The following is a 230,686-nucleotide window of genomic DNA, read 5'->3' as shown; positions in this document are numbered from 1 at the left end:
TTAATAGGGCGATTGTGCACCGTTGGAAACAGGATAACTTCGTTCAGTCCAGGCATCGGTTCAACAAGAACGCCCGCTGTAGCATATTCAATAAGCAGTTCAGATCCCATTTTATCAAGCAAAATGCGTTTTTCTTCGGCATCTTCTTCGAGCCATACACGCTGATCTTCGCTCATATTCTGACAGTAGTGTTCATCCCATAGTCGCAATAATGGGACATAACTGTTCCGAATGCGCGTAGATTCTTCTATTGTAAGAGCCGGCAGAAGAGGAGACACACGTGCATACAAGTCTTCTGCTGTCATTCCGGCAAGCATGTCCAGAAAATCACGATTCTCCGATGTATCATTTTGATATGCTGCCCATGCAAACAAAACATCAAAATCATCAAAAGGCCAAGTGGCGGCAGGTGCGAGCGCAGCTCGTACATTGGAACTTAGTTTGCCTTCCACTTCCAGAATCCATTCAGGACCAATATCCAGATGCTGAATCCATTTTTTCGTGACATAAACCAGAAAGCTGTTAAGCATTTCATATATCGGTGAAACATCAATTTTCACATGATAAGCCATAATGTTGCAGAATCCTCCCGTCACATCTAAATGTACGCAGCGACTTAAGTACGATTAGTGCGTGTTCAAAAAGTCTGGTTTTCAGTACCAAGAAGATGGAATGAAGCTAGAAATGGAGTAGCGGAGCGTAGGAAAACTACGTGAGCAACGGACATTTCGGCTGAATTCCATATTCGATGCTGATGATGCCACTAGGCATGATTCGTAATCAAAAGTGAACTTTTTGAACAACCTCTATTATGGCTTGTTTTGCAGGGCGTTGTCCACTATAATGTTCAAGTCCGGGGCAAAGCCCCGATCTTTGAATAGCAGTTTAAAACCATATGTATAACATACAAAAGTCGTCAGCGATGGCGATTTTTCTTTGTGTGCTCGCAGGAGGAATGAATTCGTGTCATCGATTACTCGTCCCAAACTATCACACTCGACAGCCAACTATCTTATTTTAATTACGGTTATTGTGGTGGCGGGCATAAGCCAGGGGCTTTTGCTTCCTGTGCTTTCGATTTTTTTGGAGCAAAAAGGGGTTTCACCAGGTTTAAACGGATTAAACGCCGCCGCATTGTACATTGGCTCTTTTGCCATGACTCTTGTTGCGGAGCGACTATTGGGAGCACTCGGGTTCAAAAAGCTAATTGTGGGTAGCCTGATATTGGTCATGGTCCCTTTAATACTATTTCCGTATTTACCGGATATTAAAATATGGTTTATTTTGCGTCTGGTTGTTGGAATAGGAGACAGCGCACTTCATTATGCGGCCCAACTCTGGGTACTTCTTGTTACTGCACCTGAAAAGCGTGGACGCTACATATCGTTATATGGCATGTCCTACGGGCTGGGATTCAGTATTGGACCGCTGGGAATTAAGCTACTTGGCTTCGGCGATGCTGTCCCTTTCTGGGTCTTGTTCATCTGTATTGCAGCAGTGCTTATACTGGTATTAATGAAGCTTCCGGATACGAAACCGGAAAAAGCAGAGCTTGGCCAACTGCCGGAACGTCGCTTCCGTCGAAGTCTGGCATGGGCCTGGTATGCACTGTTACCAGCACTTTTATACGGATATATGGAAGCAGGTATGAATAGTAACTTCCCCGTGTATGGGCTGCGTATTGGATTCGATACCAATCAGATTTCGTCGTTGCTTCCTTTTATCGGGATTGGAGGTTTGTTCCTTCAATTGCCTCTCGGAATGTTGAGTGACCGATATGGGCGTAAGAAGATATTAATGTTTGCAGGCATCAGCGGGGGAATCATCTTCATGCTGGTGCCAGTCGCAGGTACGCATTTCTGGTGGACGCTTGTATTGTTAACCATCGCAGGTGGCCTGGTTGGTTCCTTTTTCTCACTAGGCCTGGCCTATGCCGCAGACATTTTGCCTAAAGTGTTGCTGCCTGCAGCCAACGTAGTGGCATCCTTTCATTTCACGATTGGAAGTATTATTGGACCGAATCTGGGTGGTCAGATGATCAACTGGATTTCACCCGGAAGCATGTTCACCTTGCTCGGAATCATGTACCTTCTTTTTGGCGTGGCAGGTATATTATTTCGTCGTAAACCTGAGTTCGAATCTGTGTTAAAATAGAAGCTGGTGTTCGCATGGAAATTGATGTCCATTTCCGAGTACACTAGTGGTAGGGAAAAACATGGACAAGAGGAGACATCGCGATGATCAGAGTAGAGAACTTGAGTAAATCCGTTGGCGTGGACCGCGTTCCCGTGCTGCGGGATATTCGATTTGATATGCAACAAGGTGAGATGATAGCTGTAGTTGGCTCAAGCGGTAGCGGTAAAAGCATGTTGCTTAAATGTTTGGCCATGATGGAAAAATGGGATTCCGGCCGGTTTACAGTGGATGGTGCCGAGATTTTGAAAGAAGGCTGGTCCGGAAAACGGAAAATCAAACGGGAATGGGCATACTTGGAACAGAATCCAGAACTATTTCCCAGACGTACGGCTCTTAAAAATGTACTAATCGGACGATCGGGTCAGACTCCCGTATGGAGAATGGTAACCGGTATGGTACGTTCCGATGATTATATGGGTGCGATGGATTATCTCGAAGGATTGGGATTACTTGATAAAGCACATCAAATAGCAGAGAAGCTCAGTGGTGGCGAGAAGCAGCGTGTTGCCATTGCAAGAGCACTTGCTCATGGTGCCAAAGTGGTTTTGGCCGACGAACCTGTGATTGGTCTTGACCCTCACACAGCAGATTCGGTGCTGGAAACGCTGCGCAAATTATGTGAAGAAGAACGTGCAACAGTCATTGCAGTACTGCCTATTGAACTTGCTGAGAAACATGCCACACGGATCTGGGGATTGGCAGAAGGCAAGATTGCTTTTGATATTCGTGGACGAAGACTGACACAGCAAGAAAAAAACCAGATTTAAACTATTGAAAAGAGTGATGAGATTGTTTAATTCACGGTGGGGACGCTTCATTGCAGCAGGAACTATGGCGATTATGCTTGGTTCTGTTCTAAGCGGATGCACAGTCATAAGTGACCCCAAGGGTTTGATGAGAAAACCAATGATGTCCACAGATAAGGAAAAACTATACAACGTGGTTCAGGTTAAACTGCCACCAGAGAGTACATTGATCCGTCCTAAGGATATGAATAATACCAGTATGATTCGGGTGGAAGACCTGAATGGGGATGGAACTCGTGAAGCGATTGTTTTTTATGAGACACCGAATGAGAATGTGCGAATCCATGGCATGATTTTGGAAGAGCAGGGAGGCACATGGGTTAAAAAGCTTACATTTGATGTGCCGGGAAATGAGTTGCAATCCTTTAAAGTATTGGATATTACGAATGATGGAAATCCGGATATTATTCTTGGTGTTAGCTTACAGGAGCAGAAAGCGTTGACTGCCTATTCGTACAAGGGCGGGGCACTGGAACAGGTTCTGGGTGGAGTCCCGTATAACCAATATATTATTGATGATGCGCAGGGAAATACGCTGGATTTGAGTGGGGATGGCAAGAGTGATTTTGTTATCATTTCGCTGAACAATAGCGGTTTTGCAACCATTGCGTTATATCAGTACGAAGAGGGCAGCTTCAAGGAAGTTGATCGGGTGCAGACCGATTATACGGTTAAAGAAGTTTACAATGCTCTGGGTGGCGAGATCTCCAAAGGACAGATGGGTATTGTACTGGATGCGGAGCTGGATGATCGGAGTTCCTTCTCGCAAATTATGTATGTTAATGATAACAAGTTAGTCAATGCTTTCAAATCACCGGATCAAACGTACAGAGATGACAAAATTTTAAGCGGTGATGTCGATAATGATGGTATTATTGAGTTTGGACTTAAAGAGACTCCGAAAGGCTGGGAGCATTACGTTTTTGACTCCAGGTTATGGTTCTATACCTATTACCAGTGGGATGGCAAAGAAGGCAAGAAATTTGTCTCGTTCCAATTCCGGGATGACGCTGATTTATTTCATCTAAATCTCAAACCAGAGTGGTACGGTAAGATCACTATAGACACCAAATCGGAAAAGGAAAAATATATTCGATTTAAAATGATTGATACGGATGAAACCGTGGCAGAGATCAAATATTTCACCCTTTCCAAGTGGGAACAGGAGAAGGGTAAAAGCTGGAAGGAAATTACGCGTACCAAAGATCGTGTTATTGCTTCACGGGTAGCACAATCAGAGGCGGGTAAAGATGCACTGAGCAATACTTCTCAGCTGAATAGAAAGGGAGAACTTAATGAGTAAAGTACTTATTCTTGAGGATGAAGAATCCATCCGCAGTTTTATAGTGATTAATTTAAAGAGAAACGGATTCGAAGTGCTTGAAGCGGGTGACGGTCATGAAGCGCTTCGCATACTGCAGACCGTACCGGATATTGATCTGGCTCTGCTGGATGTCATGGTACCAGGTATTGATGGATTCGAGGTGTGTCGACGGATCCGTGAAACCAATGAACGTCTGGGCATCATCTTTTTGACCGCGAAAGTTCAGGAACAGGATAAAGTGTACGCACTCTCCGTTGGTGCAGATGATCACGTTAGCAAGCCTTTCAGCCCAACAGAGTTGATTGCACGTATTCAGTCATTGTTGCGCCGTGTTAACGTGCATCGGGAAACTGCGGCGAAGGTTACGTTCCAGTCCGGGCCATTTTCACTGGACCTGATCTCGAAGCAATTCAAGAAACAAAATGAAGCTATTGAGTTGACTCCAACGGAGTTTTCCTTGATTCAGTTCTTCCTGGAAAAAGAAAATACACCGCTCAGCCGCGATGTATTGTTAGATCATGTATGGGGAAAAGAGTACATGGGTGATCCAAAAATTGTGGATGTCAACATTCGTCGTCTACGTCAGAAAATTGAGAACAATCCTTCCGAGCCCGAATACCTGCAGACAGTATGGGGTCACGGGTACAAATGGAAGGGCCGGGAGCAATGATTAAAAAAGGCATTACACGGCAGATCGTACTACATTATTTCTTTGTAGTTTTTCTTGCTCTGCTGTTGGTCGAATTCGTATTTATGTTGGCAGTGCAAAGGTACTATTATGAAAGTATCTACAATACGATTAGTACCCACATTTCCAATTCAAAGGACTTTTTCGAGCCGATCGCTCGTGAGAATAACACGGAAGACGGTAATAATCTGTCCAGATTGATTGTGAATTTGGCATTGTCCAACACTGAATTGGAAATTTTGGATCTGAACGGGCGCGTATTGGCGAGTTCAACTGCTTTTGAATCCGACCGTGCTGTGCTGCAAACAAGTGATATTATGCAGGCTTTGAATGGGGATATGGGGCGCTGGGTTGGAAGACAACCAGGTACCGGAGAATCCGTCATGGCCGTTTCCCACAAGTTTGATCTTGGCGGCGAAAATACTTATGTTATTCGATATCTGACATCACTCCAAGATGTGAATTCAAAGCTGTTGAATATGGGATTACTTGCCGCTGCGGTCGGTGTTGGCGTGCTTGCTATAGTTTTGATCATCAGTATTGGTATGGCAAATTCCATTGTACGTCCAATCAACAACATCACCGCAGTATCTGCCCAGATGGCCAGAGGACGGCTGGATGTTAGGGTTAAAGGGAATTATAAGCACGAACTGGGCGAATTGGCATCAACACTTAACTTCATGGCACATGAGATTGTGCGCAGTAATCAGATCAAAGATGATTTTATCTCTTCGATCTCACATGAATTAAGAACACCTCTGACCAGTATTAAGGGCTGGAGCGAGACACTGGACTCAGGCGGTTATGATCCGGAAGAAACCCGTATCGGCATGGGCATCATTTCCAAGGAAACCGAACGACTGATTGGACTTGTTGAAGAGATGCTGGATTTCTCCAAATTGCAGCAGAATCAGATGAAGCTGGTTAAAGGAACCGTCAACATTCGTGAAATTGTACAGGAAACGATGTTGAATGTCTGGGCCAAAGCGGAACAAAAACAGGTTCATCTGAAGTTGGAAACGGACGAGACGCGTGCTTATAATGTCCATGGAGACGGCAACAGATTGAAACAAGTCTTTTTAAACGTTGTGGATAATGCAATCAAATTTTCACATGAGAATTCCTGGATCTTCTTGTCCGTCAAAGAGGAGAATGGTCAGATCATTGCAGCTGTTCAGGACACCGGTATCGGAATTAGTGAAGAACACCTAATCAAAGTACGGGACCGTTTCTTCCAGGTAAATCATCAAAATGGGGGAACGGGATTGGGACTTGCGATTACGCAAGAACTGGTAGAACTGCATGAGGGAACGATCACGATGCAAAGTGAACTTGGATCTGGTACAACCGTTACGGTTACATTACCGGCAGTGTCTGAGGAAATGGGTCCAGAAGAATCTGTAACACAATCTGGTGATGCTGAAGCCACAGATGAGCGAACAGCAAGCGATGCAAAATTGGATCAAGAAACATAATATCCGTATCAACACAAAAAAGGCGAGCCATCCAAGGCTCGCCTTTCTTGTATAATGTCTATATTATTATGAAGAAAGTTCACCAGCGCGCAGGCGCCCACTTTTCTCATATACTTCTTTCAACATACGAACAGGTTGCGTACGGACAGCCGGTTTGGCAGAGACGATCTCGTTAGGTCCAACGACCACAATTTCGTCCACCGTACCTTTAACGATTGCACCGTCCTTGATTATTGCACCTTCACCGATGATGGCGCGTTCGATGTGAACCCCACGGCCTATGCGTGCGTTAGGCATAACGACACTGTCTTTAATCTCAGAGCCTTTACCCACTTCAGCGCCGCAGAAGATAACGGAACGTTCTGCACGACCTTCGATTGCACAAGAGTCGTGAATCATGGAAGTAACATGTTCGATCTTCGTATGTCTTGCTTTGTAAGCACTTGGCTTGGAGCGCCAGTCGCGAGTAAACATCGGCCAGTTTTCTTTTTGCAGACTCCAGTCTTCCTCGTTATAGAGCAGATCCATATGTGCATCCCACAGACTTTTAACCGTACCTACATCTTTCCAATAACCATTAAAGTTATAGACAAAGAGGGGATTGTTTTCGTTCAACATTTGAGGAATAACATCTTTACCGAAGTCATGGCTGGATTCAGGGTTAGCAGCATCTTCCAAGAGATGGCGTTTCAGATACTCCCATTTGAACATGTAAATGCCCATTGAAGCCAGATTACTTTTTGGTTCAGCCGGTTTCTCGGCAAACTCGGTTACACGCAAATCAGCATCGGCAGCCATGATCCCAAAACGATGTGCTTCATCCCATGGAACTTCCATAACTGAAATCGTTGCTGCGGCATTGTTAGCCTGATGAGCCTCCAGCATTTCACGATAATTCATATGATAAATATGGTCACCCGACAAAATTAGAACATTTTCGGGGTTTTGCTGATCAATATAATCAATATTTTTATAAATAGCATCCGCCGTTCCCAAGTATTCGTCATTTCCTGTATGATAAGATGGAAGCAAGGAGATTCCTGCCTCACTTGAGTTGCCATGTCCCCATGGTTCTCCTCCACCGATATGATCGTGTAAAGAATCCGCTTGGTACTGCGTAAGTACTCCTACAGTATCGATCCCTGAGTTTACGCAGTTACTGAGAGGAAAATCGATGATCCGGTAGTGCCCGCCAAACGGTACAGCGGGTTTTGCGATACTCGAGGTTAAAGGGGCTAATCGCTTCCCTTCTCCTCCCGCCAACAGCATAGCGATGCAATCTTTATTAAACATAATCGTTTCCCTCCCAAAATATTGTGCATTGTAGTACATCATTAACGCAAAGTAGAGTAAATGAAACTATTGTTACTGTAAAAATTCAGAAAAAAGACAACATTTTCTAAACCACCGCATTTTTCTTTTCAACTTGGCTAGAATGGGGTAATGGTTACTGTTATATCTATTTTCTTGAGAAGAAGGTGATCTCTTGGCCATTCAACCGTTAGCACACCCGGACATATTGCCGGAGCATATTTATTTATTTCATGAAGGTAACCTTCATCACAGTTATCGAATATTGGGCGCACAGCCTGAGACTTGCGATGGCCGTCAGGGATATCGCTTTACCGTGTGGGCACCAAATGCCGTAGAAGTTGGACTGGCTCTGGACCGCAATGAATGGAAAGGCGAAAAGGAACCTTTATATAAGATACCCGAATCAGGATTTTGGAGTCGTTTTTTTCCGGAAATCAGCGAAGGAACTTTATACAAGTTCCGTATATTAACGGAAGATGGAACAGAATTGCTCAAAGCGGACCCATATGCGTTTCAAGCAGAGGTTCGACCTCAGACAGCCTCTGTTACCAGTTCAATCGAAGGGTACAAATGGAATGATGGAGCCTGGAGACGCAAACAGCGTGCCATGTATAACAAACCTCTACATATTTATGAAATGCACATGGGAACCTGGAAGCGCAAAGAAGACGGCAGCCTCTATAGTTATCGCGAGATGGCTGATTTGCTTGTTCCTTACTTATTAGAAATGAAATATACACATGTTGAGATGATGCCCCTCAGCGAGCATCCATATGACCTTTCGTGGGGATACCAAAACACAGGCTTTTACGCGCCAACCAGTCGTTATGGGCATCCTAAAGATCTGATGTACCTGGTGGATACACTACATCAGGCTGGGATTGGCGTATTGCTGGATTGGGTACCTGCGCATTTTGCCAAAGACGCTCATGGATTGCGTATGTTTGATGGTACGCCTTTATATGAGTATGCAGATCCGATGTTAGCAGAGAAGCCTGGCTGGGGTACACTTAGCTTTGACTACTCGAAACCTGAGATTCGTTCATTTCTGATCTCCAATGCATTATATTGGATGGAGATGTATCATTTTGACGGGCTCCGTATTGATGCGGTTACGAGTATGCTTCGGCTTGATTTTGAGAAGCAGCCAGGACAATATCGTACCAATGATGAAGGTGGTCTTGAGAACAAGGAAGCTGTAGCTTTTTTGCAGCAGCTGAATGAAACGGTGTTCAAGTATTTCCCTTATGCATTGATGATGGCTGAAGAATCTAGTGCATGGCCAATGGTGACTTTACCTGTGGATGAAGGTGGTCTGGGTTTCAACTACAAATGGAACATGGGCTGGATGAACGATACGCTTGATTACATGGAATCTGATTTTCATGAGCGTCCTTCCAAACATCATTTGCTGACTTTCCCGGTCGTATACTCCTTTGCTGAAAATTATGTGCTACCTCTGTCACATGACGAGGTTGTTCATGGCAAAAAGTCGCTCCTCGATAAGATGCCAGGAACCTATGAGCAGAAATTTGCCGGCATGCGTGCTTTTCTGGGCTATTTTATGACTTTCCCAGGGAAAAAGCTGTTGTTTATGGGTGGAGACTTTGGCCAGTTCATCGAATGGAAAGATGAGGATCAACTGGACTGGTTCTTGCTGGATTATGACAGTCACCGCAATTTGCATAAGTTTGAGCGTGAGCTGTCTAACCTGTACTTGAGCGAAAAAGCTTTGTGGGAGCTTGATCATTCCTTGGACGGTTATGAATGGATCACTCCGGATGATCAGGACCAGAGTGTCATTTCATATGTACGCAAAGGAAAAAAACCTGCGGATACACTCCTTGTGCTCATTAACTTTCAGCCGGTCAAGCGGGAGCGTTACCGGATTGGTGTCATGCGTCCCGGTATGTATACCGAAGTACTGAACAGTGACCATTCCGTTTACGGCGGTTCAGGCATTACTAATGATATGCAACTGCCTACCGAAAAGATTCCTTTTCATGGGCATCCGCATAGTCTCGAATTGGTATTACCTCCACTGAGCATCGTGATTCTAAAAAAGAACACACGTCGGAAAACGGATGAATCACCTGCGATTATAACTTCCGTCAGTTCAAAAACGAAGAATAAAAATGAAAGCAACACGCTGAAACCGAAGAGGAGGACAAAGGCATGAATATTCTATTTGCTGCTGCTGAAGTACATCCATTTATCAAAACAGGAGGCCTTGCTGACGTAATCGGTGCTCTCCCGTTTGCATTGAAGAAGAGCGGGGCAGATGTGCGGGTGATTATGCCTAAGTACAAGGGAATTCCCGATGAGTATAAAGATGCGTTACAGCCCGTAGTTACAACGGATGTGCCTCTTGGCTGGCGCAGACCCTATTGTGGAATTGAAATGCTGGTTCATGATGGGATTCCAGTATATTTTGTGGATAATGAGTATTATTTTGGGCGTGATGGAGTGTACGGTTATATGGATGATGGCGAGCGTTTCGCCTTTTTCAACCGTGCAGTTCTCGAAGTGTTGCCACAGATTGAGTTCAAGCCTGACGTGCTGCACAGTCATGACTGGCATGCGGGGATGATTCCTTTGCTGCTTGAAGCCCATTATAGACACGATTCATTCTATAGTGAGATGCGAACGGTATTCACCATACATAACTTATTGTACCAAGGGGTATTCCCGCATGAGTTATTCAGTGATGTCCTTGAACTGGACGATCGATATTTCACCGTGGATGGAGCCGAATATTACGGTAATGTCAATTTCTTGAAAGCAGGAATTGTGTATGCTGACCATGTGACAACCGTAAGCCCAACATACGCACAGGAGGTGCAAACCTCTTACTATGGATACGGCTTGGACGGACTGCTCAGTTCACTTGGAGATCGTTTCAGCGGGATTGTGAACGGGATTGATACCAAGAGCTACAACCCGGCAACGGACACCAAAATTCCAGTGAAATACAGAACAAGTTTGTCCAAGAAAACGGAGAACAAAATCGAGCTGCAAAAGGAACTTGGACTTCCTGTTCGTCCCGATGTACCACTCATGGTGATGGTGACAAGGCTCGTGGACTCTAAGGGGCTTGATCTGGTCTGCCGAATCCTGGATGAATTGCTGTACTATGATGACATTCAATTCGCAGTACTGGGAACAGGAGAGCAGGCATATGAACACTGGTTCCGGGAAGCCGCGAATCGTTATCCGCTCAAAATGTCTGCACAGATCATGTTTAACGATGGGTTATCCCGCCGCTTCTATGCAGGCAGTGATATCTTCCTGATGCCATCGAGGTTCGAGCCATGTGGTATTAGTCAGCTTCTGGCTCTGCGGTACGGTAGTGTGCCTCTCGTAAGGGAAACAGGCGGTCTGAACGACACTGTGCAGGCATACAATGAATTTACTGGAGAAGGGAATGGTTTCTCATTCACAAGCTTTAATGCACATGACATGATGAATACCATTCGGCGTGCTGAGGAGATCTACAAACAGCCAGAACACTGGAAGAAAATTGTGAAAAATGCAATGAGCGGGGAATACAGCTGGAACGTCTCAGCTGAAGAATATATGGACATTTATCGTCGAATCACACTTGAAACGATGCAATAGTTTTAAACACTTGAGCCGCAGTATATATCTACTGTGGCTTTTTTGTTTGATCATAAGTAGGAGGCGTAAATAAAATGAACAACTACATTAATTTTACCTCTAATTACAATCCTGATTTGCAGGCATTAAGCAGTGCTGACGGATATAATGTTGCCAAAATGAATGAAATGTTTGGCCAGGTTATGGGGAATATCGCCGCTGTGCAATCAACGATGACAGGTAGCCTTATAGAGGTGAGAAATTTTGCACCGGGAGATGGAAGTGATCAGACAGCCCAGATCAAAAATTTTTTTGACTCGGCACAGGAAGGTGATGTTTTATTATTTACGGCTGGGCACTATAAAGTCGTCAAGACGGGCTGGTTTTATACATTTAGTGGAAGATCCGTCATCATCAAGGCAATGCCTGGAGCAATATTAGAAGTCTCCGATCAGGGAATCCGGATTGAAGGGAGCAATCATGTAGAGATTAGTGGTTTGACCTTGGTTCGTTCGGCTCAAGCAGCTTGGAGTGAAAATAGAACAGGGCTAAACATTGAAAATTCGAGCAATGTATTATTACAACATAACGATATTAGTAAATTTACTGATGGGATTGGAGTGAATGGTTCTAGCAGTCAAGACAATCCCTCCCGAAATGTCGTTATAAGAAACAATAAGCTTCATCACTTGGGAGAAGAAGCGATTGCCGTGCGGCGTCATTTGGTTTTTGTGGTAATTCGCGAGAATGACTGTTACAGGTATCTTGGGGATGGCATATTGGTCAAGGGAACATGGCATGTTTTGATCGCAGATAACTTCCTGCACACTCCTGTATTATCCAGTGATCCAGATTATGTTGCTTTTTCAGGCGGACAACAAGTGAATAATATGCCTGCAGTCGGCGGTGGGATTGCCTGCAACAATGAAGGAGGAGAGACTGGAGCCAAAAACTTGCATATTCATGGCAATAGTCTGATTGGGACAGCATTTGGTGTGGGGCTTATCGGTTTCGAGGGTACATTTGTAACGTTCAATGTCTTTAAAGATATCAAAATGACTTCTGTTATTTCGGTATCTTTCTTTCTCTCCCGTTATAATCCCAACGGTCTAAGCAACCATTTGTTTGTAATCCAGGGGAACCTGATCGATACCATTTCCAAGCCAAGTACCACCGCTGCCATTGAAGCGAAAACAAGTACAGGTACAGAAGGCATGGACATCGGAATTATCTCAGACAACATCATCATTCCAAGAGGAAAACACTGGGGAATTATCGCGGATGGTCATATTATTGTAAAAGGCAATTATATTGCTCAAGCGGGCATAGCTATGGATATTGCCAATGGAGTGATTGCATCAAGCAATATCATTGAGCCCGGCTTTGAAACGACTAATCCTGACCGAATGGTAAGTTTGCATAATGAGTGCACGTTTTCTCATAATTCAGTTGCAGGAAAAGGTACATGTATTCAATTACGTGGCTCCAACAATATCATCACTGGGAATCGCTTGAAGTATGAGGGAACATGGTGGGCAGTACATCTGGATATTGTTAATAACACGGTGGAAGGCAACATCATAAGAGATAACCTGTTGATGGTTACGGCAAGTGCGACGGGACGGTACCTCTTTGGCGCAAGTCCCACAACCAATGGAAAAAATATTCTGGTAGATATTCTTAAAGACAATAATGGAACGTTATATCAATCCGTAAACGAAATCGTCATGCTGGGTCTGAATTCTGAACGGTGGAGAATAACGATAGATGCAAAAGGGAATTTGAAAACGACAAAGTTATAGCTTCGGTGTAGATCTTCGTCAGAAAACTCTTGAAGCACCCGATGATCATTAAAGGGTTATTCATTCAGGAGTTTTCTGGTAAGTATTAGCCGGGTACCAATTGTCTGTACAAAATGCGGTACCCATAGGGGTCAAGCTTAATATTCATCATTCCATCAGTTGGAAACACAGGCTCTTCAGTTAATGCATCCTTCCAGTCTCTCGTTTCCATAGGGTGAGAAAGCGTTCGATCTTGAGGTGTATTGTTCATCCATACGGTAAAGTGAAGGTTGTCATCCACACGCTCGTACACGATACAGGGATCATTGTGATCAGCCTTGAGGAAACGGAAGCGTCCTTTGCGCAGAGCTTCATTGCTTTTGCGTAAATTGATCATCAGACGATAGAAATCATACAGTTCTCTGTCTTGCTTGGCAGGGTCCCATTCCATACATTTTCGACAATCCGGGTCAGCATCACCACTAATTCCAATTTCGTCGCCGTAGAAGATACAAGGTGTACCGATATAGGTGAAAAGAAATACAACAGACAATTTTAATCGTCGTTTGTCTTCTCCTAACCGGGTGAGCAGTCGTGGGGTATCATGGCTGCACAGCATATTGAAGATCACTTCGTTGGTTTGTTGCGGATAGCGCATAATCAGTGAACCCATCTCGTTGGCAAAGTTATAACCATCCATTGAACCACAGAAGAACTGAAGCACTTTGTCGGCAAATGGATAATTCATGACGGAATCGAATTGATCTCCCATAAGCCAGGTTAAGGAGTCGCTCCATACTTCACCAACAATATAGGCTTCGGGATTCGCTGCCTTAACAACCTTGCGAAAATCACGCCAAAAATGGTTGTCCACCTCATTGGCTACATCCAGACGCCACCCATCCAGCTTGATTTCCTTAATCCAGTACTCCGCTACATCGAGTAAATATGCCTTAACCTCAGGGTTGGCTGTATTGAACTTGGGCATGTTGCCATAGAAACCAAATGTATCGTAGGTTGGTATACCGTCCTTGATCTGAACCGGATATTGATTGATGTGGAACCAATCGGCATACTTAGAGTTTTTTCCATTGTGGAGGACGTCTTGAAAAGGAGGGAAGTCTTCGCTGCAATGGTTAAACACTGCGTCAAGCATCACTCGGATACCCAGGCGATGGCATTCTTCTGTCAATTGTTTGAGCAGGGCATTATCACCAAAATGGGGGTCGACTTTTTTATAGTCAATCGTGTCGTATTTGTGGTAGGAATTGGCCTGGAATAACGGGGTGAAGTAAATGGCGTTCACGCCAAGTTCAGTTAGGTCATACAGATGATCCAGCACACCTTGCAGATCTCCACCAAAATAATTGTCCAACTCAGGTTTGCCACCCCAGTCATGGGTTTCTTTTGGATTCAGTTTGGGATCTCCATTAGCAAACCGTTCAGTCATGATCTGATAAAAGACGGCTTCTTTGGCCCACTCGGGCACCTTAAACACATCAATTTCATGTATATACGAGAACTCATAATATCCTCCAGTTGGATAGGGGGTCTCATAATGAATTCCGTTATCCGCAAGAAAAATATCTTCTGAACCGGCAGTTATCCGAAATATATAGGTGAGACGTTTGAATTGTGGCTTGACGGCCGCCTCCCAATAATCAAACATGTTATCCGAAGCAGCCTTCTCCAATTGAATTTCCTTGTATGTTCCATTCCAATCGTACTTATCTCCGGTCAGTGCAGTCACGTATTGCACATCATTACGTTTGGTTCGTACGCGCAGATGTATGGTAGACGAATTATAGGCATAAGCCCACTTGTCACGAGGAACATGATACATGGCTTCGAGCAGCATGACAGCACCTCCTGAATATAGGATAAGTTATAGCTATAAATAACCAAGTTAGCCAGCAAATGAATCACATTTACTGTAATAAAATGAATTATTTTCATCGTTTTCAAAGGTTTCTTTCACAGCATCTCCAGCTTCATACTGAATATACTTACATCTAATTTAGAAAAAGGATGCCCTGAACAGCTTGGAACTCAAGTCTGTTTAGGGCACCCCTATATAACATGTTGAAAATAAATCTTAGCGAATAACTTGCTCAAACTCCGAGCGAATGGTTTGAAGCAATTCTGGCTGACTCAGTACGTCATAGGCTGTTGTAGCAAGTGCCTTTGCTCCCAGAATCATGCCATCCAGCGCGCGCTCCTGAAGTGCAAGGTCACGGAAGGCTATGGAGTGCAGTGTATGCACCTCGTCTACAACACGAATGTAAGGATGGATTGCAGGACATTTCAGGGAAACGTTACCGATGTCCATAGAGCCGTGATCATTACCACTCACAATCTCTTCTTGTGGGATACCGAGTTCCATCAGATTTTGACTAAACGCAGCTGAGAATGCTTCATTGGTAACCATCTCGTCATAGGACGTTTCATAGTTGGATGTCACGAGCTTGCAACCTGTCTGGAGAGCAGAACCTTCAGCAATCTGAACCACACGTTCTGTGAGGATATTCAGTTCTTTGCGAGTTGCTGCACGTACATAAAATTGGGCTGAAGCATAGTCAGGAATGATATTTGCTGCCTGACCTCCGTTGTTGATCACACCATGAATGCGAACGGTGCTTTTCACTTGTTGCCGGAATGCATTGATGCCGTTGAACGTTTGAATGACAGCATCAAGAGCATTAATACCTTCGTGCGGACTTGCAGCAGCATGTGAAGATCGGCCATGGAATTCAAATTGCACAGCATCAATAGCCAGCGAGCTGCCTGACTTTTCGTAGGCATAATATGGATGCGCCATGAGAGCGACATCACAGTCATCGAACAAACCTGCTTCCGCCATCGGTACTTTGGCACCACGAGTCTCTTCAGCGGGTGTGCCAAACACTTTAATCGTTCCACCTACTTCATCCAGAATGGATTTCAGCCCAACAGCGGCCCCAAGACTCATCATACAGATCAGATGGTGACCACAAGCGTGCCCGATCTCCGGCAAGGCGTCATATTCGCACAATAAAGCAATGGTAGGGCCGGGTTTGGCGGCTGAATAGGTTCCGATAAAGGCTGTCTCCAAACCGAGGATTGGAGACTCTACAGTGAAACCGTGGAATACCAGTTCTTCTTTCAAACGGGCAGAAGCGAGATACTCTTCATTTCCCAGTTCGGGGTTGGCACCGATATATGATGAAATGGCTTTAAAACGGGAAGCATATTGATCAATAACCGTCAGGATCTGTGATTTGTTAGATGTCATTAGTAAACTCCTTATGCAAAAATGAAAATAATTTATTGATTATATCATGTTTGCTTTATTTTTTCAGAAACAAGTCAAGATTTGTAATGTCAAAATGCATTGCATAATCATGCATTGTACTTTATAATGACTCAGTCATCAACATGAGAAGCATACAAAGTATTGTAAGGGGAGAGAACAAGGTTGAAATTAATAAGTCGTTACACCATGATGCTGTTGACCTTTGTTATTCTGCTGACGACTGCCGTTCCTGTGGCACTTGCAAGTGGAACTACAGATAATTCAAGCAGTAAAAAGCTGGTGCTCGGTACAAATGCCGATTTTGCACCATACGAATTCCATAAAGTGATTAATGGCAAAGATGAAATCGTCGGCTTCGATATTGAGATCGCCAAAGAGATTGCCAAAGATCTTGGCGCTGAGCTTGTGATTGAGGATATGGGCTTCGACGGTCTTCTGCCTTCATTGCAGAGCGGGCGTGTTGATCTGGTGATTTCAGGTATGACACCGACGGATGAGCGGAAGAAAAGTATCGATTTTTCCGACACCTATTATAAATCAAAACAAGTGATTATGGTTCGCAATGTGGATAAAGACAAATATCCAACCATGGCAGAACTTGAAAATGCGAAGATTGGCGTTCAGAAAGGCTCCATTCAGGAAACGATCGGACAGAGTATTCCAGGAGCGAAGCTTACTGCGCTGGATAAAATCTCGGATATCGTGCTTCAACTGCAAACAAAACGCATTGACGCGGCAATCGTTGAAGATACCGTTGCTGCAGGTTATCTGGACGATATCATTGGACTTGCTGCTGCTGTTCCGGACGAAGAGCAAGCAGAAGCGGCAATCGGGATTCGTAAAGGTAATACCGAGCTGCTAGCTACAGTAAATGGAACACTGGAGCGACTGAAAAGTGAAGATAAAATCAATCAGATGGTTACGGACGCCAGCCTCTTGATGGCGGATAAAGCGAATAAATCACAAAATATTTTCCAAGTATTCTGGGAGTACAAAAGTTTCTATGCTACCGGTGTAGGATACACACTTCTGTTGTCCGCACTGGGTGTTATTTTCGGGGTAATTATCGGATTAATCATCTGTTTGTTCCGTCTGCATGACGTTGCCATCCTGCGCTGGATCGGTACAGCTTATGTTGAAGTGATCCGGGGTACACCGATGTTGGTACAGTTGATGATTATTTACTATGGTTTCTCCTTGTCCTTTGGCATTAACTTCACTGCCCTTCAGGCAGGTATCATCACACTTTCCATTAATAGTGGTGCATATCTGGCAGAAATTTTCCGTGCAGGTATTCAAGGTGTGGATCGTGGTCAGTTGGAGGCAGCTCGTTCCCTAGGTATGGGAAGAGGCGATGCGATGCGTTATATCATATTGCCACAAGCCTTCAAAGCTGTATTACCAGCGATCGGTAATGAATTCATAACTATCATCAAAGAATCCTCTATTATCTCCGTTATCGGTATGGTGGATATTATGTATCAGGCAAGTGTAGTCAAGAACATTACGTACCAAGGCTTGAGTCCATTTTTGATTGCAGCAGCCATCTACTTTGTAATGACGTTCATTTTGTCCAAGCTGCTGGGACGACTGGAAAGGAAGTTGAGTGCAAGTGATAGACGTTAGACAATTACACAAATCTTATGGTAATAACGATGTGCTTAAGGGCATTAACGTGACGATTGGCAAAGGTGAGGTTGTTGTAGTCATCGGCCCTTCCGGTTCAGGTAAAAGTACTTTCTTACGTTGTCTGAACCTGTTGGAACAGCCTACCTCGGGTGAGATTGATTTTGAAGGCGTGTCAATCACCGATCCGAAGCACAACATTAATGCAACTCGGGAAAAAATGGGCATGGTGTTCCAGCACTTCAACCTGTTCCCACACAAAACGGTACAGCAAAACATCACGATTGCTCCGATTAAAGTGAAGAAACAATCGACTCAGGAAGCGGAAAAAATTGCTGCTGATTTGCTTAACACCGTGGGCTTGTACGATAAAAAAGATACATTCCCGAATCAGCTGTCTGGTGGACAGAAACAGCGGATCGCCATTGCTAGAGCATTGGCCATGCAGCCGCATGTGATGCTGTTTGACGAGCCTACGTCGGCACTGGACCCTGAGATGGTCGGCGAAGTGCTGGATGTCATGAAACGTCTTGCAGAAGGCGGAATGACGATGGTCATCGTAACACATGAGATGGGTTTTGCACGTGAAGTGGGAGACCGAATCCTGTTCATGGATGGCGGGGTTATTGTGGAAGAGGGAACACCTGATGAGGTTTTTGGAGCTCCAAAAAATTCACGTACACGTGATTTTCTTGCCAAAGTACTCTAAATGAAGTGATCAAATAGCGTTACTGACTTCGAGTCGGTAACGCTATTTTTTATGGATAATAATCACGTATGGATTCGAAAAAGTAACTTTTCTGTTACCAAATATTAAGGAATCGGGTCGTCCCACATTTCTAAAGTATCCAGTATTCTTACATATGATGACATGTTAAAAACCACTTGGTAAGAATTACTACAAGTTCAGGTTACAAAATTGTGATATATTGAACTCTGCCGAAACTTCCGGACAGGGAGTGCGGGGGATGTAACGATGCAGATTGTGCAGGGGAAGATCTACAGCACACTGCTTGGGGTGAATTAGGGGTACATATCGTTTCAAATGTAATGATGAACCTATAGGGTGGGCTCCTCATCCGAATCCGACAACTAACTTCGCAGGCATAATGAGGGAGGAAGACCATGATTAACAAGAAACGTATAGCCAAAACAGCAGTGGCATTAATGACAACAGCAATGCTCATTCAAGCCGTTCCGGCTCACGCCGATTCAGTTCATGTGGCCAAAGAGGGGGATACCTTCTACACCTTATCGAAACAATACGGAGTAGCAATCAACACATTAGTTAAAGCAAACAACGACATCTCGCCTTACAACATTTATCCTGGTTTGAAAATTACGATTCCCGGTAAGGCAAACAATGTAGCTGCCGCCGCGGCGGAGAGCAAGACCCAAGCCAACACGGTTACCACAGCAAGCTTGGACGTTAACACAGATAACAAAGTGGTTCAAGCCTGGGGTAAAACATTCGATTACAGCAAAGCTGTGAACGTGAAAGCAACGGCATACTCTGCAGATCCGTCTGAAAATGGAGGATGGGGTGCAGTCGATTATTTCGGGAATGACCTTGAACTGGGTACGATTGCAGTTGATCCAAGTGTGATTCCACTTGGAACCAAAGTGCTGGTAACTGGTCACAGCCATCCAGGATTGCCAAAACAGGCTTTTGTAGCCACAGCACGTGATGTGGGCAGTGCAATCAAGGGACACCGTATCGATATCTTCATCCCTGGTAGCAAACAGTCCGTAAGCACATTTGGATTTCAGGATATCGAGTTGTACATTCTGAAGTAGAGCGTAAATTACATCTAATGAATTCAAACAGGGTGTCTGCCAGTCGCTAACTTGCGATTGAACAGGCACCCTTTTAATATTCTCATTTATTTCCTGTCACGGTCATCCTAATCTTTGGCCTTTGGCAATCCCAGCATTTCGTCCAAGGTGACCAGTTCATATCCCCGGTTACGCAGTTCCTCAATAATTTCTGGCAAAGCCTCAATCGTGCCGTTCAGGTTTGATCCTACACCGCCTCCAGCATGTTGCAGAACGATGGAGCCAGGTTTCACGGCAGATAGGATGTTATCCTTCACCTGTTCCTTTGAAAGGCCTTTCCAGTCCAGTGAGTCTACGTTCCAGTTCACAATGCTATAGTGTTGTCTGGCAGCCCATCTCAACTGTTCTTCATTAATGTCTCCATAAGGTGGCCGAATCATCTTGGGCGTATATCCCGCCAAACGTCGAATAATATTCCCGGTATGTAAAATTTGTTTGCGAAAGGCATTCATCGACAGCTTACTGAATTCAGGATGATTGTAGCTGTGATTACCAACCATATGCCCTTCCTTAACGATGCGTTTTACCAGATCGGGATGTTTCTCGGCACGACTACCTACGATGAAGAATGTAGCTCTGACATTGTATTTCTTCAATATATCCAGCACCTGTGGAGTAAACCTTGGATCAGGTACATCATCGAAAGTCAGTGCAACCTTCTTTGTTGAAGGACCATTGGTTTTGAACGTATCGGCATATTTTTGACGTAACTGTCCCAATGTCAGTTGTTCTTCTTCCGCAGAATCCGAACCTGATACTGATTCAGTTGGTGGGCTTGAAGCATCCCGCGATGAAACAACTGGAGCATGATATCCTCCGAGAAAAATAACGATAACCATCAGCATAATGAGGCGTACGCGCATAATAACAGCCTCCTTTTCCAAAATGACGTTCTTCTTGGTATGCCCGGGGTCTCCATAAAATATGCGTAGTGTGAGAAGTTTCATTGTTGATTTGTCCCATGACGGCCATAATTCCTCCATATATAACATATAGAAAAGGATAGGTGTATAGGATATGAGTACATATGATTTGAAATCCATACGTTTACAGGTGATTGAAGCAGGCGTGGATAAGGTTTTTCTCGTTACCGGAGGAAAGGCGCATATTGGTGCCGCAGCCACGTTCTACGTGGATCATGAGCGCATAAGCGGGACGACGGTACATATTCCGGGTCATAAGGAACAAGAACTGTGTGAGCGGCTAGCCCGAAAGGCGGCCCAGCAGTTGAAAGTAACTGTCACGGTGATCATGGGTATCCATTTTGATTCCATTACGCGGATGCAGATCGACGAAATCGTGCAGACTGCAGAGAGGTTGATGGAGGATCATCTGAACAAGGATAAACGTTCTTCCTGACGTAAGAATCATCGAATGTTTTGATTTTATTTGCTAAAATTGAAACGAGTTGTAGAATGTTACGTATGTATGTTTATATACGATGTAATATCGACTAGGAGGAATAACATAATGTCCATTTTCAAACGTTTGCGTGATCTAACCATGTCTAACATCAACGCCATTATTGACAAGGCGGAAGATCCAATCAAGATGACGGACCAATATATCCGTGACATGCAAGAGGATCTGGAAGATGCGGAGAAAGCAGTAGCTCAACAGATCGCCATTGAGAAGAAATTCAAGCAGTTATTCGAAGAGCAGGAAGCTCTTGTGAAGAAACGTGAAGAGCAAGCGCATACGGCGGCACGTGCTCAGAATCTGGATTTGGCTCGACGTGCTCTGGAAGAGAAAAAGGCTGCTGAAGAGAAGATGGCTGAGTACAAAACCAGCTATGACCAAAACAAGGCTTCTGCAGATAACCTGCGTGGCAAGCTTGACGAGATGCGTAAGCAACTGACTCAAATGAAGAACAAACGTGAAACACTGGTAGCCCGCTACAATGCAGCAAAAGCCCAAACGGAAATCAACAAAGCGTTGAATGGGTTTGGCTCCGATACTGCAAGTGCTGGTATGAAGCGTATGGAAGAGAAAATGATGCAGATGGAAGCACAGGCAGAAGCAAGCAACGAAATGTCTTCCAAAGGCAAGTCTTTGGATGAAGAGTTCGAGAAGTTGGGTAAAGATCAGGCTGTTGAAGACGAACTCGCAGCATTGATGAAACAGTACGATAATAAGAACTAATACCTTGGTTGTCAGCAGGGTTAACCAGCGGAGGAGAAGAGCATTTCTCCTTCGCTTTTAAATGCGGTTCATGTTGATATGTGGGGGCTGTGTAAATGGATTTGAATATTTTGGCGATGCTGGTCTGGACCGGTTCTGGTTCGGTTTTGCTGTTTGTCTTGATGTATGTAGATTCACTGTTCACGAAATATAAGGATTTTGCTGAAGTTAAGGCTGGCAATATGGCAGTAACCACACGTATGGTGATGAAATTATTTGCACAAGGGTATGTACTCGCTACGTCCATTTCTACGGCTGGTCATCTTGGAGAGGCATTGCTAGTCTCCGTTGTATCCTTTATCATTTTGTTGATTCTGGAGAGTGTTGTACACTTTATGATTCGCAAATGGGCCAATCTGGATCTGGATACGGGAATTCAGCAAGGGAAGACAGGATACGGGTTGTTCTCTGGCGCTTTACATATCGTGGGCGCACTGATTATTGCAGCTTGTTTATAAGATAAGGAACAGGAGTAATTCTCATGAGTGTATGGAAACGAATTAAAGGAATACTAACGAAACCTGAACCACCGCAGGCAGAGAAAACGATGCTTCAGCTTGCACCTGGTGATATCTGTGAGGTTTCTCTGGTCACTTATGAAGTTGTTGGTCGGGTACAAAATCGTGCTCGAAATGCAGCTGTGCTCACGCTGCAGGATGGTACCGCATTTCGATATTTGCATATCGAAGAACGGGAACTCACACGTTACGCCCTATATACACCAATTGATGGCAGGCTTGATGCACCTGATGAGGTGCCCACATTGCTGGACCTGGATGGACGCGCATATCATCTGGAGGAAGAGTATGGAGGCATGGTATCAACGGCAGGTAGAACTCCATATGGCCAGGCTGGAGAACAATTGGTATGGCAGTATCAGTCGGATGATAATATGCTTCTTCGGGTGGAGTGGCAAGACAGAAGATTTACACTGTATGAGGGTGAGTCCATTCTTCCTGCGGATATCAAAGTGATTCGTTCGAGCTAGGAGAGGTTCCAATGAAAAAACGCTTGGCACATGGATTAAAATTAATGCTGGTCCTCAGCCTTGTGATGTCTCTATTGTCCGCGTGCGGAGCAGCACCTTCTGTTCAGGACACATATCCGCTTGAATCGGTTAACGGGAGTGGTAACTCAACGTCCTATGTGTACCGGGCTTCGGACCGTACCGTTCCGGAAGTGGCTCAGGATTTGTCTGACCAGCGGCAACCGGATCAGATCTCGGCAGAGAACACAGAGCGTATGTTCCTCGTGTATCAGGACGAGTATTATCACCTGCAACAAGACCCGAACAAGCCGGAGGATACCTTGGTTGAGGTTGACTCCAAGGAATATGTTCGGCAGAACTACGATTCATCTTTTTTACAAGGTTACCTCACCGCTACATTAATTGGTAATCTGTTCGATTCTTTTGGCGGGCGAGGTTATGGCAACTATCGAGGATATACCAATAAAGATACGTATAAACCGAGTGCAGGATCTTATCGTGCACCAACAAGTAATGACAAGAAGCTTGCTCCGCCTATTACTGTTGATCGGAAAGGTACGATTACAAGGCGCGGAAGTGATAAAGATTCAAGCGTGGGATCTGGCGGAGGATTATTTAACCGCAACAAGGATCAGAGCAAGGGAACCATTGATCGTAACAAAAGCAGTGGTGGCCTGGGCGGGTTGTTTGATTCACCTAAGAAATCCTACAAAAAACCAAAAACCAGAGTGGGCGGCGGCCGAATTAAGAGGCGAAGATAATAAACATCTAATCATAAGGATGGCTGCCAATCGCATAGTTCATTTAAGAACAGTGAAAAGGGAAGGCGGATTCACCTCGCCGGCACATGACCTTGGAACTGTTCTTTTTTGGTTTACGATTGGCGAACATGTTTGGATTTACGCACGCGAGGAATGGTTGAAGCAGGTTGTTTGCGAATCCAGCGGATAAATGGAATCATTCGTTCATCCTGTCTCAAGGATTGCAGGTCCGTGAGTCCAAGAGTTACAATGTCGCGATTGGTGTATAGCGAATGAATCTGTTTGTGACAGGGGATGCACAGGTTGGCCGTTGGCAGAAATGTTCCTCCCATTTCTTTGGGTGTCAGATGATGAATGGTTGTGTTCACAGGTTCTCTTCCGCATAATTCACATCGTTTACTCATGATCATCGCCTCCCTTTGTCAATATTATGGGCAGACAAGATGCCTTTCATGTTGAATATAATTCAAGGAATGTTACCCCTGTAAGAAATAAGATTTTGTCACAGGATTCAATACGTGATGTACTTGTTATCTTACAGTATTCGGGCTACACTTTCTTAAAAGATGATATGTCTCTAGGAGGTAAGAATACTTTTGAAAATGAACTCACATTCACATGATATGACAACTGCCAAATTTAATCGTAAAGCTGTACAGGTACCGGATGCCCAAGCCACAATAGCTGCAAGAGTTACTTTAGGCTCCATAGAGAAAGTTCACCTTGAATCTGCTCATGGCCGTACACTTGCAGAGACGATTCAGGCACCTCATCCGTATCCATTCTTCCGGAGATCGGGTATGGATGGATTTGCGATTATAAGTACAGATACGATAGATGCATCGAGTGATCATCAAGTTTGGTTTCGTGTAATTGATGAAATTCCTTGCGGCTACACCTCGGACCACACCATTGTTTCAGGTACGACGGCTCGCATCATGACGGGGGCACAGGTTCCGGAAGGTGCAGATGCGGTAGTCATGATGGAGATGACGGAGAGCAAGATAGAGAACGGAGAACAGTGGATTGCATTGAAGCGGCACATATTGTCGGGTGCTAACATTACACCAATCGGACTGGAAGTCCAAGAGGGACAGCAGCTGCTCGAAGCAGGAACGATCATCAGGGCAGGAGAGCAGTCTGTGTTAGCTACTTTTGGCATAGCAGAAGTCCCCGTATTTCAACGTCCTAAGGTGGCGATATTTGCAACAGGCACGGAATTGCTTGAAGTAGATGAACCATTACAACCAGGTCGAATTCGAAACAGCAACAGTTACATGCTGCGCTCTCTGGTTGTTGAAGCAGGTGGAGAGCCTGTGATGTACGGTTCTATTGCAGACGATGTGAATACGGCAAGGGCCAAACTGGAAGAAGCCATTCAAGATAATGATATCCTGGTAACCACAGGCGGTGTTTCCGTCGGAGATTATGATATTATGGGCGAACTTGTGCTGGAAGAACATGTGGAGATGTTGTTCAACAAAGTGACGATGCGACCAGGCAGTGTGACCACAGCTGCTGTATATAAAGATAAATTGCTATTTGCACTTTCCGGTAACCCTGGGGCTTGTTTTGTGGGTTTTAGTTTGTTTGTTCGTCCAACCGTTCGTTCCATGCAGGCGGATGCTCATCCTTATTTGGAAGAATGGACTGCGATCTTGGAAGAAGAGTACACCAAAGTGAACAATTTTACACGATTCGTTCGTGGACGCACAGAGATCCGCAACGGCATGGTGTACGCGATAGCGGCTGCCGCCCGTGTAGATGAATCCAGCGTGATGATCACCATTAAGGACAGTGATTGCCTGATTGTTGTTCCACCTGAGAAAAAAGGTATTCCTGCGGGTGAGCAGGTACGTATTATTAAACTTCCCACAGGTCATGTGAGGTAGTTGGTAGATGACTACAATGAGTGATACAAAACCACATATTATACAGATTGTTGGATACAAAAACACGGGCAAGACAACCCTGACAGCCGCGCTGATCGGGCACTTTTCTTCCTTGGGACTTAAGGTAGCTGCGATTAAGCATGATGGACATGACCATTTTGAGATGGATCAAGAAGGAACGGATTCGTATCAATTTGGAGAGGCTGGGGCCTCGGCGGTGGTTGTCATGTCAGAGAAACGTACTGCGATTATGGAGCGACAGGCAACCAAGTTGGAGGATATGTTAAGTCATCTGTCCGGTTATGATTGGATTGTTATTGAAGGATTCAAGGATGCTTCTTATTCCAAGTTTGTGATGGTTCGAGAAGAGGAAGATCTGACCTTGGTTAATCAGCTTGAAGGGGTAGTGGGGATGATCTCATGGTTACCTTCAGAGCAGTTTATAGAGCGGAGCACCGTAAGCAGAGATATAACATGGTACTCGGTTCATGAAACGGAGGATATAGCCAAAGCGTTGTTAGCGATGGTTGAGAGTGAGTGAAGGCAGAATCGTGAATTCGAATCGTGGAAACGTCAAGAAGTGGGATATTATGGTGGCTACACATGATTGAATGTACAGAGAGCGTGATTGATTCTTTTTTAAATATAACGTAATATTTATTATGTAAACTATAATTATTTCTACTTATGCTCTTCTTCTTGAATGATGCAAAAAAACAAAAAAAGCAGCAGACCTTTCTCGGATCGAAATCCTTGATGTGGCTTGCTGCTTTTATAATATGTTCGGGATGTTACATCCCGTCATCAGTACGACGTTCGATGGCTTCGGACATCGTTTTGTCGGTAAGGTGAGCATAGATCTCGGTTGTTTCCGTAGAAGCGTGTCCAAGTTGCTCTTTCGTTTTGTAGATATCATTTTGCAGATAATAGTCGGTTGCGAATGAGTGGCGTAATTTGTGCACGGTTAGATAAGGTTTGCCAAAACGTTTGGCGTATTTCATGATCATGGCCTGGATCGCTCTTTTGGTCATTCGACTTCCTTCCGAGTCTCCGTTACGCAGAGCAATGAACAGACCTTTCTCCCGCTTGGGCGTGCGGTAACGTGATTGCCGCAGGTTCATATAAGTTGCGAGTTCGTCCTTGGCCTGTTCCCTGAAATAAACGGGTGTTTTGTACGTCTCATCATTGTTACCTTTGCGATAAACATACAGGAGTTTGTTGTTCAGATCGAGATCATCGACGTTCAGGTTCACAACTTCCGACACCCGTAAGCCGGAATTCAAAATCAGGCTGGCAATACAGGCGTCCCGTTCTTTGTTGATTTCATGGGAGTACAGGGCCTGCTTGTTCTTCTCCATATCAACAGCGTAACCTTCAAGGATATAGCCGATAAATTCCAGCAGTTCCTCTTCCTCCAGGATTTTACCTTTGAGTTTGGCAGCGGTGTCCTTGGGTTTATGGGTACGCTTGATCTCGATTTTGGCCATAATGTTCCGCTTTAGCAAAGGATAAAAGTCTTCATCTTCCGCAATTTGGCTCAGGTAATGAAAAAGGGAGCGAAGGGAAGAGAGTTTGCGAGAGACGGTAATTCTGGAATTGGTTCCTTCCCGTTTGGTTGTGAGAAATAACCGATAGGCGGTAACCGAATCCATGCGAAGGACTTCTAGTTCAGTCAACGTAACTTCTTTATTAGAGCTTGCCTCGGACAGCCCTTCTGCTCGCAACCATCCGAAGAAAGCTTCGTAATCTCTCAGATATTCGAGCAGGGTAGAGGGGGACAGGTCAGGCAGCTTGTAGTCCATGAATTGCTGAACGAACCAAGGCATGGAAGGTAGTTTGTCATCCAGCTTGCGTCGATCAATCTCTTTTTGCACGTTGGTCAAGTTCGACACCTCCATGTGAAAAACATATAAAATTAATATTCAATGAATTAATATTCTATGCTCTAGTGTACCATAATTTACATGCTCACAGCTTGTTCATCAAAGCAGGCAGTAAGTAGGTATGCTTCCTTGCCCTTCGGCGCGTAAACCTTTAAAGTAATCAGTATACGTAGAGCAGAGGAGGTGAACCGGATGAATATGAAAATAGAACTGGTTCCCCGGGAACGCAGTCAGGTGATTCGGCATTTAATGCAATTTTATCTATATGATTTTACCAAATACCTGAATATTGATGTGGACAGTAACGGCATTTTTCCGGAATATCCGGGTCTGGAGGCATTCTGGGCAGAAGAGGACCGCAAGTTTCCTTTTTTGATTACAAGTGATGGGGCACCTGCAGGGTTTGCTCTGGTGGAGAAATTGGAGCCCGGAAGTAAGGATAACGACTACTATTTGACTGAATTTTTTGTAATGCAAAAATATCGGCGCAGTGGGGTGGGCACTCGGGCAGCCTATGAGCTGTTTAAACGTTTTCCAGGAAGATGGAAAGTGACTCAGGTTCGTAACAATGTCATTGCCCAAGCGTTCTGGCGAAAAATTATAGGGGATTATACCGGAGGCCGTTTTCGAGAGAAATTCCATCCGGAACTGGGCAATCCAAGCCAGTATTTTGTAACCTGATTCCCATCAGGGTTTACCTACATATAGAGCATTTGCATGATTGCGATATAAGTTGAACTAATCATTTACACGATAACGGAGAGGACAGAAAAAACCTGAAAAAGCGAAGCGTTCGCGTTTATCCCCGGATTTTCCCCTTTAGAAAAGGGAATCAAAAAATCTGGGGATAACAGCGATTGGAAGGTTATTCTGTCATCGTAGTGTCAGTGTAAATAATCTTTAGTTCAACTTATAAATCTGATGAAGGAGTGAGTAACATGAACGTACCCACATTCCATCTCGATGGACAGACAGCACTGGTGACAGGTGCAGGGAGAGGGATCGGAAAAGCAATTGCGATTGGACTTGCCCAGTCAGGCAGTGACGTTGTACTTGTATCCCGAACGATGAAAGAAATTGAGGAGACAGCAGCCTACATCTATGAACAGACAGGGCGTAAAGCGCTCGCTCTGACTGCGGATGTGACATCAAAAGAACAAATGGAAGAGACGTTTCAAGAGGCGATCTCGGAGATGGGTAGTCTGGACATTCTGGTGAATAACGCAGGTATGAACATACGAACACCAGCACTTGAGGTAACGGACGAGCAGTGGGAGACCATCATGCAGACAAACTTAAAATCGGCTTTCTTCGCTTCGCAATTGGCGGGTCAGCATATGAAAGAACGTGGGACCGGGAAGATCATTAACATCTCTTCGGTAGGCGGTCACACGGCTTTGCGGACAGGGGTTGTATATGGCGCGACCAAAGCTGCGTTAATTCATATGACCAAAGTGCTCGCACTGGAATGGGGCAAGTATGGAATCCGTGTCAATTCAGTAGGGCCATGGTATTTCCGAACACCTCTGACTGAAAAACTGCTGGATGATCCCCAGTATTTGCAGGAAATTGTAAGTCGTACACCGCTACAGCGAGTGGGAGAACTGGAAGAAGTGGTAGGCCCGGTTGTGTTCCTGGCATCAGATGCAGCGGGATATATAACGGGTCAAACGTTATTGGTTGACGGTGGAATGTCCATTTATGGGTTCTAATTCAATTAAGTTTGTTGCAGTCTGGAGACTTCATTAAATATCGCAGATCAGGAAGCAATTGATCTTACGTTGCCTGAGGCAAGAAAGAGAAACATGGGTGTAATCGCGAAAAGACCAATTGCCAATGCGGCTTGGACGTATGATACACTTTCGGAAGAGGCTTATCCATTTATATACTGGAAGCGCTTAAGCGAACTTAACTATGGTTTTCTAGGTGAAGATGCCCAGGCAGCGGTGGAAATAGCACTGCGTTTTACGCTAAGTTCCGATGGTGTAGACACAGCTATTGTAGGAACAGCCAAGCCCAATCGCTGGCAGCAAAATGCCGACCTTGTGGCTAAAGGGCTACTACCACAGGAACTATATGATGAGATTAGAGCGCGATGGAAAGAAATCGCCGGAGCAGACTGGACTGGCCGGACTTAATTTGGAGATATTAGCGAAGTCGCCATATGGCGGCTTTTTTATGACCAACATAAAATATTTTCAACATATGAAAAATTCACAACAAATTTGGAACAGAGTTTTCGAAAACTTCTAGCGATTAATGCCTATACTTCAGCCTAGTACGAAAACCGGTGAGAAAGGATGAAAGAGGTAAAATCCCAGGGAGTAGTCCTTCTTTTTTATAGACGACTACATTTAAAAAAAACCACGAAGTTGTTGAGAAAATACGAAAAAGAGCCAGTCTGCGTTCGATATGAAAGAAATTGCGACTTAATTTATAATATTTCAACATATGAAAAATTCACAATAGAAAGATCATTTTTTCACCTTAGTTACCATCTCTCATAAAGTTTCGTTATCGCTCCCACATGTTTAAAAGGAAAACCATTCCAAGCAATAGAAGTCAATAACTTTTTTGCGGATTTTAAATAGGATTGAACATATATCTTTTTGAATGATGCTTAAAAGCATACAGCTTAAATCCAGCAATATAATAAATTAAACATATCAATTGTTATGTAAACTAGTAATAATTCTTTTGGTAATACAGACATAAAACCTCCATGTCCTGTAAATCGTAAGGGGATAAGGTATAAGGAGGAGCTTCATGAAAAGTCAGCAACACCGTAAAAAAGACGACGATAAATTAAGTTGGGTCAGCCTATCCTTGTTTGGCGCGGGTTGCACACTGGGAACAGGATTTTTTCTAGGAACCAGTCTCGCGATTCATTGGGCAGGCATATCCGTACTTATATTGTTGGTGCTGGCGGCGGCAGGTACTTACTTTGTATTTGGTGCGCTGGCACAGATGACGGCAGATGATCCAAAGGAAGGCGCTTTTCGAACGTACGCAGGAGAAGCATTCGGACCTTGGGCTGGTTTTGGTAGTGGATGGATGTACTGGTTTTCTGAAATGCTCATCATGGGCAGCTCATTGACGGCACTTGGGCTGTTCTCTCAATTCTGGTTTCCCAAGTTTCCGCTTTGGGCATTTGTTGCGATCTATGCCGCTATAGGTCTGTTCATTGCTGCACTGGGAGCGAAGGGATTAACCAAAACGGAGAATATTCTTGCTGTAATCAAACTTGCTGCAACGGTTGCATTTATAGCTATAGCAGGAGCGGCTTGTCTGGGATGGTTACCTGTAAAAGTGACGCCTGAACAATTGAAGAATGAATGGCTCCCGCATGGGGGTAAAGGGGTATGGACCGGTTTCATCTATGCATTCTTTGCTTTTGCCGGGATCGAGGTCATGGGCTTGATGGCTGCTAACCTGAAAGAACCCAAAGATGCAGTGAAATCAGGTCGAGTAATGTTATTATCGGTGAGTACACTCTATGTGATTGCAATTGCTTTGATCCTGTTGCTTGTGCCTTCAGCTCAGTTAACTCCAGATGAAAGTCCGCTTGTCAAAGCCATGTCAACCATTGGATTCACCGTTGTGGTCCACATTCTCAACGGAATTCTGATTATTGCGGGATTCTCAACGATGGTGGCTTCGTTATATGCTATTACATCCATGTTGGTGAAACTCGCAGAAGATGGAGATGCACCTAAGCTGTTCACGAAGACCTGGGGGAAAAAGGACATGCCACTTCAGGCATTGTGTTGCACAGCGGCCGGATTACTCCTGTCTACGTTGATGGCATTATGGATGCCTAAAAACCTTTTTGAATATGTGACGACAGCAGGTAGTCTGGTATTGATGTATACTTGGCTACTAATCTGCATCACATACATTAAGAAAATGAAGCCTGTGAAGTGGAATCGCATCAAAGTATGGATTGCCATGATATTAATTGTGGCTGCTGTAGCCGGGACAGCGATGGAAAAAGCCAGCAGAACGGGTCTGCTGGCAAGTGTGGGACTTGTCGTATTTCTTGGGATAATCACGTATGTTGTTCATAAGGTACGTGGCTCGAAACCACCGCAGTCGGCACCATCCAAACCATAAGTACCTTTCAGCAACTTTCGTGGAGGTCGCACAACGGATTAATGAGTGCTTTAAGATTATTTCGTCAACTTGCCTATGGCTTGCTTCATCCGCATGAATGGACATTTGGAAGGTGTCTGCTCATCATCAGGCAGGAAATACTGTTTCCATTCCAGATTATCTTGCTGACCATACCACATCAGCGAGGGATGAGCAGGTACAGCATCATACGCAGCGAGACGTTTGCGAATCAAGGTTTTCATTTTACGGCCAAGAGGGGTGTTGTCATTAATGGATTCGAATACCCACCGCGGTTGAAAAGCAAACATGAGATAAGGAAAATGCCGGCTGGCTCGGAGTTCATGTGCGGGAGTTGCACAGAAACAAAAATAAGGCTCTCCACCAAAGCAAAATTCCCATGATGAATCATGAGGATCGGTTGAAATATGTTCCGGCCACGGCTCGGTATCGTGTGAACTTACCCGATTAAGCATTTGCCAGAATAACGTCTGATATTGCTCTACCGTTGTATGATCTTTCAAATCAGTTGGCGTCTCACAGATCACGACCATGGAAGCGTAATGACCGGTGTCTCTCGAGACAGGACCATATTGTCTAAGCAGATCCGCCATATCTTCGGCAGCTTGTTCAGATCGGGGATCACACGTAAAGCCATACCTCAAATGTCCTGACAGAAATCCCATTCGTCCAGGTACACATGGATACGTATTATTTTCATCGGCGATCATATCTGCAAATTGCGAATAAGCGTCCTGCTGCCAAGATGGAAGACGCTCAAACAAGGTATTAATTTCGTCGGCACTATACAGCTCCGCCATTGATTCCCAACTCCATTCCACATGATACCGTTACAGTATTAATGTGGGGGAAGTTGGGTGACTGTCCAGCCTGATTTTATTGTCAGAAAAAAATGGAACGCACAGCTTCGTACCCGAAATACAAACCAAATCCGATCAGGCAGATTCCCGAAATGATGGAGATCCAGCGCAATACATTCTCACTGCTATGTTTGTGGAATCGACTGGCCATTCCAGCCATAATGACATCCCACACCAGAATGCCAATGAATATGCCTGAACTGTAGAGCAGCAAATGAGCCGTGTCTGTATGCTTCACAGTTGTCGCGAGAATGGAGCCATAGATCCCAAGCCAAAACAAAATATTCAGTGGATTGGACAGGGCCATCAAAAAGCCGGATATAAAAGATTTTCGAACAGTCGCTTCCGCAGTAGATGTACCTTGAATCCCCTGTTTCAGCTTCGAGAGCGTTTCTACTCCCGTGTAAATCAGAATAAAACTGCCAAATGACCAGAGAAAAGAGCGCATGAACGGCGTGTCCAGAAAATGGGCAACCCCAAAATAAATCAGCAGCATATACACCAAATCTGCAAACATGGCGCCGAGTCCCAAAATCCAGGCATGCATGAATCCATGTCGAGCTCCACGGTCGAGTTGGGCGGCGTTAATCGGACCGATTGGAGCAGACAATGAGATTCCCAGAATAATATAACTGAACAGTACAGACATAAACACGTTCACTCCTTAACGGGTTCGATGAATTGTACCAGTCGTCACAGAAAATGGGTACAAGTCATCGTATTCCCGCAAGGAGTGAATTAGAACAAACTACTTTTCTCATATTGCGTCAAGGCCTTGTTATTCTGTTATAGTTCCACATCCAATTGAATTGGGGTGCAGTTGTAGCCGTTGCATGAGCTTTCTTCACAAGGGCAAGCGGAGAGTCCAATCGTGAGATCCATTAATGCCTCCATCTCGATATAATCACCTGCACGAGAGTCGGGAGCTACAACATCAATCTTGCCTTCACTGTCTACAACGGACTTCATGAACAAGTTAAATGGATAGTGTTGATCTGGTGGTAGAATCCCGAAGGGTTCCAGTGCCGTGTTCAGATTGTGATAACAACTCGCGTGATCCTTTTTGTCGTATAACACCTCATACATCTCGGGACGACAAGCGGAGTTGAAGAAATCATGTACCCCAACGGTGTCACGGACAATCTTAAGTAATGGTTGATATTGATTGGAATACACAAACTGTCCTGGTTTAATGCGGTAAGTCCGCAATACGTCCATTGTCACGCCGGGGTCCAAGCGATGGTTAGCATCTGTAGCATCGTATGCCACAAAATCAATGACTTGCTGTCCCTCCAGATCCGTTATGCGTAGTAAAGAACCCTTGTTTACTTTCAAGGCATATCCTGTTTTGGCAGGGATACGATAAGACTGTTTATGGCGCTGATTCGTATTCATCCGTCACATTCCTCCGCTACTTTTTGTTTTCAGTATGCGGAGCAGATGAAGCTTTCATGCACTATATGGCAACACACTGTACTCAAATAGGAACATCCAATGGTAAATTTAAAAACACACCACATCATACGCCTTTATGCTGGAAATAGTGGATTACCTTTCATCCCGATCCAGAGGTCTGATTGTTCAAGCTGTGCAGCCAGATGTAATAACCAATCTTCACGTCCTTTGGTTGCCATCACTTGAACACCCATTGGTAAACCTTCAGGTGTCACATGCAGAGGTACACTTATCGCAGGTTGGCCTGTCAGATTTGCAAGCTGGGTAAACGGTGTATACGTAAGACTTGGCTCAAACATTTCATAGATAAGTTGCTGTTGCTGGGTCTTGTCCATCTCACTAATCCGCATCAGATTACGGATCTGTTCGTCATGAGGTGTTAATTCTCCAATCTTAGGCGCAGGAAAAGCATTAACGGGTGTGACGTAGAAGTCATAACGCTCAAACAAGGTGGACATCTGGGCTGCAGCTACATCCCATTCAGCTAAGCTATGTACAAATTCTGCAGCGGACACCTTTTTTCCAGCTTCAGCCAGAACCCAGGATTCAATCTCCATATCATCGGAAGTCAGAGCCCGACTCATGGAGCGTTCCATGGAAGAGATCATCGCGGCCATCTCTCCACTGTTCATCATGTAATAGTTCTCCATCAGCCTGACTCCGTTGACTGGACTCAGCTTTTCTTCAACATGATGACCTTGTTCTTCCAGCCAGCGCACGAGCTTGTATACAGACTCTTTGGCTTCTGCGCTGACAGGTGTACCCACGGGCGAATCCGTTGTGTATGCAATTTTCAGTTTGCGTTGATGTGGATAGCTCATATCTGCCAAGTAACTGCCTGGAAAGAGTGGAGCATGGAACGCAGCTTCAGGTTGAATGATTTGTAAAGTATCAAGCAATGCAGCACTGTCACGAACCGAGCGAGAGAGGGCAAAATCAATCGATGCGCCTTGCCATTGACGACCAACTCCCGGTCCCACAGGTGTGCGCCCGCGGGTTGGCTTTAACCCAAACAATCCGCTAAAGGAAGCCGGGATACGAATCGAACCTCCTCCGTCACTGGCTCCGGCAAGAGGAACAATACCCGAAGCTACAGCGGCAGCGGCACCCCCACTTGAACCACCTGGGGAGTGATTGATATTCCATGGATTGCGAGTTGGACCATGAAGACGGGGCTCGGTAATATTTTTTAAACCAAATTCAGGCGTATTGGTATGTCCTATGAAGATAAAGCCTGCATCACGCAGTCGAGTGACAAAATTGGAATTGCGTAATGCACGATGCTCGCTGAACAAACGTGAGCCTGAAGTCAGAAATTCACCTTCCAAGGATTGCGAGATATCTTTCAGGAGCAGGGGCACACCGGCAAAAGGTTGTTCTCCAGGGCGAACCAAACCGGCTTCCTCACGTGCACGGGTTTCATATGTACGAACGACCGCATTAAGCTGCGGATTCACTTCCTCAAGGCGTGCAAACGCCGCTTCCAGCAATTCAACCGGGGATACTTCCCGGGATCGGATTAGTTCAGCCAAACCTACGGCGTCGTAGGAGGTATATGAGAATGAAGTCATTAATGATCGTTCCTCTCTGAATATAATTCATCTGTTTATTCCATATGTCATCGTACCACCGTAATAGATAAAAGACAAAACCATAGAAGAGACGTAGTTCGATGAATTGGATATTCGGTATGAGGGGAGGGAGAAGAGCGGAGGGTTTCAGATATTGAAATAAAGCACAGGGGTAATAGCTCATACTGCTAATTGAGAAAATGATCGAGTAAATCGAGTAATATCGAGTAATGGAAAAAAACCACTGCTCATCTAATTTGATGTGCAATGGTTTTATTTTTATATTTGATTATTGGTTTATGTGTGGGCCTCGGATATATCCACTCACTCTGTACGCAGCTTAGGTGCCGCATCGGCCGCAGTTGATGATCTTTCCTGCTGTTTGGAAATGGCGAAGAGTGCCACCCAGATCAGGATAAAACCAAGCAGCTGTTCCCATGTGATCAGCGTACGGAAAGCAATCCAGTTCACCAACACACCTGCCATCGGGAAGCTAAGTTCTGCGAGTGTTGCAACAGATGCTTTGGTTGACGACAGACCTTTGTAATACAAAAGAAGACTGAGCAAACCTGGTAACAATGCTTGACCTAGAATGTTGAGGATGACAGCAGTCTGTTCACCCGTTCCGGACGGAAATGTCCATGCCGCGCCTTCGTTCCACGTCATAAAGATCAAGAGCGGGAGAGCAACGACAAAACGAAGGGAGGTGACGGTTTCGTAACGCGCCTGACCCAGCATCAATCGTCCCATAACGGTTGAACCTCCCCATAGGGCAGCAGCTCCAAGGGATAACAAGCTGCCAGCATGAATCCAGTTGTCCCAGTTACCTAATGGCAATGTGAAGCCAAATGTAAGCAGGTAAGTTCCTGCTAATGCTATGAAGAACAATCCACCGAAGCGACGTGGTAACGTTTCTTTCAATAACAGTTTAGCCAGCACGATAGCGAAGAGTGGTTGCATTTTTTGCAATAATAGCACCGTATTTGGATCGTTATGTGTAAGCGCCATGGTGAACAATACCGTTGCGAGTGCTGATCCTCCCCATGAGATAAAAATCACGGCAATCCAGTGGCGAGCACGCAGGTTTTTCAGATCAGCTCGGAATTTCCACAGCACGGGAATGGCAATAAGACTCACGATGATATGTTCCACCAGTACAATCTGCGTGGATGTCATCGTGTTTAGCAAAATAATGCGGAAGAGTGGGTCGACACCCCATAAGGCGGCGCCAAGAACTACAAGCCAGAATCCGGTATTACTTCGTTCCTTGCGGTAAACAGGTGATGCTGCTGATGTCTTTTCCATATTCAGGACTCCTTCGTCAGAACACGGAATCTTCAGTTGGCAAAATCGACAAAAGCCCCCGTTTTGGTATAAACCAAATAAACGGGGGCTCATCCAAGGACATGCGTCAGGAAAGAGGCCTTCCCGTGAACGGCATGTCAATGTGTTGATCTTCTCTCATCCGGACTGTACCGTCGGCCTTGGATTCACACCAAGTCAGTCGCTGAATGTCCTTCGTTAAGAACAATTAGCGAGTCGCGGGCTGGTTCCGAAGAACATCACCGCCGGTTGGGAATTGCACCCTACCCCGAAGATCCTATTCAATTATATAGTGTGTTGAACAAGCTGTAACATTAATAAGTTCATCTTATTCCTGTAAGCGCTAGCAGTTCAAGCATTTTTTTTAGAAAACGATTTTCCAGCTTCCTTGCTGTCTGCGAAGGAGCACGATCTGGCCTGCGTGATAGGCATCATGGAGTACCCAGCGAGCTAGTTCGTGTGCCCATTTCTCTTCGGAGTCCATATATGCGGCTTCAAGATCTGACTCTTGTAGTGCAGCTAATTGATCTCGCAACTGTTGGGCTAATCGAGTTGTACCCTGTAGCAGTGTATTCCATCCGGCTGCGTCCGTTGCATCTCCAGGATTCCCAAATGTGTATTCATTGGAGTCTACAGCAGGAAGGGTAGGCTCCTTACCTTGCATGCGACATAATAAGCGATGGTTGTAATAATACATATGGTTAACCAACTGCCAGATGCTTAATCCTCCTGAGGGTGGAATCCAGGCTGCTTGTTCTGCTGTAAGACTCTCCAAGGATTTCGACAAAGGTACAATCCAATTACATTGATCCCAAGTATCATCCTTTTGAATAAGCAACACATCTAGTGCTGTTGTTTTCGTCATTGCCGTTTTCCTCCTAGCGTAAAATTGCGATTTTTGATGTAACTAGCTAAAACTGATTAATAAGGTTACACTCAATATAACACATCAAAGACGAGCTGTAACCTTCTTTATTTAATTAGATGGTTACATAAACGGAGGTATATATATGGACAGATTATGGACCGATTTTGTAAACAGCGATTATCACGATTGGCGTGGGGGCGATCGATCGGAGGACAGGCTCGGGAAGGCGAGCTGGCAGCAAGATTTTCTGGATCGATGGAACCTTAACGCTTCTGTCCCTGCATCTCCAGAAGATGAGTTGTCGATGAGAAACTTCAGGAATGAATTGTTGGCTCTTGGAGCCCGCGTGTCTTCAGGAGCATCATTAACGGATATAGAAAAACAATGGTTGAATGGCTTTATGGAAGCAGGGCGTGTGAGAAGAAAATTGAATACAATTGATCAGGAACTGAAACTCCAACTGGTAGCTGTGGAAGCTCATTGGCAGCAGGTTATGGCTGAGGTAGCTGCTGATTTTGCTTTGACTTTGGTGGAGGGAGAAGGGGGCAGGATTCGGATCTGTGATAATTCGGATTGTCGCTGGATGTTCTATGATGATACCCGAAGCAGAACACAGAAGTATTGTGATGATAAGATGTGTGGCAATCTGATGAAGGTTAGAAGATTTCGGGCAAAACGCAAATTCCAAAATTGATAAATACTAACAATAACTATATAATGTATATATACTAGCGAAAAAATAGTCAGAAGCAGTACAGATTCGTAAGCAGGATGTGATCGTCTTTCAAACCAAAATAGATGGGAGATGTTTCTTGTGCGGACAAGTTATCTGTTGAAAAATGGCTGTGTGTTGTCGATGGATGCTAAAATTGGACAGTATAAGAGGGCGGACGTTCTGATTCAGGATTCACTGATCATGGCTATTCAGCCCGACCTGGATATTCCGGATGCGGAGATCATTGATGCTTCATCGATGATTATTATGCCTGGGCTGGTGGACACGCATCGGCATATGTGGGAATCACTTGTCAAAACAGCGGGAACCAACTGGTCGTTACCAGTTTATTTGCAAAATCTCTATTATGGTGCGATGGGAAGCAAGCTCCGCCCACAAGATAGTTATATTGCCAACCTGCTCGGTTCCTTGGAAGCGCTTAACGCAGGAGTGACGACAGTAATGGATTGGAGCATGCCGTATTCCCCTGACCATACGGATGAACTGATTCGTGGACTTCAGGATGCTGGCATTCGGGCGGTATTTGCTCACGGAGTACCTGGTGAGACGGACTACTGGAATCGGGATAGTCAACTCACGTATTCGAATAATGATCTGAGAAGAGTCAAAGAACGTTATTTTTCATCACGGGATCAATTGCTTACTTATGGGCTTGCCATTCGTGGCCCAGAATTCAGTCATAGGGATACAACCGTGAAAGAGATCGAACTAGCACAAGAGCTGGATGCGATCTGTTCCATGCATGCCGGATTTGGCAGTTGGGGATCTGTGGATCGCTCGATTAGTCACTTGTACGAAGCGGGACTGTTAAGTCCACGGGTGAATATCGTTCATGGTAACACCATGGGCATGGATGAATACAAAATGCTGGCAGATAGCGGCGCTTCCTTGTCGGTCACACCTGAGGTTGAAATGATGATGGGGCATGGATATCCGGCCACCGGCTATTTTCTTGAAAATGGGGGAACCCCTACACTTGGTGTAGATGTTGTAACGTCCACAGGCGGAGATATGTTCTCGCAGATGAAATTTGCACTTCAAGCTGAACGATCCAGAGCCAATGAACAACTTCTGCAGCAGGGTGAGATGCCAGGTGAGTTGAACTTGCAGTCCAGCCAAGTACTGAGATTTGCAACTTCAGCTGGTGCCCAAGCATTAGGTTTGGAGAAGAAGGTAGGAACGCTGACCCCAGGGAAAGAAGCAGATCTGATCATGATTCGTACCACCGATCTGAATCTGTTCCCCGTTCATGATCCAATCGGCGCTGTCGTTCAATTTGCTAATCCATCCAATGTGGATACGGTGTTTGTGGCAGGTAGACTCGTGAAGCGAGAGGGCAAGCTTTTGAATGTTGATCTGGACGCAATTCGGGATACGGCGATGCAGAGCAAAGATTATTTGTTATCCCAATATCGGATGTCAGATGCTGAGAGAATTGCTTTCTCATAATTCACTTTTTCATAAAAGCCTATATAAGATCAGTTCGTATTTTCATATACACCTCTAGCTGTATAAAGAGGAAAGGAAGAGCCATATCATGCGATGTGGCTCTTTTACATGCTTGCATATCGTCCAATTAGACAGGATAACGGAGGAAGGGACAGCGGAAAAAGACGAAAAAAGATCTCATTCTTGCAACTTCAGATAACAAGGGATTAAAGATGATTTTTGCTGAAAATTAGGCTCATAAAAACTGCGCATAATATAAATTATACGCAGTTTTGTTTTAAATCGATTTTCATATTTAACCACGTGCAACAGATCATGATAATTTTCGCGAAAAAAGAACAAAATAAGAGATCTGTAAAAATAAATTTAACCAAGCAACGCGATAACGTGTAGAATTCGATAGGTTTTTATAGGTGATCGATAAGATAGAACAAATGACTTTTTCATAGAACAGATGGGAAGCCATCCAATCTCTGCTACATCCATAGCACATATTGCACATTCAAGATTCATGACGAAAGGAACATGGCTATGCGTGAGAACGAACAACGATCTTCATTATTTCGTAAAAAACCAATTGCCTCCAGGGGCGATAATAGCAGTGCTTTGAAACGGGCGCTCGGTCCGCTGGACTTAACCACACTTGGGGTGGGTGCCATTATTGGTACCGGGATTTTTGTGCTGACCGGTGTAGCTGCCGCAACGTATGCTGGCCCGGGCCTTGTACTGTCATTTTTGCTGGCAGGTATCATATGTGCATTCGCTGCATTGTGTTACTCGGAGTTTGCCTCAAGCATACCGGCATCGGGTAGTGCGTACACGTATAGCTATACGGCTTTTGGCGAAGTGATTGCCTGGATTCTGGGATGGGATTTGATATTAGAGTATGGATTCGCGAGTGCGGCGGTAGCCAGTGGATGGTCTGGATATTTCCAGACGTTATTGTCCGGATTTGGATTGGAGTTACCACATGCGCTGACGAGTGCGTTCAGCCCGGAAAAGGGAACCTATTTTGACATCACGGCTGCGGTCATTACGTTAATTATCACTTTCCTGCTTACCCGAGGGGTGAAGGAGGCGGCTCGTGCGAATGGCATAATGGTAGCGATTAAAATTATCGTGGTACTGATCTTCATTGGTGTAGGAGTTTTCTATGTAGAGCCAACCAACTGGCAGCCATTCTTGCCTTTTGGTATCTCAGGTGTAACAGCTGGAGCAGCAACCGTATTCTTTGCTTACATTGGATTTGATGCGGTCTCCACAGCGGCAGAAGAAGTCAAGCGACCACAACGGGATTTGCCGATCGGAATTATTGCGTCACTCGCGATCTGTACCGTGCTCTATATTGTTGTATCGTTGATCCTCACAGGGATCGTGCCGTATAACATGTTGAATGTAAGTGATCCGGTTGCGTATGCATTTGAATTTGTCCAATTGAAGGGATTGTCCTGGATTGTATCTCTTGGAGCGATTGCCGGCATTACGACCGTATTGCTGGTCATGATGTATGGTCAGACACGTTTGCTCTATTCCATGTCTCGTGACGGACTGCTGTCACCTGTCTTCTCCAAGGTTAGTGGCAAGAGTCAGACACCAGCGGTAGGGACATGGGTTGCGGGTATTATCGTGGCTCTGTTCTCCGGGTTCATCTCGTTGGGACATTTGGCGGAGCTTACGAACATCGGAACGTTGTTTGCTTTTGCAGTCGTAAGTCTGGGCATTATCGTGTTGCGTAAAAATAATCCTGATCTCAAACGCGGCTTCCGCGTTCCACTTGTGCCACTGATTCCGATTCTGAGTGCCTTGGGTTGTGTATACTTGATGACACGCCTTGCGGCTCTGACATGGATTACGTTTTTTGCTTGGTTGATCATCGGACTGATTATCTACTTTGCGTATGGACGGCATTACAGTCATCTGAATCCGGCACGCCGGATCTCCAGTGCTTTCAGAGCGAAGGATAAATAGATTAGTTGAGAACGTCTTTAACCGAGAACATCTTCATTTTTCCTCATTTCGTATCGCTTAGGCGAAGCGGGATGGGGATTTTTTTATATAGAAAGATAAAGGATGATAACAGCAGGGGAAGGTTGGAATTTTCTTCATATATGGGTAAGTAATAAGGGGCGTGACGAACTTAATCAAGGGGCCGGGGTTGCGGCTAAGCCAAATATGAAATATATTTGGGGATGTGACATGCCATCAGACATAAGAGAGGGGATGTATCATGAACACACCATTACATACGAATTCAGATCATCAAAATGCAGCTTTTGGATTTGCGCTGGCTGACTCAGCCGTACTTGCAGATGCACAATTGCTTGTTTCACATTTAGAGGATTCACAAACCTTGCAGTTGGATATTGATCCGCAGCGCCTTCTGAAGGATGGACGTAAGGCATCTGTAATTGCACAACAGTTGGATTCACCCGTCAATCGTCAGGATGCCAATATCATCTATGGTCAGGAGCTAGCATACGTGCAATACGCTGTTAACCTGAAACCGGTTAGCACGTTCTCAATTGCATCTATTGAAGGCGTTGAACAGTCTGTTAATCTTGGTTGGACAGCATTTGAAGAAGGGGAATACGAACTTCGAATCTCCCTGCATATGAAAACACCTCGTATTGCTGAAGGTACACTCGAACCTGAACAACTTGCAATGGTTAAGTATGCGCAAGTTATCACCGTATATATATCGCTTTTCCCGGCAGAAGCAGCGTCGTTGAGTTCACCATCTCAAGCTGTGTGGAGCAGAAACCATCATGTGTTTGACTCCTATGGCAGAGGGGGATTTATTCTCGCTGACCTGCCTCGACTCGCTGAACGTGTAGAGGAACTGATGGGACCGGGTAACCATAATCTGATTGAACAATTTGCGGAAGGGGAGTTGTCAGATACGTTGCTGGAAGAGGGGCTGATGGCGATCGCCTGGGGCGTGACTCCGTGGTGTTATTCACTCTATTCTGCACCAGATGAGCAGTCCGCTCGAATGATTGCCGTAGACAAGCTGGGCGATGAACCTGAACGGCATGGGGTTTATTGTATTGATCCTTCCATTCAGCAATTAAGTATCGTACCTGCGAATGAGCTGGCTTACTGGCCTGCCTGCGTTCAGAACGATTGGCCTGTCATTGATGTGGCAGGGGAAGGCGAGACGTTGCACATGGATCTGTATACCCAGATATGTGAATCCGTGAATGGGCTGCATGAGAATCCATTGCCATCGTTTGTACTTACCCGTAGTCAAGGCAAACCCGAAGCGATCATTCCGCTGATTGACGTTGTCATTGTGGATGAAGCGTAGGAGCCCTGCTTTATAATAAATTTTTAAATTGAACTAATCATTTACACGAAAAAACGGAGAGGGCAGAAAGAACCTGAAAAAGTGAAGCGTTCGCCTTTATCACCGGATTTTCCCTTGAGAAAAGGGAATTGAAAAAATCTGGGGATAACAGCGATTGGAAGGTTGTTCTGTCATCGTAGTGCCCGTGTAAATAATCTTAGTCAATTTTAACCGAATTGAGGTGACGTAGACAGATGATGACCGAGGAGATTCAGGAGCAATATGCGGACGAGCTAGAAGCTTTTTACATATGGATGAAGGATGCCGGATATACAGGCCATACGGTAAAATCATACACCGGTGACGTGGTGGAATTCCTGGTCTCCATTCAAGGAAAGTCACTGGAGCAGGTCAAAAAGCTGCATGTGCTGTCTTTTCTGTCCCGTGCTCGGGAGCGTGGGGTTAGTGATGCCACGAGAAATCGCAAACATGCGGCGGTGAACTGTTTTTACAAGTCCCTCATTGAACTCGAATTGTTAACGAATAATCCGGCATTTGGGATCAAAAAATCCAAAACCGAGAAAAACCGTGCGCCCGTTTTCCTTGATGAAAGTGGGCTGACACGTTTTCTGGAGTCGGTAGATGGGAAGTATCGCACACGTAATCTAGCTGTTTTTCTACTGATGGGATATATGGGATTACGGGTTGGAGAAGTACATGCGTTGGATTGCAAAGACTATAACGCGGAGCGGCGTACATTGGATGTATTTGGTAAAGGTCGTAAATGGCGCTCGCTTCCTGTACCGGAGACTGTGGCAAACGTGTTATCTCAAGCGATGGCTGAGCGTCTCGATCCTTGGCGGCCAAAAGAGGAAGCGTTATTTGTCTCGCAGAAAGGGAAGAGACTGTCGATTCGCAGCATCCAGCTCATATCTACAGAAACCTTTGAACGTTTCCAGCAGGAATCACCAGCCAATCAACGTCAAAACTACTCCAGTCATAAGCTGCGTCACTCCTTCGCGACCATGATGTTACGGCGTGGAGCCGATCTGCGTACCGTGCAGGAGCTACTTGGTCACGCATCGATTCAAACAACAACCGTGTACACTCACGTAACCAGCCGGGAGAAAGAAGAGGCTATGGCTCTGCTGGACGTTAAACTTCCCGCATTTGGGTTGAACAATTAGCTATTGAATAATTAGATTTAGAGAAGCCTGTCCAAGTGACAGGCTTTTTGAGTTCTCAAATACTGAATTATGCGATCACTCTCACCCTTAGCAATAATTGGAATACCTTATGTAAAGAAGTTAGGTGATGCCAAAAATTAATATGCATGTGAGGGGAGGGATGACATGGCTACTTTATCAACTGGACCGATTGAGAATAATCCAGTTAGTGGCGTAAGGCCAACACAACAGTTGACAATTAAGATCGATAATAGAGATCTGGTCAATAATGCGAGCATCTTAATTCAAGGATATTATCTGAATGGAATCAGAACTCTATATGTACTTGAACTTATTAGTATAAGTCCGAATCAAGCAATAACGAAGAATTACTTTGCAAACCTGGATGTATTTGAATTTATCTTTACAACAAGTGGTCTCGCAGAGCAGCAAGTAGAAATATCCGTTTGGGGAAAAAATTCTGCCGGGCAGCTTGTAACGCCCCATCGTATTGTATCTTCAGAACTGTTAGGTGCAAATGAGTTCACGGGAGTTACCGGGGTGACTGGGGCAACTGGAGTTACTGGTGCAACCGGAGTAACTGGAGTTACTGGAGCTACTGGTGTAACTGGAGATACCGGAGCTATTGGTGCAACTGGAGTAACTGGTGCAACTGGAGTAACCGGAGTAATTGGAGTGACTGGTGAAACTGGAGTAACTGGTGCAACTGGAGTAACCGGAGTAATTGGAGTGACTGGTGAAACTGGAGCTACTGGTGAAACTGGAGCTACTGGTGTAACCGGAGCAACTGGTGTAACCGGAGCAACTGGAGTAACTGGTGCAACAGGAGTAACCGGAGCAACTGGAGTGACTGGAGCAACTGGAGTAACTGGTGCAACCGGAGATACCGGAGGAACCGGAGGAACTGGTGCAACCGGAGGAACTGGGGCAACCGGAGGAACTGGTGTAACTGGAGCTACTGGTGTAACTGGAGCTACTGGTGTAACTGGAGTAACTGGAGTTACTGGAGTAACTGGAGCTACTGGTGTAACTGGTGTAACTGGAGGAACTGGAGGAACTGGGGCAACCGGAGATACCGGAGCAACTGGAGGAACCGGAGGAACTGGGGCAACCGGAGCTATTGGTGCAACTGGAGTAACCGGAGTAATTGGAGTGACTGGGGCAACTGGAGATACTGGAGTAACCGGAGCAACTGGTGTTACTGGAGCAACTGGTGTAACTGGAGTAACCGGAGTAATTGGAGTGACTGGGGCAACTGGAGATACTGGAGTAACCGGAGCAACTGGTGTAACTGGTGTAACTGGAGTAACCGGAGCTACTGGAGCAACCGGAGGAACTGGGGCAACTGGGGCGACTGGTGTAACCGGAGTAACCGGAGGAACTGGTGTAACTGGTGTAACCGGAGTAACCGGAGGAATTGGAGTTACTGGTGTAACTGGTGCAACTGGTGCAACTGGTGTAACTGGAGCAACCGGAGGAACTGGAGCAACTGGAGTAACCGGAGTAACCGGAGTAACTGGAGTAACTGGAGTAACCGGAGGAACTGGAGCAACCGGAGTAACTGGAGTAACCGGAGGAACTGGAGCAACCGGAGCAACCGGAGTAACTGGAGCAACTGGAGTAACTGGAGTAACCGGAGTAACTGGAGTAACCGGAGGAACTGGGGCAACTGGTGTAACTGGATCAACCGGAGTAACTGGTACAGTAGACCCTACCGTAACTATAGTGGGAGTAGGCCCAAATGTTAGTTCTGAATTTAGCGAATTAAGAGCAAGTGAAAAAACGCCGATTATTGAATTGACTTCAGTATATGGTCTATCTAACCTAAGAGACATCGTCTCTACTTTGGGTGCTGCAACGGTTGGAACCAACAACACAGAGTTTCAATTAACCACGACAGCATCTGGAGCAGATTCGGCAATACTTCAAAGCTCAGAACGGGGAAGGTATGAGTCAGGGTATGCTGGAGAAGCAGGGATCGGTGTGCGATTGCCTGTTGCCCCTACTGGAACACAAGTGGTGAGATGGGGACTTTTTGATGACCAAAATGGTTTGTATTTTGGCCAGAGTGTGGCAAACGGAATATTTATAGCAGTCAGAAGAGCAGGATCTGACACGATTATTCCTCAGGCTTCCTGGAACGTTGATAAATTAGATGGAACCGGTCCTAGCGGAGCTACGCTTAGTCTGGCTAAGGGGAATATATTTCAAATTTTATTTACTTGGTACGGTTATGGGGTCATTGAGTTTAGGGTCGTTATTCCTGATCCTACGACTTTAGCGCAAGAAGTAATTACCGTTCAACGATTCTCAACAAGCGGGCAAACAAGCTTGGCCGACCCTAATCTTCCTCTCCGTGCTGAAATCTCGAATAGTGGAACAGCATCTGCACTTAATTTATTTGTTGGAGGAAGACAATATAGCATTGTGGGCAGATATAGTCCGGTATTCAGAATTACTTCTGAAAGAAGAACTGTAACTGCAACCGGGACTCTGACACCGATTTTGGCCTTCCAAAGAAAAGCAACTTTCCCGGCAGGTTCAGGCAGAACGAATTCAGTCAGTGTAAAACTTGAAGGGATCGACCTTGTAACCTCAGACGATATATACTACCAGATCATATTAGGCGGAACCATTAATGGAGCCTTTGCAACGTATCCAACGGCAACGACGAATATTCCAAACTCGGAGACAGGTCTGTTAGTAAACAGTACGCTAACGACCATTACTGGAGGTCAGGTACTACTACAAGGCTTAGCAGCTGGCGTAGAAGGCAGTGCCAGAATTTTAGCTTCTGCGTCATTATTGGATTTTCAATTACCAGACACTGAATTTGTCACACTGGCTGTAGCTAACTTAAGTGGTGGTACGAATTCTGTCACTGCAACCTTTAGTGTCACTGAAGAATGGTAGTCAATAAAAAGCGGGGAGAAGAATATTCACTTCTTCTCCCTCTTTCTGCAAAGGAGGAGAAACATTGTCAGATATTATCATCTCCAATATTGGACCAAATGTCAGTTCGCAATTCGATGAGTTGCGTGTAGCACAAAAAACTCCAATTGTAGAGCTAACCTCTGTGTATGGTTTATCGATCCTAAGAGATGCAGTTACGACTACTGGGGCTGGCACGGTTACAAATAACGCGACTGAGTATAATTTGAGCACCACTGCCAGTGGCGTAGACTCAGCGGTTTTAGAAAGTGTATTGCGAGGACGATATGAACCAGGTTATGCAGGAGAGGCGGGGATAGGGGTTCGAATTCCTTCTCTGCCAATAGGTAACCAAGTGGCGCAATGGGGATTATATGATACTCAAAACGGAGCCTTTTTTGGAGTGAACAGTACTACGGTGTTTGTAACCGTACGTAGAGCAGGGGTTGATACGACAGTTCCTCAAAGCTTATGGAATGTAGATCCATTGAACGGGACAGGGCCGAGTGGAGTTACATTAAACTTGTCAAAAGGTAATATATACCAGGTTTTGTTTACATGGTATGGTTACGGAGTGATCGAATTTAGAGTGGTTATCCCTGATCCCGTAACGTTAGCCCAAGAGGTAGTTACCGTTCATCGATTCTCCCCAACAGGTCAAACAAGCTTTGTTGATCCAAATCTTCCGTTAAGAGCACAAGTCGCTAATAATGGAACCGGTGCTGTTTATAGTATATTTGTGGGTGGAAGACAATATAGTATTATCGGAAAATATGAACCAACCTATAGAGTCACTTCCGAAAGGAGAAGAATAACAAATGTTACATCAACATTAACACCCGTCATTTCATTTACAAGAAAAGCTGTGTTTCCAGCAGGTTCGGCTAGAACGAATTCGGTACAGGTGAATTTGGAAGAAATTAATGTTATTTCAACCGTAGATCTAAGTTACCAAGTGCTTGTCGGAGGGACGTTAAATGGAGCTTTTGTTAATTATCCCACAGCTACAACGATCATTCCTGATAGCGAGACCGCACTGCTGGTCAACAATACCTCTACAACAATTACAGGTGGAGAAGTGGTGTTTCAAGGCATTACAGGAGGGGGAGCAGGGAATACTACAATCTTGGCCTCTGAAGAACTTTTGGATTTTACTCTTCCGGAAAATCAGGTTGTAACTTTAGCCGTATTGAATATTGGTGGTCCAGGCTCGAACACAGTTGATGTGGTATTTAGAGTAACTGAGAGTTGGTAATTAGTAATACCCTATAGCTTTTGACATCGGATGATTCAAAATCCAGAAATCAAAAAAATGTTCAAAGATTAGAATCAACGGAATAAATGTTATGTAAACTAAATAAAAATGAGATAGCTAATAACCACCTGAATACTCCTTAATACAGGAATACAGGTGGTCATTTTTTATACGTGGATTACTCCAGTCCAGCGATCTGTTCTTTTAATTTGTTAGCAGATGCCTGGAAAGCCACTTTCTCGGATTCATTCAACGGAAGAGGCAGAATTTCGCGCACACCGTTGCGATCGACAACGCATGGAACGCCCAGATAAACATCCGATACGCCATTGTAATCTTCAAGCAACGTGGACACGTTCAATACGGAGCCTTCGTTGCCGAGAATTGCAGCTACAATGCGGTCAAGAGCAAGGGCGATTGCATAGGAAGTTGCGCCTTTGGCATTAATAATCTCATACGCTGCATTTTTGGTACGGTCGAAGATATCCTGTTGTGTTTCTTCATCCAATTCCAGATCTGTTCCTGCAACGTTAGCCAGGCTCCATACAGGTACTTCGGAATCTCCATGCTCACCGATAATGTGGGCGTGAATACTACGCGGGTCGATCCCTTTATTCTTACCAATCAGGTAACGGAAACGTGCGCTATCGAGCAATGTACCTGAACCGATGACACGGGAAGCAGGCCATCCGCTTTGTTTCCATGAAGTATAGGACAAAATATCTACAGGGTTGGTTGCAATCAGCAAAATACCATGAGAATTCACTTCAGTAATGCGCTCGATAATCTCCTTGAAAATGCTTGCATTTTTCTTCAGCAAATCAATCCGGGTTTCGCCCGGCTTCTGGGAAGCACCGGCTGTAATAATAATGATATCTGCATCTTTGCAGTCGGAATAATCGCCTGCCCATACTTTCACGCCTCCTGTAAAAGGAAGACCGTGGTTCATATCCAGCATTTCGCCGGTTGCTTTATCATGATTCACATCCACAAATACCAACTCGGACGAACGCTGTCTCAACATTAGCGTGTATCCCGTTGTTGTTCCCACCGCACCCATGCCTACAATCACGACACGGCTTGGTTTCAATGCTGCACTGTTTGTCATGTTCATATCCTCTCCTTTTTGGGTTATACTCCCATCCATATTAAGGGATTAGAGAGTATAAAGCGAGTGTTGTCTATAAAATAGTTCACATTTCATGTCTTTTTACCAATTATTTCGTCGGAAAACAGTATAGGATGAAATTAATGGTAATAAATGTGCGACATATAGCCAGAGCATCAGCTGGAAAAAGGGAGCGGGCCGCCCATACGTAGCCAAAGAGCCTTTTACATAAGGTTTGTGGTAGAATAGGAGCAGTGGATTCTGATGAATCGTAAATACAACGCCATAGGACAGGCATGCGCGCCTGTATATTGGATAAGAGAGGTGGAACCCACTTGCGTTCGCAATGGATTAAAATCGCGCAGACAGCATTGCTGTCTATAGGTATAGCAGCTGTACTGGCTGCCTGCACCGACTCAGATCAACCTCCGGAAGCAGAACCTCCGCAGCAGCAGGAGGACGCCGGGAATACAGGGCAGACATTAACTGTCGTTCCCCCTGTGAACAGTACAGAATCTGCAGATATGGCCAAGTACCAAATACAGACCCGCTTGACCGATTTTCAGTTGCTCAATGACAACGGAGGATTGGCGTGGGGCGTGACGCGGAATGCGCTGCGCTTGTACTACACTCAGGATCAGGGAAAGACCTGGACCAATATTTCACCTTCGGAAAATGTACAATTTCCGGCTAACCCTGAATATGGACAAAGCATTTATTTTGTAGATCGCACACATGGTTGGATTGTTCGTGAAGGCATGGGTGGAACAGATACCATGGTGCTTCGCACCAACAATGGGGGCGTAACTTGGAGTCTGTCTTCTCTGTCCAAGACGGATAAAGTGACTGCGATCTCATTTGTATCTCCTGAAAAAGGCTGGATTCTTACCACGGTGGATACCGCTATTGGTAAACAGGACAAGAAACTTTACTTCACCGAGGACGGTGGAATCACCTGGAATCGGATGGCATCCAGTGATGAAGACGGTAAACAGGAAACAGAAGAGATTTCCAAACGTGGATACACCACGGGGATGACTTTCTCGGATCCAAAGCATGGTTTCTTAACAGCGCTTGAGTTCGGCACACCGAAGTTGTATGTAACATCAGACGGCGGAGAGAACTGGAATACTGGACCATCCTTCTTTGATCGAAACAAATTCAACGGGTGTGGTAATTTCAGTGTCAGTTCACCACAATTTTTTGGACGTGAAGCACAGTCAGCCTGGATGTCAATGTCCTGTTCCCAAGGCGAGAGTACGACATTTAATGGTTTTTTCACCACAGATGGTGGAAAGAGCTGGAAGCTGTCCAATTTCACTTTGAATAAACAAACGGGTGCGAATCGTAACCTTTCACCGGTATTTCTAAACGCATTAGAAGGTTGGGCGATGCAAAAGGGCATAACCTACCACACCAAGGATGCGGGCAAAACGTGGAGCGCTCTTCCCGCAAGCAGTGTACTGGAGAAAATTTTGGAAGACTATCCGGAGATTGTGAAGATGCAGATGGTTACCTCCAAGCTTGGCTGGATACTGGTTGAAAATACAGATGCCAAAAGATCGTTGTTATTGCAAACGGTGGATGGCGGTGTACATTGGAAAGTGCTTTAATAGTAAGGTATTACAGATGTGAATAGATAGGGGAAAGTTGAGGAGCCTGAGGGTTCCTTTCTTTTTTTGTTTAGTTTGTGAATTAAATCACAAATAAATCCACCAGAAGGTGATATATTTAACTCAACAAGAGAAGGAGTGATGAAGATGAGAACCAACGGTCAAACTCAAATCACGCAGGCGGATGAATTAACCAGATATATGCTTCAATTATGCTACACATGTGACGATGCCAATCGTTGTACGACAGAGGAAGCGGTGAAGGCTTGCATGGCAGAACACGCACAGGCAGACCAGCCCGAGCCAGCCGAAGGTGGAAATGTAACTCGCGGGTATATGGACTTGATGTACGCTTAGTTATCAAAACTGATCAAAATAAGCTGATATATCAATGTTTTGCCCCTGAAGTACCTCCCTTAGAATAGGATATTGGAAAAACCTCTGGGTTTAGCCGATGAAATTCTAGGGGGTGTATTTTTTTATGGCGATTAAAGGACACTTTGAAAGTGTTATCTTGGTTGTTATCACGATTACTATTGTAAGAGGAACGTTAGCAACTGAATCAGTTATTTATTCCGCGACATCTACGAATGACTTTGGCCCTCTGGCACCACAGATTATCACATTTCCAGCAAAAGATTTCAATCCACCACTCTTACTACAATTGACGTACACTGCTTTTATAGGCACTAGCCTGGTACCTGTTATTCGTGTAGGTCCTGAGAACTTCGATTGGTTCATTGTCTCAGACTAATCTGAACAAAAAGGATAATTATAGTGATATAGGAACAAATCCGATAGCATAGGTAAATATGACTTCACTGGCATAAAGCTGGAGGAGTCTTTTTTTATTATTATGGATTTTAAATCCCACAAATGTTAAAATTAGGGTATCCGACAGAAGAGAGGGGAATACTTAAATGGAAACTAAAGCAAATGGAATACTCAAAAATTTGATTTATCTTGTTTTAATTATTGTTTTATTCGCAGTTGGATCTATGTTACTCAATAACCAACTAACGCAAGCCAGAACGAGATTTGATGTTAGTCCTTTTTTGATAACAATTATACCAATTGTTTTCTTCGGAGGTATTGGTGTGGTTCTTGGATTAATGATTAGAGGACAATTGAGATCAACAAAACAACAGGACACATCGGGTTTCCTACTGATAACTTTACCTGCTCTTATTGTTTCTTTAAGTTATGTATGGGCCTCATTTGGATGGTTAAATGATTCTATATATCAATATATTATTGTTAATGACTATTTAGTGATTGTGGCTAGTGTAATCTTAGGATTCTCTATAATGTCAGCTTTACCAAAGAAAATTTAGGGTAATATTGGAATTTAATTGATTATTATGGTGTATTTTATAAGAATATAAAAAAGGAGGATCAATAAGTGAAGAAGAAATTAGGATTGCTTGCTCTGTCTCTAGGATTAATTTTTGGGGTTACTGCCCAACCAACAGTCACGACTGTATCACCAGATGGCACTCCATCTCCGCCTCTTATTTGTCTGAAGCTCAGCGGTAGACTTGCGCCCCAGTAGACGTTTGACGATCCGGACCGCTTGATAATACTTATCTGCCCCACTCACATAAATGTATGTGATGTCTCCTGTGCTGTTATACTTCCAAAGTAAAGCTATCCCCAATCCAACCTTCTGTTATTTTCTGAAATTTAAGACCGACAGTATCAAAGCAATGACTGAGATGATGAGTCCACCTAAAATGATGATTTTGTAAATAAAGCAAAGATGCTCCCTGTAACCTTTTTGATAAAGGCACGAAAACTATAGGAGAAAGATAAGGAGAGTGGCTAATGCAGATTAATCGAAGATATCACGGTCTTAATAAAGTAATCGCTTGTTTTCTGTCACTCGCATTCATCATTATGACATGTTCGGTACCTGTGCACGCTGAGGTAGAGCAGATGGAGACTACACCCTCCAGAATTGCGTTGTCTTCTCTAGAGGAAACGATTGATTCATATGTGGCCACAAATCAGAAGAATACCGCTGCCGTTTCGGTTGTAGCTATCAAGAACGGTGAGACTATTGTGAATAAGGCCTATGGATACGCAGATTTTGAGCAACAGAGAAAGGCAGATACCTCTACTGTGTTTGAATGGGGTTCAGGTTCTAAACTATTGGTCTGGACGAGTGTTATGCAGCTTGTAGAGCAGGGGAAGCTTGATTTGGATACCGATATTCAGGAATATTTGCCGGAAGGATTTCTAAAGAAGCTTGAATACGATGCTCCCATTACCCTAATGAACCTTATGCATCATAACGCAGGATGGGAGGATAGGTTGATCGATTTATGGTATTCATCCGAGAAAGACATTGTAGAATTAGAAGAAGCTTTACAAAAATTTGAACCCAGACAGATTTATGAACCGGAGAGCATAGTGGCTTATTCAAACTATGGTACAGCTCTGGCCGCCTACATCGTTGAAGTGCAAAGCGGACAACCCTTTTATAAATACGTCAATGAACATATATTTAAACCGCTGAATATGAAAGATACTTCGATTCACCCGTCACAGTATGATAATCTAAACGTCTTGAAACGAAGAAATGAGATTCAGGGGTACACTACGAATCTGAAGCTCATCCCAAAGAACAGAATATACATAAGTTTATATCCTTCAGGTGGGGCCATTGGTACAGCAGAAGATGCAGCCAAATTCCTTGCAGCCTTAATACCAGTGGATCGTAGCAATTTATTATTCGCGAACAAGGACACGTTAGACGAGATGCTGTCAACAAGTCTATATTACGATGGAACTTCTACTCCTCGAATTGCGCATGGCTTCTTTGAAGTGGAGTACTGGGTGCCTGCGCTGGAACACGCTGGAAATACGGCAGGATTTACAAGTAAATTTGTTTTTGACCCGGAGTCTAAGTTTGGGTTAGTGGTCATGACAAACCAGTCAAATGAAATCGCTTATAGCGTTGGTCTTGTCCAGAAGGTGTTTGGAAGTAGTTTCAGTACAAATTCGGTTACATCTGAGAGTGGAGGATATTATTTGCCTACGCGGCGGGTCGTTTCCGGTTTTACGAAGGCATATTCGATGTTAAGTCTGCAGAAGTATACAACATTTGACCTTAGTAACTTTGCAAATGTTGTTGAGCGTAACGGAACTATTGAGAAGGTCTCCATTCCTTATAATGACTTTTTGCCCGTATCCAACTTAACGACAAACTTGATCAAAGCATCTTTTATTGCTCTTCCAGTGGCTATCCTACTCAGTCTGAGAGCGATAATTGGCTATTTTATTCGGTTATCCAAATACAAATTAAAAAACTGGGAAAGACCAGGTACAGGATTTGATAAATATCATATTGCTATTAATATTGCCAGTGTAGCATTGATTTTGAATACAATCCTATTGTTCATGCGTGCCTTAGGTTTTTCCCCCTATTCTTCATTACGCATCCATCTCATCTTCAACCTGATTTATGTGATTCTAGCTGTGGCGTACCTTGTCTTGTTATTCTACAAATTGCTGAAAGGAAGTTACAGTAAAAAGAAAACGGCGGTATACATTATGTCTGGCATGTCGGCTTTCCTGTTCGCTGCATTGATTATGGGATGGGATTTGTACTTTTAGAGCGGTAGAAAGGATGAAACCATGAATATTCAAGATATCCCAATTGAAATAAAAGAACATATAGGGAAAGTTCAGAAAATCACTTTTCCTAAGCAAGTTCATACTTCTACTGTGGCTATACTGGATACGTTTGATCAAAAGTACATCATCAAGAAGACAGAAAACGATCTTTATAATGAATGGTTATCCGATGAATATAAGGTGCTCCAATACCTTTACCATACGGGACTCCCTGTTCCAAAGGTATATTCATTTCATACTGAGGACACATCGAGATGGCTTCTGATGGATTATATTGATGGATTAAGTTTAAGAGAATTTCTCTCTACGATGCCTGACCTCCAATGTAAAGAAAAAGCGATTTTTAACTTTGGGCTCTGTTTAAAGAAAATACATGAATGCTCTTGTCCTGTTGAATTATTGAACAATGACAGTCCTTGGTTAGATACAATGCTTAATAGAGCAGAATATAATCTAACTCACTTTGCTGTAGACGGCTCAGCAGAACGACTTCAACAGTTGAAAGAAGGAAGACCAAAACCAATAGAGAACACTTTCATTCATGGAGATTTTACTATAGATAATGTGTTAGTTAATGATTGCAATATCGTTGGCGTTATTGACTGGGCAGGCGCCGCTTATGGCGATCCAAGATATGATGTAGCATTAGCCATTAGACCGAAACATAATGCGTTTGATAATGAAAGAGATAGAGAAATATTTTATAACGGATATGGAAAGTTAAGAATAACGGATGAAGAATATAATTATTTTGAAGACGGGATATATAACTTTTTTTAGTCTGGCTATAGAACATGTTCCTCAATGCATATCCAATCTCTTTAGAAGGAGTCGAATAAATGAGCCCTCCAAAACATATCTTATCTGCCGCTGCAATCGTGCTAAACGACAAAAATGAATTATTACTTATTAGAGGACCACGTAGAGGATGGGAAATGCCAGGTGGTCAAGTAGAAGAAGGAGAATCCCTAAGTCAAGCTGCGATCAGAGAAACGAAAGAGGAGTCCGGAATCGACATTGAAATTATCAAATTCTGTGGAATATTTCAGAATATCGAAAATTCAATATGTAACACATTATTTCTAGCCAAACCAATAGGAGGAGAATTAATCACATCATCGGAGAGTTTAGAGTCTGGTTTCTTTCCGATCGATGAAGCCATTTTAAAAGTCGAATGGAAAAACTTCAGAGAAAGAATAGAGTATTGTTTAGAACCTGAAATGCAACCTTTTTGCATTGAGTTCAGTGATAAGAATAATATTTAAGCGTGTTACATATTACAGTGTATTCTCTAATATTAACTTTAATTGCAGATTCATCATAGATATGGGTCTAGGAATAAAGCCGAATATGACCCAGTCAAGAAAGGTAGGGAGGCCAAAGTTTGAGTTCAGGAAAGAATTCTAAACGGCTGGACACTGTTCGTAGTCTCGTTCATGAAATGCTTCTTGAGGAAAGTATTAACAAGGAGGGTATGTTGGTTCATCTTTATGGGGTTTCTAATTTTGCTTCCATGCTTGCTATGAAAAGAGTACAGGATTCGGAAATTAGTGCGATTGCAGGGTTACTCCACGGTTTTTATTTCTACAAAACAGGAATCGAAGACTTTCCTGGTCCTAATAGTGCGGATGCTGTTAGACCCATATTACGCAGTGCTGGAATTTTTACGATCGATGAACTGTCTATCATTCTTAAATCAATCTTTTATCAGGAAGATACACATCTAGTTCAGGGCCCATATGAAGAAGTTATTAAAGATGCCATACTGTTTCAGATATACTTCCAGAATCCAAATAGAAGCTTATCGAAGGTAGAGATAAGTAGAATACAGAATGTATTTACTGAATTGGGGATTTCGAAGGAGAAAATAAAAGCAGACGTTAATGTTAATGTGCAAACAGTTCACATAAATACTGAAGAGCGGCGTTCTAAGTTAGCTGATTTCGCAGAAACGCTGGCAAGGCAGAATATTATTGGTACTTCAGGGGATCAACGATATCAGGAAATTTGCAAATATTGGCCGGATTCTGATATCTGTAAAGTACTTGAAGCCAATTGGTGTGCCGCATTCGTATATCATTGTTGTATGAAAGTTGGAATAAAACTCCCTATTCGATATCCTAATCGAATGTATCGATTAGCTGGGGTGGGTGCTTGGTTGGACTGGGCTCAGCTAGCTGAAACAGGATTCTTTTATCGGGATATGCAAGAAGGATTTGAACCAGAGCGTGGTGATATAGTCATTTATGAGAAGCTCTTAACGGATAATTCTCACGATCACATTGGAATTGTGTTGGCCTGTGACGGTGATCAATTATTGGTTGCAGAGGGGAACACAGACAATAAAAACTATTCTAGCGTTTTATACAGAGAAAGAGGATATTGTATTCTCGGATATATACGTGTAGATGACAGCTATCAATATAATTTTCAAGGAGAGTATAGAGCAACTAGTTGATATACATGGGTGTGCTAGTTTATGTATCTTGAGGTTATGAATTTTATATCAAAAAACGTAGGAAGGTCAATTCCCGAAAGGAAGTTCAATCAATGAAACGAGTCGATGTAGTATACTCACTACTAACCAATCCATCCAAATCTAAAGTGCTTGCAGTAAGAAATGTAGGACGTTCAAGCTGGTCGCTGCCTGGCGGAGCTGTTGAAACCGATGAATCATGGGAACAAGCAGCAATCAGGGAAGCCAAAGAAGAAACAGGACTTGATGTTGGCGTCCACGGTATTGTAGCAATAAACGAGTGTAAATTTGAAGAAATTAAAGAACATGCCATTTTTATCACATTCAGAGCTGAAATCGTCGGAGGGAGAGAAGAGATATCAAGACCAGACGAAATCTCTGAGATTGCATGGTTGGATATAACACAGACACAGGCAGATGAGCTCATGCCGTACTACAGCAACGGCTTTAAAAGCTTACTTAATGGCCATGAGATTACATATTTCAACGAAGGTAACAAGTGAAGTTTGGATGCAGGGTGTATATAAGGAGGCTAACAGATGAACAAGAACAGTGTTTATGAAACAAACAGCTTTTATTGGGATACAAGAGGGAATGACTATTTGAGAGCAATCGTGCTTCCACATTATGGAACATTCATATCAGAAGAAAAAAACCAACTATTTGGGGATGTCTCAGGATTAAAGATGTTAGAGGTAGGCTGTGGAGATGGTCAATCCTTGCGGTATCATGGGGATCACAACGCTAGTGAGCTGTGGGGGATGGATATATCACAGAAACAGATCGAAAAGACACAACAACACTTGAGGACACACGGTATTTCGGCAACATTGATATGTTCACCCATGGAAGAGGAATGTGGTATTCCTACGAATTATTTTGACGCTGTGTATTCAATTTATGCCATCGGTTGGACCACTGATCTTCAAGGTACCTTCAGCAGAATCGCTTCTTATTTAAAGAAAGATGGCATTTTTATTTTCAGCTGGTCTCATCCAATTCATAGATGTGTCGTTGAAGAAAATGATAGATTTGTCTTTAATAAGCCATATTCTGATGAATCGTGGTATGCGGTATCACCTGATTTTGTTCAGGGTGAACTAACCTTGGCTGATCGTCAACTATCAACCTATGTCAATGCGTTAGCAAAAGCGGGATTTGTCATTGAACAAATGATAGAAGAATCCGATGAGGATATCATGCAATTACATAATAATAGCGATAGTCTCCTTAAAAGAGCAAAGATGTTACCTGTATCCTTTGTGATTAAAGCAAGAAAACGGTGATTAAATGAAATGAATCGGAGTGTGGGCTATGTTTAAATATCAAGTGGATACTGCTACCTATATATCACTATTGGCAATGAAAGATGCACCCCAATTATATAATCTGATCGATCGAAACAGGGATAATATAGGAGCGTGGTTGAAGTTCCCCAGTATGACATTAACAGAAGAGGATTCAAGAAATTTCATCAAGGGAACACGTATACGCTATGCTCAAGATGATGGTTATTGGTTAGGAATCTGGTGTGGAGACGAGCTTGCTGGTTCTATTGGATACTTATACATTGATCAAGAAAACAAGAAGACTGAAATAGGATATTGGCTAGGTCAGGAATATGAGGGTAGGGGACTTATTACAAAATCGATTAAAGTGTTAATTGCTCACGCATTTGATGAACTTGAATTAAATAAAGTTGAAATTGGCGTAGCAACAGACAACTTCAAAAGCCGCGCAATACCTGAAAAATTAGGCTTTCAACGTGAAGGTGAATTAAGAGATTACGAATATATTAACGGTGCATATTTAAACAGGATTATTTATGGGTTGAAAGCAGATCAATGGAGAACGTAATAAATCAAATTTTATTTTAACTAAAGGAGCTAGTTATGAGCAAATTACCGCTATTTATAGTGACAGGCGCAAGTGGAACAGGAAAAACAACGATCTCTTCGATTATTCGGAAGCAACTTCCCGAATTTGACGTCTTTGATATGGATATCATCGATAACGTGGATTGGCAGATTGCCAAAGAGAATTGGTTGAGGATTGCGTATAGCATATCGCTAAGTGGACGAGGGACTGTTTTATGTGGAACGATGGTTCCGGAAAACATTGCATCGTCGGATTACATCGATCGATTTGATCGAATTCTATATATGAATTTGCATTGTGACGATGTTACTCGCGAGACGCGTTTAAGAGCTCGTGGGTGGGATGAAAACCTGGTTGAAGATCACAAAAATTTTGCCAACTGGTTACTCCAGAATTCGGAAACTGCGTTTGACCCGCCAATGCAAACAATTGATACGACAGAGTTTACAGCAGTGGGAGTAGCTGAACAGATTAAAGAATGGGTTCTTAAAAACTGGTGCGAGGAATGAACACCTAAAATAACCTTATAGTTAGATTGAGTGGGAGGAACAGGATGCTGCCTTTTCAAGTGAATGAATCTATTGTATTAAAGCTGATCCAATCTCGAGATAGAGATGAGTTGTATGCGTTAATTGATGAGAATCGAGAGTACTTGAGAGTGTGGTTACTCTGGGTTGATAAACGACAATCGCCCAGCGATTTAGATTCTGTAATAGATGTATGGACACATAATTATGAAGAGAGGAACGGTTTTGATTCCGGAATATGGTTCAATGGACAATTGGTCGGGATGTTAGGATTACATTATATTGATTGGAACAATCGAGCAACGAGCATTGGATATTTTTTAGCTGAGTCAGCACAGGGCAAAGGAATCATTACCAAATCAATAGAACAATTGCTTAAATATCTCTTTAACGAGTTGAAGTTAAATCGTGTGATCATTCAATGTGCAGAAAACAATTTTAGAAGCAGGGCTATTCCTGAGAAAATCGGATTTACAAATGAGGGTACATCCAGAGAAGCTCAATGGGTTTACGATCATTACGAGAATATTGTGACTTATAGTTTATTGTCTAGTGAATGGCATACTTAAAAGGTAGAGTATATCATCTGATGAAGCGAAGGAGGTGACGTATTGTTTCTCAATGTATTACTTTGGTTGATTATTCTCTGGGTGATCTCCCTGTATTTCAGTTTTCCTAAGAAAGATCGCATGTACACAGTCAATGTGCCAAGCACTTATTACATTCAATCTTCAAATCGGTTGGATATTCAGAAAAACTACGAATGCGCTGCATTTTCCAGTGCGTTCGTCTTGAGACATTTCGGTTTGGAGTCCAACGGAACAAAGATTTATGAAACTTATCCTCGCAAATTACTGGATGGGACGGTATATCCCAAAGCGGTCGTTGTTTTTTTCAGGAAGCTAGGATATCAGGCAATGTACTTACGTGGAAATGTGAATACGTTGAAGAAACAGATCAGCAAAGGAGTGCCTGTTATTTTATTTATTAGAGTACATCCCAAACAACGGTATTTGCATTTTGTTCCCGTCGTTGGCTATGATGAAACGCATTTTTACTTGGCTGAATCGTTAGATCACAAGATTAATTGTGATGACGAATATTACAATCGAAAACTCAGTATAAGTGAACTCAACACGTTATGGAGGTCGTGGTTACCCTTTTGTCAAAACTCCTATATCGTCGTACATCCGATGCAGATTTAAGACGGTCCTCTTTCAAGGGACAACATATATATGCTTTGAACGAACTAATCGGTTTTATTCGGAACATCTGTGTGGTTAAACCAAGCAACTCATGCCCAAATGGCATGAGTTTTTTTGTGAACATATCGTCGCGCAAACCAGCTCGACTCAATCGATGGTGATGACCAACTCAGATCAACCGTATGGGCGATGTGATATCAATTATATTGTTTTTGCTGGAAATAAGCCGAGTTTTTTACTAAAATGGTTGATCGTCCATGCATCTTTTCATCTACATACGTACGTTAAACTATGTCTATAGGGAGGTGTCCACACCGTGAGTCATTCAGAAGTGAAGAAACGTATGAAGAGAAAAAAGGCATCATTACATCCGTGTAAAGTTAAAAGGAAAGAACGCCGAGTGAAAGTGGTCAAAAAATTCGTTCAAGTAAAATGTCCGCCTCCAGAAGTGAACATATCTACACCTACTGTTGTTGGCCCAACAGGGCCACAAGGTAAACAAGGCGTACAGGGTATCCAAGGTAAACAAGGGGTTGAAGGGCCACCTGGAGCTCAAGGACCAGCGGGGGGGCCACCTGGACCACAAGGACCTCAGGGACAGCCTGGTCCTGCTGGAGCAGTAGGCTCTCAAGGTCCGGTCGGACCCGCTGGACCCATGGGAGCTCAGGGGATTCCAGGCGAAGCTGGCAGTGTGGGGCCACAAGGGCCGCAAGGTAACCCGGGACCTGCCGGAGCTATCGGACCACAAGGTTTCCCGGGTCCCACTGGAGCCACTGGCCCAGCAGGTGCGACAGGAGCAGTAGGCCCGATAGGTACAACAGGAGTAACTGGTCCTGCTGGAACCACAGGAGTTACGGGTGCAACAGGAGTAGCTGGTCCTGTTGGAGCCACAGGAGTTACAGGTACAACAGGAGTAGCTGGAGGCGTACTCGGGTTTGCTGACTTTTTCGCGCTGATGCCACCTGATAATGCTGCAACGGTTGCTCCAGGTGCAGATGTTAACTTCCCTCAAGATGGCCCAACAAGTGGAACAACGATCTCTCGCACGGGACCTAGTTCATTCAATCTGGCGGCCATTGGTACGTATTTAGTTTTGTTCCAGGGGAGTATGAATGAAGCTGGGCAACTTATGTTAACACTCAATGGTGCTGATCTTTCCACTTCAGTAGTGGGACGGGCAACAGGCACAAGTCAGATGCCAGGAATGGCTATCGTGCAAACAACAGTAATAAATTCAATACTAACCGTACGAAATCCAGCCGGTAATCCCACTGCATTAACCATGACGCCTCTTGCAGGCGGAACAAGACCTGTATCGGCACATCTTGTGATCACACAATTAGCGTGAATCCGGTAACAGGCTATGCTAATTGTCCTTTGCTTTATTAAATATGCATCCTCAATGGTAACATGGGTTTGCTTGAACTGAGATAGCAGTGCTATACCTGAGACTGTTATCTCAGTTGGAGCGGATAATGGTACAAGAGTAACTACATATCGGATACCCTTTTTATTTTGTGAGGAATGGTTATAACGTCACCACGAATTATTTTTTCATTAAAAAATATGATAAAATATTGGAAAAACCTCAGAGGTGAGTACATGAAGAATGGCCACTGGAGAAAAATAACATGGGTTGTTGCGGTATTATTATTAATCATGATCACGGCTTGCAGCAATAGCAAATTCAACCCAAACGAATTTTCAGAACAGGATCTGGCTGTGACGAAGACCGACAGTGAGGATAAGATTACGTATGGAATGAGTCAGGAAGAGGCGGAGAAAATCCTCGGTGAGGGAACATCAACCGGTGTGGGTCAATCCTATCAATACAATAACGGGATCACGATTGGTTATAGGGATGCTAAAGTCGTTAGTATCATCTTGAATAAGGACTCGAAAGGGCACTTTAAGACGGCTCGCGGGGCAGAGGCGGGGATGACACATCAAGAGATTCTCGATCTGTATGGCAAGGAACATGTTTTAGTCGAATCTGAACGTAATATCGATTATGCCTATCATATTCAGAAGGAAACATTCCTGGATGAGAAGTCGCTGCAAGCGGAAAAAGATGATTTGGCTATCTATCGTGCATCGTTCATGCTGACAAAAGAGGGACAGGTCAATCAGGTTATATTGTTGGATCATCGATTTGCAACAACCTTTAAGTAAAACATGGCTGCTAGTTAAACAGGATATTAGATAATGAAATAATACTTATTTTCGTATGAAGCAACCCTTCGGTATTCTACCGGAGGGTTTTTCCCTTCACACTGTTCGATTTCAATCCGGATAACAAGTTCCTTGTTTACGCGCATATACATTTACAGGAGACGGGTCAAGACTCCGGCTGTCCTAAGTTGTATGAACGGAGGGAGAGACATGGGCATTGAATCATCCTGGATGTTTGATTTGTTTGGAACCGTCTTTCCGGTTGTATTTGTTCTGATTATAGGTATAGTCCTTCTGTCGATGGGAAAGGAGGTATGGAGGTGGGGACGCAACAACTCGGAGCCGCTGTTGACCGTGCCTTCACGAATCACCAGCAGACGGATGAAGATGAGTCAGTCGCAATCTGAACCAGGCAGTACAGCACGAACATTATATTACGTCACCTTTGAAGTAGAAAGTGGAGATCGGCTCGAATTCAAAGTCAATGGCGAAGAGTATGGTTTATGTGCTGAGGGGGACGAAGGACGGCTCTCGTTCAAAGGGACGCGTTATGTAGGCTTCGAGCGATATAATCGCGTATATTCCGAACGCCTACGTGGTTAAACCGAGCAGCTTGCGCCAAGATGGCGTGAGCTTTTTTTGATTATTTACTGGACAAGCGTTTCTTAATGGGGCTAACGTGTTTTTATATAAGAAGAGGCTTATAAGATTATGATCAAAGGATCATTACCATAGAGGAGGCAATCAATATGTCATTTACAGATCAGGTCGTTGTTGTAACTGGGGCCGCTCAGGGAATAGGACGAAGTGTGGCTGAGGCTTATGCGGTCGCTGGAGCCAAAGTTGTACTTGCCGATCACAAGGAAGCCGAGGGTGCCGCAGCCGCAGCTTCCATTCGTAATGAAGGCGGAGAAGCCATTTTTGTGCAATGTGATGTTCGGAGCGAGCAGGATATTACAAATCTTTTTCGCACAACCGTGGAAGAATTCAAGCAAATTGATGTTTTGGTGAATAATGCAGGACTCGCCAAATGGAAATCACCCTATGAGCTAACGCTGGAAGAATGGGACGATGTACTTAATACCAATGTAAGAAGTTGCTTTTTGGCGAGTCGGGAAGCAGCCAAACATATGAAAAGCAATGAACACGGGGGCGCCATTATCAACATGGCTTCTACCCGTGCACTGATGTCTGAGCCGGATACCGAAGCTTATGCCGCATCCAAAGGAGCGATTGTAGCTCTGACGCATGCGCTGGCGGTCTCACTGGGCAAGGACCAAATTCGGGTCAATTGTATCAGTCCGGGATGGATTGAGACAGGAGACGTGGAGAAATTGAAAAAGGAGGATCATGAACAGCATCCATCCGGTCGTGTGGGTGTTCCTTCGGATATCTCCCGTGCTTGTTTATATTTATCTGACCCAAGCAATACCTTTGTCACAGGGACCAACCTCGTTATTGATGGAGGCATGACCCGAAAAATGATATATGAGGACTAGAACCGGGATTGACTCGGGCAAGCCCTAAGATTTCCCAACATAATAGTAATAAGCCCAAGTTAAGCACTTGGGCTTATTTGTTTTTAATAACTCGGTTGCTATAATAAATGTGATTTTACAACAGTAGAGGAATGGAGGGAGTATATGTTCGGGAAACAATCCCGGAAGGTATTTTGGCTGTTACTGCTGATCGGAGGGATGATAATGATAGGGAATGAGTCACCTGCTGAAGCTGACGGCGCAGATATACGGGCGGCCTGGGTATGGCAGGCACAGTCTGTTAGCAACGGAGATGAGCTGTTGGCCAATGCAGCTAAACATAAGATAAACAGGCTGTACGTGAATGTAGACATGACGCTGTCCAAGGAGGTATACCAGACGTTTATAGCCAAAGCAAGCCGTGCGGGTATTGCGGTTGAAGCGTTGGGAGGCGATCCATCCTGGGCACTCAGTGGCCGTGAAGGCCCCATGCTCAGATTAGCGTCGTGGGTAAGTGATTACAATCAAGCTGCTGAGCCCAACGAGCAATTTGATGCCATACATCTGGATATCAAGCCCTATGTGTTACCAGCCTGGAAAGAAGATGCCCAGCCACTGGTACAATCCTGGGTAGCCAATATGAATCTGTTATTTGAGCAAGTGAGACAGGATGGCGCAGTTGCAGTGAATATTGATTTGCCATTCTGGCTGGATTCGTACACCGTCACAGGAAATAGAGTTTCTGAAGATGCAGATAACGAACCATTGTCACGTTGGTTCATTGAACGAGTGGAGCATGTCACTTTACTCGCTTACCGTGATAATGCGCAAGGGAACAATGGTGTCATACGTTTGATTGAACAGGAAATGAACTGGGCAGATGCTAGCAATGTGAGCGTCACGGTTGGGTTGAACACCAAGCCCATGCCTGGCGAGGAGTTCACGACATTTGCTGGTAAAGGTGCAGCACAACTGGAAAGTGTTATTGAAGAAGTTGCCTCCGCATTCAGCGGACATACTTCTTACGCCGGTTCTGCTGTACATGACATCGTATACTGGGGACAACTGGAGCCGTCAGAACTGCCATCACCGGAGATTCCATCCAATCAGCCAGAGATTCGGGGAACATATATCTGGGAGGCCTCTCAGGTGACGAATGACGGGGGAGAGCACATACTAGCGTTTGCTAGAGAGCAGAATATTAACTGGTTGTATGTCCGTTTGGACCTGGATCAACCCTATTCCAGTTATCGCAGTTTTGTGAAACGGGCAAAAGCGCAGGGCATTGAGATCCACGCGATGGGTGGACACCCGATCTGGGGCAAAAAGGAGAATCGTCCACGCATTCAGCGGTTGATTGATTATGTGAAAAACTATAATGCTGAATCCGAGCCGGATGAACGATTTGAAGGCATCCATCTGGATATTGAGCCGTACACTTTGCCAGAGTGGGAGAATAGTCGGGACACCTTATTGACCGAATGGGCTGCCAACATTACATTTTTCCAGGAAGAAACGAAGAAGGACAGTGATCTCGAAACAAGCGCAGACCTTGCTGTATGGCTGGATAGCTTCGCGTTGCCAGGAAAGGATACATCTGTAGCGGAGTTTATGATCCGTACACTCGATCATGTGTCGCTGATGGCTTTCCGTAACAACGCCGAAGGTTCCAATGGGATTGCTGCTGTTGTGAGTCAGGAGATGGAGATCGCGGATCGTTTGGGAAAAAGGTTGATGATTTCGGTAGAAATGAAGCAGAACCATGAAGGTCATCATATTTCTTTTTATGAGAAAGGGGCAGCGGAGATGGAACTTCAACTTGCCAAGCTTCCGGATCTGCTGGCCGAACATCAGGCTTACCAAGGCAACATTGTTCATGCTTACGATTATTGGATTGAAGCCAAGCCTTAAACAGGCGAGTATTATAAGAAACGAATTGCTTTGGGACTTCACCTTGGGTGAGGTTCCGGGCTTTTTTTTATGGAAAAAAGATGGAATCGTGTCACCGAATGGGCTCCTGCACAATACGATGTACGGTGATGAACAGCTGAAACAAGGGAGGAAACAGACTATGGCTGTTATTAAAGCCAACTCAGAGGACGTCAAGCTGCTGGCTAGGCTGATGAGGGCGGAGGCTGAAGGTGACGGCGAACAGGGCATGCTGCTTGTAGGCAATGTAGGTGTGAACCGGGTACTGGTGGATTGTCTGGACTTTCGGGATATTCGTGACATCAATCGTATGGTATTCCAGAACCCGGGGGGCTTCGAGTCAACACAGAAGGGTTACTTCTACCAAAGGGCTAGAGAATCCGAGATTCGTCTGGCACAGCGTGTAATTAATGGAGAACGTATCTGGCCAGCGAGCAATTCATTGTGGTTTTTCCGACCTGTGGGCGACTGTCCACCAACGTGGTATGACCAGCAAAATACAGGACGTTTCAAAGCGCATTGTTTCTTCAGTCCGACAGGCGATGACTGTCCGGAAGTATATTAAATTTGGGGAGGAATCACCATGATTAATCAGCCTTATCAACCAACGACTCAAACAATGGGTCAGCAAGCGAATTCCGTGTTAGGTCAACAAGCTAATTCTCAGGTTCAAGGTACGTCTTACAAAATCGGTAACGGAATGCCTGCCATGTCGCCAACGCCTGGGATGGTATCACCAAGCTCCACAAGTGTACCCCCACTCGTATCCAGTGGAAGCCCTATGACACCATCGGGTGCAGTGGTTACGACAACAGCTCCTCAGTTTGAGCAATCTTACATTGAGAATATTTTGCGTCTGAACCTCGGGAAATACGGTACGTTCTACATGACATACGAAGGTAACAAAGAATGGAATGCTCGTATATTCCAAGGTATTATTGAAGCAGCGGGTCGTGACCATATTATCATCAGCGACCCGAAGACAGGAAGACGGATCATGCTGTTGATGGTCAACTTCGACTATGCTACATTTGATGAGCCATTGTTGTATCAATATCCGGGCGTGGTAGGCAATTACCCACAAGCTCCAAGCAGATTCTAATTGTCGCTTCTCGATTTCAATTGATATTTGACAGGTCTAACACATAGTGAATTGCAGGCTGTCCCGAGAATGTGGAGTTTATCCGCAAACGGGGCAGCTTTTTACATAAGCAGTTATTCAAAATGGCTACTATATAATTGAGTCAGACGTAACCTTTTGTTAAAAACATGGCACTTATATATGAACAGAACAAGCAACATGCCTATAGGAAGGGAGTCCATAGCATTGAAGTCTTGGATTGAAGGAGCAATGAAGGGCGAACCCGAAGCTTACGCACAACTGATGTCTCAATATCGCGGGATGGCACTTGCTGTTGCCTACCATCGGTTGGGGAATACATTTTGGGCAGAGGATGTCGTGCAGGAGGCGTTTACTGAGGCTTTTGGCAATCTGTCCAAGCTGGAAGACTCGGAGGCTTTTCCCGGGTGGTTCAAGGTGATCGTGGAGAGGCAGTGTTATCGCTGGCTACGACGCAAGCAGCATTCCATGATTCCCGTTCAGCAGTTGGAGCATGTTTTCCATGAAGAGGATCAGACGCATAATCCGGAAAAACAAGCGGTGCAAAACGAAATGCATCGTACGCTGCGTGATTCTATTGCAATATTGCCATCATCGATGCGGATTGCTGTTGAACTGTTTTATTTGGAAGGATACTCGCTCAAGGAAATATCGGATTTAGTCGGGGTCAAGGTACCTGCATTAAAGAAAAGGCTGTTCGATGCCCGATCCAAACTCAAGCGCTCTATGCCAGTAAGGGATCTGGTCTCTGTGTTCAGTGAATTGTATGAAGGGGGAAAAGGATTGTTACACATTATGAATGGGGATCACGCTGCCAATCGTTTAAGAGAGAGTGGAATCGAGGGAGATATCCTCGTATGGAGAGAATTGTACACGTTTGGACCGGTAGCCAAGGATATGAAAGATGCAAAGGAGCGGAAGAATCGGGCATCCGTATTAGAGCGGCAGTTGGGTATTCCACAGACGGAATACTTGCAGATCGAGGAGCTTGAACGCAAGTTGCATTCGTTTCAACAATATAAGGAGATTGTCTTATGGTTCGAATACGATCTCTATGATCAGACGATGTTATCGTACCTATTACATTATTTCAAAGGACAAGTACTCCAGAATACGAAACTGAATCTGCTCTGTATTGACTCGTATCCAGAGATCGAGGACTTTAGGGGACTGGGGCAGCTCACCTCCACACAGATTGAACGGCTGTCAGGCAGTTGGCATGTGATTGATACGGAGGAGCTACTGGCTGGTGCACAGTTCTGGGAAGCCTATACGTCAACTGATATCCGGCATCATCTGGATTACTTGCAGGCAGACACTTCTGCGCTACCCTTTGCAAAAGCTGCCTTTAAGGCACATTTGTCTCGTTGGCCATCGGTATCGAACGGATTAGGGCTCATTGAGCAGACAACACTGGAGGCCATTAGAGCAGGTGTGGAGCGTCCATATCCATTATTTCGCGAGGTAGGGGACAAGCTGCATATTCTCGGGATGGGTGATCTTGAATACTGGACACATCTGAGGCGGATGACAGAAGGACCTCATGCTTTAATTCAGATGACGGGTGCAACAACTTTCCCTAATTTCATGCAACATGATGAAACATTCCGTGACGGAGTCCTGTCGCTAACGGAACTTGGAATTCAGGTGTTGAATGGAGAAGTCGATTGGGCACTGCTGAAGCAGGATGAATTCTGGATCGGTGGATTGTATAACGCAAGCGGGAAACAAGCCAGATGGCGCTGGAATCCCACTTCTGAGACCGTAGTGGAGATTGAGTCGACATAGTACAAGAGAGTATCCAGCCATGCGGAAGCATGGGCTAGGATGCTCTCTTTGGTTTAGTTAAGAATTGGTTGTGGTTTCAGAAAATGATTTTTTCCTTTTTTGGATAGTTGTTTGACTAGATGTATACCTGTACAGTAAACTGTACATATTACAGTTTACTGTACAGGTATAATCTAAAATGTAAAGGAGTGAGTTTATGAATCAGTACACTGCAAAGCGTATCTCAGAAATTCTTCAAGAAGATGATACTAAGATGAATCTGAGGACGGTTCGGTACTATACACAAATAGGCATGGTTCCTCCTTTAGAGTTGGTAGGAAATAAAAGAGTATATACCGATAAACACATTCATTATTTTCGAGCAATTATAACTTTAACAAGAACTGGTGAGAACTTAGCATCCATCCAAGAAAAATTAAAGCCTCTTTCTTTAGAGGAAGTGGAAAAAATCGGCCAATTGATGCATTTATATAGTCCAGACCGTGTCTTGGAAAACGAAACACTAACAATAACAGATGATGTTTCAATTACATTAAGTCCTCGAGTTTCTGCCGAATTAAAACAGAAGGTAATTGATTCTGTTTCACAGGTTTTAAGGGGGGAATTTAATGATGCTTAATTTACGGCTGTCTAAAAAAATGATGGAAAAAGAAGAAGGAATGAATCATTTATGGATTGAGCTCACCCATACCAATAATTCAACTGAAAATGCAATATTGCGTATTCATCTCCCAAAAGGTCTTTATCGAGGGTTAAATTTGAATGGGAATTTTGAAACAGAATCAGGTGAAATAAAATTATTGTCACGAGACAAAGACGTATTTATTGAGTTTTACACACAGTCGAGAATAGATTGTGATGAGGCATTGATTAATGTGGAATTATGTTATCAAAATAGTCATCTAAATTGGAAAGGAATAAAACAGGACATAACAGTTCGCTTTGTAGACGAGGATGATGTAGATAATGAGCATATCGACCATCAAGTCATTGAACGAGTGATGAAGCTCGAAATTAATTCGTCTAGCAAGGCTGGCCCAGATAAGGAATTATTAGTTATCAAACCAAGAACGTATCAAACAAGGGACAGTGAATATGCTTATCTTGAAAAGGACTATCGAATAAACTACTAGTGAAGGGGAGCGCTAAACGTATTTTGCGAATGCGTAAACTTATTGATCATGTGATTAGTAGAGCACAATAACAATGGGCAGGTGATTAGAAATGGACCGAGAAGCAATCGAATATTCCGTAGAATTCCAAGATTCTTATGGGATCATATACACTCAAGAACTGAGAGCTGAAAGTATAGCTGAAGCCAAAATGATCATTCAAAATAACTATCCTGATGTTGTTGTTCGAGCAGTCACACGTATTATAGAAAATGATAAGTGAATAACTATCTAATGATCCGAAAGTTAATCAGTTATCAATACAACTACACACGTTGCAGAGGATTCAACTAATGGAAAAATAGGAAGCTTAAAGGCGTATGCTGGTAAAAATTATTTCCGAAAAACAGCGTAATCGTTACTTTTGTTAAAGAAATAAGGCGTTTGTGCCATTTCGTAGTCATAGGACACGGATTGACTGTGTAGTGTAGAATTATATAATAAAAGAAGCATATCTTTGTTATTCGACAGAACAAGGTGGAGGTGGAAGCATTGGGAAGTTGAAATTGCATATGAGCGGCAGAATGGCAAATATCCTACATTTTCGAAGGAGGTGGACCTATTTGCCGAAGAATGACGGCGAATAGGATGAAAATTTGAGTGACCCCTTACCGAGTATTTTAAATTTAGTATTAATCGGTTTACTTGTATTAATGAATGGTTTCTTTGTGTCGGCGGAATTCGCGATGGTGAAAGTTCGTGGAAGTCGGATTGAGGCTTTGGTGGAAACGGGCAACAAAAATGCAATATACGCTTCTAATATCATACGCAATATGGATGCATATCTGTCAGCTTGCCAATTAGGTATAACGCTGGCTTCACTGGGACTTGGATGGTTGGGTGAACCTGCAATTGCACACCTGTTAGAGCCCCTGTTTACCGCATTTGGACTGGGACCCGTCTATGTTCATGGAATCTCGATTGCCATTGCATTTGTGATTATTACGATCCTGCATATTGTACTGGGGGAACTTGCTCCCAAGACGATGGCGATCCGAAAGTCTGAAACGATCACGCTGTGGTCTGCGGCTTTGCTAACGTTCTTCTACAAATTAATGTATCCATTCATATGGGCACTGAACGGTATGGCTAACGGCTTGTTGAGACTGTTCCGAATGGCACCAGCTTCGGAGATGGACGACGCGCATAGTGAAGATGAATTACGTATTCTCATGAAAGAAAGCAATAAGAGCGGTTTGATTGATAACACTGAATTAGCACTTGTTGATAATATATTTGATTTTACGGATACAACCGCCCGTGAAATTATGATTCCGCGGACGGAAATGATTTGTCTGAATGCCAATGAGTCCATGCTGGAGAATCTGGAGATTGCCAGCGAAAGTATGCGAACAAGGTATCCGGTATATAACGGAGACAAGGATCATATTATCGGCTTTATTCACATTAAGGATCTGATGCGATCCCAACTTACGGATACCATCTCCGTAATCCGGCCCATCCTGGCTGTGCCAGATACCACCCTGATCAGTGATCTGCTCAAGCGTATGCAGCGTAGCAAGACACAGATTGCGATTCTGATTGATGAATACGGCGGAACCTCCGGGCTTGTCACACTTGAAGATATCATGGAAGAGATCGTAGGTGAGATTCAGGATGAATTCGACCAGGAACGTCCTGCCATTGAGCAAGTGGATGAGATGGAATACTCCATTGATGGATTGATGCTGATTGAAGAAGTCAGTGAACGATTCGGACTCGAGATGGACCGTGCTGATTACGATACCATCGGGGGCTGGTTATACTCCAGAGTAGATGCCATTCCACCTGAGGTCGGTCAATCGGTTGAGTATGGGGGTTATGTATTTGTCATTCAAGAGACAGAGCATAAGCGGATTTCCCGAGTAAATGTGATTAAGCTGGAACTGTTGGTTGAAGAAGAAGGCGCCTGACCCAAGCTATTATTTTGGAGACAGGTGATCCCGTTCCATTGAGAGGCCGTACGGTGGATTATTTCACTGTGCGGCTTTTTGTGTATTCTATAGTCGGTAGCATGCACGGCGGCAAACAGGGTATAATGGAACGACTTTGCAAGATAGGAGAGGTTGAGATTGAGCTATCGCATTGAGGTTGGATTTACGCCTGTATTTGAATTCATGGCCAGCTTGCATACATATATTTGCCGAAAATCGCATAAAAAGATTGATTTATCCATAGCCTGGGCGCAAGAAGCAGAAGAGCAACTAACCCCTGAGCTTGCCGCTGTCTTGCAACATATGAACGTGGATGATGATTGGAAATGGATGTATCTGCTTGTCTGTCTGCGAGTGGAAATTGAGGAGCCGGAGGATTTTATTGAATGGTTCAGCCAACGAACAGTGCTTGACCTCCAAGGCATTTTTAGTCGGTACAGTTTCCCGTATACGGATGATATCGCTGCTTTCCAGACCAAGATGACCTTTGTATTAACCGGCTGGAATGAGCAATATTTTCGCTTGCTTGATCCCGCCATCTTACAACATCTTCGCCAGGAGGTTCTGAACCGCAAGGAGCAGTTAAGTGATTCTCCCCAAGAAAAGGTACTCGATGATGCAACCAACGGGTTGATGTTCCGGGATATGCAGGGGCTGGATAGACTGCTGCTTGTGCCACAATTTCATTTTCAGCCGCTAAATGTCATTCTGCATTTCGGGGATACGCTGCTGTGCCATTATTCCTCCAGGATATATATGGGAGATTATGAGTATATTCCGACTCATCATTTGCGTGTAATCCGCAGTTTGGGAGAGAAGAACAGACTGAAAATAATGCGTTTTCTGCATCAGGGACCGCGTTCGTTTATAGAGATTGTTCGTCACTTGAAGCTCTCCAAAGGAATTACTCATGACCATCTTTCCAAGCTTCGGGGAGCAGGGTTGGTCTATGCGCATTTTGAAGGAGAAAGTCTGGTTGAGTATTCACTTCGTCTTCATGCACTGGAACAAATTTTGCCGAATGTCATGAATTATTTGGAGCAATAACGTTTATCAAAATGTGGTTTTTAGAAAAAAAGTATTCCTTCGATCCAGCCGTATGTTTGTTGTGGCCGAACTGAGATTTATTCAGGAAATCCGCACAAAACATACGGCTATTTTATCGCTTTAAAGTGGATATTAATGGGTTTAATATAAATATTTTTTTGTGGTTCTCTATTTACAGAACCGATTCCGGTTCTTATAATAGGGCTTATCGAACTTATACCTTACTAATTTCATTGGAATTGTATATATTCTGGATTATTTCGGGAATTAGGAACGGCTGAGCGAGAAAAATTTGAATCATTTATGAATTGGAGAGGATTTTATGAAATTGAAAGGTTTATCCGTGGCATCATTAATCATCAGTAGTGCAATTGTGTTATCGGCATGTGCCGGAGGAGGTGGAGCAGAGACAGCTACTGCTGGAAGCGAGACAACAAATTCGGGCACTCAAGCGACTCCGGTTTCAGCAGCAATGGATGCGCCATTTCAGGCAACGGACCTGAATCAATTACCTGAGACGGCAAAAAAACGGACGGATACGGTTATTGTGGGACTTACCGATCCGAGCGGAGCTTTCACACCGTACTTCCATCAGAGCGGATATGATGGCAACGTGGCTTCCTTGCTTTTTGCTTCGCTGGTGACTGTAGATGAGAAAGGACTGCCTGTTCCTGATCTCGCTGAAAGCTGGGATGTGTCCGATGATCAGCGTACATACACGTTTCATCTGAGAAAAGATTCCAAGTTCAGTGACGGCTCAGCACTCACCGCAGATGATGTTGCTTTTACATGGACCATTCTGCATGACAAGTCATATGACGGTGGATTTGATATTTTCTCCACTAAGGTGAAAGGCGGCAAAGCATATACCGAAGGAACGGCAGATCACATTGAGGGGATTAAGATTATTGATCCGTTAACGATCTCGGTCACCCTGGAACAACCAAATGCAACTGCTCTGCTTACATTGGGCTCAGAGGTGTTGTCCAAAGCCTACTACGGCAAAGACTATCAATTCGGAAAGCTCGAATACATTAAAAATCTTCATGCCACACCTGTAGGCAATGGCCCGTACAAACTCGAAAAGTTCATTCCTGGTCAGGAAGTTCGATTCGTTGCCAACGAATTCTACTACAAGGGAAAACCAAAAACCGAGCATTTCATATATAAAACATCGGAAGGAGACACCTGGCAGTTTATTGAAACGGGAGAGATCGACTTCACTTCGTTCACGGCTACCCAGGAGAATATTGATAAGTTGAAAAATATCCCATACCTCAACCTTCTGCCTTATACACCAAGTACATACGGATATTTACAGCTCAATCTGGAGCATGAACAACTTCAGGAAAAAGAAGTACGGCAAGCCATTACTTATGGCCTGGATCGTCAGTCCATCTATGTGGACGCCAACCAAGGGGCAGGCGCTGTTGCCAACATCCCAACTTCACCTATTTCCTGGTCTTATACGGAAGAAGGCATTAATCCATACGCCTATGATCCGGACAAAGCCAATCAATTGCTGGATGACGCGGGGTGGTTGCCTGGAGCGGATGGCATTCGTGAGAAAAACGGGAAGAAGTTGTCCCTGCACTTCCTCGGAACGAAAAGTCCGGCCACGGATATCTTCATTGCTGTAGCCAAAGAAAACTTCGAAGCGATTGGCGTGCAGTTCCAGCCTGAAGTGTTTGCCGATTTCAACTCATTAGTCTCCAAAGTGGAGGGCGGCGATTACGACGTGGCTTCCTTCTCCACCCCGATGTTGACAGATCCTTCGGACGGTGTGCAGCAATTTGTGGATGGTGAGTTGAAAGGGTACAACAATCCCAAAGTGAAGGAGCTTTATAACAAAGGTCTGGCTACAACAGACATTGAGGAGCGCAAGGCTGTATACAAAGAGCTGTACCAGCAGCTCAACGATGAGCTGCCGGTTATTTTCACCAGTTATAGAAAAACAGTCTACGCCTATAACGGTCGCATCGATGGACTCTCTGTCAGTCCATACCGCGGGATTGCAACCAGCTTGCCGGAATGGTCTCTGAAATAAGCGGTGGGTTGAATCCAGAAACATTCATACCGAAATAAACCAAACGTCCCTTGTGTTTGCGATGTCGCAGATGCAGGGGATGCATTGATAAGGAGCCTGATATGAGCACTTACATTGTAAAAAGGATGACATATATGGTTCTTATTTTGCTGGCCGCTTCCGTCCTGATATTCAGCCTATATGCCCTTACCCCTGGTGATTACATCTCCAGCAACATTAAACTGAGTCCTGAACGCAAGGCCGAACTGCGCGAATTGTATGGACTGGACAAGCCCGTTATCGAGCGGTATCTCATCTGGATGAAAAATGCTGTACACGGGGACTTTGGATATTCTTTGGCACAACAGAAACCCGTTCTCTCGTTGTTTAACGAATATATTTGGAATTCATTCCTGCTCGCTGCGGTTACCACGTTCCTGACCTGGTTCATCGCGGTTATTATCGGTGTGATTGCTGCGTATAAGCAGTATTCGTGGTTCGATACCTTCGTGATGATCGGCATATTTGCCGCCATGTCTGTACCGTCCTTCTTTATTGGCTTGTATTTGATCAAGTTGCTGGCGGTTGACTTAAAATGGTTGCCTCCTGGCGGCATGATGACCACAGGAAGTAATGCCACCGGCCTCGCCTATGTCAAAGAGGTGATTCAACACATGACCTTGCCTGTCATTGTCATGACCTTGCTTGGGGTAGGCTCACTTACTCGTTACTTCCGCAGCAACATGATTGATGTGATCAAGCAGGATTATATTCGGACAGCACGAGCCAAGGGTTTAAAAGAAAGCAAAGTGTTATACACCCATGCCTTGCGCAATGCGCTGTTGCCTGCGATCACACTGATTGGATTCGAGCTGCCATCCTTATTTGGCGGTTCACTCATTATTGAGAAAATATTCAGCTGGCCCGGTATCGGCCAATTATATATGCAGTCCTTCTCACTGCGGGATTACCCGCTGCTGATGGGCTTTACCATGTTCATCGCCATCCTGACTGTCATTGGAACGCTGCTGTCTGATGTGCTCTATCACATCGCAGATCCGCGTGTCCGTTTGCAATAAGGGGGCTATAACATGACAATCTCTTCATCGTCTGTAACGAGAAATGCCGCAGAGTCTGCCTTACCTTTAAAGGTTCCGGCGAAGTCTTCTTTATGGAAATTGTCGCTCCGAAGACTGCTCAAGAACAAACTTGCCGTTGGCGGATTTATCGTGGTTTTATTGATGTTTGTAGCTTGTTTCATTGGCCCGCTATTCTCACCTTATACCGATAACAAGATCAATATGGCAGCGATGAAGCAAGGTCCAGGCATTCATCACTGGCTTGGTACGGATGCGCTCGGCAGGGATGTGCTTACCCGTGTGCTGATGGCAGGTCGGATCTCGCTTACCGTTGGTCTGGCCTCCATGGTTCTATCGGTATTTATCGGGTCCTTGCTTGGAGCGATCGCCGGATATTATCGCGGCATTGTTGATCAGTTCATTATGCGGATTGCCGACTTGCTGCTTACCATTCCCGGACTGCCGCTGCTGTTCATTTTCGGCGCGTTGTTATCGGATTGGAAGGTTCCGCCGGATTCCAGAATGTATATCGTTATGCTGATGCTCAGTTTTGTTAACTGGCCCGGTATGGCCCGAATGGTACGGGGACAGATGTTAAGCTTGCGGGAACGTGAATTCATGCAGGCTGCTGTTGTTCTCGGCTTGCGTGACCGTCGCAAACTGTTTCACCATCTTCTGCCCAATATTGTCCCGCTACTCATCGTCATGGCAACTCTGAATATCGGAGGGTCCATTCTCAGCGAGTCGGTACTCAGCTTTTTTGGACTGGGCGTCATGCCGCCAACGCCTACATGGGGCAATATGATCGATGCGGCCAACAACATGATTGATTTTCAACAGCATCCGTGGTTATGGATTCCGCCAGGGCTGTCCATTTTCGTGACCGTTATTGCGATTAACATTTTTGGTGATGGTCTTCGAGATGTATTAGATCCCAAACAGAAGAGAAGGTGAGCACGCCTCATGCAAAATATGATTGAAATTGAACAACTTGAAACTCATTTTTACTCGGAAGAAGGCAATGTCAAAGCCGTGGACGGCGTAAGTCTGAATGTACGTGAAGGGGAGACGGTGTGTATCGTTGGTGAATCAGGCTGCGGTAAAAGTGTAACCGCCATGTCGATTATGGGCTTGATCGAGGAACCAGCAGGCAAGGTGGTAGGCGGTGCGATCCGTTTTGGTGGACGGGATCTGCTCCGTGAAAGTAAATCTTCGCTGCGTGCTATCCGGGGCAATGACATCTCTATGATATTCCAGGAACCGATGTCCTCGTTGAACCCCGTACTGAAGATCGGTGAGCAATTGATGGAGCCGCTGATTGTACACTTGAAAATGAGTAAAAAGCAGGCTCGCGCACGAGCAATTGAACTGATCGCCGAAGTTGGCATTTCACGCCCGGAGCAGATTGCGGACAGTTATCCGCATGAGCTGAGTGGAGGCATGCTGCAGCGCATTATGATTGCTATTGCCATCTCATGTAACCCGAAATTGTTAATCGCAGATGAACCAACCACGGCACTGGATGTGACGATTCAAGCTCAGATATTGGATATGTTACAGCACATCAAGTCCCAGTCGGGCACCTCCATTCTCATGATCACGCATGACCTTGGCGTTGTTGCCGAAATGGCGGATTATGTCGTTGTCATGTATGCAGGCAAAGTGGTGGAAGAGGGGGAAGTTGTGCAATTGTTTGAATCTCCCAAACATCCATATACCCAGGGACTTCTTCGTTCCAAGCCGATTATCAATCAAAGGCAGGACGAATTGTATTCAATTCCCGGGCATGTACCTGATCCGTTATCCTTAAAAGATTCCTGCCATTTTGCTGAGCGTTGTGAGCATTGTATGTCGATATGCACCACGCAAATGCCTACACTGAAGCTGCTTGGGCCCGGACAGAAGGCCGCATGCTGGCTGTATGAGGAGGCGCTTAGCCATGTCTGAACCTCTTTTGGAAATCGAACATCTCAAAACCTATTTTCCGGTGCGCAAAGGTTTATTGAATCGTACAGTAGCCCACGTGAAAGCGGTCGATGATATTAGTATCACAATCCATGAAGGAGAAACGTTTGGATTAGTGGGTGAATCCGGAAGTGGCAAGAGCACCGTTGGAAGAACAATCGTGCGCTTAACGGAAAAAACGGAAGGACAGATTCGTTTTCAAGGTGTTGACTTGCACCATTTGTCTATGCAGGAAGTACGGAAGATTCGTCCGCAGCTTCAACTTATTTTCCAGGACCCCTACAGTTCACTGAATCCGCGCATACGTATTGGTGATGCCATCGGAGAAGCTGTATTGGATCACGGATTAGCGACCGCGAGTGAGGTGCGCGATCTCGTCAAGGAGGTACTCGGAGCCTGTGGATTGTCATCTTATCATATTGATCGTTTTCCCCATGAGTTCTCTGGTGGACAGCGACAGCGGATTGGAATTGCAAGAGCTTTGATCTTAAATCCAAAACTGATCATTGCAGATGAACCAGTATCAGCACTGGACGTATCCATTCAGGCTCAGATTATCAACCTGTTCAGACGGCTTCAGCAAGAGCGTGGCCTTGCTTACTTGTTTATTTCGCATGATCTGAGTGTGGTGGAACATTTGTGTGACCGTATTGGAGTCATGTATCTCGGCTCCATGGTCGAGACGGCATCCAGAGATGAGTTGTTCGGCAATCCACTGCATCCGTATACGAAAGCCTTGCTATCCGCTGTACCTGTGCCGATTCCCAAGCTGAAACGGGAACGGATTGTGCTTAAAGGAGATATCCCAAGTCCGGTGAATCCGCCAACCGGCTGCAAGTTCCATACGCGTTGTCCATGGGCAGAAGATATCTGCAAGCAGCAAACTCCAGCATATCGTAACGTAGGAGCGGATCATTTTGTAGCCTGTCATTTGGTCTGAAGCATGTGAGAGTAATTTCATATCAACGTTATTTTATGAATACGGAGTGGAATTCATTAAGTTGCATCCATTTTATTGGTTTGTTTAGATACCTTAGCTCGAATGACGTGCTGAGGTATCTTTTTTATGCTGCTTGGTTTAGACATTAGAAAAACTCCCATCAAATCGACGTAGAAAGTTTTGCTTTTCTACTGTCTACTATGATGGGAGCATATCCAAACATCGGAGCGTCTAAAATTTTTTTGAAACCTGTCACCCGATCCGTCCGTTTATACCCTTACACAAAATCAAATATGGAACCGGAGGATGGATCAATATGCGGAAAACGAAAACAAAGAGTGCAGCATCTATACTAAAAATAACCCTTGTTGCCTTGTTAATGGTGCCAACAATCCTGGCTATACCTACGTCCGAACCAGCCGTTGCAAGCCCGATGATCAACGCGTCCTCTGGTGCCCTTACAGCTCCGCCACCGCCAGAACCATCCAGCCATTCGCTCGCTAACACTCGAGAACTTGGACATATCTATCAAGCGGTCGGTGCAGTCATCCCTGGGGGTGGACTATCGGCTATCGTCAATACCAAGACCATGACATATACAGCAATGAAGACACTTTCCGTAGCTTATCGACTTGAGCGCTGGACAGGAACAGCATGGGTAACTTTCAAAGCCAGTTCCAACAATGCAACGAATACAAACTTACTGAATGCCACATCGGATTGGACCGTTATGCCAGGATACTATTATCGCGTTACCAGTATCCATACAGTGTATGATGGAAGTACCACGGAAACAAGCAAACATGTCTCTGGCACCGTATTATTCTGATCTTATCGGCGGGTGCTGCCGGGAAACTTCTGCTCTTGAAAATCGTTGGCAATAGCAGTCATTTCTTCTTCCGAAAGGGTGCCAAACAGACTCATATTGTTGGAACCCATCATCCACTGAAAGGAGTTATAGGGTGGGCCGATATACATCAGTGCTTCCGTGCCGTCCGCCAGCTTTACGGTGCTCATATCACGAAGCATGGCCCCTTCAATTTTCTCCCCAGGCATAACATAGACATAATCAAACTGGATAATCTCATCCTCTATGCTCTTGCCTTCACTGGTATATTGAACTCTCATTTGGTTGGACTCATAATAATCGTCTGGATTCACAGGGTTTTCAGTATCGAGCACGAGTTCGAATTTGACCTTGTTGAATCGCTCGGGAATGGCCTTGGATAACAGAAAGTCACCCATGAACCCTTCGCGTGCAATCTCTTCCGTAACAAGTACTGGACGAAACTGATGGCTCGATAACTCATACGAAGGTGTATTAAGAGCCTCTTCTTCTTGTACTTTTAGAATGTCGTCTAAGCTGGTTTCCGGTGGTGGAGGTGTTTTGGCTGTTGACGGATCAGCCCCCAGATGGGTCGTACGATCCTCGATGACAATGGATTTCATGCCATTACCCCAATCCTTGATGGATTGCACAAATGGGGATACCGCTTGCGTACCGGACGGCAGGCTGAAGATAACGGCCCCGATGGTCACGGAAGCGGCTACGACAACTGAAAGTCGCAAGGTACGTATTCTTTTTTTACGTAAACCGATTCTGTTAATTTCCCTGTGTACCTTCTGCCAGGATTGCTGCATGGATTCGGTATGGGAGGCGGAAGGGGCAGAGACGGCCTGATGGAAAGCCTCATCAAAAGCCAGATCAAACGCAGCGTCGAAATATTCATCTTCCAGCTCTGAATCGAATGGCTCCACATGTTTATCGGACTTGCCTTTGCTCAATACTTCCACCCCATTCCTTATGTAATTTCTTCTTGATACTGCCGCGGGCTCTGAACAAACGTTGCTTCACAATGTCTTCGGAGGTATCCAGCAGTTCGGCCATCTCTCGGTAGGAGAGACCTTTTTTCCACCGTAACTCCACCAGTACACGATATTCCGGTTTGAGCTGTCCGAGATAATATTCAATGGACTCTTTCATCATCTGCGTTTCTACCATGCTTTCCACGGAAGCTGCCGTCTGATTCATCGTCTCCATATCTATAAAAACACTATCCGTATCCACTTGGTTACGGTTATTTTTATTTTTTCTCAGATAATTAATAGCTGTGTTCCGCGTGACGACCTTGAGCCAAGCCTTCAGTTTGACCTCGTCTTCGAAAATGGGTTTATTTTTAATGATTTTGATAAAAGCTTCCTGAATAATATCTTCTGCTGCAGCACGCTCCTTGATGATATAAACGATAAGACCATGTACCATATTATAATATTCATAATACACTTCTTCTTGAAGTGAATAGCCTAAATTATGGAAATCTGAGGCAAGTAATAACTGAAGCCGATTGGCCATGATGTTCTCCTTTCTGGTGAACAATCCACAAACATTGGTATCATTACATTTTACAACATAATATGGAAACGATACAATGGGAGGTTGGTCCGGGAAAAACCAGATGAGGAAAGTGGGTATAACTCATAGGACAGTTTGCTGAAAATTAATAAAAGGCCGTCTCGCGAACCATGAATACATGGTTGCAAGACAGCCTCTTCGACTGTTCAGTGAGAATACATTATGGGAGATAACTCTCTGTGATCAGTTAGAATGCCCAGTCTCCCTTAAGGAAGATGGCTTCACGTTCGCCGTTTGCCGTGATACCGTAAATGTCCGTCTCGGGAGAGCCCATCATGAAGTCCACATGGGTGATGCTGGTGTTCATGCCACGGGCTGCAAGCTCTTCAGGAGACATCGTTTTGCCACCTTCGATATTAAATGCATAGGAACTGCCAATCGCAAGATGGCACGACGCATTCTCATCATACAATGTCGTGTAATACAGGATGCCGCTCTCAGAGATCGGTGAATGGAAGGGAACCAAAGCAACTTCGCCGAGGAAATGAGATCCTTCATCCATGGAAATGAGTCTTTCCAGCGTATCCTGACCTTCTTCGGCATGAAAATCAATGATACGTCCGTTCTCAAATGTGAGTGAAAAACGATCAATAATACTGCCGCCATAGCTGAGTGGTTTGGTGCTGGACACCTTGCCATTAACGCCATGTTTGGCTGGAGCGGTGAATACTTCCTCTGTCGGGATATTCGCGACAAAAGGGGTGCCTTGCTCATTTACGCTACTCGCCTGCGCCCAGATATGACCTTCTGGAAGCTCGACAGTAAGATCTGTCCCCGGGGAGAGGAAGTGCAATGCTTGGTACTTTTTGTTATTCAAAGCAACGGCTTTGGTCTCGAGTCGTTCAATATGCTGTTCCCAAGCCGCTACAGGGTCCTCCAGATCGGCTCTTACCGCAGCAAAAATGGCTTCCCACAGCTGGCTAACCTGCTCAACTGCCGGGAGATCCGGGAATACTTTGGCTGCCCAATCGGGGGAAGGACAAGCCACACCTGTCCAGCTCATTTTATCCGCCTGTTGATACTGACGGTACTTGGCCATCGCCTGACCAAATGTACGCTGATGGGTCGAGATCCGCTCCGGGTCAATACCTTTCATCAGGTCTGGGCTGGATGACAATACCGTCAGGAAGGCTGCATTATTGGCCGCCAGTTCTTCAAGCTCCGCTGCATGCCATTTCGGCGGTTCTTGGAAGGATTCCTCTGGGGCCATCTCAAACCGCAACCGATTAACGGTTTCATCTCCGTATTTTACAATCACCTGCTTGGCGCCAGCTTCATATCCCTTGCGTACCAGCAAACGTACGAATTCAGCGGTATCAATCATCGCACTGATGACGAATACTTGCCCTGGTTGCACGTTTGCGCCTACTTTTACAGCCAGTTCTGCGTAACGATCCAGTTTTTGTTCAAAACTTAACATATGAGTTCCCTCCAATTGTTGAAATTGTTGACCTGTTGACGCAGGAAAAGAGAGGAGTAATCTCCTCTCTCCTAAATCACATCAAACGGGATTAAAATGCCCAGTTTCCTTGCAGGAAGATCGGCTCTTCCGCGCCTTCGGAGGTCACGCCGTGGATGTTCATTTCTCCGGATCCAATCATGAAGTCTACATGAGTGAGACTGGAGTTCATGCCACGTTCAATCAACTCTTCTTTGGACATCGTTTTACCACCTTCCAGACAGAAGGCATAGGCATTGCCAATCGCCAAATGGTTGGAGGCATTTTCATCAAACAAAGTATTGTAGAACAAAATATTGGTATCGGAAATTGGGGACTGATGTGGAACGAGGGCTACTTCACCCAGATAGTGTGCGCCATCATCCATCTCAATCAGGTTTTTGAGTGCATCGAGACCTTGATCGGCGGTATAGTCAACAATTCGGCCGTTCTCAAATGTAAGGGAGAATCCGTCAATCAGGTTGCCGCCGTAGCTCAGTGGTTTCGTGCTGCGCACTGTACCGTTAACACCCGTTTTCAGCGGAGCCGTGAATACTTCTTCGGTAGGCATATTGGCAATAAAGACATGTCCTTGCTCATTCACACTTCCACCGGATACCCAGATATGGCCTTCTGGAAGTTCGATGGTCAAGTCTGTGCCTGGAGCTGTATAGTGAAGCTTCTTGTATTTCTTGTTGTTCAGCAGATCAGCGCGGGAATCCAGGTTTTGCAAATGGGTTTTCCATTCGGCAACAGCATCCTGTTCACCGATCCGTACTGTTTTGAAAATGACATCCCACAGGCGGTCCACTTGTTGTGATTCCGGAAGATCCGGGAACACTTTAGCTGCCCATTCCGGAGAAGGAACGGCCACGATAGACCAGCTGAATTTGTCAGCCATCTGATAAGAACGATATTTTTCGAGCGCTTTGCCGCGCACTTTTTGGCTAGTAACAATGCGTTCCTGAGCTACACCGTTCAGCAGATCCGGATTTTCAGCGATGACGTGCAGAATAGCGGCACCTTCTTCAACAAGTTCAGTCATTTCAGCTGCAAACCATTTCGGTTCAATCGAGAAAGCTTCATCAGGGGCAAGATCGTAATGAAGACGTGTAATGGTTTCATCGCTCCAGTTTACTTTGACCAATTTGGCACCTTTACCGTAAGCTGCTTTGACAATCAGTCGTACAAAATGCGCTGCCGAGATTGGAGCGTTAACCACGAGTGTCTGCCCAGGATGGACATTGACACCGACTTGTACAGCCAGTTCAGCATATTGCTGCAGATTCGTTTCAAAAGTATTCATGCTATTTTGTTCCTCCAATGTGATAATAATATCGTAGCTTGTTGGCTAATATAGATGTTGTTCAAACACGTATTATAATCCTCATTACAACTATGTAAGGACTCAGAATGGTTCCTTCATTGAATAAGGTATACGTTGCTACGTTATATATTGTACAATTAACCAATAATAATTACCAAACTAGGTTTACCAGAAATGTTGGAGACCGACTGTAGATGAAAGATTAAAGGAGAGAATGATTGTGAATATTGAAATTATAAGTGCTGAAATGCGCCGTGAAGGTGAAAAAGGATACGTTGGAAATACCATTTACCGCACAGAAGGCGAAAAGTCAGTGTATGAGATTACCTTCATGAGCAAGAACGGAAAAGATTGGGACTATAGCTTGCATTTCACGGAGCAATCCGGAGATGAAGATGAGTTGCTTCGTATGGACGAGCTGCTTGAGAATGATGACGATCTGTACAATCAATTGCTCGATGCTGCTTTGGAGGCATTTCCGGCTTAACTGGCTGAGATGTTCTTGTTCTATTGTGTCGTGTCGATGACTATACTAGACGGTGTATGCCCGAAACAGGGTGTATACCGTCTATTTTATTGGAAATGTTGAATAGATGATCCAGAAAAGGGAAGTCTACGAGATGAATGGAACCAGAGAGACAATCCGCCTAATGGGAGGGAACCGTGAATGACATCTGACAATCTGATTACAGAAGGGTTGACGGGACTTGAAGAAGTCGCGCCCGATATTCTCAGTCTACGTACACTATTCGTTAATGTCGTGTTCATCGGAGAGCCAGGAAGCAGGAACTGGGTCCTCGTGGACACCGGAATGGCGAGGTTCACAGATCATATTGTTCAGGTTGCAAGCGAACGTTTTCAAGGTCCGCCATCTGCAATCATATTGACACACGGCCACTTCGACCATGTAGGAACCGTTATTGAGCTGGAACAATTCTGGGGTGTGCCAGTGTATGCTCATCCGCTGGAAATTCCGTATTTAACGGGATTAAAAGATTATCCGCCAGCGGACCCTTCTGTAGGTGGAGGTTTAATGTCCAGGTTGTCATTCGCTTATCCTAATGAGGCAATCAATCTGGATGATCGGATATTCAGTTTACCCAAAGATCATTCCGTTCCAGGCGTATCAGGATGGGAGTGGGTGCACACGCCAGGTCATACACCCGGACATGTGTCGCTGTTTCGGGAAGCTGACCGTTTGTTAATTGCGGGAGACGCGATCATCACAGTGAAGCAGGAATCGCTGTGGAGTGTGTTGCTTCAGGACAAACAGTTGCATGGCCCACCTTCCTATTTTACAACCGATTGGCAGGCTGCTCATCAATCTGTCCAGCATATAAGGCATCTGGAGCCGAAACTTGCGATTACCGGGCATGGGCATGCCTTGAGCGGAGCTATGCTGAGTGAATCCTTGAAGCGGCTTGATCTGGACTTTGAAGAGAGCACCGTGCCGGATCACGGCAAATATGTGGATTAATTGAACCAACATATGAAAGGCAGCAGAGACAGCCGTAGCGGATTGCAGCTGTCTTTTTCCTGTCTTTTTTGTCTTTCTATCATGAATTTGTTCTCTATCATAGATTGGTATTTTGCGCTCGGGCATGATATAGTCGAGCCGTATAATATAACCTTAGTATGCAGGAGGTACATATAACGATGACACAGCAAAATGCAGCATTTGAAGAACAATTTGGAGGGATACCGGCCATTTGGCTTCGTTACAATCAGTTTGAAGCGGCAGTTATTCCTAGCGTGGGTGCCAACCTCGTTGCTTTTCGTGATACAGAAAAGGGTTTTCGTTACTTGAGAGAACCGAATCAGGATCAGATGGATGAGTTTATGGCTGCACCTGCGGTCTATGGAATTCCGATTCTTTCTCCACCGAACCGTTATGAGGATGGACGTTTCCCCTGGAATGGTAAAGTTTATCAGTTGCCTGTGAACGAACCGGCTACAGGTAACCATTTGCATGGATTTTTGCATGATGCCGAGTGGAAGGTCGAGGGATACGGTTCGGATCAGTTGGAGAGTTATGTGTTGCTTAGCCAAGACGTGAAAGAAGGACATACATTCCATCAGTACCTGCCGTTTACGTTCACGGTGACACTTCGTTACTCTTTGAGCAGCCAAGGACTTCAGCAGCAATTGATCGTCCGCAACAACGGGACTGAATATATGCCGAATTTGTTTGCATTCCATACGGCGATTGCTGTGCCTTTTGCACCGGACAGTCAAGCCTCGGATTACACGGCCAAAGTTACGATTGGACAACGTCGTGAATTGAACGAGCGTTCTCTGCCAACAGGACAATTTCAACCGCTTACACCTGAGGAAGAACAATTGAAAAAAGACGGGGTTAGTCCGTTCTTTGCTGCCATGGATAATCATTACACTGCGGAGCCGCAGAATGGACGTAACTATATGGAACTCACGGATCGCCGTACTGGAGACAAACTGGTATACGATGTAGGTACTTCCTACAAGCACTGGATGATTTGGAACAATAACATGGGTGGCGAATTCTTCTGTCCTGAACCACAGATGAACCTGGTTAATGCTCCTAATGTTGAAGGCATCCCGGCAGAAGAAATCGGATTGATCGGTCTGGAACCAGGTGAACTATTCGAACAGAGCAGCCGATTGTATCCCATTGCCTCACAAAAATAATTCACGCTCATTTTGCGCTACGCTTACAATTTTGTCGAAAAGGTGAAAACCTGCTCGTAAATCATGTATAATATGACGAGATACACAAGCTTTGTAGAGACCCAAACCATCTTTTTGGAGGAGGACAAGCAAGTGGAATACCGCATTGAGAGAGATACGTTAGGCGAAATGAAAGTACCAGCCGACAGGCTGTGGGGAGCTCAGACGCAGCGCAGCAAGGAGAACTTCCCGATTGGCAGTGAACATATGCCGATGGAAGTTATCCGTGCCCTTGCCATTTTGAAAAAAAGTGCTGCGGCCAGTAACCATAAATTAGGTAAATTATCTGCGGCGAAGTCCGATGCTATCGCTTATGCAGCAGACGAGATTATTGCAGGTCGAATTGATGACCATTTTCCACTGGTCGTGTGGCAGACTGGAAGCGGAACACAATCCAATATGAACGTGAACGAAGTGATTGCAAATCTGGGGAACCAACTGCTGGAGCAAAAGGGCAAGGAAGAGCGTCTGCATCCAAATGATGACGTGAACATGTCCCAGAGCTCCAACGATACATTCCCAACGGCTCTGCATGTCGCAGGTGTTCTGGCTGTTGAGGATCAACTCTTGCCGGCCATTGCGGTATTGAAATCCACTTTTGCAGACAAATCGGAGGCATTCAAGGATATTATCAAGATTGGACGTACCCACCTCCAGGATGCAACACCAATTACGCTTGGCCAGGAGATCAGTGGTTGGGAAGCCATGCTGGGCAAGAGTGAGCGTATGATCCGTGAAAGTGTACAGTACATGAAGGAGCTTGCGATCGGCGGTACAGCTGTCGGAACGGGCATTAATGCACATCCGGACTTTGGGGACTTCACTGCCAAGGAGATCGGCAAACATACGGGGAAAGATTTTGTATCTGCACCAAACAAATTTCATGCACTTACAAGTCATGATGAAGTTGTATATGCGCATGGTGCGGTTAAAGCGCTTGCAGCTGACTTGATGAAAATTGCCAATGATGTCCGCTGGTTGGCCAGTGGCCCTCGTAGTGGATTGGGCGAGATCCGTATTCCGGAGAATGAGCCAGGCAGCTCCATTATGCCGGGTAAAGTCAACCCAACTCAGAGCGAGGCCATTACGATGGTGGTTACGCAGGTCATGGGTAATGATGCAGCGATTGGTTTCGCGGCAAGTCAGGGTAATTTTGAACTAAATGTATTCAAACCGGTTATCATCTATAACTTCTTGCAATCCGTGCAACTCCTGGCGGACTCCATTATTGCGTTTAATGACAAGTGTGCCGTAGGCATTGAGCCTAACCTGGATCAGATTGAACATAATCTGAACAACTCGCTGATGTTGGTTACCGCACTCAATCCGCATATTGGTTATGAGAATGCAGCCAAAATTGCGAAGCTTGCGCATAAAGAAGGCTTGTCTTTGAAACAGGCGACGTTACAAACGGGCCTGCTTACCGAAGAGCAATTTGATCAATATGTCGATCCGGCCAAAATGATCGCTCCAAAGGCCTAAAATCAGCCGAAATGAGCAATATAGATCACTGAAGAGGACGACCTGCATAAGCAGGTCGTTTTTCTTATGATTACCGATGAACTTAAAGCTTGTCAGACTATACGTATACATATAAACTACATATGCACCAGTTTTAATTTAATTGAATGGGATTCGTATATATTTGGAGGTTTCCGCGTTGTCAAAAACGAGAAGATTTACGATACGCTCCAAAATTTTATTGGGCTATCTTGTGGTTGTGCTTTTGTTTGGTGCTGTTCTGCTAGTGCTTACGGCCCAAATTAATGTGTTACAGAAGGAAAATGATTTTATCTCCCATCATGATCTGGAAGTACATAATCTGACCAACGCGATTGAAAAAAATGTCTTGAACATGGAGACAGGACAGCGTGGATTCATGATTACAGGCAATGAGAGTTACTTGGAGCCGTATTCCCAAGGTCTATCCCAGTGGAGTTCCAACTATGATCAGTTGAATGCTCTTATTAGCGACAATCCTTCCCAGCAGCAGAGTTTGCAAAGCATCAAAGCTCATATTACGCGCTGGATTGAGACTGCTGGGGAGCCTTCAGTGGACTTGAAAAAGCAAGGGGATCAAGCAAAAGTTGTTGCATTCTTTCAATCTGATCCGGGTAAAACTGAAATTGATCTACTGCGCTCTCAACTTACAACCTTCCGTAACACAGAGATCGCTCTGACCGAGGCGAGGGTTACTGAACTTGCCAGACGCAGTTCCACACTACTGACGATTATGTACACGCTGTGGGGTATTATTGCAGCATTATCCATTGCAGCCGCGCTTGTGATATCAGGAAATATCGTTAAAACGTTGCGAGATGTTATGCAGACTATCAGTGATATCTCCAAAGGTGGAAACCTGAAGCAGCGAATTCAGGTGCGGACACATGATGAAGTGGGGGATCTGGGCCACGAAACCAACAAATTACTGGATGAAGTACAGGAACAGAATCGGGTCAAGGACCAGATCACAGGGATTGCCACACTCTTACAGAACCCGACCAATCTGGAGGGATTGTCCCGCTTGTTCCTGAGCGAGCTTGCCATGTTGTTTGAAGTTCCCTATAGCGTCTTGTATTTCTGGAAAGACAATCGACTGCTGCGCGTGGCTGCGTATGCTGCGGATGGAGAGAAAGAACGTTCACTCGGCAAAGTGTCGCTTGCCCCGGGTGAGGGACTTGTAGGTCAAAGTGCTGTGGAGAAGCGAGTCTTACGCATGAATGATCTTCCCCAGAACTATATCCGAATCTCTTCGGGTCTCGGGTATACATCTGCCACATCACTTACCGTAGTACCGGTCCTGTTTGAGGGCAGAACGATTGCAGTAATCGAGCTTGCTTCAATGAAGCCGTTGCAAGAGAATGATATGAAGCTGATGCAAGAACTGACGGACATTTTTGGTGTTTCACTGCACTCGACCGTCACTCGTATGGAATTACAGCAATTATATGATGAGTCACAAGTTCTGAATGAAGAATTACAGGCACAATCGGAGAAACTTCAGGCTCAGACGGAAGAAATGCTGTCTCAGACAGAGGAACTGCAAATGCAGACCGAAGAGCTTCATATGCTTAATGATCGCCTGGAAATGCAGAAGAGCGTTGCTGAGACATCAGCCAATGAACTTGCAGTTGTGGCGGATCAGCTACGAACAAGCTCGGGGTACAAATCCGAATTCTTGGCGAACATGTCCCATGAACTGCGGACACCGCTTAACAGCATGTTGATTTTATCCGAAATATTGTCTGAAAATAAAAACCAACACTTGAATAGTGAAGAACAGAACTATGCTTCGGTCATTCACAAGTCAGGCAAGGACCTTCTGAATCTGATCAATGATATTCTTGATCTATCCAAAGTAGAGGCCGGGCAGATGGAAGTGGATTTTGATGATGTCTATCTGAGCAGTCTGCCTGAAGTCATGAACCAGTATTTCCTGAAAACAGCTGAGCAGAAAAGAATAGATTTCCGAATTCAGCTCCAAAGTCCTTTACCGGAAACCATCGTGACTGACGAGATGAGAATGCATCAGATTCTCCGAAATCTGCTCTCGAACGCATTCAAGTTCACTAGTGAGGGCGAAGTTGCCTTAACCATCTCCAAAATGAGTCTGGCGAACCCAGAAGCGGACGGCCAAGAGACCGACGTGATTGCTTTCTCCGTCAGTGATACAGGGATTGGCATTGCGGAAAACAAACTTCTACAGATCTTTGATGCATTCAAACAGGCGGATGGGGCTACGGCACGTAAATATGGCGGGACAGGACTTGGCCTGTCGATCTCCCAATCGCTTGCAACTTTGCTGGGTGGTTCAATCTCGGCAACAAGTCGTGAAGGACATGGCAGTGTATTCACGCTGTTCCTGCCACTGCGAAGAGATGAACCTGAGACAATGAATGCATCACGGTTGTTCCTGAATGAGGTGGCTAGCACTACACCTGAGATCAATAAGCTTCCTTCAATGACTTCTGAACAATCGGATGTTTTCTTGACCCCACTGGAAGAATCTTTGCTCAGTGGGCGTCAAGTGCTTGTCGTTGATGATGATATTCGAAATGTATATGCGCTGGCTAACGCTCTCGAACAATACGGCATGAATGTTATCTCAGCTCAGAATGGGTACGAATGTCTGGAATTGCTGGAGCGTGGAGGAGTCAAGCCTGATATCATCATGATGGATATAATGATGCCGGAACTGGATGGGTATGAGACAACTCGCCAGATCCGTGAACGGCTTGGGATGACTCAGCTTCCGATTATTGCACTGACAGCCAAGGCCATGAAAGAGGATCGGGAGAAATGTATTGCAGCAGGTGCTTCGGACTATCTCAGCAAACCGCTGAATATCAAAGATGTATTATCCCGTATGAAATTATGGATGAATCACGAAACCATGGAAATCTGATCTAAAAACCTATGCCGATTACAGGAAAGTACGCTGTAATTAGGTCATAGGTTTTATTTTTTTTGCCATGTAAGCTTTATTCAGAAAAATGATGTTATAATACTTAACAACAAATAAAAGTTAAACGACTGAATATGGATTTAATTCGAAAAATAATGCGAAATTTAGTTATAGTAATCAGAATGACATAATATGGTGTTATATATATGGGAGGTAGTGTCCATGCAACTTACGGTTAAAGAGGCTTTACAGGTATACCCGTTGTCAGAGGCCAAACTGGTTGCGGGTGGAGAAGGGACTTCACGGATGATGAAATCCGTTAATGTCATGGACGCTCCTGATATCGCGGATTGGATCAAATCTGGAGAAATGTTGTTCACCACCGCTTTTATTATGAAAGACAGTGAAACAGATGCACTACGTTTGATGCGACGCTTGAATGAACGTGGCTGTGCAGGACTCGGCATCAAGCTGGGACGTTTCTGGCAGTCCATTCCCCAGGGTATTGTCGAGGAAGCTGATCGACTTCGGTTGCCACTCCTTGAACTTCCTTTTCAATTCACCTTCTCGGACCAGATGAATGCCTTGTTCAAAGCTGAACATGAACGCAGTAACCGGTTATTGCATGAAGTCGTGCAGAAGCAAAAGAAATTAATGCAGTTTGCACTGCAACAGCAGCCACACAGGAATGTGTTTGCCGAACTTGCCACAGTGTTGAACTATCCGCTTGCCGTCATTGGTTCTCGTGGGCATGTGCTCTATGGGAGCGAAGGCATTGCGGGAGATGCGGTAACACAGGGTTGGCCTTGGAAATCCGTCATGCACCGAGTGAAATGGAATCAGGGAAGTTGTCATCGCGTACCCATCAAGCAAAATGATGAAGAATACGGATCGTTGCTTGTGTTTACCGATTCAGCCCTATCGCTTCGGGCAGAGGAAGAATTGTTCCAACAGGCTGCCGATGTACTGGCATTTTATATGGATATGACTTATCGTGAGCATATTAATCCGACCGTGCAAGATGAGATGCGTACACTGCTTTCACAGTATCTGGATAACAAAATGACCATTCAGGAATTGACCACTTTGAGTGAAAACAAAGGTGTGCATCTGTTCCAGGGAACTTATCAGTGCGTACTGATTACGCTTGAGCCGACTCTGTTTGCCGAGGGGAAGCTGCTTAAACAGATTCATCGTGAGTTGCAATACAATCCGCTGATGCAATTCACGGCCTCACAGCATTTTCAGATCGAAGATGGCATTCTGTCCATCTATACCTGTCCAACAGGGCGAGATTATGGAGAGGAACTGTCAGGTTTTCTGTTAAGCCGTTTCGGTGATGTTCTGGCTGCACAAGAAGCAAAAGGGGCACCGGCTCCTCGCTTCTGGATCAGCAAAATGAAACATGAACCCAAATCGCTCCGTGAAGCATACCAGGAGTGTCTGGATACGCGACAACTGGCTCGTCGGTTCGGCATGAAAGACCGTGCGTTGCAATTTGAAATGCTCGAATTTGCCTATGTGTTCCAACACGTACCGGATAACATTATGGAGAACTACTGTAATAAAGTACTCGAACCACTGCTTGCCAGGGACGGTGATCCCAATCAGGTTTTGATGAATACATTGGAGTCCTTTATCGAGAATGATGGACTGATCAATGAAGCTGCCAAGCAACTGTTTGTGCATCGCAACACGGTCACTTATCGGATGGAGAAAGTCGGCAGCTTGCTGCAAATGGACTTTAAGAAAACGAATGATCTGCTTAAATTAAAGCTGGTATTTACCTTCCGCAAGTTCGTGCGGGACAAAGCAGCTGCAAGACCGCACAATGTCCAACTCTAGACCGAACATTGTGCAACACGACAATGCTACCCGGTCAGACCCCCATGAACCGCATTCCCTTGATGGAGTGCGGTTTTTTCATGTTTAAGGGCAACCAAAGCTAAACTTCCCGTGCACAGCAAACAAATCGCAACTCTGATGTTATGTTATATTACAAAATTGCGTAAATATTGTTGTCGCGACATTGAACGACACTTAGAATGAAGAACAATAATCCACAACAGACCGGAGGTTCTAACATGAGCGACTTAATTAAACTTGTTAACAACTGGTCTATCACGCAGTTTGTGCATACGTTTGGCGGCTTATTCGAGGAATCACCATGGGTGGCTGAGGGTGCCGGGCTTTTACGACCTTTTGATTCATTTGAACAGATGATGAAAGTGATGAAAAACGTGGTTCAGGCATCGGATGACCAGGTGAAGTTGCAGTTGCTTCGAAATCACCCGGACCTTGGAGCAAGAATCAGCATGAGCAGCAACTCCGTTCAGGAGCAAGCTGGTGCAGGGCTTGATTCACTCTCACAAGAGCAATACAACGAACTTCAACAATTAAACAAAGCATATACAAGCCAATTTGGCTTTCCTTTCATATTGGCCGTTAAAGGCCATACCGCAAGCTCCATCCTTGAGTCCATGAGGCAACGGCATCGCCGAGGCAGGGAAGAAGAATTCGAGACTGCATTGAAGGAAGTCTTCAAAATTGCAGGCATTCGCTTGGAGCAGTGGCTTGCACAGATCGGTCATGAACATGAGTTCGTGAGCAAACCAGCCGCAGTGCAGCAGCGGACCATGTATTACGGCAAAGGGGATGTGTGGATGTACCGTTCCTACGCCAAACCGTTGACGGGTATTCAGTCCATTCCGGAATCTCCTTTTATGGGACGCAGCAATATTCTGTTTGGATTAAACATTAAGGTCGCTGTGCAGGGGGATGAATTCTTGCCTTCTTTTGCAGAAGGGGATAATTCGCTGGTGGTCGCAACCGATTCGATGAAAAATTTCATTCTTAAACATGCAGCGGATTACACAGGGGCGACGGTGGAAGGATTTCTTGCGCTGGTAAGTCGTCGTTTCCTGGAGACGTATCCGCAGATGAGCAAGGTTCAGATGACAGCGGACCAGATTCCTTTTGAAGATATACCCATTGGATTAGAAGGGAGTTATCGACCGAGTGCACTCGTATTTCGTTATTCGCAGAATGATCGTGCGACAGCTGCCGTGGAAGCGGAACGAACAGGAGACTCGATTGAACTCAGCAACCATTTCAGTGGTGTAGCCGATCTGAGACTGATCAAGGTCAAAGGCAGTGAGTTTGCCGGATTTATGCAGGATGAATATACCACTCTTCCAGAGACGTGGGATCGACCGTTATTTATTTTCCTGAACATCAATTGGCGTTATGAAGATCCGAGAGATGGCATGGATGATCAGCGTGGACGGTATGTAGCGGCGGAACAGGTCAGAGACTTGGCTGCTGCGGTATTTCATGAGTGTCGATCCGCTTCCATTCAACATCTGATCTACCAGATTGGACGAAGGTTGTTAAGCCGATTTGAGCAACTGAGTGAGGTTTCATTTGAATCCAACAATCGGACGTGGGAGACAGTGCTGGAGGAAGTGCAAGAGGGAGAAGGCAAAGTATTTACCGAGCCGAGACCACCTTATGGATTCCAGGGTTTCTCGATGACAAGGGATGATCTGGCAACAGACGGACGAGACTCCGGGAAAGAAGGTGACGTCTAATGTCGATATCTGGTGGGCGAATTACAACACATGTGCTGGATACATCCAAAGGCGTGCCTGCTGCGGGTGTTCGGATCGATCTGTATACCCTGAAGAGGGATGGAGAACAGGAAAGCAAGATAAAAGTGGCTGAGTCGGTGACCAATGCGGATGGACGTTTGGATGCACCACTGCTGGATGGAGGCAAGTTGGAGCCAGCGATATATGAGCTTCAATTCCATGTCGAGAGTTATTACGCACAGCGTTCGTTGGAGGAGCTGGGGCAGGCGTTATGGACGATTGTTCCAATTCGTTTTGCCGTATCTGATGCCTCAAGCCATTACCATATTCCATTATTGATTGCTCCAGGAGGTTACAGTACATACCGGGGAAGCTGAATATGCACACATCCGGTTCTGATTCAGGGGGAGGGTCATCCACATGACAACATTTGATACCATCATCCGGGGGGCCCGGGTGGTGCTGAGAGATCGGGTAGAGCAACTGGATATTGGCATTACTGGTGAAAAGATAACAGACATATCCACACGTCTGACCGCTGGTGAAGCAACTTGCATCATAGAAGCTGAGGGGCTTACAGTGATGCCAGGTGTAGTGGACATTCATGTACACTTCAATGAACCCGGACTCGCCAGTTGGGAGGGATTCCGATCTGGTTCGGCAGCCCTTGCCGCAGGGGGAATCACGACCTATGTCGATATGCCGCTTAACGGCGTACCGCCAACTACAAGACCGGACGCATGGGAGATGAAAATGAAAGCAGCAACAGAACAATCGTATGTTGATTATGCCTTCTGGGGAGGTTTGGTTCCCGGTAACCGAGATGAACTTGCTCCACTGGCACAGCTAGGGGCTGCGGGATTCAAGGCATTTATGTCCGAGCCGGGTGGAGATGGGGAAGACATCTTTGCCAGAGCTGATGACCATACGCTGCTGGACGGGATGAAAGAACTTGCAACATTAAACCGTGTGCTGGCACTTCATGCAGAGGACGAAGGCATCGTTGCCGAACTTGCTACGAGAAGCATTGCTGAGGGAAAGACTGAGCCGATGGATTATATCCGGTCTCGTCCTGTGGAAGCTGAAGTCGTCGCGGTTGCTCGAGCGTTGAAATACGGTGAACAGACCGGGTGTGCACTGCATTTTGTGCATATTAGCACCCGGGAAGCGTTAGATCTGATTGCAGCAGCCAAACGGCGTGGGCAAGACGTAACTTCGGAGACATGCCCTCACTATCTGACGCTGATCGAACAGGATGTGGTTCGATTAGGTGCTGTAGCGAAATGCGCACCACCGCTTCGCAGCTCTTCTGAGCAGGAGCAGTTATGGGATGCACTGACGTCCGGATTAATTGATGTTATTGCTTCGGACCATTCTCCATGCCCGCCATCCATGAAACAATCTGATAACTTCTTCGAAATCTGGGGTGGCATATCCGGTGCACAAAGCACACTGCTAATCATGCTGGAGGATGGACATCTTCAGCGTAATATCGACCTCCCGTTGCTCGGAAGAGTGCTCTCCCTTCAGCCCGCCAGAAGGCTTGGTCTGGAGAACAAAGGAGAGATTGCGATTGGCAAGGATGCAGATCTGGTCCTGATTGATTGGGAGAAGAGCACAACCCTGAACACGGAGGATCTTCATTATACTCATAAACAAAGCCCTTACGTGGGACGTACATTTAACTGTCAAATTGCAGACGTATATTGCCGTGGGCAGCGTGTCTACAACTCGGAATCCGGGTTATCTCCTGTGCCTATCGGGCAACACATTGCGGCTTATTCTTCTAGTCCCATCGAAACGGGAACGGAGGAGACGTCATGACGGAGTCTGGAGTATACCGGTCATCCGGCACCAACAACGCACCGCTTCCTTTGCCAAATGTGGAACAGGTGGAGCTGCAAGCCATGCTTGATTGGCTGTCGACATATGGTGCGGATGCACAGGGTGGCGTCACACGACTGTTGTATGACTCGGCTTGGTGTGAAGCACAGCATGCCCTCGCAGCCAAGATGCAGGAGAAAGGACTTTCTCCCGAGTTCGACCAGTCCGGTAATCTGTATGGCACACTGAAGGGCGAGGGTGAGAAATCAGCGACTGGTGCTGAAGAATTACCGATCGTGACCGGATCACATATGGATACCGTGGTGTATGGTGGCAAATATGATGGTGCTTACGGTGTGGTAGCGGGAGTCCTGGCATTGGAGTATTTGCAGAAGCATTTCGGAGCACCGAAGCGCACACTTCAAGTGGTATCGTTATGCGAAGAAGAGGGAAGTCGCTTTCCTTTTGCGTATTGGGGTTCACGCAGTATAACTGGAATAACGTCTCTGGAAGATGTAGAGCATTTGAAGGATCAAGACGGCGTTACATTTGCACAAGCGATCCGGGATGCGGGTTTTGGACCTGATAGTGCATATAGACCTGCTGCTAAAAATTATGGTGCCTTTATTGAGCTTCATATTGAGCAAGGTCAGGTTCTGGAACGTCTCGAACACTCGATTGGAGTTGTATCCGACATTGTAGGTCAGAAGCGGTTCAGTATTACCGTAAGCGGAGAAGCGAATCACGCGGGGACGACGCCGATGTCCTGGCGCAAGGATGCACTTGCCGGAGCAGCCGAGATGATTGCTGCAGTAAGGAATATCGCATTGGAAGCAGGAGAACCGTTGGTAGCCACAGTTGGGCGAATCACAGCTGATCCGGGCGTTGGAAATGTGGTTGCAGCACGGGCGGTATTTTCACTGGATATCCGCCATATTCGGCAGGAAAGTATTGATCGCTGCTGGCAGGATATGCTTCAGGCTTTTAGTCGGATTGCAGCCGAGCAGCAGCTTGGACTGGACTGGGAAGAACATCTGTCAGTGGCGCCCATTCCTATGAATGCAGAGATGATCTCGGACATTCAAGATATCTGTGAGCAGGAGCAATTGTCCTATTGGCCAATGCCAAGCGGCGCGGGACATGATTCGCAGATTTTTCAGCCGGCTTGTCCGACGGCCATGATCTTTGTGCCGAGCCAGGACGGTATTAGTCATAATCCACTTGAATATACAGCTGAAGCAGACCTGATGCACGGTTTTCGGGTTCTGGTCCGGCTACTCTATAAATACGGTTACGGGAGTTGAATGAAGATGTCCAACTATAAAGAATTATCTCCGTCCTTGCGGACCATTATGACCCCGGGCCCCGTTGAGGTTGATCCGCGTGTGCTCAGAGCATTATCTTTTCCGATCCTAGGTCAGTTTGACCCGGAGTTCACATCCTTAATGAACGAGACGATGGCAATGCTGCGAGAGTTATATATGACAGATAACGAGTGGTGTTATCCAGTTGATGGTACATCCCGTTCAGGCATTGAAGCGGTGTTGGTTAGTCTGATCCAGCCCGGTGACAAAGTTCTCGTCCCGATCTATGGACGATTCGGACATCTGCTGGTTGAAATCTCGGAACGCTGTGGTGCCGAGGTTGTCTTTTTTGAAACGGAATGGGGAACGGTATTTGATCCGGAAGAGGTGATCAAGGCGATTCATACCCATAAACCAAGTCTGGTTGCTATGGTTCATGGTGAGACTTCCACCGGTCAGATGCAGCCCCTTGCGGAGATTGGCAAAGCCTGTCGCGACCTTGATATTTTACTCGTTGTGGATGCTGTGGCAACCATTGGCGGGACCCCGGTGGAGACGGATGCCTGGCATCTGGATGCGGTGATGGGCGGAACGCAGAAATGCCTGTCCGTTCCTTCAGGCATGGCACCTCTTACGTACAACAGTCGTGTGGAACAGAAGCTGATGAGCCGCAAAACAGTTGAACGCGGACTCCGAGACGCAACCAGTGCGCGGGCAGAAGGCCGCACGATTGCCAGCAATTATTTTGACCTGAGCCAATTGCAGGATTACTGGAGTTCAGCACGGTTGAACCACCATACGGAGGCCACCTCCATGCTCTACGGTCTCCACGAAGGATTACGCATTCTGCTGCAAGAAGGATTGGAGGCTAGGTTCCAGAGACATCTGGTGAATGAACGTGCGTTGGTCGCTGGAATTCAAGGAATGGGACTGCAACTGTACGGGGATATTTCCAGCAAACTTCCGGTGGTCACTTGTATCACGATTCCTGAGGGGATCGATGGCGAGTCGGTGCGCAGCATGTTGCTGAACGATTTCAGCATTGAGATTGCCAGTTCATTCGGACCGTTGAAAGGGCAAATCTGGCGGATCGGTACAATGGGATTCAGCTGCCAACGCAAAAATGTACTTCATGTGCTGGGAGCGCTGGAAGCTGTTCTTCTCCGTCATCGTTACGTATTACCAGCTGGTGAAGCGGTGCAGGCAGCGATGGATGTGTATGCAGGAAAGGAGGGTGCTTTATGTTAAACCAGATGCCAATCTCCAGGGAGGTCATGGTCACCTCTCCTCATTATCTGGCGAGTGCAGTGGGAAGCTCCATCCTCCAGCAGGGCGGGAATGCTTATGATGCTGCTGTTGCGGTCAGTGCAGCGCTGGGTGTGGTATATCCGCATATGACCGGACTTGGAGGAGATGCCTTCTTCCTGATTCATGACGGAGCCAGCGGTGAGATTACCGCCTATAACGGAAGTGGCCGCTCAGCCGCAGGCATTCATGCAGATACGTTCAAAGCGATGGGCATGAATGCGATCCCTCAGCGCGGTGTGCTTAGTGCCATTACGGTTCCGGGAATGGTGGATGCCTGGTGGGAAGTCTGGTCCCGGTACGGTAAGTTACCGTGGGAGCAACTGCTTGAACCTGCCGCGCAGTATGCGGAAAAAGGATGCCCTGTATCCCGGAATCTCCGCTTGTGGATGGAAAGGGACGAAGATTTCATAATGGGGCATACACCGCTACGAGCGGTATTTGCGCCTTTGGGTACACTTTTGCAGGAAGGCGAGTTGCTGATCCAGCCTGAGCTTGCTACCTCCATTCGTCTGATTCAGACGGAAGGACGAGATACTTTTTATACAGGAGAGCTTGCGGATCGTCTGACTTCGGCTATTCGTGAGGATGGGGGCATGCTTGCACCAGTGGACTTTGCGGGTCATCGGGGAGAGTGGGTGAAACCGGTCAGTACGGGGTATCGTGGCTATGAAGTCCATCAGATGCCGCCCAACTCTCAGGGATTCTCGATGCTGATGATGTTAAATATGCTGGAGCATACGGATCTGTCCTCTGTGGCGCGCACGTCACCGGAATTCTATCATCTGATGGCGGAAGTGGTTAAAAAGGCGTTTCGTGATCGTGATCGTTATCTGACGGATCCGGATTTCAGGGACATTCCGCTGGATCATCTGTTATCCAAGGGTTACGGAGACCAATTGTGGAATGAGATTCAGTCTGCTCCACCTGTGGCACAGCCGTTTTTGTCCAAAACAATAGGTCAGGACACGGCGTATGCAGCGATTGTTGATAGCGAAGGCAATGCCGTTTCATTCATCCAAAGCCTGTATTTTGACTTCGGTGCAGCCTACGTTCCAGGGGATACGGGGGTTATCATGCAGAACCGGGGGTCGTTTTTCTCCTTAGATCCGAGGGATGCCAATGTTTTGGAACCCAACAAACGCTCATTCCACACCCTCATGCCGGGCCTCGTTACACGAGATGGTAAACCTTATATGCTCGTGGGTACGCAGGGAGGAGAAGGCCAGCCACAAACACAATTATCGGTGCTTACCGGAGTGCTAGATTACGGGCTGAACATTCAGGAAGCGATCAGCCTGCCGCGTTGGGTGTACGGACGTACCTGGGGCGAAGAAGGTGATACGATGCGTGTGGAGAACCGATATCATGATGACGTATGTGCAACCCTTGCCCAGTGGGGACATAACGTTGAAGCCAGAGCGCCGTGGGACGGGATTATGGGACAGTCGCAAGGCATTGTCATTCGTGAGGACGGCATGATTAGCGGCGCGGCAGATCCGAGAGGCGATGGCATGGCTATTGGGTGGTAACAGCTATAAGAACACTTATAAACTCAACTAGATATTTACACGATAACAGCGGTCGGAAGGTTAGTCTGTAATCGGAGTGCAGGTGTAAATAGGTATGAGTTGAACGATATAGACAGACACAGATAGGGGAGATTGGCATGGGAACGATCCTGCTGAAGGGCGCACAGCTTGTGACGATGAATGCAGAAGAGGAAGTGTTCATTGGAGATCTGTTAATCGAGGATAACAAAATCAAGGAGATTGCAGCGCACATCGACGTTCAGGCTGACCAAATTATTGATGCTCGCGGTAAAGTGCTGTTGCCAGGTTTCATCCAGACGCATATTCATCTGTGTCAGACCTTGTTCCGTGGACGTGCGGACGATCTGGAACTGATGGATTGGCTTCGTCAACGTATCTGGCCGTTGGAAGCAGCGCATGATGAGGAGTCCGTGTATTATTCGGCAATGCTCGGATTGGGCGAATTGATCTCCAGCGGAACCACAACCATTCTGGATATGGAGACGGTACATCACACGGACTCGGCGTTTCAGGCGATGGCACAGAGCGGCATCCGGGTCATCTCCGGCAAGGTGATGATGGATCATGGAGACGAGGTTCCAGAGCCCCTGCGTGAGAATACAGCAACTTCGCTGCAACAAAGTGTGGATCTGCTGGAAAAATGGAACGGGTTTGGCGGCGGACGCATTCAATATGCTTTCTGTCCACGCTTCGTTGTATCGTGTACCGAAGAATTGCTGGTAGAGGTGCGCGACCTGTCGAATAAATATCATGTCAAAGTCCACACCCATGCCTCCGAGAATCGTGGAGAAATCGAACTGGTAGAACACGAACGCGGAATGCGTAACATCGTATACCTCGATCATATTGGGCTGGCTACCCCAAGATTGGTGCTGGCCCACTGTGTATGGCTGAGTGAGGAAGAGAAAGAGATCATCCGCAAACGTGGTGTCAAAGTCACTCACTGTCCAGGATCAAATATGAAACTTTCCTCCGGGGTAGCGGATATTCCGGATCTGCTGAATCGTCAGATCGCGGTTGGAATCGGGGCCGATGGTGCCGCGTGCAACAACAATCTGGATATGTTTCAGGAGATGCGCCTCACAGCGTTGATGCAGAAGATTCCTCATGGCCCAACGGTGATGGATGCCCGGACCGTATTGCGTATGGCTACCATGGGTGGTGCAGAGGTGCTTGGCTTGTCAAAAGAAATTGGCAGTCTCGAAGTGGGCAAAAAGGCAGATATGCTGCTGCTGGATCTGGATGATTTCCACACGTACCCTTCCTATGAGACGGATGTCTATTCCCGCGTAGTATATTCTGCAACTAGAAGCTGTGTGGACACCGTTATTATTGACGGAAGTATCGTACTCAAGAATCGCAAGATTCAGACGATTGATCGTGGCATTGTGCTGCGTGAGTCGGATAAAAGCATTGCGAGATTGATGAAGCGCATCTGATCAAAGGCAGCTTATGCGATTCCAGAAAGGACGGAGACCGATATGGAAATGCATGATCTGTGTGCAATCGCAGCCCGTGACACGCGCTGCGTGCTCGCAACGGCGATCAAGGTAGAGGGTCATGCTTACCGTAAGCAGGGAGTCTCTATGCTGTTGACCGAGGATGGCCAAATGGTTGGCAGTATCAGTCCGGGATGTCTGGAGAGTGATCTTCAGGCCCGGGTGAGCCGTGTGCTGGATACAAACCAGATGGAATTCGCGGAGTACGACATGCGTCCCGAGGATGATCTGTCCTGGGGTGAGACGGTTGGCTGCGGTGGACTCGTTGTTGTGCTGCTTGAACCTGTGTGTGGTGAACTCCGATATACGTTACAGAAGATGCATGAGTGTTTTCAATCCGGCGTTGCAACAGCGTTAACCCGAACGTTCCAAAATGATTATACGAAGGTTCAATATGGATGGAAACGGATTGAGCCTACGGGAAAGGGGCACGAGCCAGTCTTGCGTCCTTCGCTCGTCCCTCCTCATTATCGCGTGGCGGATTATAATCCAGCTTCATTGCAGGTTAATGTACAGCATAGCAGTGGAAATACCAAGCATGAACATACGGGATCAACACAACATTCTCCGGATATACCTCACCTTATGCTTGTACCTGAAGTGGTACCTGCTACGTCAAATGGAACTCACTCTTCCCATCTATCCGGTGATTCACAACAAATCTCTGAGTCTGATGCTGAAATAACGACAAACGATACGGTTTCAACGAATCCCTGGGATCTTCCGCAGCAACTTACTTCGCTGTACACGCCCAAACCTCGCCTGATTATCATCGGAGCCGGGAATGATGTTATTCCTGTTGCCAGACTCGCCGGGTCTGCAGGATTCCGAGTAGTTGTAGCCGATTGGCGAGAGTCCTTATGCACCTCGGAAAGGTTCCCTGAAGCTGAACTTGTACTTGGTTTCCCATGTGAGATTATGCCTTTGTTAAACGTGCACAACGCAGATTATTTGATTTTAATGAGTCACCATTTTCCCCGCGAACGTGAACTGTTAGAGATGTTAGTGGACTGTGAGTACGCGTATCTTGGCATCATGGGTTCCAAAACACGAACAGCCCGTCTGCTGGATGGCTTACCACCGTTGAAATATGTGCATTCTCCCGTTGGTTTGAGCATCGGAGCAGACGGTCCCGAACAGATTGCCATCAGCATTGCAGCGGAATTGATCGCATGTAAACATAAGGTTTCTTCCTTGAGTTCTGAGTTGCAGAAGGGGAGCGTTGCACATGCGAATGACGGGCATAGTTCTGGCAGCAGGTAAGAGTCGTCGCCTTGGTCGGGATAAACTCTCGGTTGTCATGCCTGACGGGAGGTCCCTGGCTGCATGGTCACTAGAAGCTGCGCTGAATTCGGAGCTGGATCAAGTGATCTGTGTGGTCAAACCGGAAGATTCGTTGGCGTGGCTGCCTGTAAAATGGTTTGATTCTGCCACGTATGCCTATCATCCCACAGCGAGACTTCGAATTGTGGTCTGTGCTGACTATGTCCGCGGCATGGCCAATTCTCTTCATTCTGGCGTATTGTCCGCCATGGAATACAAACCGGATGGCATTCTCATGTTACTGGGGGATCAGCCTTTATTAAAAACGCAGGATATCAATCGTGTGACCACAGCATTGGCTACCCACAAGCTGTGTGACTATGTCGCAGCTACCGACGGTGAGGGAGGTAAGCCACCCGTTGCTTTTCGCTCCCATATGTTCGGCCCTCTGTTGTCCTTGCATGGAGATGAGGGGGCACGCAAGATTATGCGCAGCGCTAACTATTCAGGTGTACATGTGCCACTGTCTGAGACTAGTTTCTGGGATGCGGATACAGAACCGGAATTGGAACGCATTTTGAATCATGTATTTGAATCAGAGCAGACAGACTCATGAACAGGAGAAGATTAATGACTATGTATAATTTAATTACATGATCAGGTCAGCCAGGCAGTCTGGTTGGCCTTTTTGTCTTCTTTTCACGTAGGGTGAAAAAGAATTCATGTTAGCTTTTGATAGATAATAAAGCATCAAGCACAAATAGTACGCGGGTTTTATACATTTATCCAAAACGATGTGAAGGTAATTGACGTTGCTGCTGAACTCTCATATGATTTGAAGAATTATCTGGATCAGACGGTTGAATTTCCTGCCCATGGAAGAGAGAGAAAGGGGATGCAGCGATGGTAACACCGGCATACGGTTCTGGAGCCATGCCATCGGTATGGCAGCCTGAGAATCTGCAAGAACTGCAAACGTTAAGAAGAAGACTCAAGGGAATATGTTGTTTCACGGCAGGCGGAACATTGCTGCGAACCCAGTGGGAGGGCGGCTTGGTTCCAGCGCCTGAACATATGATTAGTCTGGCTCGTATTCCTGAAATGAGCGGTATATCTATTCGTGGAGATGAGATGGTCATTGGAGCAATGACCCGATTAAAGGAATGTGCTGCACAAGCGTTGCTGCATCAACTGCCGATCCTGCAAGAAGCGGTGAATGCAATTGCGGCTCCTTCCATTCGAAATGTGGCAACCATTGGCGGGAATATTGTATCTGGAGTGGGTGATACGTTGCCTGCTTTGCTTGTATATGATGCAAAGCTGCACTGGTTGACGGACAACGGCATTGAGATCCGCAGTGTGTCATTCTGGCTTCGAGGTGGACGGGATGGAAGTCGGAATCCAGGTGATGTGTTGATTTCCATTCATATTCCGATGAGACCGTCCTCTCTGCTTGATGTGGACAGTGAGCACAGGCCTGCTGCACGAGAAGTTTCCTTTTACCGCAAGTTGGGTCGACGGGAGACGTTCAGTGCATCGCTGGTGACGGTTGCGTTGTATGGAGAGATTAATTCGGATAAATGCTGGACCAAGATTGCGATTGCGGCTGGTGGAGGCTCAGGCATGGCGATGCGACTTCTGGAGTCGGAACAACAGCTTCTTGGTAGCGAAGCTTCTGTCATGCAAGCGGCGACTCTTGTAGCTGCTGTGGCTGCCGAATTTACGACCTATGGCGATGCATTTGCAACAGAACATTATCGCAAACAGACCGCGGGCAACATGCTTGGTGCCGGGCTATGGGAGGCACTTCACGAATAGAAGACTTCGATCAAGCAAAGGGGGAGAGGCATCATGCTGCTGAATCGGAAACAGAGCGGGAAACGCTGGCACCTGCGGCCAGATGGGGCGCCCAAAGTAACAGGCCAGCTTCAATATCTGACGGATATGACGCTACCTGACATGATTCATGGCAGAGTATTGCGAAGCGAATATCCTCATGCTCGTATATTGTCTATAGATACTTCGGAAGCTGAGGCGTTGGAAGGTGTCTATGCGGTGCTTACCTCCAAAGATGTGCCTGGTCTGAATCGTTTTGGTATTGCGACCCCGGATCAGCCTGTGTTCTGCGAGGATATTGTTCGTTATGTTGGAGATGCCATTGCAGCGGTTGCTGCGGATTCTCCGGAACGTGCGGCACTTGCGCTAGATGCGATTCGCGTAGAGTATGAGGAACTCACACCGCTGAATAGTACAGACGCTGCCTTGGCTCCCGGCGCACCAGAGCTGCATGAGCATGGTCCCGGTAATGTGCTGCATCGGACGGAGATCAAACGTGGAGATGCTGAGCAAGCCTTTGCCACATGTGATCATATCGTGACAGAGACGTATTATACGCCTCGTCAGATGCATGCGTACATGGAGACAGAAGGTGGCCTGTTTGTCCCGGATGAAGAGGGGCGGCTGAATGTATACGCGGCAACGCAACATGGTTATAAAGACCGGATGCAGCTTGCGCGCATCATTAGCTGTCCTGAAGAAGATATTCGAGTGGTGTCTTCACCGATTGGTGGTTCATTTGGCGGAAAAGATGAACTAAACGTACAGCCCTATGGTGCATTGCTGGCCTTGAGATGCGGACGTCCTGTGAAAATGCATAATTCACGCAAAGAATCCGTACGTGCAGGACTAAAACGGCACCCAATGAAGATTGAAATGCAGACTGGCATGAGTCGAGAAGGAATCATACAGGCGCATCGTGTCCGCATTACAGCAGATACCGGAGCGTATGCCACACTGGGTGCACCGGTGCTGAACTTCTGTACTGAGCATTGCCTTGGACCCTACGCCATCCCTCATGTGGATGTGGAAGGGGTGTCTGTGTATACGAATAATGGATTGTCGGGTGAGTTTCGCGGATTTGGTGGGAACCAGGCGATTTTTGCCATGGAAGGCCAGATGGATCGACTTGCAGAAATCATGAACATGGACCCTTGGGAGTTCCGCAGACGTAATATGAGGGAAAAGAATGATCCCGGGCCGCTGAATCAACGCATTCTGGTTACGGATGGACTGTCTCAAGTATGGGAGGCATTGGATCGTTCCGAACTGTGGCAAAAACATCTGAGTCCTCCGGCAGATCCTTCTTTGCCGCCGTGGATCAAACGCGGAGTCGGAGCAGCCATCGCCATGCACGGTGCAGGGCTGGGTTACGGTATTCCGGACCCTGCGGGAGGCCGTCTGTCCCTGAATAACGAAGGCAAGATTGAGGTTGCGTTCAGCTACGAGGAATTCGGTCAGGGGCTTATTGCAACGCTGGAAATTATGTTATGTGATCTATTCCAATGCAGTACATCGGATCTAAGTATCATCATTGGAGATACGGATCGTGTGCCACACAGCGGATCAAGCACAGCTTCACGTTCAACAACGATGGCTTGGATGGCTCTTCAACGCTTGCAGACTCCATTTCGTTCCCGTGTTCTCGCTGTCGCGTCTGAAATGTCAGGTGTTCCGGCAGATGAATTGGTAACAGGACCTGATGGTGTATGGCGCAAAGTCCAGCTTCCTGCCGAAAGTTCAGAAGTAGAATCAGAATCAGGCTTTGTAGTTTCGTATGCTGAACTCGTGACGCAGGGCGAAGCCGATGAATGGATTTTCGATACAAAGTTCGATTATCCAACTACGCCAGACAATGTGGTAGGCGGGCATTATTTGTATACGTATGCGGCGGTTGCCGCAGAGGTGGAAGTAAATACTTTAACCGGAGAAACCAAGCTGCTCGATACACGCCATGTTGTAGCAGCAGGCCCGGTGATCAACCCTATGGGCTTTATCGGACAGATTGAAGGCGGCAGTGTCATGGCGCTTGGATTCACGTTGACCGAGGATGCGGTCATGCAGGACAGCCGTTATGTAACCACCAACCTTGACACGTATCTGATCCCAACCATTCAGGATATTCATACCAATCTGGAGGTTGAGGCTATTGAAGACTTACCAGAAGGTGATGCCTTTGGCCCTAGGGGAATCGGTGAAATTGGCTCCGTTGCGCTTGCGCCGGCCATAACAGCTGCAATTCATCAGGCGACAGGCGTATGGGTTAACCGTCTTCCTGTACCGAGGGAACAACTGGTCAGACCTTTAAATGTACCTTTGCAGGAAGGAGTGAGTCCATCATGAGTAAGCCACTTGAGAATCATTGGACAGCCGTTGTGAATGGCGAACAGAAACATCTGGAGATTGCGCAGACGACCCGACTTGTCGATGTGCTTCGGACTCATTTGCAACTTACGGGTACCAAAGTATCCTGCGAAGTGGGTCGCTGCGGCGCATGTATGGTTCTGATGGATGGAGAGCCTGTGAATTCCTGTCTTGTCATGGCTTATCAATGTGAAGGCAGTGACATTACGACGATTGAAGGTCTGCATGGCGAGGAGAAAGGCACTCTGCATCCGATTCAACAGGCTTTTGTGGAGGAAGGTGGTTTCCAGTGTGGCTACTGTACTCCCGGCATGGTGATCTCTACCAAAGCATTGCTGGATGCACATCCTGAGCCTTCACAAGAGCAGATTGAAACGGGATTGTGCGGGAATCTATGTCGATGTACGGGATACGGGGGCATTATTCGGGCGGTACGCAAGGCGGGGGAACGCTGTGTGGTAAAGGAAACATCTGCCGAGGAAACCGTTAGTTGAGCCGGGAGGCAGGACGTAGATATAAGCGAGGTAAATTGAAGAAACGTACTTTGAAAAAGCATCCGATACAGGAATGCTTTTTTGTTTTTTTAGGTTTGCTGCCAAGGACAATCATCTAATGTGAGATGAAGTTCTAGGCCCAAATCTGGTTAGATAATGAACCGTTTTCGATTTTTATCAATATTGGTGAGACGATGGAGTAATGTTGTTCAAAATACTGGTACAAAAGAATTTCAAACATTCGTATTCACCATATATTTACAAATATTGATGTGCATGCTATGTTTAAAATGAAAGCGCCATCATGAATGGGTTCATTGACATTGCATTATCATATTTCACTTGGGAAGGAAGATGGAATTGATGAAAAATTTGCTCAAAAAGGCAACCGCAATGATGCTGGCATTGATCTTACTGCTTGGATTAATGACAGCGCCCGTTCATGCAGACCCCCCACTGTTCACCATCGAAAGCGAAGATGCGCAGCTCACCCCGGATCTTCAAGTGGTTACTTCAATCTATGGGCAACCCAAGCCCGGATTCTCAGGGGCCGGATTTGTCTGGATGCAGAACTCTGGCACATTAACCTTCACCGTTACTGTCCCGGAAACCGGCATGTACGCAATCTCCACACGATATATGCAGGAGCTCAGTGCAGATGGCAGGTCACAAAATTTAATCGTGAATGGTGTTACGAAAGGTGCGTACATGCTGCCTTACACGACAACATGGTCAGACTTCGATTTTGGCTTTCACAAGCTGAATCAGGGTGCCAATACGATTGAGCTAAAGGCTGGCTGGGGCTTCGCTTATTTTGACAATTTCACAGTGGATCATGCGGATCTGGATCCCTTGAATGTACAACCAGTTCTGAGTGATCCTGAAGCTACCCCGGAAACTCAAATTTTGATGAATTATTTAACGGAGGTATACGGAAACAATATTATTTCTGGTCAGCAAGAAATCTATGGAGGAGGGAATGACGGAGATTCGGAGCTTGAGTTCGAATGGATTCATGATCTGACCGGAAAGTATCCGGCTATTCGCGGCTTTGATCTGATGAACTATAATCCGTTGTATGGTTGGGAGGACGGTACAACCGATCGTATGATTGATTGGGTGAATAACCGTGAAGGTATTGCAACAGCTTCCTGGCATATCAATGTACCTCGAAACTTCAATACGTATGAGCTTGGGGACTTTGTGGATTGGAAAGAGGCTACCTACAAGCCAACAGAAACAAATTTTAATACAGCAAATGCGGTAATTCCCGGTACGAAAGAGTATCAATACGTGATGATGACCATCGAGGATCTGGCAGAACAATTACTGATTTTGCAAGACAACAACGTGCCGGTTCTGTTCCGTCCGTATCATGAAGCAGAAGGCAACGGCGGGCTGAACGGGGAAGGTGCATGGTTCTGGTGGGCTTCGGCAGGCGCAGACGTATACAAACAGCTATGGGATCTGCTTTATACCGAACTGACCGAGACGTATGGCTTGCATAATCTGATCTGGACCTACAACAGCTACGTATACAGCACTTCTTCTGCTTGGTATCCGGGCGATGATCAGGTAGATCTTGTCGGATATGATAAATACAATACGATCTACAACCGTTATGACGGCTTATCCGGCGTACCGAATGAGGATGCGATTACCTCGATTTTCTATAAGCTTGTTGAGTTGACGAACGGTACGAAAATGGTAGCCATGACGGAGAACGATACCATTCCAAGTGTGAAAAATCTGACAGAGGAGAAATCAGGATGGCTGTACTTCTGTCCTTGGTATGGCGAGCATCTGATGAGTTCGGCTTTTAATTACCCGGCAACTTTGAAAACGCTTTATCAAAGTGATTATGTCATTACGTTGGATGAGCTGCCAAATCTAAAGGTTAACAATCCCAACCCCAGTGCATCCATCACACCTGGAAACGTTGAATTTGACAAATACTCACCCAATCAAAGTGATAAAACCGTAACCGTGAATGCAAATGGTAATACGCTGACTGCTCTTCGGGCAGGAAACAATGTGTTGACCGCAAATACGGACTATACCCTGAGTGGAAGCACACTGCTGCTGAAAAAAGATTATCTGGCGACACTGCCTGTTGGCGAGCATTCAATTGTTCTGGATTTTAATCAAGGGCAGGACCCTGTGTTAAAAGTCAAAATTGTGGATTCAACACCGAGTACCAATGCTGTGATTTCACCTGTGAATGCAACATTTGATAAAGCGACGAATCCCGCGCAGGATATTACCGTATCTCTCACCTTAAACGGCCGTCAGCTTACAAGCATCACAAAGGGGAATGTTACGCTTGTAGCGGGTCAGAATTATACAGCATCCAGCTCTGCTGTTGTTCTGAACAAATCCTATCTTGCCACGCTGCCCCTGGGCCAGAACGTATTGACCTTTAACTTCAATGGAGGAAATGACGCTGTGCTAACGGTGAATGTGGTAGACAGCACGGTTCCTGAGCCTGCTGGAGATTTGACGATTCAAGCTTTTAACGGCAATACAAGTGCATCCACCAACGGCGTCGCACCCAAGTTCAAATTGGTCAACTCAGGCAATTCGGCTATTCCGTTGAGTGATGTAAAACTCCGGTATTACTATACAATTGATGGGGAAGAAGCTCAGAGTTTCTGGTCCGACTGGGCCAGTATGGGCAGTGCGAATGTAACCAGCCAATTCGTTAAACTGGCGACTCCAGTTGCCGGGGCGGATCATTATCTTGAAGTGGGCTTTACAAGTGCGGCGGGATCACTGAATGCGGGTCAGAGCGCAGAGGTTCAAGCACGCTTTTCGAAAAATAACTGGTCGAATTACACACAGACTAATGATTACTCGTTCAAGGCATCCGGTAGTCAGTTCGCAAACCATGATAAGGTTACCGGGTATGTGAACGGTCAGCTGGTATGGGGAATTGAGCCGTAAGGAATAATGAACGGTTGATGGGCTGGATCAGGGGTTGAACCTCTGATTCAGCCTTTTTATGGTGTAGAAGGTGTACACCGATTAGACGGAATGTTCTTTTTCATGCTCAGTATGTGACGATGTATCCATGTCTGTTAATATGTGATCTATTATCTTTTTCGTATGGCCCATGATGAACTGAAGAAGCAGACCTGCACAACATACGGTTAATAATGTACCAAGCCCGATCGGTCCACCAAGCAGGAATGCCAGCATCAAAAATACAAAGTAAATCAATGTTCTCGATACAAGTAAGGGAGTTCGAGTGATTTCATGCAGGATTAATGTTAAGCGGTCATCGGAATGGGTGCAAAATTGGTCTTTAAAAGCCCTACATGATGTGACAGCCCTACCAGAAGTGCATCAAACGGTGAGGTACCCAGTTCAGATTGGATGGTTAGGGAAATACCAAGTGTTAAGATTAGAATACCTGCGACAAAAAGTACATATTTCAAATGCATCCAACCTCTTCTTTGATATTATGTTGCAAATACAACAAAATTGAGTTAAATTCAATGTAACCCTTTTTTAGTGCATTTGCAACAAACGATTAACTTGTTAAAGGAACGTGAATATAGATGACGATTCGTATTGAGATATGTACCATTGAACATGTATGTGAACTGCAGGAGATTAGTTATGAGACGTTTAATGAAACGTTTAAAGCGCAAAATTCACCCGAAAATATGAAAGCTTATCTGGAAAAGGCGTTTAATCGGGAGCAATTGGAAACGGAACTGTCCATGGAGGATTCACAATTTCTTTTTATTTATGTCAACCATAAAGTGGCAGGGTACATGAAGATGAATATCAATGATGCTCAGTCTGAGAAAATGGGCGTGGAATCCCTTGAGATCGAGCGTGTGTACATCAGAAAAGAGTTCCAAAAACATGGCCTTGGTAAAGTATTGCTCCATAAAGCCATGGAGATGGCAAACGAACGTCACAAAAGGAGTATCTGGTTAGGCGTGTGGGAGAAAAACGAAAATGCCATCGCCTTTTATGAAAAGATGGGGTTTGTAAAGACAGGAGCCCATGCTTTTTACATGGGAGATGAGGAACAGATTGATTTTATAATGACCAAAACGCTACTGTAACTGGATCATCGAGGGAAAAGCTTGGGAGAAAAAATGCTATTCAGCAGAATTCTTTCGGGCTTTTTTATGTTTTGCCAGAATCGTTGAATAATAAAATGAAGAAAAGAATGAAAATTTTTACATAATAAATATTATGTAAACTTATTATTTTCGATGACCTGCATAAGTTGCATCTATGGCTTTAGCAAAAGTTAAAGTCCTGATTAATACACAATTGACTGTATAAATTAACTCAATAATAGTGAAGGTAATAGGCTGATCTCAAGGATTATCTTTACAGTTTATTAGTTTATTTCTACGTTTGGACAGCCAGTCGAAAATCGTTTTCGTTCGTAGTTTGTTAGATAGCGTCACGTTCTTAATAATCACGATATAAGTTGTATATGCCTCATGTTAAAAGAACTTTTGGCGAATGAAGCGGGCGTATTAATTCACCATGTCTAACTATTTAGTTTTTTGAGCGGAAATGGAAAATGTAATTAATATTTCAAGTGAGAAATCAGGTGGATTGAACTCTTAAAACGAGCCAAAAAAGAAGTAAAATCAATCAAAATATTAATTGGATAAATAAGGTATAAATCGTTCGAAAGGCGCTACTACGCCTTTTATAGATCAATTTCATATGGATTTGCGATGGATTTAGTGCCGCTTTCAAGTTATGCTTTTGGAAATTGGAAAGGAAGTGGGAAAAATGGAACGCGAACTGGCGTTGGAAATTGTCAGAGTAACAGAATTGGCTGCGTTAGCTTCAGCACCCTGGATGGGGCGAGGCGACAAGAACAGTGCAGATGAAGCGGCTACTTTGGCCATGCGCGCCATGTTCGATTCCGTGTCCATTCGCGGCACGGTGGTAATCGGTGAAGGAGAAATGGATGAAGCACCCATGTTGTACATCGGCGAGGAAGTGGGCAACGCTGAGGGGCCTGAGGTTGACGTGGCTGTAGACCCGCTCGAAGGTACAGAAATCGTGGCCAAAGGACTAAACAACGCTCTATCGGTTATTGCAGTGGCGGGAAAAGGTAACCTGCTCCACGCACCGGACATGTATATGGAGAAACTGGCGGTAGGGCCTGCACTTGTAGGCAAAGTTAGCATTGAAGACCCGGTTGAAGTCACACTGGAGAAAGCCGCTGCCGCATTGAACAAAAACATCTCGGATCTCACTGTGATGATTCTGGATCGTGTACGGCATGAGAGCACAATTAAGACCCTGCGCAAGGTTGGCGTGCGGATCAAGTTCCTTAGTGACGGCGATGTTGCGGGTGCGATGGCACCGGCCTTCCCCGAGGCGGGTATTGATCTCTATGTCGGATCTGGAGGAGCGCCAGAAGGTGTGCTGGCTGCCGCAGCGCTGTCTTGCCTTGGAGGCGAGATTCAAGGTCGCCTGATGCCTGCCAACGCGGACGAATTCCAGCGTTGCCTGCAGATGGGGATTGATAATCCTTACAAAGTGTTAACGATGCAGGATATGATCGGTACGGAGGATGTCATTTTTGCCGCAACAGGTGTGACGCCAGGTGAGATCTTGGGAGGGGTAAGGTATCTTGCGGATGATCGGGCCGAGACGGATTCAATTGTCATGCGTGCCAAAACCAAAACAATTCGGTTTATTCGTTCCCAACACTTCCTACCTAACAAAGAAGTACTACACAAAGTAAGACAGCTTCAATCCACGCCAGAACCCTCGGACCGCATTCCGAGTCATGCGAAAACAATGGAGCAGGCTGAGTTTAGTCAATCCTCCGTTGATCTTGGCGTTACAACGACGTTGTGAGCTGCACTTCCCATAATTGAACACACAGGATCAACTGAAATCGTTGTATTTAAGGTTGTATTTGAGTTTGATAAGTAACTTGAACCCCTAAGGTTACAGGGCACGGATTCAATGAAAGTACCATCTCTGGCAAGATAATAATGAGGGCTTGGATTAACCCAAGCCCTCATTATTTTTTTGTTTTAAAGCATTGACAACGGTTACATGGCATGAGAAAATGTACGCGCGTACATAAACATCGATTTTAAATATTACATCATTAATAGGTGGGCTAGAAAGGGGTGAAATTCATGGCATCTCGTAAAGAAGTGGCTGATCTTGCGGGTGTTTCCGAGGCGACGGTTTCTCGGGTGCTTAATGGGGTTGGTCCTATTAAAGAAGAGACACGCCGCAAGGTTCTTGAAGCTTCCGAACAGTTAGGCTATGTGCCCAGCGCTCTTGCTCGCAGTTTTGCCAGAAGTAAAAGCGGCAACCTTGGCGTGGTATTACCTTATGTTCCGAAGGCACATCTGTTCTCGGCGTATTTTTTCTCGGAAATGCTAAGTGGGATTGGAAGCAAAGCCAGAGACAATAGCATGGACCTGTTGGTTATGTTCCGAACACCCGGTGAAGTGATGAATTATACGGATCTGTTCCGGCGTCAGAAAGTGGACGCCTGCATTATTCTTGGTGCCAGAGATGATCATGAAGAACTGGCGGCCATGCAGCAGCTTTATCAGGAAGGACATCCATTCTGCGTGATGAATCAGCACTTTGCGGGCCAATCGTTCATGGAAGTTGACGCGGATCATGTGGAAGGGAGCAGGCTTGCGATACGTCATCTTACGGATCAAGGATATCGCAAAATCGCTTTTCTCAATGGTCCAGACAGCTATTCCAACAGCCAGGAGCGAATGGAAGGTGTCCGTCTTGGCCTGCAAGAAGCAGGTATGGAGCCGGACCCGAGCCTATTGCTTGAGGGGAATTATAGTAGACGAAGCGGCATTGAGGCGGCAGCGATTGTAGCAGATCGTTTACATGAGATTGATGCTGTATTTGCGGCCAATGACCGGATGGCCATTGGTGTCATGCATGGTTTGCGTGAGCGGGGAATAGGGCCTGCGGATTTTCCGGCATTTGTGGGTTATGACGACTCCGATGCCGCCGAGATGGCGGTTCCGCCGCTGAGCAGCGTCAGGGTTCCATTTTTTGAGATGGGTGAACTTGCATTATCGAAGCTTATGCATGGGTCTGTGGGTGACACACATAAAGCGAATAACTCTGTTGTAGCGGTAACCGAATCAGCGAGAGCGTTGTTGCCTACCGAACTGATCATCCGTGCTTCTTCTATCCGTCAATAGTTTATTGGTACACGTATTGAAAGACTTTTTATTATTCCAAAGGAGGAAATGACCATGTCAAATCGTCTTCGTGTCGGAATGGTTGGATACAAGTTTATGGGGAAGGCCCACAGTAATGCCTATCGCAGTCTGCCGATGTTTTTCCCGTCTGCTCCGCTACAGCCTGAGATGTCTGTGATCTGTGGACGTAACGAGCAGGGAGTGCAGGAGGCAGCGAATCAGTTCGGCTGGTCCGAGAGTGTGACTGATTGGCGCGAACTGGTGAAGCGGGATGATATCGATCTGATTGATATTAACGCGCCAAGTGATGCCCACAAGGAAATTGCGCTGGAAGCGGCTCGTCAGGGCAAACATCTGTTTTGTGAGAAACCACTGGCCCTGTCGCTTGCGGATTCGCGTGAGATGCTTCAGGCAGCAGAGGATGCAGGAGTCGCCCATATGGTCGGGTTCAACTATCGTTTCTCACCAGCGGTGCAATTAGCCAAGGATCTGGTGGAGAGCGGACGACTGGGTAAAATCTATCATTTCCGTGCGTTTTTCCTGCAGGACTGGATCATGGACCCTTCGTTCCCGCTGGTATGGCGTTTGCAAAAAGAAGTGGCTGGCTCCGGTTCCCATGGGGATCTGGGTGCGCATTTAATCGATCTGGCTCGTTTCCTTGTTGGTGAATTCCAGGAAGTCATCGGTATGAGCGAAACCTTCATTAAAGAGCGTCCGCTTGCAGCCGAAATGACCGGTCTGAGTGCAAAGGGCAGTTCGAATGCGGATGCACCCAAAGGAGAAGTGACCGTCGACGACGCTACGTTGTTCCTGGCACGATTCGCAGGAGGGGCGCTGGGCAGCTTCGAGGCTACACGTTTTGCAGCGGGGCATCGGAGTACGAACTCGTTTGAGATTAACGGCAGTCTCGGCAGTGTACGGTTTGATTTTGAGCGGATGAACGAACTGGAAGTATATTTTACAAAGGATGAAGAGGACGTACAGGGATTCCGCCGTGTACTGGCGACTGATCCGGCACATAAGTATGCTGAAGCCTGGTGGCCTGCCGGACATACGATTGGATTCGAGCACACGTTCACCCATGAAATGCTGGAGCTGGTGACAGCAATCTCTGAAGGACGCCAACCATCACCGAGTTTCCACGATGGGGTTGCTTGTCAGGCTGTATTGGAAGCGGTAGAACGTTCGGTATCAGAACGGCGCTGGGTGACACTTGAAGAGATGTGAGCAAGCAAGACAGTGACGTCAGGAATAGGGTTGAACACAACTAAACTAGGCGAAAGCGAGTGAATAAACGATGAGCAAAGCACTGATTGTATGGGGCGGCTGGGATGGACATGAACCGGAGCAGGTAGCAGCGATTTTTGAACGTATTTTGAAGGAAGAACAGTTTGAGGTTGAAGTCTCGAATACGTTGGAGTCTTACGCAGATGCAGAGAAGCTGTTGGGTCTGGATCTGATCGTGCCGTTGTGGACGATGGGACAGATTGAGCAGGAACTGGTCAATAACGTATCAGCGGCTGTTCAGAGCGGTGTGGGCTTGGCTGGTCTTCATGGCGGGATGTGTGATGCCTTCCGAAATAACGTAGACTGGCAGTTTATGACGGGTGGACAATGGGTTGCTCATCCAGGTAACGATGGTGTGGAGTATATGGTGAACATGAAGCGTGGCTCTAGCCCGTTATTGGATCATATTGAAGATTTTCAGGTGAAAAGTGAACAGTACTACCTGCACGTAGACCCGGCAGTGGAAGTGCTGGCAACAACTCGTTTCCCAGTGGTGACTGGTCCGCATGCTGCGAATGGACCCGTAGATATGCCTGTTGTCTGGACGAAACGCTGGGGCGCAGGACGGGTATTCTACAACTCACTGGGACATCATGCAGACATTGTAGACATGAAACCCGTGACTGAAATGATGCGCAGTGGTTTCAAATGGACAGCGGCAGGCAAAGAACTTGCCAAGAGTCGAGTAAGTGCAGCAACAGAAGTGTATACAGGTATGGCGGACAACCAGAACTAATGAGATTGTAGTTTGATTGCAAACGTAACTTCAGTGTTAACCATTCATCTTCAATGGATAAACCATTTCTGATCTACGGCGAAGGGAGCCCCAGGCATGAAAATAATGAAAGTAGGCATTATTGGCTGCGGTAAAATCAGCGGTATTTATATGGAAAACTGTCATCGGTTCGAGGTGCTGGAACTTGTTGCTGTTGCGGATCTCGACCGGAAACGTGCCGAGGAGCAGGCAGCAGCCTATAACGTGCCTAACGTATACAGCGTCGACGAAATCTTGGCTGATCCCGAGATTGAGCTGATCATCAACCTGACGATTCCTTCCGTTCATGCGGATGTATGCTTGCGGGCGCTTGAATCTGGCAAACATGTTTATGTAGAAAAACCGCTCGCTGTTACCCGAGAAGAAGGGCAGGCCGTGCTCGAAACAGCGAAGCGTAAAGGATTGCTCGTGGGTTGTGCACCAGAAACATTCTTTGGTTCGGGTATCCAGACTTCACTTCAATTGGTGGAGGAAGGGGTAATCGGCAAGCCCGTGGCCGCAACGGCATTTATGATGAGCCGTGGTCATGAGCACTGGCATCCCGATCCGGAGTTTTATTACGCCTCTGGCGGTGGGCCGATGTTTGACATGGGGCCATACTACCTTACGGCATTGATCCAACTGATGGGACCGATCAAATCGATTGCAGGCATGACAGGTAAAGCCATGAACGAGCGGACGATTACGAGTGAGAAAAAGAGAGGCCAGGTGGTTCCCGTCGAAATTCCAACTCACGTCACGGGTCTGTTGCAGTTTGAACAGGGAGCCATTGGCACACTGATTACAAGTTTTGACGTATTTGGCGGAAGTGCACTGCCACCGATTGAGATATATGGCACGCACGGTACATTGCAGGTACCTGACCCCAACACCTTTGGTGGTCCGGTTCGTTATCGCTTGCTGGGTGAACATGAATGGACGGAAGTTCCGCTTCTCCCAGGATATCAGGAAAATACACGCGGCATCGGTGTGGCAGATATGGCCTATGCAGCACATAGTGGACGTGCACACCGTGCGAGTGGGGAACTGGCATACCACGTACTTGAGGCCATGTGGGCATTCCATGATTCATCAGATGAACAGACGTTCTACCAGATGAAAAGCTCGTGTCAGCGCCCAGCTGCATTGCCGGTGGATCTGCCATTGTATACATTGGATAAATAAGATAGCCATTATGGCTTATGTCACGATAAATAGCCCCTTTTCCTTTGAACAAGGAAAGGGGCTGTTTTTTATTAAATCAAAAAAATCTGGGAATAACAGCGATCGGAAGGTTGTTCTGTCATTGGAGTGTCCAGTGTAAATATTCTTTAGTCCAACTTATATAGCCATTTATGGCTCAAATCCCGCCTGACTGATCCAGATCTCATCTTCGGCAAAATAGTCTTTCATCCGCTGAACCACAGTCCGATACGCATCTGGATGATACCAATGCTCCATCCCCACTTGCTGATAGAGCGACTCCATACCGAGTCGGCGGGTGCGCTTGCCCTCACTGCCATCACCCATGAAATAATCGTCAATGCATACACGCTGAACCAGAGGTCTCAAGATGGCTGCAAACTGTTCACTGCTGGGTAATACGGGAGCAATCGCAACCTGCGTGGGTATTCCGGCATCCCGCAACTGTTCCAGTGCACGTAATCGGCCTGCAATTGGGGGAGCGGAAGGACTGAAATGCTTGCGCATATCGTCCAGATCCGTCTCTACCGTCATGCTGACCCGAACCCGGTCACCTAACTGCTGTAGCAGATCTATATCCCGGGTAACGAGTGGACTGCGGGTCTGGACTAATACGAAATCTGGAGGATGCTGTACCATCGTTTCAAGCAATGAACGCGTGATACACTCCTTGTATTCGGCGGGTTGATACGGATCGGTACTGGATGACATGAACAGAGTGACTTTCCCTTTGGTCAGGGCACGCTGCAACTCTTTGGCGAACACTCGGGAGGCCTCTTGTTTTACATCCACCCAGCTCCCCCAATCCTCTTTACGAAATAGGGAGACAGGCATCTGTCTGACATAACAATAAGAACAACCGAAGGCGCATCCTGTATAAGGATTCAGTGTATGTGTATATCCATTAAGGAACCCTGTCCCCTTGTTGAGTAACGTTTTGGGTACTTTGTAAGTAAGATTTGTCTTCATAAGTTCTCATGCCTTTCGCGGTAGTGTGCAGGTGTGAGACCTGTGTGTTTGCGAAATACAGTAATGAAATAAGCTGAGTTAGGTATACCGACATGGCGGCCAATATCGGTGACGGTAAGTCCGGTATGTTCAAGCAACTTCCGGGCTTCAGTAATTCGTTTATCCTGAATATATTGAACCGGTGTGCGGCCTGTAATCCGCTTGAACACACGATGCAGATGATAAGGACTGCCATGACTTACAGTGGCAAGGACATCCAAGGTTAGAGGTTCGGCGTAATGATGTTCGATGTAATCCGTAATCCCGTATATCCACTCCTGATCAGGTACCCGCTCGCCTGTAGGTTTACAACGTTTGCAGGGTCTGAACTTTCGTGCCAATGCTTCTTCAACATGTTGAAATATCAGCACATTTTCAGCTTTGGGTGCTCTGGACTTACAGGAAGGTCGGCAAAAGATACCCGTTGTCTGCACGCCGTAAAAGAACGTTCCATCATAAGAATTATCGTTGTGGATGATGGCGTGCCAGTATTTTTCATCTATAGATTTGGGCAGTATGCGATCTTGATCTGGACTTTCCACGGTGATCACCTCATCTCTAATTATACCCCTGATTCCAAGGGATTGACGAAGTTTCAACTTAAAAAGCAAGATATCAATATTTGGGGATAGGGCTCCTTCCTTCAATCTGAACGAAATATGAGCTACAATATACAAGATGGTATAAAGGTTTTGAACTCAAATGAAATTTATAGATGAAAGAGGTAGGTAAGCATGGTTCGTTTTGGAGTAGTGGGTACCAACTGGATTACAGAAAGGCTTCTTGAAGCCGCAGTACAGGTTGAAGGGTTCAAATTAACCGCCGTGTATTCAAGAACTGAAGATAAAGCTAATGCATTTGCAGATAAATATGATGTGGAACACCGATTCACCGATCTGGAAAAGTTGGCGGCAAGTGATGTGATTGATGCAGTCTACATTGCAACACCAAATACGGTTCATGCGGAGCAGGCTGAGCTTTTTCTGAGAAACGGTAAACATGTATTGTGTGAGAAACCTCTCGCTGCGAATAGCGCCGAAGTTCGGAGTATGATCGATACAGCACGAGAACACGAGGTTCTGCTCATGGAAGCGATGAAATCTACCCTTGTTCCCCAGTTCAAAATGGTGCAGTCTAACCTGCATAAAATCGGTCCTGTCCGCAAATACGTAGCAGGATACTCTCAGTATTCTTCGCGTTACGACAAGTACAAAGAGGGAATTGTCCTGAACGCGTTCAAGCCTGAACTCGCTAATGGGGCGTTAATGGATCTCGGTGTGTATTGTCTCTACCCATTGATTACGTTGTTCGGTGCACCTAACCGGGTTCAGTCCCAAGCGATGATGCTGGAATCTGGCGTGGATGGACAAGGCAGTGTGCTGCTGGGCTATGATGGGATGGATGCGGTTGTTACATACTCCAAAATCTCCAACTCTCATGTACCAAGCGAAATCATGGGAGAACTGGGCAGCATCATCATTGATAAGATTGGTTCACCGGAACATGCAGAGATACGATACAATGACGGTATGGTGGAGCAGCTCACAGTCGAACAAAACCATCCGGCGATGTATTATGAAGTGGAGGAGTTCGTGAATCTGGTTCAGGAAGGCAAAAAGGAATCCGACATGAACACGTATGAACGCTCTTATGTTACGATGCAGGTCATGGATCAGATTCGAAAGCAGATTGGGCTTGTGTTCCCTAACGATTGATTCAAGAACAGGAAAGGAAGCTGAGACGAGATGAGCAGAGATGAGCAGCGCAACAATAGAGATGAGCTGAAGAACAGCAGAGAAGATAACCGTTCCAATGACTCTGGTGGTTTGGAACTGTCACAGATTGTTTTCATCGGAAGAACCTTCGAGGAATATATGAAGATGTTCAACTTAACGGTAGAGGAGATTACGGGCAAGTCAATTCTGGATTGTCCAGGTGGAGCGTGTTCGTTCAGTAGCCAGGCGCGCAAGTTGGGTGCTGATCCCGTGGCCGTGGATATTGCCTACAAATACGAGATCGACGAGCTTGAAGCAAAGGGATTTCAGGACATTGAGCATACGATGAAACAGATGGAACCGGTGCAAGGAATATATGTATGGGATCAATTTGCATCAATCCAGGGGTTAAAGGAAGAGCGAACTCGTGCCATCACAGATTGCATCGCAGATATGAGAATGTTTCCTGACCGTTATGTAGCGTCTGTGCTCCCGGATCTACCCTTTGCGGATCAACAATTCGATCTGACGTTATCCGCCCATTTCCTGTTTACGTATGCGGATCGATTGGATGTTGATTTTCATGTTACAACCGTGATGGAACTGCTGCGTGTGACCAAACGAGAGGTTCGCATTTTTCCAACAGTTGATCTGTCTGGCGAACGTTACAAGCACATGGATGAGTTAAAATTAATACTCGAAGAGCGTGGGTGCACGGTATCCGAAGAACCAACTTCATATGAGTTTCAACGGAATGCTCACACCATGCTTCGAATTGTTAAACATAATTGAGCAAGATAGGAGGTTTTTTGGATGAATAAAGTACTTATACTTGGGGGTACACGTTTTTTCGGCAAACGTCTGGTGGATCACTTGCTGTGGGAAGGGAAGTCTCAGATCACAGTCGCAACTCGTGGTAAAACGGATGTCGACTTTGGATCCGAAGTTAACCGAATCAAGATGGATCGTGAAGACCCGGAATCTCTGGCAGAGGTTGCGCAGACAGACATGTGGGATGTTGTGTACGACAACATCTGTTATTCACCTGATGCGGCGAAAGCGGCATGTGAAGCTTTTGCAGGACGAACCAAAAGATACGTTCTGACATCCACACTCTCGGTGTACGGGGATCCCAGACCTGGATTTAAGGAAACGGATTTTGACCCGTATACATATCCATTACAGTATGGGAGTGCGGAGGATTTTTCCTATGGCGAAGGCAAACGGCTTGCTGAGGCTGTATTTTTCCAGGAAGCGGATTTCCCGGTTGTGGCGATGCGCATTCCCATTGTACTCGGGATTGATGATTATACGAGAAGACTTCATTTTCATATTGAACATGTGCAAAAAGGAAAACCGATCGGCATGCCGAAACCGGATGCAGAGATTGGATTTATCAATTCCACCGAAGCGGCAAGATTTCTCGCTTGGCTTGGACATTCGTCCATTACCGGTCCGGTGAATGCAGCTTCCAAGGGTGCGATTACGCTGTCAGCCATGATACATCTGATCGAGACGGTCACGGGCATGCAGTCCCAGATCCTCACGGAAACGGTGAAAGAGGACATGTCACCCTTCGGAATTGAGCAATCATGGACGATGGAGACGACCAAAGCTGAACAAGCGGGGTATACGTTCGAACCTTTGATGGACTGGTTCCCGGGACTCGTTCGTGAGGTCGCTCTTGCATTACAGTCGGAGCGGTAGAATATCGGCTCGGATGGAACCAAAATGAATTCGACGGACCTGAATGAAACAGACGAACCAAATGGCTAGAACGACGGATAATTTTAACGAATGAACTTCAAACAGGGTGCAACCAGAGCGTAATCTCCGGTGCACCCTGTTCATGTTTTACATTTTTTAAATCTGAATTGAACCTAATTTAGATAAGTGGGACTAATCATTTACACGATAACGGAGATGACAGAAAAAAACTGAAAAAGCGAAGCGTTCGCCTACAAGCTTTCTGCAAGAAAGCTACATCGGAAGCTACGCTATCTCCGGATTTCCCCTTTAAAAGGGAATGGGAAAATCTGGGGATAACAGCGATTGGAAGGTTGTTCTGTTATCGTAGTGTCAGTGTAAATAATTTTTGATCCACATATTTAGTCAACTCACGTGCTTAACTCTATTTTTGCTCACGTGGGGTAGTGGTTGAAGCCCGTATACGCAGTTCTGACGGTAGAATGACGGTTTGGGCTTCGGAAGGGGCTTTTCCCTCAATTCGGTCAATCAGCATCTGTACGCCTTGAAACCCAAAGTCATATGCTGGCTGTGCAGCTACAGTCAGGAAAGGATCAAAAGCAGAAGCCAGATCCAGATCGTCGAAACACACAACAGAAATGTCTTCTGGTACATGTAGTCCTCGTTTGCGCAAAAGCCGAATGACCCCAATCGCCAGCATGTTGTTGGCGGCAAAAATGGCTGTTGGTTGATCCGGTTGAGAGAGTAGTTGATCCAGTCCTTCTTCATCGCTGAAATCCCGGTACCCGGTTCGAAGCACAAGCTCGGGATCGATATCAGCTCCGGCCTCTCGTAAACCCGCTATATAACCTTCCTCCCGCAGTCTGGCGGTAGAAACCTCCGAAGAACCATTGACGAGTGCAATGCGCCTGTGACCCAATTGCACCAGATATCGGATCAGAGCAATCGCGCCTTCCCGGCTATCTCCGGCAATCATATCTGACGTAATGCCAGGTACGGTGCGGTCCAGAAAGACAAACGGAATGTGACGTTCCTGCAGCTGTTTCAGATGAGGGAGAGAACGATCTCCCGCCGGAGCATAGAGTACACCATCCACGCGAGTGGACAAAATCGCGTCTACGTAATCCTTTTCCTTATTGTAATCCTCGTCACTATTGCCAAATAAAAGACGGTATCCACGTAGATGGGCTGCATCTTCAGCACCACGGGCCAGTGTTGTATAAAAAGGGTTGGTAATATCCGTAATAAGCAGGGAGAGCATCTGAGTTCGTTGAAGCACAAGGCTGCGTGCATTGGAGTTTGGGATGTAACCCAGTTCGTCGATCACCTGTTGCACACGTTCACGTGTCGCGGAACTTATACGGCCTGTATGATTAATGACCTTGGAGACCGTCATGGCGGAGACGTTGGCTTTTTTGGCAATATCGTAAATGGTAATCATTAGAATCTAACCTTTCCGCAACATAGTCTTACCATTCTATAGGATAATGCCAATTGACAGCAAGATAGGCTCATGCTATGTTAGGGTTACCGATAACCCTAAAGGGTTCTGAACGTCTTTACTACATAAACCATTTTGTTAAATTCGCTCATGCACGTTCCATTTTCTTGTATAGAGGAACTACATACATAGCTGATTAATGAAATGGTTTATTGGTATTTTTTTAAATATGTAAACGTATTCAAACTCAAGTAAGGCTCTTGATAATCTGTGTATGCCGTTCTTGCGTACCACCCGGGTATCGGTTGTATCTCCGTCATTATCTCATTCTAATCAAGTGCATATGGATCAGACAGAAGGTTTCTCAATTCAACCCAAATTCTATGAAACGAATTGAAGGAGGACATTCCAGTATGACACATCAGGATTATCGTTATAAACAGGCTTTCCCCAAGATTGGTATTCGTCCGACGATTGATGGAAGACGCAAAGGGGTTCGGGAGTCACTGGAAGAGCAAACGATGCGGATGGCGACGTCTGTTGCCGAACTGCTTGCAGCCGAACTACGTTATCCTGACGGCTCCGCAGTAGAGTGTGTTGTTGCCGAGACCTGTATTGGCGGAGTGGCCGAAGCGGCCGCAGCATCAGAACTATTCAGCCGTTCCAACGTGGGCGTAACGATCACCGTGACACCATGCTGGTGTTATGGTACGGAAACGATGGATATGTCACCATCCACTCCAACAGCTATCTGGGGTTTTAACGGAACTGAACGTCCGGGTGCTGTATATCTGGCGGCAGTTCTCTCTGCCCATGCACAGAAGGGGATTCCGGCCTTTGGGATCTATGGAGAGGATGTACAGGACGGCGGGGATACAACGATTCCCGATGATGTGCGTGAGAAATTACTCCGGTTCAGCCGTGCGGGGCTTGCAGCCGCTACCTTGAAAGGGCAAGCGTATCTGTCCATTGGATCGGTATCCATGGGGATTGCAGGCTCGATTGTGAACGATTCATTTTTCCAGGAGTATCTGGGCATGCGTAATGAATACGTGGATATGAGCGAACTCACTCGCCGGATCGAAGAAGAAATCTACGATCCTGAGGAGTATAAGCTCGCACTGGCCTGGGTGAAAGAGAATTGTAGCGAAGGTTCGGACAACAACGCTGCCCATCTGCAAACGGATCGCAAACGCAAAGAGTACGAATGGGAAACGGTTGTGAAAATGACCCAAATTGTACGTGACCTCATGGCGGGCAATCCAAAATTGGCAGATCTTGGGTTTACAGAGGAATCGATGGGCCATCACGCGATTGTATCCGGCTTCCAGGGACAACGACAATGGACGGATCATTCTCCCAACGGAGATTTTCTGGAGTCGATATTAAACTCTTCTTTTGACTGGAATGGCAAACGTGCACCTTATCTGGTTGCAACGGAGAATGACAGCCTGAACGGGGTATCGATGTTATTCGGTTCGCTGCTGACGCATACGGCACAGATCTTTGCTGATGTACGTACGTATTGGAGTACGGATTCAGTACAGCGTGTGACGGGGCACCAGTTGGAAGGAAACGCGAAGGATGGCATCCTGCATCTGATTAACTCCGGTTCCGCAGCTTTGGATGGCACTGGGCAACAGTCCAGAGATGGTAAGCCTGTACTCAAGCCATTCTGGGAAATTACAGATGAGGAAGTTCAGAACTGCCTAAAAGCAACATCGTGGAGACCGGCATCCGTAGAATATTTCCGCGGGGGCGGATATTCAGCGGATTTCTTGACCAAAGGTGGCATGCCTGTAACGATGACACGTCTGAATCTGGTCAAAGGACTGGGACCAGTTCTGCAAATCGCTCAGGGTTACACGGTCGATCTGCCTGAAGATGTACATGATACGCTGGATCAGCGGACAGATCCAACCTGGCCATCCACCTGGTTTGCACCTGTTCTAACCGGATCGGGAGCGTTTACTTCCGTATACGAGGTCATGAATCAATGGGGGGCGAACCATGGCTCCATCTCATACGGACATATTGGTGCAGATCTGATTACACTCGCTTCCATGCTTCGCATTCCGGTAAATATGCATAATGTACCTGAAACGGAAATTTTCCGTCCGCGTGCATGGGGGTTGTTCGGCACAAGTGAGCCAGAGAGTGCAGACTACCGTGCTTGCAGTGTGTTTGGCCCGTTGTATCGTTAAAATAAAGTTCCATTCCTGTCAAACGCCATGTTCCCTGTGAATTGAAGGTAACATGGCGTTCTCTTGAAGGCTGTGTTCAGATCTCGAATACGGCTTATCGCGTAGCGTTAAGGAGGCTTGGTAGAATGGGCAATCAAGCAACACACGTGCTTGCTGCCGATTACGGCGCTGGGAGTGGACGTGTAGTCCGGGGTTCTTTTGATGGAAGCATACTCTCGTTAAAAGAAGTGCATCGATTCAACAACGAACCTGTGAAGCTGGGGGACGGATTGTATTGGGATTTCTTGCGACTTTTTCATGAATTAAAACAAGGCATTGTGAGAGGGACGCAAGACATCTCTCCATCGGTCCGTTCTATAGCTGTGGATACGTGGGGAGTGGACTATGGACTGGTGGATGGGGCGGGAAGATTATGCTCGAATCCGCGTCACTATCGGGAAGCACGTAATGCGCAGTGGATGGAAGAAGTTCTGCACCTTGTGAAAGAAGAAGAACTGTATGCCATGTCCGGCGTTTTGCCGCAGCAGATCAATACCGTATTCCAACTGCTAGGCAGTGTACGAGAGCAGGCCGAAGTTTTGCGTCCGGATGTGCGCATGTTATTTATGCCGGATTTATTTCACTATTATCTATCTGGTCAGCAGGCTTGTGAGTATACGATTGCAAGTACCAGTGGGCTGTTGCATGCAGGCGAGGTGCGTTGGAATGAAGGTCTGATCGGGCGTCTTGGTATACCGGAAACATTATTTCCAAGGCTCGTTCAGCCCGGTACCGTGCTGGGCAATTTAACGAATGAGTTGTGCGCGGAGTTACGGACTGGACCGATGCAGGTAGTCTCTGTGGGCTCACATGATACCGCATCTGCCTTGGCAGCAATTCCTGCGATGGATTCAGATTTCGCTTTTATCAGCTGTGGTACCTGGTCTCTGATGGGGGTGGAGCGTGATGCACCTGTATTGGATCATCGAAGTCGCGCATGGGGATTCACCAATGAAGGGACGGTAAGTGGGAAAGTGCGCACCCTGAAAAATCGTTCAGGGTTGTGGCTGCTACAGGAATGCAAACGGCAATGGGAGCGGGAGAATCGACTTTATACACATGAAGAACTCATTCAACTGGCTACCTTGGCAACGCCGCATCAAAGTTACGTATCGCCGGGAGATGGCGTGTATTTGGCGCCAGGGAATATGGCTGAGCGAATACGGCAACAATGCCGTGCCAGCGGACAGATTGCACCCGAAACGACTGGAGCGATTGTGCGCTGCATTCTGGAAAGTCTTGCACTGGAATTCAGACAGACGCTGGATGAACTTCAGTTGATTACAGGTACAAGACCTCGTGTCATTCATATGGTTGGTGGCGGTGTGCACAATCGACTATTGTGCCAGTTTACAGCCAATGCTGCCGGTGTCCCGGTGGTGGCAGGCCCGGCAGAGGCGACTTCAGCCGGGAATTGCATGCTGCAATTCCTTGCACATGGAGAAGTGAGTAGCTTGGCCGAGGTCCGGGAGGTCATGGCTGCTTCCTTTTCCCCTGAGACCTATGAACCTGAGGATACAGAGCTGTGGCAGGAAGCTTATGAAAGCTACCAAAGTCTGAATCGAATCAAAAGGTAATGAACAGATTCAATGCAATGAGCATTGACGCAAAATGCTAGAAAGATACAAGTATGAGGAGTGGTGAGGAACATGTCTGAACAGCAAATAAGAGAAGAGTTGACGAAATATGCCCGCAGAGCAGTTGCCCAGGGGTTAGTGGTAGGACCCGGTGGGAATCTGAGCGCTCGCTCTGGCGGAACGATGTTGTTGTCTCCGAGTGGTTATGCACTTGAAGACCTGGAGCCTGACGAGTGGATCGCTATTGATATCGAGACAGGGGAAACTAGCGCAGGATCAACACGTCCATCTTCCGAAGTATTAATGCATCTGTATAGTTATCGTGTGAATCCTGATATCCAAGCCATTGTGCATACGCATCCGGCATATACGATCGCACTCAGTCTTGTTTTCGATGAATTGCCACACTTGTTCCCTGATCAGTCTGCATTGGTGGGCGATATCGGGTTCGTTCCATATGTTCTTCCAACAACGAAGCAACTTGCCGATGCAGTCTCAGAAAAGGTAGAAGAACATACGGCACTCATTCTCGTCAATCATGGATTGGTCACAACGGGGAAAAACCTCCGTGAAGCCTATTACCGCACCCAGGTGGTGGAAGAAAGCGCGAAGGTATATATGATTGCCAAGGCAGCGGGGGAACCCAAAGTGTTAACTGCTGAAGAATATAAGGAAATTCAATCCCTTGAAAGTGAAGCCTACCGTGTGCAGCTGTTGCAACAACTCAAGTCCTGATTGCTGATTCGTGATTTTAAAAGAATGCTACGTTAAGGGCAGCTTGCATCCGCCAGTTAAACACTGGATTTAAAGGATGTGAAATGCTCTTTTTTAATTTGAATTTTGAAATAAAAAGGCGCAGATTCTAGCTGGAAAAAATAATTCGTACTAATATGATGAGAATTATTGAATTTGCGATGTCTGCAAGGTATACTATCGTTAATCATCAATGAGTAACAACTATGAAGAAGATTAAATAACAATACAGTATCTAAGAGGGGTGAAATTCAGTGGGTCCTGAGCTAAACGAAATGGAGTTGGAATACGAACTGCTGAAGCAGCTTCGAGACGCTAACGCTCCCATCGGGGCCAGTACGTTGGTTCATACTTTGGGCAAAACGTATGGTCTGAGTCAGGCAACCATCGGAAGAAGACTTATGGAGATGGATGTTGAAGGTTTTACAGTTCTGGAAGGTCGCAAGGGAAGAACTTTGACCGAACAGGGTCTGGATCGAATGAAGACGTTGGAAAAAGATTTGCAGCAACAAAGCGTGAACTCACAGTTAATTCAGATGCTGAACCATTCCGGGGAAAAGGCTCTGCTAGATGTTCTCGTTGCCAGAAGGGCACTTGAGCGAGAAATTGCTTCCCTGGCAGCACAGCGTGCCTCGAAAGAATACATAGTACTGTTGCAAGCATCGATTAACAACCAGCATGAATTGCTTTCCAAGAATATTATACCATACGAGGAGGACCGGGAGTTTCACAGATTGCTGGCTTATGCTGCGCAAAACCAAATTCTTCTGCATGCGGTTGAACTGGTATGGGAGACAAGCCGCGATTTTCTGGAAACAGCGTATATTCGCCGGAGAGTAGGAAGTGAATTAGTTGTGGATCATCAGCAGATTCTGGATGCTATTGTAGCGGGCTCTCCGGAGCAGGCTGAAGCGGCAATGGTGAATCATATTAACCAAATGATCGATGATGTCAAACGTTATTTCGCCATGCAAAACCAATAACATTCCCAGAATGAGACCCGGTGATAAAGGAGTTGAGCTTGTGGACACAATCTACCGTCTAGGCATAGATATCGGAGGTACTTTCACGGATGCGCTGGTGATGGACCATCAGGGCAGGGTGATTGCGGCCCTAAAGACGCCATCGATTGCAACAGCTCCGGAACAGGCGATTTTTAACGCACTTGATCAGTTGAAGGCGAGTGGCGTGAATATTCATGAGATTGATCTGTTTGTGCATGGAACAACGCTTGGCGTCAACACGTTGATTGAGCGAAATGGCGCAGTTACGGGTCTGTTGGTGACCAAAGGATTCCGTGACATTCTTGAAATCCGCCGGTTGCGACTTGAGGACACTACCAATCTCTATGGTGACAAGACCGATGCGCTGGTACCGAGACATCGCGTCAAGGAAGTTGATGAACGGGTCATTGCTAGCGGGGGCATACTCCAGCCACTGAATCAGGAACAACTGCTGCAAGCCGTGGATGAGCTGGTGGAGGATGGTGTTTCTGCTTTGGCGATCAGTTTTTTACATGCTTATGTGAATCCTGCTCATGAGCAGCTTGCGGAAGATCTGATCAGGGAGCGTTATCCGCAACTGTTCATCTGCCGAAGCAGCGCCATCTGGCCACAACAGCGTGAGTTCGAGCGAACACTCGCAACGGCCATGAACGCTTATGTAGGTGAACGAATGGGCTCTTACTTCCTGCGTCTGCAAGAAGGGATTCAGGCGTATGGCCTTAAAGCCAACTTGCTGTCGACCATGTCCAACGGTGGAATTATGACGGCTGCCAGAGCGACTAATGAGCCGGTACGTACGCTTCTGTCCGGGCCTGCTTCCGGTGTAATCGCCGCGACCCATATCGCTGAACGAGCTGGTATTCATCAGGTCATCACATTTGACATGGGTGGGACAAGCGTCGATGTTGCTCTCATTGACAAAGAACCGGCCTATTCATCTGAGAATAAGGTTGGAGATTTTCCTGTCATCATTCCTGCTGTTGATGTAACGGCTATAGGAGCAGGTGGTGGTTCAATTGCCTGGCTTGATTCCGTAGGCGTACTCAAGGTTGGACCAGGCAGCGCGGGAGCCAACCCCGGTCCGGCATGTTATCAGCGCGGGGGAGAAGAGCCAACAACCACAGATGCCTATCTACAGCTCGGTATCCTGCATGCTGACCGTTTCCTTGGCGGACAAATGCGTCTGTATCCCGAACTTGCAGAGCGTACTCTTTCCAATCTGGGACAGAAGCTTGATCTGAATGCCGAACAGACTGCGCAAGCCATTCTTGATGTGGCAACCGCCAATATGTATGCCCAGTTTTCTCCCCTCATGGCTCGCAAGGGTGTTGATCCCCGCGATTTTACGTTGCTCGCATATGGTGGAGCCGGCCCGATGCATGCTTTTCTGATGGCACGCGAGGTAGGCATTGGCAGAGTGCTGATCCCGCCATCTCCGGGAACACTGTGTGCCATGGGCTGCACGGTTGCCAATCTTCGCAATGATTTCGTTCATACGTTACACAAAAGTACCCAGACTCTGGAGCCTGGTGAGTTAAGCTCCCTTTTCACTGAATTGGAAAACCAGGGACGTAGCTGGGTCGATGAGGAAGCCCGTGGTGGTGTTAAGCTGGACAATATCTATTGCCTATACAGTGCGGATATGCGCTATGAAGGACAGGCATTTGATTTAGAGGTCACGCTGACATTGGAAGAAATTGAAGATCCCAAGAAGGCAGGGATTAAATTCCATACGTCTTACCAAAACGTGTTTGGCATTAGTCAGCCAGAGGCAGAGGTCATGTTTGTAAGTCTCAGAGCGACCATTGTTGGTGTTTTGCCTACCCATAACACGGTAGATCCGGCAGATTTGCCATTCGAGGAGAGTGCAGCGGAAGAACGGATCATTACCTTTGACCATGTACAGCAGACAGCCAAGGTACTGAAAAGGGGACAGATTCCATCGGTGGATGCTCCCATCCCGGGGCCCATTATTGTGGAGGAATATGATACAACAATCTTTATCCCGCCTGGATATAAGGTATACCGGGATGTACACGGGAACGTGATTGGGGAGGTTGAAGCATGATCGGCGACAAGGTCTTTCTTGAGATTTTCAACAACCGAATTCAAGCTGCCGTGGAAGAAATGGCAAATGTTGTTCTACGCACAGGATTCACCGCTTTTGTCAAAGAAACGGGCGATTTTGGAACCTACCTCTTATCTCCATCCGGGGAAACGTTCGGGTCACCGCTGGAGACGGGTTACAATCTGTCTCTGGGTATCCCTGCTGCTGCGACCATTAACAGCATAGAAGACTGGAAAGAAGGGGATCTCGTCATATGTAATGATCCTTATTCCACTAAAGGCATGGTCACACACCTTCCAGACATTCATCTCATCAAGCCTTATTTTTACGAAGGGCGAATCATCGCTTACGGCATGTGCTTTGTTCATTCATCCGATGTTGGCGGCAAGGTACCGGGGAGCGTATCTCCCAGCGCCTACGATATTCATATGGAAGGCATTCGAATCGCACCGGTCAAGCTGTATGAAGCTGGTGTTCTGAACGAACAGATCCTGCGCATGTTTCTGGACAACAGTCGAATACCGGAGCAAAATCTTGGTGATCTCAAAGCGCTTATGGCTGCATTGAATCGGGGAGAGCAGCGGCTTGAGGAACTCATTGCACGTTATGGCGTGGAAAAAATCCAGCAGGGCATCGAACAATTGCTGGAATATGCCGAGCTGAAGGCACGTGCTATCGTGCAGGATATCCCGGACGGTTCCTATGACTTCTGGGACTATCTGGAGAAAGGACCAGGGGGTTATCCTATCCGGTTGCGTTGCAAAATGACGATCGCAGGCACTGACATTCATCTGGACTTTAGCGGCACCGATCCTCAGGTCAGGGCTTCCTTCAACATTCCTACTCACAACCAACAGGGGCATTACATGCTGGTGCCCGCACTTATTCGTTATTTCCGTACGCTCGATCCAACGATTCCGTGGAATTCGGGCATGATTCGCATGGTGCGAAATTACGCGCCCCCTGCTTCCGTACTCAACCCGGAGCCGATGGCTGCTGTTGGGGCACGTGCTGCGACCTTTATTCGACTGATGGACGTTATCACAGGAGCTCTGGGGAAAGCTCAGGGCAGTATGGTTCCCGCGGCAGGAGCTGGACAAGCCTGCATCGTTATGATGGCGATGACAGATGCATCCGATGGCAAGAAAAAGGTGGGCGTGATTCAACCGATCTGCGGGGGTTCGGGAGCAAGGCCGATGAAAGACGGGATTGACGGTATGGATTTTGCGGTCGGTCATCTTCGGAATATTCCTGCAGAAACAGTGGAAGCCGAGATGCCTGTGTTGATTGAGCATTATGGTCTTCGTGCTGACTCGGCAGGTGCAGGTACCTTCCGCGGTGGAAGCGGGATTGACCTGTGCGTCAGAATTCTAACACCGGATACCGTGATGACGGCCAGAAACATGGAGCGTATGGAGTTCCAGCCTTGGGGCAGACTCGGTGGCGGCGTAGGTTCACATGGAGAAGCGATTCTTAATGCTGGACGTGCAAGTGAGGATCATCTGGGAAGAATTGATGAGTTGCTGCTTCAACCTGGAGAAACAGTTACGTTTCTTTCACAAGGCGGAGGTGGATATGGAGATCCATATGAGCGTGAATCTCGTCTGGTTCTTGAAGATGTAAGAAGTGGGCTGGTATCCCCGGAGAAAGCCCTTGAGTTATACGGTGTTGTGATTGACGGCCTGGAGCTGAATGAGAGCGAAACCGAACAAATGCGAGCCAAGCGACCACGCCAGCAGGAGGAATTCGCCTATGGCAAGGCGCGTGAGCAATTTGAAGCCATATGGAGCGATGAGATGCAGGTAACGCTGAATCAGGCCTTGCTGAATGCTCCGCTTGCACTGAGAGACTACCTGAAGCGTCAGACCATGGGCGTTGTAGAGGAGAAGTATAAGGATTCCCTATCTGTAGATCCACGGGAGATATCCGACATTATGGAAGGGTTACGCCAGCAAATAGGGTTGCATTGATCAAGTGTATGGAAACTATCTAGTTCTGTCTTATCGATAAAACCAACTACATGGATGGGGGAATTTGCATGTTTAAATCCAACAAAAAACGCTTTCTCAGCCTCGCTTCTCTGACACTGGCCGGTACATTGGTGCTTTCCGCCTGCGGTGGAGCAGGTAGCTCGAGTAATACTGCCGGAGAGACCGACTCTTCAGGAGCAAGCGGAGACAAAGTTAAGCTGACGATGTTTATCTGGGCTGGTTCCAATCAGGATGTCGTTCCCAAAGAAGTGGTTGCCGAGTATGTGAAAGAACATCCCAACGTTGAAGTCACCTTTGAGGAATCCTCCAATTCGGTAATGTACCCAAAGATGGTCGCTGGCAAGCAGGCTGATGCCAACAATCCGATTGTTAACTTCGGTTACTTCAATGCAGATGCAACGGCAAAAGGCTTGAATGATGACATGTGGGAGCCACTGGATACCAGCATCGTGACCAATATCAAGGATATTCCGGAGTCCTTCCACAAGCCAGACAATAAAGGTGTGGTCTGGGGCGTTTCAAGCTTCGCCCTGGTGTATAACAAAGACTTGGTGAAAACGCCGCCTACCAGCTGGAACGATCTATGGGACAACGAGGAGTTCAAAGGAAAAACTGCGCTCTGGGACTACATGTTCTATTCCTATATCTCACCGCTTATTGCTACCAAAGGTCAAGAGATTGGCGCAACCTATGAAAATCCCGAGCCAGCCTTCCAGTTCTGGGCAGATCGCAGTGACCAGATTGGCACATTGGTGTCATCCAATGATCAGCTGAAGGCACTGCTGGAGTCAGGTGATGCGCTCATTGCCCCATTCAGTGCACAGGTTGCTCAGACATGGATTGATGGCGGTTCTCCACTTGCCGTAGCGTATCCGAGTGAAGGTGCCATCTCCTTCCCGTACACACTTCAGGTCGTGAAGGGCTCAACACCTGAGCAGACACGTGTTGCAAACGAAATTATTAACGAGTTGTTGAGCGCAGAGGCGCTGTCACAATATGCAGAAGCAACGGGTACACCAGTAACCAGTACGACGGCTGCAGTTCCAGACAAGTACAAGGATGATCCTTCCTTCTCCGTGGAAACGCAAAGTAACGGCATTAGTCCAGACTGGGATGCGCTCGCACAGAACAGCTCTTCCTGGAAGGAACTATGGGACCGACTCGTGAAAACAAAACTTCAATAAAAGGATTGTTGCCACGAACACAACGATTCCGGGTTCTGTTCTGAATCCGGAATGGATCGGAGGGAATCAGAGATGAGCAGCGGACAAGAGACCATATCCATTGAAACAAGGGAAGTCACGAAGACATATGGTGAGCGAGCCGCCGTTGATCAAGTAACACTCCAAGTGAAAAAGGGCGAATTCGTTTCCTTGCTTGGTCCGAGTGGCTGTGGCAAAACCACACTGCTGCGCATGCTTGGTGGACTTGAGCAACCGGATCAGGGCACCATTATGCTGGGAGGCCGGGATGTTACCGGCATTCCGGCCTATGGACGCAATAGCAATATGATTTTTCAGCAGCTTGCGCTGTTCCCTCATATGGACGTATTCAACAACATTGCCTATGGGCTAAAGGTGAAGAAGTTACCAAAAGCCGATATCAAACGGCAGGTAGGTGAAATGCTTGATCTGGTCCAGCTCGGAGACTATGGCAGGCGTGCGGTATCCGAGCTGTCGGGGGGGCAGGCTCAACGCGTCGCCATTGCTCGCGCACTGATCAACAGACCCGAAGTGCTGCTGCTTGACGAACCTCTCTCTGCATTGGACATGCAGCTGCGCCTTGATATGCAGCGTGAACTGAAACGCATCCAGCGCGAGTTCGGCGGAACGTTTATCTTTGTAACGCATGATCAGAGCGAAGCCATGAACATGTCTGACCGAATTGGCGTCATGCGCGCCGGACAGCTGCTGCAATATGCAACCCCTGATGAAATCTATGAAAGACCGGCAGATAGCTTCGTAGCCAAGTTCATTGGAGATACCAATCTCTTTGAGACGGAAGTGTTAGGACATGATGTGAATGGAACTCGGGTAGAATGCTTCGGCAAGCCATTACTAGTGAAAGTCAGTGATGGCAATGCCGTACCGAAAGCGGGAGCACGACATTCCTTATCAATCCGCAATGAGTATATTCGACTCGGAGAAGATGCAAATTATTGCCTAAACAAGTTGGATGGCCAAGTGATTGAAGCGGTATATGGCGGAGCAAATATTCGATACAGCGTGCAGATTGCTGAAGGTTTTCTGGTCCAGGCCAGTGTGCTGCATCAGCGGGGAGCCTCACGTTATAGTCCAGGTGAGCCGATACAAATTGGCTTTGATCCAGAGGACGCGCTCTTGTTATCTGAACCCATGCAAGACCATGTACAGGAGGCAGGAATATGAACCGGATCGCGGATCGAATCGTGAATCTGTATTCCTTTGGAAACCGCACATGGGTAACCCGGTTGCTGCTTCTGTTGCCTGCACTAGCTCTGATGGGCATTGTGTATCTGGGCGGGTTGCTGATCTTTGGCAGATATAGCTTTGATATGTATGAGAATGGAAAGCTTATTCGTGGCTGGGATTGGGGGGCCTATCGTGCTTTTTTATCTGATCCTTACTATTGGAAACTGATTGGCACGACGTTTCGCATTGCCTTCAAGGTTACGCTATGGAGTCTTTTGCTTGCATATCCGCTGGCCTACTGCATAGCGGGTCTAAAAAAGCCTGGCATGAAGCAATTGTTGCTGCTGCTCACGTTTCTTCCGCTACTGGTCAGTGCGGTTGTACGTTCTTACGGATGGCAACTTTTACTGTCCAAACAGGGCTTCATGAACTGGTTGTTCATCCGGCTGGGGCTTACCGAGGAAGGCTTCAGCATGATATACAACGAGACAGGTGTTGTCGTGGCCCTTGTCCATATTTTCCTGCCATTTATGGTCTTTCCAATCCTGAATGTATTGTCCCAAAGTGATGCTTCCTTAAAGGCAGCTGCTCAGGATCTGGGCGCGGGCAGCTGGCGAACGTTCCTGACCATTACCTTGCCTTTATCGGCAAGAGGCATTGCAAGCGGGGTACAGATTGTGTTCACGTTATGTCTCACCGCATTCACCACACCTCAACTGATCGGTGGGGGAAGAGTCATGACACTCCCGGTATTTATATACCAGCGTACCTTAGACACGAACTGGCCGATGGCTGCGGTTGCCAGTCTGTTCTTGCTTGTGTCTTCCATCGTTGTCTCGTTGCTTGTGAATAAAGGAGCAGAAATGCTGATGTTCCGTCGTTCCCGTAAGGGAGGTCAGGCATATGGTTAAGTCGAACAGGAGCACCAAACTGTTACTCTATATCTTTGTGGGCGCCGTAGCGATTTATTTGCTATTGCCACTGCTCATGATTATGTTGACATCTGTAGGCTCAGGTTCAGCCAGCAAATTTCCGCCCGAAGGTCTAACCTTGAAATGGTATGCCAATCTGAGTGAACAGACGCAGTTTCTCGATGCATTCAAGAACAGTCTCATTGCTTCCACAGGAGCGGTTCTGCTGGCTTTGATTACGGGTACACTTGCTGCGTTAGCGATTGTTCAGTATCCTTTCCCGGGTTCTGGCATCTTAAGGGCATTTTTTGTATCTCCTATGGTGATGCCGAAAATAACGCTGGGTATCGCATATCTGATTTTATTCTCGAAAATGCATATTGCAGGCGGACTGTTTGCACTTATTTTGGGTGAAGCGGTCATTGTGCTGCCATTCGTGCTCACTCTTGTAGGCAGTGCGTTAGCCAATCTGCACCCGGCTCATCGGGAAGCTGCCGCGGACCTTGGCGCAGGGCCGATGCGTATTTTTTTCACAATTACGCTGCCACAACTCCGACTATCTCTGCTTCTGTCAGGGTCAATCGCTTTTGTCTTCACTTTCGATCAGGTAGAGGCTGCACTGCTGCTGCTTCGTCAGGATAGCTACACGTTGCCAATACAGCTATTCCTGTATATGGAGAAATGGCAGGACCCAACGATTGCCGTGGTGTCTGTTGTTCTGATCGCTTTTGCGCTGGCACTGTTTATGACAATTAAACTAGTGCTGCGCTCTGTACCAGGACTTGAAAGTTTGTTTGGTCGCGGGAAAACAAAAGGAGGTCTGGATCAAAATGAATAATTCACAGCATCTATCCCATAGCTCAGGTCTGAATCGGGATCGGGCGGAAGAAGTGATGAAAGCACAGGGGCTAAGCGCCCTGATTGCAACGACCCCGGAGAACATTCACTATGTCATCGGGTCCCAGCTGCGTGCAAGCAACTGGACCATGCAGATTTATGCGGTTCTACCTGCCGACAGATCTGCTAAGCCATGCATCATCATTCCGACGAATCGGTTGGGTGTTGTGGCTCAGTTTGGTATCACGGGTGTGGACATATTTGCCTACAGTGATTTCTTCGTAGAAGGTTCGATCGAAGGCAAACCTTCCACTGACGACATTGATCTGTTCTATTCTCTCCTGCAAACGACGATTATTCATCCAGGTCCGGCAGAAGCCCTCAAGGCAGCGTTACAACAGCTTGAGATCAAAGATCAGCCGATTGGAATCGATGAGATGCGGATCGCTCCCGATATTCTGACGAGAATCAAGGAGGATGTTCCTGACAGAGCGGTAATTCCCGCATATAAGCTGTTCCGACAAATCCGTCTGGTCAAGACACCTTTTGAAATCGAGCAACTGCGTCAGGCTGCCCAATTAAATGAACGGATTGAGCAGGAACTAATTGACCTGATTGCCGCAGGTGTTCATGAGAAGCAACTTGCCGATCATTATCGTCTGGCTGTGATGCGAGCAGGTGGAACTCCGGCAATGACAGCGGTAGGGGCAGGGCCACGCAGTGCGTTGCCACTCATCGAAAATTATTTTCATACGATTGAGACCGGAGATCAGGTTCGTTTCGACCTTTGCTTACAGCTGGAAGGATACTGGGGAGATACAGGCCGCACGGTTGTTGCAGGTGAGCCTACCGCCTGGATGAAAAAACATTTTGATGCAGTCAAAAGTGGATGGGAGACGGCACTTGAAAACGTGCGCCCTGGCGTCAAGGCGTCGGAAGTATTCCATGCAGCTGTGTCTCGCGTACAGCGTGAGGGGATTCCGCATTACCGACGTCAGCATGTCGGACATGCCATCGGGTTGGAACTGTACGACGATATAACCCTCTCCCCGGGTGACCAGCGCATACTGGAGCCCGGTATGGTTTTATGTGTTGAGGTACCATATTACGAGCTCGGTGCTGGTGGATTCCAAATCGAGGATACAATTGTTGTAACGCCAGATGGTTATGAGTTTCTGACTCATATGGAGCGGAAACTGTTCACTAAATAACGATAAATGGAAGGCTTCACTGACCGGCGATCAGGCCACAGTCGATCCAAGAAGCTTTCTTACCAAGAAAGTTGGAACATCTATGATTCATCAGGGAACTAAGACGTTTCGTAACATTAGCCTTGCACTGTTCGCCGGAGGTTTTGTCACTTTTGCTTTGCTCTACAGCCTCCAACCCCTGATGCCTGAGATTAGTGATGCATTCTCCGTTACGCCGGCACACGCCAGTCTTACGTTATCAGTAACAACGATCGCCATGGCACTAACGATGCTGTTCATTGGGTCCTTGTCTGATTCTGTGGGCAGACGTTTTATTATGACAGCGGCACTGGTGATATCTTCTGTTATTGCTTTGCTGAGCGCATTCAGCGCGGGATATACGGATCTTCTTCTGCTTCGTATTCTCCAAGGTGTGGCACTCGCGGGGTTGCCAGCGATAGCCATGACATATCTGTCAGAAGAAATTGAACCTAGAAGTCTTGGTTATGCCATGGGACTATATATCAGCGGCAATTCGATTGGAGGCATGGCCGGTCGTTTTATCAGCGGTGTGGTGACAGATTGGTTCAGTTGGCGCGCCGCTGTGGGTTTCATTGGTATTCTTGGACTGTGTGCAGCCGTTATTTTTTGGCTTGTCATCCCACCATCCCGTCATTTTGTCAAAGCTGCAACCGGACTCAAAAATCCAATACCTCTTTTGTGGTCACAATGTCGCAATCCAAGGCTGTTATGCCTGTATGGACTCGGTTTTCTCCTGATGGGCGGATTCGTGACTCTGTTCAACTATATTGGTTTTGAATTAACGGGTGAACCCTATCATCTGAGCCAGTCTATCGTTGGAAGTCTGTTTGTGGTGTATCTGATGGGCACAGTCAGCAGTACCTGGATGGGTAGGCTGGCAGATCGGTACGGCAGATCACATGTGCTTGGAATCGCGTTGGGCATTATTTTGGCTGGTGCAGTCTGTACCGTTCATCCAGCGCTTGGGATCAAAATTATCGGACTCGCCCTGTTTGCCTTTGGTTTCTTTGGGGGCCATTCGATTGCCAGCAGCTGGGTTGGACTCGTGGCCAATCAGCACAAATCCCAGGCCAATGCGTTGTATTTATTTTTCTACTATCTTGGTTCAAGCGTAAGTGGAACAGGAGGTGGACTTCTTTACAGCCATCTGGGATGGATAGGCATTGTGGGGATGATCGGTGTGTATGTTTTGATCGGTTTTGTCTTGTGTAATTTGCTTGTTCACAGGTTGAAGGGACAGGTTACATAAATCAACTTTTTCCGACAGCTATTGCATATCCTGAAATACCGAGTATAATACTTGGTAAACAGACAAAAAGGGGATGCAATAAACGATGAAAACACATGCTGAATTGAACTCACTTCTTGTTGACGATTATCTGGATCTCCTGAACATTGCGAAACAGCTAGGTGATGACGAATGGAAAGATGCTATTCTGCAAGCATTGAAGGAAGAAGTCGATGCGAATCATCATCTGGATTCCAAAGAGGTAAGACAGGATTTATGGATTCAATTTGAAGGCATTAATGAACAAATGCATGATCTGTTAATGCAACTGAAACATGCCGACAGTCCTGAGGAGAAAGAGCAGATTATTGAAATGATCTGGGGATTAAAAGTAGACCGTCATGCGATCACACGTAAACTTGAAACCATGAGCCGTGCCAGCGCTGGACATCAATAAGCTCTAGGTTGATTATACATTGAAAACCCGCGTGTTTCCTGGGATTATCCCTAGGTCGCACGCGGGTTTTGTTTATGTTTTGATTGTTTTACTATACTGTAAATGAGTGTTCAAAAGCGGACTTTTTGAACTACCTCTCTTAAAACTGTTTTGCGAAAGTGCGCGCTTGCTCGATAGCTTGTTGCTTGATCTCATCCGCACGATCTTTGTATTGATTGTGCCCCTCAACAAAAATGCCATCAAGCTTCGGCACACCAAGGAAAGACATGATAATGCTCAGGTAACGATGACCGGATTCCATCTGAGCCGCTGGGCCTTCGGAATAAATGCCTCCGCGAGCCTGAATATGCAGCGCTTTTTTGTCAGACAGCAGTCCAACAGGACCTTGTTCTGTATAACGAAATGTTTTTCCAGCTACACAGATCGAGTCCACATAAGCCTTCAGAATGGGAGGGAATGAGAAGTTCCACATCGGTGTTACAAAAACATATTTATCTGCTGCGGCAAATTGATCCGACAGTTCATTCAAACGACTTACTTTTGCCTGCTCTTCGGAAGTCAGATCACTCCCTGATTGCAGTTTGCCCCAACCACTGAAGACATCCGCATCGATATGCGGAATATCCGAGCGATACAGATCGAGGTGAACAACCTCATCAGAAGGGTGACTTTCACGATAAGCATCGATAAATGCTTTGCCCGTAGCCATGCTAAAGGAGGTTTCATGATCATGAGGATGGGCAGTAATATACAATAAGGTAGACATGTCGTTCTTCCTCTCTGTGCGATTAATGGGGTGAAGCAATCTTGGCAATGATGAAGCGACCGCAGTAGTATGCATCGTTTCCCCCGTTTTATACGTCAGAAAGGGATATGAATGGATTGATCATGATATTGAATTGGATGTTATATAGTGACCAGATACTCAATCCATGTATAATATACAGGACGAGCATTTATTTTCCAAAGACAATAGGATGAGTGAGATGAGCGCACATGGGAATGGACCTGGAGAAGCAACGATTAAGCATTGAAGCAGCGAAATTGTATTATCAGTCGGATTACAGCCAGCAGGATATTGCCGCAAGGTTGGGCGTATCACGTCCAACAGTATCAAGGTTACTTCAGTACGCCAAAGATCGTGGATATGTCCGAATTGAAATTATGGATCCGCTGGAGGATATCGATATCATTGCCGGAGAACTCAAGTCGAAATATGATCTGGATACGGCACTTGTGTGTTTTGCCCCGTTGAAGAGTGATGAGGAAATACAGAAGCATATCAGCAAACGAGCAGCAGACTACCTTCAGGAGACGGTTCAGGATGCAGATATTATCGGGGTGACTTGGGGAACAACCATGCATGCCGTAGCACGCCAGCTTCGTCCCAAGCAGGTCAAAGGTGTCGAAGTCGTGCAATTGAAGGGGGGCGTAAGCCACTCCCATGTCAATACGTATGCCGCTGAGATTGTACATTTGTTCGCTGAAGCCTTCCACACGGTACCAAGGTATCTGCCATTGCCCGTTATTTTCGACAACATTGAAGTGAAGAACATGGTGGAAGCGGATCGACATATCGGCAGAATCGTGGAACTTGGCAGACAGGCCAACATTGCTTTGTTTACCGTGGGTACTGTGAAGGAAGATGCATTATTGTTCAGGTTGGGCTACTTCAATGAAGAAGAGCAACAACTACTGATGAACTCCGGTGCAGGTGACATTTGTTCACGCTTTTTTGATGCGGAAGGTCAGTTGATCAGTGAAGAGATTAACAGCAGAACCGTTGGAATTGATCTAGCCGAATTAAGAAATAAGGAAAAATCAATCCTTGTCGCCGGGGGACAACGCAAAATTGAAGCCATTCACGCCGCGCTTAAAGGTCATTATGCCAATATTCTGGTTACGGATCAGTACACAGCACAGGCATTACTGCGATTCTAATTTCAAATGGATATGGATGACAACATCTGCCACGCAAAAAGGGCGGATGTTTTGCTTTGTTAGGCAGAAAATAGGATGAAGCAAGAACGCTAAGTTGAACTGTGAACAAAAGTTCAAGTTGATTTTTACATATGTTCATGTTAGTGTAAGTGTATAGAAAATAACTAGTTCAGATAAGGGAGAGATTCAATTGACTACACCACAATTAGCTAAAATGATCGACCATACGTTGCTTCGTGCGGACGCAACGCAAAGTGAGATGGCCAAGTTAACCGAAGAAGCGAAGCAATACCAGTTTGCTTCCGTATGTGTTAACCCAGGTTGGGTTGCTTATGCTGCTGAGCAGTTGCAGGGTTCTGGCGTAGATATCTGCACCGTTATTGGTTTCCCTCTGGGGGCATCTACATCGGAGACAAAAGCTTTCGAAACGAAAGATGCGATTGCTAAAGGTGCAACTGAAGTCGATATGGTCATCAACATCAGTGCTTTAAAAGATGGCAAAGATGATTTCGTTGAACAAGATATTCGTGCTGTTGTTGAAGCGGCTGCGGGTAAAGCTTTGGTGAAAGTTATTATTGAAACTTGTCTGTTGACGGATGAAGAGAAAGTACGTGCTTGTCAGGCAGCTGTGCGAGCTGGAACTGATTTTGTAAAAACTTCCACAGGTTTCTCCACAGGTGGAGCAACGCCAGAAGATATCGCTTTGATGCGTCGTACTGTAGGTCCTGATGTTGGCGTTAAAGCTTCCGGTGGCGTACGTAGCTTGGAAGATATGCAGAAAATGATCGAAGCGGGTGCAACACGTATCGGTGCAAGTTCTGGCGTGAAGATTATGCAGGGTGGTCAGTCTACATCTTCTTATTAAGCAAAAGATCTTATCAAGAAAAAGCTTAATAAATAAATAAAAGTAATGTTATATTCTCTGTACTTGGGCGTTCGACTCAGGTACAGGGAATACAACTTACACTTATATTTTAATTAACGGAACTTATTGTAAGCGCTTCATAAGTTTTCTGAAAGATTACTGATAAGAATGCTTAAGAGCCCTTTGAGCTGAATTTCCACATCCGGCTTAACTACCTTCAAAGGAGAGATCAAATGAAATTTCTAATTGCCCTTCTTGGTTTACTCGTTGTTTTTGGACTGGCTTATATCGCAAGCAACGGTAAAAAGAAGATTCGCTACCGGCCGCTGGTCGTAATGGTTGTTTTACAGGTGATCCTGGCGTATGCCTTGCTGAATACAGGAGTCGGGACATGGTTGATTGGCGGCTTCGCGTCCGTATTTAAAAGTTTGCTTGATTATGCAAATGAAGGGATTGCGTTTGTATTTGGTGATTTGACCACCGTAGGTGCAGATACCGTAGGGACACCGTTCTTCCTAAGCGTATTGATGCCGATTGTTGTCATCTCTGCCCTCATTGGGATATTGCAGTATATCCGAATCTTACCTTTTGTTATAAAATATATTGGTCTGGTATTAAGCAAAATCAACGGAATGGGCAAACTGGAATCATATAACGCGGTTGCTTCGGCTGTATTGGGGCAATCTGAAGTGTTCATTTCTGTGAAAAAACAAATTGGGTTGTTGCCAAAACATCGGCTGTACACTCTGTGTGCTTCGGCGATGTCCACGGTATCGATGTCGATTGTCGGTGCCTATATGTCCATGATTGATCCGAAATATGTGGTTACGGCACTTGTGCTCAACCTGTTTGGCGGTTTTATCATTGCTTCTATTGTGAATCCTTATGAGGTTACAGAGGAAGAAGATATATTGGAAGTACAGGAAGAAGAGAAACAGTCCTTCTTCGAAATGCTCGGCGAGTACATTCTGGATGGATTCAAAGTTGCCATCATCGTAGCTGCGATGTTAATCGGTTTTGTTGCCTTGATTGCACTTGTTAACGGAATTTTCAGCGCGGTGCTTGGCATTTCGTTCCAGGAGCTGCTTGGTTATGTGTTTGCACCATTAGCCTTTATTATGGGTGTTCCTTGGAAAGAAGCGATTCAGGCGGGAAGTATTATGGCAACCAAAATGGTATCCAACGAATTCGTTGCCATGCTTGCTCTAGCGAAGGAGACCTTATTGTCTGCCAGAACAACAGGGATCGTATCCGTCTTCCTCGTATCGTTCGCGAACTTCTCCTCCATCGGTATCATTGCCGGTGCGGTGAAAGGACTTCATGAGAAACAAGGTAATGTGGTAGCCCGCTTCGGTCTGAAACTGCTTTACGGTGCATCGCTTGTCAGTGTATTGTCAGCGATCATCGCCGGACTGTTCTTGTAAACCGGATTATTGGAAGGAGTGCTTAGGTTATGTCAACATTCAAAAGAGTACATCTGATCGTTATGGATTCTGTAGGAATCGGCGAAGCGCCGGATGCAGCAGAATTTGATGATTTTGATGTAGATACTTTCGGTCACATCGCACGTGAACGCGGAGGTCTGAAAATGCCTCACATGGCCAGTCTCGGACTGTCCAACATCAAAGAAATCGAGGGTGTCCCTTTAGCGGATGCACCTAAAGCGTATTACACCAAGATGCAGGAAGCATCCAGAGGCAAAGACACAATGACAGGTCACTGGGAGCTGATGGGTCTTTACATTGATACACCTTTCCGTGTGTTCGAGAATGGTTTTCCTGATGAGTTGATTCAGCGCATTGAAGAGAAAACGGGCCGCAAAGTAATTGGTAACAAACCGGCCAGCGGCACGGAAATTCTGGATGAGCTGGGTGCAGAGCATGTTGAAACTGGCGCGCTCATCGTGTACACATCCGCGGATTCGGTTCTGCAAATTGCAGCACATGAGGACGTTGTTCCACTGAAAGAACTGTATGAGATCTGTGAGTTCTGCCGTGAAATTACACTTGAAGATCCGTACATGCTCGGCCGCATTATTGCACGTCCATTTGTAGGGGAAGCGGGTAACTGGAAACGTACTGCAAATCGTCATGACTATGCGCTCAAACCTTTTGGTCGTACTGTTATGAATGAACTGCAAGATGGTGGATTTGATGTGATTGCTTTGGGTAAAATCGCAGATATCTATGATGGCGAAGGTGTGACCAAGGCTGTTCGTACCGTTTCTAACATGGATGGCATGGACAAGTTGTCTGAAACGATGGATGAAGAGTTCACTGGACTCAGCTTCCTTAACCTGGTTGATTTTGATGCCCTGTACGGTCACCGTCGTGATCCGCAAGGTTATGCTCAGGCGCTTGAAGACTATGATGCACGGCTGCCAGAGATTTTTGCCAAAATGACCAATGATGATCTGCTGCTGATCACAGCTGACCATGGTAACGATCCAACATACCGTGGTACAGACCATACACGTGAATATGTACCACTCCTTGCTTACTCTCCGCGCTTCAGCGAGGGCAAAAAGCTTGATCTGCGCAGCACATTTGCTGACCTTGGCGCAACCGTCGCCGAGAACTTTGGAGTGAAAATGCCGGAATACGGCACCAGCTTCCTGAAAGATTTGAAATAAGTTTTCAAAACTGGATAGGGGAGGTCGGAGTAGCTTGCCTGCTCCGGTCCTGCCATCATAATAGACTAATTTGTATAACTGGAGGAGATTCATTCATGAGTACACATATTGGAGCAAAACCCGGGGATATCGCAGAAACGATCCTATTGCCAGGAGACCCTTTGCGCGCGAAATATATTGCAGATACGTACCTCGAAGATGTTGTATGTTACAACGAAGTTCGTGGAATGCTCGGTTACACAGGTACATATCAAGGACACCGGATTTCGGTGCAAGGTTCAGGGATGGGTATTCCGTCCTTCGCAATCTATGCTAACGAATTGATCAGCGAATATGGCGTGAAAAACCTGATTCGTGTGGGTACTTGTGGCGGTATGCAGGAGCATGTACGTGTACGTGACGTTATCCTTGCACAAGCAGCATGTACAGATTCCAGCATGAACAAACACGTATTTGGTGGTTATGACTTCTCACCAATCGCTACGTTCTCCCTGCTGAAAGAAGCATATGACCGTGCAACAGCTAAAGGCATGAAGATTCACGTCGGTAACGTATTCAGCTCCGATTCTTTCTACCGCGATGACCGTTCCGTAACAGAGAAATTGATGAAACACGGCGTACTTGGCGTAGAGATGGAAACAACAGCACTGTACACTATCGCTGCCAAGTTTGGTGTTAACGCACTGACCATCCTGACGGTAAGTGACCACTTGCTGACAGGCGAAGAAACATCTGCCGAAGAGCGCCAAAAAACGTTCAATGACATGATGGTAGTTGCTCTGGACACAGCAATCACACTGTAATTGTTGCATTTTATATTCATAATCATTTGATTTTAGTCGAAATTTTGTTTTAGCACGAAGTGAAGGAACCGGAACCGATACTGAAGAAGCAAAGCGATCACAGGAACGATCCGGAGCCGGAACGGTTGCTGCACAAAGTGTTTTGTAGGATGACAACAAGATGTTGTTGCATATTATATTCATAATCATTTGATGTGGATCGAAACTTTTGTTTTAAGCACGGAGTGAAGGAACCGGAATCGATTCTGAAGAAGCGTTAGCGTTCGCCTTTGTCTCCGAGTTTTCCCCATTGCAAAATGGATCAAAAAAACTTGGAGACAACAGCGATCGGAGGAACGATCCGGAGCCGGAACGGTCCCAGTACAAAGTGTTCTATACAAATCATTTACCCGAGGAGAGATCATCATGAGAATGGTAGACATTATTGCCAAGAAACGCGACGGAAAAGAACTGACAACAGCTGAGATTGATTTTGTTGTTCAAGGATACACACAAGGAGAGATCCCGGACTATCAAGTCAGCGCATGGGCGATGGCGGTATTCTTCAAAGATATGACAGACAAGGAACGCGCTGATCTGACGATGTCGATGGTAAATTCCGGTGAAACGATCGACCTGTCCGCTATCGAAGGCATCAAAGTAGACAAGCACTCCACAGGAGGTGTGGGCGATACAACAACACTGGTACTCGCTCCGCTTGTTGCTGCACTGGATGTGCCTGTTGCCAAAATGTCCGGACGTGGACTTGGTCACACGGGTGGTACAACAGACAAGCTGGAATCCGTTGCTGGTTTCCACGTAGAGCTTGAAAAAGAAGAGTTCATTCGTCTCGTCAACGAACACAAGGTTGCGGTTATCGGACAAAGTGGTAATCTAACGCCTGCAGACAAAAAGCTCTATGCACTGCGTGACGTAACAGCTACCGTTAACTCTATTCCACTGATCGCTAGCTCCATCATGAGCAAGAAAATTGCAGCAGGTGCAGATGCGATCGTACTGGATGTTAAAACGGGTGCTGGTGCATTCATGAAAACAACGGAAGATGCTAAAGAATTGGCACATGCCATGGTAAGCATCGGTAACAATGTTGGACGCAAAACGATGGCTGTTATCTCCGATATGTCCCAACCACTGGGTCTGGCGATTGGTAACGCGCTTGAAGTGAAAGAAGCCATCCTCACCCTGCAAGGTAAAGGTCCGAAAGATTTGGAAGAACTGTGTCTGGCACTTGGACGTCAGATGGTATTCCTTGCTGGCAAGGCAGATTCCTTGGAGCACGCTGAGGAGAAATTGAAAGAAGTGATCCACAACGGTAAAGCACTGGAGAAATTCAAAGATTTCCTGGCAAACCAAGGCGGAGACGCTTCGGTTGTCGATCATCCAGATCGCTTGCCACAAGCACAATACCTGGTTGAAGTCCCAGCAGACAAAGACGGCTATGTTGCCGGAATCGTCGCTGACGAAATCGGAACTGCAGCAATGCTGCTCGGCGCAGGCCGTGCAACAAAAGAATCCGAGATCGATCTCGCTGTTGGTCTGATGCTGAACAAAAAAGTGGGTGACCCAGTCAAAGCTGGTGAGTCTCTCGTAACGATCCATGCCAATCGTGAAGACGTAGCAGACGTCATCGCGAAGATCAAAGAAAACATTACAATTGCGGATCATGCCGATGCTCCTGTATTGGTTCATGATATCGTAACGGAATAATACAATCAGAGCAGACGAGATGTAATCTCATATCTGGCTTAATATGAAAGCCCCAAAGCGATGTAATCCATAGCTTTGGGGCTTTTTGTCGTTGAAAAGTACGCTGTTAATGATAGCGATTATCGGCTCTTTATTTGTTCATACGCCATCACCGAATCGGCACTTGTATAGATATAAGGCGTGGATGGCTCGGCTACAGGTGTCACCTTTGTTGCCCGAATCTCAATGGTATCTTTACCATTCACCTGTGCAGAGCCGATGCTGCCATCGATTTGCACCCAACTGTCTGTAGGGAAGCTATCCGCTTCTGGGATGTGAATCATCACGCCAAAGGGAGCCGCATCAGCGGGGCAGCACATGACGAGAAATCGTCCCAGTGCAAAATGTGATTCATGATCCATGCTTTTGTCACGGTAAACAAAACCGGTTAACGAGATATCTTTGCCTGCAAATTGTCGCTGGAACATATCGATCGTGCCGAGGGTTTCAGAGAAAATCTCAGGATAGACTCGGATGACCTGTTCTGCATACAACTTCTCCGCCAGTTCAGCGAATTCGCGGCTGTACTCATCTGGAGGGACGAATTGTACTTTGGTAGCCGATGCAGACTGAACAGCCGTTGATTGTTGTGTGAGATCTTGTACTTTCAATTGCGTTGCCGGATCAGGTAAAGGCTCTTTGCGACGAATCTCGGGAGGGGCATAGGTGAGAGACATGCCTTTCTGACTGGCCATGGAACTGCCGAGCGCCCGATCAGTTAACAGAAATCCCAGCAACAAGGGTATGGCAATCAGACCATATACCATTGAGCTGCGAAGGAACCCTGAGGGCGGTGGATGCTCACAGTCACAATGAATCTCGTTTCTACCGAACAGTCCATGCCAGGCCATGATAACAGCAATAAACAATAAGGGAACAGGACAGCATAACAGCAGTTTTTGCATGGTAGGAGCCAAATAATAATGAAGCGAGTCACTTGAATTCAAGTGAATAATGTACACCGCGAGCCCGCCGATCCATACCGCACGGATTAAGTTATGCCATTGGATGACGTGTGATCTTGGAACGGGAGGTTTGCTCATCGTATAGACAGTGTGGTTCATATCATCACCTCATTTCTATTCATCGTCAGGATGAAAGTTCATGTGATTAATTATTCAGGTCATAAAGTATGTTGCTCAACGTTTATACCAGCAGGTTAATCAACCACGAGCCGGCAAAGACAAGCATGATAATGGCTAGACTTAGACCGATAACAAACCGGGTACGGAAGGTAGAGAGCAGCATCAGGGTGCTTTTGAAATCCAGCATTGGACCAAGCACAAGGAAGGATACCAGCGGTCCCAGTGCAAACATATGTGAGAACGCAGAAGCCACAAAAGCATCAGAAGTAGAGCATAGAGACAGTACATAAGCAAAGCCCATCATGAACACGTAAGAGGCCACAGGACCATTGCCAAGTGAGATCAGATCGCTGCGGCTAATGAATGTCTGAATGCAGGCTGTAATGAGGGCACCAATCACCAGATATTTGCTCATATCGACGAATTCATCTCCGGCATGAATGAAGAAGCTACGCCAGTTTTTCACATGGTTGTGATCATGAGCATTTGCGTGTGCATGAGCATGAGGTTGCGCCATTTTAAATCCAGGATGCGTCTTGATCTCCCCTGTCACTGCGACCTTTGGCATCCGAAGGGGATTTCGACGAACAAACACATACACGAGCATGCCTATGGAAGCTGCTACGGCAAAGGCCAGTCCCATACGGGCAATGGTAATCTCAGGATGGGAGGGAAAGGCAAGCAAGGTTGCTGTGAACACGATGGGGTTGACTACGGGACCACTCAAGATGAACGTCACTGCGATATAGGCTGGCATGCCTTTGTGCATCAACCTTCTCACTACCGGGATCATTCCACATTCACAGATGGGAAAAATAATACCGAGCAGTCCCGCGACCAGTACACCGCCGATCGGATTCTTGGGCGTGAGTTTACGGACCATTTCTTCAGATACGAACCACTGCATGAGCGAGGACAATAACACGCCCATGAGCAGAAAAGGTGCGGCTTCAAGAAAGATACCCATGAATACGGTTTTCATATTTTGCAAAGCTTCACTGTTCCATACTTCCTTCAAGTCTGGAGCCATTGTGATCAACACGGGAACAAGAAATGCACAAGGGATCAGGAAGGACAGGAGCTTCAAATTGGCTGCCATTTTCATGAAACAGACCTCCACAACTAGGACTTTGCTAAAATATATGCTTGTACGTACAGCAACATACATCGTTCAACTATTTTAATCAACATTTTTACGATTAATGAAGATTTTTCATCATATTAGAGTTGACAACCGCAAGAAAACTGAGGTATAGTTCGGATTGATCATATTTAATAGTAATTATTACGATTAAATATAGTGAGTCTATTTTTGATCCCTCATAGGGTCAGAAAAAAGATGGGGCATTACAAATTATGCAGAGTGGAGGATGCAGAAATGTCAGATCAACAGGTTCAACAGCGGGTTCCAGTAACCGTACTTAGCGGATATTTAGGCGGAGGCAAAACGACACTGCTCAATCATGTGCTTCATAACCGCGAGGGGATGAGGGTTGCTGTCATCGTCAATGATCTCAGTGAGGTTAACATCGATGCAGGTTTAATACGAGATGGTGGAGGCCTATCACGCATTGATGAGAAGCTGGTAGAGATGTCCAATGGTTGCATCTGCTGCACATTGCGGGAGGATCTGCTGAAAGAAGTTGAGCGGCTGGCGATGGATGGTTCTTTTGACTACATATTGATTGAATCCACTGGAATTGGTGAACCGGTACCTGTTGCACAGACGTTTACGTATATTGATGAGGAACTCGGCATTGATTTGACGAGATTGACTCGTCTCGACACGATGGTTACAGTTGTTGATGCTGCCCAGTTCTGGCGTGATTTTTATTCCAAGGAAACATTGAAGGATCGTGGACAGGAAGCTGGGGAGGACGATGTTCGCGGAATCGTTCATCTGCTGACGGATCAGGTGGAATTCTGTGATGTGCTGATTCTTAACAAATGTGATCTGGTGTCGGAGGAAGAATTAACGAAGCTTGAAAAGGCACTACACGCTATGCAGCCGGAAGCCAAGCTCATTCGCACGATACATGGGCAGATTGATCCGAGAGAAATATTGAACACAGGACGTTTTGATTTTGAAAAAGCAAGCCAGTCCGCGGGTTGGATCCGCGAATTAATGAAAGAAGAACATACTCCGGAGACTGAAGAATATGGAATTCATTCATTCGTCTATCATCGTAAACGTCCATTCCACCCGGAACGCTTGCTGCGTTGGATTGCGAAATATCCAGATAGTATTGTGCGATCCAAGGGTCTGATGTGGCTGGCGACTAGGAACCATATGGCAATCTCTTTCAGTCACGCAGGCACATCGAAGCAGCTTGCGCCAGCAGGAATATGGGGAGGTGCGATGAGTGAGGAGGAAAGGCAACTGCATTTTGGCGACACGCTGCCAAGCATACCGGACTGGGATGATGAGTGGGGTGACCGGGTAACCAAATTAGTATTTATCGGCATTGATATGGACCGGGCGGCGATTGAATGTACATTGGATGAGACCCTTCTTACGGAGGAAGAGATGTTGATCAACTGGCGTGAACTGAAAGATCCTTTTCCCGCGTGGAGTTGAAGTGAAAAGAAAAGATCTTCAAGTGCAATAGTGCCCCTGAAGATCAATGCTGATATTGTATTAAGGGTTTTAGCTAAAATACAAATCGCCAAGATAAAAATCACCATTGCCGCTTTTTTGCGGACTAAACACAAAGGTAAGGTACACTCCATAGGAACCCGTCCATCCTTGTGGATAATAAATGGCTTTGTAACTGTGTCTTGTTTTGGTTTTATCGTTCATTGCAATCACTTTAAAATCAGCTGATTTGATGTTAATCAACTGATCTGCATATTTAGTCAGCGTTTTTTTATCATTTGCTGCAATGATACCTTTGACTGTAGTCTTAAATTTATCTTTCTGGGATTGCTTACCCAGATCAAAAATGTCGATCTCGGGATTTTCAATAACTTTAGCATCTATGTATTTATCAAATTCACTAGTGCTACCTGTTTTAAGTGCTTTACCATACATTTTGATCAATGTTAAAGATTCTTTCTGCAATTTGACTATCATCTGAGCGTCAGTTCCAGTCATCTTGATTGAGCCCGAAGTGCTTGAGTTACTTGAACTACTTGGTTTACTTGAATCTTCAGAACCTTTGGCACCTGTACTGCTGTTATTACTACTCGAACTACTTGGTTTACTGTTACCTGAGTTAGTGATACTTACAACTTTGTTGCTAACATTCAGAGATACGTTGGCTCCGAGTGCTTCTGCTGTGGTACTTACAGGCAAGTATACATCACCGTCATATACCAGTGCATTCAGTTTGTCTCCAGCTTCATTCTTGGGTGTCCAAGACAAACCGTTTACTTTAAAGCTAATGTTGCTGTCGAGTGCTGCTTCGATATCTTGAATTCCGTTTGAAGCTGCTACACCCAGGGCACCGAAAGCCAAACTGCATGCTACCAATGACCCAATAAAAGTTGATTTCTTGATCTTCATCTAGTTCCTCCGTAGGTAAATTATAATGATACCAAAGCAGTATATCATATGAAATTATAATATGCATACAAAATTTTACTGTAGCAGATATGGATTTGACAAAAGAAAAGCCATAGTCTAATTTTATTAAATAGTAATTATTACGATTAAATAAGAGGAGGCAACAACTATGAGAGTCATTGTAACCTTAGCCTGCACCGAGTGCGGGGATCGCAACTACACAACAACCAAGAATAAACGTAACCATCCAGAGAGACTTGAGATGAAGAAGTACTCCCCACGTTTGAAGAAAATGACGATCCACCGGGAAACCAGATAAATTTTTTTGTTGTTTTTAAATCGTAATATTTACGAAAAGAGGGAGTGGCATGATACTATCTTCCATGCGTGATGTTGTATTTGGATATGGCAAAGAGCCAGTCATTGATCAACTGTCGCTGGATATCCATGTGGGAGAGTTCATAGGCATCACAGGTCCCAATGGTTCTGCGAAGACGACCCTGTTAAAGCTGCTGCTGGGGCTGTTGAAGCCCTGGAGCGGCACGATACATATGAATCCGCAGTTGAAACGTGGGAACAACTCCAATATCGGTTATGTGCCCCAACAGGTGGCATCGTTTAATAGTGGGTTTCCCAGTATCGTGATTGAACTGGTTCGGTCCGGATGTTACACCAAGCTGGGATTATTCCGCAGATTCACAGCAGAGCAGGATGCCATTGTTGAACGCAGTCTGCGGGAAGTTGGCATGTGGGAATATCGGAATACACGCGTCGGTGAGCTGTCTGGTGGACAGAAGCAGCGGATCTGTATTGCAAGAGCTATGGCTGGGCAACCACAGGTTCTCGTACTGGATGAGCCTACAACGGGAATGGACCGCCATAGTCGTGAAGGATTTTACAATCTGATGCGCCACTATGTTGATGCTCATGGGATAACTATTATTATGGTTACTCATGGACTGGAAGAAATGGGGAATCGATTGGATCGAACGATTACTTTGGAGCGGCAAGAAAGTGAGGAATGGCAGTGTTTGAGTACGAATTCATGCAACGTGCCTTCTGGGCAGGGGGGCTGATTGGAGTCATCGCTCCAATTTTGGGTGTTTATCTGATGCTCAGGCGGCAGGTTCTTATGGCAGACACGTTATCCCATGTCTCACTCGCAGGGGTGGCGCTCGGTTCGGTCATGAATCTTAACCCGGTGATCTGCGGATTCGCCATTGCAATTATCGGTGCATTACTGGTTGAACAACTGCGGCGAACTTACCGAACCTACAGCGAGGTACCTGTAGCAATCATTATGACTTCGGGGTTGGCCCTTGCTGTGGTATTGATGAGTCTCCAAACCAATCTGTCCAAGACCTTCAGCTCATACTTATTCGGATCAATTGTCGCGGTTAGCGATATGCAGTTGTGGATGATGGCAGGCGTGTGTGTGATGGGTTTACTTTTTTTCATTCTGCTACGAAGACCTTTATATAGCCTAACCTTTGATGAAGAGACAGCTTCGATTGGAGGTGTTCAGGTGAGAGGTTTATCATTTGCATTTGCCATTCTGACAGGAATGACTGTAGCTTCAGCCATGCCGATTGTCGGTGTGTTGCTGGTGTCTGCTCTCATTGTACTGCCTGCTGCCTTGGCACTAAGAGTGTCTCGCAGTTTTACAGCAGCGATTATTGTCGCGGTAATTACAGGATTAATTGGTATTTTTAGCGGACTGACTACATCTTATCATCTAAATACGCCACCGGGAGGAACAATTGCACTCATCCTGTTGGTCTTCCTATTGACTGGAATATCAGCGCAAAAGCTGATTGCACGATATAACCGCAAGCGTCACCGCAAAGAGACAAAATCACAGCACGTCATTCTGGTCAACCATTCAAGGAGGAATACATCACATGAAATTCAGTAAAAAAGCAACGCTCGGATTGTTGTTCAGTCTTACAATTATCGTCGCAGGCTGCGGACAAAAATCCACTTCTGATGCGAATACAAGTTCTGCGGGTGCCGCTAACAAGGTCTCCACCTCCACAGAGAGTGAAACCGCAAAATTAAACGTGCAGGTCAGCTTCTACCCGATGTATGAGTTCACCAAAAATGTGGCAGGTGATCTGGCCGATGTGCATACACTCGTTCCAGCAGGAATGGAGCCTCATGATTGGGAGCCTACACCACAAGATATTGCAAGCATTGAAAAAGCGGATGTGCTTGTATACAATGGTGCGGGTATGGAATCATGGATGGATCAGGTCACCGGAAGTCTGAGCAATGCTTCACTCATTCAGGTGGAAGCGAGCAAAGGAATTAACCTGCTTGAAGGTGGAGAGCATGATCACCATCATGAAGATTCAGAGGCAACAGAACATGACCACGATCATGACCATGCGAATGAAGCGACTACAGAAGAACATGATCACGACCACGATCATTCAGATGAAGCAACTGCTGAAGAACACGACCACGATCATGACGCCGAGGCGGAAGAAGGACATGGGCATGATCACGGTGGACTGGATCCTCACGTATGGCTGTCACCTGCACTGGCTGTCAAAGAAGTACGCATTATTGAAGCAGGACTGACGCAGGCCGCCCCGGAACATGCTGAACAGTTCAAGCAGAATGCAGATGCCTACATTGCTCAGCTGGAGTCATTGGATCAAGATTTCAAGGCGGCTGTGGCGGATAGCAAACGCAAGGATTTCATCACACAACACGCTGCATTTGGCTACCTTGCCCAGGAATACGGATTGCAGCAGGTGCCCATCGCAGGATTGTCTCCTGAGCAAGAACCTTCGGCAGCACAGATGGCATCGGTCATTGATTTTGCGAAAGAGCATCAGGTGAAGACCATTTTCTTCGAAACACTGGTTTCATCCAAAGTGTCTGAGACGATTGCAAGTGAAGTGGGGGCCAAAACGGCTGTATTAAACCCGATTGAGGGACTCACCGAGGAAGAGATCGCGGCGGGAATGGACTACATTAGCGTGATGAGACAGAATTTGGAGGCACTGAAACTGGCACTGAACGAATAATAAAAGATCCATTTGATGCCTTTCACCGAAAAAGGTACAATAATACAACATGCTGAGGAATGGAGTGCCATTCCTTTGCCTTTTTGCGAAGCAGAGAGCACAGGGATGTGCTCTCTCTTTGTTGATAAGGTGACCGGATCAAGGATACAGGAGGACGCATTAGATGAATTTAAATGAGGAACATGAAGTGCTGTTAAGTGAACAGCCTGCCCATCTGTGGAGACGGCGTAAGCTGGAACTGATGCACTGGACGGAACGTGACAAACATACGGTATCCGCGAAGAAAACGGAGATTTGGAACGGTGCTGAAGTTGATACCGAACTCGTGAAGGCACTGTCCATACTTCAAAGTGCGGGGGTAAAGACGGAATTTTCATGTGCAGGGGTGAGTCCGCTTGACGAACCTGTCGATCATTCCCTTTATGCTTATGTTACTCTGGTACAAAGTGAAGTTGCAGCTCAATTCGTGGACTACGCGCTCCGTCGGATGCGGAATCGATTACTTGTTACACTCGAGGCCGAAAAGGGCCGCTATGATCTATCTTCTTTTTTCATTGGACACAATCGGAGCTTCTGCTGGTGGATGGAGAACTGCGCCTTACAGTTCGGAAGCCGAAACGAATCGAGTGAAAAAAGCGTAGTATAAAGGAGGATAGGTTTGTATATTTGAAGGTAAAGGAGGTATGACACGATTGAATAAGTGGGTCAAAACGATACTTTTTCTGCTAGGCTCCGTCTTTCTTACACGATTCATCCCATTCTCGTCCTTGTTCCGCAACCTGGATACGATGATTCACGAATTCGGTCATGCACTAATGACACTGGTATTGTCTGGTAAAGTGCTGCGGATTGAATTATACGCTGATCATAGCGGTGTAACGTATTCGTCCATGCTGACACCAGGCAGATCGATTCTGGTTTCTCTGGCGGGATATATCAGTGCATCATTGTTTGCCTGGCTGTTGTTTTACTTATACCGCAAAGGCTTGCACATGTGGGGACTCGGGATTATGACGGCTGTCGCTCTGGTGTCGCTCCTGTTGTATGTAAGAGGGGAGTTTGGCATGTTATGGTTGACCGGGTTCATCCTACTTAACGTTGTCATTATGATTTTTGGTGCCAAGATTGTGAAGTACTATTACCTGTTACTGGCGTTTCTTACGCTGGAAGAGTCGGTCGTTAGTGCCGTATACGTTGGACTGATGTCCTGGACTCAACCTTCACGGGCAGGGGATGCGGCGAATCTCGCTCAGCAGACATTCCTTCCGGCGCTATTCTGGGGAACGCTGTTTGCATTGTTTGCACTGTGGTGTGCCAAGGGAGCACTCAGTCTCTTTTTCCGCAAAGAAGGCACTTCGCGATCGTCACGGTCTCGGGGATTACGAAGAGCGTAACGGATATAAAGTAATATAAAAGAAGGCACTTCCTTTCTTCATGAAAGGATAGTGCCTTTTGTTTTTGGACTTACATCTGATATTAAAGATTTTGAATTTAATCTCCAAGATTTTCCCATAACACGTAAAAGTAATAAATCTCTTCCATAATCGCCTTGTCATCCTCTGCCGCAACGCCACCCTTGATCCGAGCAAGGGTGCCCAGAATATCATATATCGTTTCACGCTCCACGCTGAATTGAATGCGGTTGACGATTTTATCCCAGGCCTTCATTGCGTAATCGATTTTAGACTTGGCTTCAGTCCATTTTTTACCCTCAACCTGTTTCTCTAATGTTTGTATAGATTCAAGCAAGCGATCATCGGTGCCAAAGGGCTTTTTGAGAAAGGCTCCGCTAGCCATAATTGCAACAAACACAAGAATGAGGAAGATCGGAAGCACATATAGCAGCCAGAAACGCGTTTTCATTCAACCGCCTCCTTGATGTAAAGAGTTTAGAAAGGCCCCTCATAATCGCCCATATCGATTTTTTCGGTGATTTTATCTTCGAATAGATCAACATACAATTTGTCATTGGGCAATATGGCGGCAAAAGCAATATCCTGTATCGTGATCTTTTGCTTCTTAAGCTGCTCGCTGAGCCAGTTGATATCTTTGTTTCTTTCCTCCAGATTTTGCTTAATCAGAAGGCCATCAATGATAATCTCGGTCATCAGCTTGCTCTTGGGCGGGTGCATATGCATGTCTTTCGCGGTTACGGGTTGATTCTCCGGTTTCAAAACAACCGAAAGGCTACCGTCCGGTTCCAGAATGGCATAGTCTAGCGTTGTAATATCAAATACATCCTTTTGCCTAAGCATCATGGTCAATTCGTCAAATTTGACTCGCATTTTACTCAGGTTCTGTTCGAGAATTTTACCGTTCTGGATGATCAATGTGGGGTCAGAGTCCATTAGTTTAGAGATGGTACGATTCTTCAGCGTAATATACTGAAAGATGATCGTAATGATTGTGAAAATGGTCAATGCCACAAAATGAATCCACGCCTTGGATGAAAGATCGGTTGCAAAAGTCCCCGCAATGGAACCGATTGTGATGCCGTTAATGTAATCAAAATACGTCAAGTTACCCATCTGCTGTTTGCCTAGCACTCTTGTATAGATGATCAGGGTCAGGAAGGCAATAATAGACCTTACTGCAACAACCCATGTTTCTTCCATCATATATGTATCACCTTCCTTTACTTCACTTCGCATAGTACTATAACAAGCTTTTCCTAGGCTGGATGATCTTATGCTTGAACGCAAAAAAACGAAACCTGGGTAAGTATCCCAGGCTTCGGTTTCATTAACTACCTATATTAGTTGAACTGATTCATTTACACGTAACGGAGGTCTTTCATCAGAGTGTCTGTGTAAATAATTGTTACACACCGGAATACGCCATAAATCCGCCATCTACCGGAATGACTGTACCCGTGACAAAGCCGGACTGTCTTTCATCCGCAAGCCACATCAATGTGCCGAGCAGGTCTTCCGGTTTGCCGAAACGGCGCATGGGTGTATGAGCAATAATTTTGCTGGAACGTTCCGTTGGTGAGCCGTCTGGTTGCAGTAATAGATTACGGTTTTGCTCAGTCAGGAAGAACCCGGGTGCGATAGCATTGACACGAATACCGGATTCGGCCAGATGAACGGCGAGCCACTGCGTGAAGTTGTTAATGGCTGCCTTCGCAGCGCTGTAAGCAGGAACTTTGGTCATGGGCGATGGGGCGCTCATGGAAGAAATGTTTATGACAGTGGCAGGAACATCGCGCTCTATCATATGTTTTGCAAAGATCTGAGTGGGTATGAGAGAACCGACAAAATTCAGATCCATCACCTGACGAAATCCCTCTACACTTACATCGAAAAATGTAGTGACATCGCGCTTTTCCAGATCTTCCAATCTAAAAATTTCATTCGTGGTGTTGGCACTTGCGTTATTGCCACCGGCGCCATTAATAAGAATGTCACATGGTCCAAGCTGTTCCAGCACAGCATCTGCCGCCGCTTGCACACTATCGGCCTGGGTTACGTCACAGGCAATAGCAATCGCTTTGCCACCGGCAGCTTCTATCGCAGATACAACTTCCTGTCCCTTGGACACGGTGCGGTTCAGGATGGCTACACTCGCACCGTGCCGAGCCAGTTCTTCCGCCATGGAGCGGCATAATACTCCAGCACCTCCGGTGATTACAGCCGTTCTGCCTTCAAGACGAGATGAGCGTTCATATTGACGTTCACTCATGCTTTTGCCCTCCTTTGCAGGGAATCCCAGACGCCCCAGAGATACATGATCCCCAAAGCCCGGTCATAGAGTCCATAACCAGGTCGGCACTGTTCTCCCCAGAGATGACGACCGTGGTCGGGTCTTGCATAACCTTCATAACCGATATCGTGATAAGCCTCAACAACCCCTGCAATATCAACACTGCCATCCTGACTGCGATGTGAGGTTTCGATAAAGTCGCCATTATCGTAGATTTTGACATTACGAATATGAGCAAATGGAATTCGATCCTTGAACTCATGTATCATCCCGATAATGTCATTGTCAGCATTCGCTCCCAAAGAGCCACTGCATAACGTCACGCTATTGTAAGGGCTATCATAAAGATTCAAATATTTCCGAACATTCTCCTGACTCGTTATAATCTTCGGTAATCCAAAGATTGGCCAAGGCGGATCATCGGGATGGATGGCCATTCGAATGCCCAGCCGTTCGGCTGTAGGAATAATTTCTTGCAGGAAATAACGTGCGTGCTCCCACATATGATCCTCGGTTACATCCTTGTAGGCTTCGAACAGACCCGTTAAATACTGCAATCGTTCCGGCTCCCAACCTGGCATGGTGAGTGCGGAGTTTTCGGTAATGCGTCGAACCAGTTCCAGGGGTTCTATATCCGCGAGTTTACTGTGCTCATAGAAGAGGGCAGTTGAGCCATCTTCCATTTCCTTGTGCATATCCGTGCGAAGCCAGTCGAAGATCGGCATGAAGTTATAACAGATGACCTTCACACCCACCTGAGCCAGTTTCTCCATTGTTTTAATGTAGTTCGCAATGTACTTATCTCTTGATGGCAGACCCAACTTGATATCCTCATGGATGTTTACACTCTCAACGACATCTAGATGTAACCCTGCCTTGTCCGCTGCTGCTTTGACAGCGAGTATCTTGTCCATCGGCCATTCCTCGCCAGCAGGAACATCGTGCAGTGCCCACACAATACCTTCAACACCCGGAATCTGCCGGATATGATCCAGCGTTACCGTATCATTGCCTTCGCCGAACCAGCGAAAAACCATTCTCATCACGTTCACCTCATCATGAATAGTAGGAAGAAAAATTCACTCATTGAAAATAGGACGGATATGTATCCTGCAGGACAGCTAAATCGGTGACAGTTAAATGCAAATGTTCCTGCATCAGTCGCTCTGCTGTGTCGGCATCATGCTGCTGAATGGCCTTGACCATGGATCTGTGCTGTTCAATCAGGTGATCCCACTGATGATCGGAGGACAGGCGTAACATGCGACTTCGATTCAAATGTACATTCATCTGCTGGATAACAGTCCAGGTGTTGCTTTTGTTGCAGCCTGCAAAAAGAGTGCTATGGAATTCCTCATCCAATTGGAACATTCGTTCATCATCCGGTTTGACCCTGCATTCCTGTTGCCAGGCAAGGTTCTGTTCAAGTGCCAGCATCTGTTCGTTCGGAAAGTTCTCGCAGGCGAGCCTGATGACGGCTCGTTCGAGCTGTTCACGCATGAACCGTGCTTCCTCAACGAGATCGACCTGAATCAGAGAGACGTATGTACCACGCTGTGGGTACACTTCCAGCAGACCTTCCTGAGCAAGCCTTACAAAACTTTCTCGAACAGGTGTCCGGCTGACCTGAAACTCCAGCGAAATTTCCTTCTCAGAAATAGCTGTTCCCGGAGGCATTTTCAGACTCAAAATGAGTTGTTTCAGCGTGAAGTAAACGACATCTCGGGTTGAGTAAGATTGCTTATTATTCATGGAAGACATACTGCTCGCAACAGGCAACAAACCGGCTTTGGATGATAACTTTGGGGTATATTCCACAACTTCAACTCCTTCGTTGATATACTACCATACTTGTATGGTAGTGTGGAAGCGCTTTATCGACATTATATTAAATTTAGTTGATGATTCACTTGCAGTTCAAGGGAGTAAAGAGTACAATTCAGTTATTAGGTTCTATCGTTTAAACCAACAGACATAAAACAGAGAAAATATACGTAGAAATAATGAAGAAGAAATAGTATAGAGGTGAAACCATGGGACAAAAAGCAATTAGCGTTTTTCAAACCTGTATCCCGTTATTTCAGGTGTTAAGTGACAACCATCGTCAATCCATTTTGCTGACGCTCACCGAGAAGGGCAGAATGACAGTGAATGAAATTACCGAACAGTCCAGCCTATCCCGACCAGCCATATCTCATCATCTCAAGTTGTTGTTAGAGAAGGGGCTTATATCTGTGGAACAGAAGGGCACACAGCGATATTATTCGGCTTCACTGAATGCATCGGTGGAACTGTTGAAGGAACTGGTAACTGCTTTGGAAGAAGAGTGTCTGTAGATTAATAGTGATAAAACATGCTTTTGCATGTGCCTTATAGGTTCGTAAGTTTAAACGCTTGATCAATAATAAACAGAGGAGTATGTATATATGACAACGACTATACAGGAAGTAACCAGTCAGGAAGTTGAACAGATTTTGGAGCAGCAACGACAATTCTTTCGTTCCGGGGCCACACGATCGGCAGAAGCTCGAATTGCCCGTCTGACCCAACTCAAGCAGGCCATTCAAAAGTACGAATCCAGACTGACAGAAGCTCTCTATCAGGATTTGGGCAAAAGTGAGTTTGAATCCTACACAACCGAGATCGGATTTATGATGGACAGCATCACACACACTATTCGTAAAGTGAATAAATGGGTGAAGCCCGTTAAAGTAAAAACGCAAATGGCACTCCTGGGTTCCAAAAGTTATATTATACCTGAACCCTATGGAGCCGTTCTCATCATCGGACCGTTCAATTATCCATTTCAACTCTTAATCGAACCATTGGTAGGTGCGATTGCGGCAGGCAACACAGCCGTGCTCAAAGCCTCAGAGAATACACCTGCGGTGTCCGCTGTTGTACGTGAAATGATTGCGAGCGTGTTCGAACCGGCTTACGTACAAGTGCTTGACGGTGCTAAAGACACGACGACAGCGCTGATTAACGCGCCATTCGACTATATCTTTTTTACAGGCAGTGTACCGGTAGGCAAGATTGTAATGGAGGCAGCTGCCAAAAATCTCGTTCCCGTTACGTTGGAACTGGGCGGTAAGAGTCCGGTCATTGTTGATGAACAGGCGGATATCAAAGTAGCTGCGGAGCGCATTATATGGGGCAAGCTGCTCAATACAGGACAGACCTGTATCGCACCCGATTATTTGCTCGTGCATGAGCGCGTGAAAGAACAGTTACTCACAGAGTTGAAAGCAGCGATTGTGTCCTTCTTTGGTTCGGATATCCAGCACAACAAGGACTATGGGCGAATTGTGAACAAGGGACATTTTAAACGGCTGACGACTCTGATTGAACGGGATCAGGCCAAAGTGATCTATGGGGGAGCTTCGGATGAGGAAGATCGCTTCATTGAACCTACTTTAATTGATGCGGAGTCCTGGGATGCAGCAACGATGGAAGATGAGATTTTTGGACCCATTCTGCCAATCATTAGCTATCATAACTTGGATGAAGCCATTGTAGAAATCGTAAAGCGGCCGAAACCACTCGCCTTGTATCTGTTTACTTCCGACACCGGGGTTCAGGACAAAGTGCTGCGCGAAGTTTCTTTTGGAGGCGGCTGCATTAACGATACCATCACGCATGTAGCGAATCCGCGTCTGCCATTTGGCGGTGTTGGTCATTCCGGTGTTGGCTCGTATCATGGGCAGTACAGCTTCGAAACCTTCTCTCATCTCAAAAGTGTACTGAAAAAAAGCACCAAATTGAATCTGCCGATTCTATATCCACCGTATGATAACAAGCTGAAGTTGATTAAACGTTTGTTAAAATAAATAAGAAAGACAAAAAGCCTGCTACTGGAACTCATTCCAGAGCAGGCTTTTCCTGTCGGTAACGGGATGGTGACATGCCGGACCAGCGCTTGAATTGACGACTGAAATGGGCAATATCCTTATAACCAAGCATGACAGCAATATTTTGAACGGACAGCTTCGGATTGCCCAGAAGAAGCTTCGCTTCATGCAAAACCAACTGGGACAATACAGCACGTGGAGACTGACCAAACACCTGCTTGAACACGCGATTACAGTGAGAAGAACTGATGCCCAGCTCTGCTGCAATATCATCAATACCATAGTGACCGTTGGACTCGTGTCCCTGTTTGAATTGCTGACTCATCAGGCCTTGCAATCGATTACGAATCTGGTGGGCGAGTTCAATCTTCTCGTGTCCGTCGGTAAACCATTGCGCTGCCTCTTGCGAGACCGCCTCCCACAGATGGCCAAATAGTTCAAATACTGCAGATTGCAGCTGCATACGCTGTACCATCGTATTGGCTGTTTCATCATCCGCAGATGACATCAATTTGCGCAAAACCGGCTCAATCTGCTGTGTAACCGGACTATCCGCACGGAATCGTATTTGTTTGATACGTGCTAGCAACGATAGGAACAATTGATCATCAATGTCAAAATGCATGCAAAAATAAGCGAATCCCTTGCCATTATGGCTCTGACTGGAATGAATGCTTCCCGGAGGAATCAGGAGCAGTTCGCCAGCCTTTTGAATATATAGGGTGCCGTTCACCATCATGCGTTGCTCGCCTTCCGTGACATAGTTCAATTCATATTGAGGGTGCTCATGCGCCGGATAATCCCAGTCCTTACCTACACTTCGTAAATGAATGGCGAACAGATTGACCGTTGTTTGCACATCTGGATAAAAAACTTCACGGACACTTTCTCCCAAAGTAGGAGGTAAGTACGTTGAAGACATGGAAGATTCCTCCCTTTATAGAGGTTGTTCAAAAAAAGAGCTTTTGATTACGTAGGATGCCTAGTGGCATCATCAGCATCGAATATGGCATTCAGCCGAAATGTCCGTTGCTCACGTAGCTCTATCTACGCTCCGCTACTCCATTTCTAGCTTCATCCCATCTTTTTGGTACTGAAAACCACTCTTTTTGAACTCGAATTTATATCAAATGGAATGGTTTTGTGTAACCGCTTTAATCTATTATAGTCTATCAGCTTGATTTGGGTAAATATCCGATTGATTTGATCATGGTCTGAGGTGGAACCACGTGTTAGGATGGGGCTAATGAAAACGTATGCAAAAAATTCTGAGAGGGGTTATGATTCATGAGCACATCCAAATCCATCTTTTATAATGCACATCATGCACCGATCGGTGCTTTTGCGAGTTTTACACTGGGTTACAAAGGAGCCAAAGGCGGGCTGGGTCTTGAACTCGGCAAGCCGGCAGACCAGAATGTATATATTGGATTACAATCTCGCGATGGAGACAATTATCAGGCGCTTCCTTTTTATGAAGCTTCCGAGGATGAGAGCAGCCGCTATGATGTAGAGAAGTTGGAGAATGGGGACACGGCGTCGACAACAGCGTCCAAAGTTCCACAACCTCTTATTACGGCTTTTAGCGATGAAGATATTACCCGTGAATTTACCTCAGGTATGGATACGTGGACTGCTGGAGATCTGACGTTCCGTATCTACTCGCCTGTACGTCCAGTACCTGATCCAACGAATGGGGATCGTGAAGAATTAATGGATGCACTCGTACCTGCCGTATTGGTTGAGATGACAATTGACAATACGCAAGGTCAACAACCCCGCAAAGCCTACTTTGGCTATCAGGGCAATGATCCGTACTCTGCGATGCGTCTGATTGGGGGGCCGGAAGGTGGCTCCATCACAGGTGTGGGACAAGGTCGACTTACAGCAATTATGTCAGCAGATGACGGACTGTGGCCCGCACGTGGATTTACGCTGGAGAAACTCTTGCAAGAGAAACATCGGGAGAATCTGGCATTTGGACTTGGCTCAACCGCTGCACTACTGATGGAAGTGCCGGCTGGAGAGAAACGTACGTATCAATTCGCAGTATGTTTCTATCGCGGGGGCATTGTGACGACCGGAATGGACACAACGTATTGGTATACGCGCTATTTCTCCGATATTCAGGCAGCAGGAGAGTATGCACTACAACGCTTCAGTGAATTGACCGCTTCCTGTGGAGAGGTTCAACAGCGCCTTGGATCGGCTGCTTTGACCGAAGATCAATCATTTATGCTTGCTCATTCCATTCACAGCTATTATGCCAGTACTCAACTGCTGGATGCCGGTGGTGAGCCACTATGGGTGGTGAACGAAGGGGAGTATCGGATGATGAACACACTTGATCTGACAGCTGATCAGTTGTACTTCGAGCTTGCCTTGAATCCATGGACGGTGCGTAATGAGCTGGAGTGGTTTGTGAAACGATACAGTTATACGGATCAGGTTCGTTTCCCGGGGGAAGAGAAGTTATATCCGGGCGGAATTACCTTTACCCATGATATTGGTGTTGCTAATGTGTTCTCACGCCCTGGACACTCGGCATATGAGCTGGTTGGCATTGACGACTGCTTCTCACAGATGAGCCACGAGGAACTGGTGAACTGGCTCTGCTGCGCGACAGTATACATTGAACAGACACAGGATCAGGCTTTTGTGAAAAACATGTTGCCTGTTATCCAGGATTGCTTCGAAAGCATGCTTAATCGTGACCATCCCGACGCAGAGCAGCGTAACGGTCTGATGGGTCTGGATAGCAGCCGTACCCAAGGTGGAGCGGAGATTACAACTTACGACAGCCTGGATGTGTCACTTGGTCAGTCTCGCAATAATATCTATCTGGCAGGTAAATGTTGGGCGGTCTATGTTGCATTGGAGAAGCTGTTCGCAACTGAGAAGTTGGCAGATCTGTCCCATCAAGCAGGGCTTCAAGCGGATCGCTGCGCTGCCAGTATTGCTGCACAGTTGACTGATGGCGGCTACATTCCAGCTGTTATTGCAGAAAATAATGATTCTCGAATCATTCCGGCGATTGAAGGTTTGGTGTTCCCGTACTTTACGGGCTGTGAAGCAGCACTGGATGTCAATGGTCGCTTTGGCCCTTATCTGAAAGCACTCCAAACTCATCTGAAGACGGTTCTTGTCCCGGGAACATGTCTGTTCGAAGATGGAGGCTGGAAACTGTCCTCAACAAGCAATAACTCGTGGCTGAGCAAAATCTATCTGTCCCAGTTTATCGCTAGAGAGTTGCTGGGTGTGGAATGGAATGAGACAGGCAAGGCAGCAGACGCGGCTCATGTCAACTGGCTGCTGCATCCGGAGGAATCCTACTGGTGCTGGAGTGACCAGATCCTGTCTGGTGTGGCAGTTGGCAGCAAGTACTATCCGCGTGGTGTAACGTCGATTCTATGGTTACTCGAAGGAAAAGGGAATCGCCTTGCGCAGATCTATGCCAGCAAGGAGGTGGTACAATGAGCCAATCCGTCGTTCAATCTGCCTTGTCAGGTCCACAGTATGACGCGTGGCTTGGGTATCACTCCGAAGTGCCGGGAGCGAATGGACTTGCCCAAAAGACGGCTCCTGCATGGAGCAAACTGATACTGGTGGAAGAGAACCATGGAGTGATCACAACAGCTCTGACCGAACTTTCACGGGGACTGGAGAGGTTATATGGCGTGAAACCGTCGGTCAGTCATCTGTCTGATGCTCAGGAAAGTGAACGGGACAATCATGGCTCCGCTCCCGCAATACAAATCGGCACTTGGACAGGGAGCGATTCCGTGGCTGGGTCGTTCAGTGAGACAGAGCGTTCAACTGTTCAAGGGGAAGGGTACATCATTCGTGAAAACGAGACCGAGGGTGTACTGGTCATTGGGTCAGAGACTCCCCAGGGTGTGCTGTATGGTGCATTCCATCTGCTTCGAGAGCTGACAATGGATCAAGGAAGTGCACACGAGGACGCTGTGAATAAGTGGAGCTTCATTACAGAGCAGCCAACCAATGCGCTACGGATGATTAATCAGTGGGATAACGTGGACGGCAGCATTGAGCGTGGTTACGCAGGAGAATCCATTTTCTATGATAATGGGGAGTTCACGCTGGACTTGGGACGCATCCGGGATTACGCACGTTTACTCGCTTCCACGGGCATCAATGCGATATCGATCAACAACGTCAATGTACACCGCCGTGAGAGCCTGTTTCTGACGGAACGTTATCTTAGTGATGTGGCGAAGGTTGCCGCTGAATTCAGAGCTTATGGCATTCGATTGTTCCTGAGCGCCAACTACGCAAGTCCAATTGAGATTGGTGGATTGCGTACAGCTGATCCGCTGGATGCGCAGGTACGGGAATGGTGGAACATTCAAACGGCCAAGGTGTACGCAGCAATTCCGGATTTTGGCGGTTACCTGATCAAGGCAGACTCCGAGAATCGTCCGGGTCCGTTCACGTATAATCGGGATCACGCCGATGGTGCAAACATGCTGGCTGAAGCTCTTCGGCCATTCGGTGGATTGGTCATCTGGCGTTGCTTCGTCTATAACTGCAAGCAAGACTGGCGGGATCGTTCCACAGACCGTGCACGGGCAGCCTATGACCACTTTACGCCACTGGATGGGCGTTTTGCCGACAATGTCATTTTGCAGATCAAAAACGGGCCGATGGACTTTCAGGTGAGGGAAGCGGTATCCCCACTGTTCGGCGCCATGGAACATACGAATCAGGTGATTGAATTTCAGATTACACAGGAGTATACCGGGCAACAGCGTCATCTCTGTTATCTGGTTCCCCAGTGGAAAGAAGTATTGGACTTTGACACATACGCCAAAGGCGAAGGTTCAGAGATCAAGAGAATCGCGGATGGTTCTCTGTATAAACGACCATACAGTGGCTTCGCCGCAGTATCCAATATTGGTGCAGATGCCTGTTGGACAGGACATCCCCTCGCGCAGGCGAATCTGTATGGATACGGAAGACTTGCGTGGAATCCGGAACTGTCCGCGGAAAAGATTGCCGATGAGTGGGTGAGACTCACTTTTGGACATGAAGACGAAGTTGTGCGGAAGGTTACGGGCATGCTTTTGACTTCATTAGATATCTATGAGAATTACACGGCGCCTCTCGGTGTGGGTTGGATGGTTAATCCGGAACATCATTACGGGCCGAATGTAGATGGGTACGAGTATTCCAAATGGGGAACGTATCACTTTGCCGATTGTCATGGTATTGGTGTAGATCGAACCGTGAACAGCGGCACAGGATACACTTCACAGTATCACCCTGAGAATGCTGACCGTTATGAGTCCTTGGACACCTGTCCGGATGAGTTGATCTTATTTTTCCATCACGTGCCGTACACCCATGTCCTGCATTCGGGTAAAACGGTCATTCAGCATATTTATGATACACACTTTGAAGGTGTTGCGCAGGCAGAGGCGTTAGCCGAGACATGGAGAGGGCTGGAGGGCAAAATCGACCCAGTCATTTTCAGCAAAGTTGCTTCATTACAGGACAACCAGGCCGAACATGCGAAGGAATGGCGGGACATGATCAATACGTACTTCTATCGCAAGAGCGGCATTGCGGATGAACAGGGTCGAACAATCTATTGATTGGTGAGGTGAAGAAAGAAGATACCTTGTTTTCTTTGATGTACAATAGACAGCATGGACATACATGAGGAGGAGAACCGTATGGGACAACATCAACTGCCCGAGACCATGAAGGCCGCTGTCATGACAGAGCCAGGACACATTATTATTGAGGAACAACCCGTCCCGCAACCGGCAGCGGATGAGGTGTTAATCCAGGTAATGGCTGTCGGGGTGTGTGGCTCGGATGTGCATTATTTTGAACATGGACGCATTGGCAGATTTGTGGTGGAGAAACCGATCATTCTGGGTCATGAGTGTGCGGGGATCATTGCTGCTGTTGGCTCGAACGTATCACGTCTGAAAACAGGGGATCGGGTTGCTATTGAGCCTGGGGTGACTTGCGGACGTTGCACGGCATGCAAGGAAGGTCGTTATAACCTGTGTCCGGATGTACAATTTCTAGCGACCCCTCCGGTGGATGGGGCATTTGTACAATACATGGTGATGCGTGAAGACATGGTATTCCCGATCCCGGATCATCTGTCTTATGAGGAAGCAGCTATGAACGAGCCATTTTCTGTTGGTATTCACGCTGCACGCCGTAGCAAGTTGGCTCCGGGTACAACCCTGGCAATTATGGGCATGGGTCCCGTTGGACTCATGGCCGTGGCTGCTGCCAAATCTTTCGGTGTAGAGAAGATCATTGTAACGGATCTGGAGGAAGTTAGGCTGGAAGCTGCTCGCCGCATGGGTGCCACTCATACCATTAATGTGCGGAATGAAGATGCGCTGGCTGTGATTCGCGAGTTAACAGATGGTGTGGGTGTTGATACTGCATGGGAAACAGCGGGGAATCCAAAGGCGCTACAATCTGCTCTGTATTCACTTCGACGTGGAGGCAAACTTGCGATTGTGGGCCTACCTGCACAGGACGAGATCGCACTCAATGTTCCATTTATCGCAGACAATGAAGTTGATATCTATGGCATATTCCGTTATGCCAATACGTATCCGGCAGGAATTGAGTTCTTGAGCTCCGGTCAGCATGACGTGATGTCCCTGATTACAGATCGTTATTCACTCGAAGAGACACAGCAAGCGATGGAGCGCGCATTACACAATAAGAGTGGCAGTCTGAAGGTCATGGTATATCCGAACGGTATATAAGAGCAACCTGGAAGAGTCCTGCAGTTCAGGACTCTTTTTTGTTTTTTTTGCAAAAAAGTATGGGTCAAGCTCCCATAACATGGTATAATTCATGAAGATTTTAATATATAAATGGATACACACCATATTGGTGAATAAGTACTTAGCGAAAGGAACTGAAGGTTGTGAGAGTACATGAATTTATGATACACGCTGATTTTCATCGGGATGATCTGATGTCGGTATCTTCTCAAGCGTCACGTTTTTCCTCGGATATTATTTTGTCGTATATGGAGTCTGAGCATGAGCATCGTGTAGATGTCAAAAGCCTGCTTGGAATGGCGTTATTACCCATTCGATATGGTAGTGTTGTCAGATTACAGACAAGAGGCAGGGATGAACTGGAGGCTTTGGAGTACATGTTGAATGTACTGGAGAAAGGGACGGCGTGACATCTGATTAGGTGTAAAATCACAGATATCATATTTTTTTTAGCTATTCCTCAAATCCTGCTGGTACTTTGTCCAAAAAAAGAGTATAATAAAATGTAGTTTGATTCTAAAGAAGTACCCATATTAAAGGAGTGTAAATAGATTATGCCAAAAGTTGACATCCATCCCAAGACACAACTCGTAATTTTTTACGATGCAAGTGCTGATTTCAAATTCCTGAGTTCTTCCACGAAGTTCTCTAACGAAACTATGGAATGGGAAGACGGTAACTCTTACCCAGTAATCCGTGTGGACACTAGTTCCGCATCCCACCCATTCTTCACTGGTAAACAAAGAAACGTGGATATCGGTGGCCGTGTTGATAAATTTAACCGTAAATACAACATCACCAAATAAGTTTGTCCATACATTACAAGAAAACCTCGGGATTTGTCCTGAGGTTTTTTTGTGTACATATTCAGGGTAAAACCTTGTGATTTTTAATTAGTATTTATATAGAGATAACCATCTGATTAAAAATTAATTCAACCAATTATTGCGCTTACAACACATTCGGATGTACACTAGGAAACGAGTACGAACATATTGGAGGAGGAAATAGAGATGAGCAGCATCACACATATGGTAACGTTTACACTTTACGCGGGTAAAGATACACCGGAGGCCGAAGCCTTTTTGAAGGAAAGTTTGGATGCACTGGCTGTCATTCCTGGCGTAGAGCAATTTCAGGTTCTGAGACAGGTGAGTGAGAAGAATGAGTTTGACTACAGCTTCTCGATGGTCTTTGCAGATCAGGCTGCGTATGATGCATACAACAATCACCCGGTTCACCGTCAATATGTAGAAGAGCGTTGGGAAAAGGAAGTTAGTCGCTTCCAGGAAATTGATCTCATTCAACATCATAATTAATAGTCTCCACATATAGAAAAAAATTGAACTATCATATACAGCATTGAACAATGCTGTATATCTCTGAATAACGCGTAATGAATGAAAAAAATAACATATTTCCGAAATCGTTTTCAAGCAAATCAATTCAAGGAGGTTTTCGCTGTTATGCAATTGGATATCTCAGGAAAAACGGCTCTGGTTACAGGCGCAACCGGACAACTGGGGAGAGTCATCGCCCGAACGTTGGCAGCCTGTGGCGCCAATCTGGCTCTACATTACATAAATAATGATACCAAGGCTCGGGAGCTTCAAGGTGAGATTGAAGCACTCGGTCGTAAGGCTCTAGTTGTACAGGGAGATATTACAAAGCAGGATACAGCATTTCGGATGCGTGATGAGATTCAGTCTGTCCTCGGCGGAGTGGATATCGTTGTTGCCAATGCGGTCATTCAATATGAATGGACAACGGTGTTGGAACAGTCTTCTGAAGATTACTTGAGCCAGTTCGAATCCTGTGTCATGCAGAGTGTGTATCTTGCCAAAGCTTTCATACCGCATATGCAAAACGTCAGAGCCGGTCGCTTCATTGGTATCAATACAGAATGTGCGATGCAAAATTTTGCTCACCAATCGGCCTACACCGCTGGTAAGCGTGGAATGGACGGTGTATATCGCGTACTTGCCAAGGAGGTTGGCGAGTATCAGATTACCGTAAACCAGGTTGCACCTGGATGGACAATTAGTGAACGTGATCGGTCCAATGAGCCTGGACATGATGAGGCATATACGCGTACCGTGCCGCTGAAGCGCAGGGGTGAAGATCAGGAAATCGCCAATGCGGTGGCTTTTCTTGCGTCGGACCTGTCCTCATTTATCACGGGTGCCTATATCCCGGTAAGTGGTGGCAATGTGATGCCTGCTATCTAATGTCTGATTTGGATTCGGGAATCCAGATGGAATAACAATAAACCTAGTCTAACCGTAATCCGTTTGTCATTCGACAAGCGGATTTTTTGGCATTTTGCTGTGGCTGGAATAAAGGTTTAAGGGGTCGGTTTTGTTTCATATATCCAGACCTACATATGATTTGGTTCGAGTTTCAGAAGATTGGGGTATAAGAATAGGTATATTAACCGAGTGGAAACATAATCAAAATGAGCAATTAAAGGAGACCCACCTATTATGAAAAAAACAGTAGCGGACGTTCTGGTTGAATCCTTATTGAACGCTGGCATCAAACGCATATATGGCATTGTTGGAGACTCCTTGAATGCGGTACTCGACTCCATCCGTCGTTCTGGGAAGATCGAATGGATTCATGTACGACATGAAGAAGTGGCTGCATTTGCTGCTGGGGCAGACGCCGAGGTCAGTGGTAGTATCGCTGTCTGCGCAGGGAGCAGCGGTCCTGGTAATATGCATCTGATTAATGGTCTGTACGACTGTCATCGCAATCGTGTGCCTGTACTCGCCATCGCTGCACATATCCCAAGTGACGAGATTGGCAGTGAATATTTTCAGGCGACGCATCCGGAGTATCTGTTCCAGGAATGCAGTGATTATTGTGAAGTGATTACAACAGCGAGACAGATGCCGCGTTCTCTGACGATGGCCATTCAGACAGCAGTCGCACGTTCTGGCGTGTCTGTTGTTGTATTGCCGGGCGATGTAGCAGGACTTGAAGCGGCGGATCTGCCTGTGCCTGAGCATGTGTATCACGCAACCAATCCCGTGGTACATCCTTCTGAGCCGGAACTCGTGAAACTGGCGGAATATCTGAATCAAGGCAAAAAAATTACGTTGTTGTGCGGTGCAGGCTGCGCGGGCGCTCGGGAACCCCTCATGCAGCTCTGTGATCGGTTAAAATCCCCGATGGTTATTGCGTTAAGAGGGAAGGAATATTTGGAGTATGACAACCCCTATTCCGTCGGCCTTACCGGCCTAATCGGGTATTCATCCGGTTATCATGCCATGATGGACTGTGATGTACTACTTATGCTGGGAACGGATTTCCCATATCGTCAATTCTATCCCGAAGATGCGAAAGTCCTTCAGGTCGACATTCAATCTTCCCATCTTGGTCGGCGTACGAAGCTAGATTACGGCGTATGTGGGGATGTGAAAGCGACTATTGAAACTTTGCTTCCTTATCTAACAGAAGAACACAGTGACAAACATCTTCGTAAAAGTGTGGATCGTTATGTGAAAGTACGCAAAGATCTGGACGATCTGGCCGTTGGAAAACCGGGTAAAAAGCCCATCCATCCGCAGTACCTGACCAAGGTCATTAGTGATGCCGCAGCAGAAAATGCCATCTTCACCTGTGATGTCGGTACTCCGACAGTATGGGCGGCCCGTTATATCGAGATGAGCCGCAACCGCAGGCTGCTCGGTTCATTCAGTCATGGTACAATGGCAAATGCCCTGCCACAAGCGATTGGGGCCCAGGTCGCTGATCCGGGCAGACAAGTCATCTCGTTGTCGGGTGATGGCGGTATTACGATGCTGATGGGTGATCTGTTGACACTGAAGCAGCATAATCTGCCGATTAAAGTTGTGGTGTTTAATAATGGAGCACTGGGTTTTGTTGAGCTGGAGATGAAAGCTGCCGGCTTCCTTGAATCGGGAACAGAGCTTGTAAATCCCAATTTTGCGATGGTTGCTCAGGCCATGGGCATGGAAGGTATTCGGGTTGAGGATCCGGGTGAACTGGAAGGAGCTGTGCAGCGTGCGCTTCAGCATGATGGTCCTGTACTGATTGATGTGGTGGTGAACCGTCAGGAATTGTCTTTACCTCCGAAGATTGATATCAAACAGGCGGAAGGATTCACCTTATGGATGATGAAAGCCGTGCTGAACGGACGCGGTGACGAAATTATTGAATTGGCAAAAACCAATTTGCTAAGATAGCCGTTTTGATGAAGCGGATATGCACCGTTTAAAGTTGTAGAGATACCGATTTTAAAAGTATTGTATATGTAAAAGAGGAGCACGCAACAAGACATTATTGTTGCGTGCTTCTTGAATAGAATGCTGAATATGTGACATGCAATATAGTATGAATGTATATTATATGATTTGTTTTTATGTCGAAAGTTTATTAGAATAGGTAAAGTCAGGAAGGTTTTATGCCATTTTTGACCTACATATTGTAACATTGCATGTAAGTACGTTTCATATCGCATTCATCGATCCAATCACAAGATGACACACACACATGGAGGAGATCAACATGAGTCACGCAGGAAAAGTAGCCATTATTACTGGAGCAGGAAGTGGATTGGGCCAAGCAGCAGCACTAAAGCTGGCTGAGAAGGGTGCATCCATTGTTGTTGTGGATCTTGTCGAACAGACAGGTCTTGAAACGGTTAAGCAGATTGAGAAGCTGGGAAGTAAAGCTATTTTTGTACAAGCAGATGTGAGTAAAGCACCTGAAGTTGAGAATTATGTAAAAAAAGCAGTCGAAGAGTTCGGACGAATCGACATGTTCTTTAATAATGCAGGTATTGCGGGTCCTGGGATCAAGTTGATTGAACATACGATCGAGCAGTTTGACCAGATTATTGATGTTAACCTGAGAAGTGTATTCTACGGGTTGAAGTATGTGATTACGGAAATGCTCAAAACAGGTGGGGGTTCTATTCTAAACACAGCCTCCACAGCCGGTATTGTTGGTGTACCCACGGTTGCACCTTATGCAGCAACCAAACATGGCGTTGTGGGCTTGACCCGCACAGCTGCAATTGAATATGGCAAGGACAACATTCGTGTAAATGCGATTGCGCCAGGTACTATTGAGACACCGATGGTTGTTCAGTTCGGTAAAGACAACCCTGAAGTGTTCAAAGCAACGGTTGACAGCATTCCATCTGGACGTCTGGGCAGACCGGAAGAGATCGCAAACCTGGTTTCATTCCTGCTTGGAGATGAAGCGCCGTATATCAATGGTGCAGTATATCCGATCGATGGTGCAGTTACGGCTCAATAAGAGTTCTGCTTATCGGCAGTAGAATAGCCTTTAAAATGTTTGAAGAGAGGCCGCTTGTATGCATACAGTGCCTCTCTTTTTGGTTTGTTTTTTGTACTACAAATTCATATCAGGCAACGTTATGAGATGTATCGGTGTGTGTACTTTTCGCAGATTCTGAACGATACGAGCTTATAACGATGATGACGGCAACAGCAACCCCGACAGCGCCAATCCAGGTAATGGATGACAATGAAACGCTGCTGACCGCGATTCCGCCAATACCTGCTCCGGCAGCCATCGCAAGTTGCATCACCGAACTGTTGAGGCTTAGCATAATGCCTGAGGATTCCGGAGCCATGGTGACCAGATTATATTGCTGAGTTGGACCCGAAGACCAGGCGGCAAAAGACCACAAAATCAGAACAAGGAAGACAGCGAGATGAGAGCTTGCCGTTATATTCAACAGGACCAGACTTACGATATGCAATGTCATGCCTGTGATCAGCGTTCGTTTGACACCCATTCGGTCAGCACTGAACCCTCCAACTTTTGAACCGATCAGACTTGCTATGCCAAATGCGAGTAAAGCTGAACTGAGTAGTGCTTCGCTCATTCCTGAAACGGATACAAGGTAAGGTGAAATGTACGTGTAGGCAATGGAATAACCACCTAACCAGAAAAATGTCACCAGCAGTGCCAAAACAATTCGTGGCTGTTTGAGCAAAGACAGTTGTTTCTTCAGAGGAACAGGCGCTTCTGCTTTGGAAGGCGGAATGGCGGCCGCGATTACCAGCATGGCGAGAACTCCAAGAACGGCGATACCGGCAAAAACAAGCTTCCAATCCCAAGATGCAGCTACAAGCCTTCCGAGCGGAACGCCAACGATCAAAGAAGCCGTAAATCCAGTGATTACTGTGGCGATTGCACTAGCTTGTTTGCCCTCAGCCGCTATTTGGGAAGCGACCGTTAATGCCGTGACAACAACAACGCCCGCGCCTAAAGCCATCAACACGCGTGCTGCGACGAACAGTCCATAACCCGGCAACAGGTAAGCAAGAACATTAGCCACAACGAATAGACTGAGGAAGTATAGCAACAGCTTGCGACGGTCCCAGCGCGAAGTCAGTGCAATAATGACAGGTGTACCGAGCGCATATACGAGTGAAAAAATCGTAATGAGCTGTCCGGCAGCGATTAAAGAGATATTCATGGTATCTGCAATGCGATCCAAAATGCCGGCAATGACATATTCGGACGTTCCTACAAGGAAACTGACCAAGGCAAGAACATAGATTTTGAACGTAGAAGACATGGAACATAACCTCTTTCTGATTGTAATTATTATATTTTTAGAAATATAGAAATAAAGACGATAGAACAAGACATGAATGCTCTGAATGCAACTGATCTACGAACGGAAATGTTACAACCTGATAATGAATATTGGTATAAGCGTAAACTTAGGTGACCTAGTTCAACTAATAAATATTGTGTATTGTTTCAATATTTCTAATTATATAGAAATATAACTCAAATTTTTTATTTATTCAGCAGATAAGGAACAAACTTTTGTGCGGTCTCCGTGTTCAGGCTGTAGTAGATATACGTACCTTTCTTCTGCGATGTGAGCAGACCACAATCGGATAGCTGTTTCAGGTGATGAGACAGAGTTGATAGCGCAACCGTAACAAGGCGGCTCTCCAGATCAGCAGGACACAGGTTGCTTTCGCCCGATAAAATCTGAATGATTTTGTAGCGTGTTTGCTCGCCCAGTGCTTTATGAATTTTGACGACTTGTTCAATCTCATTTGAGTTTGATTGCATAATGATCGGTCCTTTCGTCTTTATTTCTTATTTCTAGTAATATAGAAATAACAGTAGCATATGTCGTTTGAAAAGTAAACTCTCGGACGAAGATTCCATACTTTCTACTGCGTCTGTGTTGACAGCCGAAAGTCTGGAGTAACTTCCCCCGAGAGTTATGTGAGTTGTATATTACCGATCCAGGGAATCAACATAGTCCTTGGCTTCTTTTAACGATAGACCTCTGGCTTCACGCAGTCGTTTGATCGCCATAATTTTTTTTCCTTGTTGTATGAGTGCAATCAGTTCCTGATCCAGATCCATTTGGGCTGGTTGGATTGTGTGGGAAGGAGATGTTTCCTTTGGCGACAAGGTGTAATTGAAGTCGGATCGGACGCTGCCGGTTGAACCGTTCTCCAGACGCTCGACATCTCTTTTCAATTCATTTAATTGGCGTTGCAGGCTGGTGACTCTGACCAGTAACACAAAGATCAGAAGCAGCAAAACGATCCATACCAAGGTGTTCATTTCCATGATGTAATGTGCCTCACTTTCATTTATTCATATTTAGCCATTATTTTAGTTGAACCGGGATTTCCTTGACACCACGAATATTCATACCAGGTCTCCATTCCAGTTCATTCACATCTGCCTGAAGTTGTATATTAGGAAAACGATTCAGAAGTGTGCTGACTGCAATCTCACCTTCCAGACGAGCAATTGGTGCTCCCAGGCAGAGATGAATGCCTTTGCCAAAAGCCAGATGCGAACTCTTCTCGCGTGTGATATCGAAAATATCAGCATCCTTGAACTGCTGTTCGTCCCGGTTGGCAGAATCAAGTGCAACAATAACAAGTTCACCTTGAGCGATACGCTGTCCACGGAATTCAATATCTTCCAGAGCCCAGCGGGATGTGCTGAACTCCACCGGTCCATTATAGCGAAGCATCTCTTCAATGGCGTTGTGAATAAGCTCGGGCTGGTTGATGAGCAGTTCGCGTTGCTCCGGATGCTCCAGCAGGGCGAGAATCCCATTGCCGATGAGATTAACAGTTGTTTCATGACCGGCAATGATTAATAAGGAGACAACGCCAAGCAGTTCATTTTCAGTTAACTGCTGCCCGGATTCTTCTGCAATAACGAGCTGGCTGATCAGATCAGTGCCGGGATCTTGGCGAACTTTCGCAAACCAGGCCGTCAGGTAACCCGTAAATTCCCTGGCATGCTGCTCAAAACGCTCAGCGCTCTTGGCTATGGAAGCATCAATTATCGTATTGGACCAGATGCGGAATTTGTCACGATCCTCAAGAGGGACTCCCAGAATTTCACTAATGACAATGATGGGCAGCGGGAAGGCAAAGTCATCGATCAGATTCATTTTTTCCTGTGACGGGAGGTTGTCCAGCAGTTCATCAGCAATGTCCTGAATATGGCTCCGCATGTCTGCGACCAGCTTGGGTGTGAATGCTTTCTGCACAAGTCCCCGAAGACGTTTATGATCCGGCGGATCGGAGAACAACATATTCTTGGAGAAGATGCTTTGATTCTCAGCGCCGTAACGTCGGACCATGTCTTTGCTGAAGCGAGGATCTTTCAGGATCTGGACTGCATCCTCGTATCGGGTAATAATCCAGCCGAATTCCCCATGAGGAAACATGACTCTGAAAACGGGCTCATCTTTTCTTAACTTTTCATACACCGGGTAAGGGTTATGCGTGAATTCTTTGGTAAAAAACGCTGGCCTTGAGGATTCGTTCGGTTCATTTGGGTTCAAATGCAAAATCTCCTCTCATATTCCTGCATAATACCTGCACCCTCTATATATTCAATACGTAAGCTTTTGAAACCTTGTTTTTGGTCCATATGGATGATCGAGCAGGAAAATAGCGGAAGATGGAAGAAGACGTAGAGAGAATCGGTTATTATGCTTGGTAAAAATGAAAATGAGGTGAACGCTGACATGTCTTACGCACAACTTCCTTTGCATCACCACCAGATTCCGGCAAGTCGAATGGTTCTTGGCTGTATGCGGTTTGGAGGTGAATGGGATGGTCTCCCCATTACTTCTGATCTTGTCGGAGAAGGTCATCGAGCGGTAGAAGCAGCTATCGAAATCGGCATTAATCACTTTGATCTCGCGGATATTTACACACGTGGTAAGGCAGAGCATGTATTGGGGCGAGTTTTATCTGAAACTCCTGGTTTGCGTGAACAGATCATTATACAGTCGAAGTGTGGTATACGTCTTGTGGGTGATGATGAAGGACCGCAGCGTTATGACATCTCAGGTGCACATATCCTGGCGAGTGTGGACGGTATCCTGGAACGGCTCGGGATCGATTATCTGGATATTTTGCTGTTACACCGTCCTGATCCACTTGCCCATCCGCAAGAGATTGGAGAAGCACTGGCTCAGCTGCATCATTCGGGTAAAGTGCGCCATTTTGGTGTGTCCAACATGGGGTCTGAACAGATTCGCCTTCTTCAGCTTCATAGTAAAGTACCTCTGATTGTGAACCAGCTGGAGATGAGTCTGGACAAAATCGGATTCGTAGAAGCCGGTGTGACAGTTAATCGGCCCCAAGCGAGAGACAACGTATTTCCCTATGGCACAATGGAATATTGTCAGGCAGAGCATATTCAACTGCAGGCTTGGGGTCCACTTGCACAAGGGCGATTTACTGGCAGGGTAGTTGAGGGACAGCGTCCTGAGATTGAGCATACGGCTCAATTGGTTGATCGAATGGCTAAGGAGCGTGGAGTTACACCGGAGTCTATTGTGCTGGCTTGGTTAATGAAGCATCCAGCAGGGATTCAACCTGTCATTGGTTCGATTCGACCAGAACGTATTCTGGCCTGTCGTGATGCAACGAATATTGAGCTTACCCGTTATGAGTGGTACGAGCTGTATTCCGCTTCATGCGGGCGTAGAATGTAATTAGGGACTTCTGAGAGATTGGTTAGTTTCGATCAAAATTCATAGATATTGGGTGAAATTTGAACATATAAGAAGACACAGGCTGCTGATGGCCTGTGTCTTCTTTGTAATAATGGGCTTCATTTGGTTGAAACACATGATCGAAAGTGTAATGAATCCTAAGGTCATATGGCCTACAATGCGTATACATGGGTAATAAGCATGCTGATTCGGAGCCGAAACCAGTGTGTTGGCACGGCTGTAAGGATAATTCACCTTCATATTTGTGCTAGAGGCTATGTCCATGGACTTAGGAAGAGTGCTGATAAGAAGGACGTTTCAACCATTTTTATCGTTTTACCGGGTAGTTGCTCGAGTGCTGTGATAAAATGATAGGAATAAGAACATACGATCTGTTTATGTGAGAGGAGACACCTTGACGATGGAGATGCTTAAACCACCCGCCGAGACATTATACGAGGTTGAATTACGTGCATTACGAGAGGAGGATCAGGGAAAACGTCCCCCTAACTGGCTGTTATCTCCTGCCTATGTGCGCGATTTTATTATTGGCAGGGATAAGCCTGCGTTATTACATGGAGAAGAGATCACGATTACCCGCAAATTCTATGGCAATGACGTTTTAATTGAACGTGCAGTGGTTACTCTGGCAGGCAATCGAGGATTAATGCTCGTGGGAGAACCCGGCACAGCCAAAACTATGCTGAGCGAACTGCTGACCGCAGCAATCTCCGGAACCAGTCTGAATACGATTCAAGGTACGGCAGGCACAACAGAAGATATGATCAAGTATTCATGGAATTACGCCATGTTGCTTGATAAAGGTCCTTCGGAAGCGGCGCTTGTACCATCACCGTTATATAACGGAATGAAGAAAGGTATTCTTACTCGTTTTGAAGAGATTACACGTTGTCCGGCTGAAGCGCAGGATAGTCTAATCAGTATTCTCAGTGACAAGGTCATGAGCATTCCTGAACTGGATGGCGGTGTACTCTTTGCCCAACCGGGATTTAACGTGATTGCTACAGCCAATATTCGGGATAAAGGTGTTAACGAAATGAGCGGTGCCTTGAAACGTCGGTTCAATTTTGAAACGATCAAGCCCATTCATAACGTGAAGATGGAAGCCAAAATCATTGAGTCCCAGGCAAGGAGCCTGTTATTACATAGTGGAATTGATATTGACATTAACCCGGATGTGGTTGAATTGCTGGCTACAACATTTATGGAACTGCGCACCGGCATGACACGGGAAGGCTATAAGCTTGATACACCTCAAGCATCCATGAGTACTGCGGAAGCAGTGTCTGTCTATGTCCAGAGTGCGATGACTTCCTATTATTACGAAGATAAGGCTATTGCGCTGGATCGGTTAGTGCAGAACATGCTGGGGACCATTGCAAAGGAAAGCGACAAGGATCTGTCCATTCTCAAAACCTACTTCTCCAAGGTCGTAAAAGAGCGTTCCAGAGAAGAGGGAATGTGGAAGGACTATTATGAGGAGAGAAAATGGATCGGTTAACAGCAGTTCTGGACCCTGATGTTGATCAGTTACAATCCTTGTTCGAATCCCAGGTATATAATCTGAGTAATCATACGGTCTATTATCCAATACGACACCATAGCCCTGCATGTTCATATCACTTGTTACGATTAATTGGAGAGTACAAGCCGGATATCATTCTGATCGAAGGACCAGAGAGTGGCAATCCATTAATTTCGGTTCTGAGTGATGAGGCAACTTTACCTCCTGTCAGCCTGTACTATACCTATGAGAGTGAATTGGAGAGAGAAGCTTGCTATTATCCGATGCTTAGGTATTCGCCTGAATATGTGGCTTTGAAAGAAGCAAACCGCCTGGACATTCCGGCGAAGTTTATTGATCTGGACTATCGTCACTTCTCCAGTCATGCATCCAAATCGGGACAGACAGAACAAAAGGAGATCTCCATCCAGGACGAAACCTTGCTTGCGGGGTCTGATTTCATTAACCGGTTGTGCCAAAAAACAAACTGTCGCAGTTTTGATGAATTGTGGGAAAAGGTGTTTGAGATTGGTGGCCTGGAGAAATCTACTGAGGAATTCGTGCAGGATGTATTCACGTATTGTACTCTATCCCGAATGTGTTATTCCACGGAACGATTACAGTCTTCAGGTGACCTGGCAAGAGAAGCACATATGCAACAACGTATTCAACAAGCAGTACAGGAGTATGACCGTGTGCTTGTCATTACCGGTGGATTTCATACGTATGGACTGTTGATGTCTGAGAAGCATGAATCCGACTTGGAACGGACGAAGATGGATAAACATCCTACGGATAAACCATTGGTTGAACAAAAAGGTACGATTCAACAAGGTGTAGATTCAGATACGGTTCACCAACAGATGTACCCGATGGTCTATACCTTTGCTGAAGCGGATCGGCTTAATGGATATGCGAGCGGCATGCCTTATGTGAATTATTACGATCAGATCTGGAACCAGCTGCTTCGCAAAAAGAGTACACCGTATAATCTAACAGCTCTGGACTTGTTATCCCGGCTGATGCGCCAATTACGGGATGGTCACGAACATGTATCAACCAGTGATGCGATTGAGGCGTACAGCATGATTCAAGGTCTTGCTGGGCTTCGGGGTAAAAGGGAAGGCGGCGTCTATGAGTTAATGGATGCAGCACTCTCTTCCTTTGTGAAGGGGGAGCTTACCTTGGCGACCGATAAACCGCTGCAAGAGCTGCAGCAGTTATTGACAGGAGACGTCATTGGAAGCGTGGCTCCCAATTCATTCAGTATTCCCATCGTGGAGGACTTCAAGGCGCGTTGTACAGAGTACAAACTGCAAATCCGCACAACAGGACAACACAAGAAAGTACTGGATCTGTATGCGAAACCGGAGCATCGTCAGATAAGCCAATTGATTCAATGTATAACCTATCTGGTTCCGGAATTCGCGAAACGGCAATCGGGGCCGGACTGGATCGCAGAGCGTGACATGAATCTTGTTCGGGAAACCTGGGTTTATATGTACTCCTCCCGTATTGAAGCTAGATTGATAGAGAACTCCCTTTATGGCGGAACGCTTGCTGGAGCAGCCACACGCAAAATGGAAGAACAGATGCAGGAGATACCGGATCATCATAGCGGTGAACTTGCCCGACTCATGCTTCAAGCGCTGCTCATGGGACTTCAGGACACAGCGATGAAACTCTATGAACAGGTGCGCTCGGCGCTAAGAACCGACGGGAATTTCCTATCCTTATGTAACAGCCTGCAAGTCTTGAACCGAATTCATCAACACCGCAGGTTGTTGGGAGTATCTGACGAGCAACATCTCCCTGACCTGGTATCTGAAGCTTATAGGAACGCCGTGGACAAGTTGTTACAGCTCTCCAGAGCCAATCCGGATGAACATGAAGCCATTATTCAGGGATTGAAGCTGCTAGCCATGCTCGCTGAGTCAACAGAGGCGTATTTTCAGGATGAGACATTCCGAATTCATCTGAATGAGCTTCTGTCTGATCACCAGCTTCCGGCTCAGCTGGAGGGTGTGTGTGTGGCTATTTCCTCAGGGCTTGGCGACAGGCCCAGGGATGAGATTGTTGATCGTGCTCGCGGGTATATCCATGGTACACCGGATCAGACCCGTCAAACGGCACTTTTTTTACAGGGAGTATTCACTGTAGCACGTGACGCTTTTTTATATGAAGATCAGCTGTTGTCCGAGTTGAATTATCTGATTGAACAGCTGTCATACGAGGATTTCATCAGTATGGTACCGGAATTAAGGCTGGCATTCACCTACTTTACACCAATGGAGACGGGCTTGATTGCTGAACGGGTGGCGAGTCTGCATCAGGTTGAACCAGAGGAGATGTCAAGGCCTGCGGTTGATGAGCAGATGCTGATCCAGTCGAAAGCATGGGATGAAGCGCTTCGAAAGGAGTTTGCCGCATGGAAGCTAATATGAATGAAGCTAATTGGAGAACGGACGAAACCAGAGAAACAGATGAAACCTCCAATCAGGATGGAAGCAACCGAGGGGATCAACCTTCTGCTGAAACTTTAAATCGCTGGCGTCTGATTCTCGGTGAATCGTCTGAAGAAGGGCTGTGCAATACAGAGCAATATACTTCGAGTGAATTTCAATATACGGAAATGGATGAGATTCTGGGGTACCTCTATAACCGTGAATACGGTGAAGAACAAGGTTATCGAAAAGAGGGAGGACGCGGTGCGTCTAACCTGACTGTACCAAAATGGCTGCACAAGGTCAGGGACTTATTCCCCAAACCAACGGTAGAAATATTGGAGAAACAGGCGCTTGACCGCTATGGACTGACAGAATTGTTAACAGACAAAAAGCTGCTTGAATCCCTTGAACCCAACATGAATCTGCTCAAGAACATTATGCAGTTCAAAGGACGGATGAAAGGTGAGGTGTTAAAGAGTGCCAAAGAGATCGTCCGAACCGTGGTTGAAGAGCTCCGCAGCAAGCTGGAATCACAGACTCGAGCCAGTATTATGGGCAAGCGCAGTCGTTATACCTCCAGTTCAGTACGATCCTTGCGCAATCTGAATTTCAAGCGAACCATCACCAAGAATCTGAAGAATTATGATAAAAATAAGCGCAGATTTGTGATTGATCGTCTCTATTTCGACGGAAATATACAGCCCCATAACAAGTGGAACATCATCATTGGTGTGGATGAAAGTGGCAGTATGCTGGATTCAGTTATCTACAGTTCGGTGATGGCCAGTATCTTCTATCGCTTGAATGCGCTGCGCACGAAATTATTCATATTTGATACGCAGGTGGTTGACCTGAGCGACAGGTTGGAAGACCCCGTAGACGTGCTCATGAATGTACAGCTCGGCGGGGGGACACATATTACCAAAGCGTTGCGTTATGGCGAGACGTTGATCGATAATCCGGGCAAAACGATCTTTATTCTGGTCAGTGACCTGGAGGAAGGTTATCCGATTGCGCAGATGTACAAGGCCTGTAAAGATATTATCGATGCAGGATGCAAATTGCTGATTCTCACCGCGCTCGATTTTAACGGGGATTCAGTTTATAACAAACACGCCGCACAGACGTTGACCAATATGGGCGCACATGTAGCAGCAATTACGCCTAACGAACTCGCGGATTGGATTGGCGAAATCATCACTTAAATTCAAGGAGGAATGTGTAATGCTTACCGCAGACCGCGCAGTTGAAACTTTGGTGGAGAAATTCGCAGTAACTTGTTCAAACGAGTATTCATTAAAAACAGATCGAAGCTCCGAAATTATTGATTACGTCTTGGGAACGACAGACAAGTTTCCGGATATGTTGGGAAATTCGAGTCATTATGTGTATCAAACGATTGATCTGCTCATGAAACTCGCCAAAAAAGACGATGGAGATATCTTTTACCGTGCCGGGGCTATTGTAATATATCTGGAATCGACTTATTCCAAAAGAAATACATGGAGAACGGATGCCTTTACCATCTGTATGGGAAATGACTCCGAAGCCTACGGCTTAAGCGGAAAGAGCAAAAGCTCTGATCGCATGGGCGGGTTGTTGGCCCGGTTGGAGAAGATCAAACAGTTTGCAGGCGAGAACGAAATTCTGGCTGAATTGAAGAGTAAATTAAAACGCGCCCAGTGGCTTTTTGATTCCAAAAAAGCGGACAGCCAGGGGAATTATCGGGATGTCATTAATGCATTAATGCTCCTGCAACTATATTCGAAGCTGAGTGATACCCCTTCTCATGCAGAGGTTGAATCTTCTGCTCAATCGTTACCCGTGTTGTTTCAACATGTGATGGCTAATGATTCAGATCAGTTGCGGGACGAGCTACATTCGTTGATTGAACCTGTAGTGGTCAGTAATATTCAAGGGAAGCATAACGGATCTTCCCAAGAATTGAATGATGAATTCCTCAAAGAAAAGCGCAGTCGGCTCATAGCTGAGCTGTATCCCAATACGTCTTTCTCTTCAAAAGAGCAATGTTCAAACACAGTATTCCATCAAACTATGGTACTTGTGAGTGGTGCCTTGTTGTACCTGATTAACATTAGTGGAGGTAAACAACGGTTCCTTGATACGAATAATGAGATTGGACATGTTTTGCTTCACACAATACATCAATTACATGAGATTTATCCACTTGAAGTTCGCCGTTACTTGTTGAGTATGGACCCTAGAGCAAAAAGTCCAAATGATCTGCTTGCCGGACTTTTGCCTCTGGATGAGCCTTATCAGTTGGTTGAAATGTTGCGGGACGAGCTTAATTCGTACACGGTATCCTGGAACATGTTACAATCCGTGATCGCGAATCGTCCTGAACAAGCGATTCGAGCATACGAGATTATCAAACCGCCATTCCTCAAACTTTGCATTCAGAAATTCATGGAGGATCAAGGATTGACATTGCCTAATGCGGAGGGGTCACTGGAGCAAGCGGTATTCAACGCTCTTCGGCATCCTTTGGATGGGGGACGTCAAGGACTTGCAATTGCAAGATACTTAAGTGGGGAAAACACACTTGAGGAGTATTGGGAGGACCCGAATAGTCGAGGGTTGTTTAATCAACTGAATCGGGATAAGAAGCGTGTTCACAATCTCATTAGTATTAGTTTTCTGCCCTTGGACTCGGAGGCGATGCGCAGGTTCGCAATCCTGACTACTCATCCCGATTGGACACTGGATATTATCTCAGACATGTACAATTCATACGCGTTTAGTGGAGAGCAACTGCTTCAACGTTATGGGCAAGATCCTGAGGTGCAACGTGAGAAATTGCTAACCAGCCTGATCTCACTCAATGGCATGACCGACTACAGATACAAATCCATGCCGCATAACGAATACCGCCGAATCATTCAGCAGAATCTGGACTATGCACTGACACAGTACAAGAAACTGCCAACGGATACGCGCATTTTAATTCTGGAGATTACCTTTGAACAGCGTGATGAGTTATCGAAGAAAATATTGGCTGAAGCGATTCGTGCTGGACTGCAAGATTCGTCTAAGAAGGCCAACGGCGTGGCGTTAGCCGAATTCAACCGGTTACCTGATCAGGACTTGTATACGCTCGTATACCTCTCAGAGAAAAAAGTGGGAATCAAAGAGATGGCTTTGACCGCAATCCGCAGTCTGGAAAACAGCAAGGAGCTGTATGGTGAGCTTTTGAAGAAAGAGAAGGCAGAGGATTGGAAGAACCTGATTCAAATTCTGCTGGATACCGCAGATCTGAGCCCAGAATATGCTCATGCTGCGCTCGCTGATCAGGCAGATAGCAAAAAGCTGTCCAGATTAAGCTGGCTGTCCCTGAAAGACCTCCCTTCCCTGATGCGAACAGAGGACAATCAGCCGTTAGATGACCGAATTAAGCTTTATGTTTTGGTGCAATCGCTGGATCACACTTCAGGACCCAATGAAAGATTAAATGAATTACGGGACTATGTAAGTGAGGTATCACTCGCCCGTTTTGCAAGCGAATTGCTTCAGGTCTGGATTCAGGAAGGTGCCCCCGCGAAGGAAAAGTGGGTGATGTATGTTTCAGCACTCTTTGGCGATATTCAGATTGTAAATATTCTGGCTCCGCAAATTAAGGAATGGACAGAAAACAGTCGTGGCGCGATTGCAGCAGATGCTGTAAAAGTGCTCGCATACTTGAAAGATCCATCCGCTCTTATGGCGATTGACAAAATCAAACGTGGTGTGAAGAACCGCCAGGTGAAAGGTGCAGCAGAAGAAGCATTGCAGCTTGCAGCGGATAATATGGGACTTACCTCGGAACAACTGGAAGATCGGCTGGTCACCACGCTTGGTTTTGATGAAAAAGGAACCATGCAACTGAGTTACGGAGAGCGTTCCTTCCTGGTTAAGGTCAATGGCGATTTGCAAGTGGTTGTACTCAATGAAGAAACGGGCAAATCCGTGAAGAGTCTGCCTGCTCCTGCACAGAAAGACGATGCTGAATTGGCGGCACAGTCCAAGGCACGTTTCACACAGCTGAAAAAAGATCTCAAATCCATGGTTAACATTCAGGCGCAGCGTCTGGAAGAGTCATTGTCCAAGCAACGTCTGTGGTCTGCCGATGAGTGGAAAGCACTGTTTGTACAAAATGTAATCATGCAGAAATTTGCTGTTGGTCTGATTTGGGGAACGTATGAGGATGGCGCACTGATCAGCACCTTCCGTTATATGGAGGATGGCACCTTCAATTCTGTGGATGAAGATGAGGTTGATCTGCCTTCAGGTGCACAAGTGGGACTTATACACCCGTTGGAACTGGATCAGGCGACGCTTGAAGGTTGGACAACGCAGTTGGAGGATTACGAGATCAAGCAGCCATTTGAGCAACTGAATCGTGAAATCCATCAGCCAGATGATGAGGACAAGACAAAGAGTGAATACGATCATCTGCCCGAGTCTGATTTCTCGCCAACGGCTTTCCCCAAAGCACTGGAGAAATACGGTTGGATCAAAGGACCGGCTCAGGACGGCGGCTGGTATCATGAATTTTATAAAGAGTACGGAGATCTTGTTGCAGAATTGCAATTCAGTGGTACGAGCATCACGTATTACGAGGGATTGGATGACATTACCCTGGAATCCCTACATTTCTTCAAACCGAATAACAAGCAATATTATTACTATGGTGACAACAAATCCATTGCTCTGGGCAACGTTCCAGGTCGAGTGTTTAGTGAAACGATCTACGACATTCTGAGAGCAACGGGGCGTTGATGACGTGAGTGGATTCAAGGAGAAATTCCGGATTTTTTCGAAGCTGTGTACGGAGGATTATTTGATTCGGTATGCCAACAAGGGGTTGTACAAAAGGTCTTTGAAGGAGTTGGACAATGGTGTAAGTGTAACGTACACATGGAATGCATCATCTGTGAGTTGTCAGCTCAGTGACGGGACACTATGTACGCTTGAAAATACGCTGGATCATTGGGAATGCTCCTGCCCGGCCGATCATATCTGCAAGCATGTGCTGATTGCAATTCTGTATGATCAACGGGAATATACGGCAGAGGATTCAATGAATGCAGACGATAAGCATGCGCTGGATAAGGACTCAGGGATATCGGATAATGATCCGTTGGACGTACCAAAAAACGTATCAGTAACAGAATCAGTAACAAACTTAGTATCAAATGTGGACGATCCAAGCAAAATTCCGCATACAATATCACGTGAGATCGAGTCTCGCTTCCGCTGGATGACGGAGTCTGACCTTACCGTGTTAATTAAATCGTATAGTTCTTCCATGATTGAGGAAGTTGTTTTCCGCTTAAAGTACCCTGAAGAGGTGAAGATCATCGAAGATTCACTTCTTACGGTACAGCTGACAAGTCAGCATATTGAGGTGTCTTTTACCGAAGAAGCGAGCCTTGCAAAAGCTCTTTGTAAAGTGCCGCAGACTGCCGGGAAGATGGCCAAGCTTGAAGCTTTGTTACGATATCGGAACTTTAAAGGCCTGGATGACACGGATGCATTAAGTGGACGGGTATACGAAGCCAAGTTCTCTCTTCAGACAGTGCAGGAATGTCGGGGTATGCTGGCAGGAATGTTGAAGACAGGACTGGCCCGCCTTCCTCAGTCCTATATGGCACAACTGGAGACTTTGGCAATTGCTGCTCATAGTGGTAATCTGCCTGACATAGAACGCAGTTTACGAGGGATTCAAGGGGAACTACAGTTGTTTTTTAACAGACATATACGTTTCTCCATGCAATCCATGTTGGGTCGGGTAAGCAAGCTGTATCTTGCACTCCAGGTTCTTGAAGAAGAAAAGGTATCTGTCATTCAGCAGAGTCAGCTCATTGGCAGTTTTCGAAGTAAATACTTTACGGTGCCTTCACTTCACCTGTATGGACTGGGAGCTGACGCGTGGGAGACACGATCCGGTTTCCGTGGAATCACCTATTATTTCTATTGTTTCGATGATGAGGAAATCTACACCTATAGCGATGTACGTGCTGTATATTATGATGATCAGCAGTTCTCGTATACAGAGCATTATGGTGCATTCACACCATGGCTGCCTAATCTGACTTTTCGCCAGTTCGTCGGTGAAGAAGTTCAATTCCATTCCGTTAAAATAAATGAAGAACGCCGGATCTCTTCCGGTGAAGGTGCCAAACTTGCGATTTTGCCACGAACGGGTGTGGAAACGTTGAATTTGGGCAAAACCATGCAAGACGTAACGTCTGTACTTCAAGAGGAATCGCGAACATTCGACTTGTTTGCTGCTCCCAAAGAACGATTGGCTGTGATCAAAGTTGCTCGAATTGTGGACCATAACTTTGTCAAACAAACGCAGGATCTGGTCCTGACGGTTGAGAGTGCCGAAGGAGAACGTTTGGCACTTACTCTCCCGTATTCAACTGATTGGCAAACGATGATCCAAAGGCTGGAGTCAGGATATGGTTCCCAATCGCTTGAACACTTCTATGCCTTTGTGCGTGTGGAACCAAAACGGATTAGCCCAATCAGTTTCCTGAAGGGTCAAACGGTGCTCAGTCTGAAACTGGATATCGGTAATGGGAGGATGGGCAGACTTGGAAGAATATAATCAGTTTATGCAGAGAATTAACGGTTGGTCAGAAGAGTTGCTCCTGCGTGGGTTATCCCAGTTTACGATCCGGGATATTGAGGTGCTTGAGCAGCTCACAGCGGAATCCTCGCGGTTGCAGATGACTTTCTTGCATGAGTTGTTGAATCAACTCATCAAGGAAGGGCGTAGCGTGGCTCTTGGACAAGGTAATGAAGAGTTTCTGTTATTTCAGTATTGTCGTCTCACCCAATATGTGCAGCTCAGTGTGCAAGAAGAGGCGTAATATTGGTTAGTATTCCAAGCGAAGGCACATGAAGCGATATGATGTAATAAATAAGATGTATTATAGAAGATAAGAAGATTTGCAGAAGGCGACAAGGCCACTGCAAATCTTTTTTTATCGTGGAGTAAGTAAAAGTCATTTGTTAAACGAATATAGGTAGGTAGCACGGATCAATACGAGCATTCGTGATATGAGCATAGAAGGGAGGGTACATGTAATTGTGGAAGAAGAACAAATACGGAAGGCAGTAGCGGATCGTGATCCTGAGGCCATGGAATGGGTGATGAACCACTACGCAGGTTTGTTATGGAAGATTGCTCATTCCATCCTACATCATGCATCGGCAGAAGAGATTGAAGAATGCGTAGCAGATACATTTTTTTCTTTTTGGCAGAATCCGGATGCATTCCAGTCTGGGCGAAGTAGCCTGAAAAATTATCTTGCAACAATCACAAAACATAAAGCGATTGATCGCTACCGGAAACTCAATCGAAGAACTGAGCTTACATATGAAGAGGAGATTCATTCGGTGCAAACGGATGATTTGTTGGTTCAGATGATCAGTAAAGAGACATATACGGAACTTAATCAAATGATTGAATCTTTTCCAGAACCGGAACGTGAGATTATGAAACGTCGGTTTTATGAAGGACAGAGACCCCATGAGATATCAGAAGCATTGTCCCTACACGTTAGGCAAGTCCATAACAAGCTTTATCGCTCCAGGCAACGATTGAGGACATGGTGGATGAACAGGAAATAAAGGAGGCGATCAAATGCGAAAATCCGAGAAAGAATTCACTGAGCAGAACCTCTTTAATATTAAAAAGTTGTTCTATGATAAATTGGCGATGAATGAACCACCAACCGTTACGAGATCAGATTCATCATTTTATCCACCAGTATTATATCCATCCGCACAGACCAAGAAGTCCATGAATCAAAGAAAAAGGTATCGCAAAGCCATCTATATTCCTGTAACCGCTGCGTTATCGTTATGTCTGGTTACAGGGGCGGCTGCATCCATGGGGATCATTGACTTGTCTTCTGTCTTTCATGTTATAGGTGTAGATCGGATTGGCATTCTTCAGCCTGTTCACCAGGTGAGTGAAGATCAAGGGATTCGAATGGAGGTTATAGGTGCTGTCAGGGACGGAGATACAACGGAAATCTATGTTTCATTATCGGATCTGACTGGGCATCGCATTGACGATACGTTGGATGTATATGATTACAGAGTAACCGGAGGTAATGCAAACAACGCTCAGATTATTCATTATGATCATGTGAATAAAACGGCTATTGTCCGATTCCTCATTCAAGGAAAAGTCAGCAAAAATCGGATTACCGTTCAGATCAATACGCTGATGTCGGGTGCATCTCGACAAGATGGTTACATCGTACAAGTGGACTGGGAGAAGTTGCTACAAGAAAAGCAAAACAATAACTATGATATCGTGGATCAAGATCGTATAAGTGGCTTGGGAGGTAAAACCGATTTTCAATTGGAAAATGATCCAATTCCGGTACTGCATCAAGATGTAACGAATATCCCCGTTTCCGGTATTGATTGGATGCATATTTCCAATATAGGTTTTGTGGAGGGCAAGTTACACATTCAGATTAATCCGAATAATGAGATAGGCGAGTATAATCATGGATATTTCTACTTCACGGATGAGCAAGGTCAAAAGCTGGATATACCTGAATATTCCGTTAGTTATGGACATTATATGAAAGATGGGGTTGGGTATGGAGGAGATTATGAGGAGTTTGTGTATGATCTGTCCTCTGTTGACCAATTAGATAAGCTCAGACTCCAAGGCAGCTTTACGAGCATTAGTGAAGTTGTACAGGGGAATTGGAAAACTACTTTTAACTTGAGTCAAAATGCTTTGAGCAAAACAGGAAACATTCAGCTTGATGCAAATGGAGCCTCACAGGCAAATGTAACTCTTTCCTCGGTTGGCGTCACGCTTACAGGTGAGGCACTGAGCAAGATTCGGGTGGAGGACTTGAGTATTGAAGTTCACCTCAAGGATGGTACAAAGTTGTCTGGCGCATCCGGTTTCCTCCAGCTGGATCAGGATCTCATTAAGTGGATATCCCCTAAGACCATTCTGGTGAATAATGTGAGCTACTTGCTAATAAATGGAGAGAAAGTGACTTTGCTAGATGAATAATTAAAAGGTGAATCAAAAATCGGGGGATAAGTGCAATCAGAAGGTTGTTCTGTCATCGGAGTGGTAAGTGTGAATATTCTTTAGTTCAACTTATATAAAATGAATTACATGTCATATCCCGATTTATGACGCATACCATTAGGCGAATGCGGTCATAAGGGAGGAAACTGAGATGTCCATGAGCGAACCGCTGTTAACGCAAATTGTGAATCAACATATTCCGGCTGGTGCAACGGTCGTCACTATTGATAAACCTGTTCAACATCCAGCGATCTATGCGGCAGATCTTACCGGTGACGGTATGCCGGAGATTGCTGCAGTCTATCAGTTGAATGGTGAGCTGTATTTGCTCATTCTGAAATTTGTTCAAGGACATTGGATCAAGATGGCACTAATTAAGGGATTGGGGTATGGGGTGACTTTAATGACTGCAGCCCCTGTAACTTCAACGGCAAGGAACAATCTCATCATTGGTTGGCGGATTGGATCTATTTGGTCTAAGCTTGCTGTATATGAGTGGACTGAATCAGGGCTCAAAGATCTGGCGCCTGACGATCTATATTATAGCTATGCAGAGATTATAGATATGCCTGGTCCGCATGGTCGAGATGGTAAGGTGGAGATTGCACTCTGGATACATGACACAGGTGAAGCCTATCGTGTAGAGATTATCCGATGGCAGAATGGGAAATGGGTTCCTGCACCGGACGTATATGCAACCTATTATCCCAAAGTGGTGCAATATTACGAGCAACTAACCCAGCAATATCCTGATTATATCTTCTACTGGTATTACCTTGCGGACGCTCAGTACCATGCAGGTCAGTATCCGGCAGCACTCGTTTCAGTTCAGAAGGCACTCAGTTTCCCGGAAGCATATCCTTCCAGAGAGGTACTACAGGAGCTGGAAAAGAAAATTAAGCAGGCGATGGTCCCTATAAGCCATACCCGGGTAACGACATGGTTATATCCCATCTCCGTTCGAACCACGAATGGGACGCGTTGGGGGTATATGGATGCCCAAGGTCACATTCGGCTTGAGCCGGTTCTGGATGACGCGCAGGAGTTTCAGCCCAATGGATTGGCTGTAGTAGTGAAGGATGGTCATGCTGGCGTAATTAATCTTCAGGGGCAGTATGTCGTTCAACCTGTATACGATTCCATCAATTCCTTTTCTGAAGAACGGGCGATAACCATTGATTCTCAAGGATTTAAGATGATTAATGAACAAGGTACAGTCCTAACCAAACGGGCGTACCCGTATATCTCGAGTATGAAGGACGGCCGAGCTTTGTTTTACGATTCAAACCCTGGTCAGGCAGATGGATCGGTGAGTCTGTATGGTTATCTGGATGCTTCGGGCAATGAGGTGATTCCTGCGCAGTTCGCTTCGGCGAATGATTTTCAAGATGGCAAAGCGGTTGTGCAGATTAAGGACAATGAATATGCGCTTATTAATCGCAATGGACATCGGCTCGCGACGTATCCATATGCCTATGTGGGACCACTAGGGGATGGACTGCTCGCTTTTCAAAAAGAAACATCGGGCAAATATGGGTACATCGACGAACGGGGTAATATTCGCATTCAGCCCAAATTTTCATCGGCATTTCCTTTTAGCGGCGGGCAAGCGATTGTTAATACAGCAGAGGATTACAAATCGAACTATGGTGTCATTAATACGCAAGGATCATTTATCATTCAACCCGCGTATAATGACATCCGTGAACTAGGCGAGCATCGTTATGCGCTGGGGCAAGCAATTAATCCGGAACAGCCTTATATTGGCTCTGTATACGCGATTGCAGATACCAATGGCAGAAGACTTACGGAGTTCCTTTATCGCGAAGTGGGCAATTACAAAAACGGCCTTGCTTCCGCATCGGATGGCAGACAAACCTATCTGCTGGATCTGAGTGGAAGACCTGCCGCCGGGTATCCCCATGTTGAAGGTTCGGGTACGCTGGAGGTCGTGGCACCAGATCTGATTAAGGCGTATGTAGACCAGCGTTTATCGTATGTGAATCGGGCCGGACAGATCATCTGGCGGCAAAATACAATCGTTCCACTTCATCCGCCGTACCGTGTACGCGAAGAGAAGTATAAACCGAACATGGACTATCTCGTATATTATCCACAGGTGGAGGGATTAACGAACCAAGCGGAGCAGCTTGCGCTGAATGCCAGGTTGAAGCAACTCTCCCAGGTTAAACCGATCCCTGCCGATCAACAGCTGGATTATACGTATACAGGGGATTTTGATATTACGTTCTATCAGCAGCAATTGTTGCAACTGCAACTCACAGGTTACAACTACCCGGCTGGTGCAGCGCATGGTATGCCTACGATGATCTATGCGATCATTAATCTGACGAATGGTCAGTTGTATGAGCTGAAGGATTTATTTAAACCGAATAGTGACTATGTAAAAGTGTTGAGCCAGATTGTGGGGGATCAGATCAAGAATGATCCTCAATACTCGTATGTGTTTCCGGACACCTATACGGGGATTAGTGCGGATCAACCGTTTTTTGTCACAGCGGATGCTCTGCATCTCTACTTCAATCCATATGATATCGCGCCCTATGCGGCAGGGTTTCCAACGTTTACGATTCCTTTTGTTCAGATCAAGGATATCATTAATACAGAAGGTTCGTTCTGGAAAGCTTTCCATAGTTGATTGAGGGTACGCCAACATTTTAACGAAAATATACGCTAAGGACGTTAAGGCGCAAAGACAGCGGATTTTTCTGCTTTAAGCAAATGTTCGCTGATACTTAGCGTATAAAACAGTCAAAATGTTGGCGTTACCCCATATAGAACTACTATAAATCAATCATTCCATCCTTTACATACATCAATCCACTCTGAATAACTAGAGTATTTTTCTAATTGTTTTATTGTAAGTTCAATAGCACTATTGCTACTCCCGCAAGCTGGATAGATTGTCTCAAAACGTTTTAGAGATATATCTAGATAAACAGAAACATCATTTTTGATAGCAAATGGACAAACACCTCCAATGGCATGACCAACCATATCAATGGCTTCCTCAGGAGAAAGCATTTTTGCTTTTGTTTTGAAATACTCTTTGAATTTTTTGTTATCCACTTTTGCATCCCCAGCGGCAACTACTAAAAAAGCTTGTCCATTCACCATAAAAGAAAGTGTTTTTGCGATTCTCCCCGGCTCACAACCTAATGCAGATGCAGCTAAATCCACAGTTGCACTAGATACTTCAAATTCGATAATTTCAGAATCCATACCATATTGTTTAAAAAACTCTTTTACTTTTTCAATTGCCATAATCATCACACCTCATTTTTAATTATTTCCTAGAAGATCATAGATGAAACTTGCTATGTTCTTGGGTTAAAAATCATGTTGTAAATGACACATGGTTCTTGATAGGGATTATTATAGGAATGAAAAACATTAGCACGAAAGCGGAGTGCTTGATTTTCTTTTAGAACAATTTTTTTTGTGTTGACTACCAGCTCTAACATACCTTGTACCACAAAAACATATTCTTCCACACCATCAAGGTGCCTTTCAGATGGATGGTGACATCCAGGATCAAATTCGATATAAAATATTTCAACGTTACGGGTAGGGTCAAAAGGAAAAACAGGAAATGCTCTCATTTTTCCATCATTTTCAATGATAGCGTCTTTGGACCGTGTATCAACCACATTGCACTCATCTTCTAGCTCTTCCAATAATAAAGATAAAGGAACTTTTAAGCCCACTGCGATTTTCCAAAGAGTTGTAATCGTTGGTGAAGACTGTCCTCTTTCAATCTGTCCAAGCATAGGCTTACTTACATCAGTAAGTTTAGAAACATCTTCAAGTGTAAGATTTCTAGTTGCTCGTATTTCTTTTAACCGTTCTCCAATAGTTAATGCTGGCGATTGCATTGCATCACTCCTTTTGTATGTTATAGCATTTTAAAACATAATATAACATGCAAACAGTTGGATTCAAAAGGCGACAGTAGTACCGCTTATTAACGACATTACATTTATCGATTAAAATCCTGTCGCCATCATCGATGGCGGCATTTTTCTGCTTAACCACTTCACATATTTATCCATACTAAATGGAAAATATTACGGGAGTTACAGATCAAAGAAGTCATATTTATCTATACAAGTAAAAGTGAACGGATCCATGAGGCGAATGAGGTAGATAAGTAGATAAGGTAAATGAAGTAGATAAGGTAAATGAAGTCAATAAGCTTAATGTGGCTAATGAACTGACATAAAAGGAGAATGACAACAATGTTTAAACGAATTCCTGTATGGGCTAGCTCCTCAGAGGGAACGACTCAAGCGACGACGGCGGTAAATAGATGTCGCTTGAGGCTCTGGCTTCGGTCAATCCGGATCGTTTGCTGTTGATGGAGAATAGTGAGAACAAGATGGTCGATAGTAAGGTGTGGAATAACATGAACGCAGTGAAGAATGAAAAGATCTATAAAATCTCTAATGTCGATAGGCCTATGTGAAATATGTAATTTGTTCGAAATCATGTAACTTGAGCGGTTCTGGCTGCGTTTAGACATTGGGGTGATCTGATGTTGGTGAACGCGGTTCAACGTTACATGGTATTAGTGTGTATATTTATTGGGATAAGCTTAACGGCTTATATCGTTCTTGAAAGGATTGAAGGGTACCATATTGCAACGACAGAGTATTACGGCTTACGTAATGCAGGGGGAGTAATATATATTTTATCGCTCATCCTGGGATTCGGGCACTATTTAGTCGCTTTTTATGTTGTTATTATTAGCCCAATATCATGGTTTCTGCGGAAATATGTATGCTTTCCTATGGTGAGAACTTTCATCTATATGATCGGGTTTGGATGGGGCGGGTTGTGGGTTTTTGATCTCATGTACAGTCCATATTTTGTGAATGGATACCATCTGAACCGAATGACATCGATATGGATATTTGCCATCGCCGGTTTAGTCTATGCCATTGTGGAGAATAAGATTTGGCGAAGAGGGCAGATGCAGAACGAACAGAAGGCTACTTAACAAATGTTGAGTAGCTTTTTTGGTTTACATAATTATTATGGTGTTTTCATTGGAGACTCGGAAGCTAAATACAATATTAGAAACTATGTAAGAGTAAGTAGTGAACATGAACAGCGGCTAAGTTAATTCGATAGTTTGTTGTAAAATTCACAAAGAGTGCCAGTGAGAAGAACTAGGAGTTTTATCGTAAAAAGGTAAAATTTTCTGTTATACTATTTGAGTTGTGTACATAAAGTTAGATATTTTAATGAAGGGAGTTCATGAAGTAAATTAGCCATTTAGTTTAAAATTGTAGTTTGGAGGAAAGCATTTTGTATAAAGCAGGTTTTTGGATTAGATTAGGAGCAAATGTGTTGGATAGTCTTATTATTTCAATTCCGTTAGTGATTATTGCAGGTGTGCTTACGGGTAACTTTGATACGGATGAGCCGATTGCCAAGCTACTTAGTGCGTTATATTCAATTTTATTACCAGTTTACTGGTATGGTCGAACCATCGGAAAACGTATATGTGGAATTCGAATCCGTAAGTACGATACACACGAACCGCCAAAAATTGGTACGATGCTGATGCGAGTTGTTGTGGCTGGAGTTGTGTACGTATTAACTTTGGGTATAGGAATTATCGTGAGTGCTTTTATGGTCGGTATGCGTGAAGATCGACGTGCAATTCATGACTTCGTAGCAGGAACAGAAGTAGTCTGGGATTAACTCGGAGATAAAGAATTGGCTGTACAGGAAAAAAAATCACTGTGCAGCTTTTAAATCATTAGAACTGTTTCACAAAACTCGTATTTTGTACATATGTATTCATTAGAGTTTGGTCATTCAGCGGCTAGCTTTTTCTTGTTATCTGAGACTTAAATCTCAACAAGTTCACTCTCAGTCTCACCCTTATTATTTTAATACTTGCTTCTTAAATGAATGTGATGATGATGTTATTAAATAAAAAAACAAAAAAAGCACACAATTATCCCTATGTTAGGATATTTTGCGTGCTTCGCAATTTTAAATACTATTCAGTTAACGATACTCTAACATTAATTAAATTGACTTTCAACAAATGTTGAATTAACTCAATAATGCAAAATGTATCTTTTTATTGATTGAGTTTTTCAAGTGTTAGTAAATCACCAATCTCAATACAACCTCTTATCCAACCAAAATGACTACCTTCAGCACATACCTGCAGTCCAATATTTGGAACGTTAGTATTAAAACAAACTTGAGCAGTATCCAGATCGCCATTATGAACGAGATCCCTATAATTAACCCTTAACTGTGCTTTAAAGGATATCAAAGGGGGATCATAAGTGAAGTATTTAATCTCAACGCTTGCTCTTCCTGGCACCCTAAATAAACTACTTAGACGTTCAGAAATTTCATAGCTGATATTGTTGCCAATTAAACTCACCATAATACTCTCCTCAATATATCTAGATCCCTGAGTCTAGGTTTGTGGTACCGTACCAATTACTTTATCAAAAATGTCTTCCGTGATTTGTCCAATAAAATAATCTCCATCCATGCCTTTAGATCCGGATTGCCCACTTTCACCGCGTTGGCCAACTTCACCAGTACTTCCATCACTACCCTCACCTCCGCAATAAGGTAGTGCATCATTCCCTCCAGAGCCTCCAGAACCACCAAGTCCACCTTCACCAGCAGAACCTCCAGAACCCCCTTCACCACCAGAAACAAGGATTCTAAATTTTTGACCTATGGTTTCAGATGTTTCACTTACAGAGATAATGTTAACAATCCCTCCAATGCCGCCTATTCCTCCAGTACCACCCGTTCCTCCGTTACCACCTGTTCCACCATTCCCTCCATCACCAGCTCCACTTAAACACGTGAACGCGCCTTGTTCGGCATCACGGCCTGAAGCACCAGCTCCACCTTTACCCCCTTGTTGCCCATTGCCTCCTTGTCCCCCAGCCTGACCACTGAAATCAATGAATGCTCCTGAACTAGGCACTTTAGCAACGATAATGGTTAATGTGGGTGCATTGTTTCCTGTTATTCCAGTTACACCTTGCTCACCTTGTCTTCCCTGTGCACCATTAGAACCAGTTCCTGAACCGTCCTCACCTGAAGGTGCTTGTCCACTCGTAGCTGCTTGTGGTGGAACGGAATCATGTTCCCATATTATATTCCCTGTTGCGTTCATATCTTCACTTACTAATTCCTCTGTTACAATAAAAAAACTATTTCGACGGCTCTGGGCTGCTTTTGTAAAAACAAGTTGCGCATTAGGCTTAAAAACAACACGTTTGGCTTTGATATACCATTCGTCAAAATTCGTGGTATTCTCAACAATAAATTCAGGAGTAAGTTCCATAAATACACTTGCATCAGCAGCTTCTTTTAATAATGCACCTTTTGTTGCATCTGAAATTTGAGACATCGATAAACAACCCCTTTACAGAATTTGAAACAGAACTATTATCACAATATTAATTTACAAATATTCATGAAAATGCTGGTAAAAAACACAAATGAACAACTAGATGCAAAATTCTTCCCTGCGACCTTACACGCTATATGTTACATTAAGTTACTCAGGATCAACTTTAAAATCGCTTAATGCTTTTAGACTTCGATCATCATTTTTCTTGGTATGGATGAAACGCAAGAATAATCGTTCGATTAAGTTCTTCGATATGATAGTTCAACAAAAAAAGAAGACACAGAGTAGCATGTGCCTTCAGAAGTATAAGTTTAGTAATCGAACGATTTTATAATTCCATATTCGGATTTATAGCTAGACGAAAACGATAGATCATAACTGCTGCTTCAGCTCTTGTCAGTCCATTTTTAGGACGGAATGAATTGTCTGGATACCCTTGTACAAACTTCTGTTCTGCCGCGATTTTCACATCTTCAGCTGCCCATGTCGCAATATACAGCTTCGAATTTAAGTAGTCACTAATACAACTGGTATATCCTTGGTCACCTTCATGGGCTTCGAATTGATAGAATGTATCTCCGTGTTATAAGAACTATCAATAAACTCTTCAAGAGCTCACTATCAATTTTAATAATGTACAAAACGCATTTAGAAGACTTTTCACATTCAGCTTCTACTCCCCTGTCGTATTGGTAAGGTTATGGGTTGCTCAGTACCCGCCTGCTGATGTGATGATGATGTTGTGAGTGAGTGAAAAGATTATAAAAAAGCACGCAGATTACCCCCAAGGATAATCTGCGTGCTTCGCAATTTTTATAGTGATTCAGTTATGGTTAGTGTACCATTAATTAATCTATCTAATCAATATTCTAACATTCATCATTAAATTCTGTTTATTGATAGTTGCCTGTTCTGAACAAAGGAATTCACGCCATATCAACACTTTAGAATGGGAGAAGTATTCACCTGATACATAGTTCCTTCGTACCCCCAACTCCAAATGGAACGTTAATTCTGTGCCTTATCTATAAAATCGAGTAACCTTTCCATCTTTTCTTCAAGGTCCAAAACAATGAAGTCTTCCTTCTGCCATAATGATGTGACATGATTAGCAATATCAATTTTATCCACTTGTGAGGATATATTTTTAATGACAAATTCTCCATAGCTACTATCGAGTTGTTCTTTAGTTAGATACATTTGTGCAAAAAACTTATCAAAAGAGTCTGCACTTGTGAAATTTTGATCAGCGATGGAAGTATTATTAGGTTCTGGTAATTTCACAGATTTACCTTCAAAAGTGAGCCTCTTTCGTTTTTCCATTTTATTAGCAAATACATCTTCAAAAATAGGTTTCGGAACGTAGTTTTCAATCTCTCTTCCTGCTGTAATCCATTGAAATACATGTGATTGTAATTCTGTTTTCTCATTTAACCTTGCTTGAATTTGTTCTACACGATTTTTTAACTCTTGTCGCTCCTCTCCCAAATCACTATCACAAATAATGGCTGAATAGCGACTTATGTTCATAATATCAATAAGGGTATCTGCATGCCTATCATCTTCCGATAAGTCATCTGCAAGTAATATTCCATAGTGACTTAGTAAAGCGCCACCATAATAAACAAAACTGTAGTGTTTTCCTTCTATATATTTCTTTTTTCTCTCGTTTCCTTTCAATTCTATCCATTTATTTAAATAGATTTTATCACTTGGTCCCTCCACCCAAATAACAAAGTTTGACATTAACAGTTGTGAGGGTTTTACGCCCATTTCATCAAGAAGTCTGTGAGTATCAAGTCTTTTAGTACATAGTCTAGCAGCAGTTGAACCATCATCAGATCTATAGAATGCATGAACACTCCACTCCTTAGAAATAAGATCTAGTATTGAGGTTGAGTGAGTTAAAAAAAAGTAGCGAAAATTTTTAAATGCATATTCTTCTTCTAAAATTCGCATAAGCAGTGTCAACGCTTGGGTATGCATATTCAATTCAATTTCTTCAAAAATTATATTTTGACGGTGTTCTGGGACATTCGTATACAATGCTGAAAGGATAGTCACAAATTGGAATACACCTAAGCCAAGATCATTTAAGGAAAATTCCTTTTTTGAACCGTTACGAATTAGCATAACGATGAATTCTGCATTCTCCGGCTCAAATACAGAATAAGTATTGTAAAATAGCCTTTCATGCTTAATTCTCGACTCAATAATTTCCCTTATTTCATCTGAATCTAAATCTTCAATTTTTTTGTTTTTTAAGGATAACTTTATGCTCAATTCCACTTTTTCATTAAGTAGAATGGAGAGATGTTCAGACATCTGAGCTTTATAATATGTATACCACTTATAATTCTCTACTGCTCCTTGGGCAATTTGACCCGTTATTGGCTTCCCATCCATCATGGGTTGAAAGTACCCAACCGAGTTGTTTGATCCTAATCCTCGGTTATCAGAAAAAATCCTAACATGATTTGACATGAAATCACCAAATTCAGATTGTGGAATTCCTTCTAAAATGAGATGTTCATTTTGCATATGCTGAATATATATTTTTTTCTCATCCTCATGAGATTCGCCTTGGAAATCAAATTCAGCATAAAAAAAGGGATTTGTTTGATCCCACGCATTATTTTCTGGATCAATGTCAATTGAATTAAATAAAGATCTGGTTCTTAAATGCTTTATAAAACGGACTAAGTTAGACTTACCAACGTTGTTAGGACCAATGAAAAAATTCATTCTTCTAAATTGTGTTAGGTTTACTCCTTCATCGTTCGAATATGATCTGTACCCTCTTAATGAAATACCTTGTAGCCACATATATTTCCTAGCTCCCTTGTTGTAGATTCTCTTAAATGAAACTGCAATATTCAATAATTATCTTGTTCACCCAATACTTTATCTACCACTCAAATAAATATAGTATTTAAATCTACTGATATCAATTTTTATCATCTTTATCTGTGAACATGTTATTTATAATCACTTTTCTTTAAGGTTGAGAAAGAGTTCATCAAATAGAGTGAAATATATGGAACAAAATATTAGATGGAATTTTATGGTACAATAAATAGAGAGTTCTAAACTCTGTAATTCTAGTATAAATTAAACGGGAGGTTGTTAAAAATGAAATTATTAAAGCTTGCTTTAGGAATGAGTATTGCTTCACTATCATTTTTTCCATTTACATCTCCATCATTTGCAGAATCTACATCAGAATTGCCCTCTTCAGAAATTACTACCCCATCGAATACTACTATTCAGATCAATCTGACTTCAGATGAACAAAACTTAGAAGCGCAAAATGCAGCAATCCAATCGACTTCTGCTAGCTTCAGTCTTTCGAATTTTGCAAGTGGATCGCAAGGGAATACTGGTACAACAGGTGATTTTAGCCTAACAACTCAATTAATTGGAGCTCCAGCAATAAAACAGTGACACTTAAGGTGAACCATTATGAACATAGAGTTATAAATGGTCAGGAAGCATATACGAACGCTACGATTGTATACGACTTAATAAGTCAAAATGGAAATAGAGCAGGCAGCAAAACATTGTCAGGTAATTACTTTTCTCAACAAGGCACCGTTACCTGGACAAATGTAAAGCCTGGAACATATAACTTAATAATAAAAAATGTCGGTACAGGTTATGCTTCCGCTTTTGGAACATTTTCTGTGCAATAATTAAAATAAAGCACACAGAGTCGTATTAGATTGACTCTGTGTGCTTTAACCGATCTCTAATATCGCAGAGAGTGAGAGGCTCTTCAAGTTGTTTCAAGGTATTGCCCTGAACAGAAACGTCGAGACAGAACTTCTCTGCGATACCTACTATTACATATTATCTCTATTTATTTTTCTCTTAAGATACAATCTATCACCAGGTAAATTAAGATGTTCCGCGATCTCCTCCCATGCCGACTTGGAGGGAGCCATAACTACAGATCAGATAAGGTGCAGCAAGTTTTCTTATTTTGGAGTAATGGATGAACTGATACAGTTGGAAGCGAAGCTCAATCAAATGTTCTCTGGACAGATTGAAACTTTCATTAGCGATCATGATTGTCTGGATGTAATGCCGTGCAACGTCTCTAAGGGTGACGCGTTAAAGCTACTTATTCATAAACTCGGGATTTCTCCGGATGAGATCGCATGCATCGGAGATTCATTCAATGATCTCTCAATGTTTGCTTTAACACCACATAGTTTCGCGATAAGTGAGAGCCACGAAGAGATACGCAGCAGGACGAGCACGATTGTTCATTCCGTTGCTGAAGCCATCAATCACATCATTTCCTACAACTATTCTTCGAGTGCGACATAGGGAGATGAGTACATGAAACGTGATATATGGTTAGGCTGCTTTGGTTATTGTTATGGCTCCCTCCAAGTCGGCATGGGAGGAGATCGCGGTCATAATTCTTGCTTCATACGGTACGATAGCTTCATTCCACTCACGCACGTAATATAAATCATTCGTACTATGGATAAATTGAATGAAATCGTTTCTACCGATGGCTTGGAGAAGTCGTGTAGATAGCTCTGGACTAAACTCCGACGAGGCCAGCAAGACCTGGTCATGCACATGAATGGTCGCACCGTTCTGTCCGACAGCATAATACTGATTTGCAAATGGCTTCAGGAGAATTTGGATCTCAGAGTTCATTCGTCCAGAGGCGATGCGCAAATCCATTCCATAGTCGTAGGCTTTATTAATAGCATAAAGATCACGTTCATTAATGCGTCTCTCACGATCAAGCAGTGTACCATCCAAATCACTAACGATTAGTTTAATCATCGAACTCCTCCTCTGACACAACAAGTAACTCCACGCGATGTTCCGAAAGCTTCTCCATCAATTGGTCATCTGGCCGCTGGTCGGTAATCAATAGATCAATCGCATTCAGCTCGGCAACTTTATAAAACATCTGGTCCCCAAATTTCGTATGGTCCGCCAATACGATGACCTGTTTGGCTTTTTTGATCATTTCACGCTTTACCACGCCGTCTTCCACATCTGGATAGGACAATCCATTGGAAGTTATCCCACACGCGCCGAGGAACTTAATATAGCTTTAAGCGCATGCTATTGATGATTAGATGTATATCTAATTGGTAATCGGACTATGTTCTTGTCCATTCCGGCAATCGGTACAAGTTCTTGTCCCTCGACACCTCCATTGCTGTCTCTAACAAATGTGGTGCAGTCGCTTTATGGTATAGAACGCTAACGTTTCCCGTTAGCTCAACGAGACTGTCTATTTTTGCCGTCAGCCTCATCCTGGTGATTATTAAGCTACAGTTCCTAGATAGAAATATGCTTCAATTTTCATTCGATGCTATCCAAAAATTTAATAAAATTTTTCTGATCCTTCGTAAATTGGTAACCCCTTTTCTGGTAAAGTCTATGTGCTTGCTCGCGACTCGGATGAGATAACAACTTGATGCCGGAATAACCCTCATCCCGCGCCCAGTACTCTAAATAATCCATTAACTTGCTACCAATACCCTGATTTCTGTAGCCTTCTTTTACTACAAAGCCTAAAACATTAATCAAAGGATCGGCAAATAGCAACTCATAGCGACTTCCATGGATATATCCAACAATCTCGCCATGGAGTTCGAAAACAAAAATCTTATCTTTTGTCTCTCGTGTAATGATTTCAATTTTTTCTTTGACTTTCTCTTCAGAAAAGTATGAAAGATCGGAGTTGAAATCTCTATTTAACAAGCAAATGTCTTGATAATCGGTTATGTGAATTTCCCTCACTAGGTATTCCATAATCAACTCCTTACACTTATTTTTTATATTGTTCAAGTATGTTGTGTGGTTTAACAGCTTCTCTTGTTCTACTGTCTATTCCAGCCTGTTTTTTAAGACAGCCAACTGCGATAACAACCGATTTCGAAGGCTTTCCGGATTGATTTCTTCCAGGAGGGTTCCGAATGAGAGTAAATAACTATCAAGCCACAAACCGATTGGAAATTCTCCTCGTACGTCATATGAGCCATCTCTGTTAGCCGTAATCATCGAATCAGGAAATTCATCATAGACTCGGTAGGCGCCTTTGGCCGAAATTCGTAGCGTCACCTCGACAAGGTCTTGACCCTCAAGTTTTTCTGCCTCTCTAATTGCCTGGACTTCCATCCTGGGCTCGTAATGCTCATCGGTAACCTCGATATCTCTCATTCGATTGATCTTGAAAATGCGGGAGTCCTTGCTGGACAAACAGTAACCGGCCAAATACCAGGCTCTGGCCTTAAAGATCAATTGCACGGGTTCCACACTCCGCCGGCTCGCTTGTCCTGCAGAGTTATAATACCAAAAGTGGATGATATGATGATTAACAATCGCTTCACGCAGCTTTTGAAAAACAAATCGGCTGGATTCCGCGCTGCCCCATGGCGAGAAATCCACTTCCAGCCAGTTATCCCGCTCTTTTTTGAACAAGCTTATAAATTTTAACAGAACAGCCTCTATCCCTGGGTATGCTGTAGCTTCCAACATCTGGAGCGCCATTAGAACATCTTCTTGCTCCTTGCCCGACAACAGTGAAGCGTTAAAGGAATAACCCGGGAGCAGTGATATCCCGCCGCCTTTTCCTTTGCTGCTGTATACGGGAATGCCTGCCGCGCTGAGGGTATCGATATCCCGATAGATCGTTCTCGTGGAAACCTCAAAATGCTGTGCCAATTCACCTGCTGTGATCGTTTTCCTGTGCAATAGCATATACACAATTTCGAAATGTCTGCTGATTGGCATGGCGTTCTCCCTTACAATGCTTATTCCAAATCCGCCCTCAATTGCTCAATATGATCATCTTTCAAGTGAAACTGATAAAGTCCGATAATTTCTTCTCCAGGAAAATGGCCTTTAAATAATACTCGCATGTCTATCACACTATTGTCTATGGTGAAATCAATAATTTCAGTATGGGTATCGTACTCTACAAAGTAAGTGGTGAAGTAATGTTTAATTTCATTGCGCCCGATAAGATCCCTTCCAATAGATTGCTCAATAATCACACTATTATCCGTGAAGGTGCTTAAATAGGCCCCTACATCGTGTGCATTAGAGGCATTAATATAGTCTATAACAACTTTAGGCAAAATTGAATCTCTCATATTTTTCGCTCCTCGTTTATTTTTAACTGCACCCTAACTATACCTCCGATAATATGACTGCATTATGTCATATTATGAATTTGTAATCCCCTATTTCTTCAGTCGGTTTTATAATATGACACGCTGTTGTCCAATTAAGGGTTGTATATTGGGAGAGTGGTCTGATCTTCCCAGACGACGAAATCAAACGTGAATATACGATGTTACTTTGACGGCAGAAGAAATATCCAACCTCAATTCGTTGTCACAACCGAACAAAAGCTTTATCGAAAATTTTATTAATACGGATTCTTCTAATGCAATGCTTCAAAGCGGCACAACTGTTAATGGTGTTACGAGCAGTACCTTTTTTTATTCACAACTAACAACTCGTATTTAAAAACACTAAAAAGAAAAGGAGATTTCTAAATATTATGGACTTTAACGAAGCGGTTGAACGTTCCGTTCGGCTTAGAGAGCAGTATCACAATCTGGAACGGCAATTTCATCAGACGGAATGGACTGTAGAAGAGGACGCGTTAGCCTTCTTGACGGACGCCGGTTTGGTCGGCCGTCTGACCATGTCTCAGCAGGGGCGTTGGCCGGCGAACAAAAGCAATTCCGAACTGGAACATAAGCTGGGAGAATGCATTTGGTGGCTGATCGTTCTGGCAGAACGAATGAATATCGATACCTGTGAAGCACTTGAAAGATTTTTATTAACAACTGAAAAACAACTAAGGAACTAAGATTGAAAAAGCAGGACTCCTCCTGGCAACAGAAGGACGTAACGGCAGGTACAGTTGAACTCCCATTATCAAACAACGACTTTGTACGATGTGTTTTTGGCCGTGCAGGTAGCTCCACTTCACAAGGAGTATATTTAGTATGATTTTGTTACAAGGCTTGAATGTTCGCTGCTTCGAATAAGCGAAGGCAGCACGATTCAAGTATTCCTCAAACTTGCGAAGACCCGATGAGATCATCATCGGGTCTTCGCGTTGCTCTTCGATTATAGATCCCCCTATACAAGGTAGCTGAAGAGATAAGGAAAAGCTTGAGTTCTTTCCTTAGCCTCTTCTCAGGACCCGTAAAAATCACAAATACCAGCCAGCGGCTCTAATTCACTTCCAGTTTCAAATATACATTCATTCCGTCTTAAGTGTGCACACGAATGGCCGTTTTGAACGGTTGTCTCTTCATGGTTATAAAGATGCCCCTCGAATTTCATCGGTTAAACCTAGAGTTTTTACAATGTCTACTGATGCAGCCAAGAATGATACCCCCTCCATACACTTCGAACACCAATGCAATTCAGGATGAAACCAATGTTCCCATGAACTATATAGTTCAGAAAATGGACCTATTAACGACTGAATATTCTTAAAATTGTGTTCTTGCAATTTAAAATCCAGCGTTTGATGAAGCCTTTCGAGGTTTAACTGTATTAGTTCTCTTTGCTTATCTCCAATTAATGTTTAATATTATTCACGTGAGCACTGCCAGAGATTTGAAGAATTTCATTTCGATCTGCAAGATTCACCAAAACCAGTTTTTCAAATACGGACCAAGGCGATTCATAATTATATATCCATTCTTTCCTCCAAACGACATTCATGTTCTATTACCCGATAGCACCGCCAATGATTCCCGCAATTGAATGGTCGATTCAATGGAAGTTTAACCCCATAGATCGCCGGTTCAGTGATACCAAACAAAGCTGTAAGAGTAGATGATCCTGCATGGTGTAATGAAGTTTTTGACGCTCAGATGAATGACTTTGTTAAACCATTTCTCGAGCAAGCTCATCACGATGACCGAAATAATGATCGTAATGACAGTTGAGGAATAACTCATCATAACGACCGGAATACCAAAGAAATCAGTTGGCGTACCTTCATTTTTCAGTGTAACAATGGTCGGATATATTAATGCACCCACGATCGTAAGCGCAACGTTTTATAACGATCATGCATGTTGTCGATCCACTCATAGGATACCTCGTCCGCTTGCAGGTATGTTTTAATGGCACCAACATCCAGATGCAAAGAGCGATTATTGAAACGAGTAATTTTAGCTTCAATGACCATATTCTCTCGAAGCCGATTCCAAGTCAGTCCTTGAAGATGATCAATAGCTTGTTTGCTTGATGCACCAAAAATTGCTGAGTTACGGTCAAGTTGAAGAACTTTATAATAGATTGTCGTACCGACAGTATCTCTCAATTGTGCCCCGTTTTCAAACTCAGTTTCGTCGATAGGGATAATTCCTTTGATATGACCAAGAATACAATACCGCACACCTTGCCGGCGTGAGTTTCAACACTCATACTGCGTAGAAGCTGCCGGGCTTTTTGGTGAGAAGCGGGAAAATCCTACAATTCTTCAGAATAAAAAGCTTTAGATACGGATTCCGTAGCTTTATCAATAAAAGCTGCAATTTTACTGGGGTTTTCCTTCAGACCACTACTCACCCACTTTTTAATAATAGCTATACTTCCATGAGCGGTGAACGTATACCAGGACTCAAATAATTGGGGATCAAAATATTTTAATTCCGTCTTCCATCGTTCAATAGTTAAATCGTGACTGATATAAAGGATTCGTTCTAATAATTCTTTATCGCCATGCTCTGAGAACAGAACCTCACATATCGTTTTATTCGCTTTTATATACTTACATAATTCATAAGATAGCGTTTGAGGGTTTGAAGAACTCATCCCAACTTGCTTAATGTCTTCGTAAAGATCATTTTCAATCGTTGAAAGAAGCTCAAACTGATTAGCATAGTGTGTATAAAAGGTGTTGCGATTAATCCCTGCTTCTCTGCATATGTCGGTCACTGTAACTTTATTGATAGACCGTTCTGTCAAAAGCTTCAACAGGCTTTCTTTGATAACCATTTTTGTATATCTCACTCTGTGATCTGTTTTTTTGTCTGCCATGATATCCTCCCAATTTAAAATAATGAACAAATCTAAGGTGGCTTGTATGATAACTAACATATCACAATCGAACAGCCTGTTGTTTAAGTAACACAGTGAAATTATAATTTATTTGAACGTTCAATTCTATTTTTAAACTTAAATGGAGGTAAGATATGGGTGATATAACTGTAGTGCCTGTATGGATTATTCAAGATATTATAGTCTTAATTGCTGCTGTTCTAATGGTTTTCTATATCCTTGACAAGGAAACACATCCCAAAACGGTTCTACTGCAGTTTATAGGTTTTGTGTTTTTTTACGCAGCCGTTTTTGAAATTACTGCTTCATCGCTTGGGGAAGGTTTTTACGCCTATGGGCGGAGTATTTTAATGTTATTTAATATACCAATTACTGTCCCTATTATTGAGTTTCTGATCATTTATTCAACTTTGCGTGTTCTAAAGTCTGTAAATATACCGTCCTGGACTAAACCATTTATTACGGGATTGAGCGCTATGGTTTTTGACTTTTCATTAGATCCGGTGGCTGTTAAACAGATATTTCAGACTACAGATGGACTCATGGCAAGATGGACTTATTATCCGCTAGTCGGTGAGCCTCAAATCTATGGGGAACCTGTGATGAATTTTACAGGATGGATTTATATAGCGGGATATTGGACCATCTTTATTCTAATTGGTGAATGGTGGCATAAAAAGAAAGGCTACAGTAAATCAATTGGTTATATCTATCCGTTTCTGGCGGCCATTCTGTCATTAGCGTGTATGTTCTCACCTTTATCTAACTTCTTTAATTATATGGGGCCGTTCTTCGAAAGAACCTCTAATATGCAATGGGTGATGTTGATTACACTTTCTGTAATTACAATGGGAATTTTAGCATTAGCTTTTATAAAGTTTTGGGACCGGAAGGTTAATTATTCAATCACTCCCAAAAAAGATTTTTCTATCATGTTTACTTTCGTGGGGTTCCCCCTAGTCAATACTATATTTTGCATTATAGGAGGTTACACGGGAGTCTTGTGGCTGGTCGCTCTGGCTCAGATCCTATTATTGCTAGGCTGGATTGGAATTTACATTATGGGTAAAAAAGCAAGTCCAATCAAATAAATCCATTGAATGAGCTTGCTCCCAACGAATACCTTATCTTCTACCAATGAGATATTCCACTTTATTGCAGCCTATGATCTTATTGGATAAGCCTTACTACGCCTCAGCAAGTGTTTAGATGATTATCAAATCGGCAATGGCACCAAGTTCTTGTCCTGATCACAAGTATTTTTTCCTCACTTTTGGTTAATTCATGGTTAATTTAAGTAGGTTGATTAAATACGGATTCAGTATATTGCCAAATGCAACGTGTGGCTAAACCTCGCCCTCTTCTTTTCATAGTTCATTTAGCTCTTTTATGTATAAAGTATTTAATATCAGCAATAGCCTAAGCATTCCGTGAACAACATTTTTATAATTTAACGTTATCTCTTTCCTCTTTAAGCAAGGTTAGTCCCACTCAACTCTTCGACTTATTTGTTAAACTATCCTGCCCTTATGATACGTCCGGCGTATTATCTGTAGAGCGAAATCGAAGGCACCCAGTAGGGTGCCTTCGATGTTCTTACTGTCTCTCTTTGGCAAGTTGGATAAACGAACTCAAATCCATCAACCAACCTTGTTGGGACGCTCGTTCATTGTAAAGAACGTGCAAGTGCTGCAACAGAACCGCGGAAATCGGGTCTGCCGTCAGCCGTCCACAAAAGCGCTGTCACAAATGTATGGCGATTCGGATCGTACAGCGGATCTCCTATAATGTTCTTGTACGTTCTTGCGTGAAACACAAATAGCGTCTCTTCGTCGTACTCTGACACCGTGAAGGAATTATGACCGGGACCATACATTGAGATGCTCTCATCTGTCGAGAGAACCGCTGTTTGCGACTTGCGCCATGAGGTGGCATCGAGCAAATCAGCATCCGCATCGGCTTCAAGTAGGCCCATGCAATAATTGAAATCGGTGGCGCTAGCCGAGTAAGAGAGGAATACCCGATTACCCTTGCGAAGAAATGCCGCGCCTTCGTTCACTTTATAACCAATGATCTCCCAGTCATATTCCGGCATCGAAATCATCGTTTGCGACCCAGTCAGCGTCCACGGATTGCTCATTTTAGATATATACAGATTAGAGTTACCTCCGATGTTCGGATCCTTTTGTGCCCATACGTAATAACGGCTGCCATTATGCTCAAAGGTAGTGGCATCGAGGGCGAAGCTTTCCCATTCGGTACGAACCTGCCCTCTTTCCATCCAACTGCCTTCGAGCGGATTGTCATTTTCATTCTCTAGCACGTACATCCGATGGTCGAACAAGCCTTCATTCGTTTCCGTCGTGTATGCGGCAGCGAAATACACGTACCATTTGTCATCAATAAAATGCAGTTCGGGTGCCCAAATATTGGCACTAAGGATACCATTCTCGCGCTTTCTCCAGATCACTACAGGAGTTGATGTAACAAGCTTCTCAAGGTTCTGGGCTCTACGGATTTCAATTCGATCATACTCCGGAACGGATGCTACGAAGTAATAATAACCATCCGAATGTCTGTAAATAAAAGGATCAGCTCTCTGTTCAATTAATGGTTGAATGTCTTGTGACGCTCGTTGTTGGATTTCCATCTAATCACCTGTTTCATCATAATATAGATTACCCTTTAACAGCGCCTGCAGTCATACCGTCTATGAAATATTTCTGAAAAGCAATGAACAGTATGAAAATTGGAATGATGGAGAAGAAGGAGCCCACGATCAATAGGTCATAGTTGTTGCCATAAGGAGTTAACAACGTTTTCAAACCGATTGGAAGTGTATATTTACTCTGATCTCCGAGCACCATGAATGGCCACAATAGATTATTCCAGCTATTCATACCATTCAAAATGGCCATTGCCGCAAAGGATGGCTTCATAATCGGCATAATTAGTCTGAAATAAATCGCATACTCGTTTGCGCCATCAACCCGCCCAGATTGAATAATCTCTTTGGGTATGCTTCGTAGATATTGCCTGAAGAAAAATATTGTCGCGGCATTGGCTATACCGGGCAGAATGATTGCCGCATAGCTATTCACCATTCCCAAATCATTAATTAGGCTGTACAAAGGAACCAGCAGTATTTCGAAAGGCACCATCATAATGAGCAAAACACATATAAAGAGGAAGTTCTTACCTTTAAAATGATATGCTGCAAAACCATATGCAACAAATGCGCTTACAAAAAGTGTTAAAACCACTTGAACGATTGTTAAAATCATACTGTTCCAAAACCACACAAAATAATCATGTTCTCCAGTAAACAGAAAGATGAAATTATCAAAACTCATGATTTCAAAATCCAAACTTAGGTTAAGACCATATCTAACTAATGATTCACCTGGTTTAAAGGAAGATAGGGCCACTGCGTAGAATGGGATCATAATTATAACGAATAGTATAATGAATAAACAAAACATTACTATTCTAGAGATGAAATCACTCCTCGTCTGACTTCTGCCCACTTTAATCCTCCTCCTTTTTGAACATTCCACTAAATTTCAACTGCGTTAAATTGATAACCATAGCAATGACTAACAGAACGATACCAACTGCGGCTGCGTAACCCAGCTTATTCTGCTCGATCCCTTGTCTATACAGATATCCAACAATGGTTAAGCCAATATTTTGGGGTGATTTGTTACCGTTGAACATCATCAGGCTCTCGGTAAACATTGCTAAACCTGCATAAACACTAATTGTGGTAACATATACCGTGGTCGGCTTCAATAATGGCATTGTGATCGTTCTAAACTTCTGCCAAGCAGATGCACCGTCAATTGAAGCAGCCTCATAATATTCATTGTCAATGCTTTTCAAACCCGATAGATAGTAAAGCATATTAACACCTGTCCATCTCCAACATGCGAGGATTAACAGTGCTGCCATACTCCAATTTCCGTCTTTCAAAAATTTGATAGGCTCTACACCAAATAGACCTAGGAAACTGTTCATTAATGAACCTTCCATCTCACCGAATGTAAGGCGGAAAATGGTACCCGCAACTGCGACAGATGTCAATGCAGGGAGAAAGAAAGAAGATTTAAAAAACTCTCTTCCCATCATTAACTTACTGTTGATCATAACGGCGAATAACATGGGAAAAGGAATCAGCAGCACTAAGGTTCCTAACATGTACACAACGCTATTTTTAATAGATGTCAAAAACACTTTATCAGTAAGTAATTTCGAATAATTTGCTTCACCAATCCATTTAGGATCCTGTCCCAGCATCCTATCTTGAAAGCTCATTACGAATGAATTCACAAGCGGAAAAAACCAGAATATCAAAAATATGAGTATAAATGGCAATACAAAAACATAAGGTGCAACTTTTTGAGAGTATACAAATTTCTTTATCATATTCTCAATCTCCCTTGACTATGGTTAAACCTGCCGACCACTGTACCTGCCGACAGGTTTAATCAAATCATTTACTTATTATATTTATTTCAATTCTTGTTCAATTGCTGCTTGTGCTTCATCCAACGCTTCCTTCACGTCTTGGCCATCTTCAAAGATAGCATTCAAAGTAACCGTATTGAATATATTGCCGATGGTTGGTGAAGCTTTAACGGACTTAATCGCTCTAATTTCGTCTTTGATTTCATTCAAAGTATCAAATGCATTTGTTTTAAAGTATTGGACGTATTCATTTTCAGGGTTTTTCGTAACTGCATCATCTTTCCATACTTCCATGTTGATTGGGTCAAATCCAAGTGTATTCCAGATTTCAGTAGTAGCTTCTTTCGAAAGCTTAGCAAAGGCTACAAATTCTTTTGCCAACGGAACGTCTGTACCATTCTTAGTAACAACTGTGCCAGTACCGCCTAAGCCAACGGAACGAGGATTACCTTCTTCAAATACAGGCAATGGAGCTATTGCATACTTACCTTTAAGGTCTTTCATTTCGTTTACAAAGCGGGACATGTACCACTCAGGCATTAATGCACTTGCGTAGTTGCCTTTGTTATATTCGCCTTTTGCTTCTTCTGTGTCGGGTTGTCCGCCAGGGATCGTATGAATAACATTGTTCTTCTGCAGATCGACTAACATTTCAAACGCTTTAATCATTTCAGGCGAGTTCACTTTTGGATTACCATTTTCATCTGTAAAATCAGCATTTTGCTGAGCTAGTAGCAGCGATGCTTGGAACGAAGCTGATGTATCAGCAGTACCTAAGTACTTGCCAGTCTTTTCGTAAACCTGGATACCTGCTTGTTTGTAATCTTCCCACGTTTTGATTGTCTTGTAGTCAACACCTGCTTGTTCGAGAATTTCAGTGTTGTAGAAAGCAAGCGTAGCACCTACGTGATAATCAAAGCCATAAACCTGATCGGCTTTGGAGTAAATCTCGACACGTGAAGGAACAACAGCGTCCTTGTATGGTGCAAATACATCATTTAAAGATTCCAGGGGAACGTTGTCACCTTCCAAGAATTTAGGGAATTGACCAAGCTCAATATCCGCCATATCAGGAGCACCTTTTCCGCTTGTAACTGCCAATAAGAGCTTGTTGTGCATATCATCGTAAGGCATAACCGTTACATTCAACTTAATCTGTTTGTCTGGGTTCTGTTGATTCCATACCCCCAGCATTTTATCCAAATGCTTGCCGTGCAAATCTGCGAATGTCCAAAATGATAATTCTGTTGCATTCTCACCGGCATTAGCGCCTAATTGCTTTGTTTCCGTTTTTGAACCAGAAGGAGTGCCACATGCAGTAAAAACAAGTGACATAATAAGGAGTGTAACGATGAAGATTAAAGCACTTTGTTTTTTCATTTGTTCGTCATCCTCTCTTTTTTGTTATGCATGTGAAAAGTCCCCTTCGCAACAAGCTCTTAGACTCCATACTGTAAGCGCTTAACATGCCGTATTAATATATATATGAAATAGGCTTTATATAACCAATTGAATTATAAAATCATAAAGTTTATGGGAACATATAACTATATCTTAAGGTCGACTAATTAAGTCTGAACTAGTTGTTATTTCAAAATCATGATTTAGTGGCTGAGCGTTATCATAAACAAAAAAAGCACCTCTGTGGAGAGGTACCTTAGCTATATTATCCGCAAGACATGTTTCTGGCTGAGCAACGGATAAACATTGAATAATGCTGCAGAATTTCAAACACCATAAATAAATTTAGTTGTCATTGTATACAGCCTCCCTTTTTCGCAGTACAACTACGATATCTGTCTGAGGTACAAATAAATTATAATTCGTTACATGCACTTGTCTCGTTTCGGTTACTGATTCTATCTTTAATTCAGGAGGAAGACAGCGCTCTATGTGAGTAATTAATGTTTCTTTGGTAAATCTCCAAATTACACCATCAATCGAAGAGTTCGCCATATAACCACCGTCCGTTACAGAACCTGAAAGAGACTTGAGAACAACCGGGTCCGCAATAATGATAGATCCACCGTCACGTAACAGTCTGCAGCTCTCTATGAAGGCTTTTTTGTGATAGCGAATGTGATGAAAGCTTCTTGCAAACAAAATCATATCGCAGCTATGATCAGGTAAAGAAGTCGGTTTATCAATGAAAGCATGGATATAAGAATTAAACCTTCCCCACTTCTTTCCAAGTTTTAGAGCATTTATATTCGGATCCATGTTGAGAAAACGAACATCCTTCTGCTTGCGAAGATACTTGTTCAATAAACCTGTACCACAGCCCACCTGAAGTACATCGCCCTTTAAAGGGGGTAAAACTTTGTAAACATTACGAGGAATAGGAAAATTTTGAACGTACATGGCCAATTCGTAGAAAATCGGATAACGCTCTTGCAATCGAACCAATTTACTGGTGTAGAAAGGATTCCGCTTTTTGTGACGTTTAAAGTCCCATTTGTTCAAATAGTAGACAGGGGTTAACAGCAAGAACAGAATAATAAAGACACTTTGGACGCTATAAATTCCAAGTTTACTAAAACGATCATTGGAATTATGAGACATCATTTGTTTAGAAGTATTCAAAATGATCACTCCCCTCTCACAACGCTATAAATGGTGTAGAACCTCTTTAACATAATAAACGAATCCAATATATGGTTGAATGCGCCGAAAAATACAGACATACTGTCCGTAAGCAATGCTTCCTTCCAAATGACTTACGAAGCGAAGGGAATCTGATCATGCACAATTCAATCGTATTTAGAGAAGAGTATTTTTTGACTCCTTCACCTCCGTCCATTTGAAGCTGACAAAAGAAGAGCCGTTTACGATGATGCAACACCATGATTTTTTGTTGAAATCGCTTATGTATATGAAAGAGAAGGGCTTCATCAGATTGGGGGCCAATGTATTTTGGTTTCCAAAGGCGACTTGTTTGTCATTCCCCTGGTGTATCACATGTGTTTCAACCACTGGATTTGAAAGAACAGGTTCCGTTATATATTATGAACTGTCTGTATAAGCCGTTTTTGGAGAAATCATTTTTTCGTGGAGGCCTCAATTGGACAATGTTTATCGAGCGGCGTAACGAATTTCGCAACGTATTCGAACAAATGTTACATCAACAGGAGGCTGATGCTACGCCTTATTTAGCTGCTGCTCAATATCAATCATAGTCGTCTTGATTTGGAATGGTACAATGTTCTTATCCCTCATCTGAGCATCGAAAAAGCCGCCCACAGGCGACCTTTTGAGCAAGAATACGATTTTCAATTTGAAGTATGATCATCAGGAGGATGGATCATATAGGTCTGCATCATGTTCTTCGATCCAATCAATTTGCCTGAATCCATAGCCAGCCATCGTTTGCTGCACATCCAGCACCTCTAATTCCGGTGCCTGCCAAGGCGTTTTTTTCGTTTCCATCGGTCGTCCCCTCCTTTCTACAAAAACTGGAACCAAGATGCGAGTACCCTTACATTACTTGCGCGATACAAACTTTTTAAGATACGATATGTATCTTTGTGGGAATTATAAGACACAATACGTATCTAAGTAAACAACTATTTCATCCCTTTCTATGGGTTAAGTATTTCCCTGTAGCGCTATTGACCCAAGTTAAAGCCCACTCGCCTCTATATAGTGTTTTTATTTTGACACATATCTAATCGGTAATCGGACTATGTTTTTGTCCCTCGACAGATACCATTAGCATCCATCCACGAAACTTCCGTAATTGGCAGCTTACTCACAATCGGCTCTATTTCTTCTTCATGCATGACAAAATGATATAACTGCTGTGTTACTGGATACTTCATTACATGGAATGGTTCTATAGCTTCAGTCCACGTTATAGTCTTTTTACTACTTCCTGGGTTAGATAAAGTGTAATCAGTACTAAGCCATTTATCTGTATTAAGAAAATCGCGTAGTTCAATTGATCCGCCTTCTATGGGTACCATCAAATCTATTATTTCTTTTAGAAAACGTGCCTTGTCACTTCCGTACTTTTCCATATCTTATCCCCCCATTCTAACTTACCGCCAAACAAATTCGACCCAGAAACTGTATTATCGTGCTTAATAGTTGCTAACGACGATAAACTCGTCGATACTTTTAGTGTGGTTCACCGCGTCTAATCTTGAAAGTATCCTATCCGTTAGTTTAAATAAGCAACCAATCACAATGATCGGCTGCTTTTTTTGTTTTATTGAGCTAACGTTTCCCGTTAGCTTAGTCCACAATAGCTAAAGGAATTTGGTACAGTTATATAATTGGCATGCCCACTAGTTGTTAGTGTGTGTAAGAATGGTTATAGAAGTATTATCTATATACGTTTTTTGGAAATGTTGCGGCAAAAGATGTTGTAATGACAGCCCAATCAATGCTCCATGACCTATAACTAATATTCTTTTATCAACATATTCTTTTAAAACAGAATGGTTTCGGGGGTAACGCCCTTAGGATACTCTTCTTCCCATACGTTTTTCTCTACATAGGCCTGGTACCACATCTCTGCAATTACATCCGGATCATTAATTGCACCGGTACCTGACTCCTTGATCAATAAACCTAAAGATCGGTGGCCCACAAAAATCCCTTGAGCAGACAATGAAGTATGAAGATTAGCAACATAATTGCGTAACCCTGAAAGAGCAATACCGATATTCCCCATCATGGACACAGGGTACATGGCGGATAATCCTGAGGTAAAGAGCAAGGCTCCCTCTTTCCTGGCGAGCATATCAGGGAGAACAGCATTGACGACATGGATGGCACTAACCACATTCGCCTCAAATGCGTCCCTGGCATTCTCCGCCGTTAACTCCAATACAGAAGTGGGAGGATAATTGCCTGCTGTTGGACTGAATTCCAACACATCAATCTGACCATACTTTTCTTTCATGTTGGTCATAGCCTGTTCAATCTGTTCCTTGTTAAAAATATCTGCTACGAAATAAGATGCCTCGATACCATCCGCTTTCAGTTCATCCACCATATCTTGCAGCTTTGCAGCATTTCTTGCAACTAATGCCACTTGGAAGCCGTGCTTGCCAAAGCTCTTCGCAATAGATAATCCTAATCCCTTACCTGCACCAATAATCGCCAGTGTTTTCATTTATGATTCTCCTTTTATGAATGAGTTAGTGAGTTCAATTGACAGTTTTAATTGTAAAACGTACACTTTAAGGACTCAATGGTTGATATAATTCAATGTGTTAATTAAACATCACTTTTGATAAATCTGACTATTATTTATGGAGGGGAAGCACGAATTGGGTAAAGATAAAGTGGATCTGCGCATTCTCAAAACGCGGAAAGCCATTAAAGAAGCGTTTCTGAGATTATTACAAACCAAAGGCTATGAACGAATTACTGTGCAGGACATTGCCGAAGAAGCGATGATAAATCGCAACACATTTTATTTGCACTATGTAGATAAACCTCAATTCATGGAGAAGTTATTTCAGGAAAACGTGGAGAGTTTAAATGCTTGCTTAAGCCTGGAAGTGAGTTCAATTCATGAGATGGATAAAGATATGTTTGCTACCATGTTAAAAACGATTTTCGACGATATTGAAGCCAATATGACATTTTTTAAGACAATGATCACTCAAAATATTTATCCAAACTTCTCCGTATACTTGAAAGAGGCTTTTAAAACGATCATTTTTTCGGGGATCGGCGATCATCGCCACGATGAGAAGATAAAAATTGGCATCGAATACATGATATCTGGATTGGTAGGAGTAATTTGTCTCTGGATTGTTGAACCGGAGAACTACAGGGTAGATAACTTTATCGAGCAACTGAGTGAAATTCACTATTCTAACATGGTTGACTTGCTGAAGGATACTTGATAATAAACTAAATTAAATGGCAAACGTATATAAATCATATCTGTATATGATCTGAACAGAAAGGCAATTCTTGCGGAATCTGATCTGGCTCGACTCCCTGCTTAGATCTGTCAGAACCGGGCAGGCATAGAATAATTGCAGTAACACGAACATTTGAATTACTACCTCCTTATAAAATTAATCTTAATCCAAAATAGCAAATAATCGGTTGCTTCCTTTATGATGTTGAGCTTGAATGCGGCAAGTATCTTTTTGTACTTATCAAATTTGCATTCACGATCTTAGGTGGAACCCTCCGATATCACGAATGCCAAGAAGCCACAATTCGTGTTCCTAAGCATGCGCGTGAGATACCAAGAGCAATCTACGAAACCGACATCGACGAGTTCGTAAGCACATATTCGCGTCCCGATGGTTGGCGCAGATTGATTGGTCTTTACCGGAAAAACGTTATTTCTAATAAAAAAATCGTTATTCACGCGAATTCTTAGATTCATGTGCTTTTTTCTTGCCACATGATCTTCATCATGATGCTATTTAGATAGCTACCTAATCCGAAATGACAGAATGTTCTTGTCCTTAAAACAAAAAAAGCCGCTGTAATCGCGACTTTAATGGAACAATGTTCTTGTCCCTCGACATTTTCGTTCTGTTTTTGTTTTTTTATAAGTTCCCCTTCCTTGCTTTTTCTAGCGATGTCACTCTTCGATCGAATTCATAATAACTTTAAGCCTTGCGAAGCATTTGTCTCTCGCTTAGCTGTGAAAGCATATCCTTCGTCATGGCCTTCAGGTCGTAGCGAGCATTAAATCCCCATTCTGTTTTTGCTGCCGTCGCATCAATGGAATGCGGCCAGCTATCGGCAATCGCCTGTCTCTTCGGATCAACGTCATAATCGAGGATAAAGCCGGGAAGCTCATCCCGAATCGCTGTAGCGATCGCCTCTGGATCCACGCTCATTGCGGTGACATTAAATGAATTTCGGTGCATCAACCGGGAAGAATCCGCTTCCATCAAATCGATGATAGCGTTCAGGGCATCCGGCATATACATCATGTCCATGTTTGAGTCCTTGGCGATATATGATGTATACCGGCCAGCCGTCACGGCTGCGTAATAAATTTCCACAGCGTAATCCGTCGTTCCTCCGCCGGGAGGCGTCATATAAGATATCAAACCCGGGAATCGCAGCCCCCTAGTATCCAGGCCGTATTTGTGAAAATAGTAATCACAAAGCAGTTCGCCGTACACTTTGTTCACGCCGTACATCGTATTGGGCCTCTGGATCGTATCTTGAGGGGTATTGTCTTTCGGAGTCAAAGGACCAAAAGATCCAATGGAGCTTGGAGTGAAAAATTGGCAGCCTAGCTCTCTGGATATCTCAAGTGCATTCATCAATCCGCCCATATTCAAATTCCAGGCAAGCAGCGGTTTCTCCTCTGCGGTAGCCGACAGCAGCGCAGCCAAATGGATGACTGTATCAACTTCGTACCGTTTGGCGATTTCGAACATCGCCTTATCATTCGTCACGTCCAGCAGCTCGAATGGCCCGGATCGGGTAATTTCGTGGGCTGATGACCTGAGATCCGTAGCAACGACGTGATCCGCACCATAAATTTCACGTAATTTAACAACTAACTCAGAACCGATTTGGCCTAGTGCTCCGGTCACCAAAATCTTGTTCATAAGACATTCCTCCCGAAATGTACTCCCGCGAATGCAGCTAAATCAGCTTCATTTCCTTGCCAACTTTCTCATAAACGGAGATCACCTGGTCGAGCATTTCCTTGGTATGGGCAGCTGTCGGCATGTTGCGTATTCTTCCGGTTCCTTTCGGAACCGTCGGAAACAGGATTGCCTTGGCGTAAACGCCTTCTTCATAAAGCCGTTTGCTGAACTGTTGGGTGGTTACTTCATCGCCAATGATACAAGGTGTGATCGGCGTTTCGCTTTGGCCTACATCATATCCAAGCCGGCTCAAGCCATTTTTCAAATCATTGCCGTTCTCCCACAGCTTCTCGATCAGCTCTTTGTCATTCATCAAAATGTCGACAGAAGCGCTGCAAGAAGCGATTGCAGCCGGAGGTAGCGATGTCGAGAACAGAAACGGACGACTTCTCAGCTTCAACCATTCGATCAGTTGTTTTTTACCCGCCACATAACCGCCGACAACGCCAATAGCCTTGGAAAGAGTACCAATTTGAAAGTCAATGCGGTCGGACAATCCAAAATGCTTCACGGTTCCCGCACCTGCTCCGAGAACGCCCGAACCGTGGGCATCATCCACATAAGTAATCAGATCGAATTCTTCTGCTATTTTCACGATTTCAGGCAGCTTTGCTATATCACCATCCATGGAGAAAACCCCGTCGGTGATGACCATAATTTTATGGTACTGACCGGATTCCTTGGCATCTTTCGCCTGCTGTCTTAAATCATTCATATCCGAATGCTTAAAGCGAATCACCTTGGCTCTCGACAGGCGGCAGCCATCAATAATCGAAGCGTGGTTCAGCTCATCTGATAAAATCGCATCATGCTGGTCCATTACCGCGGATATAGCAGCCATATTGCAGTTAAATCCCGATTGATACACGATAACGGCTTCCGTTTTTTTGAAACGGGCCAGTTTTTCTTCAAGCTCAATATGAAGATCCATCGTACCATTAATTGTTCTCACAGCCCCTGCGCCTGCCCCGTATGTCTGCAACGCCTTAACTGAAGCATCAATCAGGCGGTAATCTGTTGCCAGTCCCAAATAGTTATTGGAAGACAAATTGATTAGGGACTTTCCGTCGATACGAATAACAGGACCATTTGCACCCTGCAGCGTATCGATGACGTTATATAGACCTTTAGTCTTTAGATCTTCGATGTTCGAACTTAAAAATTGGTCCAATGCTTGACTTGACATTCCATTCCCTCCTCGATATACGTATGTCCTCGTATAGGAGACATAGTATTCTTCAAAAAACCTTGTTATAAAAGGAATTAAACTAATTTCAATGTATCATCATTTTTATTTTTTGTACACATGTGGCGGACAAAAAATAAAAATATCCGCAAAAAAAACATAGCGATTGCTTCCCCCATTCTCGGAAGCAATCGCTACTAAATCTTTGCTTATATCTTTTTCTGCTCGGTAGTTTACGATACCATTCCGATTAGATACACGACTAATCGGTAATAGGAACAGGTTCTTGTCCTTGGCTCGGGACACGAACTTGTACCGATAAAATTAAAAAGCCGCTAAAATAGCGACTTCAATGGGAATATGTTCTTGTCCTTCGACACTTTTCTAATATCCAGAATAATGCGTTCTTATTAATCCTCCTTCACTTCTCATTTTGATGACTAACGATTTGGTCTGCAAATATTCTAAGTGATCTTTTATGATTGATGGTAATGGTCCTCAATAGAAAGAATCATTTTCTACTGTTCTACACATAGTGTCACAGTAAAAATATTCTTTGTTCAGCAGAGATTTTCTCCAAGTTTGAGTGACACAACTGGTCCTCCTATCAAAAAAGCAACCCCGTCAGGAGCTGCCTCATGTTATGCCTTATCTTATAATTTTATCTGTTTCCGCTAACCTGCCAGCTTACTCAGCACCCGGATAAGGATTGATCTTCTGGATCGTTCCGTCTTCGTTGTATTTCAGCTCGGAATATTTAACGCAACGCTTGTGGTTGACACCTTCCGACAGGGAGCTGTCGTGATAGAACAGATACCACTTGTCTTCAACTTGCACAATGGAGTGGTGGGTTGTCCAGCCGATAACCGGAGAGAGAATCTCGCCCTTGAACGTGAATGGTCCCATAGGGTTCTTGCCGATCGCATATACGAGCTTATGCGTGGTTCCTGTAGAGTAGGACAGGTAGTAATAGCCGTTATATTTATGCATCCATGGTCCTTCAAAATATCTCCGGTCCTCATCCCCGGCCAGAATGGGATTCCCGTCTTCATCGACAATCGATATCTCGGCAGGCTTGCCCTGGAAGGACAGCATGTCGTCGCTAAGCAGTGCAACTTGCGGTCCAAGCGCCGGCTGGTCAGGAGCCGGTCCTTCTGCATCTGGCACGAAGCTGCCGGTCTGCCATTTCTCCAGCTGGCCACCCCAGAGTCCGCCGAAATAGATGTATGACTGATTGTCGTCATCCACCAGTACGGCCGGATCGATACTGAAGCTGCCTTCCATATAATTCGGTTGCGGCGTGAACGGGCCTGCTGGAGACTCTGATGTTGCCACACCCAGACGGAAAATGCCGTCATGGTCCCGTGCCGGGAAGAACAGGTAATAGGTATTGTTCTTATAAGCGGCATCCGGTGCCCAGAGCTGCTTGGAGGCCCACGGAATATCTCTCAGATGCAACGCTTCGCCGTGATCGACCACCGGGGAATCGAAGTTGTCCATCGAGAGGACATGATAGTCTTCCATTTTATACTGGTCGCCGTTATCATTGCTTGGTTCGTCATGATCGAGGTCATGGGAAGGATAGATGTAGATTTTGCCCTCGTAGACATGGGCGGACGGGTCCGCAGTGAAGATGTGAGTTACAAGCGGCTGGTGGGGCTTAGGTAGTTGTTGTTGATTCATAAGGCATCTCCTTTGGTATTCGAATAATAGAATTCTTCATAATAAGCAGGGCTGGCGCTCTATGTACCATTGCCCGAGGCGCGTAGGGCAGCCGCAGGTGAAGCCGCCGTTAACCTCGGGGGACAGGACGGAAGCATGTACTGTCTCCGGGACTTCATGCCAGGACATCTCATCTGCCGAGTAGGAAGTCATTCATTGAATGCATCGTACACTCCCTCTGAATTCAAAGCAAGCGTTTACAATCACTAATATTATTGTACAAGCCCCGCTTGTTCTTTCCTATACACATACTAAAGGTCTTCCCCCGAAAAAATGTACAATTCCTGCCTATCCCATTATACTAGAAATATAAACCAATTTCTAACATGTTACTTACCTGGGCGGACATTTTATGGTGAGTTCTATTACATGCCGCAAACTTTATAACAGATCTTCTACTTATACAATTTGCATTGGTCTAACAATAATACTACAAGCAGGACCTAGTATTTGTGAATTACAGCAATCGGAACAAGAACTTGAACCGATAAAATAAAAAAGCCGCTACAATAACGACTTCAATAAACATGTTCTTGTTTCGCGACATGATAAACTGAATATGCAACTACATCTCTGCCCATGTCACCGGCTCCCCCAGTACGCATGGGAAACCTGTATAGGATATGCAATAGGTAATCGCTTCAACGACTTCATTCGTAGAGAGACCAACATTAAGAGCCCCGTGAAGATGGCCATAAAGTTCTGACTCGGCTCTACCTTGGGTAGTCAGGAAGGCAATCGTCAATAATTGCCACTGTTATGGGTTAAGTCCTTCTCTGGAATAAATATCGCCAAATGCAAACTCGATAATGTAGTTAGCAACATCAGGAGCGATATCTTGCAGTGATTCGACTAGACGTTCGGCTTCTCCGCCCCCGCCTACTTCCATTAATTTGTTCCATCCTCGTTGATAGCGTTCTGTCATTATTGAGTATATAAATGCTGAGATGAAGAGGTTCCTCGGTATGGCAACAGCCAAGTACCGAGGTCTATTTCGTATGCGAATACAGACATATCTCACAGCATTTGTTGTGAATGCGAAACGAATGGTAAAGCTAGTCGAGCAAAAGCAGTCTTTGGCATATTTAAATAAATCAACAAAGCTTATGACTGAGACAAAATTCCTTTTACGAACAATAAGACACTGTGCTTGTAGAAATCTTCCTCGGTGACGAGTTGGGACTGATATTGCCTGTGAATCAGCTCACTCATCTGAAATCCGTAGCACATCGAGAGAAAAGACATGGCGGTAAGGCGCTCATCCTGTCTGGCTATAACTTTTTTCTTCTGCAGGCGTTCAAAATATTCAACCAGCAAGGAGTGCAGCTTCACCGGCGGATCGGCCAGCACTCTGTCCAATTCGGGAAACATCCCTTTGTCGCGGATGCCAATCAAAATGATGTCCGCATTTTTATGAAAAAACAATCGGTACTGCTGACTTACATTCAGCAGATCGACTTCCGGATTGTCGGTCGCGTCCTCTTTTAACAGCTTCTCAAATTGCGGGATATCCGAATGTCTTTCAATGATGGCTTCCAATATGCCTTGCTTACTTCCGAATTGCCGGAAAATCGTAGATTCATTGACTTTAGCTTCCGTTGCAATGGCTTTGGTGCTTACTCCCCGATAGCCATTCTTTTTGATGAGCCGTGTCGCGGCTTCAATGATTCTGTCTGAAGTTTGCATTGTATTTCTCCTTTTGCATATGTTAAACCTATTCTACTACAAGTTTGCAGATGAAGCAGATTCAGAGTTCATCATTTTGATAAACGTTTATTTAAGGTAAATCGCTTCTTTTTTCCCAGCGGCTTGGTTCCGTAATCTTGACATGATCAGGCACCAATTGCGTGAGCGTGCCTAATTTATCAAATGTAATCTGGATTCGGTCAGAGGGCAACAGCCATTCTTCGGTCTCGATTGCGCAGCAATCCGGTATCGTCCCCATTCCTATAATCGTGCCCGGGAGTGGCGTGAAAACTTCGAGAACCTCCTCCATCACTTTTGCAGGGTGTGCACAATACTCGGATGTGCTTCCCTTCCAGTTCAGTCTCTCCCCTATGAGTACATCCACATCCAATGCCAGCGGGTTGTCGATTTCATCCGGCGTTACCAGAAATGGTCCTATTCCTTTGCTGCGATCGAAATCTTTGCAGCGCGTCGGTCCGGTCATCGCCTGGAAATCCGGCCACTGCACATCGCGGACAGTACTGTCGTTAAAAATAACATAACCTGCAATGCAGTTCCCCTTTCCTGTAACAAAGGCCAGCTCCGGCTCGATATCCAGGTATGAAGAGTATGATGGCCAATGAATCGTATCCCCATCGCCAATTAAAGCATTATGGTTACACTTGTAATAACTGAAATTCACTTTATTCGGATCTTGCTGGAATTTTTCGGCGATTTTTTGTTTAAGCTCTTCTCTTTCCGGCCCTGTATATTCTCTTTGCAGCAGATTTACACCAGCATTTCTCAGATGTCTTGGCGTCAGCCCAAAATCGATAAGTGCAGCCGGATTTGGAACCGGCGGCAGCAGGTTTACCGCTGCAATCGGACTGATTTCATTTTCATTGAATTGATGCAAATGTTCGACAGCATATTGCATCAATTCCTTAGCGGCATCATAACTTGCCGGCAAATAATGAAGATAGCTGTCCATACTTTCAAGACTATCAACGAATGTTCCCTGCTTTTTCATGATTGCGGCAAAAGACACGACAAATTTCTCGTTAATTACAAGCCCAAACAAAGGTTCCTGGGATGTATTGGTTTGAAAGGTTACTAGTTTCATGGTTAAGCGCCTCCATCCATGTAGTGTGATGTTGTTCTATTACTATCATATTGCATAGAATTATTGCATGCAAGTACATGCTTGCATTTCTGTTTTCCAATCTCTATAATAATGGCATAGTCAGTACGCCTCACCCCAAAACATATACGCAAAGGAGAATTTTTATGAAGTATGGACGTATTATTCAAAAACCTCGTGTTAAATTTTTTGAAGTCGCAGATGGCGTCTTTGCCGGTATTTCGCCGTATCGCGGGATCAGTTGGGCCAATGCCGGGTTCATCAACAAGGGTGAAGGGTT

210 protein-coding genes, 2 pseudogenes and 2 riboswitches (2 of these 214 running past the window's edge) are annotated in these 230,686 nt (G+C 45.2%); of the genes and pseudogenes, 146 read left to right on the top strand and 66 right to left on the bottom strand.

The genetic code is table 11. The annotated features are described in order from the left end of the window. A protein-coding gene (locus tag QVE09_RS04280; RefSeq protein WP_315935822.1) for an ArsR/SmtB family transcription factor crosses the window boundary here: on the bottom strand, positions 1 to 572 show its 5' portion. The gene continues 349 nt to the left of window position 1, outside the view; the window shows 572 of its 921 coding nt (coding positions 1-572); it begins with the start codon at positions 570 to 572; its stop codon lies off the left edge, out of view. A gap of 391 nt (positions 573 to 963) precedes the next feature. Here QVE09_RS04280 and QVE09_RS04275 point away from each other — a divergent pair, with 391 nt between their 5' ends. The 5 genes from QVE09_RS04275 (at position 964) to QVE09_RS04255 (ending at position 6,489) form a co-directional block, all read left to right on the top strand. Then, complete coding sequence (locus QVE09_RS04275; RefSeq protein ID WP_315935821.1) at positions 964 to 2,154, top strand: MFS transporter; 1,191 nt, start codon at positions 964 to 966, stop codon at positions 2,152 to 2,154. Positions 2,155 to 2,237: 83 nt separating this feature from the next. After that, entirely contained in the window at positions 2,238 to 2,963 is a 726-nt protein-coding gene (locus QVE09_RS04270) for a phosphonate ABC transporter ATP-binding protein (RefSeq protein WP_036613671.1), read from the top strand. Positions 2,964 to 2,985: 22 nt separating this feature from the next. After that, entirely contained in the window at positions 2,986 to 4,305 is a 1,320-nt protein-coding gene (locus QVE09_RS04265; protein ID WP_315935820.1) for a hypothetical protein, read from the top strand. Next, positions 4,298 to 4,996 carry a response regulator transcription factor gene (locus tag QVE09_RS04260; protein ID WP_017688086.1) on the top strand — a complete coding sequence of 233 codons (699 nt, stop codon included), beginning with the start codon at positions 4,298 to 4,300 and terminating at the stop codon, positions 4,994 to 4,996. The genes QVE09_RS04265 and QVE09_RS04260 overlap by 8 nt, the downstream gene beginning before the upstream one ends. Beyond that, positions 4,993 to 6,489 (top strand): sensor histidine kinase, encoded by a 1,497-nt coding sequence (locus QVE09_RS04255; protein ID WP_315935819.1) that lies wholly within the window; start codon positions 4,993 to 4,995, stop codon positions 6,487 to 6,489. Before QVE09_RS04260 ends, QVE09_RS04255 begins: the two co-directional genes overlap by 4 nt. A 66-nt stretch (positions 6,490 to 6,555) precedes the next feature. On the opposite strand, the gene QVE09_RS04250 is transcribed toward QVE09_RS04255, so the two are convergent. Then, positions 6,556 to 7,782 carry a glucose-1-phosphate adenylyltransferase gene (locus tag QVE09_RS04250; protein ID WP_315935818.1) on the bottom strand — a complete coding sequence of 409 codons (1,227 nt, stop codon included), beginning with the start codon at positions 7,780 to 7,782 and terminating at the stop codon, positions 6,556 to 6,558. Positions 7,783 to 7,975: 193 nt separating this feature from the next. On the opposite strand from QVE09_RS04250, the gene glgB reads away from it, so the two are divergent. From glgB to QVE09_RS04235, 3 genes are all read left to right on the top strand, one after another. Further along, positions 7,976 to 9,982, top strand: coding sequence for a 1,4-alpha-glucan branching protein GlgB (glgB, locus tag QVE09_RS04245; RefSeq protein WP_315935817.1), 2,007 nt, complete (start codon positions 7,976 to 7,978; stop codon positions 9,980 to 9,982). Next, complete coding sequence (gene glgA / locus QVE09_RS04240; RefSeq protein WP_315935816.1) at positions 9,979 to 11,421, top strand: glycogen synthase GlgA; 1,443 nt, start codon at positions 9,979 to 9,981, stop codon at positions 11,419 to 11,421. The genes glgB and glgA overlap by 4 nt, the downstream gene beginning before the upstream one ends. Before the next feature lie 74 nt (positions 11,422 to 11,495). After that, positions 11,496 to 13,202: a right-handed parallel beta-helix repeat-containing protein gene (locus tag QVE09_RS04235; protein WP_315935815.1), complete on the top strand. Its 1,707-nt coding sequence runs from the start codon at positions 11,496 to 11,498 to the stop codon at positions 13,200 to 13,202. 85 nt (positions 13,203 to 13,287) lie between these two features. Here the strand turns inward: QVE09_RS04235 and QVE09_RS04230 are convergent, their stop codons facing one another. Beyond that, the gene (locus tag QVE09_RS04230; RefSeq protein WP_315935814.1) at positions 13,288 to 15,039 is read right to left on the bottom strand and encodes an alpha-glycosidase; all 1,752 of its coding nucleotides are present in this window, start codon (positions 15,037 to 15,039) and stop codon (positions 13,288 to 13,290) included. A 237-nt stretch (positions 15,040 to 15,276) separates the two neighbouring features. After that, positions 15,277 to 16,452, bottom strand: a complete 1,176-nt coding sequence (locus QVE09_RS04225; RefSeq protein WP_315935813.1) for a M20 family metallopeptidase — start codon at positions 16,450 to 16,452, stop codon at positions 15,277 to 15,279. A gap of 183 nt (positions 16,453 to 16,635) precedes the next feature. Between QVE09_RS04225 and QVE09_RS04220 the strand changes: the two genes are divergently transcribed. From QVE09_RS04220 to QVE09_RS04210, 3 genes are all read left to right on the top strand, one after another. Further along, positions 16,636 to 18,099 carry an ABC transporter substrate-binding protein/permease gene (locus QVE09_RS04220; protein ID WP_315935812.1) on the top strand — a complete coding sequence of 488 codons (1,464 nt, stop codon included), beginning with the start codon at positions 16,636 to 16,638 and terminating at the stop codon, positions 18,097 to 18,099. Then, positions 18,086 to 18,808 carry an amino acid ABC transporter ATP-binding protein gene (locus QVE09_RS04215; RefSeq protein ID WP_017688094.1) on the top strand — a complete coding sequence of 241 codons (723 nt, stop codon included), beginning with the start codon at positions 18,086 to 18,088 and terminating at the stop codon, positions 18,806 to 18,808. Before QVE09_RS04220 ends, QVE09_RS04215 begins: the two co-directional genes overlap by 14 nt. 218 nt (positions 18,809 to 19,026) lie before the next feature. Continuing rightward, positions 19,027 to 19,222, top strand: a riboswitch (cyclic di-AMP (ydaO/yuaA leader). 2 nt (positions 19,223 to 19,224) lie between these two features. Beyond that, positions 19,225 to 19,896 (top strand): 3D domain-containing protein, encoded by a 672-nt coding sequence (locus QVE09_RS04210; RefSeq protein WP_397386997.1) that lies wholly within the window; start codon positions 19,225 to 19,227, stop codon positions 19,894 to 19,896. A 107-nt stretch (positions 19,897 to 20,003) separates the two neighbouring features. On the opposite strand, the gene QVE09_RS04205 is transcribed toward QVE09_RS04210, so the two are convergent. Further along, positions 20,004 to 20,798 (bottom strand): polysaccharide deacetylase family protein, encoded by a 795-nt coding sequence (locus QVE09_RS04205; protein WP_315935811.1) that lies wholly within the window; start codon positions 20,796 to 20,798, stop codon positions 20,004 to 20,006. Positions 20,799 to 20,952: 154 nt separating this feature from the next. Here QVE09_RS04205 and lpdD point away from each other — a divergent pair, with 154 nt between their 5' ends. From lpdD to QVE09_RS04180, 5 genes are all read left to right on the top strand, one after another. Continuing rightward, entirely contained in the window at positions 20,953 to 21,294 is a 342-nt protein-coding gene (gene lpdD, locus QVE09_RS04200; protein WP_315935810.1) for a prenylated flavin chaperone LpdD, read from the top strand. Positions 21,295 to 21,405: 111 nt separating this feature from the next. Then, positions 21,406 to 22,077 carry a PspA/IM30 family protein gene (locus QVE09_RS04195; RefSeq protein WP_076210133.1) on the top strand — a complete coding sequence of 224 codons (672 nt, stop codon included), beginning with the start codon at positions 21,406 to 21,408 and terminating at the stop codon, positions 22,075 to 22,077. 95 nt (positions 22,078 to 22,172) lie between these two features. Beyond that, positions 22,173 to 22,574, top strand: a complete 402-nt coding sequence (locus QVE09_RS04190) for a DUF350 domain-containing protein (RefSeq protein ID WP_036613690.1) — start codon at positions 22,173 to 22,175, stop codon at positions 22,572 to 22,574. A gap of 23 nt (positions 22,575 to 22,597) precedes the next feature. Beyond that, a complete protein-coding gene (locus QVE09_RS04185; RefSeq protein ID WP_315935809.1) occupies positions 22,598 to 23,104 on the top strand; it encodes a DUF4178 domain-containing protein in 507 nt (168 codons plus the stop codon). A gap of 11 nt (positions 23,105 to 23,115) precedes the next feature. Beyond that, complete coding sequence (locus QVE09_RS04180) at positions 23,116 to 23,865, top strand: DUF4247 domain-containing protein (RefSeq protein ID WP_315935808.1); 750 nt, start codon at positions 23,116 to 23,118, stop codon at positions 23,863 to 23,865. 113 nt (positions 23,866 to 23,978) lie between these two features. Here the strand turns inward: QVE09_RS04180 and QVE09_RS04175 are convergent, their stop codons facing one another. After that, a complete protein-coding gene (locus tag QVE09_RS04175; protein WP_315935807.1) occupies positions 23,979 to 24,269 on the bottom strand; it encodes an HNH endonuclease in 291 nt (96 codons plus the stop codon). A gap of 198 nt (positions 24,270 to 24,467) precedes the next feature. On the opposite strand from QVE09_RS04175, the gene QVE09_RS04170 reads away from it, so the two are divergent. Together QVE09_RS04170 and mobB are read left to right on the top strand one after the other, a co-directional pair. Further along, positions 24,468 to 25,757, top strand: a complete 1,290-nt coding sequence (locus QVE09_RS04170; protein WP_315936092.1) for a molybdopterin molybdotransferase MoeA — start codon at positions 24,468 to 24,470, stop codon at positions 25,755 to 25,757. A gap of 7 nt (positions 25,758 to 25,764) precedes the next feature. Beyond that, complete coding sequence (gene mobB / locus QVE09_RS04165) at positions 25,765 to 26,298, top strand: molybdopterin-guanine dinucleotide biosynthesis protein B (protein ID WP_315935806.1); 534 nt, start codon at positions 25,765 to 25,767, stop codon at positions 26,296 to 26,298. Positions 26,299 to 26,548: 250 nt separating this feature from the next. Here mobB and xerS read toward each other — a convergent pair whose 3' ends face one another. After that, positions 26,549 to 27,655, bottom strand: coding sequence for a tyrosine recombinase XerS (xerS, locus tag QVE09_RS04160; RefSeq protein ID WP_076250271.1), 1,107 nt, complete (start codon positions 27,653 to 27,655; stop codon positions 26,549 to 26,551). A 177-nt stretch (positions 27,656 to 27,832) separates the two neighbouring features. Between xerS and QVE09_RS04155 the strand changes: the two genes are divergently transcribed. The 4 genes from QVE09_RS04155 to QVE09_RS04140 all read left to right on the top strand — a co-directional run bounded on the left by QVE09_RS04155 (position 27,833) and on the right by QVE09_RS04140 (position 31,753). Further along, positions 27,833 to 28,321 (top strand): GNAT family N-acetyltransferase, encoded by a 489-nt coding sequence (locus QVE09_RS04155; RefSeq protein ID WP_076250273.1) that lies wholly within the window; start codon positions 27,833 to 27,835, stop codon positions 28,319 to 28,321. A gap of 257 nt (positions 28,322 to 28,578) precedes the next feature. Further along, positions 28,579 to 29,352: an SDR family NAD(P)-dependent oxidoreductase gene (locus tag QVE09_RS04150; RefSeq protein ID WP_127550538.1), complete on the top strand. Its 774-nt coding sequence runs from the start codon at positions 28,579 to 28,581 to the stop codon at positions 29,350 to 29,352. 69 nt (positions 29,353 to 29,421) lie between these two features. After that, positions 29,422 to 29,778, top strand: a complete 357-nt coding sequence (locus QVE09_RS04145) for an aldo/keto reductase (protein ID WP_483874293.1) — start codon at positions 29,422 to 29,424, stop codon at positions 29,776 to 29,778. A gap of 628 nt (positions 29,779 to 30,406) precedes the next feature. Beyond that, entirely contained in the window at positions 30,407 to 31,753 is a 1,347-nt protein-coding gene (locus QVE09_RS04140; protein ID WP_315935804.1) for an amino acid permease, read from the top strand. A 56-nt stretch (positions 31,754 to 31,809) separates the two neighbouring features. Here the strand turns inward: QVE09_RS04140 and QVE09_RS04135 are convergent, their stop codons facing one another. The 6 genes from QVE09_RS04135 to QVE09_RS04110 form a co-directional block, all read right to left on the bottom strand. After that, positions 31,810 to 32,571 carry a YqcI/YcgG family protein gene (locus QVE09_RS04135; protein WP_315935803.1) on the bottom strand — a complete coding sequence of 254 codons (762 nt, stop codon included), beginning with the start codon at positions 32,569 to 32,571 and terminating at the stop codon, positions 31,810 to 31,812. An 82-nt stretch (positions 32,572 to 32,653) separates the two neighbouring features. After that, positions 32,654 to 33,280 carry a LysE family translocator gene (locus tag QVE09_RS04130; protein ID WP_017688112.1) on the bottom strand — a complete coding sequence of 209 codons (627 nt, stop codon included), beginning with the start codon at positions 33,278 to 33,280 and terminating at the stop codon, positions 32,654 to 32,656. A gap of 137 nt (positions 33,281 to 33,417) precedes the next feature. Continuing rightward, positions 33,418 to 34,026: a DUF1989 domain-containing protein gene (locus tag QVE09_RS04125; RefSeq protein ID WP_074095440.1), complete on the bottom strand. Its 609-nt coding sequence runs from the start codon at positions 34,024 to 34,026 to the stop codon at positions 33,418 to 33,420. A 134-nt stretch (positions 34,027 to 34,160) separates the two neighbouring features. Further along, the gene (locus QVE09_RS04120; RefSeq protein ID WP_315935802.1) at positions 34,161 to 35,657 is read right to left on the bottom strand and encodes an amidase; all 1,497 of its coding nucleotides are present in this window, start codon (positions 35,655 to 35,657) and stop codon (positions 34,161 to 34,163) included. A gap of 324 nt (positions 35,658 to 35,981) precedes the next feature. Beyond that, positions 35,982 to 36,962 carry a DMT family transporter gene (locus QVE09_RS04115; RefSeq protein ID WP_253437073.1) on the bottom strand — a complete coding sequence of 327 codons (981 nt, stop codon included), beginning with the start codon at positions 36,960 to 36,962 and terminating at the stop codon, positions 35,982 to 35,984. A 144-nt stretch (positions 36,963 to 37,106) separates the two neighbouring features. Continuing rightward, positions 37,107 to 37,260, bottom strand: a riboswitch (FMN riboswitch). 84 nt (positions 37,261 to 37,344) lie between these two features. Continuing rightward, positions 37,345 to 37,845 (bottom strand): DinB family protein, encoded by a 501-nt coding sequence (locus QVE09_RS04110; RefSeq protein WP_315935801.1) that lies wholly within the window; start codon positions 37,843 to 37,845, stop codon positions 37,345 to 37,347. 145 nt (positions 37,846 to 37,990) lie between these two features. On the opposite strand from QVE09_RS04110, the gene QVE09_RS04105 reads away from it, so the two are divergent. The 7 genes from QVE09_RS04105 (at position 37,991) to QVE09_RS04075 (ending at position 48,692) form a co-directional block, all read left to right on the top strand. Then, a complete protein-coding gene (locus QVE09_RS04105) occupies positions 37,991 to 38,542 on the top strand; it encodes a CGNR zinc finger domain-containing protein (protein ID WP_315935800.1) in 552 nt (183 codons plus the stop codon). 120 nt (positions 38,543 to 38,662) lie between these two features. Then, on the top strand, positions 38,663 to 40,033 hold the full coding sequence (locus QVE09_RS04100) for an amidohydrolase family protein (protein WP_397386996.1): 1,371 nt from the start codon (positions 38,663 to 38,665) through the stop codon (positions 40,031 to 40,033). Positions 40,034 to 40,564: 531 nt separating this feature from the next. Continuing rightward, positions 40,565 to 42,001: a branched-chain amino acid transporter BcaP gene (bcaP, locus tag QVE09_RS04095; protein ID WP_315936091.1), complete on the top strand. Its 1,437-nt coding sequence runs from the start codon at positions 40,565 to 40,567 to the stop codon at positions 41,999 to 42,001. Between the two features lie 259 nt (positions 42,002 to 42,260). Beyond that, on the top strand, positions 42,261 to 43,340 hold the full coding sequence (locus tag QVE09_RS04090; RefSeq protein ID WP_315935798.1) for a hypothetical protein: 1,080 nt from the start codon (positions 42,261 to 42,263) through the stop codon (positions 43,338 to 43,340). Positions 43,341 to 43,573: 233 nt separating this feature from the next. After that, a complete protein-coding gene (locus QVE09_RS04085) occupies positions 43,574 to 44,506 on the top strand; it encodes a tyrosine-type recombinase/integrase (protein ID WP_315935797.1) in 933 nt (310 codons plus the stop codon). Between the two features lie 165 nt (positions 44,507 to 44,671). After that, positions 44,672 to 47,419: a collagen-like protein gene (locus tag QVE09_RS04080; protein WP_315935796.1), complete on the top strand. Its 2,748-nt coding sequence runs from the start codon at positions 44,672 to 44,674 to the stop codon at positions 47,417 to 47,419. Between the two features lie 64 nt (positions 47,420 to 47,483). Then, positions 47,484 to 48,692 (top strand): hypothetical protein, encoded by a 1,209-nt coding sequence (locus QVE09_RS04075; RefSeq protein WP_315935795.1) that lies wholly within the window; start codon positions 47,484 to 47,486, stop codon positions 48,690 to 48,692. 178 nt (positions 48,693 to 48,870) lie between these two features. On the opposite strand, the gene QVE09_RS04070 is transcribed toward QVE09_RS04075, so the two are convergent. Next, the gene (locus QVE09_RS04070) at positions 48,871 to 49,800 is read right to left on the bottom strand and encodes an L-lactate dehydrogenase (RefSeq protein ID WP_315935794.1); all 930 of its coding nucleotides are present in this window, start codon (positions 49,798 to 49,800) and stop codon (positions 48,871 to 48,873) included. 335 nt (positions 49,801 to 50,135) lie between these two features. Between QVE09_RS04070 and QVE09_RS04065 the strand changes: the two genes are divergently transcribed. The 33 genes from QVE09_RS04065 (at position 50,136) to QVE09_RS03905 (ending at position 80,617) form a co-directional block, all read left to right on the top strand. Continuing rightward, the gene (locus QVE09_RS04065) at positions 50,136 to 51,413 is read left to right on the top strand and encodes a WD40/YVTN/BNR-like repeat-containing protein (protein ID WP_315935793.1); all 1,278 of its coding nucleotides are present in this window, start codon (positions 50,136 to 50,138) and stop codon (positions 51,411 to 51,413) included. Between the two features lie 147 nt (positions 51,414 to 51,560). Continuing rightward, a complete protein-coding gene (locus tag QVE09_RS04060; protein ID WP_315935792.1) occupies positions 51,561 to 51,770 on the top strand; it encodes a hypothetical protein in 210 nt (69 codons plus the stop codon). A gap of 124 nt (positions 51,771 to 51,894) precedes the next feature. Beyond that, complete coding sequence (locus QVE09_RS04055; protein WP_315935791.1) at positions 51,895 to 52,167, top strand: hypothetical protein; 273 nt, start codon at positions 51,895 to 51,897, stop codon at positions 52,165 to 52,167. Positions 52,168 to 52,333: 166 nt separating this feature from the next. Then, positions 52,334 to 52,747 carry a hypothetical protein gene (locus QVE09_RS04050; RefSeq protein ID WP_315935790.1) on the top strand — a complete coding sequence of 138 codons (414 nt, stop codon included), beginning with the start codon at positions 52,334 to 52,336 and terminating at the stop codon, positions 52,745 to 52,747. A 490-nt stretch (positions 52,748 to 53,237) separates the two neighbouring features. Beyond that, positions 53,238 to 55,031 (top strand): serine hydrolase domain-containing protein, encoded by a 1,794-nt coding sequence (locus QVE09_RS04045; protein ID WP_315935789.1) that lies wholly within the window; start codon positions 53,238 to 53,240, stop codon positions 55,029 to 55,031. 21 nt (positions 55,032 to 55,052) lie between these two features. Further along, positions 55,053 to 55,832, top strand: coding sequence for a phosphotransferase family protein (locus QVE09_RS04040; protein WP_315935788.1), 780 nt, complete (start codon positions 55,053 to 55,055; stop codon positions 55,830 to 55,832). A gap of 59 nt (positions 55,833 to 55,891) precedes the next feature. Further along, a complete protein-coding gene (locus tag QVE09_RS04035; protein ID WP_315935787.1) occupies positions 55,892 to 56,317 on the top strand; it encodes an NUDIX hydrolase in 426 nt (141 codons plus the stop codon). Between the two features lie 119 nt (positions 56,318 to 56,436). Further along, positions 56,437 to 57,510, top strand: a complete 1,074-nt coding sequence (locus QVE09_RS04030) for a CHAP domain-containing protein (RefSeq protein ID WP_315935786.1) — start codon at positions 56,437 to 56,439, stop codon at positions 57,508 to 57,510. Between the two features lie 92 nt (positions 57,511 to 57,602). Next, positions 57,603 to 58,031, top strand: coding sequence for an NUDIX hydrolase (locus QVE09_RS04025; protein ID WP_315935785.1), 429 nt, complete (start codon positions 57,603 to 57,605; stop codon positions 58,029 to 58,031). 36 nt (positions 58,032 to 58,067) lie between these two features. Next, positions 58,068 to 58,814 carry a class I SAM-dependent methyltransferase gene (locus QVE09_RS04020; protein WP_315935784.1) on the top strand — a complete coding sequence of 249 codons (747 nt, stop codon included), beginning with the start codon at positions 58,068 to 58,070 and terminating at the stop codon, positions 58,812 to 58,814. A 28-nt stretch (positions 58,815 to 58,842) separates the two neighbouring features. Continuing rightward, positions 58,843 to 59,385, top strand: a complete 543-nt coding sequence (locus QVE09_RS04015) for a GNAT family N-acetyltransferase (RefSeq protein ID WP_315935783.1) — start codon at positions 58,843 to 58,845, stop codon at positions 59,383 to 59,385. 35 nt (positions 59,386 to 59,420) lie between these two features. Then, positions 59,421 to 59,915 (top strand): AAA family ATPase, encoded by a 495-nt coding sequence (locus QVE09_RS04010; protein ID WP_315935782.1) that lies wholly within the window; start codon positions 59,421 to 59,423, stop codon positions 59,913 to 59,915. 44 nt (positions 59,916 to 59,959) lie between these two features. Continuing rightward, positions 59,960 to 60,502 carry a GNAT family N-acetyltransferase gene (locus tag QVE09_RS04005; protein WP_315935781.1) on the top strand — a complete coding sequence of 181 codons (543 nt, stop codon included), beginning with the start codon at positions 59,960 to 59,962 and terminating at the stop codon, positions 60,500 to 60,502. 120 nt (positions 60,503 to 60,622) lie between these two features. Next, positions 60,623 to 61,138, top strand: coding sequence for a C39 family peptidase (locus tag QVE09_RS04000; protein WP_315936090.1), 516 nt, complete (start codon positions 60,623 to 60,625; stop codon positions 61,136 to 61,138). Positions 61,139 to 61,454: 316 nt separating this feature from the next. Beyond that, positions 61,455 to 62,486 carry a collagen-like protein gene (locus QVE09_RS03995; RefSeq protein ID WP_315935780.1) on the top strand — a complete coding sequence of 344 codons (1,032 nt, stop codon included), beginning with the start codon at positions 61,455 to 61,457 and terminating at the stop codon, positions 62,484 to 62,486. A gap of 254 nt (positions 62,487 to 62,740) precedes the next feature. Next, positions 62,741 to 63,310 (top strand): hypothetical protein, encoded by a 570-nt coding sequence (locus tag QVE09_RS03990; RefSeq protein ID WP_315935779.1) that lies wholly within the window; start codon positions 62,741 to 62,743, stop codon positions 63,308 to 63,310. Positions 63,311 to 63,520: 210 nt separating this feature from the next. Beyond that, a complete protein-coding gene (locus QVE09_RS03985; RefSeq protein ID WP_017688132.1) occupies positions 63,521 to 63,913 on the top strand; it encodes a DUF2500 domain-containing protein in 393 nt (130 codons plus the stop codon). Between the two features lie 146 nt (positions 63,914 to 64,059). Further along, positions 64,060 to 64,809, top strand: coding sequence for a glucose 1-dehydrogenase (locus QVE09_RS03980; protein WP_076250310.1), 750 nt, complete (start codon positions 64,060 to 64,062; stop codon positions 64,807 to 64,809). A gap of 204 nt (positions 64,810 to 65,013) precedes the next feature. Continuing rightward, positions 65,014 to 66,699 (top strand): hypothetical protein, encoded by a 1,686-nt coding sequence (locus tag QVE09_RS03975; protein ID WP_315935778.1) that lies wholly within the window; start codon positions 65,014 to 65,016, stop codon positions 66,697 to 66,699. Between the two features lie 160 nt (positions 66,700 to 66,859). Next, the gene (locus QVE09_RS03970) at positions 66,860 to 67,282 is read left to right on the top strand and encodes a cell wall hydrolase (protein WP_211082322.1); all 423 of its coding nucleotides are present in this window, start codon (positions 66,860 to 66,862) and stop codon (positions 67,280 to 67,282) included. Between the two features lie 75 nt (positions 67,283 to 67,357). Continuing rightward, positions 67,358 to 67,819 (top strand): spore coat protein GerQ, encoded by a 462-nt coding sequence (gene gerQ / locus QVE09_RS03965; RefSeq protein WP_397387010.1) that lies wholly within the window; start codon positions 67,358 to 67,360, stop codon positions 67,817 to 67,819. A 225-nt stretch (positions 67,820 to 68,044) separates the two neighbouring features. Continuing rightward, on the top strand, positions 68,045 to 69,625 hold the full coding sequence (locus QVE09_RS03960; protein ID WP_315935777.1) for a sigma-70 family RNA polymerase sigma factor: 1,581 nt from the start codon (positions 68,045 to 68,047) through the stop codon (positions 69,623 to 69,625). A gap of 196 nt (positions 69,626 to 69,821) precedes the next feature. Further along, entirely contained in the window at positions 69,822 to 70,244 is a 423-nt protein-coding gene (locus tag QVE09_RS03955; protein ID WP_315935776.1) for a MerR family transcriptional regulator, read from the top strand. Further along, the gene (locus tag QVE09_RS03950) at positions 70,234 to 70,758 is read left to right on the top strand and encodes a hypothetical protein (RefSeq protein WP_315935775.1); all 525 of its coding nucleotides are present in this window, start codon (positions 70,234 to 70,236) and stop codon (positions 70,756 to 70,758) included. The genes QVE09_RS03955 and QVE09_RS03950 overlap by 11 nt, the downstream gene beginning before the upstream one ends. 91 nt (positions 70,759 to 70,849) lie before the next feature. Further along, complete coding sequence (locus QVE09_RS03945) at positions 70,850 to 71,020, top strand: hypothetical protein (protein WP_315935774.1); 171 nt, start codon at positions 70,850 to 70,852, stop codon at positions 71,018 to 71,020. 373 nt (positions 71,021 to 71,393) lie between these two features. Then, positions 71,394 to 72,710, top strand: a complete 1,317-nt coding sequence (locus QVE09_RS03940; protein WP_315935773.1) for a hemolysin family protein — start codon at positions 71,394 to 71,396, stop codon at positions 72,708 to 72,710. A gap of 159 nt (positions 72,711 to 72,869) precedes the next feature. Next, positions 72,870 to 73,778, top strand: coding sequence for an ArsR/SmtB family transcription factor (locus QVE09_RS03935; protein ID WP_315935772.1), 909 nt, complete (start codon positions 72,870 to 72,872; stop codon positions 73,776 to 73,778). Positions 73,779 to 74,100: 322 nt separating this feature from the next. Beyond that, a complete protein-coding gene (locus QVE09_RS03930) occupies positions 74,101 to 75,825 on the top strand; it encodes an ABC transporter substrate-binding protein (RefSeq protein ID WP_315935771.1) in 1,725 nt (574 codons plus the stop codon). A gap of 101 nt (positions 75,826 to 75,926) precedes the next feature. After that, positions 75,927 to 76,883, top strand: coding sequence for an ABC transporter permease (locus QVE09_RS03925; protein WP_315935770.1), 957 nt, complete (start codon positions 75,927 to 75,929; stop codon positions 76,881 to 76,883). 12 nt (positions 76,884 to 76,895) lie between these two features. After that, the gene (gene opp4C / locus QVE09_RS03920) at positions 76,896 to 77,837 is read left to right on the top strand and encodes an oligopeptide ABC transporter permease (protein ID WP_315935769.1); all 942 of its coding nucleotides are present in this window, start codon (positions 76,896 to 76,898) and stop codon (positions 77,835 to 77,837) included. 9 nt (positions 77,838 to 77,846) lie between these two features. Next, entirely contained in the window at positions 77,847 to 78,830 is a 984-nt protein-coding gene (locus QVE09_RS03915) for an ABC transporter ATP-binding protein (protein WP_315935768.1), read from the top strand. After that, positions 78,823 to 79,788, top strand: a complete 966-nt coding sequence (locus QVE09_RS03910) for an ABC transporter ATP-binding protein (RefSeq protein WP_315935767.1) — start codon at positions 78,823 to 78,825, stop codon at positions 79,786 to 79,788. The genes QVE09_RS03915 and QVE09_RS03910 overlap by 8 nt, the downstream gene beginning before the upstream one ends. 316 nt (positions 79,789 to 80,104) lie before the next feature. Next, positions 80,105 to 80,617 carry a hypothetical protein gene (locus tag QVE09_RS03905; RefSeq protein ID WP_315935766.1) on the top strand — a complete coding sequence of 171 codons (513 nt, stop codon included), beginning with the start codon at positions 80,105 to 80,107 and terminating at the stop codon, positions 80,615 to 80,617. Between the two features lie 2 nt (positions 80,618 to 80,619). On the opposite strand, the gene QVE09_RS03900 is transcribed toward QVE09_RS03905, so the two are convergent. The 4 genes from QVE09_RS03900 to QVE09_RS03885 form a co-directional block, all read right to left on the bottom strand. Continuing rightward, on the bottom strand, positions 80,620 to 81,573 hold the full coding sequence (locus QVE09_RS03900) for a hypothetical protein (RefSeq protein ID WP_315935765.1): 954 nt from the start codon (positions 81,571 to 81,573) through the stop codon (positions 80,620 to 80,622). After that, positions 81,551 to 82,141 carry an RNA polymerase sigma factor gene (locus QVE09_RS03895; RefSeq protein ID WP_315935764.1) on the bottom strand — a complete coding sequence of 197 codons (591 nt, stop codon included), beginning with the start codon at positions 82,139 to 82,141 and terminating at the stop codon, positions 81,551 to 81,553. Before QVE09_RS03895 ends, QVE09_RS03900 begins: the two co-directional genes overlap by 23 nt. Before the next feature lie 247 nt (positions 82,142 to 82,388). Then, positions 82,389 to 83,621, bottom strand: coding sequence for an aminopeptidase (locus QVE09_RS03890; protein WP_315935763.1), 1,233 nt, complete (start codon positions 83,619 to 83,621; stop codon positions 82,389 to 82,391). 91 nt (positions 83,622 to 83,712) lie between these two features. Next, on the bottom strand, positions 83,713 to 84,945 hold the full coding sequence (locus QVE09_RS03885) for an aminopeptidase (RefSeq protein ID WP_315935762.1): 1,233 nt from the start codon (positions 84,943 to 84,945) through the stop codon (positions 83,713 to 83,715). 241 nt (positions 84,946 to 85,186) lie between these two features. Between QVE09_RS03885 and QVE09_RS03880 the strand changes: the two genes are divergently transcribed. The 19 genes from QVE09_RS03880 to QVE09_RS03790 all read left to right on the top strand — a co-directional run bounded on the left by QVE09_RS03880 (position 85,187) and on the right by QVE09_RS03790 (position 112,052). Continuing rightward, positions 85,187 to 85,453, top strand: a complete 267-nt coding sequence (locus QVE09_RS03880) for a hypothetical protein (RefSeq protein ID WP_315935761.1) — start codon at positions 85,187 to 85,189, stop codon at positions 85,451 to 85,453. 180 nt (positions 85,454 to 85,633) lie between these two features. Next, on the top strand, positions 85,634 to 86,443 hold the full coding sequence (locus QVE09_RS03875) for an MBL fold metallo-hydrolase (protein WP_315935760.1): 810 nt from the start codon (positions 85,634 to 85,636) through the stop codon (positions 86,441 to 86,443). A gap of 179 nt (positions 86,444 to 86,622) precedes the next feature. Then, complete coding sequence (locus tag QVE09_RS03870; RefSeq protein WP_315935759.1) at positions 86,623 to 87,633, top strand: aldose 1-epimerase; 1,011 nt, start codon at positions 86,623 to 86,625, stop codon at positions 87,631 to 87,633. Positions 87,634 to 87,765: 132 nt separating this feature from the next. Further along, complete coding sequence (fumC, locus tag QVE09_RS03865; protein WP_315935758.1) at positions 87,766 to 89,154, top strand: class II fumarate hydratase; 1,389 nt, start codon at positions 87,766 to 87,768, stop codon at positions 89,152 to 89,154. 178 nt (positions 89,155 to 89,332) lie between these two features. Then, positions 89,333 to 92,077 (top strand): CHASE3 domain-containing protein, encoded by a 2,745-nt coding sequence (locus QVE09_RS03860; RefSeq protein WP_315935757.1) that lies wholly within the window; start codon positions 89,333 to 89,335, stop codon positions 92,075 to 92,077. 222 nt (positions 92,078 to 92,299) lie between these two features. Beyond that, positions 92,300 to 93,922 (top strand): PucR family transcriptional regulator, encoded by a 1,623-nt coding sequence (locus QVE09_RS03855; RefSeq protein WP_315935756.1) that lies wholly within the window; start codon positions 92,300 to 92,302, stop codon positions 93,920 to 93,922. Positions 93,923 to 94,161: 239 nt separating this feature from the next. Then, positions 94,162 to 95,667 carry a factor-independent urate hydroxylase gene (gene pucL, locus QVE09_RS03850; RefSeq protein WP_315935755.1) on the top strand — a complete coding sequence of 502 codons (1,506 nt, stop codon included), beginning with the start codon at positions 94,162 to 94,164 and terminating at the stop codon, positions 95,665 to 95,667. After that, positions 95,667 to 96,044 carry a hydroxyisourate hydrolase gene (gene uraH / locus QVE09_RS03845; RefSeq protein WP_315935754.1) on the top strand — a complete coding sequence of 126 codons (378 nt, stop codon included), beginning with the start codon at positions 95,667 to 95,669 and terminating at the stop codon, positions 96,042 to 96,044. Before pucL ends, uraH begins: the two co-directional genes overlap by 1 nt. A gap of 43 nt (positions 96,045 to 96,087) precedes the next feature. Beyond that, positions 96,088 to 97,491, top strand: coding sequence for an allantoinase AllB (gene allB / locus QVE09_RS03840; protein ID WP_315935753.1), 1,404 nt, complete (start codon positions 96,088 to 96,090; stop codon positions 97,489 to 97,491). After that, entirely contained in the window at positions 97,488 to 98,795 is a 1,308-nt protein-coding gene (locus tag QVE09_RS03835) for a Zn-dependent hydrolase (RefSeq protein ID WP_315935752.1), read from the top strand. The genes allB and QVE09_RS03835 overlap by 4 nt, the downstream gene beginning before the upstream one ends. Positions 98,796 to 98,801: 6 nt before the next feature. Further along, positions 98,802 to 100,043 (top strand): pyridoxal-phosphate-dependent aminotransferase family protein, encoded by a 1,242-nt coding sequence (locus tag QVE09_RS03830; protein ID WP_315935751.1) that lies wholly within the window; start codon positions 98,802 to 98,804, stop codon positions 100,041 to 100,043. Next, positions 100,037 to 101,632 carry a gamma-glutamyltransferase gene (gene ggt, locus QVE09_RS03825; protein WP_315935750.1) on the top strand — a complete coding sequence of 532 codons (1,596 nt, stop codon included), beginning with the start codon at positions 100,037 to 100,039 and terminating at the stop codon, positions 101,630 to 101,632. The genes QVE09_RS03830 and ggt overlap by 7 nt, the downstream gene beginning before the upstream one ends. A 137-nt stretch (positions 101,633 to 101,769) precedes the next feature. Continuing rightward, positions 101,770 to 103,092: a 5'-deoxyadenosine deaminase gene (locus tag QVE09_RS03820; RefSeq protein ID WP_315935749.1), complete on the top strand. Its 1,323-nt coding sequence runs from the start codon at positions 101,770 to 101,772 to the stop codon at positions 103,090 to 103,092. A gap of 42 nt (positions 103,093 to 103,134) precedes the next feature. Then, the gene (locus QVE09_RS03815; protein ID WP_315935748.1) at positions 103,135 to 104,415 is read left to right on the top strand and encodes an XdhC family protein; all 1,281 of its coding nucleotides are present in this window, start codon (positions 103,135 to 103,137) and stop codon (positions 104,413 to 104,415) included. Continuing rightward, positions 104,381 to 105,031 (top strand): nucleotidyltransferase family protein, encoded by a 651-nt coding sequence (locus QVE09_RS03810; RefSeq protein ID WP_315935747.1) that lies wholly within the window; start codon positions 104,381 to 104,383, stop codon positions 105,029 to 105,031. Before QVE09_RS03815 ends, QVE09_RS03810 begins: the two co-directional genes overlap by 35 nt. 287 nt (positions 105,032 to 105,318) lie before the next feature. Beyond that, positions 105,319 to 106,233: an FAD binding domain-containing protein gene (locus QVE09_RS03805; RefSeq protein ID WP_315935746.1), complete on the top strand. Its 915-nt coding sequence runs from the start codon at positions 105,319 to 105,321 to the stop codon at positions 106,231 to 106,233. A gap of 33 nt (positions 106,234 to 106,266) precedes the next feature. Further along, the gene (gene pucD / locus QVE09_RS03800; protein WP_315935745.1) at positions 106,267 to 108,594 is read left to right on the top strand and encodes a xanthine dehydrogenase subunit D; all 2,328 of its coding nucleotides are present in this window, start codon (positions 106,267 to 106,269) and stop codon (positions 108,592 to 108,594) included. Beyond that, positions 108,591 to 109,109, top strand: coding sequence for a (2Fe-2S)-binding protein (locus QVE09_RS03795; protein ID WP_315935744.1), 519 nt, complete (start codon positions 108,591 to 108,593; stop codon positions 109,107 to 109,109). Before pucD ends, QVE09_RS03795 begins: the two co-directional genes overlap by 4 nt. Positions 109,110 to 109,472: 363 nt before the next feature. Further along, positions 109,473 to 112,052: a X2-like carbohydrate binding domain-containing protein gene (locus QVE09_RS03790; RefSeq protein ID WP_315935743.1), complete on the top strand. Its 2,580-nt coding sequence runs from the start codon at positions 109,473 to 109,475 to the stop codon at positions 112,050 to 112,052. An 81-nt stretch (positions 112,053 to 112,133) separates the two neighbouring features. Here the strand turns inward: QVE09_RS03790 and QVE09_RS03785 are convergent. Next, positions 112,134 to 112,546, bottom strand: a pseudogene (locus QVE09_RS03785) (DUF6198 family protein). A 123-nt stretch (positions 112,547 to 112,669) separates the two neighbouring features. Between QVE09_RS03785 and paiA the strand changes: the two are divergent. The 6 genes from paiA to QVE09_RS03755 all read left to right on the top strand — a co-directional run bounded on the left by paiA (position 112,670) and on the right by QVE09_RS03755 (position 119,528). Continuing rightward, entirely contained in the window at positions 112,670 to 113,188 is a 519-nt protein-coding gene (gene paiA / locus QVE09_RS03780; RefSeq protein WP_315935742.1) for a spermidine/spermine N(1)-acetyltransferase, read from the top strand. A gap of 691 nt (positions 113,189 to 113,879) precedes the next feature. Then, a complete protein-coding gene (gene glpX, locus QVE09_RS03775; RefSeq protein WP_036613775.1) occupies positions 113,880 to 114,962 on the top strand; it encodes a class II fructose-bisphosphatase in 1,083 nt (360 codons plus the stop codon). Positions 114,963 to 115,252: 290 nt separating this feature from the next. Beyond that, the gene (locus tag QVE09_RS03770) at positions 115,253 to 116,302 is read left to right on the top strand and encodes a LacI family DNA-binding transcriptional regulator (protein WP_315935741.1); all 1,050 of its coding nucleotides are present in this window, start codon (positions 115,253 to 115,255) and stop codon (positions 116,300 to 116,302) included. 54 nt (positions 116,303 to 116,356) lie between these two features. Continuing rightward, entirely contained in the window at positions 116,357 to 117,529 is a 1,173-nt protein-coding gene (locus QVE09_RS03765; protein WP_315935740.1) for a Gfo/Idh/MocA family protein, read from the top strand. Positions 117,530 to 117,599: 70 nt separating this feature from the next. Next, positions 117,600 to 118,325: a ThuA domain-containing protein gene (locus QVE09_RS03760; protein WP_074095386.1), complete on the top strand. Its 726-nt coding sequence runs from the start codon at positions 117,600 to 117,602 to the stop codon at positions 118,323 to 118,325. A gap of 96 nt (positions 118,326 to 118,421) precedes the next feature. Next, complete coding sequence (locus QVE09_RS03755) at positions 118,422 to 119,528, top strand: Gfo/Idh/MocA family protein (protein WP_315935739.1); 1,107 nt, start codon at positions 118,422 to 118,424, stop codon at positions 119,526 to 119,528. 168 nt (positions 119,529 to 119,696) lie between these two features. Here the strand turns inward: QVE09_RS03755 and QVE09_RS03750 are convergent, their stop codons facing one another. Continuing rightward, the gene (locus QVE09_RS03750; RefSeq protein WP_315935738.1) at positions 119,697 to 120,515 is read right to left on the bottom strand and encodes an SPL family radical SAM protein; all 819 of its coding nucleotides are present in this window, start codon (positions 120,513 to 120,515) and stop codon (positions 119,697 to 119,699) included. After that, positions 120,512 to 121,096 carry a bifunctional transcriptional activator/DNA repair enzyme AdaA gene (locus tag QVE09_RS03745; protein WP_315935737.1) on the bottom strand — a complete coding sequence of 195 codons (585 nt, stop codon included), beginning with the start codon at positions 121,094 to 121,096 and terminating at the stop codon, positions 120,512 to 120,514. Before QVE09_RS03745 ends, QVE09_RS03750 begins: the two co-directional genes overlap by 4 nt. A 192-nt stretch (positions 121,097 to 121,288) precedes the next feature. Between QVE09_RS03745 and QVE09_RS03740 the strand changes: the two genes are divergently transcribed. The 3 genes from QVE09_RS03740 to QVE09_RS03730 are packed head-to-tail and all read left to right on the top strand — an operon-like array spanning position 121,289 to position 123,976. After that, positions 121,289 to 122,269 (top strand): Gfo/Idh/MocA family protein, encoded by a 981-nt coding sequence (locus QVE09_RS03740; RefSeq protein ID WP_315935736.1) that lies wholly within the window; start codon positions 121,289 to 121,291, stop codon positions 122,267 to 122,269. Between the two features lie 30 nt (positions 122,270 to 122,299). Beyond that, a complete protein-coding gene (locus QVE09_RS03735) occupies positions 122,300 to 123,061 on the top strand; it encodes an SAM-dependent methyltransferase (RefSeq protein ID WP_315935735.1) in 762 nt (253 codons plus the stop codon). A 21-nt stretch (positions 123,062 to 123,082) separates the two neighbouring features. Then, positions 123,083 to 123,976, top strand: coding sequence for an NAD-dependent epimerase/dehydratase family protein (locus tag QVE09_RS03730; RefSeq protein ID WP_315935734.1), 894 nt, complete (start codon positions 123,083 to 123,085; stop codon positions 123,974 to 123,976). A gap of 424 nt (positions 123,977 to 124,400) precedes the next feature. On the opposite strand, the gene QVE09_RS03725 is transcribed toward QVE09_RS03730, so the two are convergent. Beyond that, on the bottom strand, positions 124,401 to 125,417 hold the full coding sequence (locus tag QVE09_RS03725) for a LacI family DNA-binding transcriptional regulator (protein ID WP_315935733.1): 1,017 nt from the start codon (positions 125,415 to 125,417) through the stop codon (positions 124,401 to 124,403). Between the two features lie 413 nt (positions 125,418 to 125,830). Between QVE09_RS03725 and QVE09_RS03720 the strand changes: the two genes are divergently transcribed. The 13 genes from QVE09_RS03720 to QVE09_RS03660 all read left to right on the top strand — a co-directional run bounded on the left by QVE09_RS03720 (position 125,831) and on the right by QVE09_RS03660 (position 142,108). Next, positions 125,831 to 127,621 (top strand): L-fucose isomerase, encoded by a 1,791-nt coding sequence (locus QVE09_RS03720; RefSeq protein ID WP_315935732.1) that lies wholly within the window; start codon positions 125,831 to 125,833, stop codon positions 127,619 to 127,621. A gap of 125 nt (positions 127,622 to 127,746) precedes the next feature. Beyond that, the gene (locus tag QVE09_RS03715; RefSeq protein ID WP_315935731.1) at positions 127,747 to 129,237 is read left to right on the top strand and encodes a rhamnulokinase; all 1,491 of its coding nucleotides are present in this window, start codon (positions 127,747 to 127,749) and stop codon (positions 129,235 to 129,237) included. Between the two features lie 72 nt (positions 129,238 to 129,309). Beyond that, positions 129,310 to 129,972, top strand: a complete 663-nt coding sequence (locus QVE09_RS03710) for a class II aldolase/adducin family protein (protein ID WP_315935730.1) — start codon at positions 129,310 to 129,312, stop codon at positions 129,970 to 129,972. A gap of 272 nt (positions 129,973 to 130,244) precedes the next feature. Further along, positions 130,245 to 130,973, top strand: coding sequence for an FCD domain-containing protein (locus QVE09_RS03705; protein WP_235193939.1), 729 nt, complete (start codon positions 130,245 to 130,247; stop codon positions 130,971 to 130,973). Positions 130,974 to 131,013: 40 nt separating this feature from the next. Continuing rightward, the gene (locus tag QVE09_RS03700) at positions 131,014 to 133,062 is read left to right on the top strand and encodes a hydantoinase/oxoprolinase family protein (RefSeq protein ID WP_315935729.1); all 2,049 of its coding nucleotides are present in this window, start codon (positions 131,014 to 131,016) and stop codon (positions 133,060 to 133,062) included. Further along, positions 133,059 to 135,032, top strand: coding sequence for a hydantoinase B/oxoprolinase family protein (locus QVE09_RS03695; RefSeq protein ID WP_315935728.1), 1,974 nt, complete (start codon positions 133,059 to 133,061; stop codon positions 135,030 to 135,032). The genes QVE09_RS03700 and QVE09_RS03695 overlap by 4 nt, the downstream gene beginning before the upstream one ends. A gap of 68 nt (positions 135,033 to 135,100) precedes the next feature. After that, entirely contained in the window at positions 135,101 to 136,237 is a 1,137-nt protein-coding gene (locus tag QVE09_RS03690) for an ABC transporter substrate-binding protein (RefSeq protein ID WP_315935727.1), read from the top strand. 72 nt (positions 136,238 to 136,309) lie between these two features. Then, the gene (locus tag QVE09_RS03685; RefSeq protein ID WP_315935726.1) at positions 136,310 to 137,440 is read left to right on the top strand and encodes an ABC transporter ATP-binding protein; all 1,131 of its coding nucleotides are present in this window, start codon (positions 136,310 to 136,312) and stop codon (positions 137,438 to 137,440) included. Beyond that, positions 137,437 to 138,354, top strand: coding sequence for an ABC transporter permease (locus QVE09_RS03680; protein ID WP_315935725.1), 918 nt, complete (start codon positions 137,437 to 137,439; stop codon positions 138,352 to 138,354). The genes QVE09_RS03685 and QVE09_RS03680 overlap by 4 nt, the downstream gene beginning before the upstream one ends. After that, positions 138,347 to 139,192: an ABC transporter permease gene (locus tag QVE09_RS03675; protein ID WP_315935724.1), complete on the top strand. Its 846-nt coding sequence runs from the start codon at positions 138,347 to 138,349 to the stop codon at positions 139,190 to 139,192. The genes QVE09_RS03680 and QVE09_RS03675 overlap by 8 nt, the downstream gene beginning before the upstream one ends. Continuing rightward, the gene (locus QVE09_RS03670) at positions 139,185 to 140,402 is read left to right on the top strand and encodes a M24 family metallopeptidase (protein ID WP_315935723.1); all 1,218 of its coding nucleotides are present in this window, start codon (positions 139,185 to 139,187) and stop codon (positions 140,400 to 140,402) included. Before QVE09_RS03675 ends, QVE09_RS03670 begins: the two co-directional genes overlap by 8 nt. Before the next feature lie 82 nt (positions 140,403 to 140,484). Further along, complete coding sequence (locus tag QVE09_RS03665; protein WP_315935722.1) at positions 140,485 to 141,672, top strand: MFS transporter; 1,188 nt, start codon at positions 140,485 to 140,487, stop codon at positions 141,670 to 141,672. An 85-nt stretch (positions 141,673 to 141,757) separates the two neighbouring features. Further along, positions 141,758 to 142,108, top strand: a complete 351-nt coding sequence (locus QVE09_RS03660) for a hypothetical protein (RefSeq protein WP_036613800.1) — start codon at positions 141,758 to 141,760, stop codon at positions 142,106 to 142,108. Positions 142,109 to 142,247: 139 nt separating this feature from the next. On the opposite strand, the gene QVE09_RS03655 is transcribed toward QVE09_RS03660, so the two are convergent. Continuing rightward, complete coding sequence (locus tag QVE09_RS03655; RefSeq protein WP_133385111.1) at positions 142,248 to 142,874, bottom strand: FMN-dependent NADH-azoreductase; 627 nt, start codon at positions 142,872 to 142,874, stop codon at positions 142,248 to 142,250. A 236-nt stretch (positions 142,875 to 143,110) separates the two neighbouring features. On the opposite strand from QVE09_RS03655, the gene QVE09_RS03650 reads away from it, so the two are divergent. The 6 genes from QVE09_RS03650 (at position 143,111) to QVE09_RS03625 (ending at position 150,056) form a co-directional block, all read left to right on the top strand. Beyond that, entirely contained in the window at positions 143,111 to 144,049 is a 939-nt protein-coding gene (locus tag QVE09_RS03650) for a DNA-binding transcriptional repressor DeoR (RefSeq protein ID WP_062836066.1), read from the top strand. Between the two features lie 214 nt (positions 144,050 to 144,263). Continuing rightward, positions 144,264 to 144,914 (top strand): deoxyribose-phosphate aldolase, encoded by a 651-nt coding sequence (gene deoC / locus QVE09_RS03645; RefSeq protein WP_315936088.1) that lies wholly within the window; start codon positions 144,264 to 144,266, stop codon positions 144,912 to 144,914. Positions 144,915 to 145,147: 233 nt separating this feature from the next. Then, on the top strand, positions 145,148 to 146,338 hold the full coding sequence (locus QVE09_RS03640; protein ID WP_315935721.1) for a NupC/NupG family nucleoside CNT transporter: 1,191 nt from the start codon (positions 145,148 to 145,150) through the stop codon (positions 146,336 to 146,338). Between the two features lie 29 nt (positions 146,339 to 146,367). Then, entirely contained in the window at positions 146,368 to 147,546 is a 1,179-nt protein-coding gene (deoB, locus tag QVE09_RS03635; RefSeq protein ID WP_315935720.1) for a phosphopentomutase, read from the top strand. 95 nt (positions 147,547 to 147,641) lie between these two features. Then, on the top strand, positions 147,642 to 148,349 hold the full coding sequence (gene deoD, locus QVE09_RS03630) for a purine-nucleoside phosphorylase (RefSeq protein ID WP_017688193.1): 708 nt from the start codon (positions 147,642 to 147,644) through the stop codon (positions 148,347 to 148,349). Positions 148,350 to 148,754: 405 nt separating this feature from the next. Continuing rightward, positions 148,755 to 150,056, top strand: a complete 1,302-nt coding sequence (locus QVE09_RS03625) for a pyrimidine-nucleoside phosphorylase (RefSeq protein ID WP_315935719.1) — start codon at positions 148,755 to 148,757, stop codon at positions 150,054 to 150,056. A gap of 119 nt (positions 150,057 to 150,175) precedes the next feature. Here QVE09_RS03625 and QVE09_RS03620 read toward each other — a convergent pair whose 3' ends face one another. Both QVE09_RS03620 and QVE09_RS03615 read right to left on the bottom strand, forming a co-directional pair. Next, a complete protein-coding gene (locus QVE09_RS03620) occupies positions 150,176 to 151,159 on the bottom strand; it encodes a TIGR03943 family putative permease subunit (RefSeq protein WP_315935718.1) in 984 nt (327 codons plus the stop codon). A gap of 82 nt (positions 151,160 to 151,241) precedes the next feature. After that, entirely contained in the window at positions 151,242 to 152,285 is a 1,044-nt protein-coding gene (locus QVE09_RS03615) for a permease (RefSeq protein WP_315935717.1), read from the bottom strand. A gap of 273 nt (positions 152,286 to 152,558) precedes the next feature. Between QVE09_RS03615 and QVE09_RS03610 the strand changes: the two genes are divergently transcribed. Beyond that, entirely contained in the window at positions 152,559 to 153,758 is a 1,200-nt protein-coding gene (locus QVE09_RS03610; RefSeq protein WP_315935716.1) for a GTP-binding protein, read from the top strand. 69 nt (positions 153,759 to 153,827) lie between these two features. Here the strand turns inward: QVE09_RS03610 and QVE09_RS03605 are convergent, their stop codons facing one another. Then, positions 153,828 to 154,685: a stalk domain-containing protein gene (locus QVE09_RS03605; protein ID WP_315935715.1), complete on the bottom strand. Its 858-nt coding sequence runs from the start codon at positions 154,683 to 154,685 to the stop codon at positions 153,828 to 153,830. 169 nt (positions 154,686 to 154,854) lie between these two features. Between QVE09_RS03605 and rpmG the strand changes: the two genes are divergently transcribed. The 6 genes from rpmG to QVE09_RS03575 all read left to right on the top strand — a co-directional run bounded on the left by rpmG (position 154,855) and on the right by QVE09_RS03575 (position 159,114). Next, positions 154,855 to 155,004, top strand: coding sequence for a 50S ribosomal protein L33 (gene rpmG, locus QVE09_RS03600; RefSeq protein ID WP_036613813.1), 150 nt, complete (start codon positions 154,855 to 154,857; stop codon positions 155,002 to 155,004). A 49-nt stretch (positions 155,005 to 155,053) separates the two neighbouring features. Next, positions 155,054 to 155,761, top strand: a complete 708-nt coding sequence (locus QVE09_RS03595) for a metal ABC transporter ATP-binding protein (RefSeq protein WP_315935714.1) — start codon at positions 155,054 to 155,056, stop codon at positions 155,759 to 155,761. Then, complete coding sequence (locus QVE09_RS03590; RefSeq protein WP_315935713.1) at positions 155,707 to 156,600, top strand: metal ABC transporter permease; 894 nt, start codon at positions 155,707 to 155,709, stop codon at positions 156,598 to 156,600. Before QVE09_RS03595 ends, QVE09_RS03590 begins: the two co-directional genes overlap by 55 nt. Then, the gene (locus QVE09_RS03585) at positions 156,587 to 157,720 is read left to right on the top strand and encodes a metal ABC transporter substrate-binding protein (protein WP_315935712.1); all 1,134 of its coding nucleotides are present in this window, start codon (positions 156,587 to 156,589) and stop codon (positions 157,718 to 157,720) included. Before QVE09_RS03590 ends, QVE09_RS03585 begins: the two co-directional genes overlap by 14 nt. A 163-nt stretch (positions 157,721 to 157,883) precedes the next feature. Further along, on the top strand, positions 157,884 to 158,366 hold the full coding sequence (locus QVE09_RS03580; RefSeq protein ID WP_315935711.1) for a hypothetical protein: 483 nt from the start codon (positions 157,884 to 157,886) through the stop codon (positions 158,364 to 158,366). 46 nt (positions 158,367 to 158,412) lie between these two features. Further along, positions 158,413 to 159,114, top strand: coding sequence for a M50 family metallopeptidase (locus QVE09_RS03575; RefSeq protein ID WP_315935710.1), 702 nt, complete (start codon positions 158,413 to 158,415; stop codon positions 159,112 to 159,114). Positions 159,115 to 159,211: 97 nt separating this feature from the next. On the opposite strand, the gene QVE09_RS03570 is transcribed toward QVE09_RS03575, so the two are convergent. The 5 genes from QVE09_RS03570 to QVE09_RS03550 form a co-directional block, all read right to left on the bottom strand. Beyond that, the gene (locus QVE09_RS03570) at positions 159,212 to 159,583 is read right to left on the bottom strand and encodes a DUF4363 family protein (RefSeq protein WP_315935709.1); all 372 of its coding nucleotides are present in this window, start codon (positions 159,581 to 159,583) and stop codon (positions 159,212 to 159,214) included. 26 nt (positions 159,584 to 159,609) lie between these two features. Beyond that, positions 159,610 to 160,338 carry a DUF421 domain-containing protein gene (locus QVE09_RS03565; protein ID WP_105599036.1) on the bottom strand — a complete coding sequence of 243 codons (729 nt, stop codon included), beginning with the start codon at positions 160,336 to 160,338 and terminating at the stop codon, positions 159,610 to 159,612. A gap of 202 nt (positions 160,339 to 160,540) precedes the next feature. Continuing rightward, positions 160,541 to 161,404: an SDR family oxidoreductase gene (locus QVE09_RS03560; protein ID WP_315935708.1), complete on the bottom strand. Its 864-nt coding sequence runs from the start codon at positions 161,402 to 161,404 to the stop codon at positions 160,541 to 160,543. Further along, a complete protein-coding gene (gene uxuA / locus QVE09_RS03555) occupies positions 161,401 to 162,468 on the bottom strand; it encodes a mannonate dehydratase (RefSeq protein WP_315935707.1) in 1,068 nt (355 codons plus the stop codon). Before uxuA ends, QVE09_RS03560 begins: the two co-directional genes overlap by 4 nt. Before the next feature lie 40 nt (positions 162,469 to 162,508). Next, entirely contained in the window at positions 162,509 to 163,186 is a 678-nt protein-coding gene (locus tag QVE09_RS03550; protein WP_315936087.1) for a GntR family transcriptional regulator, read from the bottom strand. 272 nt (positions 163,187 to 163,458) lie between these two features. On the opposite strand from QVE09_RS03550, the gene QVE09_RS03545 reads away from it, so the two are divergent. Further along, entirely contained in the window at positions 163,459 to 163,761 is a 303-nt protein-coding gene (locus QVE09_RS03545; RefSeq protein WP_307535698.1) for an ArsR/SmtB family transcription factor, read from the top strand. A gap of 90 nt (positions 163,762 to 163,851) precedes the next feature. After that, complete coding sequence (locus QVE09_RS03540; protein ID WP_315935706.1) at positions 163,852 to 165,255, top strand: aldehyde dehydrogenase; 1,404 nt, start codon at positions 163,852 to 163,854, stop codon at positions 165,253 to 165,255. 31 nt (positions 165,256 to 165,286) lie between these two features. On the opposite strand, the gene QVE09_RS03535 is transcribed toward QVE09_RS03540, so the two are convergent. Continuing rightward, positions 165,287 to 166,198 carry an AraC family transcriptional regulator gene (locus QVE09_RS03535; protein WP_315935705.1) on the bottom strand — a complete coding sequence of 304 codons (912 nt, stop codon included), beginning with the start codon at positions 166,196 to 166,198 and terminating at the stop codon, positions 165,287 to 165,289. 365 nt (positions 166,199 to 166,563) lie between these two features. Here QVE09_RS03535 and QVE09_RS03530 point away from each other — a divergent pair, with 365 nt between their 5' ends. From QVE09_RS03530 to QVE09_RS03490, 9 genes are all read left to right on the top strand, one after another. Further along, complete coding sequence (locus QVE09_RS03530) at positions 166,564 to 168,753, top strand: glycoside hydrolase family 52 protein (RefSeq protein ID WP_315935704.1); 2,190 nt, start codon at positions 166,564 to 166,566, stop codon at positions 168,751 to 168,753. Next, positions 168,750 to 170,891, top strand: a complete 2,142-nt coding sequence (locus QVE09_RS03525) for an alpha-glucuronidase family glycosyl hydrolase (RefSeq protein WP_315935703.1) — start codon at positions 168,750 to 168,752, stop codon at positions 170,889 to 170,891. The genes QVE09_RS03530 and QVE09_RS03525 overlap by 4 nt, the downstream gene beginning before the upstream one ends. A gap of 81 nt (positions 170,892 to 170,972) precedes the next feature. Further along, positions 170,973 to 172,040, top strand: coding sequence for an NAD(P)-dependent alcohol dehydrogenase (locus QVE09_RS03520; protein ID WP_315935702.1), 1,068 nt, complete (start codon positions 170,973 to 170,975; stop codon positions 172,038 to 172,040). A gap of 164 nt (positions 172,041 to 172,204) precedes the next feature. Beyond that, on the top strand, positions 172,205 to 172,471 hold the full coding sequence (locus QVE09_RS03515) for an HPr family phosphocarrier protein (RefSeq protein WP_026081056.1): 267 nt from the start codon (positions 172,205 to 172,207) through the stop codon (positions 172,469 to 172,471). A 144-nt stretch (positions 172,472 to 172,615) separates the two neighbouring features. Continuing rightward, entirely contained in the window at positions 172,616 to 172,867 is a 252-nt protein-coding gene (locus QVE09_RS03510) for a type B 50S ribosomal protein L31 (RefSeq protein ID WP_036613829.1), read from the top strand. Positions 172,868 to 173,074: 207 nt separating this feature from the next. Further along, positions 173,075 to 173,380 carry a Dabb family protein gene (locus QVE09_RS03505; protein WP_315935701.1) on the top strand — a complete coding sequence of 102 codons (306 nt, stop codon included), beginning with the start codon at positions 173,075 to 173,077 and terminating at the stop codon, positions 173,378 to 173,380. Positions 173,381 to 173,527: 147 nt separating this feature from the next. Next, complete coding sequence (locus QVE09_RS03500) at positions 173,528 to 174,289, top strand: SDR family NAD(P)-dependent oxidoreductase (protein ID WP_315935700.1); 762 nt, start codon at positions 173,528 to 173,530, stop codon at positions 174,287 to 174,289. Positions 174,290 to 174,544: 255 nt separating this feature from the next. Next, positions 174,545 to 176,272, top strand: coding sequence for a ubiquinone-dependent pyruvate dehydrogenase (gene poxB / locus QVE09_RS03495; protein ID WP_315935699.1), 1,728 nt, complete (start codon positions 174,545 to 174,547; stop codon positions 176,270 to 176,272). A gap of 322 nt (positions 176,273 to 176,594) precedes the next feature. After that, positions 176,595 to 177,350 (top strand): SDR family NAD(P)-dependent oxidoreductase, encoded by a 756-nt coding sequence (locus tag QVE09_RS03490; RefSeq protein ID WP_315935698.1) that lies wholly within the window; start codon positions 176,595 to 176,597, stop codon positions 177,348 to 177,350. Positions 177,351 to 177,459: 109 nt separating this feature from the next. Here the strand turns inward: QVE09_RS03490 and QVE09_RS03485 are convergent, their stop codons facing one another. From QVE09_RS03485 to QVE09_RS03470, 4 genes are all read right to left on the bottom strand, one after another. Continuing rightward, on the bottom strand, positions 177,460 to 178,644 hold the full coding sequence (locus QVE09_RS03485) for an MFS transporter (protein WP_315935697.1): 1,185 nt from the start codon (positions 178,642 to 178,644) through the stop codon (positions 177,460 to 177,462). 227 nt (positions 178,645 to 178,871) lie between these two features. Next, the gene (locus QVE09_RS03480; RefSeq protein ID WP_036613842.1) at positions 178,872 to 179,156 is read right to left on the bottom strand and encodes an ArsR/SmtB family transcription factor; all 285 of its coding nucleotides are present in this window, start codon (positions 179,154 to 179,156) and stop codon (positions 178,872 to 178,874) included. A 171-nt stretch (positions 179,157 to 179,327) separates the two neighbouring features. Beyond that, complete coding sequence (locus QVE09_RS03475) at positions 179,328 to 179,669, bottom strand: ribosomal protein L7/L12 (protein WP_315935696.1); 342 nt, start codon at positions 179,667 to 179,669, stop codon at positions 179,328 to 179,330. Between the two features lie 40 nt (positions 179,670 to 179,709). Then, positions 179,710 to 180,909 (bottom strand): cytochrome P450 family protein, encoded by a 1,200-nt coding sequence (locus QVE09_RS03470; RefSeq protein ID WP_315935695.1) that lies wholly within the window; start codon positions 180,907 to 180,909, stop codon positions 179,710 to 179,712. 186 nt (positions 180,910 to 181,095) lie between these two features. On the opposite strand from QVE09_RS03470, the gene QVE09_RS03465 reads away from it, so the two are divergent. The 10 genes from QVE09_RS03465 to QVE09_RS03420 all read left to right on the top strand — a co-directional run bounded on the left by QVE09_RS03465 (position 181,096) and on the right by QVE09_RS03420 (position 197,789). After that, positions 181,096 to 182,073 carry an aldo/keto reductase gene (locus QVE09_RS03465; RefSeq protein WP_315935694.1) on the top strand — a complete coding sequence of 326 codons (978 nt, stop codon included), beginning with the start codon at positions 181,096 to 181,098 and terminating at the stop codon, positions 182,071 to 182,073. Positions 182,074 to 182,494: 421 nt separating this feature from the next. After that, on the top strand, positions 182,495 to 183,595 hold the full coding sequence (locus QVE09_RS03460) for an ATP-binding protein (protein ID WP_315935693.1): 1,101 nt from the start codon (positions 182,495 to 182,497) through the stop codon (positions 183,593 to 183,595). Beyond that, positions 183,583 to 186,042, top strand: a complete 2,460-nt coding sequence (locus QVE09_RS03455) for a DUF5682 family protein (RefSeq protein WP_315935692.1) — start codon at positions 183,583 to 183,585, stop codon at positions 186,040 to 186,042. Before QVE09_RS03460 ends, QVE09_RS03455 begins: the two co-directional genes overlap by 13 nt. Then, on the top strand, positions 186,027 to 187,250 hold the full coding sequence (locus tag QVE09_RS03450) for a VWA domain-containing protein (protein WP_315935691.1): 1,224 nt from the start codon (positions 186,027 to 186,029) through the stop codon (positions 187,248 to 187,250). Before QVE09_RS03455 ends, QVE09_RS03450 begins: the two co-directional genes overlap by 16 nt. A 19-nt stretch (positions 187,251 to 187,269) precedes the next feature. Next, entirely contained in the window at positions 187,270 to 190,824 is a 3,555-nt protein-coding gene (locus QVE09_RS03445) for a DUF4132 domain-containing protein (RefSeq protein ID WP_315935690.1), read from the top strand. Positions 190,825 to 190,828: 4 nt separating this feature from the next. Next, positions 190,829 to 192,661, top strand: coding sequence for a hypothetical protein (locus QVE09_RS03440; RefSeq protein ID WP_315935689.1), 1,833 nt, complete (start codon positions 190,829 to 190,831; stop codon positions 192,659 to 192,661). After that, complete coding sequence (locus tag QVE09_RS03435) at positions 192,648 to 192,926, top strand: hypothetical protein (RefSeq protein ID WP_315935688.1); 279 nt, start codon at positions 192,648 to 192,650, stop codon at positions 192,924 to 192,926. The genes QVE09_RS03440 and QVE09_RS03435 overlap by 14 nt, the downstream gene beginning before the upstream one ends. Positions 192,927 to 193,146: 220 nt before the next feature. Continuing rightward, positions 193,147 to 193,689 (top strand): sigma-70 family RNA polymerase sigma factor, encoded by a 543-nt coding sequence (locus tag QVE09_RS03430; RefSeq protein WP_315935687.1) that lies wholly within the window; start codon positions 193,147 to 193,149, stop codon positions 193,687 to 193,689. A 13-nt stretch (positions 193,690 to 193,702) separates the two neighbouring features. Then, positions 193,703 to 195,109, top strand: coding sequence for a hypothetical protein (locus QVE09_RS03425; protein WP_315935686.1), 1,407 nt, complete (start codon positions 193,703 to 193,705; stop codon positions 195,107 to 195,109). Between the two features lie 172 nt (positions 195,110 to 195,281). Further along, the gene (locus QVE09_RS03420; protein ID WP_315935685.1) at positions 195,282 to 197,789 is read left to right on the top strand and encodes a WG repeat-containing protein; all 2,508 of its coding nucleotides are present in this window, start codon (positions 195,282 to 195,284) and stop codon (positions 197,787 to 197,789) included. 152 nt (positions 197,790 to 197,941) lie between these two features. Here the strand turns inward: QVE09_RS03420 and QVE09_RS03415 are convergent, their stop codons facing one another. After that, positions 197,942 to 198,415 carry a YbaK/EbsC family protein gene (locus QVE09_RS03415; RefSeq protein WP_315935684.1) on the bottom strand — a complete coding sequence of 158 codons (474 nt, stop codon included), beginning with the start codon at positions 198,413 to 198,415 and terminating at the stop codon, positions 197,942 to 197,944. Positions 198,416 to 198,468: 53 nt separating this feature from the next. Continuing rightward, positions 198,469 to 199,026, bottom strand: coding sequence for a helix-turn-helix domain-containing protein (locus QVE09_RS03410; protein ID WP_315935683.1), 558 nt, complete (start codon positions 199,024 to 199,026; stop codon positions 198,469 to 198,471). A 434-nt stretch (positions 199,027 to 199,460) separates the two neighbouring features. Between QVE09_RS03410 and QVE09_RS03405 the strand changes: the two genes are divergently transcribed. The 3 genes from QVE09_RS03405 (at position 199,461) to QVE09_RS03395 (ending at position 200,860) form a co-directional block, all read left to right on the top strand. Beyond that, positions 199,461 to 199,616, top strand: coding sequence for a hypothetical protein (locus QVE09_RS03405; protein WP_315935682.1), 156 nt, complete (start codon positions 199,461 to 199,463; stop codon positions 199,614 to 199,616). Between the two features lie 345 nt (positions 199,617 to 199,961). Beyond that, positions 199,962 to 200,150, top strand: coding sequence for a hypothetical protein (locus QVE09_RS03400; protein WP_315935681.1), 189 nt, complete (start codon positions 199,962 to 199,964; stop codon positions 200,148 to 200,150). A gap of 311 nt (positions 200,151 to 200,461) precedes the next feature. Beyond that, positions 200,462 to 200,860: an RDD family protein gene (locus QVE09_RS03395; protein WP_315935680.1), complete on the top strand. Its 399-nt coding sequence runs from the start codon at positions 200,462 to 200,464 to the stop codon at positions 200,858 to 200,860. A gap of 388 nt (positions 200,861 to 201,248) precedes the next feature. Here the strand turns inward: QVE09_RS03395 and QVE09_RS03390 are convergent, their stop codons facing one another. The 4 genes from QVE09_RS03390 to QVE09_RS03380 form a co-directional block, all read right to left on the bottom strand. Then, positions 201,249 to 201,566, bottom strand: a complete 318-nt coding sequence (locus QVE09_RS03390; RefSeq protein ID WP_315935679.1) for a hypothetical protein — start codon at positions 201,564 to 201,566, stop codon at positions 201,249 to 201,251. A gap of 33 nt (positions 201,567 to 201,599) precedes the next feature. Continuing rightward, entirely contained in the window at positions 201,600 to 202,556 is a 957-nt protein-coding gene (locus QVE09_RS03385; RefSeq protein ID WP_315935678.1) for a hypothetical protein, read from the bottom strand. Between the two features lie 331 nt (positions 202,557 to 202,887). After that, complete coding sequence (locus tag QVE09_RS31510) at positions 202,888 to 203,052, bottom strand: S-layer homology domain-containing protein (protein WP_397387009.1); 165 nt, start codon at positions 203,050 to 203,052, stop codon at positions 202,888 to 202,890. Between the two features lie 515 nt (positions 203,053 to 203,567). Further along, the gene (locus QVE09_RS03380) at positions 203,568 to 205,385 is read right to left on the bottom strand and encodes an ATP-dependent nuclease (RefSeq protein ID WP_315935677.1); all 1,818 of its coding nucleotides are present in this window, start codon (positions 205,383 to 205,385) and stop codon (positions 203,568 to 203,570) included. Positions 205,386 to 205,691: 306 nt separating this feature from the next. Between QVE09_RS03380 and QVE09_RS03375 the strand changes: the two genes are divergently transcribed. Then, entirely contained in the window at positions 205,692 to 206,003 is a 312-nt protein-coding gene (locus tag QVE09_RS03375; protein WP_315935676.1) for a hypothetical protein, read from the top strand. A gap of 336 nt (positions 206,004 to 206,339) precedes the next feature. Further along, entirely contained in the window at positions 206,340 to 206,891 is a 552-nt protein-coding gene (locus QVE09_RS31505; protein ID WP_397386995.1) for an HAD-IIB family hydrolase, read from the top strand. A gap of 30 nt (positions 206,892 to 206,921) precedes the next feature. Here QVE09_RS31505 and QVE09_RS03370 read toward each other — a convergent pair whose 3' ends face one another. From QVE09_RS03370 to QVE09_RS03350, 5 genes are all read right to left on the bottom strand, one after another. Then, entirely contained in the window at positions 206,922 to 207,365 is a 444-nt protein-coding gene (locus QVE09_RS03370) for an HAD family hydrolase (RefSeq protein ID WP_315935675.1), read from the bottom strand. After that, positions 207,358 to 207,636, bottom strand: coding sequence for a DeoR/GlpR family DNA-binding transcription regulator (locus tag QVE09_RS03365; RefSeq protein ID WP_315936086.1), 279 nt, complete (start codon positions 207,634 to 207,636; stop codon positions 207,358 to 207,360). Before QVE09_RS03365 ends, QVE09_RS03370 begins: the two co-directional genes overlap by 8 nt. Before the next feature lie 260 nt (positions 207,637 to 207,896). After that, positions 207,897 to 208,349: a GNAT family N-acetyltransferase gene (locus tag QVE09_RS03360; protein ID WP_315935674.1), complete on the bottom strand. Its 453-nt coding sequence runs from the start codon at positions 208,347 to 208,349 to the stop codon at positions 207,897 to 207,899. Positions 208,350 to 208,424: 75 nt separating this feature from the next. Continuing rightward, positions 208,425 to 209,348, bottom strand: a complete 924-nt coding sequence (locus tag QVE09_RS03355; protein ID WP_397387008.1) for a helix-turn-helix transcriptional regulator — start codon at positions 209,346 to 209,348, stop codon at positions 208,425 to 208,427. Between the two features lie 2 nt (positions 209,349 to 209,350). Beyond that, positions 209,351 to 209,692 (bottom strand): nuclear transport factor 2-like protein, encoded by a 342-nt coding sequence (locus tag QVE09_RS03350; RefSeq protein WP_315935672.1) that lies wholly within the window; start codon positions 209,690 to 209,692, stop codon positions 209,351 to 209,353. Between the two features lie 413 nt (positions 209,693 to 210,105). On the opposite strand from QVE09_RS03350, the gene QVE09_RS03345 reads away from it, so the two are divergent. Continuing rightward, the gene (locus QVE09_RS03345) at positions 210,106 to 210,420 is read left to right on the top strand and encodes a nucleoside triphosphate pyrophosphohydrolase family protein (RefSeq protein WP_133385041.1); all 315 of its coding nucleotides are present in this window, start codon (positions 210,106 to 210,108) and stop codon (positions 210,418 to 210,420) included. Between the two features lie 878 nt (positions 210,421 to 211,298). Here the strand turns inward: QVE09_RS03345 and QVE09_RS31500 are convergent. The 3 genes and pseudogenes from QVE09_RS31500 to QVE09_RS03330 form a co-directional block, all read right to left on the bottom strand. Continuing rightward, positions 211,299 to 211,627, bottom strand: a pseudogene (locus tag QVE09_RS31500) (hypothetical protein); the annotation flags it as partial. Next, the gene (locus tag QVE09_RS03335) at positions 211,600 to 211,896 is read right to left on the bottom strand and encodes a hypothetical protein (protein ID WP_315935671.1); all 297 of its coding nucleotides are present in this window, start codon (positions 211,894 to 211,896) and stop codon (positions 211,600 to 211,602) included. The gene QVE09_RS03335 and the pseudogene QVE09_RS31500, both read right to left, overlap by 28 nt. Positions 211,897 to 212,045: 149 nt before the next feature. Then, positions 212,046 to 212,615 carry a TetR/AcrR family transcriptional regulator gene (locus tag QVE09_RS03330; RefSeq protein WP_315935670.1) on the bottom strand — a complete coding sequence of 190 codons (570 nt, stop codon included), beginning with the start codon at positions 212,613 to 212,615 and terminating at the stop codon, positions 212,046 to 212,048. Between the two features lie 155 nt (positions 212,616 to 212,770). On the opposite strand from QVE09_RS03330, the gene QVE09_RS03325 reads away from it, so the two are divergent. Further along, complete coding sequence (locus tag QVE09_RS03325; RefSeq protein WP_315935669.1) at positions 212,771 to 213,727, top strand: carotenoid biosynthesis protein; 957 nt, start codon at positions 212,771 to 212,773, stop codon at positions 213,725 to 213,727. Between the two features lie 575 nt (positions 213,728 to 214,302). Here the strand turns inward: QVE09_RS03325 and QVE09_RS03320 are convergent. From QVE09_RS03320 to QVE09_RS03280, 9 genes are all read right to left on the bottom strand, one after another. Then, positions 214,303 to 215,286 carry a glycoside hydrolase family 43 protein gene (locus QVE09_RS03320; protein WP_315935668.1) on the bottom strand — a complete coding sequence of 328 codons (984 nt, stop codon included), beginning with the start codon at positions 215,284 to 215,286 and terminating at the stop codon, positions 214,303 to 214,305. A 28-nt stretch (positions 215,287 to 215,314) separates the two neighbouring features. Then, positions 215,315 to 216,118, bottom strand: a complete 804-nt coding sequence (locus QVE09_RS03315; RefSeq protein WP_315936085.1) for a carbohydrate ABC transporter permease — start codon at positions 216,116 to 216,118, stop codon at positions 215,315 to 215,317. 46 nt (positions 216,119 to 216,164) lie between these two features. After that, complete coding sequence (locus QVE09_RS03310; RefSeq protein ID WP_100527509.1) at positions 216,165 to 217,061, bottom strand: carbohydrate ABC transporter permease; 897 nt, start codon at positions 217,059 to 217,061, stop codon at positions 216,165 to 216,167. Between the two features lie 84 nt (positions 217,062 to 217,145). Further along, a complete protein-coding gene (locus QVE09_RS03305; protein ID WP_315935667.1) occupies positions 217,146 to 218,483 on the bottom strand; it encodes an ABC transporter substrate-binding protein in 1,338 nt (445 codons plus the stop codon). A 366-nt stretch (positions 218,484 to 218,849) separates the two neighbouring features. Further along, entirely contained in the window at positions 218,850 to 219,686 is an 837-nt protein-coding gene (locus tag QVE09_RS03300; protein WP_047843251.1) for a class I SAM-dependent methyltransferase, read from the bottom strand. Between the two features lie 705 nt (positions 219,687 to 220,391). Further along, positions 220,392 to 220,529, bottom strand: a complete 138-nt coding sequence (locus QVE09_RS03295) for a paeninodin family lasso peptide (RefSeq protein WP_106427116.1) — start codon at positions 220,527 to 220,529, stop codon at positions 220,392 to 220,394. A gap of 254 nt (positions 220,530 to 220,783) precedes the next feature. Next, entirely contained in the window at positions 220,784 to 221,119 is a 336-nt protein-coding gene (locus tag QVE09_RS03290) for a hypothetical protein (RefSeq protein WP_315935666.1), read from the bottom strand. A 270-nt stretch (positions 221,120 to 221,389) separates the two neighbouring features. Continuing rightward, positions 221,390 to 221,488: a hypothetical protein gene (locus QVE09_RS03285; RefSeq protein ID WP_315935665.1), complete on the bottom strand. Its 99-nt coding sequence runs from the start codon at positions 221,486 to 221,488 to the stop codon at positions 221,390 to 221,392. Positions 221,489 to 221,532: 44 nt separating this feature from the next. Beyond that, positions 221,533 to 222,222: an SDR family NAD(P)-dependent oxidoreductase gene (locus tag QVE09_RS03280; protein WP_315935664.1), complete on the bottom strand. Its 690-nt coding sequence runs from the start codon at positions 222,220 to 222,222 to the stop codon at positions 221,533 to 221,535. Positions 222,223 to 222,379: 157 nt separating this feature from the next. Here QVE09_RS03280 and QVE09_RS03275 point away from each other — a divergent pair, with 157 nt between their 5' ends. Then, positions 222,380 to 222,964 (top strand): TetR/AcrR family transcriptional regulator, encoded by a 585-nt coding sequence (locus tag QVE09_RS03275; RefSeq protein ID WP_315935663.1) that lies wholly within the window; start codon positions 222,380 to 222,382, stop codon positions 222,962 to 222,964. Positions 222,965 to 223,690: 726 nt separating this feature from the next. On the opposite strand, the gene QVE09_RS03270 is transcribed toward QVE09_RS03275, so the two are convergent. The 7 genes from QVE09_RS03270 to QVE09_RS03245 all read right to left on the bottom strand — a co-directional run bounded on the left by QVE09_RS03270 (position 223,691) and on the right by QVE09_RS03245 (position 230,388). Continuing rightward, on the bottom strand, positions 223,691 to 224,650 hold the full coding sequence (locus QVE09_RS03270; RefSeq protein WP_315935662.1) for an NAD-dependent epimerase/dehydratase family protein: 960 nt from the start codon (positions 224,648 to 224,650) through the stop codon (positions 223,691 to 223,693). Between the two features lie 37 nt (positions 224,651 to 224,687). Then, complete coding sequence (locus QVE09_RS03265) at positions 224,688 to 225,878, bottom strand: glycine C-acetyltransferase (RefSeq protein ID WP_315935661.1); 1,191 nt, start codon at positions 225,876 to 225,878, stop codon at positions 224,688 to 224,690. Positions 225,879 to 226,565: 687 nt separating this feature from the next. Beyond that, positions 226,566 to 227,561 carry a glycoside hydrolase family 43 protein gene (locus QVE09_RS03260; RefSeq protein ID WP_315935660.1) on the bottom strand — a complete coding sequence of 332 codons (996 nt, stop codon included), beginning with the start codon at positions 227,559 to 227,561 and terminating at the stop codon, positions 226,566 to 226,568. A 604-nt stretch (positions 227,562 to 228,165) separates the two neighbouring features. Next, positions 228,166 to 228,345 (bottom strand): carboxymuconolactone decarboxylase family protein, encoded by a 180-nt coding sequence (locus QVE09_RS31495; protein WP_397386994.1) that lies wholly within the window; start codon positions 228,343 to 228,345, stop codon positions 228,166 to 228,168. A 12-nt stretch (positions 228,346 to 228,357) separates the two neighbouring features. Further along, positions 228,358 to 228,489, bottom strand: a complete 132-nt coding sequence (locus QVE09_RS03255) for a hypothetical protein (RefSeq protein WP_315935659.1) — start codon at positions 228,487 to 228,489, stop codon at positions 228,358 to 228,360. Between the two features lie 215 nt (positions 228,490 to 228,704). Beyond that, a complete protein-coding gene (locus QVE09_RS03250; RefSeq protein WP_315935658.1) occupies positions 228,705 to 229,286 on the bottom strand; it encodes a TetR/AcrR family transcriptional regulator in 582 nt (193 codons plus the stop codon). A 91-nt stretch (positions 229,287 to 229,377) separates the two neighbouring features. Then, positions 229,378 to 230,388, bottom strand: a complete 1,011-nt coding sequence (locus QVE09_RS03245; protein WP_315935657.1) for a fumarylacetoacetate hydrolase family protein — start codon at positions 230,386 to 230,388, stop codon at positions 229,378 to 229,380. 164 nt (positions 230,389 to 230,552) lie between these two features. On the opposite strand from QVE09_RS03245, the gene QVE09_RS03240 reads away from it, so the two are divergent. After that, positions 230,553 to 230,686: the beginning of an MBL fold metallo-hydrolase gene (locus tag QVE09_RS03240; protein ID WP_315935656.1), read on the top strand. Its footprint extends 889 nt past the window's final position; the window shows 134 of its 1,023 coding nt (coding positions 1-134); it begins with the start codon at positions 230,553 to 230,555; its stop codon lies beyond the right edge, outside the window.

This window comes from Paenibacillus sp. ClWae2A, from assembly GCF_032452295.1.
Lineage (GTDB): Bacteria > Bacillota > Bacilli > Paenibacillales > Paenibacillaceae > Paenibacillus.
The sequence above is the reverse complement of the archived record's forward strand: the minus strand, read 5'-3'. Positions and strand labels throughout refer to the sequence as shown.

Excerpts from the sequence above, each read along its gene's own strand:
- QVE09_RS04270 (WP_036613671.1), top strand. The coding sequence starts at position 2,238 with ATGATCAGAGTAGAGAACTTGAGTAAATCCGTTGGCGTGGACCGCGTT.
- QVE09_RS04260 (WP_017688086.1), top strand. The coding sequence starts at position 4,298 with ATGAGTAAAGTACTTATTCTTGAGGATGAAGAATCCATCCGCAGTTTT.
- QVE09_RS04255 (WP_315935819.1), top strand. The coding sequence starts at position 4,993 with ATGATTAAAAAAGGCATTACACGGCAGATCGTACTACATTATTTCTTT.
- QVE09_RS04250 (WP_315935818.1), bottom strand. The coding sequence starts at position 7,782 with ATGTTTAATAAAGATTGCATCGCTATGCTGTTGGCGGGAGGAGAAGGG.
- glgA (WP_315935816.1), top strand. The coding sequence starts at position 9,979 with ATGAATATTCTATTTGCTGCTGCTGAAGTACATCCATTTATCAAAACA.
- QVE09_RS04235 (WP_315935815.1), top strand. The coding sequence starts at position 11,496 with ATGAACAACTACATTAATTTTACCTCTAATTACAATCCTGATTTGCAG.
- QVE09_RS04230 (WP_315935814.1), bottom strand. The coding sequence starts at position 15,039 with ATGCTGCTCGAAGCCATGTATCATGTTCCTCGTGACAAGTGGGCTTAT.
- QVE09_RS04225 (WP_315935813.1), bottom strand. The coding sequence starts at position 16,452 with ATGACATCTAACAAATCACAGATCCTGACGGTTATTGATCAATATGCT.
- QVE09_RS04210 (WP_397386997.1), top strand. The coding sequence starts at position 19,225 with ATGATTAACAAGAAACGTATAGCCAAAACAGCAGTGGCATTAATGACA.
- QVE09_RS04205 (WP_315935811.1), bottom strand. The coding sequence starts at position 20,798 with ATGCGCGTACGCCTCATTATGCTGATGGTTATCGTTATTTTTCTCGGA.
- lpdD (WP_315935810.1), top strand. The coding sequence starts at position 20,953 with ATGAGTACATATGATTTGAAATCCATACGTTTACAGGTGATTGAAGCA.
- QVE09_RS04195 (WP_076210133.1), top strand. The coding sequence starts at position 21,406 with ATGTCCATTTTCAAACGTTTGCGTGATCTAACCATGTCTAACATCAAC.
- QVE09_RS04190 (WP_036613690.1), top strand. The coding sequence starts at position 22,173 with ATGGATTTGAATATTTTGGCGATGCTGGTCTGGACCGGTTCTGGTTCG.
- QVE09_RS04185 (WP_315935809.1), top strand. The coding sequence starts at position 22,598 with ATGAGTGTATGGAAACGAATTAAAGGAATACTAACGAAACCTGAACCA.
- QVE09_RS04180 (WP_315935808.1), top strand. The coding sequence starts at position 23,116 with ATGAAAAAACGCTTGGCACATGGATTAAAATTAATGCTGGTCCTCAGC.
- QVE09_RS04175 (WP_315935807.1), bottom strand. The coding sequence starts at position 24,269 with ATGAGTAAACGATGTGAATTATGCGGAAGAGAACCTGTGAACACAACC.
- QVE09_RS04170 (WP_315936092.1), top strand. The coding sequence starts at position 24,468 with ATGAACTCACATTCACATGATATGACAACTGCCAAATTTAATCGTAAA.
- mobB (WP_315935806.1), top strand. The coding sequence starts at position 25,765 with ATGACTACAATGAGTGATACAAAACCACATATTATACAGATTGTTGGA.
- xerS (WP_076250271.1), bottom strand. The coding sequence starts at position 27,655 with ATGGAGGTGTCGAACTTGACCAACGTGCAAAAAGAGATTGATCGACGC.
- QVE09_RS04155 (WP_076250273.1), top strand. The coding sequence starts at position 27,833 with ATGAATATGAAAATAGAACTGGTTCCCCGGGAACGCAGTCAGGTGATT.
- QVE09_RS04150 (WP_127550538.1), top strand. The coding sequence starts at position 28,579 with ATGAACGTACCCACATTCCATCTCGATGGACAGACAGCACTGGTGACA.
- QVE09_RS04140 (WP_315935804.1), top strand. The coding sequence starts at position 30,407 with ATGAAAAGTCAGCAACACCGTAAAAAAGACGACGATAAATTAAGTTGG.
- QVE09_RS04135 (WP_315935803.1), bottom strand. The coding sequence starts at position 32,571 with ATGGCGGAGCTGTATAGTGCCGACGAAATTAATACCTTGTTTGAGCGT.
- QVE09_RS04130 (WP_017688112.1), bottom strand. The coding sequence starts at position 33,280 with ATGTCTGTACTGTTCAGTTATATTATTCTGGGAATCTCATTGTCTGCT.
- QVE09_RS04125 (WP_074095440.1), bottom strand. The coding sequence starts at position 34,026 with ATGAATACGAATCAGCGCCATAAACAGTCTTATCGTATCCCTGCCAAA.
- QVE09_RS04120 (WP_315935802.1), bottom strand. The coding sequence starts at position 35,657 with ATGACTTCATTCTCATATACCTCCTACGACGCCGTAGGTTTGGCTGAA.
- QVE09_RS04115 (WP_253437073.1), bottom strand. The coding sequence starts at position 36,962 with ATGGAAAAGACATCAGCAGCATCACCTGTTTACCGCAAGGAACGAAGT.
- QVE09_RS04110 (WP_315935801.1), bottom strand. The coding sequence starts at position 37,845 with ATGACGAAAACAACAGCACTAGATGTGTTGCTTATTCAAAAGGATGAT.
- QVE09_RS04105 (WP_315935800.1), top strand. The coding sequence starts at position 37,991 with ATGGACAGATTATGGACCGATTTTGTAAACAGCGATTATCACGATTGG.
- bcaP (WP_315936091.1), top strand. The coding sequence starts at position 40,565 with ATGCGTGAGAACGAACAACGATCTTCATTATTTCGTAAAAAACCAATT.
- QVE09_RS04090 (WP_315935798.1), top strand. The coding sequence starts at position 42,261 with ATGAACACACCATTACATACGAATTCAGATCATCAAAATGCAGCTTTT.
- QVE09_RS04085 (WP_315935797.1), top strand. The coding sequence starts at position 43,574 with ATGATGACCGAGGAGATTCAGGAGCAATATGCGGACGAGCTAGAAGCT.
- QVE09_RS04080 (WP_315935796.1), top strand. The coding sequence starts at position 44,672 with ATGGCTACTTTATCAACTGGACCGATTGAGAATAATCCAGTTAGTGGC.
- QVE09_RS04070 (WP_315935794.1), bottom strand. The coding sequence starts at position 49,800 with ATGACAAACAGTGCAGCATTGAAACCAAGCCGTGTCGTGATTGTAGGC.
- QVE09_RS04060 (WP_315935792.1), top strand. The coding sequence starts at position 51,561 with ATGAGAACCAACGGTCAAACTCAAATCACGCAGGCGGATGAATTAACC.
- QVE09_RS04055 (WP_315935791.1), top strand. The coding sequence starts at position 51,895 with ATGGCGATTAAAGGACACTTTGAAAGTGTTATCTTGGTTGTTATCACG.
- QVE09_RS04050 (WP_315935790.1), top strand. The coding sequence starts at position 52,334 with ATGGAAACTAAAGCAAATGGAATACTCAAAAATTTGATTTATCTTGTT.
- QVE09_RS04045 (WP_315935789.1), top strand. The coding sequence starts at position 53,238 with ATGCAGATTAATCGAAGATATCACGGTCTTAATAAAGTAATCGCTTGT.
- QVE09_RS04040 (WP_315935788.1), top strand. The coding sequence starts at position 55,053 with ATGAATATTCAAGATATCCCAATTGAAATAAAAGAACATATAGGGAAA.
- QVE09_RS04035 (WP_315935787.1), top strand. The coding sequence starts at position 55,892 with ATGAGCCCTCCAAAACATATCTTATCTGCCGCTGCAATCGTGCTAAAC.
- QVE09_RS04025 (WP_315935785.1), top strand. The coding sequence starts at position 57,603 with ATGAAACGAGTCGATGTAGTATACTCACTACTAACCAATCCATCCAAA.
- QVE09_RS04020 (WP_315935784.1), top strand. The coding sequence starts at position 58,068 with ATGAACAAGAACAGTGTTTATGAAACAAACAGCTTTTATTGGGATACA.
- QVE09_RS04015 (WP_315935783.1), top strand. The coding sequence starts at position 58,843 with ATGTTTAAATATCAAGTGGATACTGCTACCTATATATCACTATTGGCA.
- QVE09_RS04010 (WP_315935782.1), top strand. The coding sequence starts at position 59,421 with ATGAGCAAATTACCGCTATTTATAGTGACAGGCGCAAGTGGAACAGGA.
- QVE09_RS04005 (WP_315935781.1), top strand. The coding sequence starts at position 59,960 with ATGCTGCCTTTTCAAGTGAATGAATCTATTGTATTAAAGCTGATCCAA.
- QVE09_RS04000 (WP_315936090.1), top strand. The coding sequence starts at position 60,623 with ATGTACACAGTCAATGTGCCAAGCACTTATTACATTCAATCTTCAAAT.
- QVE09_RS03990 (WP_315935779.1), top strand. The coding sequence starts at position 62,741 with ATGAAGAATGGCCACTGGAGAAAAATAACATGGGTTGTTGCGGTATTA.
- QVE09_RS03985 (WP_017688132.1), top strand. The coding sequence starts at position 63,521 with ATGGGCATTGAATCATCCTGGATGTTTGATTTGTTTGGAACCGTCTTT.
- QVE09_RS03980 (WP_076250310.1), top strand. The coding sequence starts at position 64,060 with ATGTCATTTACAGATCAGGTCGTTGTTGTAACTGGGGCCGCTCAGGGA.
- QVE09_RS03975 (WP_315935778.1), top strand. The coding sequence starts at position 65,014 with ATGATAGGGAATGAGTCACCTGCTGAAGCTGACGGCGCAGATATACGG.
- QVE09_RS03970 (WP_211082322.1), top strand. The coding sequence starts at position 66,860 with ATGGCTGTTATTAAAGCCAACTCAGAGGACGTCAAGCTGCTGGCTAGG.
- QVE09_RS03955 (WP_315935776.1), top strand. The coding sequence starts at position 69,822 with ATGAATCAGTACACTGCAAAGCGTATCTCAGAAATTCTTCAAGAAGAT.
- QVE09_RS03950 (WP_315935775.1), top strand. The coding sequence starts at position 70,234 with ATGATGCTTAATTTACGGCTGTCTAAAAAAATGATGGAAAAAGAAGAA.
- QVE09_RS03945 (WP_315935774.1), top strand. The coding sequence starts at position 70,850 with ATGGACCGAGAAGCAATCGAATATTCCGTAGAATTCCAAGATTCTTAT.
- QVE09_RS03930 (WP_315935771.1), top strand. The coding sequence starts at position 74,101 with ATGAAATTGAAAGGTTTATCCGTGGCATCATTAATCATCAGTAGTGCA.
- QVE09_RS03925 (WP_315935770.1), top strand. The coding sequence starts at position 75,927 with ATGAGCACTTACATTGTAAAAAGGATGACATATATGGTTCTTATTTTG.
- opp4C (WP_315935769.1), top strand. The coding sequence starts at position 76,896 with ATGACAATCTCTTCATCGTCTGTAACGAGAAATGCCGCAGAGTCTGCC.
- QVE09_RS03915 (WP_315935768.1), top strand. The coding sequence starts at position 77,847 with ATGCAAAATATGATTGAAATTGAACAACTTGAAACTCATTTTTACTCG.
- QVE09_RS03910 (WP_315935767.1), top strand. The coding sequence starts at position 78,823 with ATGTCTGAACCTCTTTTGGAAATCGAACATCTCAAAACCTATTTTCCG.
- QVE09_RS03905 (WP_315935766.1), top strand. The coding sequence starts at position 80,105 with ATGCGGAAAACGAAAACAAAGAGTGCAGCATCTATACTAAAAATAACC.
- QVE09_RS03895 (WP_315935764.1), bottom strand. The coding sequence starts at position 82,141 with ATGGCCAATCGGCTTCAGTTATTACTTGCCTCAGATTTCCATAATTTA.
- QVE09_RS03890 (WP_315935763.1), bottom strand. The coding sequence starts at position 83,621 with ATGTTAAGTTTTGAACAAAAACTGGATCGTTACGCAGAACTGGCTGTA.
- QVE09_RS03885 (WP_315935762.1), bottom strand. The coding sequence starts at position 84,945 with ATGAATACTTTTGAAACGAATCTGCAGCAATATGCTGAACTGGCTGTA.
- QVE09_RS03875 (WP_315935760.1), top strand. The coding sequence starts at position 85,634 with ATGACATCTGACAATCTGATTACAGAAGGGTTGACGGGACTTGAAGAA.
- QVE09_RS03870 (WP_315935759.1), top strand. The coding sequence starts at position 86,623 with ATGACACAGCAAAATGCAGCATTTGAAGAACAATTTGGAGGGATACCG.
- QVE09_RS03855 (WP_315935756.1), top strand. The coding sequence starts at position 92,300 with ATGCAACTTACGGTTAAAGAGGCTTTACAGGTATACCCGTTGTCAGAG.
- pucL (WP_315935755.1), top strand. The coding sequence starts at position 94,162 with ATGAGCGACTTAATTAAACTTGTTAACAACTGGTCTATCACGCAGTTT.
- uraH (WP_315935754.1), top strand. The coding sequence starts at position 95,667 with ATGTCGATATCTGGTGGGCGAATTACAACACATGTGCTGGATACATCC.
- allB (WP_315935753.1), top strand. The coding sequence starts at position 96,088 with ATGACAACATTTGATACCATCATCCGGGGGGCCCGGGTGGTGCTGAGA.
- QVE09_RS03835 (WP_315935752.1), top strand. The coding sequence starts at position 97,488 with ATGACGGAGTCTGGAGTATACCGGTCATCCGGCACCAACAACGCACCG.
- QVE09_RS03830 (WP_315935751.1), top strand. The coding sequence starts at position 98,802 with ATGTCCAACTATAAAGAATTATCTCCGTCCTTGCGGACCATTATGACC.
- ggt (WP_315935750.1), top strand. The coding sequence starts at position 100,037 with ATGTTAAACCAGATGCCAATCTCCAGGGAGGTCATGGTCACCTCTCCT.
- QVE09_RS03820 (WP_315935749.1), top strand. The coding sequence starts at position 101,770 with ATGGGAACGATCCTGCTGAAGGGCGCACAGCTTGTGACGATGAATGCA.
- QVE09_RS03815 (WP_315935748.1), top strand. The coding sequence starts at position 103,135 with ATGGAAATGCATGATCTGTGTGCAATCGCAGCCCGTGACACGCGCTGC.
- QVE09_RS03810 (WP_315935747.1), top strand. The coding sequence starts at position 104,381 with ATGCGAATGACGGGCATAGTTCTGGCAGCAGGTAAGAGTCGTCGCCTT.
- QVE09_RS03805 (WP_315935746.1), top strand. The coding sequence starts at position 105,319 with ATGGTAACACCGGCATACGGTTCTGGAGCCATGCCATCGGTATGGCAG.
- pucD (WP_315935745.1), top strand. The coding sequence starts at position 106,267 with ATGCTGCTGAATCGGAAACAGAGCGGGAAACGCTGGCACCTGCGGCCA.
- QVE09_RS03795 (WP_315935744.1), top strand. The coding sequence starts at position 108,591 with ATGAGTAAGCCACTTGAGAATCATTGGACAGCCGTTGTGAATGGCGAA.
- QVE09_RS03790 (WP_315935743.1), top strand. The coding sequence starts at position 109,473 with ATGAAAAATTTGCTCAAAAAGGCAACCGCAATGATGCTGGCATTGATC.
- paiA (WP_315935742.1), top strand. The coding sequence starts at position 112,670 with ATGACGATTCGTATTGAGATATGTACCATTGAACATGTATGTGAACTG.
- glpX (WP_036613775.1), top strand. The coding sequence starts at position 113,880 with ATGGAACGCGAACTGGCGTTGGAAATTGTCAGAGTAACAGAATTGGCT.
- QVE09_RS03770 (WP_315935741.1), top strand. The coding sequence starts at position 115,253 with ATGGCATCTCGTAAAGAAGTGGCTGATCTTGCGGGTGTTTCCGAGGCG.
- QVE09_RS03765 (WP_315935740.1), top strand. The coding sequence starts at position 116,357 with ATGTCAAATCGTCTTCGTGTCGGAATGGTTGGATACAAGTTTATGGGG.
- QVE09_RS03760 (WP_074095386.1), top strand. The coding sequence starts at position 117,600 with ATGAGCAAAGCACTGATTGTATGGGGCGGCTGGGATGGACATGAACCG.
- QVE09_RS03755 (WP_315935739.1), top strand. The coding sequence starts at position 118,422 with ATGAAAATAATGAAAGTAGGCATTATTGGCTGCGGTAAAATCAGCGGT.
- QVE09_RS03750 (WP_315935738.1), bottom strand. The coding sequence starts at position 120,515 with ATGAAGACAAATCTTACTTACAAAGTACCCAAAACGTTACTCAACAAG.
- QVE09_RS03740 (WP_315935736.1), top strand. The coding sequence starts at position 121,289 with ATGGTTCGTTTTGGAGTAGTGGGTACCAACTGGATTACAGAAAGGCTT.
- QVE09_RS03735 (WP_315935735.1), top strand. The coding sequence starts at position 122,300 with ATGAGCAGAGATGAGCAGCGCAACAATAGAGATGAGCTGAAGAACAGC.
- QVE09_RS03730 (WP_315935734.1), top strand. The coding sequence starts at position 123,083 with ATGAATAAAGTACTTATACTTGGGGGTACACGTTTTTTCGGCAAACGT.
- QVE09_RS03725 (WP_315935733.1), bottom strand. The coding sequence starts at position 125,417 with ATGATTACCATTTACGATATTGCCAAAAAAGCCAACGTCTCCGCCATG.
- QVE09_RS03720 (WP_315935732.1), top strand. The coding sequence starts at position 125,831 with ATGACACATCAGGATTATCGTTATAAACAGGCTTTCCCCAAGATTGGT.
- QVE09_RS03715 (WP_315935731.1), top strand. The coding sequence starts at position 127,747 with ATGGGCAATCAAGCAACACACGTGCTTGCTGCCGATTACGGCGCTGGG.
- QVE09_RS03710 (WP_315935730.1), top strand. The coding sequence starts at position 129,310 with ATGTCTGAACAGCAAATAAGAGAAGAGTTGACGAAATATGCCCGCAGA.
- QVE09_RS03695 (WP_315935728.1), top strand. The coding sequence starts at position 133,059 with ATGATCGGCGACAAGGTCTTTCTTGAGATTTTCAACAACCGAATTCAA.
- QVE09_RS03690 (WP_315935727.1), top strand. The coding sequence starts at position 135,101 with ATGTTTAAATCCAACAAAAAACGCTTTCTCAGCCTCGCTTCTCTGACA.
- QVE09_RS03685 (WP_315935726.1), top strand. The coding sequence starts at position 136,310 with ATGAGCAGCGGACAAGAGACCATATCCATTGAAACAAGGGAAGTCACG.
- QVE09_RS03680 (WP_315935725.1), top strand. The coding sequence starts at position 137,437 with ATGAACCGGATCGCGGATCGAATCGTGAATCTGTATTCCTTTGGAAAC.
- QVE09_RS03675 (WP_315935724.1), top strand. The coding sequence starts at position 138,347 with ATGGTTAAGTCGAACAGGAGCACCAAACTGTTACTCTATATCTTTGTG.
- QVE09_RS03670 (WP_315935723.1), top strand. The coding sequence starts at position 139,185 with ATGAATAATTCACAGCATCTATCCCATAGCTCAGGTCTGAATCGGGAT.
- QVE09_RS03665 (WP_315935722.1), top strand. The coding sequence starts at position 140,485 with ATGATTCATCAGGGAACTAAGACGTTTCGTAACATTAGCCTTGCACTG.
- QVE09_RS03660 (WP_036613800.1), top strand. The coding sequence starts at position 141,758 with ATGAAAACACATGCTGAATTGAACTCACTTCTTGTTGACGATTATCTG.
- QVE09_RS03655 (WP_133385111.1), bottom strand. The coding sequence starts at position 142,874 with ATGTCTACCTTATTGTATATTACTGCCCATCCTCATGATCATGAAACC.
- QVE09_RS03650 (WP_062836066.1), top strand. The coding sequence starts at position 143,111 with ATGGACCTGGAGAAGCAACGATTAAGCATTGAAGCAGCGAAATTGTAT.
- deoC (WP_315936088.1), top strand. The coding sequence starts at position 144,264 with ATGATCGACCATACGTTGCTTCGTGCGGACGCAACGCAAAGTGAGATG.
- QVE09_RS03640 (WP_315935721.1), top strand. The coding sequence starts at position 145,148 with ATGAAATTTCTAATTGCCCTTCTTGGTTTACTCGTTGTTTTTGGACTG.
- deoB (WP_315935720.1), top strand. The coding sequence starts at position 146,368 with ATGTCAACATTCAAAAGAGTACATCTGATCGTTATGGATTCTGTAGGA.
- deoD (WP_017688193.1), top strand. The coding sequence starts at position 147,642 with ATGAGTACACATATTGGAGCAAAACCCGGGGATATCGCAGAAACGATC.
- QVE09_RS03625 (WP_315935719.1), top strand. The coding sequence starts at position 148,755 with ATGAGAATGGTAGACATTATTGCCAAGAAACGCGACGGAAAAGAACTG.
- QVE09_RS03620 (WP_315935718.1), bottom strand. The coding sequence starts at position 151,159 with ATGAACCACACTGTCTATACGATGAGCAAACCTCCCGTTCCAAGATCA.
- QVE09_RS03615 (WP_315935717.1), bottom strand. The coding sequence starts at position 152,285 with ATGAAAATGGCAGCCAATTTGAAGCTCCTGTCCTTCCTGATCCCTTGT.
- QVE09_RS03610 (WP_315935716.1), top strand. The coding sequence starts at position 152,559 with ATGTCAGATCAACAGGTTCAACAGCGGGTTCCAGTAACCGTACTTAGC.
- QVE09_RS03605 (WP_315935715.1), bottom strand. The coding sequence starts at position 154,685 with ATGAAGATCAAGAAATCAACTTTTATTGGGTCATTGGTAGCATGCAGT.
- rpmG (WP_036613813.1), top strand. The coding sequence starts at position 154,855 with ATGAGAGTCATTGTAACCTTAGCCTGCACCGAGTGCGGGGATCGCAAC.
- QVE09_RS03595 (WP_315935714.1), top strand. The coding sequence starts at position 155,054 with ATGATACTATCTTCCATGCGTGATGTTGTATTTGGATATGGCAAAGAG.
- QVE09_RS03590 (WP_315935713.1), top strand. The coding sequence starts at position 155,707 with ATGGCAGTGTTTGAGTACGAATTCATGCAACGTGCCTTCTGGGCAGGG.
- QVE09_RS03585 (WP_315935712.1), top strand. The coding sequence starts at position 156,587 with ATGAAATTCAGTAAAAAAGCAACGCTCGGATTGTTGTTCAGTCTTACA.
- QVE09_RS03580 (WP_315935711.1), top strand. The coding sequence starts at position 157,884 with ATGAATTTAAATGAGGAACATGAAGTGCTGTTAAGTGAACAGCCTGCC.
- QVE09_RS03570 (WP_315935709.1), bottom strand. The coding sequence starts at position 159,583 with ATGAAAACGCGTTTCTGGCTGCTATATGTGCTTCCGATCTTCCTCATT.
- QVE09_RS03565 (WP_105599036.1), bottom strand. The coding sequence starts at position 160,338 with ATGATGGAAGAAACATGGGTTGTTGCAGTAAGGTCTATTATTGCCTTC.
- QVE09_RS03560 (WP_315935708.1), bottom strand. The coding sequence starts at position 161,404 with ATGAGTGAACGTCAATATGAACGCTCATCTCGTCTTGAAGGCAGAACG.
- uxuA (WP_315935707.1), bottom strand. The coding sequence starts at position 162,468 with ATGAGAATGGTTTTTCGCTGGTTCGGCGAAGGCAATGATACGGTAACG.
- QVE09_RS03550 (WP_315936087.1), bottom strand. The coding sequence starts at position 163,186 with ATGTCTTCCATGAATAATAAGCAATCTTACTCAACCCGAGATGTCGTT.
- QVE09_RS03545 (WP_307535698.1), top strand. The coding sequence starts at position 163,459 with ATGGGACAAAAAGCAATTAGCGTTTTTCAAACCTGTATCCCGTTATTT.
- QVE09_RS03540 (WP_315935706.1), top strand. The coding sequence starts at position 163,852 with ATGACAACGACTATACAGGAAGTAACCAGTCAGGAAGTTGAACAGATT.
- QVE09_RS03535 (WP_315935705.1), bottom strand. The coding sequence starts at position 166,198 with ATGTCTTCAACGTACTTACCTCCTACTTTGGGAGAAAGTGTCCGTGAA.
- QVE09_RS03530 (WP_315935704.1), top strand. The coding sequence starts at position 166,564 with ATGAGCACATCCAAATCCATCTTTTATAATGCACATCATGCACCGATC.
- QVE09_RS03525 (WP_315935703.1), top strand. The coding sequence starts at position 168,750 with ATGAGCCAATCCGTCGTTCAATCTGCCTTGTCAGGTCCACAGTATGAC.
- QVE09_RS03520 (WP_315935702.1), top strand. The coding sequence starts at position 170,973 with ATGGGACAACATCAACTGCCCGAGACCATGAAGGCCGCTGTCATGACA.
- QVE09_RS03510 (WP_036613829.1), top strand. The coding sequence starts at position 172,616 with ATGCCAAAAGTTGACATCCATCCCAAGACACAACTCGTAATTTTTTAC.
- QVE09_RS03505 (WP_315935701.1), top strand. The coding sequence starts at position 173,075 with ATGAGCAGCATCACACATATGGTAACGTTTACACTTTACGCGGGTAAA.
- QVE09_RS03500 (WP_315935700.1), top strand. The coding sequence starts at position 173,528 with ATGCAATTGGATATCTCAGGAAAAACGGCTCTGGTTACAGGCGCAACC.
- poxB (WP_315935699.1), top strand. The coding sequence starts at position 174,545 with ATGAAAAAAACAGTAGCGGACGTTCTGGTTGAATCCTTATTGAACGCT.
- QVE09_RS03490 (WP_315935698.1), top strand. The coding sequence starts at position 176,595 with ATGAGTCACGCAGGAAAAGTAGCCATTATTACTGGAGCAGGAAGTGGA.
- QVE09_RS03485 (WP_315935697.1), bottom strand. The coding sequence starts at position 178,644 with ATGTCTTCTACGTTCAAAATCTATGTTCTTGCCTTGGTCAGTTTCCTT.
- QVE09_RS03480 (WP_036613842.1), bottom strand. The coding sequence starts at position 179,156 with ATGCAATCAAACTCAAATGAGATTGAACAAGTCGTCAAAATTCATAAA.
- QVE09_RS03475 (WP_315935696.1), bottom strand. The coding sequence starts at position 179,669 with ATGGAAATGAACACCTTGGTATGGATCGTTTTGCTGCTTCTGATCTTT.
- QVE09_RS03465 (WP_315935694.1), top strand. The coding sequence starts at position 181,096 with ATGTCTTACGCACAACTTCCTTTGCATCACCACCAGATTCCGGCAAGT.
- QVE09_RS03460 (WP_315935693.1), top strand. The coding sequence starts at position 182,495 with ATGGAGATGCTTAAACCACCCGCCGAGACATTATACGAGGTTGAATTA.
- QVE09_RS03455 (WP_315935692.1), top strand. The coding sequence starts at position 183,583 with ATGGATCGGTTAACAGCAGTTCTGGACCCTGATGTTGATCAGTTACAA.
- QVE09_RS03450 (WP_315935691.1), top strand. The coding sequence starts at position 186,027 with ATGGAAGCTAATATGAATGAAGCTAATTGGAGAACGGACGAAACCAGA.
- QVE09_RS03445 (WP_315935690.1), top strand. The coding sequence starts at position 187,270 with ATGCTTACCGCAGACCGCGCAGTTGAAACTTTGGTGGAGAAATTCGCA.
- QVE09_RS03425 (WP_315935686.1), top strand. The coding sequence starts at position 193,703 with ATGCGAAAATCCGAGAAAGAATTCACTGAGCAGAACCTCTTTAATATT.
- QVE09_RS03420 (WP_315935685.1), top strand. The coding sequence starts at position 195,282 with ATGTCCATGAGCGAACCGCTGTTAACGCAAATTGTGAATCAACATATT.
- QVE09_RS03415 (WP_315935684.1), bottom strand. The coding sequence starts at position 198,415 with ATGGCAATTGAAAAAGTAAAAGAGTTTTTTAAACAATATGGTATGGAT.
- QVE09_RS03410 (WP_315935683.1), bottom strand. The coding sequence starts at position 199,026 with ATGCAATCGCCAGCATTAACTATTGGAGAACGGTTAAAAGAAATACGA.
- QVE09_RS03405 (WP_315935682.1), top strand. The coding sequence starts at position 199,461 with ATGTCGCTTGAGGCTCTGGCTTCGGTCAATCCGGATCGTTTGCTGTTG.
- QVE09_RS03400 (WP_315935681.1), top strand. The coding sequence starts at position 199,962 with ATGATCGGGTTTGGATGGGGCGGGTTGTGGGTTTTTGATCTCATGTAC.
- QVE09_RS03390 (WP_315935679.1), bottom strand. The coding sequence starts at position 201,566 with ATGGTGAGTTTAATTGGCAACAATATCAGCTATGAAATTTCTGAACGT.
- QVE09_RS03385 (WP_315935678.1), bottom strand. The coding sequence starts at position 202,556 with ATGTCTCAAATTTCAGATGCAACAAAAGGTGCATTATTAAAAGAAGCT.
- QVE09_RS03380 (WP_315935677.1), bottom strand. The coding sequence starts at position 205,385 with ATGTGGCTACAAGGTATTTCATTAAGAGGGTACAGATCATATTCGAAC.
- QVE09_RS03375 (WP_315935676.1), top strand. The coding sequence starts at position 205,692 with ATGAAATTATTAAAGCTTGCTTTAGGAATGAGTATTGCTTCACTATCA.
- QVE09_RS03370 (WP_315935675.1), bottom strand. The coding sequence starts at position 207,365 with ATGATTAAACTAATCGTTAGTGATTTGGATGGTACACTGCTTGATCGT.
- QVE09_RS03360 (WP_315935674.1), bottom strand. The coding sequence starts at position 208,349 with ATGGAATACCTAGTGAGGGAAATTCACATAACCGATTATCAAGACATT.
- QVE09_RS03350 (WP_315935672.1), bottom strand. The coding sequence starts at position 209,692 with ATGAGAGATTCAATTTTGCCTAAAGTTGTTATAGACTATATTAATGCC.
- QVE09_RS03345 (WP_133385041.1), top strand. The coding sequence starts at position 210,106 with ATGGACTTTAACGAAGCGGTTGAACGTTCCGTTCGGCTTAGAGAGCAG.
- QVE09_RS03330 (WP_315935670.1), bottom strand. The coding sequence starts at position 212,615 with ATGGCAGACAAAAAAACAGATCACAGAGTGAGATATACAAAAATGGTT.
- QVE09_RS03325 (WP_315935669.1), top strand. The coding sequence starts at position 212,771 with ATGGGTGATATAACTGTAGTGCCTGTATGGATTATTCAAGATATTATA.
- QVE09_RS03320 (WP_315935668.1), bottom strand. The coding sequence starts at position 215,286 with ATGGAAATCCAACAACGAGCGTCACAAGACATTCAACCATTAATTGAA.
- QVE09_RS03315 (WP_315936085.1), bottom strand. The coding sequence starts at position 216,118 with ATGTTTTGTTTATTCATTATACTATTCGTTATAATTATGATCCCATTC.
- QVE09_RS03310 (WP_100527509.1), bottom strand. The coding sequence starts at position 217,061 with ATGATAAAGAAATTTGTATACTCTCAAAAAGTTGCACCTTATGTTTTT.
- QVE09_RS03305 (WP_315935667.1), bottom strand. The coding sequence starts at position 218,483 with ATGAAAAAACAAAGTGCTTTAATCTTCATCGTTACACTCCTTATTATG.
- QVE09_RS03295 (WP_106427116.1), bottom strand. The coding sequence starts at position 220,529 with ATGGAAACGAAAAAAACGCCTTGGCAGGCACCGGAATTAGAGGTGCTG.
- QVE09_RS03290 (WP_315935666.1), bottom strand. The coding sequence starts at position 221,119 with ATGGAAAAGTACGGAAGTGACAAGGCACGTTTTCTAAAAGAAATAATA.
- QVE09_RS03280 (WP_315935664.1), bottom strand. The coding sequence starts at position 222,222 with ATGAAAACACTGGCGATTATTGGTGCAGGTAAGGGATTAGGATTATCT.
- QVE09_RS03270 (WP_315935662.1), bottom strand. The coding sequence starts at position 224,650 with ATGAACAAGATTTTGGTGACCGGAGCACTAGGCCAAATCGGTTCTGAG.
- QVE09_RS03265 (WP_315935661.1), bottom strand. The coding sequence starts at position 225,878 with ATGTCAAGTCAAGCATTGGACCAATTTTTAAGTTCGAACATCGAAGAT.
- QVE09_RS03260 (WP_315935660.1), bottom strand. The coding sequence starts at position 227,561 with ATGAATCAACAACAACTACCTAAGCCCCACCAGCCGCTTGTAACTCAC.
- QVE09_RS03255 (WP_315935659.1), bottom strand. The coding sequence starts at position 228,489 with ATGGAAGTAGGCGGGGGCGGAGAAGCCGAACGTCTAGTCGAATCACTG.
- QVE09_RS03250 (WP_315935658.1), bottom strand. The coding sequence starts at position 229,286 with ATGCAAACTTCAGACAGAATCATTGAAGCCGCGACACGGCTCATCAAA.
- QVE09_RS03245 (WP_315935657.1), bottom strand. The coding sequence starts at position 230,388 with ATGAAACTAGTAACCTTTCAAACCAATACATCCCAGGAACCTTTGTTT.